General features: G+C 62.8%; 165 protein-coding genes, 5 tRNA genes and 2 pseudogenes. 60 read left to right on the top strand and 112 right to left on the bottom strand.

Annotation, left to right across the window (positions count from 1 at the left end):
* Window positions 1–114 precede the first annotated feature (114 nt).
* The 4 genes and pseudogenes from QMK17_RS14745 (at window position 115) to QMK17_RS26490 (ending at window position 1807) form a co-directional block, all read left to right on the top strand.
* Window positions 115–546, top strand: coding sequence for an acyl-CoA dehydrogenase C-terminal domain-containing protein (locus QMK17_RS14745; RefSeq protein WP_283510005.1), 432 nt, complete (start codon window positions 115–117; stop codon window positions 544–546).
* A 522-nt stretch (window positions 547–1068) separates the two neighbouring features.
* Window positions 1069–1298 (top strand): annotated as a pseudogene (locus QMK17_RS14740) (IS1380 family transposase); the annotation flags it as partial.
* A gap of 55 nt (window positions 1299–1353) precedes the next feature.
* On the top strand, window positions 1354–1698 hold the full coding sequence (locus tag QMK17_RS14735) for a recombinase family protein (RefSeq protein WP_283510004.1): 345 nt from the start codon (window positions 1354–1356) through the stop codon (window positions 1696–1698).
* 7 nt (window positions 1699–1705) lie between these two features.
* On the top strand, window positions 1706–1807 hold the full coding sequence (locus QMK17_RS26490; protein WP_442972764.1) for a helix-turn-helix domain-containing protein: 102 nt from the start codon (window positions 1706–1708) through the stop codon (window positions 1805–1807).
* A 421-nt stretch (window positions 1808–2228) separates the two neighbouring features.
* Here QMK17_RS26490 and QMK17_RS14725 read toward each other — a convergent pair.
* Window positions 2229–2301 (bottom strand) — tRNA-Asn (locus QMK17_RS14725).
* Between the two features lie 132 nt (window positions 2302–2433).
* Between QMK17_RS14725 and QMK17_RS14720 the strand changes: the two genes are divergently transcribed.
* Window positions 2434–2682 (top strand): hypothetical protein, encoded by a 249-nt coding sequence (locus QMK17_RS14720; RefSeq protein ID WP_283510003.1) that lies wholly within the window; start codon window positions 2434–2436, stop codon window positions 2680–2682.
* Here the strand turns inward: QMK17_RS14720 and dnaG are convergent.
* From dnaG to QMK17_RS14685, 7 genes are all read right to left on the bottom strand, one after another.
* Window positions 2679–4598, bottom strand: coding sequence for a DNA primase (gene dnaG / locus QMK17_RS14715; protein ID WP_283510002.1), 1920 nt, complete (start codon window positions 4596–4598; stop codon window positions 2679–2681). The two genes, QMK17_RS14720 and dnaG, sit on opposite strands and share 4 nt — an antisense overlap.
* 63 nt (window positions 4599–4661) lie before the next feature.
* Window positions 4662–5939 (bottom strand): deoxyguanosinetriphosphate triphosphohydrolase, encoded by a 1278-nt coding sequence (locus QMK17_RS14710; RefSeq protein ID WP_283510001.1) that lies wholly within the window; start codon window positions 5937–5939, stop codon window positions 4662–4664.
* Window positions 5936–6541: a YdcF family protein gene (locus QMK17_RS14705; RefSeq protein ID WP_283510020.1), complete on the bottom strand. Its 606-nt coding sequence runs from the start codon at window positions 6539–6541 to the stop codon at window positions 5936–5938. The genes QMK17_RS14710 and QMK17_RS14705 overlap by 4 nt, the downstream gene beginning before the upstream one ends.
* A gap of 190 nt (window positions 6542–6731) precedes the next feature.
* Window positions 6732–7340: a response regulator transcription factor gene (locus tag QMK17_RS14700; protein ID WP_283510000.1), complete on the bottom strand. Its 609-nt coding sequence runs from the start codon at window positions 7338–7340 to the stop codon at window positions 6732–6734.
* Entirely contained in the window at window positions 7337–8452 is a 1116-nt protein-coding gene (locus tag QMK17_RS14695) for a sensor histidine kinase (protein ID WP_283509999.1), read from the bottom strand. The genes QMK17_RS14700 and QMK17_RS14695 overlap by 4 nt, the downstream gene beginning before the upstream one ends.
* A 23-nt stretch (window positions 8453–8475) precedes the next feature.
* Entirely contained in the window at window positions 8476–9261 is a 786-nt protein-coding gene (locus QMK17_RS14690; RefSeq protein ID WP_283510019.1) for an ABC transporter permease, read from the bottom strand.
* Window positions 9262–9275: 14 nt separating this feature from the next.
* Window positions 9276–10193, bottom strand: a complete 918-nt coding sequence (locus tag QMK17_RS14685; RefSeq protein ID WP_283509998.1) for an ABC transporter ATP-binding protein — start codon at window positions 10191–10193, stop codon at window positions 9276–9278.
* A 113-nt stretch (window positions 10194–10306) separates the two neighbouring features.
* Here QMK17_RS14685 and QMK17_RS14680 point away from each other — a divergent pair, with 113 nt between their 5' ends.
* Window positions 10307–12334, top strand: a complete 2028-nt coding sequence (locus QMK17_RS14680; RefSeq protein WP_442972768.1) for a TPM domain-containing protein — start codon at window positions 10307–10309, stop codon at window positions 12332–12334.
* Window positions 12335–12397: 63 nt separating this feature from the next.
* Here the strand turns inward: QMK17_RS14680 and QMK17_RS14675 are convergent, their stop codons facing one another.
* Entirely contained in the window at window positions 12398–13783 is a 1386-nt protein-coding gene (locus tag QMK17_RS14675; protein ID WP_283509996.1) for a glycine--tRNA ligase, read from the bottom strand.
* A gap of 312 nt (window positions 13784–14095) precedes the next feature.
* Here QMK17_RS14675 and QMK17_RS14670 point away from each other — a divergent pair, with 312 nt between their 5' ends.
* Together QMK17_RS14670 and QMK17_RS14665 are read left to right on the top strand one after the other, a co-directional pair.
* Window positions 14096–14383: an ArsR/SmtB family transcription factor gene (locus tag QMK17_RS14670; protein ID WP_283510018.1), complete on the top strand. Its 288-nt coding sequence runs from the start codon at window positions 14096–14098 to the stop codon at window positions 14381–14383.
* A gap of 4 nt (window positions 14384–14387) precedes the next feature.
* Window positions 14388–14822, top strand: coding sequence for a Fur family transcriptional regulator (locus tag QMK17_RS14665; RefSeq protein ID WP_283509995.1), 435 nt, complete (start codon window positions 14388–14390; stop codon window positions 14820–14822).
* A gap of 6 nt (window positions 14823–14828) precedes the next feature.
* Here the strand turns inward: QMK17_RS14665 and QMK17_RS14660 are convergent, their stop codons facing one another.
* The 12 genes from QMK17_RS14660 to hrcA form a co-directional block, all read right to left on the bottom strand.
* Window positions 14829–15224 carry a hypothetical protein gene (locus tag QMK17_RS14660; RefSeq protein ID WP_283509993.1) on the bottom strand — a complete coding sequence of 132 codons (396 nt, stop codon included), beginning with the start codon at window positions 15222–15224 and terminating at the stop codon, window positions 14829–14831.
* Window positions 15217–16035 (bottom strand): isoprenyl transferase, encoded by an 819-nt coding sequence (locus QMK17_RS14655; RefSeq protein WP_283509992.1) that lies wholly within the window; start codon window positions 16033–16035, stop codon window positions 15217–15219. Before QMK17_RS14655 ends, QMK17_RS14660 begins: the two co-directional genes overlap by 8 nt.
* A 58-nt stretch (window positions 16036–16093) precedes the next feature.
* On the bottom strand, window positions 16094–16645 hold the full coding sequence (locus QMK17_RS14650; protein WP_283509991.1) for an NADPH-dependent FMN reductase: 552 nt from the start codon (window positions 16643–16645) through the stop codon (window positions 16094–16096).
* Between the two features lie 8 nt (window positions 16646–16653).
* Window positions 16654–17442, bottom strand: coding sequence for a DNA repair protein RecO (gene recO / locus QMK17_RS14645; RefSeq protein ID WP_283509990.1), 789 nt, complete (start codon window positions 17440–17442; stop codon window positions 16654–16656).
* A 65-nt stretch (window positions 17443–17507) separates the two neighbouring features.
* Window positions 17508–18422 (bottom strand): GTPase Era, encoded by a 915-nt coding sequence (era, locus tag QMK17_RS14640; protein ID WP_283509989.1) that lies wholly within the window; start codon window positions 18420–18422, stop codon window positions 17508–17510.
* A gap of 59 nt (window positions 18423–18481) precedes the next feature.
* A complete protein-coding gene (locus QMK17_RS14635) occupies window positions 18482–19804 on the bottom strand; it encodes a hemolysin family protein (protein WP_283509988.1) in 1323 nt (440 codons plus the stop codon).
* Entirely contained in the window at window positions 19801–20343 is a 543-nt protein-coding gene (gene ybeY, locus QMK17_RS14630; RefSeq protein WP_283509987.1) for an rRNA maturation RNase YbeY, read from the bottom strand. Before ybeY ends, QMK17_RS14635 begins: the two co-directional genes overlap by 4 nt.
* A 69-nt stretch (window positions 20344–20412) precedes the next feature.
* Window positions 20413–21405, bottom strand: a complete 993-nt coding sequence (locus QMK17_RS14625; protein WP_283509986.1) for a PhoH family protein — start codon at window positions 21403–21405, stop codon at window positions 20413–20415.
* Window positions 21406–21554: 149 nt separating this feature from the next.
* Window positions 21555–22328 carry an alpha/beta hydrolase family protein gene (locus QMK17_RS14620; RefSeq protein WP_283509985.1) on the bottom strand — a complete coding sequence of 258 codons (774 nt, stop codon included), beginning with the start codon at window positions 22326–22328 and terminating at the stop codon, window positions 21555–21557.
* Window positions 22325–23101 carry a 16S rRNA (uracil(1498)-N(3))-methyltransferase gene (locus QMK17_RS14615; protein WP_283509983.1) on the bottom strand — a complete coding sequence of 259 codons (777 nt, stop codon included), beginning with the start codon at window positions 23099–23101 and terminating at the stop codon, window positions 22325–22327. The genes QMK17_RS14620 and QMK17_RS14615 overlap by 4 nt, the downstream gene beginning before the upstream one ends.
* Window positions 23102–23103: 2 nt before the next feature.
* On the bottom strand, window positions 23104–24261 hold the full coding sequence (dnaJ, locus tag QMK17_RS14610) for a molecular chaperone DnaJ (protein ID WP_283509982.1): 1158 nt from the start codon (window positions 24259–24261) through the stop codon (window positions 23104–23106).
* 94 nt (window positions 24262–24355) lie between these two features.
* Entirely contained in the window at window positions 24356–25399 is a 1044-nt protein-coding gene (hrcA, locus tag QMK17_RS14605; protein WP_283509981.1) for a heat-inducible transcriptional repressor HrcA, read from the bottom strand.
* Between the two features lie 146 nt (window positions 25400–25545).
* Here hrcA and QMK17_RS14600 point away from each other — a divergent pair, with 146 nt between their 5' ends.
* Entirely contained in the window at window positions 25546–25851 is a 306-nt protein-coding gene (locus QMK17_RS14600; protein WP_037107431.1) for a type II toxin-antitoxin system VapB family antitoxin, read from the top strand.
* A 22-nt stretch (window positions 25852–25873) separates the two neighbouring features.
* On the opposite strand, the gene hemW is transcribed toward QMK17_RS14600, so the two are convergent.
* Window positions 25874–27082, bottom strand: coding sequence for a radical SAM family heme chaperone HemW (hemW, locus tag QMK17_RS14595; protein ID WP_283509980.1), 1209 nt, complete (start codon window positions 27080–27082; stop codon window positions 25874–25876).
* A gap of 390 nt (window positions 27083–27472) precedes the next feature.
* Here hemW and QMK17_RS14590 point away from each other — a divergent pair, with 390 nt between their 5' ends.
* Genes QMK17_RS14590 through QMK17_RS14570 form a run of 5 tightly spaced genes read left to right on the top strand, consistent with a single transcriptional unit; the run spans window position 27473 to window position 32974 of the window.
* Entirely contained in the window at window positions 27473–29206 is a 1734-nt protein-coding gene (locus QMK17_RS14590; RefSeq protein ID WP_283509979.1) for a nitrite/sulfite reductase, read from the top strand.
* Complete coding sequence (locus QMK17_RS14585) at window positions 29203–29913, top strand: phosphoadenylyl-sulfate reductase (RefSeq protein ID WP_283509978.1); 711 nt, start codon at window positions 29203–29205, stop codon at window positions 29911–29913. The genes QMK17_RS14590 and QMK17_RS14585 overlap by 4 nt, the downstream gene beginning before the upstream one ends.
* The gene (gene cysD, locus QMK17_RS14580; protein ID WP_283509977.1) at window positions 29892–30878 is read left to right on the top strand and encodes a sulfate adenylyltransferase subunit CysD; all 987 of its coding nucleotides are present in this window, start codon (window positions 29892–29894) and stop codon (window positions 30876–30878) included. The genes QMK17_RS14585 and cysD overlap by 22 nt, the downstream gene beginning before the upstream one ends.
* Window positions 30878–32200: a sulfate adenylyltransferase subunit 1 gene (locus QMK17_RS14575; protein WP_283509976.1), complete on the top strand. Its 1323-nt coding sequence runs from the start codon at window positions 30878–30880 to the stop codon at window positions 32198–32200. The genes cysD and QMK17_RS14575 overlap by 1 nt, the downstream gene beginning before the upstream one ends.
* A 30-nt stretch (window positions 32201–32230) precedes the next feature.
* A complete protein-coding gene (locus QMK17_RS14570; protein WP_283509975.1) occupies window positions 32231–32974 on the top strand; it encodes a sirohydrochlorin chelatase in 744 nt (247 codons plus the stop codon).
* Between the two features lie 3 nt (window positions 32975–32977).
* On the opposite strand, the gene QMK17_RS14565 is transcribed toward QMK17_RS14570, so the two are convergent.
* The 7 genes from QMK17_RS14565 to QMK17_RS14540 form a co-directional block, all read right to left on the bottom strand.
* Window positions 32978–33658 (bottom strand): YoaK family protein, encoded by a 681-nt coding sequence (locus QMK17_RS14565; protein WP_283509974.1) that lies wholly within the window; start codon window positions 33656–33658, stop codon window positions 32978–32980.
* Window positions 33659–33754: 96 nt separating this feature from the next.
* Window positions 33755–34822, bottom strand: coding sequence for a sulfate/molybdate ABC transporter ATP-binding protein (locus QMK17_RS14560; RefSeq protein ID WP_283509973.1), 1068 nt, complete (start codon window positions 34820–34822; stop codon window positions 33755–33757).
* A complete protein-coding gene (gene cysW / locus QMK17_RS14555) occupies window positions 34822–35622 on the bottom strand; it encodes a sulfate ABC transporter permease subunit CysW (protein WP_283509972.1) in 801 nt (266 codons plus the stop codon). The genes QMK17_RS14560 and cysW overlap by 1 nt, the downstream gene beginning before the upstream one ends.
* On the bottom strand, window positions 35619–36482 hold the full coding sequence (gene cysT, locus QMK17_RS14550; protein WP_283509971.1) for a sulfate ABC transporter permease subunit CysT: 864 nt from the start codon (window positions 36480–36482) through the stop codon (window positions 35619–35621). The genes cysW and cysT overlap by 4 nt, the downstream gene beginning before the upstream one ends.
* Before the next feature lie 5 nt (window positions 36483–36487).
* Window positions 36488–37510 (bottom strand): sulfate ABC transporter substrate-binding protein, encoded by a 1023-nt coding sequence (locus QMK17_RS14545; RefSeq protein WP_283509970.1) that lies wholly within the window; start codon window positions 37508–37510, stop codon window positions 36488–36490.
* A gap of 203 nt (window positions 37511–37713) precedes the next feature.
* Entirely contained in the window at window positions 37714–37815 is a 102-nt protein-coding gene (locus QMK17_RS26385; protein WP_336620151.1) for an Ms4533A family Cys-rich leader peptide, read from the bottom strand.
* A 134-nt stretch (window positions 37816–37949) separates the two neighbouring features.
* Window positions 37950–38180 carry a hypothetical protein gene (locus QMK17_RS14540; protein WP_283509969.1) on the bottom strand — a complete coding sequence of 77 codons (231 nt, stop codon included), beginning with the start codon at window positions 38178–38180 and terminating at the stop codon, window positions 37950–37952.
* A gap of 114 nt (window positions 38181–38294) precedes the next feature.
* Here QMK17_RS14540 and QMK17_RS14535 point away from each other — a divergent pair, with 114 nt between their 5' ends.
* On the top strand, window positions 38295–40337 hold the full coding sequence (locus tag QMK17_RS14535) for a glycoside hydrolase family 15 protein (RefSeq protein WP_283509968.1): 2043 nt from the start codon (window positions 38295–38297) through the stop codon (window positions 40335–40337).
* Window positions 40338–40357: 20 nt separating this feature from the next.
* Here the strand turns inward: QMK17_RS14535 and QMK17_RS14530 are convergent, their stop codons facing one another.
* A complete protein-coding gene (locus QMK17_RS14530; protein WP_283509967.1) occupies window positions 40358–41365 on the bottom strand; it encodes an NAD(P)H-dependent flavin oxidoreductase in 1008 nt (335 codons plus the stop codon).
* A 30-nt stretch (window positions 41366–41395) separates the two neighbouring features.
* Complete coding sequence (gene lepA, locus QMK17_RS14525; RefSeq protein ID WP_283509966.1) at window positions 41396–43279, bottom strand: translation elongation factor 4; 1884 nt, start codon at window positions 43277–43279, stop codon at window positions 41396–41398.
* A 55-nt stretch (window positions 43280–43334) separates the two neighbouring features.
* On the opposite strand from lepA, the gene QMK17_RS14520 reads away from it, so the two are divergent.
* Window positions 43335–43898, top strand: coding sequence for a type II toxin-antitoxin system PemK/MazF family toxin (locus QMK17_RS14520; protein ID WP_283509965.1), 564 nt, complete (start codon window positions 43335–43337; stop codon window positions 43896–43898).
* Between the two features lies 1 nt (window position 43899).
* Here QMK17_RS14520 and QMK17_RS14515 read toward each other — a convergent pair whose 3' ends face one another.
* The 4 genes from QMK17_RS14515 to QMK17_RS14500 are packed head-to-tail and all read right to left on the bottom strand — an operon-like array spanning window position 43900 to window position 48072.
* Complete coding sequence (locus QMK17_RS14515; protein WP_283509964.1) at window positions 43900–44670, bottom strand: aquaporin; 771 nt, start codon at window positions 44668–44670, stop codon at window positions 43900–43902.
* Between the two features lie 52 nt (window positions 44671–44722).
* Entirely contained in the window at window positions 44723–45553 is an 831-nt protein-coding gene (locus QMK17_RS14510) for a transglutaminase family protein (RefSeq protein WP_283510017.1), read from the bottom strand.
* Between the two features lie 8 nt (window positions 45554–45561).
* A complete protein-coding gene (locus QMK17_RS14505) occupies window positions 45562–46536 on the bottom strand; it encodes an alpha-E domain-containing protein (RefSeq protein ID WP_283509963.1) in 975 nt (324 codons plus the stop codon).
* Complete coding sequence (locus tag QMK17_RS14500; RefSeq protein WP_442972767.1) at window positions 46537–48072, bottom strand: circularly permuted type 2 ATP-grasp protein; 1536 nt, start codon at window positions 48070–48072, stop codon at window positions 46537–46539.
* Between the two features lie 442 nt (window positions 48073–48514).
* Here QMK17_RS14500 and rpsT point away from each other — a divergent pair, with 442 nt between their 5' ends.
* A complete protein-coding gene (rpsT, locus tag QMK17_RS14495; protein ID WP_283509961.1) occupies window positions 48515–48775 on the top strand; it encodes a 30S ribosomal protein S20 in 261 nt (86 codons plus the stop codon).
* A gap of 121 nt (window positions 48776–48896) precedes the next feature.
* Here the strand turns inward: rpsT and holA are convergent, their stop codons facing one another.
* The 20 genes from holA to QMK17_RS14395 all read right to left on the bottom strand — a co-directional run bounded on the left by holA (window position 48897) and on the right by QMK17_RS14395 (window position 72583).
* Window positions 48897–49868, bottom strand: coding sequence for a DNA polymerase III subunit delta (gene holA / locus QMK17_RS14490; protein WP_283509960.1), 972 nt, complete (start codon window positions 49866–49868; stop codon window positions 48897–48899).
* Window positions 49869–49930: 62 nt separating this feature from the next.
* Window positions 49931–51475 (bottom strand): ComEC/Rec2 family competence protein, encoded by a 1545-nt coding sequence (locus tag QMK17_RS14485; RefSeq protein ID WP_283509959.1) that lies wholly within the window; start codon window positions 51473–51475, stop codon window positions 49931–49933.
* A complete protein-coding gene (locus tag QMK17_RS14480; protein WP_283509958.1) occupies window positions 51472–52461 on the bottom strand; it encodes a ComEA family DNA-binding protein in 990 nt (329 codons plus the stop codon). The genes QMK17_RS14485 and QMK17_RS14480 overlap by 4 nt, the downstream gene beginning before the upstream one ends.
* A 111-nt stretch (window positions 52462–52572) precedes the next feature.
* Window positions 52573–53406, bottom strand: coding sequence for a DegV family protein (locus QMK17_RS14475; RefSeq protein ID WP_442972763.1), 834 nt, complete (start codon window positions 53404–53406; stop codon window positions 52573–52575).
* The gene (octT, locus tag QMK17_RS14470) at window positions 53403–54152 is read right to left on the bottom strand and encodes a diglucosylglycerate octanoyltransferase (RefSeq protein ID WP_283509956.1); all 750 of its coding nucleotides are present in this window, start codon (window positions 54150–54152) and stop codon (window positions 53403–53405) included. The genes QMK17_RS14475 and octT overlap by 4 nt, the downstream gene beginning before the upstream one ends.
* Complete coding sequence (locus QMK17_RS14465) at window positions 54139–54804, bottom strand: histidine phosphatase family protein (protein WP_283509955.1); 666 nt, start codon at window positions 54802–54804, stop codon at window positions 54139–54141. Before QMK17_RS14465 ends, octT begins: the two co-directional genes overlap by 14 nt.
* Window positions 54801–55190 carry a ribosome silencing factor gene (gene rsfS, locus QMK17_RS14460; protein ID WP_283509954.1) on the bottom strand — a complete coding sequence of 130 codons (390 nt, stop codon included), beginning with the start codon at window positions 55188–55190 and terminating at the stop codon, window positions 54801–54803. The genes QMK17_RS14465 and rsfS overlap by 4 nt, the downstream gene beginning before the upstream one ends.
* A complete protein-coding gene (gene nadD / locus QMK17_RS14455) occupies window positions 55187–55906 on the bottom strand; it encodes a nicotinate-nucleotide adenylyltransferase (protein WP_283509953.1) in 720 nt (239 codons plus the stop codon). The genes rsfS and nadD overlap by 4 nt, the downstream gene beginning before the upstream one ends.
* Window positions 55907–55959: 53 nt before the next feature.
* On the bottom strand, window positions 55960–57375 hold the full coding sequence (locus tag QMK17_RS14450; RefSeq protein ID WP_283509952.1) for a vWA domain-containing protein: 1416 nt from the start codon (window positions 57373–57375) through the stop codon (window positions 55960–55962).
* A 1-nt stretch (window position 57376) separates the two neighbouring features.
* Complete coding sequence (locus tag QMK17_RS14445) at window positions 57377–58264, bottom strand: AAA family ATPase (protein ID WP_283509951.1); 888 nt, start codon at window positions 58262–58264, stop codon at window positions 57377–57379.
* Between the two features lie 40 nt (window positions 58265–58304).
* Window positions 58305–59588, bottom strand: coding sequence for a glutamate-5-semialdehyde dehydrogenase (locus tag QMK17_RS14440; protein ID WP_283509950.1), 1284 nt, complete (start codon window positions 59586–59588; stop codon window positions 58305–58307).
* Between the two features lie 117 nt (window positions 59589–59705).
* On the bottom strand, window positions 59706–60656 hold the full coding sequence (locus tag QMK17_RS14435) for a D-2-hydroxyacid dehydrogenase (RefSeq protein WP_283509949.1): 951 nt from the start codon (window positions 60654–60656) through the stop codon (window positions 59706–59708).
* A gap of 14 nt (window positions 60657–60670) precedes the next feature.
* Window positions 60671–62017, bottom strand: coding sequence for an MFS transporter (locus QMK17_RS14430; RefSeq protein ID WP_283509948.1), 1347 nt, complete (start codon window positions 62015–62017; stop codon window positions 60671–60673).
* A 232-nt stretch (window positions 62018–62249) separates the two neighbouring features.
* Window positions 62250–63494 (bottom strand): M20 family metallopeptidase, encoded by a 1245-nt coding sequence (locus tag QMK17_RS14425; RefSeq protein ID WP_283509947.1) that lies wholly within the window; start codon window positions 63492–63494, stop codon window positions 62250–62252.
* Window positions 63491–64720: an aminotransferase-like domain-containing protein gene (locus tag QMK17_RS14420; RefSeq protein WP_283509946.1), complete on the bottom strand. Its 1230-nt coding sequence runs from the start codon at window positions 64718–64720 to the stop codon at window positions 63491–63493. The genes QMK17_RS14425 and QMK17_RS14420 overlap by 4 nt, the downstream gene beginning before the upstream one ends.
* 3 nt (window positions 64721–64723) lie before the next feature.
* Window positions 64724–65902 (bottom strand): Xaa-Pro peptidase family protein, encoded by a 1179-nt coding sequence (locus QMK17_RS14415; RefSeq protein WP_283510016.1) that lies wholly within the window; start codon window positions 65900–65902, stop codon window positions 64724–64726.
* A gap of 231 nt (window positions 65903–66133) precedes the next feature.
* On the bottom strand, window positions 66134–66868 hold the full coding sequence (locus QMK17_RS14410) for a GntR family transcriptional regulator (protein WP_283509945.1): 735 nt from the start codon (window positions 66866–66868) through the stop codon (window positions 66134–66136).
* Window positions 66869–66885: 17 nt separating this feature from the next.
* A complete protein-coding gene (locus QMK17_RS14405) occupies window positions 66886–68349 on the bottom strand; it encodes an NAD-dependent succinate-semialdehyde dehydrogenase (RefSeq protein ID WP_283509944.1) in 1464 nt (487 codons plus the stop codon).
* Window positions 68346–71294: an FAD-binding and (Fe-S)-binding domain-containing protein gene (locus QMK17_RS14400; protein ID WP_283510015.1), complete on the bottom strand. Its 2949-nt coding sequence runs from the start codon at window positions 71292–71294 to the stop codon at window positions 68346–68348. Before QMK17_RS14400 ends, QMK17_RS14405 begins: the two co-directional genes overlap by 4 nt.
* 23 nt (window positions 71295–71317) lie before the next feature.
* Window positions 71318–72583 (bottom strand): aspartate aminotransferase family protein, encoded by a 1266-nt coding sequence (locus QMK17_RS14395; protein WP_283509943.1) that lies wholly within the window; start codon window positions 72581–72583, stop codon window positions 71318–71320.
* A 122-nt stretch (window positions 72584–72705) separates the two neighbouring features.
* Between QMK17_RS14395 and QMK17_RS14390 the strand changes: the two genes are divergently transcribed.
* Complete coding sequence (locus QMK17_RS14390; protein WP_283509942.1) at window positions 72706–73581, top strand: ribokinase; 876 nt, start codon at window positions 72706–72708, stop codon at window positions 73579–73581.
* Entirely contained in the window at window positions 73578–74477 is a 900-nt protein-coding gene (locus QMK17_RS14385; RefSeq protein WP_283509941.1) for a LysR family transcriptional regulator, read from the top strand. The genes QMK17_RS14390 and QMK17_RS14385 overlap by 4 nt, the downstream gene beginning before the upstream one ends.
* Window positions 74478–74531: 54 nt before the next feature.
* On the opposite strand, the gene crcB (QMK17_RS14380) is transcribed toward QMK17_RS14385, so the two are convergent.
* Together crcB (QMK17_RS14380) and crcB (QMK17_RS14375) are read right to left on the bottom strand one after the other, a co-directional pair.
* A complete protein-coding gene (gene crcB, locus QMK17_RS14380; RefSeq protein WP_283509940.1) occupies window positions 74532–74903 on the bottom strand; it encodes a fluoride efflux transporter CrcB in 372 nt (123 codons plus the stop codon).
* Window positions 74900–75397 carry a fluoride efflux transporter CrcB gene (gene crcB, locus QMK17_RS14375; RefSeq protein WP_442972762.1) on the bottom strand — a complete coding sequence of 166 codons (498 nt, stop codon included), beginning with the start codon at window positions 75395–75397 and terminating at the stop codon, window positions 74900–74902. The genes crcB (QMK17_RS14380) and crcB (QMK17_RS14375) overlap by 4 nt, the downstream gene beginning before the upstream one ends.
* A gap of 82 nt (window positions 75398–75479) precedes the next feature.
* On the opposite strand from crcB (QMK17_RS14375), the gene QMK17_RS14370 reads away from it, so the two are divergent.
* From QMK17_RS14370 to QMK17_RS14350, 5 genes and pseudogenes are all read left to right on the top strand, one after another.
* The gene (locus QMK17_RS14370) at window positions 75480–77588 is read left to right on the top strand and encodes a RecQ family ATP-dependent DNA helicase (RefSeq protein ID WP_283509939.1); all 2109 of its coding nucleotides are present in this window, start codon (window positions 75480–75482) and stop codon (window positions 77586–77588) included.
* A gap of 148 nt (window positions 77589–77736) precedes the next feature.
* Window positions 77737–78273 (top strand): annotated as a pseudogene (gene ectA, locus QMK17_RS14365) (diaminobutyrate acetyltransferase); the annotation flags it as partial.
* A gap of 51 nt (window positions 78274–78324) precedes the next feature.
* Complete coding sequence (ectB, locus tag QMK17_RS14360; RefSeq protein WP_283510013.1) at window positions 78325–79599, top strand: diaminobutyrate--2-oxoglutarate transaminase; 1275 nt, start codon at window positions 78325–78327, stop codon at window positions 79597–79599.
* 106 nt (window positions 79600–79705) lie between these two features.
* Window positions 79706–80104: an ectoine synthase gene (locus QMK17_RS14355; protein WP_283509938.1), complete on the top strand. Its 399-nt coding sequence runs from the start codon at window positions 79706–79708 to the stop codon at window positions 80102–80104.
* Window positions 80105–80431: 327 nt separating this feature from the next.
* Entirely contained in the window at window positions 80432–81244 is an 813-nt protein-coding gene (locus QMK17_RS14350) for a Sir2 family NAD-dependent protein deacetylase (RefSeq protein WP_442972766.1), read from the top strand.
* 66 nt (window positions 81245–81310) lie between these two features.
* Here the strand turns inward: QMK17_RS14350 and proB are convergent, their stop codons facing one another.
* The 12 genes from proB to QMK17_RS14290 form a co-directional block, all read right to left on the bottom strand.
* Complete coding sequence (gene proB / locus QMK17_RS14345; RefSeq protein ID WP_283510012.1) at window positions 81311–82417, bottom strand: glutamate 5-kinase; 1107 nt, start codon at window positions 82415–82417, stop codon at window positions 81311–81313.
* A 32-nt stretch (window positions 82418–82449) separates the two neighbouring features.
* Complete coding sequence (gene obgE, locus QMK17_RS14340) at window positions 82450–83898, bottom strand: GTPase ObgE (protein ID WP_283509936.1); 1449 nt, start codon at window positions 83896–83898, stop codon at window positions 82450–82452.
* Window positions 83899–84076: 178 nt separating this feature from the next.
* On the bottom strand, window positions 84077–84340 hold the full coding sequence (gene rpmA / locus QMK17_RS14335) for a 50S ribosomal protein L27 (protein WP_283509935.1): 264 nt from the start codon (window positions 84338–84340) through the stop codon (window positions 84077–84079).
* A 66-nt stretch (window positions 84341–84406) separates the two neighbouring features.
* The gene (gene rplU, locus QMK17_RS14330; protein ID WP_283509934.1) at window positions 84407–84718 is read right to left on the bottom strand and encodes a 50S ribosomal protein L21; all 312 of its coding nucleotides are present in this window, start codon (window positions 84716–84718) and stop codon (window positions 84407–84409) included.
* A gap of 204 nt (window positions 84719–84922) precedes the next feature.
* A complete protein-coding gene (locus QMK17_RS14325; RefSeq protein WP_283509933.1) occupies window positions 84923–88651 on the bottom strand; it encodes a translation initiation factor IF-2 N-terminal domain-containing protein in 3729 nt (1242 codons plus the stop codon).
* Between the two features lie 488 nt (window positions 88652–89139).
* Entirely contained in the window at window positions 89140–89553 is a 414-nt protein-coding gene (gene ndk / locus QMK17_RS14320) for a nucleoside-diphosphate kinase (protein ID WP_283509932.1), read from the bottom strand.
* Between the two features lie 56 nt (window positions 89554–89609).
* Window positions 89610–90029: a DUF4233 domain-containing protein gene (locus QMK17_RS14315; protein ID WP_283509931.1), complete on the bottom strand. Its 420-nt coding sequence runs from the start codon at window positions 90027–90029 to the stop codon at window positions 89610–89612.
* Entirely contained in the window at window positions 90026–91450 is a 1425-nt protein-coding gene (gene folC / locus QMK17_RS14310) for a bifunctional tetrahydrofolate synthase/dihydrofolate synthase (RefSeq protein ID WP_283509930.1), read from the bottom strand. The genes QMK17_RS14315 and folC overlap by 4 nt, the downstream gene beginning before the upstream one ends.
* Complete coding sequence (locus QMK17_RS14305; RefSeq protein ID WP_283509929.1) at window positions 91450–94170, bottom strand: valine--tRNA ligase; 2721 nt, start codon at window positions 94168–94170, stop codon at window positions 91450–91452. The genes folC and QMK17_RS14305 overlap by 1 nt, the downstream gene beginning before the upstream one ends.
* A gap of 55 nt (window positions 94171–94225) precedes the next feature.
* Window positions 94226–96217 (bottom strand): S9 family peptidase, encoded by a 1992-nt coding sequence (locus tag QMK17_RS14300; RefSeq protein WP_283509928.1) that lies wholly within the window; start codon window positions 96215–96217, stop codon window positions 94226–94228.
* 68 nt (window positions 96218–96285) lie between these two features.
* A complete protein-coding gene (locus QMK17_RS14295; RefSeq protein ID WP_283510011.1) occupies window positions 96286–96996 on the bottom strand; it encodes a SigB/SigF/SigG family RNA polymerase sigma factor in 711 nt (236 codons plus the stop codon).
* 74 nt (window positions 96997–97070) lie between these two features.
* Window positions 97071–97493: an ATP-binding protein gene (locus QMK17_RS14290; protein ID WP_283509927.1), complete on the bottom strand. Its 423-nt coding sequence runs from the start codon at window positions 97491–97493 to the stop codon at window positions 97071–97073.
* Between the two features lie 214 nt (window positions 97494–97707).
* Between QMK17_RS14290 and malQ the strand changes: the two genes are divergently transcribed.
* Window positions 97708–99843 (top strand): 4-alpha-glucanotransferase, encoded by a 2136-nt coding sequence (gene malQ / locus QMK17_RS14285; RefSeq protein ID WP_283509926.1) that lies wholly within the window; start codon window positions 97708–97710, stop codon window positions 99841–99843.
* Between the two features lie 307 nt (window positions 99844–100150).
* On the opposite strand, the gene QMK17_RS14280 is transcribed toward malQ, so the two are convergent.
* Entirely contained in the window at window positions 100151–102145 is a 1995-nt protein-coding gene (locus tag QMK17_RS14280; protein ID WP_283509925.1) for an HNH endonuclease signature motif containing protein, read from the bottom strand.
* A gap of 143 nt (window positions 102146–102288) precedes the next feature.
* Between QMK17_RS14280 and fdhD the strand changes: the two genes are divergently transcribed.
* Window positions 102289–103113 carry a formate dehydrogenase accessory sulfurtransferase FdhD gene (gene fdhD / locus QMK17_RS14275; RefSeq protein WP_283509924.1) on the top strand — a complete coding sequence of 275 codons (825 nt, stop codon included), beginning with the start codon at window positions 102289–102291 and terminating at the stop codon, window positions 103111–103113.
* Here the strand turns inward: fdhD and QMK17_RS14270 are convergent.
* On the bottom strand, window positions 103103–103747 hold the full coding sequence (locus tag QMK17_RS14270; RefSeq protein ID WP_283509923.1) for a CoA transferase subunit B: 645 nt from the start codon (window positions 103745–103747) through the stop codon (window positions 103103–103105). The two genes, fdhD and QMK17_RS14270, sit on opposite strands and share 11 nt — an antisense overlap.
* Window positions 103744–104490 (bottom strand): CoA transferase subunit A, encoded by a 747-nt coding sequence (locus QMK17_RS14265; protein ID WP_283510010.1) that lies wholly within the window; start codon window positions 104488–104490, stop codon window positions 103744–103746. The genes QMK17_RS14270 and QMK17_RS14265 overlap by 4 nt, the downstream gene beginning before the upstream one ends.
* A gap of 198 nt (window positions 104491–104688) precedes the next feature.
* Between QMK17_RS14265 and pcaH the strand changes: the two genes are divergently transcribed.
* The 6 genes from pcaH to QMK17_RS14235 are packed head-to-tail and all read left to right on the top strand — an operon-like array spanning window position 104689 to window position 110620.
* A complete protein-coding gene (pcaH, locus tag QMK17_RS14260; RefSeq protein ID WP_283509922.1) occupies window positions 104689–105432 on the top strand; it encodes a protocatechuate 3,4-dioxygenase subunit beta in 744 nt (247 codons plus the stop codon).
* Window positions 105425–106075 (top strand): protocatechuate 3,4-dioxygenase subunit alpha, encoded by a 651-nt coding sequence (gene pcaG / locus QMK17_RS14255; protein ID WP_283509921.1) that lies wholly within the window; start codon window positions 105425–105427, stop codon window positions 106073–106075. The genes pcaH and pcaG overlap by 8 nt, the downstream gene beginning before the upstream one ends.
* Window positions 106076–106097: 22 nt before the next feature.
* A complete protein-coding gene (locus tag QMK17_RS14250) occupies window positions 106098–107435 on the top strand; it encodes a lyase family protein (RefSeq protein ID WP_283509920.1) in 1338 nt (445 codons plus the stop codon).
* Complete coding sequence (gene pcaDC, locus QMK17_RS14245; protein ID WP_283509919.1) at window positions 107432–108604, top strand: bifunctional 3-oxoadipate enol-lactonase/4-carboxymuconolactone decarboxylase PcaDC; 1173 nt, start codon at window positions 107432–107434, stop codon at window positions 108602–108604. Before QMK17_RS14250 ends, pcaDC begins: the two co-directional genes overlap by 4 nt.
* Window positions 108601–109416, top strand: coding sequence for an IclR family transcriptional regulator (locus QMK17_RS14240; RefSeq protein ID WP_283509918.1), 816 nt, complete (start codon window positions 108601–108603; stop codon window positions 109414–109416). The genes pcaDC and QMK17_RS14240 overlap by 4 nt, the downstream gene beginning before the upstream one ends.
* On the top strand, window positions 109409–110620 hold the full coding sequence (locus tag QMK17_RS14235) for an acetyl-CoA C-acetyltransferase (protein ID WP_283509917.1): 1212 nt from the start codon (window positions 109409–109411) through the stop codon (window positions 110618–110620). Before QMK17_RS14240 ends, QMK17_RS14235 begins: the two co-directional genes overlap by 8 nt.
* A 52-nt stretch (window positions 110621–110672) precedes the next feature.
* Here QMK17_RS14235 and QMK17_RS14230 read toward each other — a convergent pair whose 3' ends face one another.
* Together QMK17_RS14230 and QMK17_RS14225 are read right to left on the bottom strand one after the other, a co-directional pair.
* Entirely contained in the window at window positions 110673–112502 is a 1830-nt protein-coding gene (locus QMK17_RS14230) for a sugar phosphate isomerase/epimerase and 4-hydroxyphenylpyruvate domain-containing protein (RefSeq protein WP_283510009.1), read from the bottom strand.
* A 56-nt stretch (window positions 112503–112558) separates the two neighbouring features.
* On the bottom strand, window positions 112559–113449 hold the full coding sequence (locus QMK17_RS14225) for a shikimate dehydrogenase (protein ID WP_283509916.1): 891 nt from the start codon (window positions 113447–113449) through the stop codon (window positions 112559–112561).
* A gap of 122 nt (window positions 113450–113571) precedes the next feature.
* Between QMK17_RS14225 and QMK17_RS14220 the strand changes: the two genes are divergently transcribed.
* From QMK17_RS14220 to QMK17_RS14210, 3 genes are all read left to right on the top strand, one after another.
* The gene (locus QMK17_RS14220) at window positions 113572–114231 is read left to right on the top strand and encodes a TetR/AcrR family transcriptional regulator (RefSeq protein ID WP_283509915.1); all 660 of its coding nucleotides are present in this window, start codon (window positions 113572–113574) and stop codon (window positions 114229–114231) included.
* A 182-nt stretch (window positions 114232–114413) separates the two neighbouring features.
* Complete coding sequence (locus QMK17_RS14215; protein ID WP_283509914.1) at window positions 114414–115772, top strand: MFS transporter; 1359 nt, start codon at window positions 114414–114416, stop codon at window positions 115770–115772.
* A 7-nt stretch (window positions 115773–115779) separates the two neighbouring features.
* Window positions 115780–116610: an N-acyl homoserine lactonase family protein gene (locus QMK17_RS14210; RefSeq protein WP_283509913.1), complete on the top strand. Its 831-nt coding sequence runs from the start codon at window positions 115780–115782 to the stop codon at window positions 116608–116610.
* Window positions 116611–116673: 63 nt separating this feature from the next.
* Here QMK17_RS14210 and clpX read toward each other — a convergent pair whose 3' ends face one another.
* The 5 genes from clpX to QMK17_RS14185 form a co-directional block, all read right to left on the bottom strand.
* A complete protein-coding gene (gene clpX, locus QMK17_RS14205; RefSeq protein WP_283509912.1) occupies window positions 116674–117954 on the bottom strand; it encodes an ATP-dependent Clp protease ATP-binding subunit ClpX in 1281 nt (426 codons plus the stop codon).
* A 399-nt stretch (window positions 117955–118353) separates the two neighbouring features.
* The gene (locus QMK17_RS14200; protein WP_075839372.1) at window positions 118354–118995 is read right to left on the bottom strand and encodes an ATP-dependent Clp protease proteolytic subunit; all 642 of its coding nucleotides are present in this window, start codon (window positions 118993–118995) and stop codon (window positions 118354–118356) included.
* A gap of 46 nt (window positions 118996–119041) precedes the next feature.
* A complete protein-coding gene (locus tag QMK17_RS14195) occupies window positions 119042–119692 on the bottom strand; it encodes an ATP-dependent Clp protease proteolytic subunit (protein ID WP_283509911.1) in 651 nt (216 codons plus the stop codon).
* Between the two features lie 82 nt (window positions 119693–119774).
* Window positions 119775–121151 carry a trigger factor gene (tig, locus tag QMK17_RS14190; RefSeq protein ID WP_283509910.1) on the bottom strand — a complete coding sequence of 459 codons (1377 nt, stop codon included), beginning with the start codon at window positions 121149–121151 and terminating at the stop codon, window positions 119775–119777.
* A 151-nt stretch (window positions 121152–121302) separates the two neighbouring features.
* Window positions 121303–121376 (bottom strand) — tRNA-Pro (locus QMK17_RS14185).
* Window positions 121377–121589: 213 nt separating this feature from the next.
* On the opposite strand from QMK17_RS14185, the gene QMK17_RS14180 reads away from it, so the two are divergent.
* Window positions 121590–121660 (top strand) — tRNA-Gly (locus tag QMK17_RS14180).
* Window positions 121661–121823: 163 nt separating this feature from the next.
* Here the strand turns inward: QMK17_RS14180 and QMK17_RS14175 are convergent.
* Window positions 121824–122576 carry a maleylpyruvate isomerase N-terminal domain-containing protein gene (locus QMK17_RS14175; RefSeq protein WP_283509909.1) on the bottom strand — a complete coding sequence of 251 codons (753 nt, stop codon included), beginning with the start codon at window positions 122574–122576 and terminating at the stop codon, window positions 121824–121826.
* Window positions 122577–122708: 132 nt separating this feature from the next.
* On the opposite strand from QMK17_RS14175, the gene QMK17_RS14170 reads away from it, so the two are divergent.
* The gene (locus QMK17_RS14170; protein ID WP_283509908.1) at window positions 122709–123533 is read left to right on the top strand and encodes a DUF1542 domain-containing protein; all 825 of its coding nucleotides are present in this window, start codon (window positions 122709–122711) and stop codon (window positions 123531–123533) included.
* A gap of 28 nt (window positions 123534–123561) precedes the next feature.
* On the opposite strand, the gene QMK17_RS14165 is transcribed toward QMK17_RS14170, so the two are convergent.
* Both QMK17_RS14165 and QMK17_RS14160 read right to left on the bottom strand, forming a co-directional pair.
* Window positions 123562–124374 (bottom strand): Fpg/Nei family DNA glycosylase, encoded by an 813-nt coding sequence (locus QMK17_RS14165; RefSeq protein ID WP_283509907.1) that lies wholly within the window; start codon window positions 124372–124374, stop codon window positions 123562–123564.
* Window positions 124375–124376: 2 nt separating this feature from the next.
* Window positions 124377–124880 (bottom strand): ribose-5-phosphate isomerase, encoded by a 504-nt coding sequence (locus QMK17_RS14160; protein WP_283509906.1) that lies wholly within the window; start codon window positions 124878–124880, stop codon window positions 124377–124379.
* A 16-nt stretch (window positions 124881–124896) separates the two neighbouring features.
* Here QMK17_RS14160 and QMK17_RS14155 point away from each other — a divergent pair, with 16 nt between their 5' ends.
* Window positions 124897–125574: a DUF429 domain-containing protein gene (locus QMK17_RS14155; protein WP_283509905.1), complete on the top strand. Its 678-nt coding sequence runs from the start codon at window positions 124897–124899 to the stop codon at window positions 125572–125574.
* A 59-nt stretch (window positions 125575–125633) separates the two neighbouring features.
* Here QMK17_RS14155 and QMK17_RS14150 read toward each other — a convergent pair whose 3' ends face one another.
* A complete protein-coding gene (locus QMK17_RS14150; protein ID WP_283509904.1) occupies window positions 125634–126251 on the bottom strand; it encodes a mycothiol-dependent nitroreductase Rv2466c family protein in 618 nt (205 codons plus the stop codon).
* A 171-nt stretch (window positions 126252–126422) separates the two neighbouring features.
* On the opposite strand from QMK17_RS14150, the gene pepN reads away from it, so the two are divergent.
* Window positions 126423–128996 (top strand): aminopeptidase N, encoded by a 2574-nt coding sequence (pepN, locus tag QMK17_RS14145; protein WP_283509903.1) that lies wholly within the window; start codon window positions 126423–126425, stop codon window positions 128994–128996.
* Between the two features lie 96 nt (window positions 128997–129092).
* On the opposite strand, the gene QMK17_RS14140 is transcribed toward pepN, so the two are convergent.
* Genes QMK17_RS14140 through QMK17_RS14130 form a run of 3 tightly spaced genes read right to left on the bottom strand, consistent with a single transcriptional unit; the run spans window position 129093 to window position 130506 of the window.
* The gene (locus QMK17_RS14140) at window positions 129093–129569 is read right to left on the bottom strand and encodes a DUF5130 family protein (RefSeq protein ID WP_283509902.1); all 477 of its coding nucleotides are present in this window, start codon (window positions 129567–129569) and stop codon (window positions 129093–129095) included.
* Window positions 129556–129807, bottom strand: coding sequence for an aa3-type cytochrome oxidase subunit CtaJ (gene ctaJ, locus QMK17_RS14135; protein ID WP_283509901.1), 252 nt, complete (start codon window positions 129805–129807; stop codon window positions 129556–129558). Before ctaJ ends, QMK17_RS14140 begins: the two co-directional genes overlap by 14 nt.
* A gap of 51 nt (window positions 129808–129858) precedes the next feature.
* Window positions 129859–130506, bottom strand: a complete 648-nt coding sequence (locus tag QMK17_RS14130; protein WP_283509900.1) for an HNH endonuclease — start codon at window positions 130504–130506, stop codon at window positions 129859–129861.
* Between the two features lie 193 nt (window positions 130507–130699).
* Here QMK17_RS14130 and QMK17_RS14125 point away from each other — a divergent pair, with 193 nt between their 5' ends.
* Window positions 130700–131671, top strand: a complete 972-nt coding sequence (locus QMK17_RS14125) for a mechanosensitive ion channel family protein (RefSeq protein WP_283509899.1) — start codon at window positions 130700–130702, stop codon at window positions 131669–131671.
* Window positions 131672–131769: 98 nt separating this feature from the next.
* On the top strand, window positions 131770–132165 hold the full coding sequence (locus QMK17_RS14120; protein ID WP_283509898.1) for a globin: 396 nt from the start codon (window positions 131770–131772) through the stop codon (window positions 132163–132165).
* 13 nt (window positions 132166–132178) lie between these two features.
* Here the strand turns inward: QMK17_RS14120 and QMK17_RS14115 are convergent, their stop codons facing one another.
* A complete protein-coding gene (locus QMK17_RS14115) occupies window positions 132179–132673 on the bottom strand; it encodes a cupin domain-containing protein (RefSeq protein WP_283509897.1) in 495 nt (164 codons plus the stop codon).
* A 166-nt stretch (window positions 132674–132839) separates the two neighbouring features.
* Between QMK17_RS14115 and QMK17_RS14110 the strand changes: the two genes are divergently transcribed.
* Entirely contained in the window at window positions 132840–134423 is a 1584-nt protein-coding gene (locus QMK17_RS14110; protein ID WP_283509896.1) for a glycoside hydrolase family 13 protein, read from the top strand.
* Window positions 134424–134451: 28 nt separating this feature from the next.
* On the opposite strand, the gene QMK17_RS14105 is transcribed toward QMK17_RS14110, so the two are convergent.
* From QMK17_RS14105 to QMK17_RS14070, 8 genes are all read right to left on the bottom strand, one after another.
* The gene (locus QMK17_RS14105) at window positions 134452–135138 is read right to left on the bottom strand and encodes a hypothetical protein (protein WP_283509895.1); all 687 of its coding nucleotides are present in this window, start codon (window positions 135136–135138) and stop codon (window positions 134452–134454) included.
* On the bottom strand, window positions 135131–135595 hold the full coding sequence (locus QMK17_RS14100; protein ID WP_283509894.1) for an acyl-CoA thioesterase: 465 nt from the start codon (window positions 135593–135595) through the stop codon (window positions 135131–135133). The genes QMK17_RS14105 and QMK17_RS14100 overlap by 8 nt, the downstream gene beginning before the upstream one ends.
* Before the next feature lie 52 nt (window positions 135596–135647).
* Window positions 135648–140501 (bottom strand): NAD-glutamate dehydrogenase, encoded by a 4854-nt coding sequence (locus QMK17_RS14095; RefSeq protein ID WP_283509893.1) that lies wholly within the window; start codon window positions 140499–140501, stop codon window positions 135648–135650.
* 101 nt (window positions 140502–140602) lie between these two features.
* Window positions 140603–141037, bottom strand: a complete 435-nt coding sequence (locus tag QMK17_RS14090; protein ID WP_283509892.1) for an acyl-CoA thioesterase — start codon at window positions 141035–141037, stop codon at window positions 140603–140605.
* Between the two features lie 3 nt (window positions 141038–141040).
* Complete coding sequence (gene ettA / locus QMK17_RS14085) at window positions 141041–142720, bottom strand: energy-dependent translational throttle protein EttA (protein ID WP_283509891.1); 1680 nt, start codon at window positions 142718–142720, stop codon at window positions 141041–141043.
* A gap of 153 nt (window positions 142721–142873) precedes the next feature.
* Window positions 142874–143374, bottom strand: coding sequence for a single-stranded DNA-binding protein (gene ssb / locus QMK17_RS14080; RefSeq protein WP_283509890.1), 501 nt, complete (start codon window positions 143372–143374; stop codon window positions 142874–142876).
* 182 nt (window positions 143375–143556) lie between these two features.
* Window positions 143557–144171: a YigZ family protein gene (locus QMK17_RS14075; RefSeq protein WP_283510008.1), complete on the bottom strand. Its 615-nt coding sequence runs from the start codon at window positions 144169–144171 to the stop codon at window positions 143557–143559.
* 35 nt (window positions 144172–144206) lie between these two features.
* Window positions 144207–145946, bottom strand: coding sequence for an ABC transporter ATP-binding protein (locus tag QMK17_RS14070; protein ID WP_442972761.1), 1740 nt, complete (start codon window positions 145944–145946; stop codon window positions 144207–144209).
* Between the two features lie 176 nt (window positions 145947–146122).
* On the opposite strand from QMK17_RS14070, the gene QMK17_RS14065 reads away from it, so the two are divergent.
* Genes QMK17_RS14065 through QMK17_RS26485 form a run of 3 tightly spaced genes read left to right on the top strand, consistent with a single transcriptional unit; the run spans window position 146123 to window position 146857 of the window.
* On the top strand, window positions 146123–146548 hold the full coding sequence (locus tag QMK17_RS14065; RefSeq protein ID WP_283509889.1) for a MarR family winged helix-turn-helix transcriptional regulator: 426 nt from the start codon (window positions 146123–146125) through the stop codon (window positions 146546–146548).
* Window positions 146549–146579: 31 nt separating this feature from the next.
* Window positions 146580–146771, top strand: coding sequence for a DUF1905 domain-containing protein (locus QMK17_RS14060; RefSeq protein ID WP_283509888.1), 192 nt, complete (start codon window positions 146580–146582; stop codon window positions 146769–146771).
* The gene (locus QMK17_RS26485; protein ID WP_442972765.1) at window positions 146705–146857 is read left to right on the top strand and encodes a YdeI/OmpD-associated family protein; all 153 of its coding nucleotides are present in this window, start codon (window positions 146705–146707) and stop codon (window positions 146855–146857) included. Before QMK17_RS14060 ends, QMK17_RS26485 begins: the two co-directional genes overlap by 67 nt.
* Here the strand turns inward: QMK17_RS26485 and QMK17_RS14055 are convergent.
* From QMK17_RS14055 to QMK17_RS14025, 7 genes are all read right to left on the bottom strand, one after another.
* Window positions 146854–148890, bottom strand: a complete 2037-nt coding sequence (locus tag QMK17_RS14055) for a cytochrome c oxidase assembly protein (protein WP_283509887.1) — start codon at window positions 148888–148890, stop codon at window positions 146854–146856. The two genes, QMK17_RS26485 and QMK17_RS14055, sit on opposite strands and share 4 nt — an antisense overlap.
* A gap of 71 nt (window positions 148891–148961) precedes the next feature.
* Window positions 148962–150101 (bottom strand): XdhC family protein, encoded by a 1140-nt coding sequence (locus QMK17_RS14050; RefSeq protein WP_283509886.1) that lies wholly within the window; start codon window positions 150099–150101, stop codon window positions 148962–148964.
* Window positions 150102–150174: 73 nt separating this feature from the next.
* Window positions 150175–150250, bottom strand: a tRNA-Arg gene (locus tag QMK17_RS14045).
* 83 nt (window positions 150251–150333) lie between these two features.
* Window positions 150334–151542: a PucR family transcriptional regulator gene (locus QMK17_RS14040; protein WP_283509885.1), complete on the bottom strand. Its 1209-nt coding sequence runs from the start codon at window positions 151540–151542 to the stop codon at window positions 150334–150336.
* Window positions 151543–151743: 201 nt separating this feature from the next.
* Window positions 151744–151971 (bottom strand): hypothetical protein, encoded by a 228-nt coding sequence (locus QMK17_RS14035; protein WP_283510006.1) that lies wholly within the window; start codon window positions 151969–151971, stop codon window positions 151744–151746.
* A gap of 61 nt (window positions 151972–152032) precedes the next feature.
* Window positions 152033–153217 carry a fatty acid desaturase family protein gene (locus tag QMK17_RS14030; protein WP_283509884.1) on the bottom strand — a complete coding sequence of 395 codons (1185 nt, stop codon included), beginning with the start codon at window positions 153215–153217 and terminating at the stop codon, window positions 152033–152035.
* Window positions 153218–153317: 100 nt separating this feature from the next.
* Window positions 153318–154442 (bottom strand): ferredoxin reductase, encoded by a 1125-nt coding sequence (locus QMK17_RS14025; RefSeq protein ID WP_283509883.1) that lies wholly within the window; start codon window positions 154440–154442, stop codon window positions 153318–153320.
* Between the two features lie 185 nt (window positions 154443–154627).
* Between QMK17_RS14025 and QMK17_RS14020 the strand changes: the two genes are divergently transcribed.
* Both QMK17_RS14020 and QMK17_RS14015 read left to right on the top strand, forming a co-directional pair.
* Window positions 154628–155278 carry a TetR family transcriptional regulator gene (locus tag QMK17_RS14020; RefSeq protein WP_283509882.1) on the top strand — a complete coding sequence of 217 codons (651 nt, stop codon included), beginning with the start codon at window positions 154628–154630 and terminating at the stop codon, window positions 155276–155278.
* A 28-nt stretch (window positions 155279–155306) separates the two neighbouring features.
* A complete protein-coding gene (locus QMK17_RS14015) occupies window positions 155307–156137 on the top strand; it encodes an alpha/beta fold hydrolase (protein ID WP_283509881.1) in 831 nt (276 codons plus the stop codon).
* Here QMK17_RS14015 and QMK17_RS14010 read toward each other — a convergent pair.
* Window positions 156134–157456 (bottom strand): MFS transporter, encoded by a 1323-nt coding sequence (locus QMK17_RS14010; RefSeq protein ID WP_283509880.1) that lies wholly within the window; start codon window positions 157454–157456, stop codon window positions 156134–156136. The genes QMK17_RS14015 and QMK17_RS14010 overlap by 4 nt on opposite strands.
* Window positions 157457–157540: 84 nt before the next feature.
* Between QMK17_RS14010 and QMK17_RS14005 the strand changes: the two genes are divergently transcribed.
* Genes QMK17_RS14005 through cmrA form a run of 3 tightly spaced genes read left to right on the top strand, consistent with a single transcriptional unit; the run spans window position 157541 to window position 160929 of the window.
* On the top strand, window positions 157541–158068 hold the full coding sequence (locus tag QMK17_RS14005; RefSeq protein WP_283509879.1) for a PadR family transcriptional regulator: 528 nt from the start codon (window positions 157541–157543) through the stop codon (window positions 158066–158068).
* Entirely contained in the window at window positions 158065–160101 is a 2037-nt protein-coding gene (locus tag QMK17_RS14000) for an NADPH-dependent 2,4-dienoyl-CoA reductase (protein WP_283509878.1), read from the top strand. The genes QMK17_RS14005 and QMK17_RS14000 overlap by 4 nt, the downstream gene beginning before the upstream one ends.
* 24 nt (window positions 160102–160125) lie before the next feature.
* Window positions 160126–160929, top strand: coding sequence for a mycolate reductase (gene cmrA / locus QMK17_RS13995; protein ID WP_283509877.1), 804 nt, complete (start codon window positions 160126–160128; stop codon window positions 160927–160929).
* A gap of 52 nt (window positions 160930–160981) precedes the next feature.
* On the opposite strand, the gene QMK17_RS13990 is transcribed toward cmrA, so the two are convergent.
* A complete protein-coding gene (locus tag QMK17_RS13990; protein WP_283509876.1) occupies window positions 160982–162724 on the bottom strand; it encodes a helicase HerA-like domain-containing protein in 1743 nt (580 codons plus the stop codon).
* Window positions 162725–162808: 84 nt separating this feature from the next.
* On the opposite strand from QMK17_RS13990, the gene orn reads away from it, so the two are divergent.
* The 3 genes from orn (at window position 162809) to QMK17_RS13975 (ending at window position 164666) form a co-directional block, all read left to right on the top strand.
* A complete protein-coding gene (orn, locus tag QMK17_RS13985) occupies window positions 162809–163411 on the top strand; it encodes an oligoribonuclease (RefSeq protein WP_283509875.1) in 603 nt (200 codons plus the stop codon).
* An 88-nt stretch (window positions 163412–163499) separates the two neighbouring features.
* A tRNA-His gene (locus tag QMK17_RS13980) sits at window positions 163500–163575 on the top strand.
* Between the two features lie 335 nt (window positions 163576–163910).
* Window positions 163911–164666, top strand: coding sequence for a M23 family metallopeptidase (locus QMK17_RS13975; protein ID WP_283509874.1), 756 nt, complete (start codon window positions 163911–163913; stop codon window positions 164664–164666).
* Between the two features lie 13 nt (window positions 164667–164679).
* On the opposite strand, the gene QMK17_RS13970 is transcribed toward QMK17_RS13975, so the two are convergent.
* From QMK17_RS13970 to uraD, 8 genes are all read right to left on the bottom strand, one after another.
* Window positions 164680–165873, bottom strand: coding sequence for a L,D-transpeptidase (locus QMK17_RS13970; RefSeq protein ID WP_283509873.1), 1194 nt, complete (start codon window positions 165871–165873; stop codon window positions 164680–164682).
* A gap of 192 nt (window positions 165874–166065) precedes the next feature.
* On the bottom strand, window positions 166066–167550 hold the full coding sequence (locus QMK17_RS13965; RefSeq protein WP_283509872.1) for a flavin-containing monooxygenase: 1485 nt from the start codon (window positions 167548–167550) through the stop codon (window positions 166066–166068).
* 30 nt (window positions 167551–167580) lie between these two features.
* Entirely contained in the window at window positions 167581–168447 is an 867-nt protein-coding gene (locus QMK17_RS13960; protein WP_283509871.1) for an SDR family oxidoreductase, read from the bottom strand.
* A 97-nt stretch (window positions 168448–168544) separates the two neighbouring features.
* The gene (locus tag QMK17_RS13955; RefSeq protein ID WP_283509870.1) at window positions 168545–169306 is read right to left on the bottom strand and encodes an IclR family transcriptional regulator; all 762 of its coding nucleotides are present in this window, start codon (window positions 169304–169306) and stop codon (window positions 168545–168547) included.
* A gap of 73 nt (window positions 169307–169379) precedes the next feature.
* Window positions 169380–170774 carry a nucleobase:cation symporter-2 family protein gene (locus QMK17_RS13950; RefSeq protein ID WP_283509869.1) on the bottom strand — a complete coding sequence of 465 codons (1395 nt, stop codon included), beginning with the start codon at window positions 170772–170774 and terminating at the stop codon, window positions 169380–169382.
* An 11-nt stretch (window positions 170775–170785) separates the two neighbouring features.
* Window positions 170786–171676 carry a factor-independent urate hydroxylase gene (gene pucL, locus QMK17_RS13945; RefSeq protein WP_283509868.1) on the bottom strand — a complete coding sequence of 297 codons (891 nt, stop codon included), beginning with the start codon at window positions 171674–171676 and terminating at the stop codon, window positions 170786–170788.
* 2 nt (window positions 171677–171678) lie between these two features.
* Entirely contained in the window at window positions 171679–172032 is a 354-nt protein-coding gene (gene uraH, locus QMK17_RS13940) for a hydroxyisourate hydrolase (RefSeq protein ID WP_283509867.1), read from the bottom strand.
* Window positions 172025–172564, bottom strand: a complete 540-nt coding sequence (gene uraD, locus QMK17_RS13935) for a 2-oxo-4-hydroxy-4-carboxy-5-ureidoimidazoline decarboxylase (protein WP_283509866.1) — start codon at window positions 172562–172564, stop codon at window positions 172025–172027. Before uraD ends, uraH begins: the two co-directional genes overlap by 8 nt.
* Window positions 172565–172798: 234 nt before the next feature.
* Between uraD and QMK17_RS13930 the strand changes: the two genes are divergently transcribed.
* Genes QMK17_RS13930 through allB form a run of 7 tightly spaced genes read left to right on the top strand, consistent with a single transcriptional unit; the run spans window position 172799 to window position 180250 of the window.
* On the top strand, window positions 172799–173194 hold the full coding sequence (locus tag QMK17_RS13930; protein WP_283509865.1) for an allophanate hydrolase-related protein: 396 nt from the start codon (window positions 172799–172801) through the stop codon (window positions 173192–173194).
* A gap of 11 nt (window positions 173195–173205) precedes the next feature.
* The gene (locus QMK17_RS13925; protein WP_283509864.1) at window positions 173206–174024 is read left to right on the top strand and encodes a hydroxypyruvate isomerase family protein; all 819 of its coding nucleotides are present in this window, start codon (window positions 173206–173208) and stop codon (window positions 174022–174024) included.
* Between the two features lie 9 nt (window positions 174025–174033).
* Window positions 174034–174924: a 2-hydroxy-3-oxopropionate reductase gene (locus tag QMK17_RS13920; protein ID WP_283509863.1), complete on the top strand. Its 891-nt coding sequence runs from the start codon at window positions 174034–174036 to the stop codon at window positions 174922–174924.
* Window position 174925: 1 nt separating this feature from the next.
* Entirely contained in the window at window positions 174926–176725 is a 1800-nt protein-coding gene (gcl, locus tag QMK17_RS13915) for a glyoxylate carboligase (RefSeq protein ID WP_283509862.1), read from the top strand.
* 2 nt (window positions 176726–176727) lie between these two features.
* Window positions 176728–177858 carry a glycerate kinase gene (locus tag QMK17_RS13910; protein WP_283509861.1) on the top strand — a complete coding sequence of 377 codons (1131 nt, stop codon included), beginning with the start codon at window positions 176728–176730 and terminating at the stop codon, window positions 177856–177858.
* The gene (gene alc, locus QMK17_RS13905; RefSeq protein ID WP_283509860.1) at window positions 177855–178943 is read left to right on the top strand and encodes an allantoicase; all 1089 of its coding nucleotides are present in this window, start codon (window positions 177855–177857) and stop codon (window positions 178941–178943) included. The genes QMK17_RS13910 and alc overlap by 4 nt, the downstream gene beginning before the upstream one ends.
* Window positions 178898–180250 carry an allantoinase AllB gene (allB, locus tag QMK17_RS13900; protein ID WP_283509859.1) on the top strand — a complete coding sequence of 451 codons (1353 nt, stop codon included), beginning with the start codon at window positions 178898–178900 and terminating at the stop codon, window positions 180248–180250. Before alc ends, allB begins: the two co-directional genes overlap by 46 nt.
* The last annotated feature ends 139 nt before the right edge of the window (window positions 180251–180389 follow it).

Here is a 180389-nt window from a genome sequence, read left to right as displayed (position 1 = left end):
TGCATCTGCGAGATGCCCTTCGTAGTGGCCGAATCTTTCCCTAGACAAGATTGATTCTTTCACCACGACAGGGCATTTCGTATTCACAACTCGCGCTCAGTTGTCACTTCATCGGTGTATTCAGGCTTAGGCGAGGTCCGCAAGACCGTTTCCGACGAGTCGCACCACGAACTTCTGAAAGCGCCACGGCAAGCTCTCGGCGCTGCGCTTGACGACATCGAGAAAATGGTCGAGCACTTGACCCAGCACCTTCTCGACTCCGGCCGAAATCCCGACGCGTTGTACAAGATCGGTCTTGGCTCCGTCCCGTTCCTGAAGGCGTTCGGGGATTTTCTGGTGGGATGGCGGCTGACCGTTGCGGCCGAAATCGCGGCTCGCGCGTGCGATACGCCGTCGACCAAGCACGCGGACCGCGGCTTCTACCAGGGTAAAATCGCTGTGGCGGCGTTCTTCGCCTCTTCGGTCCTGCCGCATATCGCCGCGACCCGATGCATCGTCGTCGAACTCGACACGTCTTTGATGGAGCTCGACAGATCAGCTTGGTGAACACTTCAGCGGCTACCAAGTCGGTGGGCGTCAGAGCGAGATTCACTCCCGCGTAATCGACACGGTGAGGTACATCGAGTAAGTCCTGTCCGAACCCACCTGCGCCGTGCGCGGAGAGCCGGCGCGGTCGCTTTGTGTGAGCGAATCGCAGCTTCGCAGACTGTTACGCAGGGAGTAGGGCGCATCCGTGCGCAGGTTAACCCTCGATCCATGGACTGAGGTGGAGTTGGCGTTCGACGATCAATTAATCGGATGAATCGTGAGGTGGGTGGGCATGTGTCGACCGCTGGTCTACCCAGCTATTCCACGATTCACGTTGCTCGGGCCCGGTGCGGCGAGGTGGTTACGGCGGAACAGTCGCAGGGTTTCTGTATCCGATGACGTTGCACCACAGTTGAATCCAAACGTCCTTCCATGGCCAGCACCTGGGTAGGTGCGAGGCGGGTGTGCGTTGGGGCCGGACGAAGGGGCCGAGATCTCGACGACCCCAATCTCGTGTAGGCCGCCGGGTCAGTTCCGGTACTGGCGTTGGCGCAGCGATCAGGACTGCATGCTTTGACGCAGGAGCACCTCACGGTGCCGACGGACAAGAGGGGGCGAACGCAGGCCTCAAGGTCGGGCCCCTGGTCGCAGGCATGGTCGCCGGGGCGGACAGTATCGCCGACATGGCGATCCTTCGGCACGGAGGAATGGGAACAGTGTTCGACCGACCGTACGCACCGTCGACGTTGGGATCGTTTCTACGCCAGTTTCGATCAGAGCGTCGACGCCCAGAGAAACGCTCTCAGCGCCGCGGGGTGTCCGAGGGTGTGGGTCGAAACAGCAAGTGGGGTGACTTCTTCACGGCCAGAACTGACGGATCTGTTTTCACACTTGCGGTCCGGGGACACTGTCGTGGTGTGGAGGCTCGACCGTCTGGGCCGATCACTCCCCCACCTCCTCGAGACGGTCGAGAGTCTCGAAGCCGACGGTGTGGGTTTTCGTTCGTTAAACGAATCCATTCACACGACCACCTCGGGCGGGAAAGCAATCTACTCGATCTTCGGGGCGTTGGCGGAGTTCGAACGCAAGCTCATTCGCGAGCGAACTCAGCTGGGACTTGAGACTGCGCGGGCACAAGGCCGGTTGGGTGGCCGCCCCCGGCTAATGTAGGACACAGATGAGGCAAGCGAAGCGGATGCACGCCAGCGGTATGCCGTTGACCGACATCCGAGATGTGTTGAGCGTGAGCCGATCCACTCTGTACCGATACCTTAAATGATCGTACGTTTAAGGAAAGCTCGGGCCTGCACAGGTCTATAGGAACGCACAATGCCACTTCGTGAACACTCGTGTCGGCGCTCTTCATCCGGCTAGTCGTCAGTCGAGGCCGCGAGTCTTCGCTTCGGCTCGTAGCTGCGCCCTCCATGTCGTCAAATCCAGCCTTCGACTGGGCCGCGCCGTATCACCAGCGCCCGGTCTCACTGACAGACGCCCTCGACAACCGGCTCTGACTGCGCAAATTCGGCGGTAAATCTTTCGAGAGCTGTCTGTCGGACTGCAGTAGTTCCACACAGTGTCACGAGAGAGATTTGGAGGCAGTTCGGATGAGTTCTGACAAACCGTGACAAGCACGCGGGCCAAACGCAAAAAAGACCCTCCGCCTTGCGAGTTGATCCGCAGGTCAGAGGGTCTTTCAAGCGCTCCCCCGGCTGGACTCGAACCAGCAACCGTCCGATTAACAGTCGGAAGCTCTGCCAATTGAGCTACAGGGGATTACTTCGACTTCACACTCTCGTGTGGGCCGAGAGAAACAATAGCGCACACCCCCATAGGAGTACCAAATCGCCCTGCCCGGGCCGAGTCAGGCAGGATGGAAGACAGACATTGAACTAGTGGAGGACTTTCATGATTCGTTTGGTTCTGGCTGCCGGGGCAGCATACGTACTCGGAGCCAAGGCAGGTCGTGGGCGCTACGAGCAGATCCGCAAATCCGCCTCGGCAGTCGCGGGCAGCCCCGCCACCAAGAAGGTCATCGAGGTGAGCAGGCAGAAGCTGTCGGACTCGTTGAACACTCAGCCGAAGCTCGAGCCGATGAAGCAGGTCGACGACGACTCCCAGCTCTATATCCCGCAGGATCAGCTGCGTAAGCGCTAGCCGACTTCCTCGACGTTGCCGATCGCCTGCTCCAGCAGGCTGCGTCGGTACTGTTCGAGCGCGATGACGTCGCCGAGCAGCGCGTAGTACTCGTCCTGGTTGTCGGCGGGTGACATTCGCTGCATCTTCGACTTCAGCTCGGCCACCTGCTCCCCCACCCACACTTCCTGCAGACGTGCCATCACACCGCCGATGTAGCGGGTGAGTGCGATGTCCGCCACCGGGATGTGTTCGACGGCCAATTCCATGACCAACGACTTCACGACGGGCGTCTCTGCCCGCTTGGCGACGGCGTCAACCCACTCGCCTCCGCCCAATCCCGCCGCGGTGCCACCGGCGGCAGTGACTGCCGTGCTGACAGCCGCGTACGCGGCGTGAGTGAACGTCTCCGGAGGCAACGAGTCGAAGACCGACCCTGCGATCGCCGGATTCTGCAGAGCGGCCTTGAGCGCCTCGCGCTGCGGCCACAGCGCCGGATCCTTCGGCTGCGGACGTGCTGGCCCGGCCGGCACTTCCTGCGCGGGCGCCTGACGCTTCTCGAACGGAACACGCTTCTTGGTCTCGCCCCCGCCGCGAGCGTTCTTCTTGGCCTCGTCACGCACTCGCGCCAGCACCATCGCGGTGTCGTCCCAGCCGGTCCACCCGGCGAGCTGACGCGCGTACTCATCGCGCAGTGAGCCGTCTTTGATGCGGGCAACGACGGGCACGGTACGACGCAGGGCTTCGACGCGCCCCTCGGGGGTATCGAGATCGTGTTCGCTCAGAAGCGATTTGACGACGAACGCAAACATCGGTGTGCGCCGAGCGACAAGGTCACGCACCGCGGGATCGCCAGATGTCTGGCGCAGCTCACACGGGTCCATACCGTCGGGCGCGATCGCGACGAACGTCTGACCAGCAATCTTCTGATCACCCTCGAAGGCTTTCATCGCGGCAGCTTGCCCCGCGGCATCGCCGTCGAAGGTATAGATCACCTCGCCACGAAAGTAGCTGTCGTCCATCATGAGCCGACGCAACATTGCCAGGTGGTCTTCGCCGAATGCCGTACCGCACGATGCAACCGCAGTCTTGACGCCGGCGAGGTGCATTGCCATGACGTCGGTGTACCCCTCGACGATGACGGCCTGATGCGACTTGGCGATGTCCTTGCGCGCCAGGTCGAGACCGAACAGCACCTGAGACTTCTTGTACAGCATGGTTTCCGGCGTGTTGATGTACTTTCCTGGCATGGTGTCGTCGTCGAACAGCTTGCGTGCACCGAAGCCGATGACATCGCCACTCTGGCTCCTGATCGGCCACACGAGCCGTCGACGGAAGCGGTCGATGGGAGTCCCACGCTTGCCTGGCGTCGCGAGGCCGGCGTCGATGATCTCCTTGGCCTCGAAGCCGTGCGTCAGGAGGTGTTTGGTGAGGGTGTCCCAGCCGTCGGGGGCGTACCCACAGCCGTAGGTGAGTGCAGCCTGGCCGTCGAAGTTCCGCTCGGTCAAGTAGTCGCGAGCAGTCTGCGCGTCGGGCTCGCGCAGCCTCGCTGCGTAGAACTCCTGCGCGGCGGAGTTGGCTGCGATCAGTCGCGCCCGGGTTCCTCGGTCACGCTGAACCGACGGCCCACCGCCCTCGTAGGAAATGGAGTAGTTAGCCCGCTCGGCGAGTTGTTCGACGGCCTCGACGAACGAGATGTGCTCGATCTTCTGAAGAAAAGAGTAAGCATCTCCACCCTCACCGCAGCCGAAGCAGTGGAAGTGTCCATGATTGGGCCTGACGTGGAACGACGGAGATTTCTCGTCGTGGAAAGGACACAGGCCCTTCATCGAATCGCCGCCCGCGCGCTTGAGCGAGACATAGTCACCGACGATGTCTTCGATCCGTGTGCGTTCGCGAATGGCGGCTATGTCACGTTCAGGAATTCGGCCGGCCACACGGGAAGTCTAGACCTGAGGACCGACCGCTGAGAATCAGATCGAACCCCGCTGGAAATCAGGTCAACCCCAGCTGGCCTGAGCACCGAGACTGCGCTTGTCGATCAATTCCAGCCTGCTCTCGGTGTAGGACGCAATCTGGTCCACCACGACCCTGGTGCGTTCCCCATCGGTGTCCGCACGGTTCCAGGCGGGCACGAAAATCGGGTCCAACTCCCCCGGCGCCGACCGCTGCAACCACTCCGCGACACGGTGAATCCGCTCCCGTTGCCGTTCCTGCCGAATCTTGTGACCGGCGTCGGACATCACGTAGCGCAGGGCCATCGTCTTGAGCAACGCGACCTCCGAGGCCACGATCGGCGGGATCACCAGATCTGCCTCGTAGCGGGCCAGTGGTTCCGTGCCCCACTTGTTGCGAGTGCCGTTGATGGCTGCGGTCGCGAACCGCCCGACCAGTTCGCTCGTGAGATGCTTCAGCGCAACCGACGCGTTCAACGTGCCGTCGAACTGACCGACAGCGAGTACCACGGGCATTCGGGACAGCCGATCCGCTGCCTCGATCAGCTCGTTGACGTCGAGCCCTCGAAATTCCCGCACGCCGAGCTCGGCCAGCTCACGCTGCTCACTCGGATCACCGAGAGCACGCAGTGCGATCCGCCCGTCGATGACGCCGTCCTCGACGTCGTGCACCGAGTAGGCAACATCGTCTGCCCAGTCCATCGACTGCGCTTCCAAGCATTTACGACGGTCGGGCGCGCCGTCACGTACCCAGCCGAGGATCTTTCCGTCGTCGTCGTACGCACCGAACTTCGCGCCGGGGGCAGGGCGCAGCCACGGATATTTCGTCGCCGCATCCAGGGAGGCACGGGTCAGGTTGAGCCCGGCACTGCGGCCTTCCTCGTCGAGAATCTTCGGCTCCAGCCCGGTGAGAATCCGCAGGTTCTGAGCGTTGCCCTCGAATCCACCGCAGTCCACGGCGACCTCGTCGAGCGCTCGCTCACCATTGTGGCCGTACGGCGGGTGGCCGATGTCGTGGGCGAGTCCGGCAAGATCGACCAGGTCAGGATCGGTTCCGAGTCCTTCGGCGATGCTGCGCCCGATCTGAGCGACCTCGAGCGAGTGCGTCAGACGGGTTCGAGGCGTGTCGCCGTCGCGCGGTCCGGTGACCTGCGTCTTGTCGGCCAGCCTGCGGAGAGCCGCACAGTGCAACACTCGGGCACGATCGCGGGCGAACGCGCTACGGTGCGACGCGTTCTCCTGCTTGCTGTTCAAACCCGCGGTTTTGGGAGCCTCGGCCACGAACCTCTCTAGGTCGTGGTCTGTGTACTCGCTCAATGTCATTGACCTGCCGTGTAGGAGAAGTCTGCTGTGAAGTGCGTCAGCTGGTACCAGAGCAGTGCACCGGTCTCGCGAGCAATTCCATGGGCCTGCGATTCACGGGTGTACACCGCGGGCCCGGTTCGGGTGGGCGAGGTCCAGGCTTCGAGACCGGCATCGCGCGCCATCGTGCGCGTCCGCAGTGAATGCCAGGGATCACTGACCAACACGACGGACGACTTACCTTGCGCACCAAGTGTTTCGCTGACCGCCTCGATGCTTTCCAAGGTGTCCGAACCTTGCTCGACGGCTATGATCTTGTCCGCGGGTACGCCTTGATCGATGAGAAAGTTTCGACCGGACGCGGCCTCGGTGTAGAGGTCGCCTTCCTGCTTTCCGCCCACTGTCACGATCTCGGGAGCGACTCCTTCCTCGTACAGCGCTGCGGCTTGGGAGAGCCGGGACTCGAACACCGTCGACGGTGTGCCGGAGTACTGCGCTGCGCCGAGCACCACGATTGCCTGGGCCGGAGAATGGTCGTCGATCCGGGCCACCTGCCACACCCTCGCCGCGGTGCCGCCGACAACGATCAGTCCCATCAAGATGACGCCGACGATCACACGCATCGTCCATCGACCGAGGGTGCCGAAGAACCCGAGCCGGGAGGGTTCGGGTTCGGGTTCTTCGTAGGAATCCTCGTGGGGATCGCCGTACGGATCGCGGGCGAGAGTCGGGTTCACCCCTCGAGTTTGCCAGTCGCGCACGGTTGGGGTCGCCGGGGCGTGCGCAATGAACCCACAACCAGTCCGAATGCACTCACAACCAACCGCGGTCCTGCGCCACTCGGACTGCTTCGGCGCGGGTGGTCGTGCCCGTTTTTCCGATCGCCGCAGACAGATGGTTGCGCACCGTCCCCTCCGACAGGTGCAGCTGCGCCGCAAGTCGAGCTGCAGTGCCGCCGGCCGCGGCAGCGCGGAGAACCTGCTGCTCACGGGCCGTCAGCGGCGAGACACCGTCGGTCAGCGTCTCGGTGGCGAGCGTTGGATCCACGACACGCAGGCCCAGGTGAACTCGGCGCACGGCGTCGGCCAGCTGCCGCGCAGGGGTGTCTTTGACGACAAATCCATACGCACCCGCATCGATGGCTCGGCGCAGATATCCGGGCCTGCCGAACGTGGTGACGATGAGCACTCGGCATGACGGCACCTGCTCTCGGAGTGCGGCGGCGGCCGCAATCCCGTCGAGACCAGGCATCTCGACGTCGAGCAGCGCCACATCCGGCGAGTGCTCGAGCGCCGCCGCTACGACCTCGTCTCCTCGGCCGACCTCGGCCACGACGTCCAGGTCGGATTCGAGATCGAGCAGTGCTGCGAGCGCCCCGCGCACCAACGCCTGATCGTCGGCCAAAAGCAGTTTGATGCTCATGCAGACCTCACTTCCACTCGAAATCCGCCGGTTCCGCCGCGACCGACCGCAAGCGATCCGTTGGCAGCCTTGACTCGCTCCGCGAGCCCTCGAAGCCCATTGCCATCGTTCGCCGAGTTCTCGGGCACACCGCATCCGTCGTCGGAAATTACGATGTGATTCGCGTCGATTACCACCGAGCACGTGTGGGCTCCGCTGTGCCGGATGACGTTGGTGACAGCTTCCCGCAGCGCCCAACCGAACAGCTCGCGGTTACGTAAGGACACAACATCTGCGTCCGCCGGGAGGTCCGCGTCGATGTCGGCCGCTGCGAGAGCGGAACGTGCGTTGCCGAGTTCGGCGGCTACATCCACCCGGCGCATACCACCCACCGTCGAACGAACGTCTCCGAGTGCTTCTCGCGCAAGCGCTTCGATCTGTCCGATTTCGATTGCTGCTCGCGCCGGGTCGATCTCGATCAACCGCCCGGCGAGTTCGGCTTTCACCGTGATGACGGTGAGCGAGTGTCCGAGAATGTCGTGGACGTCGCGGCCGACCCGTTCGCGCTCGGCCACCACGGCGAGATCCGCCAACTGCTGGCGAGCCTCGGCGAGCTCGTGGTTGCGGCGGAAAACCTGAGTGATACCCCACGCAGCAACGGCACTGACAATGAGCTGAAACGCGAAGAAGGTGCCGGGATTCCAGTCAGGGACGATTCGCGGAACTAGCTCGACTATGGCGACGAGGACCGCGACACCGGCCCATGCCTGACGGCTCGGCAGCGTCATCATTGCGAGTACCGCCATGTAGATCGTCGCGCCGAACGCCACACTCCCGAGGAGAAGCGCGAGTAGCAAAATCAGCAGCGCCATCACGATCAAGCTAGTCCACGCCCACCGGAGATCGAGTCTCCGATTGTTGCGGTTCGCGTTCCGAAACGCCCAGAATGTCACCACGAATGTTGCGCCGAACACGATTACGGCCGCGACTCCGGCGATTTGTTGCCACAGCTCCGGCTGATCGAGCGCCTCCCCGAGCGGATACACGAGGTAGAAAAGCCAGATCATGCCGAAGACCCAGCCGAAACGGAACATCCGCCCCATGGTCTCGGGTCCGTCCGTTTCGGCAGTCATGTTGCTCACGCTAGTACGGCTCGTCAGACTCGCCCGGTGTCCCGACGGAACAACATGGCCGCCCCGACGATGAACACCCCCGCCCAGACGACGAGGTTGAGAACCGCCACCGCGAGCGTGCCGCCGGAGACAGCGGTGAATGGCGCCCGGGCGACCGTCGCGAGACCGTAGAGCGGGGTGAACTGCGCGACCACCGAGAACCAACCGGTGTCCGAGAGTGGAACGAACAACCCACCGGCGAAGGCAAGCACGGCGAGAACAGGTCCTAATACCTGCATGACGTTCTCTGACGGCAGCAGATATCCCATGAACAATCCGAAGGCCGCGAACACCGAGCTACCGAGCCAGGCAATGAGGCCTGTAGCGATCCACACCCAGATCGGCATGTCCGCGCCGACGAACGCCGCCACCACGAACACCACCACCACCGATGCGAGCCCCATGGTCATCGCGACGAGCATCTTGGTGACGATGTAGGCGACCGGCCGCAACGGCGTCAGGCGAAGTTGCCTGCTCCAGCCCTGCGCTCGTTCGACGGAGACCATGGCTCCGCCGCTCGTTGCGGCGAGCATGGCACCGTAGACGGCCATGCTGATGGCGATGTACGCCGTGACGTTCCCGTGAGCGAAGGCGTAGTTGCTCGAGTAGTCGGACTGAAGCCCGAAAATCACGAAGAACACCGGCGGCATCACGAGCGTGAACACGACGGTTCGCCGATTACGTACGAGGCGCTTGATTTCCAAGCCGAGGAACGTGGGACTGAAGCCGCCGAGTGCCAGCGTCGGCCGAGGTGCATGGGTCGTCCGGATTGTCTCGGTGGTAGTCACTTCGAGCTCCCTACAAGGCTGGTGGTCTGGGCATCGGTGGTGAGCGCGAGGAAGGCGTCCTCGAGGTTTTTGGAAACGATTTCGAGGTCGACGGCGTCGGTCTGGGTCAGCAGGTACCTCGCAACAAGGTCGGAGTTCTGCCCATGGATGAGCACCCGCTCACCGCGAAGCTCGACACTGTCGACCCCCGGCAACCCGAGCAACGCCGTCTGGTCGACGCCGGGCGCCGTGGCTGTCACTGTCCGACCGGACGCGAGGTTCTTCACCTCCGCAGCACTGCCGTCGGCGACGACCCGGCCGTGACGCAGCAGCACGATCCGGTCCGCGTAGGCGTCGGCTTCGTCGAGGTAGTGGGTCGCAAACAGAACTGTTCGGCCGCGGAGTGCGTCCTGTCGAATGGCCTTCCAGAAGTCCCGGCGCCCTTCGACGTCCATCCCCGTGGTCGGTTCGTCCAGGATGATCAGGTCGGGTTCGGGCAACAGGGCAAGCGCGAATCGCAGTCGCTGTTGTTCTCCTCCCGAGCATTTCGCGACCCGGCGATCAGCGATAGCGGAGATGCCCGCTCGCCCCAGGACGTCGTCCACTGGGCTCGTCCGGGGGAACAACGACGCGGTCAAGCGCACGGTTTCTCGGACGGTCAGGTCGCGGAGCAGTCCGCCGGACTGCATCACAGCCGAGACTCGGCCTGCACCGATCGCCTCCGCGGGCGCGGCCCCGAACACCCGGGCCGACCCGGTATCCGGCGTCGCGAGTCCGAGCATCATGTCGATCGTCGTCGTCTTGCCTGCACCGTTCGGGCCGAGGAAAGCCACTACCTCGCCCGGTTCGATGCGCAGGCTCACGTCGGCGACTGCCTGCACCGATCCGTAACTCTTGCTCAGGTGTTCCAGATGAACCGCTGGTGTCGTTGTCATGAGTAGAACTCTGCTACCGATCCCAGCCCATGCCCTGGTCCGAGCGTCACGATCCTGCCATGACAAGTGTCATGGTCACCTCGCTGCGACGCGTGCCGGTAGATTCGGATTCCATGGCAGTCGATCAGGCTAAGCACGTTCCCGATTTCTCACGGACGCGGCGATTTTTCGCCTTCACCGCGCTCACCCTATTTCTTGGATTCGCAGCTCTGTTGGGCTCCGCGGGGACGGCGTCGGCCGATCAGCCCTCACGTCTGGCGGGCCAGATCACCGACACCGTCGAGGCAATCGACGACGGCCAACGGGCGGATGTGCAGACGGCCATCGATGACCTGTACAACGACGACCGGATCCGCCTCTGGGTCGTGTACGTTGCCGACTTCGACAACACCGATCCGGCCGCGTGGGCCGAGTCGACGGCGAAAGCAAGCGGCTTCGGAGATCGAGATGCCTTGCTTGCCGTTGCGACGGTGGATCGTTCGTACGCCACCTGGGTCGCGACAGGGCTTACCCAGATCACCGATTCCGAAATCTCGGATATGCGCACCGATAACATCGAACCCGCACTGCGCGAGGAGGATTGGGCGGGTGCAGCCATTGTCACCGCTGGGTCGTTGAGTGACGCGTACGCATCCTCGAGTTCCGACGGCTCCGGCACACCCTGGCTGATCGGCGCAGGTGTTGTCGTGGTCGGCGGCGGCGGTGCCGTCGTGTATTCCTCCAGGCGCAAGAAGGCACGCCAGAAGGCCGGAATCGAAGCTGCACACAACATCGACCCCACCGATACGGGCGCGCTTTCGGCACTCCCCCTCGACTTTCTCGATGCACGCGCGCACTCGATGCTCATCGAGACGGACAATGCAGTCCGCGCGAGCGAGGAGGAACTTGCGATCGCTCGATCCGAGTTCGGCGACACCACCGCGGCGCCGTTCATCGGTGCGTTCGAGGAAGCGAAGAAAGCTCTCGCATCGGCATTCGAGATCCGCCAGCGCCTCGACGACGCGATCGCCGAAACCCCGGACCAGCGCCGCGCCATGCTGATCCAGATCATCTCCTCGTGCGGCCGAGCAGACCACGAACTCGATTCACGTGTCGAAGAATTCGAGAACATGCGCGATCTGCTGATCAATGCAGACAGCAAGCTGGACTCCCTGACGCAGAGTGTCGTCGAACTGACGGTTCGCGTGCCCGAATCCGAGCGGGTCCTCGCGCAGCTTCGTACCGAGTTCGCTGCGCCTGCGCTGGCGTCGATCGCGAAAAACGTCGACATGGCGCGAGAAGACGTAGCGCTGGCCGAGTCGAACATTGCCGCTGGACGAGACGCTGCAGCCAAGCCCGCCGGACAGCAGGGCCAGCTCGTCTCCGCCGTGCGCACCGCGGAGAAAGCCGTCGACCAGGCGAGAGCCCTTCTCGATGCAGTCGACCACGCGCAGAACGATATTCGCAATGCAATCGCCACCCTGCCGGAGGCCATCGCCGAAGTGCGGCGCGACCTGGACCAGGCCTCATCGCTCACACAGCACGGCGGCTCGGACCTGCAGGCAGCGCGAACAGCTGCCGAACAGGCACTGCGTAACGCCGAGGCAGCACAGGCGTCGGATCCGTTGGGCAGCTACAACCAGCTCGTCGAGGCTGATCAGCACCTCGACGAGGTGATCGAGGACGCGACCGAAGCGAAGACGCAGGACGAACTGCTCCGCAGCAGGCTGGCTCGCGACCTCGGCGGAGCGCAGTCGCAGATCACCGCGGCGAAGGATTACATATCGACCAGACGCGGAGGGATCGGCGCCGATGCACGAACTGCGTTGGCAGAGGCCGAGCGGTACTTCCAGGCAGCTCGCCAGCTCGAAACCAGCGATCCGGCAACGGCGATCCGGCATGCTCAGGCTGCCGCCCAGTTCGCTTCGCGCGCATCGCAGTTAGCACAGGCCGACGTCGCACAATGGGAGGACAGCAGGCGTCCGCGCGGCGGCGGCGGCGGCGCTGCGGGTGCCGTACTCGGCGGGATCCTGATCGACAGCATGCTGCGGGGCAGTCGGGGCGGCGGCGGCTTCGGTGGAGGTTTCGGCGGCGGAGGCGGCTTCGGGGGCGGCGGTTTCGGCGGCGGGGGCGGCGGGCGCGCGGGCGGCGGCCGGTTCTGAACACCCACAACGCACTTCAGGTGACCGAATGACTCATTCGGTCACCTGAAGTATCAATCCGAATTACGCGCCGAGGAGACGCTGCCCCAGGTAGGCCTGGACCTGATCGAGAGCAACGCGCTCCTGCGCCATGCTGTCGCGCTCACGGATGGTGACGGCATGGTCGTCGAGAGTGTCGAAGTCGACGGTGATGCAGAACGGCGTACCGATTTCGTCCTGACGACGGTACCGGCGTCCGATAGCCCCGGCGTCGTCGAATTCGACGTTCCAGTACTGACGCAGCTGCGCCGCCAGATCCTTCGCCTTGGGCGTCAGATCAGCGTTGCGCGAGAGCGGCAGCACCGCCACCTTGACCGGCGCCAACCGCCGGTCGAGCTTGAGCACAACGCGCTTGTCGACGCCACCCTTGGCGTTGGGTGCCTCGTCCTCGGTGTAGGCGTCGACGAGGAACGCCATCAGCGAACGGGTCAGTCCGGCTGCGGGCTCGATGACGTAGGGGGTGTACCGAGTGTCGGTGGCCTGCTCGTAATAGCTCAGGTCCTGACCGGATGCCTTCGAGTGGACCGTGAGGTCGTAGTCGGTGCGGTTGGCGACACCCTCTAGCTCGCCCCACTCACTGCCCTGGAACCGGAATCGGTACTCGATGTCGACCGTCCGCTTGGAGTAGTGCGACAGCTTTTCCTTGGCGTGCTCGTACAGCCGCAGGTTCTCCGGATCGATGCCGAGATCGGTGTACCACTTCAACCGGTAGTCGATCCAGTACTGGTGCCACTCATCGTCCTCGCCTGGCTTGACGAAGAACTCCATCTCCATCTGCTCGAACTCGCGAGTACGGAAGATGAAGTTGCCGGGCGTGATCTCGTTGCGGAAGCTCTTACCGATCTGGCCGATGCCGAACGGCGGCTTCTTGCGCGAGGTGGTGAGCACGTTGGCAAAGTTCACGAAGATGCCCTGAGCGGTCTCGGGGCGGAGGTAGTGCAGGCCCTCTTCGTTGTCGACGGGGCCGAGGAATGTCTTGAGCAGGCCGGAGAAAGCGCGCGGCTCGGTCCACTGGCCTGGATCACCGGTTTCGGGGTCGCGGATATCGGCAAGCCCGTTCTCGGGTGGGTGCCCGTGCTTCTCCTCGTAGGCTTCGAGGAGGTGATCGGCGCGGTACCGCTTGTGAGTGATGAGCGACTCGACGAGAGGGTCACTGAACGTCTCGACGTGGCCGGAGGCCTCCCACACCTGGCGCGGCAGGATTACCGACGAATCGAGGCCTACCGTATCCTCGCGGCTGGTGACCATGTTCCGCCACCACTGCTTCTTGATGTTTTCCTTGAGCTCGACGCCCAGCGGGCCGTAATCCCACGCCGACTTGGTACCGCCATAGATCTCGCCGCAGGGGTAGACGAGCCCTCTCCGCTTGGCGAGGTTGGCGACGGTTTCGACTTTGGACTTGGGTGCCACTGGCGGAGCTCTCCATCTTGTGTCTGGTGAGGGGGGACTTGTAGGTGCTGAGCCTATCGGTCGGCTCGGGTTTATCCGAACGCTCCCCGGGCTCGGTTGACGTGCACAGTCGTGCATATCAAAATGGAAGTGATTTGCATTAACAATCACTGGACTAGTGTGGGGTCTACAACCGAGCCTGATAGAAGGAGACATCTGTTGGCGATCATGGACACAGACCCTTCGCACCCAGCCGACGAACATGCTGCACTCGCTGGGCATGCGACCGACGGGCACGTGAACGACCCGTTCGGGTCCGCACCGCCCGCACCGATGCCGCCCAAGGAAACTCTTGCGGCCGCGGGGGACATCCTCCGCGCTCTCGCTGCGCCGGTTAGAATCGCAATCGTTCTCCAGCTCCGCGAGTCCGAGCGTTGCGTCCACGAACTGGTCGGCGCACTCGGGGTCACCCAACCGCTCATCAGCCAACATCTGCGCGTCCTCAAGGCCGCCGGAGTGGTTCAGGGTGAGCGCAACGGTCGCGAAGTTCTCTATCGACTGGTCGACGACCATCTCGCTCATATCGTCGTCGACGCAGTTGCTCACGCCGAGGAAGGCTGAATCCATGGCCGAAAAGTCATCGACCGAGACCACCCGCCGCAAACCCGTCGTCGTCGGCGTTCGCGCAACCAAGCAGCGCAGCGCGATCTCCGATCTCCTCGACAACATCGAGGAGTTCCGATCGGCGCAGGATCTACACGACGAACTCCGCAAGCGCGGTGAAGGTATCGGACTGACGACGGTCTACCGAACCCTGCAGACTCTTGCCGATGCGGGCACCGTCGACGTGCTGCGCATCGACACCGGAGAATCCGTCTACCGTCGGTGCTCGTCGGGCCACCATCACCACCTGGTGTGCCGCGACTGCGGATACACCGTCGAGGTCGAAGGCCCGACCGTCGAGAAGTGGTCGCAGGGCGTCGCGGAGACCAACGGCTTCACCGACGTGAGCCACACCATCGAGATATTCGGCACCTGCAGCGAATGCAGGTCCCGATAGGCCGCCTCAGGGCAGCAGCCCCTCGCGAGCTTTCTCGACGCCTCCCAGCACCAGAACCAGCATGGTCATCAGCGCCTCGTCGTCCAGCCCGCTGGCCGGAAACGTGTAGCGCAGCAGTACATCTGCAAGCTTTTCGTGGATGTTGACCGAGATCGATCCGAATTGTGAATCTGCGTTGCGATCCGCCACCTTCTTGTGGAGCGACGCTTTCAACGGGCGATCCCAGGCCAGAACGGCTGTCAACGACAGCACTTCGAGTCCGGGCGAGAGTGCGACCGAGCGAAGCGAACACAGCGCTCCTGCGTAGTCGAACCCGAGCGATCCTTCTTCTCCCACAACAACGGTTGCAAACTGCGACAAGGCTATTTCCGCACGTGCCTGCAACGACAATTCCTCACTCATACTTCACTCCCCCGAATCTACGATCTCTCGACGCGTATTCGACGCAGGCTTCCCACAAGTCGCGTCGATCGAAATCTGGAAACAGCTTCTTCTGGAACACGAACTCGGCGTACGCCGACTGCCAGATCAGAAAATTCGACGTCCGCTGTTCCCCCGACGGACGCAGAAACAGGTCGACGTCCGGCATGTCGGCCTCGTCGAGATACTTTGCGACGGTTGCCTCGGTGATCTTCTCCGGATCGAGCTTCCCGGCTGCAACCTGACGAGCGATTTCCTTTGTCGCATCGGCGATCTCGGCGCGACCGCCGTAGTTGACGCACATCGTCAGCGTCATGACGGTGTTCTTCTTCGTCAACTCCTCGGCTACTTCGAGTTCTTTGATGACACTGCGCCAGAGCCGCGGCCTACGACCGGCCCAGCGGACGCGGACGCCCATTTCGTTCATCTCGTCGCGGCGACGCCGGATGACGTCGCGGTTGAAGCCCATCAAGAACTTGACCTCGTCAGGGCTTCGCTTCCAATTCTCGGTGGAGAACGCGTACGCCGAAAGCCACTTCACGCCGATGTCGATGCAGCCGCACACGGTGTCCATCAGCACCTCTTCGCCGCGTTCGTGCCCGGCAGTACGTGGCAGTCCGCGGTCCTGCGCCCATCGCCCGTTGCCGTCCATTACCAGCGCGACGTGGCGTGGGATGAGCTCGGGCTGCAGTATCGGCGGCCTCGCTCCCGACGGATGTGGATCCGGAGGACGTACAGCGGTCTCGCCGTCGGTCGGTGCGCGCGGCTCGCGTCGTCGAATCACGGTCTTCATCCTGCCCGACGGCCACCTGCCCGGCCGAATCAGGTTCGCCGGTGGGCGGCGCTACGGCCTACCGGCCTTTTGCCGACGCATACTGCGCCAGGGTAACGACGGCGCCGGTGGCCACGGTCGTGAACACACGGGACGTGACCGATCCATTGTCAACGACGGCCGATCGGGTCACCGGGGCGTGCACACAGGCGGCATCGACGATGTCTGCCCCGGTGAATCCGAGGACCTTGCGAAGCGAGTCGTGCGCGTCCGCTGCCCGAGAAGGATTCGCCGAGACATTCAGCCACGCACAGGGTTTCCCGACGATCTCCATGCCGCCCACCGTCCAGTCCAGCAGATTCTTGAACGAACCCGGCAGTCCGCCCGCATACTCCGGCGTGCACATCATCACGGCGTCACTCGACGCGATCGCCGAACGCAGGCGCGCAACGCTCGCAGGAACAGCGTCGGTGTCATCATCGGGGTTGAAGTGTGGGAGTTCACCCATGTCGCGATTGACCTCGGCAGTCCACCCGGCCGGCACCAAGGACGCGGCAGTGGTGATCGCAGCGGTGTTGGTCGAACCCTCTCGGAGAGAGCCGGAGATCAGGAGCAGCTGCCTGCTCGGCATCGACCAACTCACGGGTGAACGACGGTGTCGAGTCGTGTCGGATAGCCAGGCTCGCCGGTGTGCGGTCGAGACCGCTCGATCAGCGGCAGAGTCCGCAGCTGACGTTCGAGATGCCACTGCAGATGCGCTGCGACGAGACCGCTCGCCTGGCTGCGAACTGCGGTCGACGTGGTCTCGGTGTATTCCCATTCCCCGCGCTCCAGCGCGACCATCAGGTCCAGAACCCCAGTCATCGGCGTCGCCGAACCCGGTGGCCGGCAGTGCACGCAGACCGATCCACCAGCGGCGACGTGGAACGCCCGGTGCGGTCCCGGTGCTGCGCAGCGTGCACATTCGGTCAACGACGGCGCCCACCCCGAAAACCCCATGGCGCGAAGCAGAAAGGCGTCGAGAATCAGTTCCGGTGGCCGTGCTCGTTCGCCGAGGGCGCGCAGGGCCCCGACCGTCAGCTGATGAAGTCGCTTTGCCGGTGCGTGCTCCTCGCCCGCGAGGCGTTCCGCGGTCTCGAGGACTGCGCATCCGGTGGTGTAACAGCCGTAGTCGGTGACGATGTCGCCGCCGAACGCGTCGACCGTGTGCACCTGGGTGACGATGTCGAGATTGCGTCCTGGGTGGAGAAGAACATCCACGTGGGCGAAAGGTTCGAGCCTGGCACCGAACTTCGACTTAGTGCGGCGAACGCCTTTGGCGACGGCACGGACGATGCCGTTGTCCCGTGTGAGGAGCGTGACGATGCGATCGGCTTCACCCAGCTTGTGCTGGCGCAGCACGACTGCATTGTCCCGGTATAGCCTCACGCTTACCAGTCTCCCATGCAGCAGAGCGAATGGATGTCTCCCACTCACGGCGGATCCAGCGACGCTCAGAAACCGAGCTTGCCCATCTGCTTGGGGTCGGTCTGCCAATCCTTCGCGATCTTCACGTGCAGATCGAGGTAGATCCTGGTTCCCAGAAGCTTCTCGATCTGTAGGCGCGACTCGGTGCCGACTTCCTTGAGCCGCGATCCACCCTTGCCGATGATGATTGCCTTCTGGCTCGATCGTTCGACGTAGAGAATTGCGTGCACATCGAGCATGTTGTCGTGGCCTTCTCGCGGAGTGATCTCGTCGATCACGACAGCGAGCGAGTGCGGGAGTTCGTCACGAACGCCTTCGAGCGCGGCCTCACGGATGAGCTCGGCCATCAAGATCTCTTCCGGCTCGTCCGTGAGCTCGCCGTCAGGGTAGAACGCAGGCCCTGGCGGCAACTCCGAAGCGAGAAGCTCGACGAGCTTTTCCACCTGCTCCCCCGATGTCGCGGACACCGGGATGACGTGACTGTTCTCGCCGAGGAGCTTCGACAGGGCCATGAGCTGTTGAACGATGCGTTCCTTCTTCACCTTGTCGATCTTGGTGATGATGCCGATCAACGTGGTCTTCGGTGCAATGTGACGCACCTGTTCGAGAATCCATCGGTCGCCAGGCCCGATCTTCTCGTCCGCGGGAATGCACAAACCGATGACGTCGACTTCCGAGTACGTGTCCTGCACCAGATCGTTGAGGCGCTGGCCCAGAAGTGTGCGGGGACGGTGCAACCCGGGCGTATCCACCAGGATCAGTTGCGCACTGTCGCGGTGAACGATTCCGCGGATCGTGTGCCTGGTCGTCTGTGGACGAGACGATGTGATGGCGATCTTGGCACCGACGAGCGCATTGGTCAGCGTCGACTTCCCGGTGTTCGGTCGACCCACGAAACAAACGAATCCGGACCGAAACTCTTCTTTGCTCGCGTCAGACACCCCGCACCTCCCAGCTCTTCCCGCCGCAGTCGGCTGGGATAGTCGTGACGCCGATGCACTTATTCATCGGCATCTTCTGTCTCGTTTTCTGCATTGTTTTCGGTTGACTGAGGAGCCGGGACCTTCTCCACCAGAACAGTGGTCACGCGAACCCGGCCCTTCTGGTCCGCTCCGCCTTCGCCGACCAGAATCAATCCGTGGGATTCGACACGTGAACCCGGCAGCGGCACACGGCCGAGTTCGTAACCGAGAAGCCCGCCGAGAGTGTCGACATCCTCGGACTCGATCTCGATGCCGAACAACTCACCGACATCTTCGAGCGGCACCCGCGCTGACACACGGAAAGTTCCGTCACCGAGATCTTCGATCGGCGCAACCTCGTCGGCGTCGTATTCGTCCGCTATCTCGCCCACGATCTCTTCCAGTACATCCTCGATGGTGACGAGACCGGCAGTGCCGCCGTATTCATCGACGAGTAGCGCCATGTGATTGCGGTCCCTCTGCATCTCGGCCAGGAGTGCATCGAGGGCTTTGGAATCCGGCACGAAGACGGCTGGACGCATCAGTTGGCTCACCTGCACACCGCGACCACCGTCGGTCGAAAAATACGTCTGCTGCACAAGATCTTTCAGATAGACCACACCGACGATGTCGTCGACGTTCTCACCGATCACCGGGATTCGCGAGTGTCCCGACCTCACTGCCAGCGACGTTGCTTGACCTGCCGACTTGTCCGATTCGATCCAGACCATTTCGGGCCTCGGCACCATGACTTCGCGCGCCGAGGTGTCGCCGAGCTCGAACACGGACTGAATCATGCGACGTTCGTCGTCGGCGACCACGCCGCGCTCACGCGCCATGTCGACGAGTTCGCGGAGCTCGATCTCGGAAGCGAAGGGGCCGTTACGAAATCCGCGGCCAGGGGTGATGGCGTTACCGATCAGGATGAGCAACCTGCTCACCGGGCCGAGAATCCAGCCGAGGGCGCGAAGCGGAAATGCAGCGGACAACGCTATCGAGTACGCATGCTGGCGGCCGAGCGTCCGCGGGCCGACGCCGACTGCGACATAACTGACGAGCACCATGATGACTGCGGTGACGGCAAGCGCCAGATTTTCCGACAGCAGATCCATCATGCCGCCCGCCAGCATTACCGTCGCCGCAATCTCGCACAGAATCCGCAGCAGAACAGTCAGATTGACGTACCGCGGTCGGTCCGCCACGACGTTGAGCAGCCCGACGGCACCCGGTCGTTCGTCCTTGACCATATCCTCGATGCGGGCCCGAGAGACGGTGTTGAGCGCCGAGTCGACGGCCGCGAACACACCGGCGAGCGGAACCAGCACAACAGCAGAGACGATGAGTGCGGGTGCACTGCTCACAGGTTCTCGTCCCGGGCGAATCCGGTCTTGCCCAGAAGCCGATTGTCCCGTGCGGTTTGCAGATCGGCTTCCTCCGCGCGGCGAAGATCCTCGTACCAGTCCTCGAGGATTCGATTCTGGAGACCGAACATCTCCTTCTCCTCGTCGGGTTCGGCATGGTCGTAACCGAGCAGATGCAGAACGCCGTGCACCGTCAGCAGCGCGAGTTCGTGTTCGAGCGGGTGACCGGCGGACGCGGCCTGATCCGCGGCGAACGACGGGCACAACACGATATCCCCGAGCATCGACGGCCCGGGGTCCGGCGCGTCGGGACGACCGCCCGGCTCCAGCTCATCCATCGGAAACGACATCACGTCGGTCGGGCCGGGAAGGTCCATCCACCGCATGTGCAGATCGGCCATGGTGGCCGAATCGACGAGAACCATCGACAGTTCGGCGGCAGGGTGCACATCCATGCTCGCGATCGCGAACCTGGCCACGCTCACGAGTTCCGGCTCGGAGATATCCATCCCCGATTCATTGGACACCTCGATACTCATCTACCGCACATTCTCTCTACACATCGTTCTTTCTCGACTCCGGACACGATTACTCTAACGGCGAGTACTCTAACGGCGAGCTGACCGCGGACCGTTCGAGCGTCGCTGCGCACGGTTGCCGTCGGCCTCGTGCGTGGATTCGAACCGCTCGTACGCATCGACGATCTCGGATACGAGACGGTGCCGCACGACATCGCTACTCGTCAGCTGCGCGAAGTGGATGTCGTCGACATCGGTGAGGATCTCGCTGGCTGCGCGGAGCCCGGACCGAGCTCCGCCTGGCAGGTCTACCTGCGTGACGTCGCCGGTCACGACGATCTTGGAACCGAACCCGAGCCTGGTCAGGAACATCTTCATCTGCTCGGCAGTGGTGTTCTGCGCCTCGTCGAGAATGATGAACGCGTCGTTCAACGTACGTCCACGCATGTAGGCGAGTGGTGCAACCTCGATGACTCCGGCCTGCATCAGCTTCGGGATGGCCTCCTCGTCCATCATGTCGTGCAGAGCATCGTGAAGCGGTCGCAGGTACGGATCGATCTTCTCGTGCAGGGTGCCGGGCAGGAAGCCGAGACGCTCCCCTGCTTCGACGGCCGGCCGAGTCAGGATGATCCGGCTCACCTGCTTGGTCTGCAGCGCTTGGACCGCCTTGGCCATCGCCAGGTAGGTCTTGCCGGTGCCTGCCGGCCCGATCCCGAACACGATGGTGTTGACGTCGATGGCGTCGACATAGCGTTTCTGGTTCAGGGTTTTGGGACGGATCGTCTTACCCCGACGCGACAGAATGTCCAGGCTCAGCACCTCGGCGGGCGATTCTGCCACTCCTTCGGTGAGCATGGCGACGGTGCGGCGGACCGCATCGGGCGTAAGTGGCTGCGCGCGCTTGACGACGGCCGCCAACTCCGAGATCACCCGCTCGGCCAACGCGACGTCGGCGACCTTTCCACTGAGAGTCACTGCATTTCCGCGAACGTGGATATCGGCACTGAGCACCTCTTCCAAGGCGCGAAGATTCTCGTCGGACTGCCCGAGGAGTGGAGGGACGGCCTCGGGTGCCAATTCCATGCTTGACCGAACCTGACGCTCGGCAGGAAATTCGCTGTGTTGACTCACGTGGTGGCTATGGCCTGCTTTCGGATGTCGCGTAACGGGATGCTGATCTCGAGTTTAACGCGCACGGCAATGCGCGCATTCCAATTTACCTGCACGGTGGTTCAATCGGCCGGTGGTTCAATCGGCCGGTGGTTCAGTACAGCGGCCATGGACTGCTTCCAGCATTCCGTTCCCGGCGCAAGGAAGGCGAAATGGTCCTCCCCGTCGATCACGGACAGTCCTGCGACGTCCCCCGCGGCGGTCGCTGCCGCGACGTAACGCTCACTGTGAGTGACCGGCACCTGCACGTCCGCTGCTCCGTGAATGCACCGCACGGGTACTCCGGTCGGCAGCCTGTGCAGGGGCGAGGCAGCCCTGTACAACTCCGGCGCATCCTCGTAGCGCGCATCCAGCAAAGACTCCACAGCCGGGTTCGCGTGACCACTGGCAGGTCCTGCAGCGAGATCGAGAACGCCTGCCTGCGACACAACCAAAGACGGCCGGATCGGCAGCTGACGCTCCCCTGTCATCCAGACTGCGAGATGCCCACCCGCCGAGTGACCGATAACGCGAATATCGTTCGTGTCGAACGGTATCGGCGAGTGTTGCTGCACCAGAGAACCGACGGCCTGCAGCGCAGCCGACACGTCCGAGCCGACCTCGGGCCACACACCTCCTTTACCGACACGGCGGTACTCGATGTTCCATGCCGCCAATCCTGCGCGCGCGAATTCGACGGCGTACTGGGTTCCCAGAGTCAGCGCGTATCGCCCACTCCACGATCCACCGTGCACGACCATCACCACCGGAAGCGGTTCACGCACAGGACTTTCCGGAAGATATAGATGACCGTACTGCTCCGGATGCTCTCCATAATCGATCTTGATCCGGTTCACTCCGGTGATCCGAAATTCAGAGGAGCATGATTCCATCGGTCGGTGAGGACGCCGATAGCGCCCAGGGCGACCGCCGCGGCCGTCGAGGTCCGCAGGACGGTAGGACCCAGTAACACCGGAACGGCGCCCGCTTCGGTCAACTTCGCGATTTCCTTGTCGTCGATGCCGCCTTCGGGGCCGACCACCAGCAAAACTTCCGCGACCTCTCGGAACTTCAGCGCGGAGAACTTCTCGGCAGCCGATTCGTGCAGTACCGCGACGATTCCACCCCGATCGACCACGGCGCGAACACGTTTCAGGACATCAGCGGTGCTGTGCAGCTCGGCGACCTCGGGCACGTACGCCCGTCTGGACTGCTTGGACGCAGCGGCGACGACGCCGCGCCACCGCGTCACGCCCTTGACAGCTTTCGGACCCTCCCACCGCGCAACGCAGCGCGAAGACTGCCAGGGCACGATCGAATCGATGCCTGCTTCGGTCGCCAATTCGACTGCGAGTTCGGATCGCTCGGCCTTCGGTAGCGCTTGGACCAGACCCACCGTCGGGCTCGGACGCGCCGCCTCCATGCGCGCCTCGACCGTCATCTCCAGGCGTTCGCGTTCCACGCCGGTGACCACGGTCTCGGCTATTCCGCCCTCGCCGTCGGACAGCACAATGCGCTCGCCGACTCGAATACGGCGCACGGTCGCCGCGTGATGACCTTCCTTACCGTCGAGCACTGCGGTGCCGCCGACTGCCGGCAGCGGATTCAGGAAGAAGACGGTTGCCGCCATGGTCAGCGTCCGCTGAACGCTTCCCGCAGCCTGGAGAACAGACCTCCACTGTGCTGGGAGCCGATGGTGACGACCTCGGCGGTATCGCGATCGCGCAGTCGTTTGAGGTCTTCGAGCAGTTGGGTCTGCTTGCTGTCGAGTTTGGATGGAACCACCACTTCGAGGTGCGCGTGAAGATCTCCGCGCACCCCTGACCGCAGTTTCGGCATGCCGTGACCACGCAATACCGTCACCGCCCCTGGTTGGGTTCCCTGATCCACCGAGATCTCGGTGGGACCGTCGATGATGGCATCGACGGACACCGAGGTTCCGAGGGCAGCGTCGACCATCGGAACTCGAACGGTGCAGTGCAGATCGTCGCCGTCGCGGACGAAGACCTCGTGCTGCTGTTCGACGATCTCGACGTACAGGTCACCGGCGGGACCGCCGCCCGGTCCGACCTCCCCCTGGGACGCGAGACGGATACGCATGCCGTTGCTCACTCCGAGGGGAACCTTCACCGAGATGTCACGACGCGAGCGCACTCGGCCGTCGCCGCCACACTTTCGGCACGGGTCGGGGATGGTCTCGCCTGCACCGCGGCAGGTGGGGCACGGCCGCGATGTCATGACCTGGCCGAGGAACGAACGCTGCACCGACTGAACCTCGCCCGCACCGCCGCACGTTTCACAGCGCACCGGCTTCGAGTCGCCGTTGGTGCCGGATCCGGTGCACAGATCGCAGAGGATCGCGGTATCGACGGTGATGTGCTTGGTGACCCCGAGCGCGCATTCGTCGAGCGTCAGCTTGGTGCGCAGCAAGGAGTCGGCACCGGGCTGCATGCGACCACGAGGTCCGCGGGTTCCCCCGCCACCGCCGCCGCCGAAGAATGCCTCGAACACGTCGCCGAGTCCGCCGCCGAAACCGCCCGCACCGCCGAAGCCGCCGCCACCGCCGCCCCCCTGCTGCAAGGGGTCGCCGCCGAGGTCTACGACCCGGCGTTTCTCGGGATCGGACAGCACCTCGTATGCCGTCGAGATGTCCTTGAACCGAGCTTGAGCAGCCTCGTCGGGGTTCACGTCGGGGTGGAGCTCACGTGCCAGCTTGCGGTAGGCGCGCTTGATCTCTTGGTCGGTCGCCTTCTGACCGACCCCGAGGGTTCCGTAATAGTCCCGTGCCACGTAAGTCTCTTTCGTCCTCGTCGTTGAAAGCTTCTTCTATCGAGAGTGCTGCCGACACCTGTTCAGTGTGTCGACGAGCGTGTCCGCGAGGTTCTCAGCGCTCCGCGAGAACCTCGCCGATGTACCTCGCAACGGCTGCGACCGATGCAATTGTTCCTGGGTAGTCCATTCGAGTGGGTCCGAGCACGCCCATCCCACCCAGCACCATGCCAGCAGAACCGTATCCAGTGGAAATCACCGAGGTGCCTCGCATCTCTGCCACCTGGGTTTCTTCGCCGATTCGCACCGTGACTGTGCTCGTGTCCTGTGTCACAGCAATCAGTTTCAGGACAACGACCTGCTCTTCCAGAGCTTCGAGAACAGCACGCAGCGAACCGGGGAAGCCTGCGTCGCCTGCGAAGTCGGCAGCGTTCCTCGTCAGGTTCGCCGTGCCGCCCAGCACCAGTCGTTCCTCGGGATGTTCGACGAGCGATTCGATCAACACGGTCGCCGATCGAATCATCGCGTCGCGGAGTGCCGGAGGCGAGTTCTCGGCGAGCTCGGCCACTGCCGCCGACGCCGCAGCGAGCCGCTTGCTCTCCAACGCACCACCGAGCAGCCTGCGCAGCTGAGAGAGATCTTCGTCTTCGAGAACGTCGCCCAGTTCGACAATGCGCTGATCGACTCGTCCCGAATCGGTGATGAGCACCATCAAGAGACGGGCGGGCGTCAGTGCAACGATCTCGAGGTGCCGGACCGAGGACACCGAGAGGGTCGGGTACTGCACGACGGCAACTTGCCGGGTCAGCTGCGCCAGCAGTCGCACGCCGCGGCGAAGCACGTCGTCGAGGTCGACTCCGTTTTCGAGAAACTCGAGGATTGCTCGGCGCTCGGCCGAGGACAGCGGTTTGACGTCAGCGATGCGGTCGACGAAGCGCCGATAGCCCTTGTCTGTCGGGACTCGTCCCGAACTGGTGTGCGGCTGCGCGATGTAGCCCTCGGCCTCGAGGACTGCCATGTCGTTTCGAACGGTGGCGCTGGAAACTCCCAGGTTGTGGCGCTCGACCAGTGCACGCGAGCCGACAGGTTCCTGAGTGGAGACGTAGTCCGCGACGATGGCGCGCAAGACTTCGAAACGTCGGTCATCGGTGCTCGACATCTTGATCTCCCCTCCGATCCTGTTATCAGGTCCCGCGGCTGTGGCCACGGCAGTCCGTCTTCCGAGTCTAGTAGCCGGAGGACGGCTGCCGACGCAAGGCCTTAGTGTGGTCGGGTGGGCAACTCGACTTCGATGACGAACAACGCATGATCTTCAAAGGTGTGAGGGACGGCAAACCGTACCCGGAGCACGGCCTGTCCCTGCGTGACTGGTCCAAGATTCCACCGCGCCAGCTACGGCTCGACGAGATCGTCACCACGACGAAAGTCCTCGAATTGGATCGACTCCTGTCCGAGGACTCGACCTTCTACGGCGACCTGTTCCCCCACGCAGTCCATTACCGCGGCGTTGTCTATCTCGAAGACGGTCTGCATCGCGCCGTGCGCGCGGCGCTCCGCAATCGGACTGTTCTGCATGCGCGAGTGTTCGACTACGACGTTCTCGGGGCCTGACCTCCCCTGCCGGTGGGCCGGCTCAGGCGGCGATGGTGCGCACGACCGCATCCGCGAGAAGTCGGCCCCGGTCGGTGAGTACGTAACGCTCGTTCTCCACGACCATCAGCCCGTCCGCCACGACCTGCTGCGCTGCAGCGCGTTCGGAGACGTCGAGAGCATCGGCCGGTAGTCCGCTGCGCAATCTGATCTTCAGCATCAGTTCCTCGAGGTGCCGATCGTCGACACTGAGGAGCTCACTCCCGGCAACCGGCAGCGAGCCCGAGCTCAACTGCTCTGCATAACGCGCGGGGTGCTTGACGTTCCAGAATCGGGTGCCGCCGATGTGACTGTGCGCGCCTGGGCCTGCGCCCCACCAGTCGCCGCCGTCCCAGTAGCCGATGTTGTGTTTGCACTGGGCGTCGTCGCCGGTGGCCCAGTTGGAGACTTCGTACCAGTTCAGTCCAGCACCGGAGAGAACAGAATCGATGCGCTCGTAGCGCGAGGCCAGGACGTCGTCGTCCGGGGCAGGAAGTTCACCTCGACGAACCTTGCGAGCCATGGCAGTCCCGTCCTCGACGATGAGGGCGTACGCGGACACATGGTCGACGCCTGCGGCGAGGACGGCCTCCAGGGACAGATCGAGATCGGAGTCGCGTTCGCCGGGGGTGCCGTAAATCAGATCCAGGTTCACATGGCCGAAGCCTGCAGCACGCGCTTCCATGGCTGCGGCCACGGCCCGGCCTGGGGTATGTGTGCGATCGAGCACTGCCAACACGTGTGGTGCAGCAGACTGCATACCGAGGGAAATTCGGGTGAAACCGGCACTGCGAATTTTCTCGAAGAACTGCGGGGACGTCGATTCCGGATTGGACTCGGTGGTGACCTCGGCCCCCGCGGTCAACCCGAAGCTCGACCGCACTGCCGCCAGTACGTCGGTGAGTCCGTCGCCGCCGAGCAAGGACGGCGTTCCGCCCCCGACGAAAACGGTATCGGCCGTCGGAACCAGCCCGGCCCGCTCGCTCATCAGCGACGCAGCAACATCGAGTTCGCGACGAAGACCGTCGAGCCACGACTGCGGTGACGCGGAAGTCCCGAGTTCGCCGGCCGTGTAGGTGTTGAAGTCGCAGTATCCGCATCGCGTCGCGCAGAACGGAACGTGAACATAGATTCCGAACGGCCGCTGCCCGACACCGTCGAATGCCTCGTCGGACAATTCGAGCGAGACGGTGGGCGCGGCGAGAAGGTTCACACCAAACAGTCTCCCAGAACTCTCGGCGGCACTTCGCCGCATGATCGGTGAAACAATGTTTCGGTCGATCTGCCAGCCTATTTACCGTGAAATCGGGGTAAATAGGCTGCTGGGGTCGGACCAGGGCGAATGTCGTGGCACAATGGTCGACGTGAGTGACTCCGGGATCCGACTTGTGGCGCGTCGCCATGTCGATCTCAAGCGTGTCTGCAGTTCCTCGTGTCGATGCTGTAAAAGCCTGTAGCCGCGCTCTGCGTCGGCTCGCTCCAGCGAAGACCTTCAGCAGATCCATCCAGTCAGATCCCACGATCCGTCCGGTGTCGCGTGCAAGCGGTAAGCCTCAGCCCCTCCCCTTGGCCGCCCGGAAGTGAAAGATTCAGGAGCACATCGATGTCGTCGACCACCGACGCCGCTACAGACGCGGCCTCGTCAACGCCTCCGCGCGTAGCCCCGAGGGAGCGCACCGCCCGGCCGACGAAACGACGTGCCGAGGGCCAGTGGGCCCTCGGCTACCGTGAGCCGCTCAATGCCAACGAGCAGGCCAAGAAGGACGACAACCCACTGAACGTGCGTGCGCGCATCGAGAACATCTACTCGAAGCAGGGTTTCGACAGCATCGACAAGGGCGACCTTCGCGGTCGTATGCGTTGGTGGGGTCTCTACACCCAACGTGAGCAGGGCTACGACGGCACCTTCACCGGCGACGAGAACATCGATCTTCTCGAAGCCAAGCACTTCATGATGCGTATCCGGTGCGACGCCGGGGCGCTCAACCTGGAGCAGTTTCGCACTCTCGCGGGCATCTCGAAGGAATTCGCGCGCGACACCGCCGATCTGTCGGATCGCGAGAACGTCCAGTACCACTGGATCGAGATCGAGAACGTTCCCGAGATCTGGCGCCGAATCGAGGCCGTAGGACTGAAGACCACCGAGGCGTGCGGCGACTGCCCACGTGTCGTCCTTGGTTCACCCCTCGCCGGGGAGGCCGTCGACGAAGTTCTCGACCCGACACCTGCCATCGACGAGATCGTCGAGCGCTACATCGGCAAGCCCGAGTACTCGAACCTGCCTCGCAAGTTCAAGACTGCGATCTCCGGCCTCCAGGACGTAGTCCACGAAATCAACGATGTCGCGTTCATCGGAGTCAACCACCCCGAGCACGGTCCCGGTCTCGATCTCTGGGTCGGCGGCGGACTGTCCACCAACCCGATGCTCGCGCAGCGTGTAGGGGTGTGGGTACCGCTCGCCGACGTCCCCGACGTGTGGGAAGGCGTCGTCTCGATTTTCCGCGACTACGGCTACCGTCGTCTGCGTACCAAGGCGCGTCTGAAATTCCTCATCAAGGACTGGGGAATCGAGAAGTTCCGCCAGGTTCTGGAGGACGAATACCTGCACCGCAAGCTGGTCGACGGGCCTGCTCCCGAGAAGCCGACCCGCCCTCGCGATCACGTCGGCATCCAGAAGCTCAAGAACGGCCTCAACGCGGTCGGTGTCGCGCCGATCGCCGGCCGAATCTCCGGGACGATCATGGCGAAGGTCGCCGATGCGGCAGAAAAGGCAGGCTCCGATCGCCTCCGTTTCACGCCGTACCAAAAGCTCATCGTCCTCGACGTTCCCGACGACAAGCTCGAAGAACTGATTTCCGATCTCGATGCACTCGGCCTGCCTGCACGGCCGTCGCACTGGCGCAAGAACCTGATGGCGTGCAGCGGCATCGAATTCTGCAAGCTGTCGTTCGCCGAAACACGCAAGCGCTCACAGGTACTCGTTCCCGACCTGGAACAGCGCCTCGCCGACATCAACCAGCAGCTCGACGTGCCGGTGACCATCAACATCAACGGTTGCCCCAATTCCTGCGCGCGCTCTCAAATCGCTGACATCGGGTTCAAGGGAATGCTCGTCGACGACGGCAACGGGAATCAGGTCGAGGGTTTCCAGGTTCACCTTGGTGGCAGCCTCGGCCTGGACAGTGCGTTCGGACGAAAGCTGCGCCAGCACAAGGTGAACAGCACCGAGCTGGGCGATTACATCGAACGAGTGGTGCGGAACTTCATCAAGCACCGCGACGACAGCGAACGGTTTGCACAGTGGGCCGTGCGAGCAGACGAGGCGGATTTGCGATGAACACAAGGTTGGATCTTTCTGTTGATCAGTTGAAGGCGATCGCCGAACGCGGTGCCCGCGAACTGGATGGGGCCAACGCGACAGAACTGCTCGAGTGGACCGAACGCGAATTCGGAAACGCCTTCATCGTTGCCTCGAACATGCAAGACGGAGTACTGGTTCACCTTGCAGCGCAGATTCATCCAGGCGTGGACGTGCTGTTCCTGGACACCGGATACCACTTTGCCGAGACAATCGGCACACGTGATGCCGTCGAGGCCGTCTACGGAGTGAAGATCGTCAATGCACGCGCCGAGACGACCGTCGCACAGCAGGATTCGATCGAAGGCAAAGATCTCTTCGCACGCGAGCCCAACCGATGCTGCGCGATGCGCAAGGTTGCGCCCCTGAAGAAGGAACTGGCGAACTACAGCGCGTGGGTTACGGGCATCCGCCGCGTCGAGGCACCCACCCGCGCCAACGCCCCTCTGATCTCCTTCGACGACGCCTTCGGTCTCGTGAAGATCAACCCCATCGCCGCGTGGTCCGACGACGAGATGCAGCAGTACATCGACGAGCACTCCATCCTCGTCAACCCGCTCGTCGACGAAGGTTATCCATCGATCGGGTGCGCACCCTGCACCATCAAGCCCGCCCCCGGCGCCGATCCGCGTAGCGGTCGGTGGGCCGGTAAGGCCAAAACCGAATGTGGGTTGCACGCCTCATGACACTTGATTCGACAACACTGGATTCGACAACATTGGACACGGCCAAGGCCGAACGCAGACTGATCGACAGCGACCGCTTCGACACACTCGACGCACTCGAGTCCGAGGCGATCCACATCTTCCGCGAGGTTGCAGGCGAATTCGAGCGCCCGGTTATCTTGTTCTCCGGGGGCAAGGATTCGACAGTTCTACTGCACCTGGCGATCAAGGCATTCTGGCCCGCACCGCTGCCTTTCGCACTTCTGCACGTCGACACCGGCCACAATCTGCAGGAGGTGCTGGACTTCCGTGACTATGTGGTTGCGAAGTACAACCTGCGTCTGCATGTTGCGAAGGTGGAGGACTACCTTGCCGACGGTCGGCTCACAGAACGTCCCGACGGTATCCGCAACCCCCTGCAGACCGTGCCCCTGCTCGATGCCATTTCGGAGAATCGGTTCGACGCCGTATTCGGCGGCGCCCGTCGCGACGAAGAGCGCGCACGCGCCAAGGAGCGGATCTTTTCGCTGCGCAACGCCTTCGGCCAATGGGACCCCAAGAAGCAGCGCCCAGAACTCTGGAACCTGTACAACGGCAAGCACTCCCCCGGCGAGCAGGTTCGCGTGTTCCCGCTCAGCAATTTCACCGAACTCGACATCTGGCGCTACATCGCCAGGGAGAACGTCGAATTGGCAAACATCTACTACGCCCACCAGCGGCCGGTCTACCAACGTGACGGCATGTGGATGACACCCGGTGTATGGGGCGGACCCACCGAAGCCGAGGACCTGCAAACCCTCTCGGTGCGATACCGCACCGTCGGTGACGGATCCACCACCGGTGCGGTGCTATCGGACGCCGCCGACAACGAGGCAATCCTCGCCGAGGTTGCCGCATCCCGACTCACCGAACGTGGCGCAACCCGCGGCGACGACCGCGTCTCCGAGGCTGCCATGGAAGACCGCAAGCGCGAAGGATATTTCTGATGAGCAACCTCCTTTCCGGTCATTCCGAAGGCGCACAGCTTCTTCGTCTGGCCACCGCGGGCAGCGTCGACGACGGCAAGTCCACTCTGGTCGGTCGGTTGCTCTACGACACGAAGTCTGTTCTCGCCGACCAGATCGACGCCGTGACTCGTGCGTCGGTCGATCGCGGACTCAGCACTCCCGATCTGTCGCTTCTGGTCGACGGGCTTCGCGCCGAGCGCGAGCAGGGCATCACCATCGATGTCGCCTACCGCTACTTCGCGACACCTGCGCGCTCGTTCGTGCTCGCCGACACCCCGGGCCACGTTCAATACACCCGCAACACGGTCTCGGGCGCATCGACGGCACAGCTCGTCATTCTTCTCGTCGACGCCCGCAAAGGCGTCATCACCCAGACCCGCAGGCACGCAGCAGTTCTCGCGTTGCTCGGAGTTCCCAAGCTGGTACTGGCCGTGAACAAGATCGACCTCGTCGAGGATCCGGCGCAGGTGTTCGCCGATATCTCGGCCGAGTTCAACTCACTCACCACCTCACTGGGCTGGGCTTCCGAGGACGTCGTCGAAATCCCGGTGTCCGCGCTGCACGGAGACAACGTCGCCATTGCTTCGACCAACACTCCGTACTACACCGGACCGACGCTCATCGAGCACCTCGAGTCGGTCCCGGTCGATGCCGAGCCTCACCGTGTCGGACTTCGCTTTCCAGTCCAGTACGTGATCCGTCCGCGGACAGCAGAATTCCCGGATTACCGCGGCTATGCAGGCCAGGTAGCCGCAGGTACCGTCTCTCCGGGCGACGATGTCATGGTTCTCCCGTCCGGGACCCGCACCACCATCGAGCGCATCGACACCGCCGACGGTGAACTCGGGACCGCAAACGCCGGCCGAAGCGTCACACTCATCCTCGCCGACGACGTGGACGTCTCCCGCGGCGACACCATCGTCTCGCCGCAGGACGCACCGGAACCTCTCGGTGAGTTCGACGCCACCGTGTGCTGGCTGGCCGAGAAGCCACTGCACGCAGGTGCTCGCCTTCTCCTCAAGCACGGAACACGCACCACACAGGCAATAGTCGGTTCACTCGTCGAGAAGTTCGACGAGCAGAACCTCACCGCGCAACCATCGCCGGAATCTCTGCAGCTCAACGACATCGGACGAATTTCCATCCGGGTCGCCGAGCCCATCGTCGCCGACGACTACGCAGTCAACCGCCACACCGGCAGCTTCCTGCTGATCGATCCCTCGGGAGGAAACACGTTGGCGGCGGGACTCGTCGGCGATGCGCTCTCAGCCGTCGAACTCGGTTCACCGCAACCCGCGTGAGCACAGTCAACGCATGAGCACGGTGGACGCATGAGCACCCTGATCGCTGTCGCGCACGGCAGCCGCGACCCGCGCTCTGCGCGAACCGTCGGCGCTGTGGTCGATCGGATTCGTCTGCGTCGTCCGGATTTGGACGTACGAGTGGCGTACCTGGATCTGACCGAGCCCAATGTCGAGACAGTTCTCGACCAGGTGGCCGCAGACGGTGTGCATTCAGCGATCGTGGTTCCGTTGTTGCTGGGCTCGGCATTCCACGCCCGTGTGGATCTCCCCGGCCTGCTGGAGGCTGCCCGAATTCGCCATCCACATCTGACCCTCATGCAATCGGACGTCCTCGGAGACGATCGGCGACTGGTCGACGTCGTACGCACCAGGATCATCGAGACGGGTGTCGACATCGACGACTCGACTGTGGGCATTGCCCTTGCCGCAGTCGGGTCGTCTCATATGCCCGCCAATCAACGCACGCGAGCCCTCGCCGAGCGTGTACTTGCCGGAACACGTTGGGCGGCCGCGGTGACATGTTTTGCCACTGCCCAGAATCCCGGACCCACAGAATCCGTTGCGCGCCTGACTTCGGTGGGGGCACGCACAATCGTCGTTGCCCCGTGGTTCCTCGCGCCCGGTCTGCTCACCGATCGTGTCTTCGCGGAGGTAGCCGACCTGATGTGTTCGAACGCCGAGGCGCTCGGAGACCACCCGCTGGTGGCTGACGTCGTTTCGAGTCGCTACGACGCGGCCGCCGGACGCCTGATTTCTCGTCGATCGGCGTAAGTTTTACCCCAGGATCGTCGAGTTCTCTTCGGTACGTCGGTACGTGTAGAGCGTTGTCACAGCACACACGATCGTCGCGGCGACCAGAATCTGCGGACCGGTGATGGCCAGGCTCATCAGACCACCGATCACAGCACCGACGGTGAAACCTGCGTACAGCAAGAAGTATTCGAGCCAATCCTTGGCTGTACCGCCACTGATGTGGCGTTCGATTCCCTGACCCATCTTCACCAAGGTGCCGGTGACGTAGCTCAACGGAATCGAGACTTCGCCGTTCTTGACGAAAGATGTATTCAAAGCGCCCATCGCGAACGAGATGAACAGGATCGGCACAAATTGCACCTGAGGCGCACTCCAGCCGCTCATGACTACATCGACGACAGACGCGACGGCCAGAGCAGCCGTTGTCAAAACGGTCGCGCCGTGGGGATGGTCGTTCCACAGGTGACGCCTGCAGAGCGATGCGATGACGACTCCAGCGACGAAGGTCAGGATCAAGAGAATTGCTGCTGCAGCCATCGCATGCTCACCACGGAAGAAACCGACGGCCGCCCGCTCGGTATTTCCCGTCATGAAGGTGACGAAGTAACCAGCGGTGTTGGTGAACGCGGCAGCACCGACCAGACCAGCAAGTCCGGCGAGTATCCAAGAAAGTCGGGCATGGGAAGTGAATATTTCACGCATGTACCCCAACGGTAGGTAAAGGTAGCGCTCGCGTCCTCGTGTTGTCGGTCACGTCGAACACTCCGCAGTGGAGCGGCTCCTCCGCCGAGCACGTTGCTAGCCGGAGGTCGCCTTCTCCAGCGGATCTGCTTGTGTGGGCGTGCCCGAGGACGCGATCACGGGAATTCGAGTCGCACGGGCGTACACGGTCTCGCCAGGATTCAATCGAAGCGCTTCGCTGTCACCGCGTGTGATCTGCGCTGCGAACAACTCCCCCGTCGCGGCGTTCTTGAGCTCGACCTTGACCTCGAACCCGAGGTGCACGACGCGTTCGACGATGGCGCGAGTAACACCCGCCGACTCCGCGGTGCCGTTTTCCTGCGCAAGCGCAAGGCTTGGATCTCTGCCGACGCGGATGTCGTGCGGTCGCACGAGCAGTCCGTTGAGTTTGGCAACCTGCCCGAGAAAAGACATCACGAAGTCGTTGCCTGGACGGTCGTAGAGATCCTCCGGCGACCCGATCTGTTCGATGCGTCCCTTGTTCAACACCGCGATCCTGTCGGCGACATCGAGCGCCTCCTCCTGGTCATGGGTGACGAGAACCGTTGTGACGTGAACTTCGTCGTGCAGACGACGCAACCACGTTCGCAGATCCTCGCGAACCTTGGCGTCGAGCGCACCGAACGGCTCGTCGAGCAGCAGCACCTGCGGGTCCACGGCCAACGCCCGAGCAAGAGCCATGCGCTGGCGCTGCCCGCCCGACAACTGAGCCGGGAACCTCGACTGGAACCCCGCAAGCCCGACGATCTCGAGGAGTTCGTCGACCTTCCGCTTGATCTCGGCTTTCGGACGCTTCCTGATCTTCAACCCGAATGCCACGTTGTCGCGCACACTGAGGTGCTTGAACGCCGCGTAGTGCTGAAAAACGAAGCCGATCTCACGCTTCTGCGGGCTGATCCACGTCACATCCTGGCCGGCGAGAATCACCTGGCCGGAATCGAGTTGTTCCAGTCCAGCGATCGACCTGAGCAACGTCGACTTGCCCGAGCCACTCGGTCCGAGGAGCGCCGTCAACGATCCCTTCGGGATGTCGATGCTCACGTTGTCGAGCGCCGCGAAGTCACCGTAGTTCTTGTTGGCACCGACGACGGAGATCTCGATCTCGCCTGCCTTCTGTACGGTCATTACTTCGTCCTCTTCTTGTCGAGGGCAGTCATCAGGAGCAGCACGATGACGGCGATTGCCATGAGCAGTGTCGACGCAGCGTATGCGCCCTGCTGATTGAAGTCCTCGTATCGCGAGTTGACCAGGAGTGTCAGTGTCTGGGAGATACCCGGCAGGTTGGTGGACACCATGATGACGGCGCCGAACTCGCCGAGCGATCGCGCCACCGTAAGCACTATCCCATAGGTCAGGCCCCACCGGATCGCCGGAAGCGTGATGCGCCAGAAGGTTTGAAGCGAGGACGCACCGAGTGTCGATGCAGCTTCTTCCTGTTCCTCCCCGATCTCATAAAGGACAGGTTCGACCTCCCGCACCACGAATGGAAGGGTCACGAAGATCGTTGCGATCACCATGCCGGGGAGGGCGAAGATGACTTTGAATCCGAGGCTCTCGATACCGCCGAACCACCCGTTGGCACCCCACAGCAGGATCAGCGCGACGCCGGTGACGATGGGCGATACGGCGAACGGCAGATCGACGATGGCTTCCAGAACTCCCTTGCCTCGGAATCGTCCTCGAACCAGAGCCAGTGCGGTGACGACACCGAACACAACATTGATGGGCACGACGATCACGACGATGAGAAGGGACAACTGCAGCGCGGATTGGGCCGCGGGAGTAGTGATCAGCCCCCAGAATTCCGAGAACCCGTCCTGAAAGGTTCGGAACAGAATCGCGCCGAGCGGGAACAGTACGAGTGCCGCCAAGTAGAACAGGGCAATCGTACGCAACGAGAGCTTCACCGGTAGCCCGATCTTCATCGCATTTGCTCCTCTCGTCGTGCAAGCCGATTTCCGACGATCCGCAGAACGAACAGGACGACGAAGGCAAGAGCCAGCAGCACCACCGAGATGGCCGCAGCGTCGACCGGCTGGTCGTACTCGATGAGTTCACGGATGTATTGAGATGCGATCTGAGTATCACCGGGGATGTTGCCGCCGATGAGCACGACCGAGCCGAACTCACCGATGGCCCGAGCGAACGCAAGGCCGGTTCCGCTCAGCACCGACGGCAGCAGGACAGGAAGCACGATCGAACGGAATATCGTCAAGTTGTTCGCGCCGAGCGATGCCGCGGCGTCCTCGACCTCCTTGTCGAGTTCGATCAGCACCGGCTGCACTGCTCGGACTACGAAGGGAAGTGTCACGAACAGCAAAGCCACCACCACAGCCGGTTTGGTGGCATTGAACACGAGACCGATCGGACTCGCCGGACCGTAGAGCGACAGCAGCACGAGGCTGGCGACGATCGTGGGAAGAGCGAACGGCAAATCGATCAACGCGTTGACGAATCGCTTTCCTGGAAATTCGTCGCGCACCAGCACCCACGCGATCAGAGTTCCGAGGAACAAATTGATCACCGCAGCGGCAATGGATACCTCGAGCGTCACCTTGAATGTCGCCACCGCACGCGGCTGACTCACTGCATCCCAGAAGCCGACGATGCCGTCGTCGAACGATTTGACCGTCAGCGCCGCCAACGGAAGCAGAACGATCACACTCAGCCACAAGACTGCGATGCCGAGCCCGAAAGGCCCGACCGAGCCCGGTCCGCGGAACTTTTTCCCCGTGCGGGGAGACGGCCGCGAACCCGTCTCGCTACGGATACTCGTTGTGGACATAGTTGCTACTTGGTGTTTTCTTTGTAGATCGTGGTGATCGCGCCGTTGTCGCCGAAGAGGTCGGCGTCTACCTGAGTCCAGCCACCGAGATCGTCGATGGTGCGCAGTTCGGTCGGGGTGAAGAACTTGTCCGAGTATTCGGCTGCGATCTCCGGGTTGGTCGGCCGAAAGCCTGCCTCGGCCCACACCTTCTGGCCTTCGTCGGTGTAGATGAAGTCATTGAGAGCGTTCGCCTTGTCGAGCTGCGAGCTGGTGTTCACCACCGCCACCGGGTTGTCGATGCGGAATGTGTCCGCGACGTCGATGTGCTCGACCTTCTCGCCCTGCGACTCGATCAGCAACGCCTCGTTCTCGTAGCTGATGAGAACATCGCCCTGCCCCTGCAGGAATGCTTCGGTAGCGGCGCGACCCGATTCGGGCTGAACCGGGAAGTGACCGGACACCAGCTGCTGGACGTAGTCGAGACCCGCCTGCTTGTCCTGGCCGCCATTGCTCTTGGCCGCATACGGCGCGAGAAGGTTCCATTTGGCCGATCCCGAGCTCAGCGGGCTCGGGCTGATCACCTGGACATCGGGCGCGAGTAGGTCGTCCCAGGTCTGGATGTTCTTCGGATTGCCCTCTCGAACGACGAGCGTCACGACGGAGCCGAAGGGCACTCCCCCGTAAGCGTTCTCGTTCCAGTTCTCGTCGACCTTGCCTGCTTTGACCAGACGGGCAACATCGGGTTCGACCGAGAAGTTGACGATGTCGGCCGGTGCGCCGTCGGCGACCTTGCGCGACTGGTTACCTGATGCGCCGTAGTCGGCGTTGATCGACGTACCGTCGCCCGCCTCGGTCTCTGCGAACGCCGGAGCAATTGCATCCCAGCCGTTCTTCGGCACTGCATATCCCACGAGAGTGAGCGCGGCACCGCTCGCCGAGCCGCCTTCGGCACCGACGATATCGCTCGATCCGCCACCGCATGCAGCAAGCACCAGGGTTCCCACGGCAGCAAAGGTGGTGAGCAGATAACGAGAGCTGTGCCTCATCGAATAGTGCCTTTCATCGAGTATGTGATCTCGGAAACTGTTGACTGAAGTCGTACGAGGACATGCGGACGACAAGAATCGCTTGTCGGCAGGGCTGCACGGGACCGGGCTGAACGGAGCATGGAGCGACTGCGTGAGATCAGTAGGGTCCGCGACCCGAGACGGATCCTGCCGCACGAAGTACCGTCGGAAAAGCGCCGCAGCTAGGGCGTGGAGCGCCGACAGTCGATATCGGCGACTGCAAGCATGCCGACCGCAATCAACGCCAATTCATGGCGGACTCGGTACTCGGCAGCGACAGACACGGTCAGAAATCTAGCAGAGGATCCGATCGGACTCTAATCCTGCACGGCTGCCCTCGATCACCTGGTCAGAAACCACGCGAGTACGACGAGAACCAACAGGGCGATCAGCGCGAGCGAGACCCTCGACTTCGGCATCAGGAACCTTCCGTGATCGATGGATCCGACACGACCTCTGTCGTGTCTCGTTCGGCATGTGCATCGCGCCCGAGCAGGTGAAGCACTCCCGCCAGCACGCCGTCGAACGCCCACGCCAACAGGAACGCGGCAGGAACGGACACCAACAGCACGACGATCGACTGCGGAACGAACGGGAGACCGGTGATCCACAGTTCGATCCCGTCCCACCAGGTGGCTAGCGCGTGCACGCACTCCACCTTAAACGGGTCGGTCCCGTAGGCGTCACTCCCGGTCGTCCCGGGCGCCACGCCGATGCACGCCAGCGGTGGACGGAGTGCACCCCTGGCGTCGATGATTGACCCATGACGGCATTCGAGGAGCAGTCGACGGTTGTGCCCGTGCGAGACGACACGATCCTGAGACCAGGTGTGCCAGATGCAGACACAGACGACCCTCAGGGGGTTCTGGCCAGCACGGACGCTCCCGTGTCCACGCTGACGTCCTATCGCAGCGCCTTTCCGCCCATCGACGACTACGCCTTCCTTTCCGACTGCGAGACCACGTGCCTCATCGCGCGCAACGGCTCGGTCGAGTGGATGTGCGTTCCGCGCCCCGACTCACCGAGCGTCTTCGGTGCCGTCCTCGACCGCAGCGCCGGGCATTTCCGTGTCGGACCGTACGGACAATCCGTCCCCGCCGCGCGTCGCTATCTCCCCGGCGGCCTGATCGTCGAGACGACGTGGCAGACCGAAACTGGCTGGCTCGTCATCCGCGACGCGTTGGTGATGGGTCCTTGGCACAACACCGACCAACGCTCGCGCACACACAAGCGAGCGCCGACGGACTGGGATGCCGAGCACATCCTTCTCCGGACGGTGAAGTGTGTCAGCGGCACCGTCGAGCTGGAGATGAGCTGCGAGCCTGCTTTCGATTACCACCGTGCGCCCGCGCAGTGGGAATTCACAGGCAAGGTCTACGAGGAAGCGACGGCAACGTGCGAGGCCAGCGCGATCGGCGACCAGCCGACGCTGAAGCTGACCACCAATCTCCGTATCGGCATCGAAGGTCGTGAAGCGCGGGCCCGCACGCGAATGTCGGAGGGTGACAACATCTTCGTCGCTCTGTCCTGGTCCGACCTGCCCGCACCTCGGACCTTCGACGAGGCGGCCGAGAAAATGTGGCGCACGTCCGAGTGTTGGCGTCAGTGGATCACTATCGGCCGGTTCCCCGACCATCCGTGGCGGGGCTACCTGCAGCGCAGCGCGCTGGCGTTGAAGGGCCTCACGTACGCACCGACCGGCGCTCTGCTTGCCGCATCGACCACGTCGCTACCGGAAACGCCTGGCGGAGAGCGTAACTGGGACTATCGATACACCTGGGTACGCGACTCCACGTTCGCCCTGTGGGGCCTGTACACCCTCGGACTCGATCGTGAGGCCAACGACTTCTTTTCGTTCATGGCCGATGTATCCAAGTCCGACAACGGCAACGCCAACCCGTTACAGGTGATGTACGGCATCGGCGGCGAGAAGACTCTCGAAGAGAGTGAACTCCCACATTTGTCCGGCTACGACGGCGCACGCCCGGTGCGCATCGGAAACGGTGCGTACAACCAAGAGCAACACGACATCTGGGGCACCATGCTCGACTCGGTGTACCTGCACGTCAAATCGCGCGAGCATGTTCCCGAGTTTCTGTGGCCGTTGCTCAAGCGTCAGGTCGAAGAAGCGATCGCGAACTGGCGCAAGCCCGACCGCGGAATCTGGGAAGTGCGCGGGGAACCGCAGCACTTCACCTCATCCAAGCTGATGTGCTGGGTGGCGCTCGACCGCGGTTCGAAACTCGCCGAAATACACGGCGAGATGGGCTACGCACAACAGTGGAGCGAGATTGCCGACGAGATCAAAGCAGACATCCTCGAGCACGGCGTCGACTCTCGCGGCGTCTTCACTCAGCGATACGGTCACCCATCTCTCGACGCATCGCTGCTCCTCGCGCCGTTGCTCAGGTTCCTTCCCGCCGACGACGAACGCATCAAGGCGACAGTCCTTGCAATCGCCGACGAACTCACCGAGGACGGGTTGGTGCTGCGCTACCGCGTCGAGACCACCGACGACGGCTTGGCCGGGGAAGAAGGCACCTTCACCATCTGCTCCTTCTGGCTGGTATCGGCACTCGTGGAGATAGACGAACTTCCACGCGCCAAGCATCTGTGCCAGCGGCTGCTCGGCTACGCCAGTCCCCTCAAGTTGTACGCGGAGGAGATCGACGCCAAAACCGGTCGCCATCTCGGCAACTTCCCCCAGGCCTTCACTCACCTCGCATTGATCAACGCCGTAGTACACGTGATTCGCGCCGAGGAGACGCAGGCCGCTGGTCATTTCCAACCGGCGCACACCAACTAGTCGCGTTACGTGTCCGGCACCTAGCGTCCGAGCTGCTTCGCCCATTCGGCCATCAGCTCGGACGCTGTAGTCGCACGAGCCCGCCGGTGGCCCGTCCCTGCCCACATCGACAACCCGGACGGGTCCCCCGCTGCAGCTGACTTCGCGCGCATCGGTGCCGTCAAATAGTGAAGATCCGGATACGCCAACGGCGCGGCCTCGGAGTTCTCCAGCATGAACTCGTTGATCAGTCCGCGTGCAGGTCGGCCCGAGAACGCCCGTGTGACAGCCGTTCCCGACGCCGCCGTCAACTGTTCGCGGTGCACAGGACGCGTCCCCGCCTCGGCAGTGTTGAGGAACGCTGTGCCGAGCTGCGCTGCATGCGCAACGCCCGAAGCGAGCAACGGCGAAATGTCCGCGCCGTCCATGAGTCCGCCGGCCGCAATTCGCGGCAGACCCGACACTGCACGCACCGCGGCAAGCAGTTCGAACAACGGCAGATCGGGCGCCGAGCCGTCGAAGCTTCCGCGGTGGCCACCGGCTTCGGGGCCCTGTACCACGAGGGCGTCGACGCCGTTCGAATCAGCTTCTGCGGCCTCGGCCGCAGACGTTACGGTGCACCACACCTCGGTACCGGCCCCGTGCAGAGCCTCGACCTCGGCCGCACTGAACGTGCCGAAGGTACTCGACACCAACGGAACCGGATGCTCGACGAGCCAACGAAACTTGGCCGAATAATGGTCGTCGCGCCGCGGTAGCTTGCCCGGTTCGGCACCGAACTTGTCGAACCACGGCTGGATCCTCCTCGCGTAGGCCGCAACGTCGGCCCCAGAAGGATCATCGGGCAGGAACAGATTGACTCCGAAAGTTACCGCACGAAGCGAATCCACCTGCGATTCGAGCTTCTCGATGTCCAACAGTGCCCCGGCCAGCATGCCCAGGCCACCTGCCCGCGACACAGCCTCGGCCAACTCGGGGGTGGACGGTCCGCCCGCCATCGGGGCACTGATGATCGGAATGGTCAGTTCGCTCAGTATTCGCGTCGTCACACCATAGGAATCTACTCGTGCCGCGCCGGATTACTTCTTCGGCTTGTCCGTCGAGGATTCCGACGACAACGCAGCGACGAATGCTTCCTGCGGCACCTCGACGCGGCCGATCGTCTTCATGCGCTTCTTGCCTTCCTTCTGCTTCTCCAGCAGCTTGCGCTTACGGCTGATGTCGCCGCCGTAGCACTTGGCCAGGACGTCCTTGCGGATCGCTCTGATGTTTTCGCGCGCAATGATCCTCGATCCGATTGCAGCCTGAATAGGCACCTCGAACTGCTGCCGCGGGATCAGTTCCTTGAGCTTCGTCGTCATTTTGTTGCCGTAGGCAGCCGCGGCATCCTTGTGGACGATCGCGGAAAACGCGTCGACGGCCTCGCCTTGCAGCAGGATGTCGACCTTGACGAGTGCTGCGCTCTGCTCGCCGATCTCCTCGTAGTCGAGGCTGGCATAACCGCGGGTGCGCGACTTCAGAATGTCGAAGAAATCGAAGATGATCTCGGCCATCGGAATGGTGTAACGCAGCTCGACTCGGGTTTCGGACAGGTAGTCCATGCCGCCGAGCTCGCCGCGCCTGCCCTGACACAGTTCCATGATCGAACCGATGAACTCACTCGGAGAGATGATGGTGCACTTGACCATCGGCTCGTACACGTCACGAACCTTCCCCTCGGGCCAGTACGACGGGTTGGTCACGACGTGCTCGGCATTGTCCTCCATCTCGACGCGGTACACGACGTTCGGTGAGGTGGAGATGAGGTCGAGGTTGAACTCGCGCTCCAACCGCTCACGTGTGATCTCCATGTGCAACAGACCGAGGAAACCGCAGCGGAAGCCGAACCCGAGCGCCACCGACGTCTCCGGCTCGTAGGTCAGCGCCGCATCGTTGAGCTGCAGCTTTTCCAGCGCGTCGCGCAAATCCGGGTAGTCGGAGCCGTCGAGCGGATACAGCCCGGAGTAGACCATCGGGCGCGGTTCGCGATATCCGGTCAACGGCTCGGTCGCACCCTTGCGGAACGTGGTGACGGTGTCGCCGACCTTCGACTGGCGTACGTCCTTGACGCCGGTGATCAGGTAACCGACCTCGCCGACTCCCAGTCCCTTTGTTGCCTTCGGATCGGGTGAGACGATGCCCACTTCGAGCAGTTCGTGCGTCGAGCCGGTCGACATCATCGTGACCTTCTCGCGCGGGTTGAGCGCGCCATCGACCACCCGGACGTAGGTCACCACGCCGCGGTAGGTGTCGTAGACGGAGTCGAAAATCATTGCTCGCGCTGGACCGTCGGGATTGCCGACCGGCGCAGGCACCAGCTTCACGACCTCGTTGAGCAACTCCTCGACACCGACGCCGGTCTTGCCGGACACGCGAAGTACATCGCCGGGCTCGCAACCGATGATGTGGGCGATCTCGCCCGCATACCGATCCGGGTCGGCCGCGGGAAGGTCGATCTTGTTGAGCACCGGGATGATCGTCAGGTCTTTGTCGAGGGCGAGGTAGAGGTTCGCCAGCGTCTGCGCCTCGATTCCCTGCGCAGCGTCGACGAGCAGAACTGCACCTTCACACGCCTCGAGGGCACGCGAGACCTCGTACGTGAAGTCGACGTGGCCGGGTGTGTCGATGAGGTGCAACACGAATTCTTCGCCGTCGACAACCCACGGCAGACGGACGTTCTGCGCCTTGATGGTGATGCCGCGCTCGCGCTCGATGTCCATGCGATCCAGATACTGGGCTCGCATCGACCGCTCGTCGACGACGCCGGTGAGCTGCAGCATCCGATCTGCCAGCGTCGACTTCCCGTGGTCGATGTGGGCGATGATGCAGAAGTTCCTGATCCGAGCGGGATCGGTGAACGTCGTGTCGGCGAAGCTGGGCACTCGTATCCTTTGCTGGCGTTTTCGTAGAGAGAACACAATCATCGTCCCACGCCTGTGGGTCGGCACCGTCAGTGGCTGCTGTCTAAACTCGACTCTCATGGCTGGCAACTGGAGCAAAATCGGCAAGGAAATCGGCAAGATCGCACTGCGCGAGGGACCGAGACTGTTTCGTCAGCTGCAGAACTCGGGAGCGCTGCAGAAGGGTAGAGACGCCATCACCGGCGCTGGTTCGACCGGTCCTGTCGTCGAACAGGGACGCCCGGTGGCGTCGAAAACAGTCCCGACCGCGCATCGCGCGCGACAGGTCCAGTACTCCCCCGATCTCGACGGCAAGGCCGATCCAGGTGAGATCGTGTGGACCTGGGTCACCTACGAAGAAGATGCGTCCCAAGGCAAGGATCGCCCCGTCCTCGTTGTCGGCCGCGATGGCACCACACTGCTCGGACTGATGTTGTCGAGTCAGGACAAGCACGACGGCGACCCCGACTGGGTGTCGATCGGTACCGGATCGTGGGACGCCGAGGGTCGACCGAGTTGGATTCGTCTCGACCGAGTCCTCGATGTACCCGAAACCGGGATCCGCCGCGAGGGCGCGATCCTCGCCAAGGGCAAGTTCGAAGCCGTGGCCACGCGGCTACGTTCGAACTACAGCTGGTCCTGACTCAGGATCCCAAACGGTCGTACCGGCCGAACACCCCGCGGTAGACGAGCGCACCCAGCGCTCCGCCGACCAACGGGAACACCAGGAATACCCACAACTGAGCTAGGGCACCCGGCTGCCAGAACGCCACCGCCAGGCTGCGTGCAGGGTTGACGGAGGTGTTGTCGATCGGGATCGACACCAGGTGGATGACCACCAGCGTGAACCCGATCGATACGCCTGCCATCGGTACATCCGAGATCTGATCGGTCGAAGCGAGCACGACGAACACCAGTAGTGCCGTCAGCAGAACTTCGACGAGAACAGCTGCACCGATGCCGTATCCGTTCTCGAGGATGCCACCCAGCGGACCCTTGATCGCGGACGGACTGTGTGCGCCCCACCCGTTGGCGCCGAGCCCGTTCACCGCACGGTCGTACGACGGGAGACTGTTGGCCACAGCGAACAGCACAGCTCCCGCCACGAGCCCACCGACCACCTGCGCGGCGATGTAGAGGGCTGCTCGACCCCAGGACAGCCTGCCCAGCAACGCTTGCCCGACCGTCACAGCGGGATTGACGTGGCAGCCCGAGATCGGGCCGATCGCATAGACGAGGAACAGAAGCGTCAACCCGAATGCAAACGCCACACCGAGATTGCCGACCTTGTCGCCGGCGAACACAGCAGTTCCCACGGCAGCGAACACCAGGACGAACGTTCCGATCGCTTCTGCGACATACTTTTTCGTGTCCGAGATTACTTCCGGTTCCACGTATTCCTGTGCCGTAGACATGTGCCCCGCCTCTGCTGAGAAGGTCCTCGATCAAAGCCTGTCGAGCAGTACGTTACGCCAGTCGCGTGATCTCCACTACAACATCGAGTGCGGTGGATCCACCTCCGGAGAAAATTCCTTTGAGCGGTGGCACATCGGCGTAGTCACGACCGAGTCCGACCGACACGTGTTGCTCGTTGACTGCGATCGCATTGGTCGGGTCATAGCCCCACCAGGCACCGGTCCACGCCTCGATCCACGCATGACTCTGTCCCTCGACCGAGACACCGAGGGCAGCTTCCTTTTTCGGGTGAAGATATCCGGATACGTAGCGGCTCGGAATTCCGATGCTGCGCAGCAACAGCAGGGTCAAGTGGGCGTAGTCCTGGCAAACGCCCTTCTTCTCGGACCACGCCTCGACGGCGGACGTGTGCACACCCGTTGTGCCCGGCACGTAGGACATTTCCTGATTCACCCAGTTGGCCACCTCGACGACGGATTCCTGCGGCGGCAACCCTTTCGACAGCTTCTTGGCGATAACGGCCAACTGCCGATTCTTGGGAACGTACTCGGTGTTGTCGAGTACTTCGTTGAATCGATCGATGACGCCCTCGCTCGCCAATTCCTCCCATGTTGCGATCTCTTCGGGAGGGGAGAACGGATCCGTCTCCACCACAGACGATCCCGTGACCTCGAGTTCGGTGTGCGGTGCGTGTAGGTCGAATGCCGTGACCGCAGTTCCCCAGTAGTCGGTGTAGCGGTAGCTCCTGGTGACCGGATTGGTCTCCACTCGATTCAGAATGACATTTTGCCGGTTGTCACTTCGCGGAGTCAGTCGCGCTTCGTTGTACGACGACGTCACCGGCGCGTCGTACTGATAGCCCGTGGTGTGGACAACGCGCATACGCCAACTCACAATTCACCTTCCAATTGATCTTCGTATGTTCCCGAACCTGCGTCGGTCCACGCAACCCATGGGGCTGCATGGAAGTACTGCTTGGAGATTGCTTCGCCGAGGTCTCGGCACGTCTCCTGAAGTGCGAGCAACCTGTCCTGCAAATCGTCCAACAATGCTCCCGGCCGGAGGAATTCAAGTTCGCTTCGAGCTCGACCGAGCAGGCGCTGAGCTTCCGCACGAGCACCGACTCGACTGTTCGGTTGATGATCCAACTGATCGAGTGATCGCTCGGCTTCACTGAGCGCGTAGAACACCGACCGAGGAAAGAGCCTGTCCAACAACATGAATTCGAGTACTCGTTGCGCGTCGAGCGCGCCACGATAGGTTCGCAGATATGTGTCGTGCGCTCCTGCCGAACGCAGCACCGTGACCCAGGCGGGCGAGGACGGCCGGTCGCCCGCGCGCGAAAGCAACAGACGCACGGTCATGTCGATGCGTTCGACGGACCGTCCGAGGATGAGGAATCGGTAGCCGTCGTCGTGGCTGAGTGTGGAATCCGCGAGCCCAGCGAACATCGCCGCTCGCTCCTCGATGTAGCTGAAGAACTCGTGCGGACCGGTTCGCTTGGACGACCTGATGCGATCGTTCAATCCGTTGTAAGTGGTGTTGAGGCACTCCCACATCTCACTGGACGTGACCTCGCGCGCCCCACGAGCGTTCTCACGAGCACTGGAGAGCGAATCGACGATCGAGCCGCTTCCGTCGCGACTGAAGGCAACCAGCTCGGTCAACGACCACACGTCGAGGGACACGTCCGGCTCGTGCTTGAACCCGAGCACCCGGAGCAGGATTCGAGAAATCTGATCCGGATCGACCGTCGCGTCCTCCAGCAGTTGATGGACCGTCACATCGAGGATGCGCGCAGTGTCGTCCGCGCGCTCGACATATCTTCCGATCCAATAGAGCGACTCTGCATTCCGCGCGAGCATCTACTGTCCACCGCCATTCATGAGCTGCTGCTGTTGCTGTTGTTGTTGTTGTTGCTGGTCCATCGTCAGCTCGGGCCCCTGCTCGGTCCTCGGCGCCTCGGGTGGCTCGCTGACAATCTCCTCGCCTGCGAGTTCTTGCTCTTCCTGCGAGGTTCGGGTGGCGAGCACCCAGGTGTCCTTGCTGCCACCACCCTGGCTCGAATTCACCACCAACGAACCCTCGGGCAACGCCACTCGGGTCAAACCGCCGGGAAGCACCCAGACGTCGTCGCCGTCGTTGACTGCGAACGGCCGAAGGTCTACGTGGCGTGGGACGAGTCGGTCACCGATCTTGGTGGGCACCGTCGACAACTGCACGACGGGCTGCGCGATCCAGCCGCGCGGATCGGCTCTGATCTTCTTGCTGATCGTCGCGAGTTCCTTCGGCGACGCGTCGGGACCGAACACGATGCCGTATCCGCCAGAACCCTCGACCGGTTTGATGACCAACTCGTCGACGCGGTCGAGCACTTCCTCGCATTCCTCGTCGAGCCAGCACCGGAACGTGTCCACATTCGCGAGCAGCGGCTTCTCGCCGAGGTAATAGTCGATGATCGTCGGAACGTACGTGTAGACCAGTTTGTCGTCGCCGACGCCATTGCCCACGGCGCTGGAGATGACCACATTGCCCGCACGCGCAGCGTTCACCAGCCCCGCTACACCAAGAACGGAGTCGGGGCGGAACTGCATGGGATCGAGGTAATCGTCATCGATTCGGCGGTAGATGACGTCGACCTGACGCTCGCCCTCGGTGGTGCGCATATACACGATGTTGTCGCGGCAGAAAAGATCACGGCCCTCGACCAACTCGACACCCATCAGCCGTGCGAGGAGCGAATGCTCGAAGTAGGCCGAGTTGGCGACGCCCGGAGTGAGGACGACCACCGTGGGATCGGCTTCGTTGAGCGCCGCGGCCGCTCGCAGTGCCCGCAGCAGGTGGGATGCGTAGTCGCCCACAGCACGCACTCGGTGCGAGGCGAAGAGGTCGGGGAAGACCCGAGCCATGGTGCGACGGTTCTCCATGACGTAAGACACACCGGACGGGGATCGGAGGTTGTCCTCGAGAACGCGGAACGTTCCCTGGGCGTCGCGAACCAGGTCGATTCCCGAGACGTGGATGCGAACACCGTTGGGCGGCACGATTCCGATGGCCTCGCGGTGGAAGTGCTCGCACGAGGTGATCAGACGTTTCGGAATGACGCCGTCACGGAGGATCTCCTGATCCCCGTAGATGTCGGCCAGGAACATCTCCAATGCTTTGACTCGCTGCTTGATTCCGCGCTCGAGCCGAGACCATTCGCCGGCGGCGATGACGCGTGGAACCTGGTCGAGTGGGAAAGGACGCTCCTGACCGGACAGCGAGAACGTGATGCCCTGATCGATGAATGCGCGACCGAGTGCATCCGAGCGAGCGTCGAGGTCGCCCGCGCTGGCCGGACCCAGCGCGGTGTGGATCCCCTTGTACGGAGTTCGCGTCTTTCCGTCGCCGTCGAACATCTCGTCGAAGGCCAGGCCATACTTTCCGACATCGGAGTAGCCGCTGAAGACCCCTTCGACCTCGGGTTTCTCGCGAGCCGCCGACTTCGATTTGCTTGTGTTGGCCTTGTCTTGGGCAGTGGCTGCAGATCGCGGGCTCATCCTCGTCATGTTGCTACAGAGACAGGAGATAAGCGCGCCGGGCGCGTTAATTTCTGGAAACGGACAATTTCGATACCCTTGGATGGCGACATCTCGGGGTCGTTCACGACGGGCTCGGGGTCGTTCAGAACGGGCTCGGGGCGTTCACAACGTCGCGAGGCCGGCGTAATTTCGGTTCTGTCGCAGGTGCTGGTATTCTCGATCTTCGGCGCTGGGCTGTAGTAGCTCAGCAGCAGACTTCGGGCATTCCAGCATGGATCGCCCTGACCGGAATACCGACGAAGACAGAAGGATTTTACGCGTGGCCAACATCAAGTCCCAGAAGAAGCGGATTCTCACCAACGAGCGCAGTCGCCTGCGCAACCAGTCGGTGAAGTCCTCGCTGCGGACGATCATTCGCTCCTTCCGCACTGCCGAAGCTGCAGGCGACAAGGAAACGGCATCGGCCATCCTCGTGACCGCAGCACGCCAGCTCGACAAGGCTGCCAGCAAGGGCGTCATCCACAAGAACCAGGCTGCCAACAAGAAGTCGGCGCTGTCTTTGGCTGTCAACAAGCTCTGATCTTCAGAACTTTCCAAACAACCCGCTCGGTCGTCCGAGCGGGTTGTTTCGTGTCCGGGTGTGATCCAGTCGCGGCGAGTTGCTCGCGTGCCCGGTTGTTCAGTGCCCGGTTGTTCGGTACTCAGTTGCCCAGGCTTGCAACCACAGATACCGCCCTCTCGACCGCGTAGTCCGCGTCTGCTGCCTGGCCCTTCACGTCGGCATTGAGCTGCGAGACAATCTGCAGCGCCTCACCGATGGACTGACCGTTCCATCCGCGTGACTGCGCCTGTGCCTTCTTGATCTTCCACGGCGGCATTCCTAGCTGTCCCGCGAGGGCAAACGGGTCCCCGCGGCCTGCGGAACCGACGAGCGCGATGGTTCTGACCGCGTCCGCCAACGCATCCGCAAGAAGGACGTGCGGAACGCCGCGGTGCATCGCCCATCGCAGAGCTTCCAACGCCCCCGGCCGATCTCCGGCGACGGCCTTCTCCGCGACGTCGAACCCGGAGATCTCCGCTTTGCCCGAGTAGTAGCGATGCACAGCGGCGACATCGACCTTGCCCGCGGTGTCGGCCGCCAATTGTGAACAGGCCGCTGCCAATTCACGCAGTTCGGACCCCACCGCCTCGACGACTGCCTCGACGACGTCCGGGCTCACACGGACCTGTGCGGCGCCGAACTCGCGTTTGACGAAGTCCGCCCGCTCCGAAGCCTTGGTCAACTTGGCGCACTCGTGGGTGACCGCCCCTGATTTTTGGAGCGCGCCCACCATTGCTTTTGCGCGCCCGCCACCGGAATGCATGATGACCAACACGGCACCTTCCGGCGGATCCGCGGCAGCATCGAGGACGAGCGTCACTGCGTCCTTGCCCGCCTCGGCCGCGGCTTCCAGTACGACGACTCGGTCCTCGGCAAACAGTGATGGGCTGAGCAGTTCCGCCAATTCGGGACCGCTGGCATCACCCGCACGCAGCCGGGTCACAGGCACGTCGTCACCCTCGGGTGCGGCCTTCTTCACGGCCGCCACAATCGAGGCGACAGCTCGATCCATCAATAGCTCTTCGTCGCCGAGTACCAGGTGCAGAGCGTCCACGGGGCTGTTCGCATTCACACAGAAGATCGTGCCATGAGGGTCCGACCGAATCGAAACTCAGCTGTCGTCGAACTCACCGGTCATCGCAGGATGGCGAACCCGAACCACGCGAGAACGACGACAGCCGCGCCTGCGCCCAGCACCCGTCGAAGAGTTCGGCTGCGCAGCACCACGATGCACATCAACGTCACAACCCACACGATCAACGCGCCTGCGATCCCGCTCGGAGTTTCGATGCCCGCCCCCGGCACTGCGGCGGACCGGCGTGCAACGGCGATCAGCCACCACAACGGAGCCGACGATAATTTCAGCACGAGTGAGGCCACTCCCCCTGCCCACGGCGCGATCACGGCGGCGATTGCCCCGACGACCGTGATCGGTGCAACCACGGGCGCGACGAGAATGTTGGCCACCACCCCCACCACCGAGAACGTGCCGGCCATTGCGGCCACGATCGGAGCCGTTACCGCGTGCGCTGCAGCGGCAACGGCGACGATCTCGGCAGGCGCTCGGCCCCAGCCGTGTTTCCGTAGCCAATCGACCCACACCGGCGAGAGCACGACCAGACCTGCGGTGGCTGACACCGACAGCGCGAAACCGAAATCCACTGCCAACTCGGGCCACCAAGCCAACAACCCCAGCACTGCCGCGCAGAGCGCAGGCACAGCCTGCTTGCGTCGACCTGTCACGAGCGCGAGTAGTCCGACACCGCCCATCACCGCCGCACGCAGTACGCTCGGCGACGGCCTGGCGACGACGACGAATGCGACCAGAACCATGGCGCACACCACCAGAACCCAGTAGGGACCGACCCCGATCGCGCGAGCGACCAGCAATATCGCTCCCAAAATTATCGCGAAATTTGCGCCGGAGACTGCCGTCAGATGAGCTAGACCCGCTGCGCGGAAATCGGTTTCGACGTCCTCGGGCAAGCCCGAGACATCCCCGACCACCAAACCCGGTAGGAGCGCAGCCTGGTCTGGAGGCAACGCATCCGTTGCTGCGGCTGCGAGAGCGGAACGGACGTTCGCCGCTGCGCGCCCGATAGGCCCTGGCCGGTTCTCGAGCAAGGGAGGCCCCTCGACGCGCACGAACGCGAGCGTCAGGTCCGCGCGATCAGGCGGACTCAACCGTCCGCGCAGGACGATACGTTGTCCGGGTACCAGATGATCCCACCCGTCGGCAGGCGCAAGGATCTTCACACGACCGCCCAGAGTGTGTTGAACGCCGCCGAGGTCGATCCGGGTGAGTTCCGCGCGTAGCGACACCGTCTCGGGTCCGGTGAACCTGACTCGCCGAGGATCTTCGGACACCACCACTTCTGCACTGACCCAACCCCTGTCGACCGCCGCTGCTGTTACCGGACTGGTTTCGAACTGCCAAGTGTTCACGGCGGTCGTACCCGAGTAAGAACACCCGATCACTGCCATCGCCATCAGTCCGAGGCGCCAGCTACCGAACTTCGCACGCCGGCCGAAAAACACGATCACGCCGAGCGCCCAGGCTGCGGCGAGCAGTGCGACCGTCGACGACCCGAACGCGATTCCGATGATCGTCGCTGTCCACCCTGCGAATGCAGCGGGCACGAGTCGAACGTCGAACGGACGGATCGGGGGCTCGTTCACACCGTCACCTGATCTCTGAGCTTCTCCAATCGCACCGGCCCGATCCCATCCACCTCTGCCAGCTGACCGACATCGGTGAACGGGCCGCTGATCTCGCGCCAGGACACGATGGCGGCGGCGGTCACCGGTCCGACTCCTGAAAGCGCATCGAGTTCGGCGGACGTTGCAGTGTTCAGGTCGACTTTGGCGGACGGCGGCGATCCTGCCGCGGGCGCGGCCTCGCCGGATGCGGGCGAAGTCTCCCTACCTCCGGGTCCCGTCATCGTCCCCCCGGGTCCGGTCATCGTCCCTCCGGGTCCAGTCATCGTCCCACTCACGAGGGGTCGCCCTTCCGGAGGCATCGCCCCAACGACGATCTGGGCGCCGTCGTCGACCTTGGCAGCGAGGTTCAGAGCCACCAGATCGGCGCCATCGCGGGGACCGCCCGCCGCGGCCAACGCGTCGGCGACGCGGGAACCGGACGGTAGATGCACCAGCCCCGACGCCATGACGAGACCCACCACGCTGACTACGATCGTCGACGGCACCTCGGCTGCGGATGCCTGCGCACCGGCCGTCACAGGGTCGGGAAGTCCACTCGACTGCGCTTGACCACTCGACTGCGCTTGACCAGTGGACTGTGGTCGAACAACAGGCAGGGCAGGCACAGGGGCTGCCTCCGGCGATTCTCCGATCACGTTGTAACCACCGATGAGCAGTACGACCGCACCGACACCGCAGAGTGCACGCATCCCGGCTCGTCCGGGATTCAGTCGAGCCGCGCGCCACCGTTCGGGGAGGTACGGCGCGAGCGCCGACTCGCGATCGTCGTCCGCTCGGAGCCACTCGGGGCGGTGCGTACCGCGTCCGAGCAGTGGACCGGCGTCGACGCTAGCGGTTCGGTCATCGGGCAGGTCATCGTCGGGCAGGTCATCGTCGGGCAGGTCGTAGCGAGAACGATCCGACGTCGACGCTCGTGAGATCGACCGAGATTCCAGACTTGCCATGCCGGAAGACGCTAATACCGCAGCACCTGACGAATTCGGAGAAGCCGCCGTCGAAAACTGACCTGTGGATACCTCGGCTACCTGTGGACAACTACCTCGCCGAGCGGAAGATCAGGGTTCGACGCTCACCGCGACGCCGACAGCACCCGGGCCGACATGTGCGCCGAGAACGGCACCGAACGGAAGGATGTTCAGCTCCCTGACCAGCGAAATCCGTTCTCGAAGCAGAGAAGCTACGATGGCTGCTCGGTCCGCGCACTGCACGTGATGCACGGTGAGCGCAACCCCCTTCTCACCCGCCTCCGCTGCGATCGCATCGACCAGTTTGCCGATGGCCTTGTTCGACGTTCGGGTTTTCTCGCGCAGTACGAGTTTGCCCTCGTGCAGATGCAGGACCGGCTTCATCGCCAGAGCGGTCCCGACGAGCGCTGCGGCGGTGCCGATTCGGCCTCCCCTGCGCAGGTGATCGAGCCGGTCCACGACGATGAAGCACCTGGTCCGCGAGGAGACTGCCACGGCTTCGCGGTAGACCGCGTCGAGGTCTGCGCCGCCGGCAGCCGCGCGCGCTGCAGAAAGCGCCGCGTATCCGACGCCCATTCCTGCAACGCCGCTGTCGACAACGCGGACCCGGTCACCGACAGCGGCAGCAGCCTGGCGGGCGGCCTCCCACGTGCTGGACAATCCCCGCGATATATGGACCGCGACCACGCCTGCGCCCTCGCTGCGGTCGAGGGCCTCGCGGTACATGGTCGTCAACTCGCCCGGCGACGCACCCGACGTGGTGACGGGGCCTGCGGCCGCGAAGTTCTCCGGGATGTCGTCGATGCCTTCACGCAGGTCGTGACCGCCGACAAATACGTGCAAGGGCGCGACGGCAATTCCGGCGGCGCGGGCGGTCGAGAACTCGAGGCAGGACGCGGAATCGGTCACCACTGCCACACTCACGCTTGCCGACTTACGGTTCCTGCGATCGGTCGCAGCGCGAGAAGCATCTTCTCGGCGACGGCAACGTGCGCATCCCATCCCCAGTGAATGCCGTCGGGATTGGCGTTGTCGGAGAAGATGTTCGTGCGCACTGCATCCGCAAGATCCACCAACGGAACTCCAGTCTCCGAACTCCATTGCCGCAAAGCCTTTTCGGCGGCCGGTCGGCCGGAGTGAACGTTGCCGTACGCAGCACAGCGATGCACCGAGGGCAGAGTGCCGACCACCGGAAGCTCAGGTCTCACATATGCCAACGCTGCGCGAGCCTGCTCTAGGTACTCCACACTCAACTTGGGCGGCAATGCGACGGGCCAACCGAGATGTGACAACTTGGGTTGCACCCACTGGTATGCGGCCCTGAACATGCGGCGCGCAGCCGGTGGACGGATGTACCTGATCTGTTCCCGTAGTGCGGTCGGGAGCGGCGACGGCAGTGAATCCATGCCGCCGACGCCGAATACCACAGCACCGGCCTTCGGAATCACCGACCACACTCGCGGATCCTGTGTCAGTGCCCACCAGGCGTCGCGTGAGGTCCAGCCGATCCGTGCAACGAGCTCGACTTTCCAACCGAGTTCGGCCGCAACGATGTTGGGCCAGATCCGGGGATCGTCGACGGGTAGGCCGCCTTCGGGACCGTAATAACTGAGCGAGTCTGCGATGACCAGCAGGACCGGGGGCTCAGCGCCGTCTTCAGAGGACGTCACTGGCCACGCTCGCCGACGCATTCCACACGTCCAGGCGCCACCCGAGCGAGTCACCCTGACCATGGCTACCGAGTTGGACCCAGCTGGTGTTGGACAGCCCGCCGAGCACCGGCCACCGGTCGACCGGGAGATCGAGCAACGCCGCTGTGAGCGCGGCAATGAGTCCACCATGCGCAACGAGCACCACCGGACCCGATGCCCCGTCGGCACCCCATTCGGTCAGTTCCCGCGCGAGTTCTTCGACGACCGGCACACTACGACGCGCGACGTCGATGCGGCTTTCGCCCGACGGCGGTGCAATGGTCGCGTCGGCGCGCCAGGCAAGCCTCGCACCGGGCGAGAGGGCATCGACGTCGAGGTGTGTCAATCCCTGCCACTCCCCTAAATGAGTCTCGCGGAGACGCTCGTCGACACCGACCGAAAGATTACTTGCCTCACCGAGCGCGACGGCAGTCTCGTAAGCACGCTTGAGATCGGAGGAGACTATTCGCACAGGGGCGCGGGTGGCCAGTTCGGCAGCCGCTGCCTTCGCCTGACTGCAACCCAACTCGGTGAGATCGGTGTCGAGCTGCCCTTGCATCCGATCCGTTGCGTTGTACTCGGTCTGTCCGTGCCGCAGCAGAATCAGTTGCCGCTTGACCTCATGGCTCACTGGGTAGGTTCCGCGTCCGGACGCTCACCGAGCCCGGGAACCTCGATCGACGGGCAGTCCTTCCACAGGCGCTCGAGGGCGTAGAAGTTCCGCTCGTCGTTGTGCTGGACGTGAACGACGACATCGATGTAGTCGAGCAATGCCCACCGGCCCTCGCGGGTGCCTTCTTTGCGGACGGGCTTGTGTCCCGCTTCGCGGAGCTTGTCCTCGATGTTCTCGACGATCGCGTTGACCTGACGCTCGTTGGGCGCGGATGCGATCACGAAACAATCGGTGATATACAGCTGGTCCGAGACATCGAGCACGACCACGTCGAGCGCCAGCTTGTCGTCGGCTGCGAGTGCCGCGATGCGCGCGATCGAGGTTGCCTGGTCTGTAGCAGTCACTTAACTTCTCTTTCATTGGGTGGATCGTGTTGCTGGTGTTTCTGAGGAGCCGGTTCCGACATGGTGACGGAACCGTCGAGACGTTGTTCGCCCCTGGGTCGGTACAGATTTCTCTTCGAGATGTACTGGACCACCCCGTCGGGAACGAGATACCACACCGGGCGGTTCTCGCTGGCCCGCAGCCTGCATTCGGTAGAGGAAATCGCCAGCGCCGGAATCTCGATGAGCGTCAGTGCATCTTCCGGAAGATCCTGGAGATGGTCGGCAAGATGTTCGACCCCGAGTTCGAACCCGGGCCGAGACACTCCGACGAATTTCGCCAGCTCGAACAGCTCCTCCCAGTTCTGCCAGGTCAGGATACTCTCGAGCGCATCGGCCCCTGTGATGAAGTACAACTCGGCTGCCGGATGCTGTTCGCGCAGGTCGCGAAGCGTATCGACGGTGTAGGTCAATTTCTGGCGGTCCACGTCGACGCGGCTGACCGAAAACCTCGGATTGGACGCGGTGGCGATGACGGTCATCAGGTACCGGTCCTCGGCAGGGCTGACGACCTTGCCTTCCTTCTGCCAGGGCGTACCGGTAGGAACGAAGATGACTTCGTCCAGACCGAAGCTGTTGGCGACCTCACTAGCTGCGACAAGGTGACCGTGGTGGATGGGATCGAACGTTCCGCCCATCACTCCCAGCTTGCGGACCGCCTCGGGTTGTTGTGGCACGGTTGACGAGCTTACTTCGCTGGTGACCTTCTCCGTCCCCGCACTCGCCGTTCTCACACCGGCAGGAGTCGCGAGACTATATCGCCGAGCTGCTGGGCGGATCGGCACTCGTACATGCTGATGACGTCTTCGTAGAGCGATGCGGCCGAGTCGCCCGAACCCCATTGCCCTTTCGGTTCCGGGTTGAGCCAGTATGCGTGCTTGGCGACGGAGACCGTGTGCGCCAGCGCAGCGACCTTCGGATCTCGGTAGTTGGTGCGTCCATCGCCCAGGACGAGCACGGAGGTGCGCGACGTCACTGCCTGGGCGTACTTGTCGTCGAACGTTTCGAAGGCATTTCCGTAGTCCGAATGCCCGTCGTAGGTGATCAGGTCCGACTCACGAATGATCCGTGACATTGCTGCGCCGAGGTCCGCACCGGAGTCGAAGAACCGGGTGACTTCGTCGGTCGAATCGATGAACGCAAAGATCCGAACTCTCGAGAACTGTTCGCGAAGTGCATGGACGAGAAGCAGCGTGAAATGACTGAACCCCGCAACGGATCCCGACACGTCACACAGCACCACGAGTTCCGGCCTCGCCCGACGGGGTTTGCGCTGCACCAGATCGATCGGCACTCCGCCGGTGGACATCGACTTCCGCAGTGTTCGCCGCAGATCGATCGAGCCTGCCCTGCTGCGACTGCGCCGCACTGCCAGTCTGCTCGCGAGCAGTCGTGCCAATGGGGTCACACTGCGTCTGAGTGCGAGCATCTCGGTGTCCGAGGCGCGAAGAAAATCGACTTCCTCGGCAAGCTTGGGAACACCGTAGCTCGCCACCCGATCACGCCCGAGTTGCTCGGCGGCACGGCGCCTGGTTTCGTTCTCGACCAGCTTGCGCAAATCGGAAATTCTCTGTGCCGCAGTACGCTTGGCAACTTCGTCGACGTAGCTTCCGTTCGGTCGGTCCGATCCACCCTTGGCATTGCCGAGAAGACCTTCCAGAATCTTGCTCAGCAACGTGTCCGGGGCGACGTCGCGCAACGCCTGGTACGCCGAGAACGACGGTCCGTTCGCGGACTTGTACTGGCCCAATTCCTCCACGATCTGCGCCGCGAGCATCTGTGTCAGTTCCAGCGATTGCGCGCTGCCGTCGACGAGGAGTTCGGTGATCAGCTCGCGGAGCGCCGCGAAGTCGACCTCGCCGGCCTCGTTCCGAGGAAGCGCGGTGTCGATCTGCCCGGTATCGCGCTGACCCATCGCAGCCGGAAACCACAAGTCGAACAGCGCATCGAACGTCGCGCGGTGGGTCGGGCGACGCAACAGTGAACAGGCAAGGCCTTCCCGCAGAGCTTCCCGATCGAGCAGATCGAGTACCGATACGACGCGGCCGGCATCAACGGTCTCCGAGGGCCCGACGGCTATTCCGCGCTTGCGCAGCGCCTCGACGAAGCCGACGAGATGCCCCGGGAACCCGTGCGGAGAGTGCATGTCAGTTCAGCCGCAGCTCGGCTGCAACCTTGTCCTGATCGGACTGGTGTTTGAGCACGACGCCCATTGTGGCGCGAACAGCGTCGTCGTCGAGGGTGTCCATGCCCAGGGCCAGCAAGGTACGGCCCCAGTCGATGGTCTCGGCGACCGAGGGCAACTTCTTGAGCTGCATGGCGCGCATGACTCGCACCGTCCGAACCAACTGCTCCGCAAGTGCTTCCGGCAGCTCGGGAACCCGACTGGCAAGGATGCGTCGTTCCAGATCTTCGTCGGGAAAGTCCAGGTGCAAGAACAGGCAACGGCGCTTCAACGCCTCGGACAGCTCACGAGTCGCATTCGAGGTGAGTACCGCGAACGGCTTCCTCGTGGCGGTAATCGTGCCGAGCTCGGGAATGGTCACCGCGAAATCGCTGAGCACTTCCAGAAGAAGCCCTTCGATCTCGACGTCGGCTTTGTCGGTTTCGTCGATCAGCAATACCGTCGGGTCCTCACGGCGAATTGCGTGCAAAAGCGGACGGGCAAGAAGGAACTCCTCGGAAAACACATCGAGCTTGGTTTCGTCCCAATCCTGATGGCCTGCCGAACTCGATTGGATGCGCAGAATCTGCTTCGCGTGGTTCCACTCGTACAGTGCTCGCGCCTCGTCGACACCTTCGTAGCACTGGAGCCGCACAAGCTCGGCACCCGTCGTCTGTGCAACCGCGCGCGCCAATTCGGTCTTTCCGACACCTGCGGGTCCCTCGATGAGCAAAGGCTTGCCCAACCTGTCGGCAAGGAATACCGACGTGGCAGTCGCCTTGTTTGCCAGATACCCCGTCTCGGCGAGCCTCGATACGACGTCGTTCACGCTGCCGAACAGCGGCAGCGATGTCGGTACTGCTCGGTCCACGATTGCTCCTAGTTATTACGTCTACAACGCGTTGTGACGGCTACACCGCGCGGGTGTGGCCTTCGCCCCAGACGGTCCATTTGGTCGAGGTCAGTTCTGGCAAACCCATTGGTCCGCGAGCATGCAGCTTCTGCGTCGAGATGCCGATTTCGGCACCGAATCCGAATTGCTCACCGTCGGTGAACGAGGTGGATGCGTTCACCATGACGGCAGCCGCGTCGACTCTGGTGGTGAACTCGCGGGCTGCCCGCAGATCCGAGGTCACGATCGCTTCGGTGTGCCCGGTGCCGTAGGTGTCGATGTGAGAAATCGCGGCGTCGATTCCATCGACCACCTTCAACGCGACATCGAGCGAGAGGTACTCCTCCGCCCAATCCTTGTCGGTTGCCGGCACGAGCCCAGGCAGGTCACCGTGAACGACGACACTGTGCATCTGGAATGCCTGAAGCAGCTGCGGAACCGCGATGTCAGCGATCGCGGTATCGACGAGGACGGTCTCAGCCGCGTTGCAGACACTCACCCGGCGGGTCTTCGAGTTGAGAACGATCTTCTCCGCCATCTCGAGGTCCGCCGCGGAATGCACGTAGATGTGGCAGTTGCCCACCCCGGTCTCGATCGTCGGCACCGTCGCATCCCGAACGACGGCAGCGATCAGGCCTGCACCGCCCCGAGGAATGACCACGTCGACGAGGCCTCTGGCCTGGATCAGATGCGTCACCGACGAACGGTCTGCACTGCTGAGGAGCTGGACCGAATCGATCGGCAGCCCACTGTTCTGCAGTGACTGCCGAAGTGCCTCGACGAGAGCCTCGTTGGATAGCGCAGCCGACGAAGATCCGCGCAGCAACGCCGCGTTCCCGGACTTGAACGCAAGCCCGAACGCGTCGACGGTCACGTTCGGCCGCGCTTCGTACACCATGCCCACGACGCCGAGAGGTACTCGAAGCTGACGGATTTCCAGGCCGTTGGGGAGGGTGGACCCGCGCAAGACCTCACCGATCGGGTCGGGTAGCGCAGCTACCTGCCGAAGGCCGGCAGCGATACCTTCGATTCGTGCCTCGGTCAGACGCAGTCTGTCCAGCAGCCCCTCGTCGGTTCCAGCCGCGCGCGCGGCATCGACGTCCACGGTGTTCGCCGCGAGCACCAGTGGAGCTGCGGCCAGGACTGCGTCGGCTGCGGCATGCAGCGCTGCATCCTTCTCGGCGGTGGTCAGAAGTGCCAGTGCCCGCGATGCAACGCGCGCGCGACGAGCCGCGGCGTGGACCGCTTCCCGCTCATCGGCGTGCGCTGAACTCGATTCGGCAGACAGGGATGCTGCAGTCATGTCCTACACAGTAACCAGAAAGGCCGCCCTACCCGCACCGCGGTCCAGCGCGGGACGAGTGGACGCTTCCTGCGGTCGAGCAGGCCGAGCACATCGTGGCCTCGGGCGAGGCGACTGTCAGTTCGAGACGAATCCGAGCCTCTTGTCGACGACGTTGGCAAGGGTCTCGGCGCCGTTGTACCGGTGGAAATTGGCGACGAACAGCTCCGCGAGGCGACCACGCCAGCCGACTGCATCGCCGCTCATGTGCGGGGTGATCACCACATTCTCCGTCGTCCACAGCTCACTGTCCGGTGGCAACGGTTCCGCATCGAACACGTCCAACGCCGCTCCCACGACCCGTCCGGAGCGAAGCCCTGCGAGAAGTGCGTCGATCTCGAGAAGTTCTCCCCGGCCCACGTTGATCACTCGGATACCAGGAGTTACCGCTTCGAGCACCTGCGCGTCGACAAGCCCTCGCGTGGCTTCGGTCAGCGGCGCAAGCAGGACCAGATAATCGACGCCTTCGATCACCGATGACAGATCCGCGCTCGCATAGACCTCTCCGAAATCGACGTCGCCGGTGCGCGCCGTGCGACCGACGCCGGACACCGACATTCCTACAGCGCTCAGCAATCTCGCTGTTTCGCGTCCGATCGCGCCGGTTCCGACGATCATCGCGCGAGCGGTGTCGATGCGCTCCGATTCCCGGTGCTTCCAAATCTTCTGCCGTTGCAGCGCTTCTGAATTCGACGAACCCTTTGCGAAGGCGAGAATCTGGCCGAGAACGAATTCGGCGATCGGGCGATCGAAGACACCTCGCGAATTCGTCACTACCACATCGGATTCGACGAGATCGTCGAACATGAGAGAATCGACTCCCGCTGCGGCGATGTGAATCCATTTCAACGAATCGCAGAGATGCCACACTTTCTTCACTGCTGGCGAGAAGAAGTCCCACAGCAGCAGCACGTCGGCACCGGGAACAGCGTCGCCGAGAGTATCGGCTGTGGCATAACGGATATCGGCCACTTCCGACACCGAGTCGAGCCCCTCGGGGAGGTGGTCGGCGTGCAAGACGACGACCACCGGCCTCCCCGTCACTAGGACTTGTATCCCACGAGCTCGACACCCGAGGCAGCAACCTCGTCATCGTTGTCGCCTGGGCACTGAGTTCCGCGAAGTGAGCGACCTGCAGTTTCAGGCATCAGCAGGATCGGGACGAATGCGATCGCGGCGGCCAGCATCATGTACCAACCCGGGATCAGGTTCGACCCGGTCTTGTCGATCAGGAACGTCAGGATCAGCGGAGCGGTACCTCCGAACAGCGACGTCGACACGTTGTATCCGATTGCGAAGGCGCCGTAGCGAACCTGCGTCGGGAACAGCGCGGGAAGTGTCGATGACACACACGAGCACATGATGACGAGCAGAATTCCCAGGCCGAGCAGCCCGACCGTCTGGCCGACAAGTCCGGTGTTGATGATCAGCAGGAACAGCGGAACACTGAACACGAAGTAGCCGACGCAGGCAGCAAGCAACAACGGCTTGCGGCCGATTCGATCCGACAACGAACCGATCGGATTGATGATTGCCATCATGATCAGCATGATCACGACGAGTGTGAAGTTGGACTGGGTAGTGCTGTGGCCCAACGTGTCACTCAGGTACGACGGTAAGAACGTCAGCACGGTGTAGTAGGCGATATTGAGGAGCAGCACGAAGCCCATCAGAATGAGAATGCGCTGCCAGTACGTCATGGTGGTCTTGAGCGAGGCGATCGCGCCACCCTGCGCACCCTCGGACACGGTCTCGCCTTCGGCTTTGGCCTCGGCGAACACGGGAGAATCTTCGAGGCGCGTACGTAGCCAAAGTGCAACGAGTCCAAGTGGCAACGTCAGCAGGAACGGGATTCTCCAGCCCCATGCCTCCATGGTGTCGTCGCCCAGACCGAGGTTCAGCAGCGTGCACAATGTCGCGCCTACGACAGTGCCTGCAAGTGTGCCGAATTCGAGGAAAGAACCGAAGAAACCACGACGCCGATCCGGCGCGTACTCGGCCATGAACACTGCCGCACCGCCGTATTCACCGCCGGTGGAGAAGCCCTGCACCAAACGGCACATGAGCAAAAGAATCGGGGCCAAGATTCCGACGGTGTCGAAGGTCGGCAGAATTCCGATCGCCGCCGTCGCCAGCGTCATCATGGTCACCGTCAGGACCAGCACCTTTTGTCGACCGATGCGGTCGCCGAGTGGGCCGAGCACGATGCCGCCGATCGGACGAATGATGAACGACGCTGCGAGCACCGCGAACGTCGACAACAGACTCGCGCCGCCGTCCTCCGATGGGAAAAAGTTTGCTGCGATGTACACGGCCAGATAGCCGTACACCGCGTAATCGAACCACTCGACGGCGTTACCGAGGGCGGAACCACCGATAGCTCTGCGCAAAACCTTGTTCTCTTCGGGACTGAGCTCCCTGCGATCCGGCGGATAACCGGTCGCGGAACCATCTGCGCCGATACTTCTGGTAGACCCACTACTGGTTGACCCACTACTTGCAGACCTACTGCTTGATGACTGTGTCAAGGTCCAATACCTCTCGCTTTGTCAATAACGTCGAGCGTCGGGCTGGTACTTCGCAGCGTTCCACTTTACGCAAGCAAGTACATCGGTTTTCGACCTACCCCAGGGAGTTCGTCATAACACCTGGTCGCGCAGTGATTTTCGATGCCAACAGCGCGTACACCCTTGCGCTGTCGCACAATTGCTGGACCGAAACCGATTCGTCGGGCTGATGAGCTTGCAGTTCGATTTCTCCAGGACCCAGTACGACGGTGGGAATACCCATGTCGCGCGCAATGAAGCCACCGTCACAGGACGCGGTCCACACACCGGTGCCCCGATGGCCGACGACGTCCGCAACGGCGCGCACCGCTGACGTCGAAATTCCAGCGTCCTCGCTGGTCAGGAAGCCCGGCATCTCCATCGACACTGTCACCGACACCTCGATTCCGTCCCCCGATATTCCCGCGGATTCAATCTCTTGTCGCAGCTTGGATGCGATGTCGTGGGCGTCCTCACCGGGCAACAACCGTCGATCCACGGTCAGAACGCAGCTGTCGGCGACCATCGAGGTTCCGGTGCCTCCGACGATGGTGCCGACGTTCCAGGTCGCAGCACCGAGAATGGGATGGGGTTCCGATCGCAGCGCCTCGGCCATCGAATCGATCAACACCACGATGCGTGCTGCCGCGGATACCGCGTTTCGGCCGTTCGCCGGCTTGCCTGCATGCGCTGAGCGTCCGGTCACCGTGATGTCGAGGTTTGCTGCACCCCGGCATCCGGTGATGGTCACCAGATCGGTTGGTTCCGCGACGATGCAGTGCGAGTACTCGCGTCGATTCGTTTGTCTGACGGACGGCGATTGCCTGACGGACGGCGATTGTCCGACGAACGAGCGGATGCCCAGACCGGTGTCCTCCTCGTCGACGAGGCACGCCAGCGATACGGGCGCCGAACCGAGTGCGCCACAGCGCTTCAAAGCAGCCATCGCGATCACGACGGCGGCCAAGCCACCTTTCATGTCGCACGATCCACGCCCGAACAGACGGCCGTCTTTCACCACCGCGCCGAAGGGATCCGTCGTCCACCCGCCGCCTGCGGGAACCACATCCGAGTGGCCGATGAACAGGACACCCGGCTGATCCGAGCCACCGACCGAGACAACGATATTGGGTCTGCCAGGAACCACTTCGTCGATCTCGATAACGAAACCGAGTGCCCTGCAGTGTTCGGCGAGCACCTCCACGACACCACCCTCGGTGCTTCCTGGGTTTTCACCGCCAGCATCGATCAACGCCGATGCCAGCGCAAGAATCTCTTCGGAGTCGATGGCGCCCTGCAGCAGCAGATCCAATTCGGTCATCGAGTCGGATCGCTCGCGAGCATTGCCATCGACCTGTCGACCGCCGCCGCAAGCCTTTTCACACCCTCGTCGATCCGCTCGGGAGTCGACGACGCGAAGCATAAACGCAGCGAATCGTGGAACTTGCCGCCGACCGACAGCGCGGGCCCCGGAATATAGGCAACCCCCTCTGCGAGAGCGACTTCGAACAAATCCTGCGTCGAGACTGCCGCGGCAGCGCCGCGCAAGGTTGCCCACAGAAAGAAGCCGCCTTCGGGATCCGTGGTGGCAATACGATCACCGAAGTACCTGTCCAGGCTGCGCTGCATAGCTATCTTGCGCGGCCGATAAACCGTGCCGAGAGAGCGGAGATGCGTGTGCAGGTGACCGCGGCGGATGAACTCGGCGATCATCCGCTGAGCAGGAAGATTGGTGCATGTGTCCATCGCCTGCTTGGCGTTGATCAACAACTGCCGCGCCTCGGGCGCTGCATCGACCCAGCCCACACGAAGTCCAGGCGCGATCATCTTCGAGAACGTTCGCACCGAGAACACCAGCGGATCGCCAGGACTCAGTGCGTTGAAACTCGGAATGTGCTTGCCCTCGAAACGAAGGAGGCCGTACGGGTCGTCGTCGAGAATCACCGCACCCCACTTGTGTGCGAGTTCGAGGAGCAGGGTTCGGCGTGCCAGCGACATGGTGGTGCCGGAGGGGTTCTGGAAATTGGGAATCACGTAGATCATCTTCGGCAGACGGCCCGCCTGCTCGACCAGTTCGGGGAACGCTTCGACGATGAGTCCATCGCTGTCCATCGGCGCTTCGAGCACATCACCGCCATAGCTGAGAACGGTCGCGGTTCCGTTGGTGTACGTGGGACTTTCGACGATGACCAGGTCACCCGGATCGATGAACAGTTTGCACGCCAGATCGAGTCCCTGCATGCCGCCAGAGGTGATCACGATGCGATCTGCCGATGACGGTTCGCCGACGGAGTCCAGGTAGCCGAGGAGCGCGTCGAGCAGGCCGGGGTCACCTTCGGTGGCAGCGTAGTCCATTGCGTCGCTCGTCATGACGGCCGATGCGATGTCGGAGAATACAGCTGCTGGAACAGTCTCCGCGGCAGGCGATCCCATCGCAAAACGGACGATGTCGTGTTTCTGCGCGGCGAGAAGCGATGTCGACGAGTCGATCACCGATCCCACCAGCTTGTCGGTGCGCAAGGCCCACGGAATGGTGGTGGCGATCATCTCTCACTCCTTCGTCAGTAGTTGCCGCGGGTACGCGGTGAAAGTTTCCAGGCCGTCGGCGGTCACGCGCACGGCTTCGGAGACTTCGTATCCGTAGTCGTCCATCCACATTCCACCGATGATGTGGAATGTCATGTTCTCCGCGAGCACGGTGTCGTCGTCGGTTCTGATGCTCACGGTTCGCTCGCCCCAGTCCGGTGCATACGCGATGCCGATGGAGTATCCGATGCGCGACGGCTTGTGCAGGCCGTGTTTCGCGAGGCTGACGTTCCAGACCTGCGCGAGTTCGTTGGTCGTGACGCCGGGACGCACAGTTGCCAGCACCTCGTTCAATGCTTCGCCGGTGGATTGCGCGAGGTAATCCAGACGAGCACTCGGTCGCCCGAGGACAACAGTCCTCGCCATCGGTACGTGGTAGCGGCGAAACACTCCTGCCAACTCCACGACCGTGGTCTCCCCCGCAATGAATACCTGGTCCGACCAGGTCAGGTGCGGGGTGTCGGCGCCGGCACCGGTGGGCAGCATCGGCACGATCGCCGGGTGATCGCCACCGAAGTCCGCCGTGCCCCGCACCTGAGCATTCAGGATCGCTGCCGCGGCATCGCACTGGCGAGCGCCGACGACGATGGCCTCGTAGGCCGCCGCCATCGCCGATTCGCACACCTGCGCGGCACCGCGCATCAGATCGATCTCGGCCGGAGACTTGATCACGCGCGCCCAGTTGATCAGCTCGTAAGAATCGGTGAACCGGTACTCCGGCAACAACTTCACGAGCGCTTCGAATGCTTTCGGGCTGAAGTAGTAGGAATCCATCTCCAGACCGACCTGGCCGTGCGAGAAGTTGTTCACCAGACCCAGTTCGCGGAGCTTCTGCGCCACCCAGACGAACGGGTGGGTGTCCTTGCGCTGCACGAATGTCTCGGGATAGCCGAATGTCTGGTCCTGTGGCAGCCAGGACGTCCTGAACGCTCCGTTGGCATCCATCTCACGGGCGAAGAAGTAGAGTTCGCCTTCGAGCGGCACGTACAGCATCTGCGGGGTGTAGAACGAGAGCGCGTTGTAGCCGAGCAGGTAGTAGAGGTTCGACGGATCGGTCACGATGAGAGCGTGCAGATTCTGCGACGCCATCCGAGCCCGCACTGCCGCGAGACGGGTGGAGTACTCCTCGTCGGTGAACGTGATCGGTGTGCTGTTCGGTAGGTCGACGTATTCGGCAAGCCCTGGCGCATGATCCGCGCCGACCGCGCTGGTGAGTTCGGCGGGGTAGTACTCGTTCTCGTTCACTGGTACCCCCTTTCGAGGCATCGCGGGTGGCCTTCGACCACCCATGTGCGTTTTGCAGATTGTTGACAATCAGGCTAAGCGCAGAAGGGTCGTCGCCGCAAGGCAACTCGTGTTACTTCTTCGTTGCGGCTAACTGGGTTTGGCCAGAACGGAATCCGCATCCTCGGCCGCTTGGTCGTGCATCGCACGCGTCAGATCGTGAATGGCAGTGTCCATATGCTCGTGCACGCCCGCTTCGAGAGCCGACCAGTCCCCGCCCAGAAGCAGGTCGACCAGCAGTTGATGCTCTTCCACCAGCGCCTCTGGGCGGTAGTAGGCAGTTTCGAGGTTCGCCATGCAGATACGAGCCTCGGCAGCCAGGGTCGCGTACATCCGAGACATCCGACTGTTCGAGGTGGCCGCCACCAGAGCCGTGTGGAAGGCCAGGTCACGCTCGGCGAGACCCAGCCAATCCGCTCGGTCGATGAACGGCTGCATCTGATCGACCACCGCCGACAGCGCGGCAGCGGTTGCCGTGAGCACCGATTTCTCACCGTGCACCAGCGTCCAGGCGGCACCCACTTCGATCGCCGCGCGCGCCTCGTAGATCTCGGCCACATCGCCGCTGCAGAGCTCGACCACGAAGACACCGCGATTTCGATAACTCACCAGCAGCCCCTCTTGGTTGAGGCGCTGCAGGGCTTCTCGAACCGGTCCGCGAGAGATTTCGAGTTCGGCGGCAACGTTCGCCTCGTTGACCTGTTCCCCCGGCGCATAGGACCCGTCGATGATGCGATCGCGGATTTGATCGGCGATCACCATCGACGTGTTCCTGGCGTTGATGGGCGTCAACCTCCGCGAAGCGGCGCCTGCGTTTCTTGTCACCACTGTTGGACCTCCTGCTAGGACCTGGGGATAGCGAAATATTTGTACTCCAGGAACTCGTCGATACCGACCTTGCCGCCCTCGCGGCCGAGCCCCGACTGCTTGACGCCGCCGAACGGCGCGGCCGGATTGGAGACGAGGCCGGTGTTGAGCCCGACCATCCCCACTTCCAGACGCTCCCCCATCCGCAACGCCCGGTCGATGTCCTGGGTGTAGACGTACCCGACGAGGCCCCATTCGGTGTCGTTGGCGAGGGCGATCACCTCGTCCTCGGTGTCGTACGGAACGACAGCAGCGACCGGGCCGAAGATCTCCGTGGACATCAGCTCCGACGCCGAGTCGACCGAGTCCAGCACCGTCGGCGGGTAGAAGTATCCCGGACCCGGGTCCTCCTTTCCGCCGACGACCGCTCGTGCACCGCGACCGAGAGCATCATCGACGAGGTGCTGAACTTTGGCACGTCCATCCTGATCGATCAGTGGACCGACCTCGACGCCGTCGGCGCTACCCGAACCGACCTTCATCGCACCCATTCGGGCACCGAGCTTGTCGGCGAATTCGGCTGCGAGAGAACGCTGCACAAAGAATCTGTTGGCCGCAGTACATGCCTCGCCCATGTTCCGCATCTTCGCGACCATGGCTCCGTCGACGGCACGATCGACATCGGCGCCCTCGGCAACGATGAACGGCGCGTTCCCACCGAGCTCCATCGACGTGCGCATCACCGTCGGCGCCGCCTGCGCGAGGAGGATCTTGCCGACGGCGGTCGATCCGGTGAAGCTGATCTTGCGGGCCACCCCGCTTGCCATCCACGACCCGACGACTCCGGCAGCATCGGTGGTGGGAACTACGTTGACTACTCCGTCGGGCACGCCTGCTTCGACAAGAATGCCGGCGAGGGCGAGTGCCGTCAACGGCGTCTGCTCGGCAGGCTTGAACACCACCGTGCAGCCTGCGGCCAGAGCAGGTCCGATCTTTCGGGTACCCATCGCGAGCGGAAAGTTCCAGGGCGTCACCAGAATGCACGGCCCGACGGGTGCGCGCGTGACGATGATCCGATTCTTGCCGTCGCCTGTCAGAGTGTGATCACCCGAGATACGTACTGCTTCTTCGGAGAACCAGCGAAAGAACTCCGCGCCGTAGGCGACCTCGCCGCGTGCATCGGCCAAGGGCTTCCCCATTTCCGCGGTGATGATTGCGGCGAGCTCATCGGTGCGTTCGATGATCAACTCGAATGCGCGACGCAGGATCACACTGCGCTCACGTGGCGACGTCGCAGCCCACGACGCCTGCGCTCCGTCGGCGGCGGCCATCGCGGCCTCGGCATCGGTGACGTCGCCGTCGGAGACTTCAGCAATGACGTCACCGGTGGCGGGGTCCACGACGTCGAACTTCTTCCTACTGTTCCCTTCTCGCCAGCTTCCACCGATGAAAAGACCGGTCGGAGAGGTAATGTCGGAACGCGTCAGAGATGTGGTCACGAGTGTTCATCCTTTCTGTCGATGGGGCCATTCGGCCCAGGATCGAGAATGAGCGCCAAATGTGTCGAGGCTCCGGCGCTGTGATCTCCCGTGAGTTCTCGTACCTGCATGTGGCAACTGAAGCCATCGGTGAGAATCGGTCGGTCACCGGCTCGTCGGATCGCAGGAGCAAGCGCCTGCTCGGCCACCTTCATACTGAGCTCGTAATGGTCGGGCTCGAATCCGAAGTTGCCCGCCACCCCGCAGCAGCCCGTCGCCTCGTCGACCGAGGTGATTCCCGCCGCTGCAAGAGCTTTGCGCTGAGTAGCTTCCCCGAAGACTGCGTACTCGTGGCAGTGAGTCTGCACGGTCACCTCGTTCGGAACATGCGCCGACGGCGTCCACCCTCCCGCTGCCTGTTCGATGACTGCGCCGGCGAAACTCTGGACTCGGGCAGCCACGCGACGCGCTGCGTCGGTGTTCACCAGTTCCGGTAGATCCTTCTTCAGAGCAGCGGCACAACTCGGCTCGGTGACAACTATCGGTCGGCCGGTGCCATCGTCGAGCGCATCGGCCGTCCGCGCCAGAATCTTTCGGGCCGTTGCCAACTGGCCCGTCGAGATCCAGGTGAGTCCGCAACAGACATCGGTTCGGCATTCGGCCGTCCGTCCAGCATCGGCGAGCACACGGGTGGCCGCGCCGACGATCTCGGGCCGAAATCCCTGTGTGAACGAATCGACGAACAGAACGACATCACCGCCGACCACCGATGAGGTGATCTGAGACCGTAGTTCCTTGCGGGAGGCGAAACGCGGCAACGACCTCTTCGTCGTCAGTCCACCCAGTTTCGCAGCCAACTTCCCGGTCTTGGGTGTGAGCGCCGCGTTCAGCAGCGGCGCGATCCGCGACGTCAACTTCAGCCAGCGGGGCAACCACCCCAGCGAGTAATGAGCCATCGGCCGAAGCTTGCCCGCGTAGTGGTGATCGAGGAATTCCGCCTTGTAGGTGGCCATGTCCACACCGACCGGGCAGTCGGACGAGCAAGCTTTGCAGGACAGGCACAGATCCAGAGATTCCTTGACCGAGGTCGATGCCCAGCCGTCGGTGACAGTCTTCGAGGTGCGAACCATCTCCTGCAGCACTCGGGCACGACCACGAGTGGAATCCTTCTCGTCCCCGGTGGCGCGAAAACTGGGGCACATTACGCCGCCACTGCTCGATCGGCATCGACCGACACCGACGCAGGCTTGGGTGGCGTGGACGAACGGATCCAGGTCGGTCTTGCTTCCGATCTGATGAAGCTCGAAGGTGGTCTTCCATTCTCGGTTCGGAATCCCCTGCAATGCAAGGTCGTTCATCATCGGCACCGGATCGGTGATATTGCCGGGATTCAACAGTGACGTCGGATCCCAGATGGTCTTGAACCGCGCGAAAGCGTCGAGCATCGCCTGCGAATACATCACCGGGAGCAGCTCGGATCGTGCCCTACCGTCGCCGTGCTCACCGGACAGCGAACCTCCGTGGCGCACGACGAGTTCCGCCGCAGCACGCAAGAAGCCGGCCATGGCCGCACGCCCGCTCTCGGTGCGCTGATCGAACGTGATGCGCACGTGCATACAGCCGGCACCGAAGTGCCCGTACATCACACCGGTCAGCGAATGAGCAGCCAGAAGATCGCGGAACTCGGCAAGATATGCGGCAAGATTCTCCGGTGCGACCGCAGAATCTTCCCAACCCGGCCACGATTCGGTCACAGGGGTCATTCCGCGAGCTCCACTCCCGGCCCCGCTGGCCAACCGTGCCGAAAGCCCTGCACCGTCCTCCCGAACCCGCCACAGCGACTTGCGTTCGGCAGGATCGGCGACAATGCGTCCGTCCTTCAGCCTGCCGAGGTCGGTCAGCCGCGCCAGCAACCGTTTAGCTTTCTCCTCGACCTCGGCAGCATTCTCACCGTCGAGATCGACGTAGAGCCAAGCATTTCCCGACGGCAAACCGCGGACTGAGTCCTGTCCGCGCCTGAACTGCATGGTCTCGACAATTTTCTCGTCGATGCCTTCGACGGCTGCAGGCGCGAATTCCAGGATGGCCATGACATCCTGCGCCGCCTCCACTACGTCTTCGTAACCGAGGCTCAGAAGCAGCGCCGCGGGCGGCACCGGGACGAGTGCGACGGTCGCCGCGACGACGATGGCACATGTGCCCTCGCTGCCGACCAAAGCACGGGCAACGTCGAATCCGTTCTCGGGCAGCAACGTCGACAGATGGAAGCCTGACACCTGGCGTGCGATTCGGGCGAGCTCGAGGCGGAAGTGAGCCATGTTGTCCGACACGAGCGCCTGAAGTTCGGCGGTGATACGGGACGCTGCCTCCACTGCAGCGGCATCCTCCGGGTCGACCGCGCAGATTCCCGACCTGGTGGCCCGTAGCAGATGGCCTGCGGCCGTCACCACGTCGAGCGCAATCGTGTGATCCGCAGTGCGGCCGTATCGAACGGAGTGGTTGCCGCACGCATCGTTGCCGATCGCTCCCCCGACCGTCGCCCGTGTCCGGCTCGACGGGTCGGGGGCGTAGGTCAGAGCGCCGTTCGTCGCTGCCGACGCGGCAGCGGCAAGTTCGGAGATGACGATGCCCGGTTCGACGACGGCCGATTGTGCGCTTTCGTCGATCGATACGACGTTGTTCATGTGCCGTGAGAAGTCGAGCACGACGCCTGCGCCGATTGCATTGCCTGCCATCGACGTTCCGCCCCCGCGGCTGACTACCGGAATCTCACCCTCTGCGCAGGCCAACACGACTGCTCTCACATCCTCGGCCGAGCGCGGGAACGCCACGGCCAGGGGCGGCACGCGATAGTTCGACGCGTCGTAGGAGTATTCGGCGAGCCGCCGCGGACTGGAATCGACGTCGATTCCCGCCCTCAGCAACACGGCGAGGAGGGTATCGACATCTACGAGCTCGGTGTCAATGGCTGTCGCGGTGTCGATTGCTGTCACAGTGCTCGCTTCAGTGTCCGCGCGATCGCGTCGAGACCCTCGGTAATCTCGTCGTCGGTAACGACGAGCGCGGGGATCACTCGTACGACATTCCCGAGCGCACCGCAGGTGAGCAGCAGCAGGCCCTCCGAAATCGCAGTCTGCTGAACGCGGGCGGCTGCTGCAGCGTCGGGCTTGCCGTCGCCGTCGACGAATTCGAGTGCCTGCATCAACCCCAGGCCGCGAGCATCACCGATTGCCGAATACTGCTGCTGCAGTTCCTTCAGCCCGCCGAGCAACTTCTCGCCTTGTTCGGCTGCGTTCTCCACAAGACCTTCGTCCCGGACAACGTCGAGCGTGGCTACCGCGGCGGCGGCCGCAACGGCGTTGCCGCCGTAAGTTCCTCCCTGCGACCCTGGCCATGCCTTCGACATCAGTTCGGTCGAGGCCGCGATCGCGGAGATCGGGAACCCGGATGCGAGCCCTTTCGCCGTGATGACAATGTCGGGCTTGGCGCTCGAATGCTCGTGGCCCCAAAACTTTCCGGTGCGCCCGACGCCTGCCTGTACCTCGTCGACGATCAGTACGATGCCGTGCTCGTCGGCACGCGCGCGCACTCCTTCGAGGAATGCCGGGGGCGTCGGGAGATAGCCGCCGTCACCGAGGACCGGTTCGATGATGAACGCTGCTGTGTCGGCGGGGCTCGAGATCGTGGCCAGAAGGTAGTCGAGTTCTGTCAGCGCGAAGTCGATCGCGGTGTCCATGTCCCAGCCGTACCGAAATGCATACGGGAACGGTGCGATGTGGACACCACCCATGATCGGCGCGAAGCCGGAGCGAAACTTCGTTCCCGCTGTCGTCAACGACGCGGCCGCAACGGTGCGACCGTGGAAGCCGCCGTGGAAGGCGATGATGTTCGGGCGACCGGTCGCCATACGCGCCAGGCGAATGGAGGCTTCGACGGCCTCGGATCCGGAGTTGGCGTAGAAGACGCTGTCGAGTCCGGTGGGCAGGAAGTCTCCGAGTTTCTCCGTGAGTTCGAGAAGCGGCTTGTGCATGACAGTCGTGTACTGGGCGTGGATGATCTTGCCGACCTGCTCGCGGGCCGCTTCGACGACGCGAGGATGGCAGTGTCCGGTGCTGGTGACACCGATCCCCGTGGTGAAGTCGAGGTATCGGTTTCCGTCGGTTCCATAAATCCAGCTGCCGGCCGCATAGTCGACGACAACCGGAGTGGCTTGCTTGAGTGCGGGGCTGAGGTGGGTGCGGGTCGGCGCTGTCATGGCAGCAATCGTGGATCAGAATTTGCAGATTGTCAACAATCTGCAAGATCCGTGCGGTGCACGTTTCGTGACACCCCGACGTACCTTTGCGCGCACGGGTGGCGAAGCCGCATTCTTCAGGTATGACGACGACACGAGTGACCGTTCTGGGCAGCATCAACATGGACCTCACCACCGTGGCTGCGACACTTCCCCGCCCGGGCGAGACCGTTCTCGGCGACACGTTCTCGACCTCGCAGGGCGGCAAGGGTGCCAACCAGGCAATCGCGGCCGCGCGGTCGGGAGCGAGCACTGCATTTCACGGGGCCGTCGGCGACGACGCGTTTGCGGACGAACTGGCCGCGAGCCTGGCCGATGCAGGCGTCGACACCTTGCACCTCCGGCGAGTGGCAGGCCCGAGCGGGATCGCAGCGATCACCGTCGATCACGCCGGTCAGAACTCGATCGTCGTGGTCGCGGGAGCCAACAGCTCGGTCGACGACCTGACCGACGACGAACTGTCGACAATCGCCGATGCCGATATCCTGCTGTGCCAGTTGGAAATTCCGATGAGCACCGTCGTTGCCGGAGCTGCACACGCGCACGCTCACGGCACGCTGGTGATGCTGAACCCATCCCCTGTTCAGGTACTGCCGGACGATCTCGTCGCCACAGTGGACGTTCTCGTCGTCAACGAGGCCGAAGCAGAGGCCGTCGGCACCGACGTGCTCGACCGAATCGACCATGTCGTCACCACCCTCGGAGCTGCGGGCGCACGGTACCGAGGACCGACGTCGAGCTTCGACGTTCGCGCGCCCGAGGTCGAAGCCATCGATACGACGGGGGCAGGCGATGCGTTCACCGGCGCTTTGGCCGCCGAGTGGTTCAGCGGATCCGAGGAAGCACTCGGCTGGGCCTGTGCAGCCGGAGCATTCGCTACGACCAGGCGCGGTGCAGGGTCCTCGTCCGGCATGCGATCGGACATCGAGTCGATACTGGCCGATACGGTAAAGCCATGACTCTCTCTCCGCGCGTTCCCGATCTCGCGGCGTTGGACGTGATTGTGTCCGTTGCTCGCCTCGGCAGCATGAGTGCAGCGGGACGGGAGCACGGATTGAGCCAGCAGGCAGTCAGCGCACGCGTTCGCGCCGCCGAGCGAGATGTCGGCCTTCGCGTCTTCGACCGGTCTAGCAGCGGTGTCGGTCTGACGCCCGAAGGTGTGGCAGTACTCGAATGGGCCGAGAACGTACTGAACGCCGCAGAAAGGTTCGGCACCGGCGTGAACTCGCTGCTCCAGGAGGAAAATGCCCATCTGACGGTCGCCGCGAGCATGACGGTTGCCGAACATCTTGCGCCTGGTTGGATCGCGGCGATGGGCAGCCGTCACCCCGGCGTTCACACGCGGATGCGGCTGATGAACTCGGCCGAAGTCAGCCGGCACGTGCTCGACGGCCTTGCCGACATCGGCTTCGTCGAGGGGCCCGACATCCCGAGCGGCCTTGATACGCGAGTCGTCGCCACCGACGAACTGGTGGTGGTGACCGGCCCGAATCATCCCTGGGCAGCAACCGGTTCCGTGACGGCTGCAGAGTTGGCGTCTTCTGCGTTGGTGCAACGCGAACCGGGCTCGGGGACGCGCACGACGTTCGAAAGTACAGTCCACCCGTCGGAACCGCCTCTGCTCGAACTCAATTCGGTCACTGCGATCAAGGCTGCGGTGGTCTCGGCAAACGCGCCGAGCGTATTGTCCTCACTCGCCGTCGCCTCGGACATCAGAGACGGTCGCCTGGTCCAGATCAGCATCGACGGTGTATCGATGCCGCGGCAACTCCGGGCGATCTGGAGCAAGCAGGAGCCACTCCGTGGTCCGAGGCGTGACTTCCTCGACATCGCGACGGAACGGCGGGAACGCTGACGGAACGGCGGGGACGCCAGGGACGGAATCCTGCTGCAGTGGAGCGTCTCGGTGTCAGATCACGCCCGCGGCCGCGAAGCCCCCGGCACAGGCGCCGATCGACAGCGTCAGCGTGCCGACCGAACTGATCAGTGCCTGGAAACGTTTGCCGGACTGCACCAACCGCACCGTCTCGTAACTGGCGGTACTGAACGTGGTGTAGCCGCCGCAGAAGCCCGTTCCGATCACGGTCTGCAGATCGTTGGACCCGTTCCGGAACACCACCAGTCCCGCGAGGAACCCCAGGACAAGCGACCCGGTGATGTTGATACCTACCGTCGCCCACGGGAACGATGTTCCGCGGAGCTTTGATTTCACGAACGAATCCACCACGAAACGGGCGGTCGCGCCGAGCGCACCGGCCATGGCCAGTAGCAGGACGATCATCGGCTGGCCTTGCGGGCACCGAGCACGACTCCCAGCCATGCTGCAAGCGCACCGAGCACGACAGTAGACACCGCGTAGGCGAGCGCGGTCGGAAGGTGACCGTCTCGGGTCAGCACTACCGTTTCCAGGGCGAAGGTGCTGTACGTGGTGAACGCTCCACAGAAACCGGTCCCGACGAGGAGTCGAACTCGCTGGCGCACACCGACATCAGGGCCTCGCCGTACGAGGCGTTCCAGCACGAGCCCCAGCAGAAAAGCTCCGAGCAGGTTGATCACGAACGTCGCGACCGGCCAGTCGGGACTTCGGTGAGGTATCGCCACCTCGATGCCGTACCGCGCCATTGTCCCGGCGACACCGCCGACGAAGACGAGAACGAGCGCGACCGGACGCAGATGGAGGGGCCTCACAGGACCCGAGACTGCGGCGACATCGTCGACGTCCGAGTCCATCGGGAGTTCGGCGTGCGAATCGCCCGGGTACCGACCGTCCACCATTTCCGCCTCCATCGTCTGTTCGGTCAGGGTATCGCCCGCCGGGCACCGTTCCCGTGTCGGACGCGTGCGGCACGATGGTGCAATGACCACCGCCGCGGAAACGCCGACGACAGACCTCCGCGCCGACGCCGAACGCCTCCTTCGCGAACTCGCGGGCCCGAACGCGAACCTGAGAGAGGACCAGTGGGTTGCCATCGAGGCACTCGTGGTTCAGCGAAGGCGAGCACTCGTCGTCCAGCGCACCGGCTGGGGCAAGTCCGCCGTCTACTTCATCGCTGCCAAATTGCTTCGTGCACAGGGACTGGGCCCCACAGTCATCGTCTCTCCGCTGTTGGCGTTGATGCGCAACCAGGTCGCAGCGGCCGAACGGGCGGGAGTCAAGGCCGCCACCATAAATTCCGGGAACATGACCGAATGGGAGGACGTCCACGCCGACGTCGCCGCGGGCAGGCTCGACGTCCTGCTCGTCAGCCCCGAGCGGCTCAACAATCCCGATTTTCGAGATCAGGTGCTCCCATCTCTTGCTGGAGATGCCGGCCTCGTGGTGGTCGACGAGGCGCACTGTGTATCGGATTGGGGTCACGACTTCCGTCCGGACTACCGCCGGATTCGCACCTTGATCTCCGAACTACGCGAGGGCATACCCGTGCTGGCTACCACCGCAACCGCGAACGACCGAGTTGTCGCCGACGTTGCGGCACAACTGGGCGTCGGCGGCGGGGACACGCTGGTGCTCCGCGGCGGTCTGGAGCGCGAGTCGCTGCATCTCTCGGTGGTCCAGATCGAGAACACGACCCAGCGAGCTGCGTGGCTGGCCTCGCACCTGGCGCAACTGCCTGGATCGGGGATCATCTACACGTTGACCGTCTCCGCAGCTCGTGACCTGGCGAGCCTGCTCTCCGACCAGGGCTTGGCCGTCGCCGCGTATACCGGCCAGACCGACACCACCGAACGCGAATCCCTCGAACGGGACCTTCTCGACAACAACGTGAAGGCTCTGGTCGCCACATCGGCGCTAGGAATGGGCTTCGACAAACCCGACCTGGGTTTCGTCGTCCACATGGGTGCGCCGTCCTCCCCCATCTCGTACTACCAGCAGGTCGGGCGCGCCGGCCGCGCCACCGAACGCGCAGAAGTAATTCTGCTTCCCGGTCACGAGGACAAGCAGATCTGGAGTTATTTCGCATCCGTCGCTTTTCCTCGCGAGCACGTGGTCAGACAGGTCATCGACGCACTCGATCCAGTGAAACCGCAATCCACGCCCGCGTTGGAGCCGTTGATCGACCTGAACCGCAGCCGGCTCGAGATGGTGCTCAAGGTCCTCGACGTGGACGGAGCCGTTCAGCGCGTACGAGGCGGATGGATCTCCACCGGGCAACCCTGGACGTACGACGCGGCGCGCTACGAGCGTCTCGAGCAAGCCAGAGACTCGGAACAGCAAGCCATGATCGACTACCAACGCACCGATGGGTGCCGTATGGAATTTCTCCGTCGCCAATTGGACGATCCGGACCTGGGCGCGGCTTCCAGCCAGTGTGGTCGCTGCGACAATTGCACAGGTCAGACTTACTCATCACAGGTCGACCCCGCCGCCGTGGAGTCGGCGAAGGCCCGGCTTGATCGACCGGGCCTCGATCTCCCGCCGCGCAAGCAGTGGCCGAGCGGAATGAAGAAGCTTGGAGTCTCGCTCTCCGGAAAGATCGCCGACGGCCCGGAACCAGGTCGGATCCTGGGGAGGCTCACCGACCTGGGCTGGGGTTCTCGATTGCGCACGGTCCTTGGCGGACCCGATGGGCTTGCACCGCCGGCATTGGTCGACGGGTGCATCAAGGTCCTCGCTTCGTGGGACTGGACAACTCGCCCGACCGCGGTCATCGCGATCGATTCTGACAGCCATCCGACTCTTGTCCGATCGGTGGCCGGCGAGCTGGCACGTATCGGCAGGCTCACCGACCTGGGAGTTCTTCGGCAGCGCCCCGAACACCCACCCGTCACTGCCGCCAATTCCGCATTCCGAGTGGCCGGCCTCGTCGATTCATGGGAAGTCCCTGACCTCACCGCCACCGACGGTCCCATTCTGCTGGTCGACCTGACCACCGACACCGGATGGACGTTCACGTGCGCAGCAGTTGCACTGAAGCACGCAGGCGCAGACGCCGTCCTACCGTTCGCGCTTGCAACACCCAAATAGGACAGTAAGTTCAGCCTCACCATCGACGCCGGTAGTCACCATCGAAACAGGCCCGCGGTAGCATACATCGACACTTTGTGACCAGCGTCACAATCACCCTGTCACCTGCGCAGGAGCGGGGGTTTCGGAGACCAATGTGCGCAGGTAGATGAAAACCCAAGGGCTCCTTGTTACGTTTGTATTTCCTATGAAGCCCGCATCCCTGAGAGCAACCCCAGTCACTGCGCCGGACGCAGTGAAGTTTCGTGGTCCACGTATTTCCGACGGAGTCCGGCTCTGGGAGATCGCTCGAGATTCAAAAGTACTCGATCTCAATTCGAGTTACTCGTACATCCTATGGTGCAGAGATTTCGCCGCCACTTCAGTGGTTTCGGATGTGGACGGACGAGCAGTCGGTTTCGTGACCGGCTACATCCGACAAGATTCGCCCGCAACATTTTTTGTGTGGCAGGTCGCAGTCGACTCCGATCAGCGGGGCAAGGGCCTCGCCGGACGGATGCTCAACGAACTGCTGGACCGCCTTACCCCTCAGGGCATCACACATCTCGAAACAACGATCAGCCCCGACAACGAAGCGTCGATCGCGCTGTTCACGGCCCTCGCCCGAACACGGGGAACCGAGATCAGAAAATCGGATCTGTTCGCACCCAATGATTTCCCTGATAGCCACGAGGCAGAAGAGCTCTACACAGTAGGCGATGCCCCCGTGCGCACAAACGAAAGGAACAAGCAGAACATGACCGAAAAGACCCAGACCACAGAGAAACTCGACGTTTTCGAGACCGTCGAGTCCGCAGTCCGTAGCTACAGCCGCCAGTGGCCGGCCGTGTTCAAGACCGCAAAGAACTCGACTCTCGTCGACGAGGATGGTCTCGAGTACCTCGACTTCTTCGGTGGCGCAGGCGCACTGAACTACGGCCACAACAACCAGATCCTCAAGGACGCGCTCGTCGACTACATCCAGTCCGACGGCATCACGCACGGTCTCGACATGTCGACCGTCGCCAAGCGTGAATTCCTCGAATCGTTCAAGAAGAACATTCTCGACCCGCGCGGACTGGACTACAAGGTCCAGTTCCCCGGCCCCACAGGCGCCAACACGGTCGAGGCGGCTCTCAAGCTCGCCCGTAAGGTGACCGGCCGCGAGTCGATCATCAACTTCACCAACGCATTCCACGGTATGACACTCGGCGCGTTGTCGGTCACCGGCAATTCCATGAAGCGAGCTGGCGCCGGAATCCCGCTGGTACACACCACGCCGATGCCCTACGACAATTACTTCGGCGGCGTCACCGAAGACTTCCAGTGGTTCGAGCGAGTCCTCGACGACTCGGGCAGTGGATTCAACCGTCCGGCAGCAGTGATCGTCGAGACCATCCAGGGCGAGGGTGGCATCAACGTCGCACGCCCGGAGTGGTTGCGCGCCTTGGCCGAACTGTGCTCGCGTCGCGACATTCTGTTGATCGTCGACGACGTTCAGATGGGCTGCGGTCGGACCGGTCAGTTCTTCTCCTTCGAGGAGGCCGGCATCGTTCCTGACATCGTCACTCTGTCGAAGTCCATCGGCGGTTATGGAATGCCGATGGCGCTCACTCTCTTCAAGCCCGAGCTCGATGTCTGGGCACCGGGTGAGCACAACGGCACGTTCCGCGGTTTCAACCCGTCCTTCGTCACGTCGAAGACTGCAATCGACACGTACTGGTCGGATGACACGTTCGAAAAGGAAGTACTTGCCAAGGGCGAGCACATCCAGGATCGCTTCATCAAGTTGTGCGCCGAGTTCGACGGAATCTCCACTCGTGGTCGCGGAATGGTTCAAGCTCTGGTGTTCGACAATCCAGAACTGGCATCCAAGGTGTCCCAGCTTGCCTACGACGAGCGGTTGCTCGTCGAGACGGCCGGTCCCAAGGATGAGGTCGTCAAGCTGCTACCGCCGCTGACCACCACCATCGAGGAACTGGACCGCGGATTGGACATTCTCGAAGGCGCTGTCGCAAAAGTGCTCTCCTGAGCCATTTTTCCTTGGTCCCCTGAACCACCGTCCCCTGAACCACCGTCCCCTGAACCACTGGGCACAGCACTGGCACAGCACTGAGCTTGATCGAAGGGAGTAACACATGATCGTACGTACCACCGAAGAAATCACCGGAACCGATCGCGACATTTCGAGCGAAGACGGCAACTGGAGAAGCAAGCGAATCGTCCTCGGCGGCGACAAGGTCGGGTTCTCTTTCCACGAGACCACCATCGCGGCCGGAACGGTGAACGAATTCCATTACGCCAACCACATCGAAGCCGTCTGGCTCATCGAGGGCGAAGGCACACTGACCGATCGCGAGACCGGTGAGACCTACGAACTCGGTGCAGGCTCGATGTACCTGCTCAACGGCAACGAGCGCCACACTGTGGAACCACGCACACAGATGCGCATGCTGTGCGTCTTCAACCCTCCCGTGGTGGGGAACGAAACCCACGACGAGAACGGCGTGTACCCGCTCGTAGAGGTACCCGCGTAGGGCTCTTGGCTCACCCCGCAGGCTGCGCCCTGAACTCGCAGACGTAACTTCGCCCCGCTCGAAAACAATCGCCGCCGGACCCGAACAGGACCGAAAGATGGCGAACGCGATCGAGCGGGGCGGAGCTGTATCCGCATCCAAATCTGGTTCGATAAGCGAACGTGGCCCGGTTCGTCGCTCGCGAAGACCTCGCAGCCCGCGCGATCCCCTGGGTCAATCCCCCGTCTCGATCCCCCGCCTCGATCCCCTGGGCAGCTACTGAGCGCTAATCTGGAGTGCGTGGCTTCACCAGCTCGACTCGACTCCCCCGACCAGCAACTCGACACCATCGTCCGGCTGCTGGCGGGTAAAGCCGTCGCCGTAGTGACCGGGGCAGGGATGTCCACCGACTCCGGAATCCCCGATTACCGCGGGCCGGATTCGCCGCCTCGGAACCCGATGACATTTCAGCAATTCATCGGTGACGACGAGTTCCGCCGTCATTACTGGGCACGTAATCATGTCGGTTGGCGTCACATGGACGCAGCGAAGCCCAACAACGGGCACCGCGCCCTAGCCGAACTGGAACGCCGGGGAGTCGTCTCGGGCGTCATCACCCAGAACGTCGACATGCTGCACACCAAGGCCGGCAGCCGCCGAGTCATCGATTTACACGGTGTCTACGCCCGCGTGCGTTGTCTTGGTTGCGAGCAGCTCGTCTCGCGGTTCGAGCTCGCTCGGCGGCTCGATCACGAGAACCCCGGCTTCATCGAGAGCGTGGCAGCGGCGGACGGCGTCGAGATCGCGCCAGATGCCGATGCCGTCATCACCAGTACCGCACACTTCCGGATGGTCGACTGCGCACACTGCGGTGGCGTCCTCAAGCCGGACATCGTCTACTTCGGCGAAAGCGTGCCCAAGCCACGGGTGGCTGAAGCCTTCGACCTCGTCGACCGTAGTGACGCCTTGCTCGTCCTCGGATCCTCGCTGACCGTCATGTCCGGTCTCCGGTTCGTGCGTCGAGCAGCGAAGGCGGGAAAAACGATCGTTATCGTCAACCGCGGCACCACCCGGGGTGACGAGTTCGCAGCCGTCAGCAGTCATGCAGGCTGCTCCGAGACGCTCGCGACGCTTCTCGCCACACTTGCGCCACGTGAATAGCTTTGTCAGCCAGCTTCGTGGATCGGCCCTGAACGCCACGCTCGAGATCGTGTTGTCCAGTGGAAACTACACAGTCACCGGCACCAGATCGTCGACGTGAACAACCGGTCGCTGTAGCTCGGGCGAGAGAGTCGAGCTCGATTTGCCGACCATCCCAGCGAGCTCGGACGCGTCGTACGCGACTACGCCTCGGGCAACGACGAGACCGTCGGGATCGCTCAGCGACACAACGTCGCCGCCGTAGAAACGTCCGGTGATCCCGGTAACTCCTGCCGAGAGAAGCGATCGCCGCTTGTCGACGACGGCGCGCACAGCACCTGCGTCGAGGCGCAGATCGCCTTGCACATCCGCGGCGTGACGCACCCAGAACTTGCGGGAGGACAGTCTTACCGGCCGAGCCGCAAACGCTGTTCCGACCTCGGCTGTGGTCAAAGCAACGTGTGCATCGGCCGCCGCCGCGAGAAGCACGGGCACACCGGAGTCCGCCGCGAGCCTGGCAGCGGACAGCTTCGAGGCCATTCCGCCAGTACCGAGTGCTCCCCCGGAACCCGCGACCACCCCGTCGAGGTCCTCGGGGCTGTCCACCTCCGAAATGAGTGTCGCGTCGCCCTTGCGCGGATCTCCGTCGTAGAGGCCGTCGACATCGGACAACAACACGAGGGCATCGGCACCGACAAGATGCGCGACGAGCGCCGCCAACCGGTCATTGTCACCGAACCGGATCTCGGCCGTCGCAACGGTGTCGTTCTCGTTGACGATGGCCACTGCACCCAGCGAACGCAATCGATCGAGGGTTCGTTGAGCATTGCGGTGGTTCGTGCGCCGCGCGATGTCTTCCGCTGTCAGGAGAACCTGGCCGACAGTCCTGTCGTATCGTGCGAACGACGTACCCCATGCATGCGCGAGCGCCAGCTGTCCAACGCTGGCCGCTGCCTGCTTGGTCGCCAAATCCCTTGGCCGCTTGGACAATCCGAGCGGAGCGATGCCCGCACCGATGGCTCCCGACGACACGACGACCACGTCGGTGCCTGCGCGCATCCGTGCCTCGACGGCGTCGGCGAGAGCATCGAGCCACTCGATCTCGAGGCCACCCTCCAGAGAGGTCAGCGCAGACGAACCGATCTTGACGACTATCCGCTTTGCGCCGGCGACCGACCTTCTTGTCGCGGACAGTGCAGCCGAATTGAATTCGGCTGCAATGTCGGTCATTCCTCGGTGTCGAGTCCGCGCCGGACTCGACGAGCATGCTTGCGTTCGTCGGCGCCGATACGATCGACCTGATCGAGCCGTGCGTCCGTTCCGCGGCCCGTCCGCGTCACCTCGACACCGGACGGAGTCATCGGCTCCCAGTCGAACGACACCGTGCCGATGGTGACCGAAGCACCAGGCTCTGCGCCCAGTTTGATCAGTGCCGCTTCGACGCCCAGGCGGGCGAGCCTGTCCGCCAGATATCCGACAGCCTCGTCGTTGCTGAACTGAGTCTGTGCGACCCAGCGCTCCGGGCGAGTGCCCAGGACGATGAAACCACCGGGGACGTCCGGGTCCTTGACGACCTGGAAGCCATCCTCGTTCCGTGGGACCGGCCGCAGAACTGCACGCCTCGGTTCGGCGGGCGGATGCGCGACGCGATAGTCCTCGACCATCTTGGCCAGCGCGAAGATCAACGGCTTCAAGCCTTCTCGGCTGATGGCCGAGATCGTGAACACTTGCCACCCGCGAGCCTCGAACTCGGGCGTGACCATCTCGGCCAGTTCCGCGGCCTCGGGAATATCGGCTTTGTTGAGTACGACGATGCGCGGGCGGTCGGCGAGGTCACCGAGGCTTGCATCACCCGACAGCGCAGGCTTGTACGCTGCCAGTTCCGCTTCGAGCGCGTCGACATCGGAGACCGGATCGCGACCGGGATCGAGCGTCGCGCAATCCACGACGTGCGCCAGCACTGCGCAGCGTTCGATGTGGCGCAGAAATTCCAGTCCGAGCCCGCGGCCCTCAGAGGCACCCGGAATGAGCCCTGGCACATCCGCGACTGTGAGTGTTGTGTCACCGCTCGACACCACGCCGAGGTTCGGCACGAGCGTCGTGAACGGGTAGTCCGCGATTTTCGGCTTCGCGGCCGATAGAACCGAGACGAGAGAGGACTTGCCTGCGGAGGGGAAACCGACGAGGCCGACGTCGGCAACCGACTTCAGTTCGAGGATCAGGTCGCGCTCGATGCCGTCCTCACCCAGGAGCGCGAAGCCGGGAGCCTTGCGAGCCTTGGAGGCGAGCGCGGCATTGCCGAGTCCGCCGCGACCGCCGGGGGCTGCGTCGAATCTCGTTCCTTCGCCGGTCATGTCGGCAAGGATGCGGCCGTCCTTGTCGAGGACGACGGTGCCGTCGGGGACTTTGAGGATCAAGTCGTCGCCGTTTGCGCCCTCACGATTGCCGCCCATGCCCTGGGTTCCGTTGGTTCCCTTTGCATGAGAATTGAAGTGGAAGTCGAGGAGCGTGTGCACGCTGCGATCGACGACGAAGATCACGCCGCCGCCACGTCCACCATTGCCACCGTCGGGTCCGCCTAGCGGCTTGAACTTCTCACGGTGGACAGAGGAGCAGCCGTTGCCGCCTTTACCCGCGGTCACGTGTAGAACCACGCGGTCGATGAATCGCGACATAGCTGCCTTCGATCCTTCCTCGGCCGGATTACGACCGAAATTGTTCGATGCCCATACATACGATAAGGGCGGACCGGGGTTCTTAGACCCTGGTCCGCCCTCATCGACTAGCTTTGGGCGCGTCGTGAGCCATCCGGAGGTGTCCGAACGACTACCGACGCAGTTGATGCAGCGGAGACTAGGCCTCGACTGCGACCGGAACGATGTTCACGGTCTTGCGTCCACGCTTGGCGCCGAACTCGACTGCGCCTGCGGACAAAGCGAACAGAGTGTCGTCGCCGCCACGGCCGACATTGATGCCGGGGTGAAAGTGCGTGCCACGCTGGCGAACGATGATCTCGCCTGCGCTGACCGTCTGGCCGCCGAAACGCTTGACGCCGAGGCGCTGTGAGTTCGAATCGCGACCGTTACGGGAGCTTGATGCACCCTTCTTATGTGCCATGTGCGTACCCTCCTCGGGTAAGAAGAACGCCAGCTCTTATCAAGAAACCGGCTGTGAAAAAACTGGTTACTTGATACCGGTGACCTTGAGGATGGTCAGCTTCTGCCTGTGGCCCTGACGCTTGTGGTAACCGGTCTTGTTCTTGAACTTGTGGATGCGGATCTTCGGGCCCTTGGTGTGCTCGACGATCTCACCGGCGACGGAGATCTTCGCCAGCTTGTCTGCATCTGTGGTCAGGTCGGATCCGTCTACGACGAGGACCGGAGCAAGCGAGACAGCAGTGCCGGGCGCTCCCTCGATCTTCTCGACCTTGACGAGGTCACCAACAGCGACCTTGTACTGCTTTCCGCCGGTCTTGACGATCGCGTACGTTGCCATCGGAGGGCTACCCCTTGCTTCTTCGAACTTGCTCGCGCTGCCCATGGCAACACGACTGGTCTGATCTTGCTGGTTTTCCAACTCCCAGGTGAACGGTTCACGGCCAGAAAGTAATCAAGGCACAACAGAACGGTGTCACCGGGAGCGACTTATCAAGGTTACGGCAGACGGGCCGCCGTGGTCAAACCGCCTGTCCCCCGTGCCCTACGCGTCTACCGGCGGACCCGCCGGGCGTGCCGCCGCGCGCCGCCTCCGCGGCTTGCTCACCGGCTGCTCCACCGCCACTTCGGACGCATCGACCTGCGTAAATGCCGGCGTCGTCATCGGAGCTACCTCTGGTTCACCCTTATTGGTCACCTCGTCCGACGTAGCAGGGATCACGAAAACCGCACCGGCGTCCGGCGTCTCGGCCGTGGGAGCCGCGGCCTTCCGCGCCACCCGTCGGCCGCGCCTGGCCTTGACGACAGGCTGACCTTCCGCGGGGTCGGCAGTCGGTGAATCGACAGTCGGTGAACCGGCAGTCGACTCTTCGACTGCGTGCGCAGCGGCAGCCTCCGGCATCACTGCAGGAGCAGCACCGTTGGATGAGGCGGTGTCGTCTTCGGTGGGTGTAGACACGTCGGCACCCGGTGCGCCCGCAGCGTCAGACCCAGTCGACACCTCGTGCCGAGCGGCTGCAGTCGGCCGTGAGGCCTTTCGCCTACCACTCCTGCCGGAGCGGCGGCCGCTGGCGGTGGGCTCAGAGTTTCCTGTGTCCCCGGTGGAAACGGATTCCACGACGACGCTGTCGGCTGCGGCGTCCTGAATCGACTCACCCTGAACCGCTGCGACGTCGACTGCGTCGATGACCTGCGCATCCGGCCCCGCGGACCCGTCGGCGTTGTGATCGAACACATCTGCCGGCGTCACGTCGGCCACGACCTCGTCATGGTGTGCAGCCATGGCCAGAGCCACAGGGTGCGCACGCTTGACCGAAGGATCGACCCCATGCTCGTCGTGTTCGGGCGTAGGCGCAGGCGACCCGGAATGCGGGGTCGAGTTCGAGCCGGCGTTGTCTGCCTTGTCGCGACCGCGACGCTTGCGCTGCGATCCCGATTCGCTTCGCGCAGAACCGCCCCGCTGCCCGTCGTCGGGCTTCGCGTCGACCGGGAACGGATGCACGATGATCCCCCGACCCTGGCAATGCTCGCAGGTGGTCGAGAACGCTTCGACCAAGCCCGTACCCATCTTCTTGCGGGTCATCTGGACGAGTCCGAGCGAGGTGACCTCGGAGACCTGATGCCGCGTTCGATCGCGCCCGAGCGCCTCGGTCAATCGACGCAGGACCAGGTCACGGTTCGATTCGAGGACCATGTCGATGAAGTCGACGACGATCATCCCGCCGATGTCACGCAGCCGCATCTGACGAACGACCTCTTCGGCCGCCTCCAGGTTGTTTCGCGTGACCGTCTCTTCCAGGTTTCCACCCGACCCGGTGAACTTGCCGGTGTTGACATCGACCACGGTCATAGCTTCGGTGCGATCGATTACCAGCGTTCCGCCCGAGGGCAGCCACACTTTCCGATCCAGAGCCTTCGCCAACTGCTCATCGATGCGATGAGCCTCGAACACGTCCGGTTTCCCGGATTCGGCGACATGGCGCTCCAACTTCGGCATCATGTCCGCCGCGACTGTCTCGATGTAGTTCGAGGTGGTGGACCACGCCTTCTCGCCCTCGATGACCAGCTTGACGAAGTCCTCGTTGAACAGATCACGAATGACCTTGACCAAGAGATCGGGCTCTTCGTAGAGAGTCTGAGGTTGGCTTCCCTTGCCCGTTTCCGCATTCGCGGACGCCTCTTCGATGCTGGCCCACTGAGCCTGCAACCGCTCGACGTCGCGGGCGAGCTCGTCTTCGCTGACGCCCTCGGCCGCGGTGCGGATGATGACTCCGGCCTCCGACGGCACGATGTCGCGAAGGATTTCCTTCAGGCGCTTGCGCTCGGTATCGGGAAGTTTGCGGCTGATGCCGGTGGAACTGCCGCCGGGCACGTACACGAGGTACCGGCCGGCCAACGACAGCTGCGTCGTAAGCCGAGCACCCTTGTGCCCTACCGGATCCTTGCTGACCTGCACGAGAACCTGGTCACCCGGCTTGAGGGCCTGCTCGATCTTGCGCGAGTTTCCGCCGAGTCCTGCGGCGTCCCAGTTGACCTCACCTGCGTACAGCACGCCATTGCGTCCGCGACCGATATCGACGAACGCAGCTTCCATGCTGGGCAGCACGTTCTGCACCCGTCCGAGGTAGACATTGCCCACCATCGATGCCGAAGCACTGCTCGTCACGAAGTGCTCGACGAGAACGCCGTCTTCGAGCACGGCGACCTGGGTGGTCTCCCCCTGCTCAGGGAACGACTTCTCGCGAACCACCATGACGCGATCCACCGACTCGCGTCGTGCGAGGAATTCGGATTCGGTCAGGATCGGGGGTCGACGACGGCCGGCGTCGCGGCCGTCACGGCGTCGCTGACGCTTGGCCTCGAGGCGCGTCGATCCGGAAATGCCCTGAACTTCGTCCTTGTTGCGAGCCTTGTTCCTCGGCTCACGCTCGTGGACGACTGTGTTGAGTGGATCATCCTCGGACGACGCCGAGTCGGACGCTGCGTCGCCCGAGCTTCGGCGACGACGACGGCGACGGCGACGCCTACTCGAACCGTCCGCGCCGTCCTGATCGTCATCGTCGTCGGAATCTTCGGACGACGATTGCGCCGACGAGGATTCGGCTGCCTCGTCCTCGGCATCGTCGGAATCCGACGATGGCGTCGAATCCTCGTCGTCGGCGGCATCGCTCGATCGCGAACCCGAGCGAGACCGGCTCCGACGACGCGAGCGTCGCTCACCGGTGGGCTTGTCGCCGGAGTCACCGTCTGCAGATTCATCCGTGGAAGCGGAGTCGTCTTCTACGTCTGCACCGTCGGCGGGAGTCGTGTTCGACGAGGTGTCTTCGGATCCGGAATCGTCGGACGAGCGATTGTCCGACGAGTCGTCGGAGTCCTCGTTGTCGTCGTTGTCGTTGTCGTCGGAGTTGCCGTCACTCGCCTGGTCGCCACGACCACGGCCGCGACCACGACGTCCACGACGTCGACGACGTGGCTGTGACTGATCGTCGTCGCCATCGTCGGACGTCGACGAATCGGACTCCGAATCTCCGCTTGTATCGACCTCGTCGTCGTCGTCGTTGTTGTCAGCCCGTTCGGATTCACGGGACTTCGATTCGACGACGGTCGGGGGCGCTGCGGGACTGCCGGAATCGGCAGCCTGCTCGGTCGCGGAGACTTCCGGCCCATCGTTCGATGTGGCCTCTGCGGCGGGGCCTGCGGCTTTCCGGCTACGGCGACGCTTCGGCGCCGCCTCGACCGCGGCTTCCGGCTGAAGGAACAGCGGTGTAGCAAAAGCTGTCCGTGCCGGCGCCACAGAATCGGATGCATCGCCTGTGCGCGTTGCGGGCGCCGGCTGGGCCAAGGGCGTGGAGAACAGGCTGTTCTCGGGCTCGGCACGCGTGGACGGATCCGTTTCCGGCGCCGCGGGCTCTTCACGCACAGGAGTTCCCACATCGACGGGCGGAACGGGAACTACTGGCGCCGCATCCGTCAATGGGACGGTCGGATCGGCCGCACCCACATCGAGCGCAGCGGAGTCCGGTGCGGCAAATGCACTCTGGACCGTCTCGGCGACGTCTCGTCCAAGGCTCGACTGGGCGCTGCGCGCCTCTATACCGAGCTCACCCAGCTTGGCGAGCACCTGTTTGCTGGTGACGCCGAGGATCTTTGCGAGCGCGTGGACGCGCAGGCGGTCCGGGAACGTGGGAGTTTCCAACGCAGACGTACTGTCGTCACCTGCTGAACTTCCTGAGTTCGAATTCTGTACATCTTCGGGCGGGGCTTGATCGGCCACGTATATCTCCTCGGGCCCCCGGGCGCGTCCACCCGATGTACTGGTGTGACGCGGCCACGCGAGAGCAATCCTTGTGTTCTGACGCCGGTTCCGGCGTCAGTTGGTCTGGTTCCGCTCCGCGCCTGGTGCACTGTCCACAGCGTGTGGCCGGTACGCCGAGCGCGATGCCCTGCTGGATGGCTCTTCGTTTCCCGAGTCCGAGCGCCTGATCATCAAGCATGCCGAGCCATGTGGGGTCTTCCCACACCGCCGGCAGCGATGACGGGCATCGCACTGCGGGTGTCATCCGGTTGCCTTCACGAGAACGTCACGTGTGGTGGCGTTCGATCGTCCTGCTGAAATTTTGGTTCTGACGTACTGCAAGACTTGTTGACGTTGGAGCTGAAACTGTGAAAGCAACTTTCTCGAGTATCCCACACCGACCGAAGCCAACCCGCCACACCGCTGAAGATCGCAGTGTCTTCCGGCGTGGCGGGTTAGTGGACGAGTCAGCCGAGTGCCGGAAACCAGAGCGAGATCTCGCGTTCGGCCGACTCGACAGAGTCGGATCCGTGGACGAGGTTCTGCTGTCCGTCCAGTGCGAGGTCACCTCGAATGGTCCCGGGAACCGCTTTCTCCACCGGATCGGTTCCGCCCGCGATCTGACGGAACGCGGCGATGGCGCGCGGTCCTTCGAGCACGGCGGCAACGACAGGTCCCGAGGTGATGAAGTCGAGCAAGGCCGGGAAGAACGGCTTGCCGTCATGTTCGGCGTAGTGGGCGGTCGCCAGCTCGAGCGGAACGGACTTGAGCTCGAGTGCAGCGATGCTCAGTCCCTTCTTCTCGACGCGGCCGAGTATCTCCCCGACGTATCGGCGGGAAACTCCGTCTGGCTTGATCAATACAAGGGTGCGCTCAGTCACGACACCGAAGCGTAGTGGATGTCCCGCGGCAGCCTGCGGTCAGTCTGCCGCGTATCTCAGTCTCGCTGGCCGTAGAGCATGCCTCGCTCGATGCGACGCGCAATGTCTCTGCGCAGATAGAGCAAGTAGACCCACACTGCACCGAAGATGACTCCGACGATGCCGATGGAGAGGTGAATGAACACTCCGAGCAGTACGAGCACCTGAATGGCGATGTTGATCTGCATCGCGTAGGGCCGCTTCTGAATTCCGCATGTCAGCACCATCAGGATTGCCAACACGACGATGTAGAGGGTGGAGAACCACGTGAGTCCGCCGCCCACCGTCGACACCACCGGCAATGCCAGCAGAATGACGATCATCTCCAGAATGAGCGTGCCGGAGCACACTCCCCTGAACCCCTTCCATGGGTCGTTCGTCGGCGGCTTGAACCTTGGCGTTCGGGACTGAGCTGAATCCGGCGCTTCCTCGCTCATACCGGTTCCTTTCCGAAGAGTGTTCTCGCTGCGCCTGCCGTCACGACCGAACCGGTGACGATTACGCCGGCGCCGGACACGGTCTCGCCTGGATCGGCGACTTCTTCCGCGAGACCTATTGCAGTCTCGAGTGCGTCGGGAAGCGTCGATGCCACCACGACCCGTTCGTCGCCGAACTTGGCCACGGCCAGGTTCGCCAGTTCTTCGACGTCCATCGCCCGCGGAGAACCGTTGTGCGTGACGACTATCTCGTCGAAGACAGGCTCGAGCGCGGCGAGCATCTGCTCGACGTCCTTGTCACCCATCACGCTGACGACACCCACCAACTTACGGAAATCGAATTCCTCGGCGAGAGTGGCGGCCAGGGCACGTGCTCCGTGCGGGTTGTGTGCGGCATCGAGAAACACGGTCGGCGCATTTCTAACCCGTTCCAGGCGGCCGGGATTGACGATCGAGGAAAACGCCGCGCGGACGATATCGGCGTCGAGCTGACGATCGGGCCCTGCCCCGAAGAACGCCTCGACTGCCGCGAGGGCGAGCGAGGCGTTGTGCGCTTGATGTTCACCGTGGAGCGGCAGGAAGATGTCGGTGTAGACACCGCCGAGTCCCTGCAGTTCCAGCTGCTGACCCCCGACCGCGATTCGGCGCGCAAGGACGCGAAATTCCGAGCCCTGCCGCGCGACCGCCGCGTCCGCCTCGACGGCAGCACGCAGCAGGACCTCGGTGACCTCGGGCTTCTGTTCAGCGATGATCGCGACGGTGTCGCGGGGATCGAGTCGATCGGGCGCCTTCTTGATGATCCCGGCCTTCTCGGCGGCTATTCCTGCCAGATCGCTCCCGAGAAATTCGACGTGGTCGATGTCGATCGGGGTAATCACGGCGACCTCGCCGTCGACGACGTTGGTGGCGTCCCAGCGCCCACCGAGGCCTACCTCCACCACGGCCACCTCGACGGGCGCCTCCGCGAATGCGGCGAACGCCATTGCCGTGGTGACCTCGAATTTGCTCATTCGCGGGCCCCCAGCAGCTTCGGACTGCATGTCGACCATCTCCACGAACGGGGCGATCTCGTTGTACGTGTCCACGTAGAGACGCGGCGAGATCGGTGCGCCGTCGATACTGATCCGTTCGGTCGCCAATTGCAGATGCGGACTCGTGGTCCTACCGGTCCTGCGATGAAAGTGCGTCAGCAACGCATCGATCATGCGCGTCACCGACGTCTTCCCGTTCGTGCCGGCGACATGAATCGACGGATAGGCCTTCTGTGGCGAACCCAGCAGGTCCATCAGCGCCGCGATGCGGGCGATACTCGGCTCGATCTTGGTCTCGGGCCAGCGAGTGTCCAGGGCGGCCTCCACGAGGACGAGCTCGGCGAGGTCGACTGGGTCGGGTTGTCTTGGAGTCGAACCGAACTCGGACACTAGTTGCCCATCGATTCGAGCCGGCCCGCGTCGTCGAGACGAGCCTGTATGCGCGCAATCTCCTCGGTGGCGATCTGGCGACGTGAACGAATCTTGTCCACGACGGCATCGGGCGCTTTAGCCAGAAAAGCTTCGTTGCCGAGCTTCCCGGTTGTTTGAGCCAACTCTTTCTCCGCCGCAGCCAGATCTTTGACGAGCCTGGCGCGCTCGGCAACCAGGTCGACGGTGCCCGACGTATCGAGTTCCACCGTGACCGTTGCATTGGTCAAACGCACCTCGACGGAAGCGGTCGCGCTGAAGCCGTCTTCGGGTTCGGTGATCTTCGCGAGCGCACGTGTCGCAGGCACCTGCCCCGCCAAATCTGCATCGTCGATGCCCACGAGCTTCGCAGCGACTTTCTGGGACGGCTTGAGCCCCTGGTCGCTCCGGAAACGCCTCACTTCGGTGATCAACTTCTGCATATCGGAGACACGTCGGGCAGCGACAGGATCCGCGATCTCGTTCGACGCCTTCGGCCAGGAAGCAATCACCACGGACTCACCACCGGTCAGCACCTTCCACAGTGTCTCCGTCACGAACGGAATCACCGGGTGAAGCAGGCGCAGAAGAGCATCCAACACGTTTCCGAGGACGACGCGAGTCGACTCGGTCAGAGTCTCGTCCGAGAACTGCACCTTCGCGATTTCCAAGTACCAGTCGCAGACTTCGTCCCAGGCGAAGTGATAAAGAGCCTCGCAGGCCTTGCTGAACTCGTAGCGGTCGAATGCGCCATCGACCTCGCCGCGGACGTGATCGAGTCGGTCGAGAATCCATCGATCGGCGTCGGTCAGATCGACGCGCGGAGGCAGCGGGGCGGGAGCCGCACCGTTCATCAACGCGAATTTCGTTGCGTTGAACAGCTTGTTGGCAAAGTTGCGCGAGGACTGGGCGTGATCCTCGCCCACCGACAGATCTGCACCCGGGTTCGCTCCGCGAGCAAGCGTGAAACGCAATGCGTCCGCGCCGAATCGGTCAACCCAGTCGAGCGGATCGATGCCGTTACCGCGTGACTTCGACATCTTTTTTCCGAACTGATCGCGCACCAGACCATGCAAGAAGATGTCCTGGAACGGAACCTGTCCGCCGTTCTCCCCCGCCGTGATCGAGGGATCCGAGGAGACGTAGGTGCCGAACATCATCATCCGCGCAACCCAGAAGAACAGGATGTCGTAGCCGGTGACGAGCACACTGGTCGGGTAGAACTTCGCGAGTTCGTCCGTCGCTTCGGGCCATCCCATGGTCGAGAACGGCCACAGCCCTGACGAGAACCACGTGTCGAGCACGTCGGGATCCTGCGTCCAGCCCGCGGGGGCCATCTCGTCGGGACCGAGGCATGCGGTCTCGCCGTCCGGGCCGTACCAGATCGGGATGCGATGTCCCCACCACAACTGCCGCGAGATGCACCAGTCGTGCATGTTGTCGATCCAGGCGAACCAGCGCGGTTCCTGGCTCGGCGGATGAATGACGGTGCTGCCGTTGCGGACTGCGTCCCCGGCGGCCTTCGCGAGACCGTCGACCTTGACCCACCACTGAAGGGAAAGTCGCGGCTCGATGGACTCGCCACTGCGTTCCGAGTGCCCGACACTGTGGAGGTACGGCCGCTTCTCGGCGACGACGCGGCCCTGTGCCGCGAGTGCCTCGCGCACCTTGACTCGAGCCTCGAAGCGATCGAGACCGTCGAACTCCGTTCCGGTGTCGGCGATTCGGCCTGCTTTGTCCATGACGGTCGGCATCGGCAGGTTGTGCCGAACGCCCATCTCGAAGTCGTTCGGATCGTGTGCAGGCGTGATCTTTACTGCGCCGGTGCCGAATTCAGGGTCGACGTAGTCGTCGGCGATGATGGGAATCTGTCTGCCCGTGAACGGGTGGTCGAGGGTGGTCCCGACGAGGTGCTTGTAGCGCTCGTCTTCGGGGTGCACGGCAACGGCGGTGTCGCCCAGCATGGTCTCGACACGCGTGGTGGCGACGATGACATGCGGCTCGTCGTCGTTCAACGATCCGTAGCGCAGCGACACGAGCTCGCCCTCGACGTCCTCGAACTTGACCTCGATATCGGAGATTGCAGTCTGCAGAACCGGCGACCAGTTCACGAGGCGCTCGGCGCGGTAGATCAACCCATCTTCGTACATGCGCTTGAAGATGGTCTGTACCGCGCGAGAAAGGCCGTCGTCCATGGTGAAGCGTTCGCGACTCCAGTCGACGCCGTCACCGATGCGACGCATCTGCCCACCGATGGTGCCGCCCGATTGGCGCTTCCAGTCCCACACCTTGTCGATGAACGACTCGCGACCGAAGTCTTCCTTGGTCTTGCCCTCGACAGCTAGCTGCTTCTCCACGACCGTCTGGGTCGCGATTCCGGCGTGATCCATGCCTGGTAGCCACAGCACTTCGTAGCCGAGCATCCGTTTGCGACGACTCAATGCATCCATCAGTGTGTGGTCGAGCGCGTGACCCATGTGCAAACTGCCCGTGACATTCGGCGGCGGGAGGACAATCGAATACGGGGGCTTTCCGCTGGTCGCATCGGCCTCGAAGTAACCGGCGTCAACCCAGCCCTGATACAGCTCCGCCTCTACCGCACTGGGGTCCCAGCTCTTCGGTAGCTCACTTCGGTCACTGGGCAGGCTGCGCTCCTGCGCCTGGGCTGGGCTGTCTGGGGTCTCTGGTGCTGAACTGGTCACCGGTCGATTCTAGTGGTCAGGCTCGTGCGCTCCGACAGCCCCTTTTGCTTCGAGTTCAGCCAAGGGTCTCCGGCAACGCAACAGCCTCGCCCAGAACATGCTCAGCGAGGAATGCGAACACAACCTCGTACCAGATTCTCGCGTGCTGAGGCGTCAACACCCAGTGATTCTCGGAGGGAAAGTACAGAAGGCGGTGATCGGTCTTGCCCTCGTCGTCTGCAGGCAGTCCCGACTCGCTGAGCAGCTCGTACCAGAGCCTCAGCCCTTCCCCGATCGGAACGCGATAGTCCTTGTCACCATGTATGACGAGCATCGGTGTGACGATGTCCGCGACGTACAGGTGCGGTGAATTCTCGACGGCCATCTCCGGCGACATCTCCCGTTGCCAGTAGTAGGCGACGTCGGTGGTCGGGCCGAATTGATCGAGCGCCCACAGGCTGGCGTGGGTGACGATCGCATCGAATCTGTCGGTGTGACCGGCGATCCAGTTGGCCATGTAACCGCCGAAAGACCCGCCCATCGCCGCGGTGCGGTCCTCGTCGATATCAGTTCGCTCGGTGGCTGCGTCGGTGATCGCCATCAGATCGGTGAACGGTTTACTGCCCCAGCGCCCCCAACCTCGTTGGATGAACTCCTGGCCGTATCCAGTGGACAGCGCGGGGTCCGGCAGTAGTACCGCGTATCCCTTCGCGACGAGGAGCCAGGGATTCCAACGCCACGACCAGGTATTCCACGATCCGAGGGGTCCACCGTGTATCCACAGCAGCAACGGCGCTTTAGAGGCCTCGGCTGCACCGTCGGGTAACGCCAGCCATCCTCTGACTCGGCGTCCATCCGCTGCCGTGGTCTCGATCTCGGTGAAGGTTCCAGGGAGCTCGGGTAGCTCCTCGGCGAGGCGTAGAGCCTGGACCTCGCCCGTCGCTACATCGATGCGCACGGGGTGCGGCGGCGCGGCGTACGACGCCTCCAGCGCAAAGATCGAGCCGTCCGATGCGGCATGCACGTGACTGTAGGCACTGTCGGTGTCGGTCAGCTTGGTGGCTCGGCCGCCGCGGATCACGAAGATGGGCGCGCGGCCGTTGTCGTCGGCGACCACGAGAACGCCGCTGCCGTCGCGCAGCCAGACTGGATCCCCCGGCCATCGGTCCCACCCCGGCGCCTGGTCGGCGACGGTTCGATCGCCGAACGAGTAAAGCTGCAACGTTATTCGTGGTGCATCCTCGGGCGTCGACAGAGATTCGCGCACGAAAACAATGCTCGTCCCGTCGGGCGAGATCGCCGGCGAACCGAGGTCGGCATCGACGTCGTCGACGAGAACGGTACGTTCGCCGGACTGCACATCAATTCTGACCAGGACGGACCGTGACGTTGCCAATGCCCCCGGGACCGTCCACGTGGTCACGACGAAGGTTCCGTCCGAGCTGATGTCGTAATCCGCCTCGTGCAGTGCGGCGGCAGTGCTCGACGTGATCCGCTGAACCACGTCGCCGCTGCTACTCGCGTAAAGGTGCGGAGTCGCCGGCCCGAGGTCGTGATCCCAGTAACGCACGGGGTAACCCGCATGCAGAACGGCGTCGATCTTGCTGTCCCTGCGCAACAGCCGAATTTGCTCGTCCTTCTCGTCAGTGTCGGCAGAGGGAAATACGTCCGATACAGCCACGAACACCGGCGACTCGGCAGCGGCACGTACACCCGAGAACCCCGCGCCGCGAGCAGCCAGCACACGCGCTTCACCGACACCCGTCGGCAATGACCAGATCGCCGAGGACTCGTCGAGTTTCGATCTCTGCCGCAGAAACAGCAGCTCCCCCGAAGAGTGGAAAACCGGCCCGCTCGCCCCACCTTCGTTCCAGGTCAGCCGCCGCGCCGCTGCCGAGCCGTTCACATCGATGGACCACAGCGCGCTCTCGTACTTGGTTCCGTCTGCGGTCGGCTCCGAAATCGCCACCACCGCACGTGAGCCGTCGACGGACACCGCAAGGTCCGACACCCGCGGCGCAGCCACGTAGTCCCCTAGGTCGTCGAAGATCCTGCCTGATTCGGACACGTCGCATCGCTCCTAGAACTCGCCCACACCGACTGAGGGCCGATGCTACGACGAGCTCGCGCGCCGCCTCAGCTCGGCCCGAGATCCTCGCGCAGCTGAGTAAGCGTGCGAGACAGAATCCTCGACACGTGCATCTGCGAGATACCCATCCGCTCGGCGATCTGCGTCTGAGTCATCGAACCGAAGAACCGGAGAACCACGATCTGCCGTTCCCTCTCCGGCAGCTTCTCGAGAGCGGGCCGAACGGTGAGGTAACTCTCCATCTTCTCGAGCTCGGGATCGGCAGCGCCGAGGGTGTCCATCAGTGGCAGCCGGTCATCGCTCACCACCGAATCGACCGAGACGGTCTGGTAGGCGCTGCGTGCAAGCAGTGCCTGGGACGCCTCTTTCACGTCGATGTCCAGTTCGGCGGCGATCTCACTCGCCGTCGGTGCGCGCCCAAGTTTCTGCGACAACGTTCCGACGGCACCGGAGATCATCGAGTTGAGCTCCTTCATCCGGCGCGGCACACGCACCGACCAGCCGGCGTCGCGGAAGTAGCGGCGCGCTTCACCCATGATGGTCGGTACGGCGAAGGACACGAAGTCCGAACCCCGCTCGATATCGAATCTGTCGACGGCATTCACCAGCCCAAGGCGAGCTACCTGCAGCAAGTCCTCGTGTGCCTCGCCTCGGCCGCCGAAGCGACGAGCGATGTGCTCGGCGAGTGGCAGGCAGCGCGTGATGATTCGATCCCGCAGGACTTGCCTCTGAGCCGAGTCTTTGGGCAGGGCTTGCATCTCCTGAATGAGAGGTACTACTTCGCTGTAATCGTCCGACTGACGCCGCGCCGGTTTTTCGTACGGAGCGGGCACTAGATGTTGCTCCTCCGCTTGACTACGTCCACGACAACGACCGATCCGCCGTCGACCGACGATGCGCTCAGCGCTATCGAGTCGGTCAGCGTTTGGAGAACATGCCAGCCGAAGCTGTCGGATGTGGGAACGCGCCCCTCCTCGACCACGGACGTGGTGGTGATACGCATCGCGGCGCTGCTGACGACGAAAGAGCACGTCAGTTCGGCATCGGCGACAGCACCCGAGATCAGCTCGGAACACACCTCGTCCACGGCCAACTTGATGTCCGCAATATCGTCCAGTGTGAAATCGCCCAGGACGGCGAGAGTTTCGGCAACAGCGCGCACGACCGGCAACTGCTCGGCGTCGGCAACCACCCGCAGCTCGACCGGTGCGCCGGAATCTCGTTCCAGCTCTTCGATCTTGCCGACGCCAGTCATTCGCGCTCCCTGTCTGTGTTTCGAGATTCGTGTTTCGAGATTCGTGTTTCGAGATTCGTGTTTCGAGCAGCGTGCAATAAACAAAATTTTGGAGCCGACCGCGGTGAAATTTCGACCGCGCCCAGAGTACCCGGGTCTCCAAAGTTCAATCTCACTGTCGACACGACGCCCACAGCAGGTGACGCCGACGGCCGCGGCTGGCACGATCAGCGGTGTGAGTTACACAGAGCAGTTGCGGGTTCTCGCCCAGCGGTGCGGGGTGTCAACGTGGTATCAGGGTTGGGACAAGGTCCGTCGCGACGTGTCCGACTCGACGCTTCGTGGAATCCTGAGCGCGCGCGGCATCGAGGCGACCACCGAGTCCGACGTCGAGGTGGCGCTGGTCGACCTGGAGTTGGCGCCGTGGAGGCGCATGCTTCCACCTGTTGTCGTCGCAGTCGAAGGCGTCGCCACCGAGGTGAGTGTTCATGTACCGCACGGCGATCCGGTGGCCGTCCACCTCGTTACCGAGGCCGGTGAGCAACTTCCTGTCACCCAACTTCAACTGTGGGTCGAACCACGCCTTGTCGACGACTTCCTCGTCGGACGAGCAACGTTCGAACTACCGTCGGACATCGACACCGGTTGGCACACCCTCGTTGCGGTGAGTTCGCCCGACTCGGTGCACAGCGCGCGGGCGCAGTGCAGTGTGGTTATCACTCCTCGCCGTCTGTCGACCAACGACGCGCTCCTCGATCACCAGCGGACCGGACTGCTCACCCAGCTGTACTCGATCCGCTCGGACAGGTCGTGGGGCGTGGGCGACTACGCCGATCTGGCAGATCTGGCGTCCGTCGCGGGCAGCGTTCACGGATTCGACTACGTTCTGGTCAATCCCATGCACGCGCAGCGGCCTACCCCTCCCGTCGAAGCGTCGCCGTACCTCCCGACCACACGCAGATTTTTCGATCCGATGTACATCCGAGTCGAAGACATCGCCGAAACGGCATACTTGCCTCGCGATCAATATTCGAAGGTCAGAGAATCTGCTCGACAGTTCGCCAAGGCGAACAAGCGCACCAAACGAATCGATCGCGATCCCTCGTTTCGCGCAAAGCTGCGCGCGCTGAAGCGAATCTTCCGAGTGCCTCGGTCGGCAGCACGCGCAGCGGAGTTCGGCGCCTTCTGCGAGCGCGAAGGACGCGGTCTCGACGATTTCGCGCTGTGGTGTGCGCTCGCCGAGAAGTACGGTCCGGACGACAAGGCTTGGCGCGAGGATGCGGCACACCCGGGCACCGACTTCGCAACGGCATTCCGCGACTCGGCCGCCGACAAAATCCAGTTCCACCGGTGGCTGCAATGGATATGCGATGAGCAACTGGCACGCGCACAGTCGGCAGCGCTGCAGTCCGGAATGGACATCGGCGTGATGCACGATCTGGCCGTGGGCGTTCACCGCCGCGGTGCCGACGCGTGGACGCCGGGAGACGCGCTGACCAGCGGGGTGACTGTGGGCGCACCACCGGACAACTTCAACCAGCAGGGCCAGAACTGGAACCAGCCTCCATGGAACCCGGACAAGTTGCGGGAACTGGGGTACGCGCCGTATCGGGACATGCTACGAACGGTGCTTCGCCACGCAGGCGGCATCCGCGTCGATCACATTCTCGGATTGTTCCGTCTCTGGTGGATACCGGAGGGCGCCGCGTCACCCGGCGAGGGCTCCTACGTGCAGTACGACCACGAAGCGCTCATCGGCATTCTCGTGCTCGAAGCCGAGCGAGCAGGTGCAGTAGTCGTCGGCGAAGATCTCGGGGTGTTCGAACCTCGTGTGCAGGAGTATCTGGCGCAGCGAGGCCTGTTCGGCACGTCCATTCTGTGGTTCGAGAACGACGGCGATCGGCCCATCGCTCCAGAGAACTACCGTGAGCTGTGCCTGACGTCGGTCACCACACACGACCTCCCACCGACGGTCGGCTACCTCAGAGGTGAGCACATCGCGCTTCGCTCACGTCTCGGACTGCTCGAACGCGATCTGGACGAGGAGAAGAAGCAGGATACCGAGGGGCGGGAGGCAGTGCTCGATCTCGGGCGAGAGCGAGGGCTGCTACCCACGGACGCGTCGGAGAAGGACACGGTCGAAGCGTTGTACCGCTTGATCGCGCGAAGTCCGTCGGTGCTCATCGGGATCGCGCTCGTCGATGCGGTCGGCGAGAACCGCATTCAGAATCAACCGGGGACAGACGAGACCCAGTACGAGAACTGGCGAATTCCGTTGGCCGATGACAAGGGAGACGCGGTGTGGATCGACGACCTCGTCGATCACCCGAGAATGGTGTCGCTGGTGGCGGCATTGCGTGCCGCCAACTGATCTGCGGCCAGCGGTCTGTACTCGGGCTATCAGTCTGTACTAGTTGGGCCGGAGGTAGCTCAACCCGAATGGCGGGGCGGGCCCTCGATGGTAGTAACGACGGATATCTATCGGATCAGGCTGCGGGTGCTGGCTCTCGATTTCCCTTCCGGTCTCGACGCTTCCGGTGGCGACTTCGCGCTGCCATTGTGAAACGGCCGGAAGCCGGCCTGCGGACATGGCTGTGCGGCGCCGCAGGTCTCTCGTTCTGCGTCGCACGCTGGCCGGTGTAGTTGTGTGCCCTGTGATCTGCCGGCACGCGCCGGTTCTAGGGCCCGCCGGGCTCGGGTCCGCCGGTGTCGCCTGGCCCTGGCGATGGATCTGCAGGGCTAGGGCTAGGGCTAGGGGTGGGGGCAGGGCTGGGGGTGCCTTCGGTGCCCGGTGCGGCAGGGTAGATGTATTCGTTCGGGTGGTGGTAATGATTGACCACACCAGTTCTGGTGGGATCCAACGTCACCGGCGGATGCCACAGCGTCCGCCCCGGGTAAGCATGATCAGGTCCGGCTTTCGTCGTCGCCCAATCGGTGTCGCGCGGCCCGACGAGTCGGTGGTGCATATCGCATCCGAAGGTGAGCGAGGTGATGTCGGTGCTACCGCCCTGCCCCCATTCGTCGATGTGATGAGCCTGCGACCACGTCGCGGGACGGGTGCACCCCGGGAAAGTGCAGCCACGGTCGGAGGCGATCAGCACGATCCGCTGATCTGCGGAGGCGATGCGTTTGGTACGCCCCAGATGCAGCGGCCTACCGTCATCGCCGAAAATCGCCAGGTAATGGTGAGCATGCGACGCCATCCGAATCGCATCACGCATCCGCACCAGAGATCCGGTGGCGGTGACGGCATACCCGGTGGCGGCTTCGAGATCGGCGAGGGTCATCGTGAGCACCGCGGTGACCGGCAATCCACGATGCATCCCGAGCTGCCCGGACGCGAGCATCTGCCGGACGATGACTTTCAAAGCATCATGCTGGCGCCGGCCTTGACTGCGGTGATCACGTTCGGCGCGGCGTGCAGCATCAGCATCGGCAACCGAATCCCTGTCACTGTCGCTGTCGCTGTCGCTGTCGCTGTCGCTGTCACCGGAACCGTCGGAACCGTCGGAACCGTCCAGACCGGTGCTGTCGCTGGAGTTCTCGGTGTCGAACAACGACGGATCCGGCACGTCGACACCGCCGCTGTTCCCCGAACCCGAACCGCCAGGCGTACCCGGACCTGAACCCGACCCGCCGGCTGGGTCGTCGGCTGGGTCGTCGGCTGGGTCGTCGACGACAGGCGTGTCGTCAGCGGGATTGCACATCCCTGGTTTCGCCCACTTCGCGAACGCCGCCTCCAGATACGCCCGCGTTTCGGCGTCGACGACGAACGTGCCCTTCGACAACCCATCCTCGCCCTGATCGTTGAACTTGAAGAAGCACCGATTCGCGACCTGCTCCTCATCGACAAGCTTTCCATCAGGATCGAGAGTGTCGAAAAGCCGCTTCGCGGCCGCATCGAACTCCTCCGGACCCAACTGCCGCGCCAACTCCGCGAGCTGCCGGTCCGCGTTCTCACGGGTCTCGATGTCGATGTCTCGGCTCAGGCTGGTGAAGAACTTCTTGACGATGATCTGATGTTCCTCGTCGAGGACACCATCCGCGGCGGCAGCGGCGGTCGCCGCATGCTCCGGAACGAGTCGCTCCCCGGACATCGCCGAGCGGTGACCGAAGTGATTCGCAAGCCGGATCCGCTGCCCCGCACGTTTCGAGGAAAACCGCATCAAACTCGACAGTGCATACGGGACCGAACCGGGGATGTCGTCGAGACCGTGCTGGGCGATGACATCAGCGATCCAGGTGTGCGAAAACCCGAACAGGGCCCGCTGCACCGCCTCGGCACGTACCAGCAGAGCACGCCGATCGGAATTGCCCAGTACGACGTTGTCGATGCGGCCGAGGATCTCGACCTGCTCCTCGACGATCGCGACGACCTTCGCGAGATAGGCAGCCTCGATCACCGGCACCGACGGATCAACCGCCTCAGCCGGTTCGACACCCGAATCATGCCCGGCGGCAGTGTCGAACGGATCGACCTCCAACGGAAAACTCTCGAACCACCGCGCGAACTTCTTCACCTCGAACTCGGCATCGGTCGGCGACAGCTCGCACGGCGAATGCAGATTCTCGAACCAATCCTCGGAATCGCCCCAGGACCGTTCGGGGTCGAGGAGCGACAACACAGCATCTGCTGTGTCGGTCACCCCTGCGTGCTCGTCCCCCGAATCCATACGACAAACATAACCCAAATCCAGCCAAATGTCGAACACATGTTCGAATCTGCCTCCCTTCAGCAAGCCCGTCCGATGCCAAGCGGGACAGGCGAACCAGCGCACCGGACCGTCGTTCGGATCAGTGAGCGCATAATCGAACGATGGGACGAATCACCGCCAGACGTCCGGTTGTACGCATCCGCGGGTCGCACGAGACCAGCAGACCCGACACTCTCGTCGTCGAGGAGCCGCTGGAGATCCGGGTGAACGGCTCGGCACTCGCGGTTACGATGCGCACGCCTGGCCACGATGTCGATTTGGCCCACGGCTTTTTGCTCACCGAGGGTGTGATCGTGGGCCGCGACGACATTGCCGTCGCCAGGTACTGCGACGGGGTCGACGACCAGGGCCAGAACACCTACAACGTTCTCGACATCACGCTGGCGGCCGGTGTCCCGCCGCCGCAACCGGGTGTGGAACGCAATTTCTACACGACCTCGTCGTGCGGAGTCTGCGGCAAGGGATCTCTGGACGCGGTCCGACTGAAGACCGTCCACTCCCCCGCGGCAGACGATGTGGAGGTCAAGGCGTCGGTGCTCGCCACCATGCCCGACACGTTGAGGAAGTCCCAGAAGGTCTTCGACTCGACCGGTGGACTGCACGCTGCAGCCCTGTTCGACACCGATGGCACCATGCTGGTGCTGCGCGAGGACGTGGGACGCCACAACGCAGTAGACAAAGTCGTCGGTTGGGCAACGGGCGAGGGACGCATCCCGATGACTGGAACCACTCTGATGGTCAGCGGGCGCGCGTCGTTCGAACTAGCTCAGAAAGCTGTGATGGCAGGGGTTCCTATTCTTGCGGCGGTGTCGGCGCCGTCCTCGCTTGCGGTCGACCTGGCCGAGGAATCAGGGCTGACGGTGGTGGGGTTCCTACGAGGCGAGAACATGAACCTGTACTCGCACACGCACCGCATCACACGCTGAGTGGTGCACCCGTCGCCGCGCGTACTTGTTCCGCGGTGATTCCGGGCGCGGTTTCGACGAGAACGAGCCCGTCTGGGGTGACGTCGAGAACCGCCATATCGGTGATGATGCGCTGTACGCACCCCTTGCCTGTCAGTGGGAGCGAGCAGGATTCGAGGATCTTCGGCTCCCCCTCCTTCGAGACGTGTTCCATCATCACCAGCACGCGCCGTGCACCGTGGACGAGGTCCATCGCACCGCCCATGCCCTTGACCATATGACCGGGGATCATCCAGTTCGCGAGGTCGCCGGTCTGGCTGACCTGCATGGCACCGAGGACGGCGACGTCCACTTGGCCGCCGCGAATCATGCCGAACGACTGCGCCGAATCGAAGTAGGACGCTCCGGGTAGGACGGTGATGGTTTCCTTCCCCGCGTTGATCACCTCGGGGTCGAGTTCTTCTTCGGTCGGGTAAGGACCGACGCCGAGAACACCGTTCTCGGAGTGCAGGACGACGGTGATGTCGGTCGACAGATAGTTGGGAACCAGGGTCGGCATCCCGATTCCGAGATTCACGTATTCGCCGTCGTTCAGTTCCTGTGCGACGCGAGCGGCCATCTGTCCGCGGGTCAGCTTGGTGATCGTCTCGCTCATGCTCGTACCGTCCGCTGTTCGATTCCTACCGTTACCTTGCCAACATGCACGACGCGCTGCACATGAATGCCCGGTGTGTGAATGTCGTCCGGTCCGATCTCGCCCGGCTCGACCAGCTCTTCGACTTGAGCAATCGTGATGCGCCCCGATGTTGCGGCCGGCGGATTGAAGTTGCGGGCGCTGGCATGGAACACGAGGTTGCCGTGCCGGTCGCCTTTCCACGCGTGCACGAGGGCGTAATCGGCGACGATGCCGCGTTCCATCACGTAGGTGGTGCCATCGAAGTCTCGGGTCTCTTTCGGAGGGCTCGACACGGCAATGCCGCCAGAGCCGTCGTAGCGAAGAGGCAGTCCGCCGTCGGCGACCTGCGTTCCGACGCCTGCAGGCGTGAAGAACGCCGGAATACCGGCACCACCTGCGCGAAGACGCTCCGCGAGGGTCCCCTGCGGGGTGAGTTCGACTTCGAGTTCGCCCGAGAGGTACTGACGCGCGAATTCCTTGTTGGAGCCGACGTACGAGCTGATGGTCCGCCTGATCCGGTGCTTTTCGAGCAGCACGCCGAGGCCGAAACCGTCTGTGCCGCAGTTGTTGCTGACGATTTCCAAGTCTGTCGCACCCTGGGCGAGTACTGCGTCGATGAGGATTTCGGGAACTCCGACCAGGCCGAAGCCTCCCACGGCGACGGAGGCGCCGTTCGGCATGTCGGCTACGGCTTCGGCGGCACTCGCCACGACTTTATCCATCATGCTGCCGACCATACCCAACATTGTGCGTAATATGAACACCTCGCCGCCCTGCGAACAAATTGCCGCAAGTCATTGCCTGGATCACCCCCACCGTTCTATCATCGTTCGCATAGCGGCGATAAGTCCACATCACGAACCACCGCCCCGACTGCCTGTCATTACCCACTATCTGATTCGGAACGTGAGGAATCCCCGATGCTCCATCTACCGCCGAACCATTCGGCCGCCGGCGAGGCAGCCGCCTATCGCGATCAGGCGGGAACCAACGCGCCTCGCGATTTCGCGGACTACCGGACCACGTCGCTGCGAAGCCCGAAACAGCCACTCGTCCTCCTCCCCCAGCGTCTCACCGAGATCACCGGACCCGTTCTCGGCGAAGGCCGAGTGACCGCCTCGGACGCGGACCTGACGCTCGTCGACGGAGGCGAAGCTCAGGGGCAGCGCATCATCGTGCACGGACGCGTTCTGGACAGCGACGGTCGCTGCGTGCCCCACACCCTCGTCGAGGTCTGGCAGGCAAATGCCGGCGGACGATATCGGCACGTTGGCGACAGCTGGCCAGCTCCCCTCGATCCGCACTTCGACGGAGTCGGTCGCGTCCTTACGGACGAACACGGCAACTACCGCTTCACGACCATCCGGCCGGGCGCCTACCCGTGGGGTAATCACCACAACGCGTGGCGGCCTGCTCACATTCATTTCTCTCTGTTCGGACGAGCCTTCACCCAACGCCTCGTCACCCAGATGTACTTCCCGGACGACCCGATGTTCTTCCAGGACCCGATCTTCAACGCCGCACCTGAAGACGCACGGGCACGCATGATCAGCGTCTTCGATTATGAAGCGACACAGGATAACTGGGCTCTCGGATACCGCTTCGACATCGTGCTCCGCGGCAAAGGCGCAACACCATTCGAGGGAGACGACCACGATGACTGAACCCACCGACACACCTGTTTTCGCGCCGCGCTACCCCGTCGCTCCAGGCAGCGATTTCACCACCGTTCCATTCGGCCAGACGCCGTCGCAGACGGTGGGCCCCTATTTACACATCGGGCTCACCTGGGCCGACGGCCCCGACGTGGTGCCTGCGGGAACAGACGGCATCATCGACATCTCGGTGGGCGTCGTCGACGGCGATCGCACCCCGATGTCCGACGTGATGATCGAGACCTGGCAGGCCGATGCTGTAGGCCGCTTCGAACATCCCGACGATCCCCGCGGATCCGCGTCGTCGACCCCCACAGGATTCCGCGGATTCGGCCGCGCCGTGGCGGATTCGACCGGAACCGCAGTGGTCCATACAGTGAAGCCTGGTGCTCTACCCGCGGAGAACGGCGCCGTCGAGGCCCCGCATATCAACCTCGGGATTTTTGCCAGGGGACTCCTGGAACGACTCGTCACACGCATCTACTTTCCGGACGAGACAGTGGCCAACGCCGCCGATCCGGTGCTGGCTAGCCTGGACGAGCGCTCACGGACGAAACTGATTGCACGAGCAACGGCCACCGGCTACCACCTCGATGTGGTACTTCAGGACAGCGATCCGGACGGTGACGAAACTCCGTTCTTCGACCTGTAGATCTCACGAAGAAAGCGAGACCATGACGGCCACACGCGGTTCTCTGTTCGATTCGACATTCGGTGCCGGCGTCGTCGCGGCACACGTGTCCGACCAGGCCTGGGTCACCGCCATGCTCGACGTCGAGGCCGCGCTGACGCGGTCTGCAGCGGCACACGGTCTGGTCGACGTCGAGCACGCCGTCATAGTCACCGAGGTCGCGTCCGAACTCGCCTTGCCTGGCAGTCTGGACATCGCCGAACTCGGCGCTGCTTCGGTCGCCGGGGGCAATCCGGTCATTCCGCTCGTCGGGATCCTCCGACGAGCGGTGTCCGTGCGGGGAGTGCCGGCCGGCGCGGTGCATCCGGGCGCAACGTCGCAGGACATTTTGGACACCGCGTCCATGCTCCTGACCCGTTCGGCTCTGTCGGATCTTGTCGGTTATCTCGACGACGCGATTTCCGCCTGTACCGCCCTCGCTCGACGTCATCGCGATACACCGACCGCGGGACGCACGCTCGGTCAGCAGGCACTCCCCACCACGTTCGGCGCGGTGGCCGCAGGCTGGACCATGGGGCTCGTCCGTGCCCGCGAGTCCGTCCATCGCGTCATACCATGTCTCGCAATTCAATTGGGTGGCGCCGCAGGTACATCCGCCGCTCTACACCCACTGGGCCTTCTCGTCGCCGACTCTCTCGCCGACGAACTCGGTCTCGCTCGCCAAGACATTCCCTGGCACACCGACCGAACCCGCATCGCCGACATCGTCGGTGCACTCGGAACCGCCGCGGGGGCCGTCGCCAAGCCGGCCCTCGACATCACACTGCTGGCAGCAACCGAAGTGGGTGAGGTCGAAGAGGACGCACCTGGCGGGTCTTCGGCGATGCCGCACAAGCGAAACCCTGTCGCCGCCGTGACCGCACGTGCCGCAGTGCGCCGCGTACCCGGTCTCGTCGCTACGATGTTGTCGTCGATGGAGCACGAGCACCAACGCGCCGCAGGGAGCTGGCACGCCGAATGGGAAACATTGACCGATCTTCTTCGGTTGGTGACAGGCGGCGCACATCAACTCGCTGTCAGTCTCACCGGACTGCACGTGAACGCCGATGCGATGGCCCGCAATCTCGACATCACTCACGGACTGTTGCTGGCAGAGCGGGTCACCTCGGCACTGTCCTCGCATACCGACCGCGCCCGCGACATCGTCACGGCGGCATGCTCGTCCGGAGTAGCGCTCGACCAGGACCCTGCCATCACAGAATTCCTCGACAGTGCGGAAATTCGTGTACTGCTCGACCCGTCGCAGTACCTGGGACATTCAGGAGACATCGTCGACCGAGTCCTCGACATCGCCGCCCCTCGCACAGAAGGAAGCTCATGACCGTCGAACTGTCCTACGCCCTCACCGCCGGCTCCGGATCCCCCGAATCGGCCGTCGTGTTGATCGGCTCCCTCGGTTCCGATAGATCCATGTGGGATCCTCAGATCGCCGGCCTCGCTTCGGTCGCCGATGTTCTTGCGGTCGATCTCCGCGGACACGGCGAATCTCCCGTTCCCGCCGGACCGTATTCGATCGCCGAACTCGCCGGAGACGTTCTCGCAGTGCTCGATTCGATCGATCGTGACCGCGTTCACCTCGTCGGCCTCTCGCTGGGAGGTGCCGTCGCACAATGGATAGCCGTTCACCGGCCCACACGTGTGCAGAGCCTCACGCTGCTCTGTACGTCGGCAAAATTCGGCGAACCGCAGGCGTGGATCGAACGAGCGAAAGCTACGCGGAGCGGTGGGACGCACTCACTCGCCGACGCCGTGTCGGGTCGCTGGTTCACACCTGAGCTCACCGCACGCGACACCGAACTCGCAGCTCGACATCGGCAGATGGTCATCAACACTGCCGACGAGGGATACGCCGCCTGCTGCGAGGCCCTCGCCGAATGGGACAACCGGGCCGATCTCGGCCGCATCGCCGCCCCGACTCTCGTCATCGCGGGCGAGCAGGACCCCTCTACGCCGCCCGACGACCTGAAGTTCATCGCCGACGGCATCGCGCGTTCGAGCTTGCATGTGCTCGATCCCGCAGCGCATCTCGCGAACGTCGAGCAGGCCGGTGAGGTGACGAGGCTGATCGTCGAGCACATCTCGTCCACTGCGTACGAGGCGGGTCGTCGCGCGGCACACAACGCAGGAATGGTCGTCAGGCGCCAAGTACTCGGCGACGCGCACGTCGACCGAAGCATCCAACACATGACCGAGTTCACCGCTCCGTTCCAAGATTTCATCACCCGGACGGGGTGGGGTGACGTATGGACGCGGGAGGGACTCGACCACAGAACGCGACGTCTGCTGACCCTCGCGATACTGACGGCGGTCGGAAATCAGCACGAGTTGGACATGCACATCCGGGCGGCACTCCGCGGAGGTGTCGAACCCGACGCGCTCGCCGAAGTGTTCCTCCACACCGCTGTCTATGCCGGAGTTCCGAACAGCAACGCCGCATTTGCCATGGCGAATGCGGCGTTGGCCGAGCAGGAAGAATCGGAGAATCCATGACCGAGCCACAGGGACCGTCGCCGGACTACGTGCAGTCACTCGCGCGTGGTCTCTCCGTCATCAGAGCATTCGATGCGAGAAATCCCCGTCGAACACTGTCCGACGTCGCGAAGTCCACGGATCTGACGAGGGCCACTGCACGTCGATTCCTGCTGACACTCCTCGAACTCGGCTACGTGCGCAGTGACGGCTCTATGTTCTGGTTGACCCCGCGGGTCCTCGAACTCGGCTACAGCTACCTCTCCAGCCTGTCGCTACCCGACGTCGCGGGACCTCACCTCGAATCGCTGGCGGAACAGGTCCGCGAATCTTCGTCGGTATCCATTCTCGACGGCGACGACGTCGTTTATGTCGCCCGTGTCCCGGTCAGCCGAATCATGACCGTCGCCATCACCATCGGCACCCGCTTTCCGGCATATGCAACGTCGATGGGACGCGTTCTTCTGGCAGGACTCTCGCCCGACCACCTCGACGCCTATCTCGAACGCGTGCAATTGACAGCACTCACGGCAAAGACCCTCACCGATGCGGCGTCGTTGAGAATCGAACTCGATACCGTTCGCGCGCAGGGCTACTGCCTCGTCGACCAAGAACTCGAAGAGGGTCTGAGATCGATCGCTGCTCCTGTTCGCGACAGCGCCGGTGCCGTCATCGCGGCGGCGAACGTATCGACGCAGGCCGCCCGCCATTCCGCCGACGCGGTCCGAGAACAGTTGCTCCCAGCTCTTCTCCGAGCGACCAGCGCCATCGAAACAGACCTTCTTCGAGTGCAGTCGCAATCAACCGATCACAAAGGAAGTCTCCGTGCCTGACGCAGTCATCTGTGAACCTCTCCGCACACCCGTCGGACGATTCGGCGGAGTCTTCCGCGACATCACTCCCGAGGCGCTCGCTGCCACCGTCATCACCGAACTGATCTCGCGTACCGGCATTTCCGGATCCGACATCGACGATGTCATCCTGGGCCAAGCGTCCCCGAACGGAGACGCTCCGGCAATCGGGCGAGTGGCAGCACTCGACAGCGGCCTCGGCGTCGACGTACCCGGCCAGCAAGTGGACCGACGCTGCGGGTCGGGACTGCAGGCAGTACTGCAGGCGTGCATGCAGGTGCAGTCCGGCGGCAACGACCTCGTCCTCGCCGGCGGTGTCGAAAGCATGAGCCAAGCCGAGTTCTATGCCACCGGGATGCGCTGGGGTGTCAAAGCCGAGGCAGTAGCACTCTCCGACCGCCTCGCCCGTGCCCGCGTCACCGCAGGCGGAAAGAACTACCCCGTTCCCGGCGGAATGATCGAAACAGCGGAGAACCTACGCGCCGAGTTCTCGATCAGCCGAGCCGACCAGGACGCACTTGCCGTGCACTCCCACCAGAAGGCAGTCGCCGCTCAGAAAAACGGCGTATTCGCCGAAGAAATCGTCGGAGTGTCTGTTCCACAGCGTAGGTCGGATGCGTTGCTCGTCGACACCGACGAGCACCCGCGCGCCGATACCAGCGTCGAATCCCTCTCGACCCTGCGAGCTATCCGCGCAAAGATCGACCCCGACTCGACCGTCACGGCAGGTAACGCCAGCGGACAGAACGACGGCGCAGCACTGGCCATCGTCACGACCCCCGAGAAGGCTGCCGCTCTCGGACTGCGTCCCATTGCGCGCATGGTCAGCTGGGCCGTTGCTGGAGTTCCACCACGCACCATGGGCATCGGCCCTGTCCCGGCCAGCGAGAAAGCACTTGCTCGGATCGGCCTGAGCATGGCTGACATGGGCGTCATCGAACTCAACGAAGCGTTTGCCGCTCAGACTCTCGCTGTGCTGCGTACGTGGGGAGTCGAACCCGACGACTCACGGCTCAACCCCAATGGATCGGGAATCTCACTTGGACACCCCGTCGGAGCGACCGGCGGCCGCATCCTGGCGACGCTGCTGCGTGAGATGAATCGTCGTGAAGCACGTTACGGACTGGAAACCATGTGCATCGGCGGCGGACAAGGTCTCGCGGCAGTATTCGAGCGGCTCGCGTAGTAAGTTGCAGGTCCGGTCTCGCGAACGCACGTGCGTTCGCGAGCCGGAATGCTCAGGACTGCAACTGTGCGGCAAGCCTCACCGCTGAGTTGACCTCGCCGTAACCGGAATACCCACCTCGTCGCTCGACGACCTCGAAGAACAGGTCCTCACCGACCACGGGTGTGAAGAAGTGGAAAAACTCGCCACCCGTTCCGTCGGCGTCGTACAGGATCCCGAAACACTGCATCTCGGCGAGAAGTTCAGTGCTGAGATCGAAACGTGCGGCGAGGTCGTCGTAGTAGTTGGCCGAGATATCGAGGGGCACGAATCCCCGGTCCGTCATCTCCGAAGCTGCACCAAGGATGTCCGCGCAACCGAAGGCGATGTGACTGACACCACCCCGGCGCGCGGCCGGCAGCGGATCGGTTGTCGAAGAACGCCCTGGAACCATGTTGAGCGAGATCCGGATCGTTCCATGCCCAGTTGCGAGAGTCAGCGCCTGACTGCGCACCGAACCTACCGAGTCGACCACGTCCTGTCCCTCGTGGGGTGTCATCCCGAATACCGAGCGCAACAACAACATGATGCCGTCCCAGCTGTCGGCCGGTACGGCAAGAGCAATGTGATCGACGGCGGTCACGATCGGATCCGACGGCGGATTCGATCGTCGAGGAGCAAGATCGAATGCCGCCTGCCAAGCTCCAGTACTCGCGCGGCTGCGCAGATCGAGTGATGTCGCGTCGGTGATACTCAGGCGGACCACGCCATCCTGTGCCTCCACAGTGCCTGGCATCGTCACCGATTTCGCGGCAACGCCGAAGGCATGCGCGCGCGTCTCCCACTGCTCGGGAGCATCACTCCGCACACCGATCTGAGCAAGTGCCGGCAGGTGGGCGGGAACCCCGGGAGCTGTCCACAGGCTGTCGACGGTGGTGTCGACCACAACGGCCAATGGACCTTGCGTATGAAGCTGGAGTCCGTGCTCGCTGTGGGCTGCCGTCAGGTCGAAGCCCAGATGCCGCAACCTCCTTCCCAACTCCGCAGCCCGCACCGGGCCGGCAGCTACACGAAGGGAAACTATGTTCTCGATCGGACCAGGCGACGGCGCTTCGAACAACGGCTCGGTCACCGTGCCTCGATACGCTGCAACGTGTTCCTGCAGATACAGGAGAGACCGATGCGCATCCGCGGCAGTGCGGCCGGTCGCAGATTCGCGGAACACGTCGTTGAAGATCTCGAGTGACCACGGGCCCGCATATCCGGAATCGGCTATGTAGGAACCGAACCCGACGAGATCGAAATTCCCCTGTCCTGGAAAGCAACGATGGTGCCGCGACCACTGCAGAACGTCCATCACCAGATGCGGGGCATCGGCGAGCTGCAGGAAGAAGATCTTCTCCCCGGGGATGTCGACGATCCCCGACGGGTCGTCCCCACGAGAGAGAATGTGGAAACTGTCGAGGGAGGTGCCGAGGGATTTCGAATCCACCTGCCTGACGATGTCCCATGCATGGCGGTAGGTGTTGACGTGCGTCCCCCAGGCCAGCGCCTCGTAGGCCAGACGCATGCCACGGTTTCGCGCCCGGTCGGCGGCGCGGCCCAACTGATCGATCAACTGCCCATCGTCGGTCACCGCGGCAGATAGGGGCGACGAGCACACCAGGAGAAGGTCGCAGCCCAACTGTTCCATGAGATCGAACTTTCGCTCGAGCCGAACCAGGTTGCGCTCGAAACGAGTGTCATCGGATGAATCCAGATCACGGAACGGCTGGTAGAGGTCGACGGTGATACCGAGGTCTGCTGCTTGCTTCGCTATCTCCGCAGGAGAATACGGTGAGCTCACCAGGTCCGGCTCGAACACCTCGAAGCCGTCGAAGCCTGCGCTGGAGATCGCTTCCATTTTCTCGCGTAGCGATCCGCTCAGTGACACGGTCGCGACCGCGGTGCGAACGGCGTTCACGTCAATGCTCCGGCCGATGTCGTAGCATCTTCGAAGGCGATAAGTTCCTGCATGTGGGCGATCATTCGCTCGGTGTCGGCCTCTAACCCCGTGAAGATCTCGAATGCGTCGGCGGCCTGATGAACGGCCATCCCGGTACCGCTGAGAGTCCGGCATCCCAGTGCGGCTGCGGCGGTGAGCAACTCGGTCTCCGCCGGACGGTAAACCACTTCGGCAACCCACATCTGCGGTCTCAGTAGTCCCGGGTCGAATGCTGTACCCGGATGCGCTGCCATTCCGGTCGGTGTCGCGTGCACGACGCCATCGGCCGCAGCCAGTGATCGCTCGAGATCGGAGGGAGTGCCCGCTTCGAAGTCGACGGCCGGAAACAGCGACGCCATCGCCTTCGCCAATTCGGTAGCCCGCGCGAGGTCCGCGTCGATGACCGTCAGATGCCCGGCTCCCCTCTTCGCGACGGCATAGGCAACGGCAGCACCTGCTCCCCCCGCTCCAATCTGAACAACCGACCCGGTCGACGCTCCTGCCAGCCCGATGTCGAAGTTTCGCCCGAAGCCGGACCAGTCCGTGTTATGCCCGATCTTCTTGGCGCCGTCGAACAGCACTGTGTTGACCGCACCCAGCCGAGACGCATCCTCCGACAGTTCATCGAGCAGCGCGATAACCAACTGTTTGCATGGGTGGGTGATGTTGAGACCGCGAAAACCGAGGTCGGCGGCTGTGTTCACCAGCCGCGCCAGATCGTCGACCGTGAGTTGGCGTGCATCCAGATCGATGGTGCGGTAGAGGTAGTGCAGCCCCTGCGCGGCACCTTCTCGCTCGTGCATCGGTGGCGTCAGCGAGCGCCCGATACCGGTTCCGATCAGGCCACAGATCATAGATTCGGCCATGCCGACTCCTTGCGTTGAACGTGATTTTTAATGTACGAACTAGTGAGTTATTTCATATGGTACTACGCGCCGTGGCTTACCCCAAGCTTTCTGCGGACCCCGGCCGGATAGAGTTTCGATTCATGACGCGACCCACGACCACCGACACCGGCGGCAAGCGGCGGCGCAACAGCGAGACCACTCGCCACAACATCCTCGATGTGGCCACGAGCGAATTCGCGGACAAGGGCTACGCAGGCGCCCGTGTCGACGAGATCGCCGAGCGCACTCAGTCGACCAAGCGAATGATCTACTACTACTTCACCGACAAAGAGGGCCTCTACCAGGCAGTTCTGGAGCGCTCGTACCGCCGGATCCGCGAACGTGAACGCGAGCTCGATACCGCCGGGCTCTCGCCACCGGACGCAATTCGAGCCATCGCATCGCTGACGTTCGATCACCACGAGCACAATCCCGAATTCATTCGGCTCGTATCGACCGAGAACATCTTGCGCGGCGAGCACATCCGTAAATCCGAGGAACTGAACAATCTCGGAAATCCAGCCGCCGAGTTACTCGAACGCATTCTCACCCGTGGCCAAGCCGACGGCCTGTTCCGGACCGATGTCGATGCCCTCGACGTCCATATGGCGATCAGCAGTTTCTGCGTCTTCAGACTGTCCAATCGCTATACATTCGAGGCCCTCTTCGGCCGAGACCTCACCGCTCCGATCCACCGCGAACACCTGAGGGCGATGCTCGGCGACATGATCATTGCCTTCCTGACCACGACCACCGCCTGAGAACTCGGCGACCAAGATCGTTTCCGCTTCGCCATCACATCAGGGGTTGACACGTGGCCCGGATCACGTTCACTATCTACTGACACCCAGTTTTAACCAGTTAGTACATTAAGGTCCGATCGCGGCGTATCGGCTCGTCGACCTCGTGTACTCCCCCACATTCGACGCGAAGAGAGACGACGATGACCGACCCTGTGACATCCAACCCGGTTCCGGACCGTCCCCGAACCGTAGCCAATCCGAAGAAAGCTGCTACGGCCGCATGGATCGGAAGCGCACTCGAGTACTACGACTTCTTCATCTACGGCACTGCTGCCGCCTTGGTATTCGGTCGCGTCTTCTTCCCCGGCGCGAACGCAGCCACTGGAACACTGTTGGCGCTGGCCACCTTCGGCGTCGGTTACCTCGCCCGACCACTGGGAGCTCTCGTACTCGGTCACATAGGCGACCAGTACGGACGCAAGAAAGTCATGGTCGCGACGGTGTTGCTCATGGGCGTGGCGACGCTCGGAGTCGGCCTACTGCCCAGCTACGCGAGCATCGGAATCGCGGCCCCGATCATCTTGGTCTGTCTACGACTCGCCCAGGGATTCTCTGCAGGTGGCGAGCAGGCAGGCGCGAACTCGATGACGCTCGAACATTCACCGGACAACCGCCGAGCATTCTTCACCAGCTTCACGCTCAGCGGCACCCAGGGAGGCCAGATTCTCGCCACCGCGGTTTTCCTGCCGGTCGCCATGCTTCCCGAAGAGCAGCTCCTCTCGTGGGGATGGCGAATTCCCTTCATCCTCAGCGCATTCGTTGTACTCGCCGCATTTCTCATCCGTCGTTCCTTGGACGAGACGCCCGTGTTCGAGGAAGAGATCGCGGGCGCGGAATCACCGAAGATGCCACTTTCGGTCCTGCTCACCGATCATTGGCGCTCGGTTCTCCGGGTGGTATTCGCTGCAGTCATCGCGTCGGTCAGTACCATCTTCACCGTCTACGCACTGTCGTATGCGGTCAACACCGTCGGACTCGACCGCACCCCGATGCTCTGGGTAGGCGTCCTCGCCAATGTCGCTGCGCTCATTGCACTTCCCCTCTTCGGCAAGCTGTCCGACCGAATCGGCCGCAAGCCCGTCTTCATCTTCGGCTCCACGGGGTGCGCGATCCTCATGTTCGGGTACCTGTGGTCGATCTCCGTCGGCAACTACGCCCTCATCTTCGCCTTCGGCATCGTGATGTTCGGAATCGTCCACAGCGCGACGGGCGGAGTCTGGCCAGCGTTCTACGGCGAGATGTTCCCGGCCAAGGTTCGCCTGTCCGGTACTGCCATCGGCACTCAGATCGGTTTCGCCATAGCCGGCTTCGCACCCACGATCGCCGGCGCCATCGCAGGCGACGGAACCGGCGCCTGGCTTCCCGTCGCCATCGTGACCGCAGTGTTCTGCATCATCAACATCACGATCGTTGCAACCTCCCGCGAAACTTTCCGAGTCCCCACCGCCAAGCTCGGCATGAAGGACGTCACCGAATCCGTTGTCCCAGCATCGGTCTGACACAACAGTGGTACAGGAAGTTCCGTTTCCGACGGCGGCCGAGAGCATCCGGCCGCCGTCCGACGATGCCTGGCGTGTCTATGCGGTGCAATATGGCTTCCGAACTGGAAAGCGCGGCAGTCATTTTTACGGATACGACGACCGGGGAGAGGAGCCGCACGCCACCGCGTATTACGTCTGGTTGGCCGTGACGGAATCACGAACCGTCATGATCGATGCGGGAATCTCCCCACACACGGCGTCGGGCATCGCCGGTCTACAGTACTTCGGATCACCCGTCGATCTGATCGGTGAACTGGGCATCGCCGCTGAGAAAATCGATGCTGTTGTGCTGACCCACCTTCACTACGATCACACCGGTGCGGTAGCCGATATTCCGAACGCCGAGTACGTGGTTCAAGAGCAAGAACTTCGATACTGGACCGGTCCGTGGGCGCGCAGAATCGTGAAAGAACAATGGCTGAATTCGGAAGCCGACGTAGCCCACATCCGCTCGAGCAGCCGGCTTCGGATTCTCGACGGCGACGCTGAGCTTTTCCCCGGTCTCTCGGTCCATCTTGTCGGCGGCCACACCGCAGGTACGGCTGTGGTCAGGATCCTCACAGCGCAGGGATTCGTCGTGGTGGCCTCGGACGCAAGTCACTTCTACGAAAACATCGAAACGGATTCACCTTTCGCGATCCTTCACGATCTCCCCGGGATGTACGGCGCGTTCGATCGCATCAACGAATTGGCCGACGGACCCCACCTCGTAGTGCCAGGACACGATCCAGAGGTCGCCGTGCGTCACCGCGAGGTCACCGGACTTCCAGCTGCTCACGCATTCTTCATCGCCTGACACGAAACGACGAAAGCCCCGGGCCATCGAATCGATGGCCCGGGGCTTTCTCACGTTGGTTGCCTATGCAGACTTGTCGCGACGCTCGGGCCGCTCAGGCTTGCGCGGGACAATGGTCGGCAACACGTTGTCGTTGACGGTCTCCGAGGTCACGACGACCTTGGCGACATCATCACGGCTGGGAATGTCGAACATCACTGGGTTGAGGACCTCTTCCAGGATCGCCCGAAGACCGCGAGCACCTGTGCCGCGCAGAATCGCCTGATCGGCAATTGCCTCGAGCGCGTCCTTGGTGAATTCGAGTTCGACGTTGTCCATCTCGAAGAGCCGGCTGTACTGCTTGACCAAAGCGTTCTTCGGTTCGGACAAAATCGTCACGAGCGATTCCTTGTCCAAATTGGTCACCGAGGCGATCACCGGCAGACGACCGATGAACTCAGGGATCAAACCGAACTTGATGAGGTCTTCTGGCATCACCTCGGCGAAGTGATCCTGCGTGTCGATCTCCGCCTTGGATCGAACCTCGGCGCCGAAGCCGAGGCCACGCTTGCCGACGCGATCGGAGACAATCCGCTCGAGACCGGCAAAGGCCCCGGCGACGATGAAGAGCACGTTCGTCGTGTCGATCTGGATGAATTCCTGATGCGGGTGCTTACGACCACCCTGAGGAGGAACACTGGCCTGCGTTCCCTCGAGAATTTTCAGCAGTGCCTGCTGGACGCCTTCTCCGGACACATCGCGCGTGATCGACGGATTCTCACTCTTGCGCGCGATCTTGTCGACCTCGTCGATGTAGATGATTCCAGTCTCGGCACGCTTGACGTCATAGTCGGCAGCTTGAATCAGCTTGAGAAGGATGTTCTCGACGTCCTCACCGACGTAACCGGCTTCGGTGAGTGCAGTCGCGTCGGCGATGGCGAACGGTACGTTCAGCATCTTCGCCAGGGTCTGCGCGAGATAGGTCTTCCCACAACCTGTGGGACCAAGCATCAGAATGTTGGACTTGGCCAGCTCAACGGTCTCACCGCGAGCATCCCGCGCCTTGTCGCCCGCCTGAATGCGCTTGTAATGGTTATAGACGGCTACAGCCAGCGTCCGCTTGGCCGTGTCCTGGCCGATAACGTAATTCTCCAGGAAGTCCCGGATCTCGGAGGGCTTCGGCAGGTCGTCGAGCTTGACCTCGCTCGACTCCGCGAGCTCCTCCTCGATGATCTCGTTACACAGGTCGATGCACTCATCGCAGATGTACACCCCTGGTCCCGCAATGAGCTTCTTCACCTGCTTCTGGCTCTTACCGCAGAAAGAGCATTTCAGCAGATCGCCACCGTCACCGATGCGTGCCATTCGGAGGTTCCTACTTCCCTTGTCCGCGTTCAGCCGAAAGCACCCTGGTGGATGTCCATCGGCCTGAGCAACTTCTCGATCCACAGCATTGTCGAAACACCGACTTGTCGAAACACCGACTTGTCGAATGTCAGCCTTCGACCCCTGCATGCGACCGTACCCGTGTTCTTGGAACATAGGTGAGTTGTTTCCGGTGATTCGCCGTCCGAGTCTGCTCGTTCTCGAGAATTCCGAGGAGAGATGAAACGGTCGACGCCACAGTCGTCGTACCTTCGGAGAATCAATCGCCGAGAGACCTCCGAAGCGTTACTACATCTCGCTCGTCATACATCTCGGGTGGATGCAGTAGCTGCACCCACCCGATACGCAAGACGGTCCTGCGAAGATACCCGCTCAGGACTACTTCTGTGCCGACAACTTCCGGTATTCGAAGACCGTGTCGATGATTCCGTAGTCCTTCGCCTGTTCGGCGGTCAGAATCTTGTCCCGGTCGGTGTCCTTGCGAATGACATCGGGATCCTTGCCGGTGTGGCGACCAAGGGTGGTCTCCATGAGGCGGCGCATACGCTCGATCTCGGCGGCCTGGATCTCGAGGTCAGACACCTGACCCTGGATTCCACCGCTGGAAGGCTGGTGGATGAGCACGCGAGCGTTCGGCAGTGCCGCACGCTTACCGGGGGTTCCCGCAGCTAGAAGGACTGCGGCCGCCGACGCTGCCTGCCCGAGGCAGACGGTCGCGACATCGGCGCGCACGTACTGCATCGTGTCGTAAATGGCCATCAGCGACGTGAATGACCCGCCGGGCGAGTTGATGTACATCGTGATGTCGCGGTCGGGGTCGAGTCCTTCGAGCACGAGCAGCTGGGCCATGACGTCGTTCGCCGATGCGTCGTCGACCTGCACGCCGAGGAAGATGATTCGTTCCTCGAACAGCTTGTTGTAAGGGTTCGATTCCTTCACGCCGTAGCTGGAGTGCTCAACGAAGGACGGCAGGATGTACCGCGAGGACGGCATCTGATTGGGGTCGAACAGGTTTGTCATCGTTTCTCCAAGATGTGAGTGATCGTGGGGCGGGATGAAAGACGATTTATTCGCCGATCCCGCCGGCCTGCCGCGCGCGTGAGACGACGTGATCCACGAAGCCGTATTCCTTGGCTGCGGCCGCAGTGAACCAGCGGTCGCGGTCGGAGTCTTCGGTGATCTGCTCGACGGTCTGGCCGGTGTGCTGCGCGATCAGCTCTGCCATTTCACGCTTGGTGTGTGCGAACTGCTCCGCCATGATGGCGATGTCGCTTGCGCTACCACCGATGCCCGCGGAAGGCTGGTGCATCATGATGCGTGCGTGTGGAAGGGCGTACCGCTTGCCCTTTGCACCTGCCGAGAGCAGGAACTGACCCATCGATGCCGCAAGACCCATTCCATAGGTCGCGATGTCGCACTCGGCAAACTCCATCGTGTCGAAGATGGCCATGCCTGCAGTGACCGAGCCGCCGGGCGAGTTGATGTAGAGCGCGATGTCGCGAGTGGCGTCCTCGGCGGAGAGAAGGAGAATCTGTGCGCACAGCTTGTTGGCGATGTCATCGTCGACCTGAGAACCGAGGAAGATGATGCGCTCGCGAAGCAGACGCTCGTACACCGAGTCGCTGAGATTCAGGCCGGAAGCGGCCGAAGTCATAACGGGACTCTGCTGGTGCGAAGCCGACAAATTCTGAACAGTCACGGTACCTGCCTTTTCCATACTGATCGTTGGTTCCTGATACAGACACTAACGAAAGACGGCGGCCCCGGAGTCCCGGAACCGCCGTCGTTCGCTGTCAGCGTTACTTCTCTTGTTCACCCTCGGCAGAATCGCCTGCTGCAGGCTCTTCTGCTTCTACAGGACTACCGAAAAGCTCGGCCGTGTCGACATCGGCACCAGCCGTGTCGGTGACCTTGACGCGATCGACGACCGACGCGAGCGCCTTGCCGCGACGTACATCGGCGAACACAGCACCGAGCTGGTTGGCCTGCTGCACCTGCTGGATGAATTCTTCCGGCGAAATGCCATAACGCTGCGCCTGGAAGATGATCCGCTCGGTGAGCTCATCCTGTCCGACCTGCGTGTTCTCTGCCTCGGCGATGGCATCGAGGAGGAGCTGGGTACGCACCGACTTCTCGGCAGTCTCCTTGATGTCCTTGTCGAACTCTTCACGGCTAGAGCCCTGCGACTCGAGCAGCTCTGCCAACTTCGCCTCGTCGTGCTCGAGGCCGTGAATTGCCTCGTGCACCTGCGAGTCGACCTCGGCCTTGACGACGGCCTCGGGAGCCGGGATCTCGAGGGTCTCGAGCAGCGTCTCTAGTACCTTGTCGCGGATCTGGCCTGCCTGCTCGACCTTCTTGACCCGCTCGACGCGAGTCTTCAGATCGGCGAGCAGCTCGTCGAGAGTGTCGAACTCGCTGGCGAGCTGTGCGAACTCATCATCGGCCTCGGGGAGCTCGCGCTCCTTGACGGAGACAACCTTGACCGTGACGACGGCCTCTTTGCCTGCGTAATCGCCCGCGACGAGCGTGGAGGAGAAGTCCTTGGTCTCGTCGACGGACACACCGACGATTGCCTCGTCGAGTCCCTCGATGAGTTGGCCCGAACCAACCTCGTGCGACAGACCCTGCGCGGAAGCCTCCTCGACCGTCTCACCGTCAACGGTGGCCGACAGATCGATGGAGACGAAGTCGCCGTCCTGGACTGCGCGATCGACGCCGGTCAGTGTGCCGAAGCGCTGACGGAGCGAGAGCAGCTGCTCGTCCACGGCCTCGTCGGAGATCTCGAGCGGATCGACCGTCACGCTGATGGTCGAGTAATCGGGAAGCGCGATCTCCGGGCGGATGTCGACCTCGGCGGTGAAGGTGAGCTCTTCGCCGTCCTCGATCTTGGTGATCTCGATGTCAGGCTGGCCGATGACCTTGATGTTCTCGGCGGTCACGGCCTCGGAGTAGCGGGTCGGAAGCGCATCGTTGACGACCTGCTCGAGCACTGCGCCACGACCGACGCGTGCTTCGAGAAGCTTCGCGGGAGCCTTGCCCGGACGGAAACCAGGCAGGCGGATCTGCTGAGCGAGTGCCTTGTAGGCGCGGTCGAAATCAGGCTTGAGCTCCTCGAAGGGCACCTCAACGTTGATACGGACTCGCGTCGGGCTGAGCTGCTCGACGGTGCTCTTCACGGGACATGCTCCTTCTGCTGGTCTTGCCTTGCTGTCGGTCCGATTCACACCATCACCCGCGACAAGCCGCTCTAGTGATTCAGCGGAACCGCTGGCGCTGTGAATCCTTGCGACGAAGCCGGACCCTGATCGGATCCGGCTTCGTCCTTTGTCGGGGTGACAGGAATTGAACCTGCGACCCTCCGCTCCCAAAGCGGATGCGCTACCAAGCTGCGCCACACCCCGTCGATATTCACGATCCGTGCCGACGCCGTTCCCGAACGCCCGCCGTTAAACCTACAGGCTCCACTGAACAGCAGACACCAGCGGTACCCGCCGGGCAACCGCTTCTGCCCTGAACGACTCTACATGCAGGCAATTTGTAATCCAGAAGCGAGGTTATGTAGAGTTTTGAATCGCAAGCGGCGCAGATGGCGATCCCATCCGAGTCGCATGCATGCCGATGTAGCTCAATGGTAGAGCCCCTGTCTTCCAAACAGGCTACGCGAGTTCGATTCTCGTCATCGGCTCAGTGAATGGTCCGGCCCCCGCAGCAGTGCGGGGGCCGGGCTTTTTTGCGTTCAGGCCGCCCGCGCTCTTGGCATGAATGGCGCATTCAAGCTGTCTAGCCGTCGCCATGGTCCATTCATGCCGGAGGAAGCTGAAGTCCTGGAGCGGGCCGACTCCCGACGATCAGATCCGAACACCGTCGTACAGAGCCTGGGCGACCGATTCCTCGCCGACGACGTCCAGCACGTCGAGCGGCCTTCTGCGCCACACCGCGAGCAGCAGATCCTCGGCGGACCCGCGTATCGCGACGTCGCCTTTTCGGTGTTCCCTGCTGACGACCACCCGATCGGAGGTGAAGTCAAGGAAGAATTCGGCCTCGGTGCCGTCGTCGGTGTGCAGGTGGACCGTGCGACCGGCCAGTGCCGGGACCTGCTCGACGGAGAAACGCGTCAGGAAGTTCTCGGCCCACTCTCCCACTCCGTCAGCTGCGCCTGCTGCGTCGATCCCATCGGGTTGGGCACCTCCAGCCACGTGCACTGCATTCTGAACGTCGAACCGGTGGACGGTCACCTCGTGCAATTGCCGGCGGATCCAGTAATCCGGCTTCCCCTCGCCTTCCCAGGTGGCAACAGGTTTCGATGGGTCCACGTTCTCGTACGCAGCGAGCACCTCGGCGGCGGCTGCGCGATAGTCGTCCATGAACTGCGGACCGCGTCCCGGCTTCTCCACCACTGCAATGGCTTTCGCCATTCCTCCAGAGGAAGGAACCGAGAGCACCGCCAGTGCCATTCGATGCACGAACGTCACATGCCTGACCAGCTTCTCGACCGTCCACTCCGGCATTGTCGGCACCGGTGTTGCAGCCGCATCCGCGGACACCGATGCCATCCGATCGCATTCGACGACGAGAAGGGCATGCTGTTCATCGGGAGTCATGAATTCGATCCTGCCCCAACCAACACCGGTTCGCCCCGAGATCGACCGCGTATCGTCAAGAGTGTCCGATTTGTCGGACAGGAATCGAGCAATCGCACGATCCTGGACGCACCCCTGGAAGGGGCAATTGCAGTGGAAGCCCTATTGCTCGTTGTGATCGTCGCCGCTGCGGTCGTGTACCTCGTCGTCCGCAACCAAAAGAACTCGGCTGCAGCAAGCGCCAGCACTCTGGCGGACGCGAAGGCCGATGCACGACAGTCGATCGAACGCCTCGGCGGCCAGGTCTACAACCTCATCGGCAGCGACACGGCGTCGAAGCAGGCCCTCGCCGATGCGTCGGAACGCAACATCGCAGCCGGCTCCCAGATCGATCAGGCAACGACGGTTCAGCAAGCACGTCTCGCCAAGCAAACCGCACTGGAGGGTCTCTACTACATACGTGCGGCCCGACTTGCGATGGGAATGGACCCGGGGCCCGAAATCCAGGGCATCGACGGCCAGAAGTCGGCAGGCGAGGTTACCGAAGACCGCAAGGTCGACTTCGAAGGCCGCCATGTCGAGGCGTCACCCAACCCTTCTGACCGCACCCCGAACTACTATCCGGGCGGCAGGGTCGCCGGGCGACCGGTGCCCGCCGGTTGGTACTCCGAACCCTGGTGGCGGCCCGCGCTCGTCGCGGGCGCGTGGGGCGTCGGCTCGATGTTCCTGTTCTCGGCAATGTTCTCCGGCATGGCCGGAGTCGGCTACGGCGAGCAGGAGTTCGCCAGCGGCACCGGTGACGGCTCCGAAGGTGGCGACATGGGCGACGCCGGTGACATGGGCGACGCCGGAGGAGACATGGGCGACGCCGGCGGCGACTACGGCGCAATGGGCGACGGCAGCGGTGACGTCGGAGGCGGCGGAGATTGGGGCGGCGGCGGAGATTTCGGCGGCGGCGGCGACTTCGGGGGCTTCTAGGAGCCTGCGCAACCACCCGACCGCCCCGCTAGGTTGCCTGACAGACGGGGCACCAGAACAGGTTTCGCGCCTGCATCACCGAATGCAGTATCTCCGTTCCACAGACTCGACATGGACGCCCCGCCCTGCGGTACACGTAGGAGCGGGGCCGTGTCGTCACATAACCCCTGTCGCCATAACTCTTGTCGCCATGATCATCCTCAGGCCTGATGGTGACGATCTTTCCGCGTCGAACACCGATCTTCATCAGTTCGACGAGGTCGAGCCAGATCGCATCCCACTCCGCATGATCGAGATCTCTGCCAGGTCTCATCGGATTGATTTCGTGCCGGAAGAGGATCTCCGCCCGATAGACGTTGCCCACACCGGCCAGCACCTTCTGATCCATCAGCAATGTCCCTATAGGCGTGCGAGACTTGGTGATTCGTCTCCAGGCCAGCTCGGGATCCGCATCCTTACGGATGGGGTCCGGACCGAGCCTCGCGATCAACGCGTCGAGTTGCTGATCGGTGTAGATCTCACATGCCGTGGGCCCGCGGAGATCGGTTCCGTACTGCTCTCCTACCACGCGCAGCCGCACTGCACCGACCGGATCATCGAGCGGCACAGACTGTTCGGTGAACTTGCCGTAGAGACCGAGATGGATGTGGAGGATGAGGTCGGTTTCGTAGCGATGCACCAGATGCTTGCCCCATGCCTCGGCTTTCTCGAGGACCAGGCCGTCGATCAGCGCGGCGCCGGAAGCGAACCGTCCCTGTGGACTGCTCACCTCTACCGGCGCCCCGCCGAACCGACGTTGATGAAGCCGGGCCAGTCGGTGAAGCGTGTGGCCCTCGGGCACTTCTAGGCAGGCTTTCCGGCGCCACCGAGAGCTTCGCCCCCGGGCACGGCGGGAGCCTTACCGCTGCGCTCGTACTCTGACAGGATGTCGACGCGTCGCTGGTGCCGTTCTTCGCCCGAGAACGGGGTACCGAGGAAGGCGTCGACAATTGCGAGTGCCTCGGGGAGCGTGTGCATGCGCCCGCCGATTCCGATCAGCTGCGCGTCGTTGTGTTCACGAGCAAGCTTCGCGGTTTCGACGCTCCACGCGAGTGCACACCGAGCCCCGGGGACCTTGTTCGCGGCGATCTGCTCGCCGTTCCCCGATCCGCCCAGCACCAAGCCGCGGCTGCCTGGATCTGCCACGACACGGCGAGCGGCGTCGATGCAGAAGGCAGGGTAGTCGTCGACAGGGTCGTAATCGAAGGCACCACAGTCGACGGGCTCGTGCCCGGTCGCCGTGAGATGTTCGATGATCTGATTCTTGAACTCGAGACCGGCATGGTCTGCACCCAGGTATACGCGCATGCCTAGAGTCTGACAGGTGAGTGCGCGCACAGAAAACACGGTCGCCGGTGTCGACGGAGCGAATGGGGAATGGGTGGTTGCGCACTACGACGGGCGCCGTGTCGAATGGACCGTCGCAGCCGACGTTCGCAGCGTGTTGAGCGCCACCGAGCGATGCGTCTCGATCGGGGTCGATATGCCGTTGTCCATGCCCGCGGCCGGGTATCGAGTCAGCGAGACGGAAGCGAAGAAGTTTCTCGGATCGGCCCGCTCGTCGATCTTTTACACTCCGGTGTCGGCGGTGCTCAGCGCAGACACCTACCTTGATGCATGTGCATCGTCGCGTGCCGCAACAGGCAAGGCGATCAGCAAACAGACGTGGCATCTTCTGCCAGGGGTTCGGGCATGGCGCGCAGCCGATTTCGATGTGGATCGTGTCGTCGAAGTCCATCCCGAATGCTCGTTTCGGCTGATGGATCCAGGCGCGGCGTTCGTGTCGAAGAAGTCGGGCCGTGGAGCGGGCCAGCGTCTTCGGGCCCTGCAGCGGTGGATCGATCCGCAGAACCTGTCCGACGGCCTCGCCGAACTCCCGCCGGGTCCTCTGCTCGACGACGCCCTCGACGCAGCCGCAGCGGCCTGGTCTGCGTGGCGTTTCAGCCGGGGCGAGCACCACACATTCGGTACCGAAGATGCGACGGATCGCATCGTGACCTAGTGATATGTGAGCGGAAATACGTCCCCTAGGACGTATTTCCGCTCACATGTGCGAAGCGCCTAGTCGAACTGCGGATCCTCGCTACGGGTGCGCTTGAGTTCATAGAAGTGCGGGTACGAAGCGAAAATTACCGATGCGTCCCACAATTTTCCGGCTTCCTCACCACGAGGGATACGCGAGAGCACCGGGCCAAAAAATGCGACTCCGTTGACGTGGATAGTCGGAGTACCGACGTCGGGGCCCACCTTGTCCATCCCTGCGTGATGGCTTGTACGGAGAGTTTCGTCGTAGTCGGTGCTCTCCGCTGCCTTCGCCAGATCGGCGGACAATCCCAGTTCGGCCAACGACTGCTCGATGACCTCACCGAAATTCTGGTTGCCCTCGTTGTGGATCCGTCTGCCGAATGCGGTGTACAGGGGCTCGAGGATCTGATCGCCCTCGGACTGCGCAGCCGCGATTGCGACGCGAACAGGTCCCCAGGCCGTCTTCATCATCTCGGCATATTCCTCCGGAAGGTCTCGACCCTCGTTCAACACAGCCAGAGACATGACATGGAAATTGACGTCGATATCGCGGACCTTCTCGACCTCGAGGATCCACCGTGAGGTGATCCAGCACCAAGGGCACAGAGGATCGAACCAGAAATCTGCGGTGTCCTTCTGTCCACTGTCGGTCACGTAAAGCTCCTTCGTTCGAGTTGGAGTGCTTCTTGCAGTGGCAACCGCGAACGCTGTCACGGCATTCCACACCTGCTGGTTTCGAGGCCTCCCTCGACCAGCATGCCTGAGGTTGAACGTGATGGGATGGTGGTACCGAACGTTCCCTACCAGAGAAGGTGCCCAAACAACGTGGTTGCTCCCAACCTGACACGCGACCAGGCCGCTGCAAGATCCGCAGTGCTCGGCAAATCCTCCTATTCGATCGTGCTCGACCTGACCGACGGCTCGGGTAATCCGAGCGAGAAGACGTTCCAGTCGACAACGACCATCGAATTCTCGGCGACGCCCGGCTCCGACACTTTCGTCGACATCGTCGCCGACGCCGTCACCTCGGCGACGCTCAACGGCACCGAACTCGATGTCTCGGGCTATGACGAGGAAACGGGCATCGCGCTGAAGGGGCTCGCGGAAGACAACGAATTGGTCGTTGTCGCCCAGTGCGCCTACTCGCACACCGGAGAAGGACTGCACCGATTCGTCGATCAGTCCGACGGGTCGGTCTACCTCTATTCGCAGTTCGAGACTGCGGATGCCAAGCGCATGTTCGCATGCTTCGACCAGCCGGATCTGAAGGCAACCTTCGACCTCGAGGTCACCGCCCCCGAGCGCTGGAAGATCATTTCCAACTCCGCGCACGCAGCCGAACCGGCAGCGGGCAAGCACGTGTTCGAGACGACCCCGTTGATGAGCACCTACCTCGTCGCGCTGATCGCTGGACCGTACGCGCAGTGGACGGATTCCTACTCGGACGATCACGGCACGATCCCGCTGGGAATCTACTGCCGAGCATCGCTCGCCGAGCACATGGACTTCGAGCGACTGTTCACCGAGACCAAGCAGGGCTTCGGTTTCTACCACGAGAACTTCGGCACTCCGTACGCCTTCGGCAAGTACGACCAGCTGTTCGTGCCCGAGTTCAACGCTGGTGCCATGGAGAACGCCGGTGCGGTCACGTACCTGGAGGACTACGTCTTCCGGTCCAAGGTGACGCGCGCCTCGTACGAGCGTCGCGCCGAGACCGTACTGCACGAGATGGCGCACATGTGGTTCGGCGATCTGGTGACCATGACGTGGTGGGACGATCTATGGCTGAATGAGTCCTTCGCCACGTTCGCATCGGTCCTGTGCCAGTCCGAGGCCACCGAATACACCAATGCCTGGACGACCTTCGCCAACGTCGAGAAGGCATGGGCGTACCGCCAGGATCAGCTGCCGTCCACCCACCCGATCGCGGCGGACATTCCCGACCTCGCTGCGGTGGAGGTCAACTTCGACGGCATCACCTACGCCAAGGGCGCGAGCGTGCTGAAGCAGCTGGTCGCGTACGTCGGCAAGGACGACTTCCTCGCCGGCCTGCGTAGCTACTTCGTCGACCACGCTTTCGGAAACGCGACCTTCTCCGATCTGCTCACTGCGTTGGAGAAGTCGTCGGGACGTGACCTGTCGGACTGGGGCAACCAGTGGCTGCGCACCACGGGCCTGAACACCCTCAGCCCAGATTTCGACGTCGACGCGGACGGCAAGTTCACTCGGTTCGCAGTGAAACAGAGCGGCGCCGAGCCTGGCGCGGGCGAGCACCGTGTCCACCGCATCGCCGTCGGAATCTACGACGACGTCGACGGCCAACTGGTGCGCACCGAACGCGTCGAACTCGACCTGGAGGCGGCCCCGAGCACCGAAGTACCCGGTCTCGTCGGTGTCTCACGCGGCAAGCTGGTCCTCGTGAACGACGACGACCTGACCTACTGCTCGGTGCGCCTCGATCCTGAGTCGCTCGAGACGTTGGTTGCGCGCATCGGTGACATCGCAGAGTCGCTCCCCCGGACACTGGCCTGGTCGGCGGCCTGGGAAATGACTCGCCAAGCAGAGATGAAGGCACGCGATTTCGTCGCTCTCGTCGAGCGCGGCATCTCCGCGGAGACCGATGTCGGTGTCGTGCAGCGGCTGTTGCTCCAGGCTCACACCGCCATCAGCAGCTATGCCGACCCCGCCTGGGCCGACGAGCACGGTAAGCCCGAGTTCGCGGACGTGTTGCTCGAACAGGCCCGCGCAGCCGACGCCGGATCCGATCATCAGCTGGCATTCGTCAATTCGTTGACCGGTTCTCCTCTGTCGGATCGGCACATCGAGGTTCTGCGAGGTCTGCTCGACGGTGATGCCTCGGGTCAGCGATTGGACGGCCTCGAAATCGATACCGATCTTCGATGGCGCGTGGTTTCCGCGCTGGCAGCAGCGGGCGCGATCGACGCCGACGGGTCGGCGTCACCCACGATCGACGCGGAAGCCGAGCGAGACAACACTGCAGCGGGTATGAGGTCTGCTGCAGCGGCTCGCACGATTCGCCCCGACAGCGGCGTCAAGGAGCACGCGTGGGCCACGGTCGTCGACGATGACTCGGTTCCGAACATCACCGCCCGCGCGATCATCGGTGGCTTCGCCGGCCCAGGTCAGGGCGACCTCCTCGAGAAGTACGTCGACCGGTACTTCGGCGCAATCGAGGGCGTATGGGCGAGGAGGTCGAGCGAAGTTGCTCAGACTGTCGTGATCGGCCTGTACCCGTCGTGGTCGGTCCGAGCGGAATCCGTGACTGCTGCCGACCGATTCCTGGAGAAGGATCTGCCGCCTGCACTGCGGCGCCTCGTTATCGAGGGCCGCGCCGGGATCGTCCGGTCACTGGCTGCGCGGGAGTTCGACGCCAGCTGATTTCGACTGCACAACGAGCGAATGCGCCGTTCGATCGACTGATTCGATCGAACGGCGCATTCGATGCACCACTGGCTATGCGCGAAGTCCAGAGCGTCAGGGACTGACGATTGCTGCCGCCATGACTCGCACGGAGCTGACGAGCCCGTCGATGAGATTGCCGTCGCGGAACGGTCCGAGAGCCGCGGTGATTCCCAACTGTGCGACTCGGTCGGTTGCACGGTCGGACACACGCCGACCGGTGCGGATCTCAATAGCCTTGTTGTTCGGGTCCACCGCGATCAGGATCGATCGGATTGAGTCTGGAGTACCCGGGAACAGCGCGTCCATGCCTGCGGAGACATTCGCACCCAAGTCGCCGATGAAGACGTTGAAACGGATCTGAGTTGCCCGCGTGGCCTCGGAGAGTGCGTCGTCGAGTGCTACCAGGTCCGGGGTCGCGAACGGGAGATGCTCCGGGCTCTTCGTCCCGAACTCGTGGGCCGTGGACACACGACCGCTCGAGGTGAGTGCGGACCCGAACGGCAGATCGTCCTGATCGAGTGAGCGCTTGACCAAATCACCACTTGCCACTTGCCGACCCTCCGATCGAATCCGCGGTGGATGCATGCGAGTCGCCGTGTCCACCGTGCGGTGTCACCTCGTCGGTCGCGCTCCACAGCAATGGTTCACGTGTCCACTTGTCCGAAAGCTTGTATGGCGTCACGTTCAAGCCTGGTTGCCTATCGGAGATGAAGGACAGCGCGCCGACAATTCCGACGATCGCGATCGGAATGACGCCGAATATCAGCGAAGTCTCGAGAATGCTCACAAGGTGTGACGTTAGCCGACTTTCGACCGGAGAGCGATGCCGGGGCAGTACTCAGGCCGCGCCCTCACCCAGGTACGCCAGCCAGGCAGGATCTAGTTCCTTGTTGCTCGCCAACAGTCTCCAATGCGGACCGGTCGGAGGAACCAGTTGCGCGCGGAGCGTCCATCCGAGCTCACTGAGCATTTTGTCCGCTTTGCGATGGTTGCAGGGTGCGCAGCATGCCACGCAGTTTTCCCAGGAATGCTCGCCGCCCCTGCTCCGCGGAACGACGTGGTCGACAGTCTCCGCTTTCGAGCCGCAGTAGGCACATCGAAACCGATCACGATGCATCAACGCCGCGCGGGTCATCGGCACGCGGGCGCGATAGGGAACTCTGACGAATGTTCTCAACCTGATGACAGACGGCACCTGGACGGCGAAATCGGCAGAACGAATGAAGGGGCCCGAGGGATCGTCGTGGACGACGTCCGCCTTGCTGCAGACGAGCAGAACCACTGCACGACGCATCGGCAGCGCGGTCAAGGGCTCGAAGGTGGCATTCAGAAGCAGCACCCGGCGCTTGACCCAGGCGGGGACGCTGTCCTCACCGGGTGAAACTACATGCAGTGGAGAGGCCCCCGATATCCGTTTCCGCTGGTCTGCGGTGTCGTGGACATCAGTGGGCAGGAGTTGTCGGTGGCGGTGCTGCTTGTTCTTCATGAGGATTCTCCTGAGGAGATGTCGGCGCCCGCGCATGGCTTGCGCGGAACACGTGTGACAGTGGAACACGAATTCGTAGAGCGTGCACACCCCTTTTCGCGATAAATGCAGCGGCCGTGCAGTGAATTTCGAACGAACGGCAGATGGATCAGCGCAGGGTGGCGAGATTCTGTGTCATCCGTAGACTTTTCGAGTGTCTGTAATCGATTCGAACCCTCCGTACCTCCCCGCCGCTCTCGCGCTCGACACACGGGCCTTCGAATTGACCGAGACGAGTCGAGACTGGCTGGTGGACAGACCTTTACAAATCCTCGGTTACGTCGGAGTGGCACTGGCTCTCCGGTGGGCACTTCACAAGCTGATAAACCGGTTCACCCAGCGCAATGCCAGCAATTCCGACCGATCACCACTCCTCCTCCGCCCGTTACGTGAACGCGCACCGAGCACCCTCCAGGGGTCGATTCTTTCCGAGCGCCGCCGACAACGAGCCAAAACGATCGGTTCGGTTCTGAAGTCGGCTGTGTCGGTCGTCGTTTTGACCTGGTTCGTCTTGTCGGTGCTCGACGTCGTGGGCATCAACGTGACGCCGTTCATCGCGTCCGCGGGAATCGTCGGTGTTGCTCTCGGTTTCGGTGCCCAGAATTTGGTTCGAGACTTTCTGTCCGGAATTTTCATGCTGCTCGAGGATCAGTACGGCGTAGGCGACGTCGTGGACCTGGGAGAAGCCATCGGAACAGTCGAGAGTGTCGGACTGCGAGTCACAACCATCCGCGACGTCAACGGCACAGTCTGGTACTGCCGAAACGGTGAGGTCCTACGGGTCGGCAACATGAGCCAAGGATTCGCCGTTGCGGTGCTCGATCTGCCGGTGGCCCATACGGCCAACCTCGACGAGGCCTGCGAGGTCGCCGAGAAGGCGACCGTCGACGTTGTAACCTCCGGCGCGTTCGAGGATGAGCTGCTGGGCGATCCCGAGATGTTGGGAGTCAACGCGGTCAGCGCAGATACCGTCACGATAAGAATCACGATCAAGACGCGCCCAGGGAGACAATGGGCCGTACAACGCAGGCTTCACCGCGAAATATTGCAGGCGTTCGACGATGCAGGTGTCAAGGCCCCCTACCCGAACGGACGCCAGGGCGGCGTCGTCGAGCTGGCCAAGTAGTCGGCCGTGGCCACCCAGGCGAACCTCAGGCGATCGAGGACCCCAACAGTGGCCGATAATGGTTCGAGCCCGGACAACGCCCAACAGAGAGATTACCGATGACCGAACCGCAACAGACCTTCTATGACGCGGTCGGCGGCGCGGATACGTTCCACAAGCTCACCGCCAGGTTCTACGAAGAAGTGGCACAGGACGAGATCGTCCGGCCCATATACCCGGACGAAGATCTCGGTCCAGCCGAACGGCGCATGCGCATGTTCTTGGAGCAATACTGGGGAGGCCCGCGTACCTATTCGGACGAGCGTGGACACCCACGCCTTCGAATGCGACATTCCCCGTTCCGTATCGGCCCGCTGGAACGAGATGCGTGGTTGCGGTGCATGCACACGGCCATCGCCTCGATCGACAACTCCGTGTTGGACGCGCCCCACCGAACTCAACTGATCGATTACATGGAGATGGCCGCAGCCTCGATGGTCAATTCCGCCATCTGAGGGTTCGGAGACCTCAGAGCCGGGTCGACTCGGTCGCCATGGACTTCTTGCGGCCCAACCCTTCGACCCGCCGTAGTGCACCCCGCACGTGATCGGCGAACTCGAGCGCCAGCAGGATCGATCGCGGCATGTGCCGGCGAAGAATCGCATGTTTGCGAACGTAGGTTGGCACATGCCACTCGGACCAAGTACCTGCTCGGAACAGTGCGGCGTCTCCGACTACCAGCGTTCTGGCGGGGTGATTCTCCGAGGACACGGTGACCGAACCATCCATGATGTGCACGATTTCGTCGACGGCGAAGAACCACCGAAACCTCCCGGCCGTGCAGTCCCAGACGTTGGTAGTGGTTGTCCCGTCGGTGCTGCGAGACCATTCGGCTATCCGGGCCTCCGGTTCACCCTCGAGGATCCAGTCCGGGTTGATCGGACACGGCTGCAACAGCAGTTCGCTGAGCCGGACGGCTTCGATGGACTTCGCTGGCACTGCCAGGTCAGACTGTTCGATCATGAGTTTTTGTCCTCGTACCTCTCGGTCGGTTCGCCGAAACGGTACCTCAGTTTCCGGACAAACCGACGTTTCCGCCCATCGAATCCGGGGACAGCGCTGTGATGATCAACATCATCGGAGATCCTGAGTCGAGTCCTTCGTGTTCGGTTTGGCAGACTAGACTGCTGTGACCGATCAGTTCGCGCTCGAGCGAGACCCGTGGTGGAACGATGCAGTTTTCTACCAGATCTACCCGCGATCCTTTTCCGATTCCAACGGTGACGGATTCGGTGACCTGGGCGGCGTCCGAGACAAGCTCGGCTATCTGGAACTTCTCGGTATCGATGCACTCTGGTTGAGCCCAGTGATGCGCTCCCCCATGGCCGACCATGGATACGACGTGTCGGACCCACGTGCCATCGACCCGTTGTTCGGGGACCTCGAGATCATGGACGCCCTCATCGAAGAGGCTCATGCACGCGATATCAAGGTCACGATGGACCTGGTGCCGAATCACACCAGCGATCAACATCTGTGGTTCGCTGCAGCGCTGGCGTCGAGGCCCGGTAGCCCCGAGCGGGCCCGCTATATCTTCCGCGACGGCGAGGGCGAGAACGGATCCGAGCCACCGAACAACTGGCCCAGCATCTTCGGCGGCCCCGCCTGGACACGCATACGCGAAGCCGATGGCACTGCGGGTCAGTGGTACCTCCACATTTTCGCCCCCGAACAGCCGGACTTGAACTGGGACAACCCCGAGGTGTTCGAGGACTTGACGAAGACGCTCCGGTTCTGGCTGGACCGCGGGATCGACGGCTTCCGAATCGACGTAGCGCACGGCATGGCCAAGCCGGCCGGCCTGCCGAGCATGAGCCTCGAGTTCAATGCGCTCATGAAGAACGACGACAACGACCCTCGGTTCAACAACGAGGCAGTCCACGAGATCCACCGCGGAATTCGCAAGGTAGTGGACGAATACCCTGGTACGACGACAGTGGGTGAGATCTGGGTACAGGACAACGTTCGTTTCAGCGAATACATCCGACCCGACGAACTGCATCTCGGCTTCAACTTCCGTCTCGCCGCGGCCGAGTTCGAAGCCGGTTCCATCCGCGACGCAGTGACCAATTCGCTCGATGCGGTATCGCTCGTCGACGGAACCCCGACATGGACGTTGTCCAATCACGATGTGGTGCGCGAGGTGACGAGATACGGCGGCGGAGCGCGAGGAACAGCTCGTGCTCGGGCGATGATTCTTCTCGAACTTGCGCTTCCCGGGGCTGTCTTCGTCTACAACGGCGCCGAGCTCGGGCTGCCGAACGTCGACCTCCCCGATTCTGCGCTACAGGATCCCGTGTGGGAGCGGTCAGGGCGTACCGAGCGAGGACGCGACGGCTGCCGCGTCCCCCTGCCGTGGGAGGGCGTGGCACCTCCGTTCGGGTTCAGCACATCCGAGGACACGTGGCTTCCGATCCCCTCGGAGTGGGCGTCGTTGACCGTCGAAGAACAGCTGGAGGACATCGGTTCCATGCTGAGCCTGTACCGCACGGCGTTCGAACTGCGCGCTTTGCGGCCGGAGTTCTCAGGCACAGACATCGACTGGTACGGAAGCCCTCCCGGATGCCTGGCTTTTCGTCGACGCGGTGGCTTGATCTGCGCACTCAACGCTACCGACGTGCCTATCCTGCTACCACCGGGTGAGTTGCTCCTGTCCAGCGCACCGCTGGTCGACGGTCAGCTTCCCGCCGACGCGACCGCCTGGCTGGTGTGATCCGACCTGATTCGATTTGTACCGCGCATCAACGTTCTACGGTGATCGACAATTGATTTCCTCGCCGACTGAACACCGATCCGTAGCGGGCATCGAGCCGTAACCACACCTTCGTAGCCCGAACGCGTACCTTCTCGTCGACATCGATTCGTTCGAGATCGATGTCGGACGTCAACGGGTCGACTCCGGTGTACGGCACGAATCCCATTGCAGTGAGGGCAAATACCGTGCGCATAGTGATGGAAACATCGCCTGCCTCGCCATCGACGTGCAGCACCTCCTGATCCAACAGTGACACCGGCGGCCCGTGAGAGCTTCCGTGCTCCTTCGCCAGCGCCGCTCCTCGCTGAGCCAGATCGATCAGCACACGCGCCGGGACATCGTCGACATGTGCGAATCCCGTGTCAGGAGGTAGGGCGCCGCGCCACGCCGAGTCCATCGAGAAGCCGGGGTCGACGACACCGTCCGACTCGGAATCGAGCGCTGCGAGCAGTTGGTCCGCGGCGGCAGAGGTGTCGTCGGGAACGATCTTGCCCGAGATCACCCTCACCGCGAGCGCATCGAATCCGGTCGATGCCCACACAGCAAGCCGCCCGTCCGCCCTCATCCTGAGCCGTACCACCGCCGCCTCGTCGAGCCGCACCGACTTCGACAGGAAAGCCGTCAGATTCTCGCGCTCGACGGCGTCGGGAACAGTGAGAGTCCGTTCAAACACGCTGCCAACTTTCGAGGTACACGCGCTCCTCGGGCGTCAGCCTCCGCAGACGTTGCGTGTCCATGTCGAACACCGCTATCTGGGTGGACGCGACAATCGCGGCCGGAGTGTCCAGCGACGCGCCTTTCGCACGCACTTCGTAACCGGCAACGAAATCCACCGCTCGCACCTTGTCGATCCACATGAACACGTCGAGTGGTCCGTCCTCGTGCCGGAGCTGCCCGCGATACTTGACGTGAAGGTCGGCAATCACTGCACCGTGACGGAGGTTCGCCGTCGGTCGACCGTCGATCAGAAGCCACGGAATTCGAGCCTCCTCCAACAGTGTCACCATGCGGGCGTGATTGATGTGCTGGAAGACATCCATGTCCGACCAACGGACCTCGACACTCGTGTGAAATCCGATTCGTTCGCTCGGTTCCCGCTTTTCGGACAGGTGGGCGTCGGGCACAGTCACTGAAGATGTCCTCTTTCGTGTCGGTTGTTTCGGCGAGATGGACAGCGCGCGGTCAGGGAACCATGCTGCGAACCTGACGGGCCGCGACCGAGAGCGTAGCGAGATCGAGCGTGCCGGAATCGGCGATCTCTGCCAAAGCCGTACGAGCGCGTGCCAACCGGGAGGAGTTGGTCGCCTCCCATTCCGCGATCTTCTCCGCGGCACTCTCGTGCGGCTCACCGCCGAGAAGAACTTCCCGCGTGATGGAACGGAGCGAGGAGTACAGGTCGTCGCGGAGCGCCAAGCGTGCCAACGAATGCCACCGGTCACCCCGTGCGAGACCCGACACCGACGTCAACAACCAGTCGACACCGATGTGGGCGTCGAGCGCGAAGTACAGCTCCGCGACTTCCTCTGGGTCGTGATCAGCGATGTCGGCCACATCGATGATGTCGAGGAGACAGAAGACGTCGAGCATCCCGTACACCTTGGCCGCCAACGCTTTCGGCGCACCTCGCTCCACCGCAGCATCGACGCGAGCGTGGAGGTCGCTCGCCTGGTGGCCCTCGATCAGGCCGGCAACAAGTCCACTGAGTGCCGCGACCTTGCCTCCGTACCTGCTGATTTCTGCACCGACAGCGAGTGGCTGGGGCCTGTTGGTCAGCAACCATCGGGCAACGCGATCGAGGACGCGCCTGGACTCGAGCAGCAATTCGTCCGAGGACGCGGTCGGGATTGCTGCCGATCGAATCTCCTGCCACAGGTTTTCGAGTCCGAAGATCGTCGACGCCGCGGCGAACGCACGCACGGCATCGGTCCCGGTAGCACCTGAATCTTCGGCGAGCCGATAGACGAACGTAATTCCGCCTCGGTCGACGGTCTCGTTGGTCAGCATCGTCGCGACGAGTTGCCGGCGCAGCGGGTGCGAGGTGATCTCGACGGCGAACGGCTCACGCAACGGAGCTGGGAAATACTTGGGCAATCTGGACGCGAATACGTCGCTGTCAGGCAATTCACTCGATAGAAGCTCGTTCTCCAGCGTCAGCTTCACGTGGGCCATCAGCGTCGCCAGTTCGGGAGAGCTCAGCCCACGCCCGTCCTGCTTTCGCCTGCGAATCTCGGTCTCCGACGGCAACACTTCGAGTTCTCGGTCGAGGCCACGTCGGGCTTCCAGATCCTCGATCACCCGTCGGTGCACGGTGAGCAGGGCAGGTGCATCCGATCTCGACGTCCCCAACAGCTCGTTCTGCATGATGTTGTCCCACAGTACGAGTCGGCCGACCTCGTCGGTCATCGACGCGAGCAATTCGTCGCGGTCACTTCGCTCGAGTGATCCGCCGGTGATCGCCGATTCCAGGAGAATCTTGATGTTGACTTCGTGGTCGGAGCAGTCGACGCCTGCGGAATTGTCGATGGCATCGGTGTTGATCCGGCCGCCTTCGCGGTCGTATTCGATTCGACCGAGTGCAGTGGCACCGAGATTGCCGCCCTCGCCAACGACGGTGGCACGGATATCGCTGCCGTTCACCCGAACCGCGTCGTTCGATTTGTCGCCCACCTGCGCGTTCGTCTCGGTCGACGCCTTGATGTAGGTACCGATACCGCCGTTCCACAGTAGATCTGCTGGTGCTGTCAGGATGGCTCGTACCAATTCGGGGGGCGAGAGGGTCGTGACGTCGTCGCCCAGGCCGAGCGCCTTCCTGGCCGCCGAGCTGATCGGGATCGACTTCACGGTGCGCTCCCACACGCCACCGCCTTCCGAAATCAACGAGGTGTCGTACTCGGCCCAGGACGACCGGGACAGCGCGAACAGTCGCTCACGTTCCGCGAAGGCGGCAGCACGCTCGGGGGTGGGGTCGAGAAATATGTGCCGATGATCGAATGCGGCGAGCAGACCGATGTGCCTGCTCAGCAGCATCCCATTTCCGAAGACGTCGCCGCTCATGTCGCCGATCCCGACGGCCGTGAAATCTTCTGTCTGCGTATCGATTCCGATTTCCCGGAAGTGCCGTTTGACACTTTCCCACGCGCCTTTGGCGGTGATGCCCATCGCCTTGTGGTCGTACCCCGCCGAACCACCCGATGCAAACGCGTCACCGAGCCAGAAGCCGTACTCGCCGGCAACTGCGTTGGCGAGGTCGGAGAACGTCGCCGTTCCTTTGTCAGCGGCGACGACGAGGTAGGTGTCGTCGCCGTCACGGCGAACCACGCGCTCGGGTGGCAGCACCGATCCCGTGGTGCGGTCGAGGTTATCGGTTACGTCGAGCAAGCCCGCGATGAACAACCGGTAGCAGGCCTGGCCCTCCTGCGCAGTCGCTGTGCGATCGACGGCGGCGTCCCCGGTTACAGCAGGTGGCCGCTTCACGACGAACCCACCTTTTGCGCCCACCGGCACGATCACTGCGTTCTTCACCATCTGGGCCTTGGCGAGGCCCAGAATCTCGGTGCGGAAGTCCTCGCGGCGATCGGACCAACGCAGTCCGCCGCGCGCAACCGAACCGAACCGTAGATGCACGCCTTCGACCCGAGGCGAGTAGACGAAGATCTCGAATTTCGGTCTCGGCTTGGGCAGCTCTGCGATCGACTGGGGATCGAGCTTGAGCGACAAGAACTCCCGTGGCGACCCCGTGCCGTCCACCACGTAGAAGTTGGTGCGCAGCGTTGCCGTGATCAGCTCGAAGATCGCGCGCAAAATTCGGTCGGCGTCGAGGCTGACGACCTTGTCGATAAGCGTCCTGAGCTCGTCACCGAGTTCTTCGGATCGCGAGTCGGCGGCACCATCGGGGTCGAATTGCGACTCGAACAGCGAGATGAGAAGGCGCGCGGTACGCGGGTGGGCCAGCAACACACCCTCGATGTTGAACTGACTGTATAGAAAGTTTGCCTGGCGCAGATACTTGGCGTAGGCGCGCAGAATCTGCGCCTGCCGCCAGCCGACGCCGGCGCGCATGACAAGTTCGTTGAACCGGTCCGCTTCGGATCTGCCTTCCCATACGGCGGTGAACGCGTCGGTGAATCGCAATTGCACCCGCGACTCGCGATCTGCCGCACCTGCTCCCTGCAGTTCCGAATCCAGATCACCTTCGATCGACCCCATGAGCATTTCGCGGGAGGCGGAAACTCCGAAATCATAGATCCAGCACTGCATTCCGTCCGGCCGGACAACCTGGTACGGTCGCTCGTCGTCCACCTCGACGCCGAGGCTCTGAAGCACGGGTAGTACCTGACTGAGCGATACTCCCCGACCTCCGATGTACAGACTGAAGCGCCAACTTCCGACTTCCGAGTCTGCGTTCCGGTAGAGCTGCATATCGATCGCGCCGTCGGCCAACGCCTCGAACCGCGCGATGTCGGACACTGCACGATCCGGGCCGAAGTCCTGCTTGTAGGCCTCGGGAAGGGCTTCGGCGTAGCGGGACGCCACCACGGAGTCGACGTCGCTGCGCGAGACCGAGTCTCCGAGTGAATCTTCCCAGGTTCTGATCGTCTCGGTGAGCAGCGCTTCGATTCGTGCGATATTGCTCTGCGAGAGGTCGACCCCTCCCGTCGAGACATCTCGGTCTCTCCGGACCGTGACGTGCAGAAGCGCAAGGTCGGACTCGGTGACACGCGCGGTGTAGTCGATGCCGGAACCGCCGAGTTCACGCATCAGACAATCCTGAACTGCCAGACGAACACGCGTGGTGTATCGATCACGCGGTAGGTAGACCAACGCGGAGACGAAGGCGCTGCCCGAATCCTTGCGCAGGAACACCTTGACCTTGCGTCTGCGGCCTATGGCCAGCACGGCAGTCGCGGTGTCGAACAGGGAATCCGCACCGGTCGCGAACAGCTCCGAGCGCGGCATCGACTGTAGTACTTCAAGCATCGCCTGCCCCGAGAACGAACCGGCGTCGTATCCCGCGCGGTCGATGGCCGAACGGACACGGCCTTCGATCACCGGAATGTCCAGCACGTTCTCGTGCAGTGCAGTCACAGTGAAGACGCCGACGAAGCGGTGCTCGCCCAATTCCGGCGCCGAGGAGTCGAACAGCGTGACGAAGTACGGGTACACGGCGCGGTGCACGGTGGCAGGCGACGAACCCTGTGTGAGGTTGACCAGTTCGGTTCGGTTGTCCAGTGCCCAGGAGTCATGCCCGAGCGGAAGTTCGTGGCGCAGCACGCCGAGCCCGCTGGTGTCGTCGGACACCGCACGCATCGAACCGTCGGAATGGACCGTGACGTCATAGCGGCGATACCCGAGCAGTGTGTAGTGACCGTCGGCGAGCCAGCCGAGAAGTTTGGCCGCGTCGCGGAGCTCGGATGCAGAACCGTCCTCTCGACCATCGGCCGCAGATTCAAGTGTCCGAGCAACATCGTTTTGAACTGCGCGCATCGCAGTTGTATCCGCGACGACCTCGCGCACGTCGTTCAGCACCCCGGCTATCGCATTGCCGAGGCCGTCGAGGATGGCGGGCGCCACCGCAGGATTCAACTGCAGATGCATCCAGGACTCGCGAGTCGTCGCCTCGCCCGTTCCGACACTTGTCAAAGTTCCGTCGACATCGCGAGACACCGCCAGGATGGGATGGACGATCTCGGTGACGTCGACGCCGAGCCTCGACAGTTGCGATACAACGGACTCCACCAGCAGCGGCATGTCGTCTGTGACAATCTGCAGGGCAAGCCCGCTTCCCGACGCCTCGTCCGGCAGATGGAGCCGGACGTTGGCGTGACCCGCGGACCGCCGGGCAGCCAACTGCAAGTGCTGCCGGAACATCGAATGCTCAGGATCGGCTACGGTCGCGGCGAGGTCGTCGAGATCGACGTGCGCGAAATACGCGGCTTTGACCTCAGGGAGCCGCCTGACCAACTCCCCCGGCAGTTCGCTCGTCCACCTGTCCGGATCGTTGTGGTGAAGATCCGTCGTGCCCGCCGAGTTCGGCATGTGTTGAACCACTCCCTTGTGAGGATCGTCTTCTGCGGCCGTACAGCCGCTCTCGCCCAGACGAGCCTATCGGGGATCAGCCCGCCGGATGGGGGTGTGGGTTACTCGGTTTCCGGCCGAGTGTGAGGCGCGTCCATGTACTCGGCCAACACGGCTCTTTCACGGTCCGTCACGCGGCGAGACGATTGGGAATCCAAGTCGAACGTGACCATGACGGCTTCCGCCTCAGCGCACACCGCACCGTTTACATCTCTGACGACGTGCAGAACGCCGAACGACGTGCGACCGATCCGAGAAATCGACACCCCGATCAGAAGCGGGCCGGACTCGTCGAATATCGGACGCAGGAAGTCGACCGTCAGCTTTCGGACGACAGTCGCTCCCCGCGTTCCCTCTGCCGCCAACAGGCACTCGGTGATGAAGTGAGCGCGCGCTTCCTGCAAATATTCGACGAACCGGGTGTTGTTGACGTGCCCGAGTCGATCCGAGTCGCTCCAGCGAACCTGAAGGCTGTACTCGAACTTCCTCGTGGCCAAGAGTCAGTCCCTCGTCAGCTTGCGGTGAGTGACACGGTGCGGACGGGCAGCGTCCGGTCCGAGTCGCTCGACCTTGTTGGCCTCGTAGCCCTCGAAGTTGCCCTCGTACCAGTACCAGGCTGCTTCGTTGTCGCCGAAGCCACCTTCCCACGCCAGGATGTGGGTACACGTGCGGTCGAGGAACCACCGGTCGTGCGAAATGACCACTGCGCAACCGGGAAATTCTTCGAGTGCGTTCTCGAGCGATCCGAGAGTTTCGACGTCGAGGTCGTTGGTCGGCTCGTCGAGCAGAATCAGGTTTCCGCCCTGCTTCAGCGTCATCGCCAGGTTCAGACGGTTCCGCTCACCACCGGACAGCACGCCCGCGGGCTTCTGCTGATCGTGACCCTTGAATCCGAACGAGCTGATGTAGGCGCGCGACGGGAACTCGGAGCTACCGACCTGAATGAAGTCGAGCCCGTCGGACACCGTCTCCCAGACAGTCTTCTTCGAATCGATTCCGGAACGGTTCTGGTCGACGTAGCTCAGCTTGACCGTCTGACCGACCTTGACCTCGCCGCCGTCCGGCTCTTCGAGTCCGACGATGGTCTTGAACAGCGTCGTCTTACCGACACCGTTGGGCCCGATGACGCCGACGATGCCATTGCGCGGCAACGTGAACGACAGGTCCTTGATGAGCACCCGGCCGTCGTAACCCTTGTCCAAGCTCTTGACCTCGACCACGACATCGCCGAGACGCGGCGGGTTGGGGATCTGGATCTCGTCGAAGTCCAACTTCCTGGTCTTCTCGGACTCGGCAACCATCTCGTCGTAGCGCGCCAGACGAGACTTGCTCTTCGCCTGCCGAGCCTTCGCACCGGAACGAACCCAGGCCAGTTCGTCCTTGAGACGCTTCTGCAGCTTTTGGTCCTTCTTGCCCGAGACTTCGAGGCGTTCGGCCTTCTTCTCCAGGTAGGTCGAGTAGTTGCCCTCGTAGGGGTACAGGTGTCCACGGTCGACTTCGGCGATCCACTGCGCGACGTGATCGAGGAAGTACCGGTCGTGTGTCACGGCGAGAATCGCACCGGAATACGCGGAAAGGTGCTGCTCGAGCCACAGCACCGATTCGGCGTCGAGGTGGTTCGTGGGCTCGTCGAGGAGTAGTAGGTCGGGCTTGCTCAGCAGCAGCTTGCACAGCGCGACACGGCGTTTTTCACCACCGGAGAGGTTGGTGACGCCCGACTCGGGCGGCGGGCAACGCAGCGCGTCCATTGCCTGCTCGAGCTGGGAATCGATCTCCCAGGCGTCGGCGTGGTCGAGCTTCTCCTGAAGCTCGCCCATCTCTTCCATGAGTTCGTCCGAGTAGTCCGTTGCCATGAGCTCGGCAATCTCGTTGTAGCGCTTGAGCTGGACCATCGTCTCACCGAGGCCGTCTTCGACGTTCTCGCGGACAGTCTTCGTGTCGTCGAGAACCGGTTCCTGCATGAGGATGCCGACCGATGCCCCGGGGGCGAGAAACGCTTCACCGTTTCCTGGCTGGTCGATCCCGGCCATGATCTTCAGAATGCTGGACTTGCCGGCGCCGTTGGGGCCGACGACACCGATCTTGGCTCCTGGATAGAAGCTCATCGTGACGTCGTCGAGGATGACCTTGTCGCCGTGCGCCTTGCGCACCTTCTTCATGGTGTAAATGAATTCCGCCATGCCGGCCAGCTTATCGGTCCGAGCCTCCTCCGACACCATCGAGACAGGGTGTCGAGAACGAGGAAGGCTGGGGACTCGTGACAGCCGGACCCGAAACGGTGCTTCTCGGGTCCGGCTGTGACGAGCGATTATGAGGTCGGCAGAACTCTTGCTCTACGCGCCTGCGCCGACGACTTCCCGCTCGATCGCTGCGGTGTCCTCGCCCGAACCGACTTCGGAGTCACCCCGGATGTCGGCCTCCTCCGCGGCTTCTCCCTCGCCGAGGCCATCGGTGGGCGACAAGGACGAGATCGTCCTGGATCGTTCGACTTTGACGATGCACCGCGCCAGATCCGGACCGACTGCAGTGGCTGTCATCTCCAGGCCGGACCGTTCGACGCCTTCGCGTGTCGTGTACTCGTTCGTGCGGAGTTGCCCGTAGGCGAGAACAGCATCACCTTTCATCAGAGAGCCTCCGACTCCCTTCACCAGACGTCGCCAACAGGTGACAGTCAGGAAGAGCGTGCCACCGTCGGTCCACTCGCCGGTTGCGCGGTCCTGACGACGTGCGTTGCTCGCCATCCGGAAGCTCAACACCTCTTCCCCCGAGCTGGTCACTCGCTTCACTGGGTTGGTGATCACGGTGCCCACCACTGCACATTGTGCCTCGTACATTTTCGCTCCCCCGCCGTCGTGTCGGGTCGAGTGGTTCCCGGCCCGTTCATCCACGAGTGTTGCGCGATTACGAGGTGAAAAACGGCGTCGATCGACATCTGTGGATGAGTGCCCTACCTGTGGATCACCGGCCGGTGGCGGGCATGAACGACCGTCGTTCGGTCGGTGGTTCGTGGTAGGAGCTACCGCGGCACCTCGCGGAAAAACGTACCGATGCGTTCAGGGCGAGCGGTGCCGGAGGTCAAGCTCGCCAGCACCCCGTCCACCTCGTCGGCATTGCGGGCCGCAACGGTCAACAGGGCCAGCTCTGCATAGTCGATGGATATGACGTCGATACCTCGTCCGCGCAATTCCGATTCGATGCGACCCACCTCGGCATGGTCGAGTTCGACGCCGATCAGTTCGCGTTCTTCTCGGCGCATCAACCGTGCAGCAAGAAGGGCCTCGGACACTGCACCTGCATAGGCCCTGGCCAAACCACCGGTCCCCAGTTTCGTTCCCCCGAAATAACGCGTGACGACGGCGGCAACGTTTGTCAGATCGTGCCCTCTGAGCACCTCGAGCATCGGGGCGCCTGCGGTCCCGCTCGGTTCACCGTCGTCGCTGGATCGTTCGATACGCAGACGGTCGCCGATGACGAATGCCGAACAGTGATGTCGCGCCGCAGGATTCGCCGACCGTGCAGCAGCGACGATCGCACGGGCCTCGTCCTCGGAACTCGCCCGCGCGATCGTGGCGAGAAATTTGGATTTCTTGATCTCGATCTCGGCCTCGACCTGTGCCTCGATGGTGAGAATCTTCTGTCCCCTTCGGTTCCGGTTCGTACCGAAGGCTACGCAGCGACGCGATCGTGTGGTGCTGCGGCTTCGTCGGATGCTCGCACCAGTTCGGCGTATCGGCCGCCGGTGTCCATCAAGGCCTCGTGAGTCCCGGATTCCAGCACACGTCCATGATCGATCACGGCAATTCGATCGGCACTTCGAACAGTCGAGAGTCGGTGAGCGATGAGGATTGTCGTGCGACCCTTCATCAATTCGTCGAGTGCGGTCTGAAGTGCGCGCTCGGTGCTGTTGTCGAGTGCGCTCGTCGCCTCGTCGAGAACGAGGATCGGCGGGTTGCGCATGACTGTGCGGGCGATTGCAAGGCGTTGTTTCTCGCCGCCGGAGAATCGGTAACCGCGCTCGCCGACCACCGTGTCGTAGCCGTCGTCCAGTCCGGCGATGAAGTCGTGGATCTGCGCGATCCGTGCAGCACGCTCGATCTCCTCGTCGGTCGCGTCCGGTTTCGCGAACCGCAGGTTTTCACGAATCGTCGTGTGGAACAGGTAGGTCTCCTGCGACACCACACCGACGAGGTCGGCGACCGTGGCGGTCGAGAGATCGCGAAGATCGGTGCCGTCGATGGTGATTCGCCCACTGCTGGGGTCGTGCAACCGGGCCGCGAGATACCCGAGGGTGGTCTTGCCGGATCCCGTGGATCCGACGAGGGCGAGGGTTGTGCCTGCGGGTACATCGATATCGATGTCCGACAGCGTCGGAGTGGATGCGTCCACATAGGTGAATCCAACGTGCTCGAACACCATGTCGCCCCGAACGTCGTTGCGGTCGAGCGCTCTCGGATGGGTCGGTTCGGCGATGTCGATCGGCAAGTCGAGATATTCGAAGACGCGACCGAACAGGGCAAGAGAACTCTGCACCTCGACGCCGGTGTTGAGGAGCTGCATCGTTGGCCGGAACAGTTGAGTTTGCAGCGTTGTGAATGCCACCAACGTACCGACGGTGAGGGCACTTCCGTTACCGATCGTGATGCCGGCGAACCAGTAGACGAGCGCGGGCATGATCGCGAAGCTGATCTGCATACTCGCCATTCGCCACTTTCCTGCCATCATTGCTTTCAATTCGACGTCGGCGACCTCGTCCGACCGTCGCGAGAACTGATCGGTGAGTACCCCGGCAGATCCCGTTGTTTTGCCGAGCAGAATTCCGCTGACGGACAACGATTCCTCGATCTGAACCGAGAGTTCGCTCAGCAACTTCTGCCGTCGTGTGCTGATCTTGCGGCGCTCGTTGCCGATTCGGCGGGCGATCCGCACGAACACCGGCAGGATTATCAACGAGAACAGGGCCAGCCGCCAGTCGAGCAGGAAGAGGGCGACGACGGTGGCAACAACGGTCGTAGCGTTCTGCGCGATGGACGTTGCGGTGTTGGTGACGACGGACTGCATGCCGCCGATGTCGTTGGCGATGCGAGACTGAACTTCGCCAGTCCGTGTGCGGGCGAAGAATCCGAGCGATTGCTTCTGCAGATGGCCGTACACGGCCACGCGCAGATCGTGCATGAGCTTCTGCCCCACGCTGTTGGACATCCAGGTCTGCACGACGCCGAGGGTGTTGGTGACGACGGCGACTGCGATCATCCCCACGGCGATCAGCGAGACGAGGGTGACGTCGCGATCAGGGATGGCGTGATCGAGCAGTTCGCGAAGAAGGAGTGGCGATGCGAGCGCCACGATGGCACTGAAGACGATGATCGCGGTGACGACCGAGATGCGGGCCCGATAAGGGTGAAACAAGGAGAGAACGCGACCGACTGGAGCCGGATCAGAAACGGATATTTCCGTATGGGTTCGTTGTCGACTTTCCAAGTAGACCTGTTGACTTTCCAAGTAGACCTCCTGAATTGACGGCTGACATATTGCAGAGGTTACCTCATTAAGAGCTTGTAGACAACCCCGGTATGCTTCATCCCATGCACACGGGAGACAACCCGAATCTGGCCGATTCCTTCATGGCCGTCGCGCGGACAATTCGTCACACGCACATGAACGCACTCGAACCGTTCGGTCTCAACCCTTCGCAGAGTCGTGCACTGCACGTGCTCGCCCGCGAGGGCGAGCCGATGAGGCTGCGCGCTCTCGCCGAACGCCTCCGCATCGTCGCCCGTTCGGCAACCGACGTGGTCGACTCGCTCGAAGCGGCTGGGTTCGTCGTGCGGGCCGACGACCCAGCGGACCGTCGAGCCGTGCTGGTGTCGCTGACCGAGGCGGGCAAGACGCAACTGCACGCCATCGATGACGCGCGAAGCAGGGTGGCGGTCGAACTCTTCGACGCGCTCGACTCCGTTGAACGGGACGAGTTGCAGCGCATTCTTCAGAAGATCACCGGCACCTGGTGACAATGCGCCGGTACGCCACCTCAATGACCGCATGAGGTTCACCTCGACGGTCGAGCTCGGCGGCAAGACCGCAACGGGCATCGAGGTACCGGCTTCGGTGATAACCGAACTGGGCTCCGGTAAGCGGCCCGCGGTCACCGTCACCGTCAACGGGTACTGCTACCGAAGCACGGTGGCATCCATGGGCGGTCGATTCATGGTGCCCCTCAGCGGCGGCTGGTAATCCCCATCGAGGGCGCCAAGGCAGCCGAGACCAGGCAGCGACGCATCGCCTCCACCATCGAGAAATTGCTGGCCGGCCGAAGCTAGCTCCCGGCTTGCCTGTCGCGCCTGGACAACTCCGCGAACATCGCATTGTGCGCAGCCAGATCGGCGTCGTGATCTCGGTCGGCAGCACGATCGGAGCGCTTCGCGTTGCGATCGTCACTACGCGACCACTGAATCAACAACGAAAGCATGACGAGCACCAGTGGAATTTCCCCGGTGGCCCATGCAATACCGCCACCGAGCCTCTGGTCTCCGAGCAGGTCGGCGTTCCAATCGAGGCCGAGCGTCCGGTAATACCAGCCACCCATCACCGTGTTCATGCTCATCAGTGCAACACCGAAAAAAGCATGGAAAGGCAACGAACCGAACACCATGGCAAGTTTTGTGAGGGGCTCGATATGACGCGGCGACGGATCGACCCCGATGACCACCCAGTAGAACAGGTAGCCGCTGAGAATGAAGTGAGCGTTCATCAGCAAGTGGGCCGAGTGATTGTCCAGAACTGCGCCGAAGATGCCGCCCAGGTACAGCACGTAGAACCCACCGACGAACAGAACTGCGGCCACAACGGGTTGCGTCAAAAACTTCGACACCCGGCTGTGCAGTGCCAGAAGCAGCCATTCGCGAGGCCCTGGTACGCCGCCCTTGCCTGCTGCAGGCAATGCGCGCAGTGCAAGTGTCAGCGCACCACCGAGCGCGAGAAGTACGGGAACGAGCATGGACAGAGCCATATGGGCGCCCATGTGCACGCTGAACGTTGCGGGCGAATACTTTCCGACACCCGAGGACGTGGCGATCAGCATGGTCGCGCAACCGAGCATGAATGCGACGGTTCGCCCTATCGGCCACGCGTCGCCGCGCTTGCGCAGTCGTCGGACACCGAGCAGATACATCGCTGCGAGGACGATGGACGCCGTCCCGAAAATCAGGTCGAATCGCCAATCGAACGCAAGCCTTTCCAAGCTCGGTGGCCCATCGAGGTTGTACCCGAGTGCAGCTTCCGATAGCGAAAGGTTTGGATCGACGTCGGCAGGCGGCGGCGTCCGGCCGAGTCCGACGGCCAGGCCGATCGTCGCAGCGAGCACGAGGACTTCCCCGCCTGCGAACCGAACCAGCGCGCCACGAGAGTGCGGATCTGCCGCAAGCGCGGGCAACGACCGACGTCGCTGGATCCAGCCGAAGACACCGAGCACGACGAGGCACGCGATCTTGCCGAGTATCAGGCGGCCGTACAGCGTGCTGAACAGATCCGATACGGACACTCTCACGAGTGCATTGATCACTCCTGATGCGGCCATGACGACGAAGCACACCGACGCAATCGTCGAGAATCGGCGGGTTGCGACGTCCGTGTGATCGCCGCGGCGGCGGGCATGGGCCAGCACTGCGAACAGGCCCCCTGCCCATACCGTTGCACCGATCAGATGCAGGATCAGGCTGTTGGTCGCAACGTCATGGGCGCCGCCAGAGGACGAGTGGCCACTCAGTGCAATCGGCATCAAGGTTCCGACTGCGAAAACGAGCAGCAAAGGAGTCCACGACCACCTCAGTACAGCCCTCGATGCCACCGCCAGAACGACGGCAAGGATCGCAGTCCACCGCCACGCACTTGCGATGTCCACCTGATCGAGTGCGGTCCACAGGTTGTTCGGCTCGATAGCGACGGTGAACGGCTGACCCGAGGTGTCCGACAGCGTCAACGGAACCAGAACCAGTGCGCAGGCGGCCCAGACGATTGCAGCGGCTGATCCGGTCCGCACTGCGCGATATCCACCGACGTCGAGCACGCCGCTCTTCTGTGGCGGGACCAGAAACGCTGCGAGGAGAAACGAGCCGATTGCGATCGACGCGGCGATTTCACCGGCTCCGCGGACGGCGGGGAGTCCGTAGGTTGTCGCAAACCCGGGATCGGGAATTCCGAGAAGAACAAGGGCGTCCGAGGCCGACAAACTGATGACGAGGGCGGCCACGATCGCCGCGATGATGCCCGCAGTGACGAACACCGACGTCGTGGACGTACTCGGTGCCGGTTTACTCGGTGCCGGTTCGGTGGTATCGACTTCGGATGCTGCCATGCCATCCAGAGTAGGAGGTGCGCGTGCGGCGCCGTTACTCAGCGCCCCGATGTCCTACACATCGTCGTAGATCATCTGGTGTCTCCCACCGAGGAATCGTGATGAATCCGGCCCTGACGATCGGCCAGCGGTTCACCGGAACCACCCCAACGCCTCGCGACGATCTGGGCAGCGATGGAGACCGCGGTTTCCTGGGGCGTCCGCGCCCCGAGGTCGAGGCCGATGGGACTCGACAACCTGCCCAACTCGTCGTCCGTCAGACCAGCATCCTTCAGTCGATCGATTCGTTCTTCGTGGGTTCGCCGTGAGCCCATCGCGCCGACGAAAGCAAACTCATTGCGGCGCAACGCAACAACGAGTAGCGGTACGTCGAATTTTGGATCGTGAGTGAGTACGCACACCACGGTGCGTTCGTCGAGCGCTCCAGCATCGAGTTGCGCCGTGAGATATCGATGCGGCCAGTCGACGACGACATCTGCCGCCGAGGGAAACCGTGCAGCGGTTGCGAACACCGGCCGCGCATCGCACACAGTTACCCGGTAGCCGAGAAACACGCCCTGCTCTGCCACTGCGGATGCGAAATCGATCGCACCGAACACCAGCATTCGCGGCCTGGGCGCATGACTGGCGACGAAGACGTCCATGCCGTCGCCCAGGCGCTCTCCATCGGGACCGTAGGTGAGAACGGCAGTTCGACCTGTTGCGAGCAGACCGCGGGCATCGTCGACGACCGCAGCATCGCTTCGCGGCGATCCGAACGAACCGGCCGAGTTCGTCTCGCCGAGCACGATGTGCCTACCGATCCTGGACCGATCCGGGTGACGGACAACGGTCGCTACCGCGACGGGCACTTCCGAGTAGATCGACTCGGCCACTGCCTCCAGCTCGGGAAAGGTAGTTCGCGAGATCGGCTCGACGAACACGTCGAGCATTCCACCGCACGTCAAACCAACCTCGAAGGCTTCGCCATCGCTGACGCCGTAATGCTCGAGCACCGGCGTCCGAGTCGCGCAGGCGGTTCTCGCAGCCTCGTACACCGCGCCCTCGACACAGCCTCCCGAGACCGAACCGCTGACGGAACCGTCCGGTGCCACGACCATGGATGCCCCGGCAGGCCGAGGAGCGGAGCGAAAGGTACTGATGACGGTTCCCAGCCCGGCGGTCTCACCGCGTCGCCAGATTGTCACCAGTTGGTCGAGAACATCCCGCATCGGTGGCCTCCTCGCGAAGATGTGCCGTTGAACCTGTGACACCGCTCGTTGAGATCGAACGCCGATGCCAACCTGGTGCCCCCGGCAGGATTCGAACCTGCGACCAAGGGATTAGAAGGCCCTTGCTCTATCCCCTGAGCTACGGAGGCGTGGCTCGAACGATGCATTCCGCCGCGTCCGAGCACGGTGGACGAGTGTACCCGGTCGCTTGAAGGGACCTCGAAATGGCGTGTCAGGACGCCTCTGCGATAGCGCTCGTCCCCAACTCTGATCCATGTGCACGGGCAAGTGAATCGACCACGAGGGCTGCGTGGAGCGACATCAGCCCGGCCGAGCTCAACGGGTCGACACCGGTCAGTTGCTCGATTCGCTTGAGTCGATAGTCGACGGTGTTCGGGTGCACGTACAGGGACTTCGCACTTGCCCGACGGTTCGCTTCGCTCGCAATGAAGGTTCGCAGCGTATGCACCAACTCGGGATAACCGTCGAGGGGTGCGATGACCGATCGCAGTCGAGACTGACCAGGGCCCGGCCGAGACAATTGGTACTCCAACGCGAGATCTCCCGTGCGATACAACCGCGCCTCCATCCCGAGGCATCGCGCCAGCTCTACAAGTTCACGACAGTGCGCGAGCACACCGTCCATCTCACCCAAGTGCGCCCTTGACGTCGCTGCAAAAATATCGACGCCGAGGTTCGATCTCAGTGCGGTCAAGCAAGTTTCGACAGCATGTGCATCCGAGGACGGAACCAGAATAGTTCCTCCGTGAGCAGACAATGCCAGCAGCAGTTCACCTCCGACGTCTCTGGACGTGAGTGCACCTACCGCAGCGGAGACGATGTCGTCGTCGAACGTCCTCGAACCGATCGGGTCCGATCCCTCGGCGATACCGACGAACTGCACGACTACCACGTCGTACTCGACAGCGAGTTCGACGCCATTGCGTTCGGCCACGACCCGAGCCTTGGGGTCCCCCGAGACCACCATGTCGACAATGTGAGCGGTTCGTTCGCGCGTCCTTCCGGAATCGCGACGGCAGTAGTCGATGTATGCCGAGGAGACCACATTCCCGATCACTTCGAGAACACGCATCATGAAGACGGCGCGATCGACAACTGCAATTCCCTCACCTGCACCCTCGTCGCCCGAGCAACCGCGCTCGAGCACAGCGCCGACTGCACCGTGGACTGCACGTTGAGCGTCACGAAGAGACACCGCGGCGTGCACCAATTTCTCGGCCGCAAGGCGAGCACCGTCGAGTTCGCTTGCCAGCGGAAGCCTTCCGACAGCGAAGCTGGTCGCTGCGACTCGAACACACTGAGATTCGAGGGCGGCGGTGAGTTTGATATCGACCTCGTTGGGGGCCAGTCCAGCGGGCGCGCGGCGCTCTCCACCGAGAACTTTGCCGATGGGATTCGCGAGCGTGGTGTTCAATCGCATGTCGAGCCGCCTTCCAGCCGTCTGTGTGCTTCTTCGAGTAACGGTAACTTGAGTCACGTTCCGGCGGTACGAAAATAGCCGAGAAAACATTCTCTGAGATTGTTTGGAGTAGATCCGAACCCCTGTCGGTGCTACAAAAACCAAAGGGGTCGTACGTCTGTATAGACGTACGACCCCTTGGTCGTGAAAATATCGAGCGAGTCAGCGGTTCTCGAACTCACCATTGATTACCTGGCCGAGCGGCGCATCGTTCTGGGCCTTTTTCGCAGCCTCGCGCATCTCGATACCGTCCGAAACCCAGTCACCGATCTCGCGGGTGACATCGCGGACCGCTCCAGCAATGATGACGGCAATCTTACCGACATGATTGGCGGCCGACTCAGTGAGTTCCTGCACCGTGTCCTTGTTCCGCTCGAACTTTCCTACCACCACAGTCACCCCTGATTCGGTTTCTAGCCCCGGACGCTCCGCCGACAGCGGTGCCTACCATCTACGCAGCAACCTTCTTACGCTCGACGATAACACCGACGGTCGGCTCGGAGCCCGTCAAAGAATTCGGCAGCGCGAGCTTGAATATCTTCCCCCAGACCGAACCGATCTGTTTGAAGAATCCGCCGGAGTTGTACGGCAGTTCGTATTTGTCGCACAGAGCCTTGACCTCGGGTGCCAACTCCGGGTATCGGTGGGCAGGCAGATCGGGGAACAGGTGATGCTCGATCTGGTGCGACAGGTTTCCCGACATGATGTGGAACAGCGGCGATCCCTCGATGTTCGCCGATCCGAGCATCTGGCGGACGTACCACTCGCCCCGCGACTCGTCGGCGGTCTCGTCCTCGGTGAAGGTCTGCACCCCTGTCGGGAAGTGACCACAGAAGATGATCGAGTAGGTCCACACATTGCGGATAAGGTTCGCGCCGATGTTTCCGATCAACGTGGTGACGAAGAACGGACCGGTCAGGGCCGGGAAGACGACGTAATCCTTGAGCACCTGACGGCCCGCCTTGCGCCACATTCCCTGCAGCAGCGGCTTGACATCGTGCCATTTGCGCTTGCCCTGGACGATGTTCTCGGCTTCGAGGTCGTGCAGCATGACGCCCCACTCGAAGAACGCCATCAACAGGAAGGCGTAGACGGGGTTACCGAGGTAGTAAGGGTTCCACTTCTGACCCTCGTCCATCCGCAGGATTCCGTATCCGATGTCGCGGTCCTTGCCGACGATGTTGGTGAAGGTGTGGTGCATGTAGTTGTGCGAGTGCTTCCACTGGTCGGCGGGGCAGACCGTATCCCATTCGAACACCTGAGAATTGAAGCCAGGCTCACGCATCCAGTCGTACTGACCGTGCATGACGTTGTGCCCGATCTCCATGTTGTCGAGAATCTTGGAGATTGCGAGCGCTCCGACTCCGGCCATCCATGCAGGCGGCAGAAACGGCAGGTACATCAGGGCCCGGCCCGCAACTTCGAACGTGCGCTGAGTCTTGACGATGTTGTAGATGTACTCGCGGTCCTCGTCGCCCAGCTTCGCGACAGTTCGAGCGCGAAGCTCGTCCAGTTCGCGTCCGAGTTCCTGGACCTGCTCGTAGGACATGACGGTCGGTGTCTGCAGTTCGTCGGAGCCGTGGGTTGCGCCGATGAAGGGCAGAAAGGACAGTGACGGTAGTGGTATTCCGAACATTCGAGAGTCTCCGTTTCGGATTCTGAGGTAACAACTTTCGGCTCAGGTCGGTGAAATCTATTTCTGACGGCCAATTTTTCGACCGGCTGACTATCCAGGCTCAGATTTCGATGGCAACATCACCGACCGGAACCGAGACACAGAGTTGAATCTTCTTGTCGGGTTCACTGTCGGTCTCGCCCGTCTGGACATTCTTGGTGCACCCCGAGGTCTTCACCGACGTGCAGGTGAAACAAATGCCCATGCGGCACCCGAACGCCGGAGTCAATCCAGCATCTTCGGCCTGCTCCAGCAGTGTGCGACCGGAGTTCGTGGCAACTACATCGCTACCGGTGAACGTGACATCGCCATCGGCATCGTCGGTTACGGTCGCCGTGGGCGGTGCGAACTCCTCCAGGTGAAGGCTTTCGGTCAGCCCTAATTCGGCGTAGACGTTCTTGACGCCGCGCATCAAACCGGGCGGACCACACAGGTATGTGTGCGCATCCCGGTGCCACGGCGCGACTGCGTCGAGGTGCTCGGTTCCGAAGAATCCGTGCAGATCTCCGGTTTTCGCGTCGCCGTCTTCCTGATCGGTGTAAGCGATGACCACGCGGACGTTGTCCTTGCCTTCAGCGATCTTCTCGAGCTCGCGGCGGTAGGACACATCTTTTTCCGAGTAGGCGTAGTGCAGGAAGGTCAGGTCGCCGCTGTACCCCTCGTCCAGCAGAGACCGCAGCATCGACAGGACCGGGGTGATGCCGCTGCCGCCGCTGATCAACAGCACGCGCTCGGGCCGAGGTGTGGGCAGGTAAAACGTGCCGCTCGCCTGAGACAGGCTGACCACGAGGCCGACGCGAGCATTGCGATGCAGGTATTGGGAGACGAGGCCCTCGGGATGGGCCTTGATCGTCAGCTCGATACGGCCGTCGTCTCGGTACTGCGAGCATGCGGGCGAGTAACACCGGGTATGGCGAACGCCGTCGATCACAACGCCGACTTGAACGAACTGCCCGGCTTCGAATCCGTTCCACTGCTGAGTCGGACGAAGCGTCAACGTGACGGTGTCCGCGGTCGAGTAGTGCACGGCGGTGACCTCGCCACGCAGATCGCGCACCGTGGTCATGGGATCGACGAGTTCGAGGTAGCGGTCCAGCGCGTGCGGTGTCGCCATGGCCTCGAACAGTGACAACAGCGAGAATCGTCCGCGCTTGCTGGGCTGCCGGAGCTTCTGTTGGAGTGTCATATCGCCTCCCGATCGTGGTCGAAAAGAACGAACAATTTCAGTGTACGGCTGTGCACTAGAATCAGTGTGTCAGACCGACACCCAGGCATGTCAACGAAAATGTGACTGCTGCGACATGTTTACATCTGTAGTGATACACATCACAGTCACTCTGTGATCGAGGTCAGGCGGGAGGTGCTCGTCCGATGGACGGCCATAAACTGGTGTACGTGACGGAACCGGGGACGCGAGCGGAACGCAAGGAACGCACGCGTCAAGCACTTATGGACGGCACGTTGGACCTCCTCCGAGACCGCTCGTTCGCCAGCGTCAGCCTCCGTGAGGTCACCCGGTCCGCGGGCATCGTCCCCACGGCTTTCTACCGGCACTTCTCCTCGATGGAGGACCTGGGCGTCGCACTTGTCGAGGACTCGATGCGCATGTTGCGGCAGATGCTGCGCGACGCCAGGAAAGACCCGTCGACCAAGACCGCAACAGAATCCTTACGGATCCTCGTTCGGCAGGTTCGCTCGCACGAGGATCACTTTCGATTCCTGGCGCGTGAGCGCTACGGCGGTGTGACCGAGGTACGCAGGGCATTCGCCACGGAACTCCGCATGTTCGTCAGCGAGTTGACCATTGATCTTTCGCGCATGCCGGGCTTGGAAGCCTGGGACATCGTAGATCTCGAAATGGCCGCAGATCTCATCGTGTCCACGATGCTGACCGCCACCGTCGGACTGTTGGAGATCGACCGACCGGGCAGCGAGAACGAACGCGAGCTCCTTCGTCGAACCGAGCACCAGGTGCGATTGATCGTTCTCGGCATGGGAGCGTGGCGGCGTACCCACAACTGAATCGGCCTGCACCTGGGAGGATCAGTTCATGACACCGGTAGCGACGAAAGTGACCGTCGACGATCTCGTATTCGATGTATCGATTGCAGGCCACGAGGACGGCATTCCGGTGGTGCTTCTGCACGGCTTCCCGCAGACATCGGGATGCTGGGACGCCGTCGTTCCGCTTCTCACCCATGCAGGGCTGCGCACGATTGCGCCGGACCAACGCGGCTACTCCCCTGGCGCCCGGCCGACCGGCGTCGACGCATACGCATCGGACAAGCTGGTCGGTGACGTCGTCGGTCTCGTTGATGCATTGGACCTCGAGTCTGTTCACGTCGTCGGACACGATTGGGGCGCCGCCGTTGCGTGGCAGTTGGCCGCCGAGCACCCCGGCATCGTCCGTTCCCTCACAGCCGTGTCGGTTCCCCATACAGCGGCGTTCGGCTGGGCCATACGAGAGGATGCCGATCAGCAGGAACGCTCGACATACATGACGCTCTTGCGTCAGCAGGGCAAAGCCGAAACCGTTCTGCTGGAGAACGACGCACGCCGACTGCGCGCGATGTTCTCCGAGCGCAGTCCCGACGACCGCTATATCGAGCATATGAGCCAGCCTGGAGCGTTGACGGCAGCCCTCAACTGGTACCGAGCGATGACCAACGCGTTCGGCAGGCTGGCCGCGGTCGAGGTTCCGACCACCTACGTGTGGAGCAACGAGGACTCGGCCATCGGCCGCGCAGGCGCTCAGCGGTGCGGCGAGTTCGTCGACGCCGACTACTCGTTCGTCGAACTCGACGGTATTTCGCACTGGGTCCCCGAGGAAGCTCCTGAGAGATTGGCCGCGGAAATCCTCGCACGGGTGAACTCGCGCTAGACCTTGTCCGGCGACTTCACCGCGAGCAGCGCCCCTAGTCCGACGGCAAGTACGACGAGCAGCCCGCCGATGCCTGCACGATCGGCATCGAACAGGAACACGAACAACCCGAACAGCGTGGGCGCCAGAAACGAGACCGCGCGGCCGGTGGTCGCGTACAACCCGAAGAACTGACCCTCGCGCCCCGGTGGGGCCAACCTTGCCAGGTATGTGCGTGACGAGGACTGAGCGGGTCCGACGAACAGACACAGCACGAGACCGAACACCCAGAACAGCAGCGGCCCCGATACGAACAGCAACACGACCCCGGCCACGATCATTGCCGTCAACGAGAACACGATCACTCGCTTCGGCCCGACACGATCGTCGAACACGCCCGCGGTGATCGCTCCGAGTCCGGCACAGACGTTCGCCGCAACACCGAACAACAGTACGTCTCCGGTTCCGATGCCGTAGACGCTCACCGCCAGGACCGCGCCGAACGTGAACACTCCGGCGAGACCGTCCCGGAACAGTGCACTGGCAATCAGGAAGTAGACGCTGCGGCGATCCGCGACCCACAGTTCACGCAGATCACGAAACAGTACTTTGTACGATTCCATCATCCCGGCTTTGGCTGCGCCGGGATCGGCTGCTGTCGAGGGCAATTCGGGCACCGCGAGCAGCACTGGTATGGCCGAGACCGCGAACCAGAGGGCCGCAAGTAACGCAACGAGCCTGATATTGAGCCCACCGTCGGTGGTCAGCCCGAACAGCCCTCGCGTGTCCCCGTCACCGGAAATGAAGCCGAGATAGCAGATGAGCAACAGCACGATGCCGCCGAAATAGCCCATGGACCAACCGAATCCGGACACTTTGCCTATGTTGTCCGGCGTGGAGACCTGCCTGAGCATCGCGTTGTACGGAATGCTGGCGAGTTCGAACATGATGGACCCGGCCGCGAGCAGCACCAGACCCAACCACAGGTAGTGGTAGTCGTCTTTCACGAAGAACAGCCCGGCCATGCTGACGACGGTCAGACCGGTCAACAGCGCGAGCGACTTCTTCCTCGTGCCCCGAGCATCGAACCGTTGACCGGACACGGGGGCGAGAACAGCGATCACGACGCCCGCCAGCCCCACCGACCAACTGAACCAAGATGTCGCCGAGATCGAGCCCGGCAAGTCGTCGCCCACCCCATCGGTCAGGTACACCGAGAACACGAACGTAAGGATGACCGCATTGAAGGCAGCCGAGCCCCAATCCCATATCCCCCAGGCGAATACCTGCTTGCGCGATGTCGCGACCCCGACGACGGCGTCGTCAGCCTGTGCACTCATAGCGGAAGCCTAGGCGAGACGCTGCCGGCATGGATATTATGCACCGTGTTGCATAGTCACCTCGTTGCATAGATACTGAGCAGTGTGGCACTGGAACACGCGATACTTGTCTCCCTCACCGAACTCTCGGGGTCCGGTTACGAACTCGCGCGTCGGTTCGACAAATCCATCGGTTTCTTCTGGAGTGCCACGCACCAACAGATCTACCGAGTCTTGACCCGCATGGATGCTGCAGGCTGGATTGCCGGGACGTCGGTAGTGCAAGACGGGCGTCCCGACAAGAAGGTCTACTCGGTCAGCGATGCGGGCCGAACCGAACTGGACCGCTGGATCGCCGAACCCACCGACCCCGGCAAGCTTCGCGATGAACTGGCCGTGAAGATTCGCGGCGGCGCAGGCGGCGACATCGACGCCCTCAAAGCTGAGGTCCGACGCCACCGAGCCGTGCACACCGATCGCCTCGAACTCTATCGACTGATCGAAAAGCGTGATTTCCCCTCCCCTGCCGACCTCACCGGCTCCGCACTGCACCAGTTTCTCGTGCTGCGCGGTGGAATTCGAGTCGAGGAAGGCTTCGCCGAATGGTGCGACGAGATATTGGAGAAGCTGTGACCACTTCCGGCACTTACCCGACGCTGCTGTCGCCGCTGAACGTAGGCACGACCACGCTGAAGAATCGCGTGATCATGGGTTCGATACACACTGGGCTGGAGGATCGCGCGCGCGACACCGCCAAGCTCGCCGAGTACTTCGCCGAGCGCGCCCGCGGCGGCGTCGCGCTCATCGTCACGGGTGGCTACGCACCGAACCGGACAGGGTGGCTGCTTCCGTTCGGCGCGAAGCTGACCAATCGCATCGAAGCGAGGCGGCACCGCCGGATCACCGCCGCCGTGCACCGAGAGGGCGGCAAGATCGCGCTGCAGATCCTCCATGCGGGGCGATATTCCTATCAGCCGTTCAGTGTCTCGGCATCGTCGATCAAGGCGCCCATCAACCCGTTTCGTCCCCGTCGGTTGACCTCACGCGGAGTTCGTTGGCAGATTCGGAACTACGTACGGTGCGCGCGCCTGGCGCGATCCGCCGGCTACGACGGCGTCGAGATCATGGGCGGTGAAGGCTACTTCATCAATCAATTCCTGTGCGAGCGCACCAATCATCGCCGCGACGAGTGGGGTGGAAGTCCTGAGAACAGGCGTCGAGTAGCGGTGGACATTGCTCGCCGAATTCGCGATGCCGTGGGCAAGGACTTTCTGATCGTCTTCCGCCTGTCGATGGCCGACCTGGTCGAAGGCGGGCAAAGTTGGGACGACATCGTCGCTCTCGCGAAGGACTTGGAACGCGTCGGCGTCGACATCATCAACACCGACGTCGGCTGGCACGAGTCGCGGGTCCCAACAATCGTCACCTCGGTCCCTCGCGGTGCATTCGCGGACATCACGGGGAAACTCGACAAGCACGTCGAGATCCCGGTTGCGGCATCGAACCGAATCAACATGCCAGACCTCGCCGAGGACATTCTGGTGCGCGGTGACGCACAGCTGATTTCCATGGCACGTCCGATGCTCGCCGACCCGTTCTGGGTAAAAAAGGCCGAAGCGGACTCGGCAGACAGCATCAACACCTGTATCGCTTGCAACCAGGCATGCCTCGACCACGCGTTCGTGCACAAGACTGTCTCGTGCCTGGTCAATCCCCGTGCCGGTCGCGAGATCGAACTGCAACTTCTTCCCACTCGCAAGACCAAGAGGGTCGCCGTCGTCGGAGGCGGCCCCGCGGGTTTGTCCGCGGCCCTCGAATCTGCCCGACGCGGACACGCGGTCTCTCTGTTCGAGGCACGCCCAACACTCGGCGGCCAATTCGGCATCGCACAACGGATTCCAGGAAAAGAAGAGTTCGCCGAAACCATCCGGTATTTCACCGTCGCACTGAAGCAGGCCGACGTCGCAATCCATCTGGGACGGCGGGTCACCGCCGCCGAACTGGTGGCAGGCGACTACGACGAGGTCGTCCTCGCCACCGGCGTCGTACCTCGCATCCCGTCGATACCGGGCATCGACCACCCATCGGTGCTCTCGTACGCCGAGCTGGTCGAGGACGGCAAACCGGTTGGAGACCGAGTGGCCGTGATCGGTGCAGGCGGGATCGGTATCGACATCTCCGAGTTTCTGACCACCGCCGCGTCCCCCACACTCGATCTGAAGGAGTGGAAGCAGGAATGGGGCGTCACCGAGCCCGAGGCAGCGCCAGGCGCGCTGACCACTCCCGTACCGGCACCGTCGCCGCGTGAGGTGTACCTCTTGCAACGCAAGAAAGGCAAGATCGGCGCCGGGCTCGCCAAGACGACCGGTTGGGTCCACCGTGCGGCGTTGAAAGCCAAGGGCGTTCACGAACTGTCCGGCGTGAACTACGAACGCATCGACGACGAGGGCCTTCACATCACGTTCGGTGACAATCACGAAAGGCCGCAGACGTTGAACGTCGACACCATCGTTGTCTGTGCAGGCCAGGAATCGGTTCGAGACCTGATGGACGAATTGCAGTCGGCGGGCACCACGACGCACATCATCGGCGGCGCCGACCTCGCGGCCGAACTGGACGCAAAGCGCGCAATCGAGCAAGGCACCCGCCTGGCCGCGAGCATCTGAGCCCATCGTCTACCCTGGCTCACCGTGAGCCTGCCGAGCCCTGCACCCGAAGCCCGCGCCGTCGTCACCGGAGCCTCCTCCGGGATCGGAGAGGCGCTCGCTACCGAGCTGGCGACCCGCGGCCACTCCTTGATCGTCGTCGCACGCCGTGGCGAGTTGCTCGACGCACTCGCTGCGAAGTTGACTGCCGAACACGGCGTCACCGTCGAGGTTCGTGTTCTCGACCTGTCCGATCGCGATGCGCGAAAGCCCTTCGCCGACGAACTCGCCGAACGCGATATCAGCGTACTGTGCAACAACGCAGGCATTGCCACGTTCGGCCCGGTCTCGGAGCTGGACCCGGCCTACGAGCGCGATCAGGTAGAGCTCAATACCGTTGCCGTGCACGATCTGACCCTCGCCGTTTTGCCTGGCATGATCGCCCGGCGAAGCGGCGGCATCCTCATCACCGGGTCCGCGGCAGGCAACATGGCGATTCCCAACAACGCGACCTACGCGGCATCCAAAGCTTTCGTGAACACGTTCTCCGAGTCCTTGCGGCTCGAACTCAAGGGTAGTGGCGTCCATGTGACCCTGCTGGCGCCCGGCCCGGTGCGTACCGAGACCCCGGATCCGGCGGATGCGTCGATCGTCGACAAGCTCGTTCCGGATTTCCTGTGGATCGACAGCGCGTACACCGCGAAGCTTTCGCTCGACTCACTCGCCAAGAACAAGATGCGCGTGGTTCCCGGACTGCTCAGCAAGGGCATGTCGATTGCCGGGCAGTACAGCCCGCGTGCCATCTCGGCACCCATCGTGGGAAGTTTCTACAAGAAGCTCGGCGGCTGACGCCGCATGTGAGTGGAAATACGTTGCAGGGGACGTATTTCCACTCACATAGTCAACGCTTACGGCGACGCCCAGTCCCGAAAATACTGCGCGAAATCTCCCGTCCCGCAACGGAAGCCGCTGACCTCAGGAAGCTCTTGAAGGCGGGGTTGTCAAGGATTCGCTCCGCCGCCGACGGCCCTTCGGGAGGTAGCGGCGGAAGATCGAAAGTTTCCGCAGGCGCTGGCACGTCGACAACCCTGGCCGCCAGTTTCTCGTACGCCGACTCTCCGTCGATCGTGGTGCCGTATTTGGCGTCGAGCGGACTGGACGACGCCGCAGCGCCGATCGCTTCGTTCCCGATAGTGTCCATCAGCGAGCGCGGGGGCCGAATTTTGGTCCAAGCCACGGGCGTCGGCGCTCCCTTCTCGGAGAGCACAGTCACAATGGCCTCGCCGGTACCGAGAGAGGTGAGCGCCTTTTCCAGGTCGTACGCCTTGGTCTTCGGGTACGTGCGGACCGTCTTGTCGAGGGCCTTCTGATCGTCGGGGGTGAACGCGCGCAACGCATGTTGGATGCGTGCACCCAGCTGGGACAGAACCTCGTTGGGCACGTCGGTCGGCAGCTGCGTGCAGAAGAACACGCCGACGCCCTTCGACCGGATCAGTTTTACGGTCTGTTCCACCTGCTGCAGAAACGCCTTCGACGCATCGGCGAACAACAGGTGTGCCTCGTCGAAGATGAATACCAGTTTGGGCTTGTCGATGTCACCGACCTCGGGGAGCGTCTGGAACATGTCGGCGAGTACCCACATCAAGAACGTGGAGAACATCACCGGGCGTGATGCCTGCGAACCGAGCTCGAACAGCGTGATCACGCCTTTGCCGTCGGCACCCACCCGCAGCAGATCCTCGGTTTCGAGCTCTGGTTCTCCGAAGAAGGTGTCTCCGCCGTCGGCCTCCAGATTGACGAGAGCACGCAGGATGACTCCCGCCGTCGCAGCCGAGACGCCTCCGATCCCCTTGATATCGGATTTTCCCTCGTCGCTCGTCAAGTGAGCGATGACAGCTCTGAGGTCCTTCAGATCGAGAAGTGCAAGACCTCGGCTGTCTGCCCAGTAGAAGATCAGACCGAGGGTGGACTCCTGAGTGTTGTTCAAGCCCAATACTTTACTGAGCAGAATCGGACCGAACGCCGTGATGGTGGCGCGCACCGGAATACCGATCCCCTCGGTTCCGAGCGAGAGAAACTCGACGGGGTGGCCGGTGGGCACCCAGTCCGAATCGCCGGTTTCGGCGGCGCGCCCGCGAACCTTCTCGTTGTCCGCTCCTGGCGCCGACAACCCGGACAGGTCGCCTTTCACATCGGCCATGACGACGGGGACACCTGACGCAGAGAGCTGCTCTGCGATGCCCTGCAACGTCTTGGTTTTACCGGTGCCGGTGGCACCTGCGACGAGACCGTGCCGATTGAGAGTGGCGAGCGGGATGCGAATCCGCGCGGAAGCATCGGTGACGCCGTCGAGAACGACGGTTCCAAGTTCGAGCACCGCACCCGCAAAGTTGTAGCCGGCCGCAATCTCGCCCGAGACGGAATCAGCGGCTGCGACGGAAGTGTTGCCCCGTGCTGCCGATTCAGCGGCTGCGGCTTCCTTCTCGGCCGCATCCGCAGCGGCCAGAGCTTCTGCTGCGACGCGCGCAGCCTCGACTGCTGCGGCTTTCGCCTTGACTGCCTTCTCGGCCGGGGTCAATTGGGCGACCGGGGATGGAAGCGCTGCATCCGGGGTGGAATTCCCCGACGCCGGATCGACCGTCATTTCCATATCCTCCTGGGTCTCGGCTCGATGTGGATCGCCACCGCAAACCTTAGCGGTGAGCACGTTCGCACTAGTGTGTGTCTCGTGCAGGACAAACTTGTGTGGATAGATTGCGAAATGACCGGCTTGGATTTGTCGAAGGACAAACTCATCGAGATCGCGGCGCTCGTTACCGACAGCGAGCTCAACGTTCTCGGTGATGGCGTCGACATCGTCATTCATGCCGACGACGATGCGCTGGCAGGGATGCCAGATGTCGTGAAAAAGATGCATGCCAAATCGGGATTGACCGAGGAGGTGCGCGCGTCGACGGTGACGCTGGAGGAAGCTGAGGCACAGGTGCTTGCGTACATACGTGAGCACGTGCCGGTGGCAGGCACTGTGCCTCTGGCCGGTAACTCGATCGGTACCGACCGCGGCTTCATCACTCGCGACATGGAAGCGCTCGACACCCACCTTCACTACCGAATGATCGATGTCAGCTCCATCAAGGAACTGTCGCGTCGGTGGTACCCGCGGATCTACTTCGGTCAGCCGCAGAAGGGCCTCGCGCACCGGGCACTGGCTGACATCAAAGAGTCGATCAAGGAGCTGAAGTACTACCGCCAGACGGTGTTCGTCGCCCCTCCAGGCCCGTCTACCAGCAATATTGCCGCAGTCGTGAAAGATCTCGACACGCCAACCTGAGGGCGATTCGCACCGAGAGAATCGAACCGCTAGTATTACCTCCGCTGCTGAAACAGAGCCGAGAGTTGGCCGAGTCGACGCAGTAATGGTGGGCGTAGTTCAGCTGGTAGAGCACCAGGTTGTGATCCTGGATGTCGCGGGTTCGAGTCCCGTCGCTCACCCCATAGAAACAAGAAAGCCGGTCTCCACACGGAGGCCGGCTTTTTTGTGTTCGCAGCATGTTTCGGCACGCGAATCGCACGTGTGTGCGAAAGGTCAAGCAGCGCAACGAATTACGTTGTTGTAATTTAATTTCCGAGTTTCGCATGGGGTTCATGTGACGTACGGTTGCAAACGGCACTTTTGGGGAAGAAAAGTACCAACGTGAAACCTGTGACTTGCGAGGTGGGGAAGCCTGCGCATCGACCCGCTTGCGTTGATTCGACGCGCCCCAGAAGCGCCCCAATGGTTTAAAGCCCGCCTAGGGACATCGGTCGGGGCAGAGACAGGAGCAGTTCAAGTGGGACGAAGAGTTCACAGAGTCATAGCGGGTTCGGTGTTGTCGGCGGCGTTGTGCGCCGGTTCGGTGGGCCTGATCAGTCCCGCCGTAGCCACAGCGCAGCCGACCATCGAACTGCCCGTCATACCGATCCCCCAACCCGACGCGCAGCAGCGCGCGGCGATCCTTGCCGCCGTCCTCGATGCCACGGGCGTGCTGATCAACGAAGTCGCGGGGGCCATCCTCGATTACGACCTCGGTACGACGACTCCCGAGTCCACACCGGAGCCGGAAGAGTCGGCCCCCGAGGTCGAAGCAGCACCGCCGTCGGTAGGCCTCGGCGGCGCCGTACTACCGCTCCCCGCCGGAAGCTACGAACTGTCGTCGAACTACGGCGGGCGGAACAACCCCACCGGCAACGGTGGCCAATTCCACCAGGGCGTCGACCTTGCCGCCCCGTCGGGGACTCCGATCCACGCCGTGACCGGAGGCACCGTCGAACAGGCTGGTGACGCCGGGGACGGGTACGGCAACCTCGTGCGCATCAAGAACGGCAACACGGTCACGTACTACGGGCACCAGTCGAGCGTTGCAGTGAACGTCGGCGACACTGTCGCACCGGGCGACCAGATCGGCGAAGTGGGCAGTACCGGAAACTCGACCGGGCCCCATCTGCACTTCGAGGTCCGAAACAACGGGTCGAGCATCGAACCCGTCGCCTACCTGAAGACGCTCGGCGTCGATCCGGCGAAGTACGAGAGCCAGGACGCGAGCTGAGACCGAAAGGTCACTACACCGAGTCGGCGTTTCCGGCCTTCCATTCCTCCCAGGGAATGTTCCAGTCGCCGAGGCCGTCGGTTCCCGACAGAGTACCGCCGGCAGTGTTCTTCACGACGACGATGTCGCCGCGCTTGGTGTTGTCGTAGACCCACTTCGCATTGGAGGGGCTGAGGTTCAGGCAACCGTGGCTGGTGTTGGAGTACCCCTGCTGACCTACCGACCAGGGCGCAGAGTGGAAGAAGATTCCGCTGTAGGACATACGCGTAGCCCAATCGACGGGCGTCCGGTAGCCGGTGGAGGAGTTGACCGGTACGCCGTAGGTCGACGAATCCATGATCAGGTGGTCGAAGCGGTCACCGATGATGTAAACGCCGTTGTCGGTGGGTGTACTGTCCTTGCCCATCGAAGTGGGCATCGTCATGACGTCCTGCCCGTTGACGGCGAAGGTGACCTGTTTGGTGTTGTCGTCGGCGGTGGCTACCACGGCGTCACCGATAGTGAATGACGTCGACGAGTTCTCCTGACCGAAGATCCCGTCACCGAGGTCGCGGCCGTAAACGTTGACCGCCACATCGACCCGTGTACCCGAGGCCCAGTAGTTTTGCGGCCGCCAGCGAACCTCGCGGTCGTTCACCCAGTAGAACGCCCCCTCGACGGGAGGCGTCGCGGTTACCTGAATTGCGTTCTGCGCAGCGACCTTGTCGGTTATGGTCTCGTCGAATTGCACGGCGACCGGCTGACCGATGCCGACGGCGGCGCCGTCGCTGGGCAGAACGTACGGCTTGGTGAAGCTTCCGGGCTGACTGGTGGTGAAGCTGCTGACTGTGCTCGATGCTCCGCCGAGTCCGTAGGCGTCGGCCTGCACCCGGTACTCGCGGTCGTACCCGAGTTGTTCGGTATTGGTCCATGTCAAACCGTCGGGCGAGACGATTCCCGCAACGGGGACGCCCTCGGGGTTCAGCATCGTGACGCGGGCGAGCTTGCCGTCCGCGACGCTCACTACGACAGGATCGGCAGGCGAGAATCCGACGGCACCGTCTTCGACGCTGGACGTCAGCTTCGGCTTGAGCAGCTCGGTGATCGGATTGGAATCGATCGGGGCAGCATCGACCGTGTCGCTTGTGGGTGCTCCGCAGCCGGACAAGGCGATTGTTGCCGCCAACGTCGACACCGCTGTGAGTACCACTCCGCGCGAGATCCTCATCAATACTCCACTTCCACACCGGCCGATTCCGCGTGCGCCACCCCGCAGCTGACACTCCGCATGAATAATGCCAGGCCGCACGCTGAGCATCCAACCGAAATGGCGCCCACAAAGTAACGTTCGAATACCAATCGGCCGGTTCCGAATCCGTGTTACGTCACACGTTCGGCACCCGACGGTAGTGATCAATCATCAGCGCAAGCTCATGTTCTCGTCGACCAACTTTCCGAAGCGAAGGGCAGGCAGGTCGCGGAAGTAGTTCATGCGTAGTCGCCACGGTGCCACCGACCCCTGTTTGGGGAACGTATCGACCGACCGCAGCACATATCCGGCAGCGAAATCAAGAAACGGCTCTTCCCCCACCGACGCGTCGCGCGCCAGTCGAACCTCGGAATGACCCTTTTTGTCCATGTGTTCGATCAGCCGGACCACGTAGTCGCACACCAGATCGGCCTTCAACGTCCACGACGCGTTGGTGTACCCGACGACGAACGCGAAGTTGGGGACGTCGGTCAGCATCATGCCCTTGTAGGCCATCGTCTCGGTGAGGTCGACCACGCGCCCGTCGACCGTGATGGCCACGTTGCCGAACGCCACCAGGTTGAGCCCGGTCGCGGTGACGACGACGTCGGCGTCGAGGTGCTCGCCGGATTTCAGAGCGATTCCGCTGGCGGTGAAGCGGTCGATGTGGTCCGTCACCAGATTAACTTCACCCTTGCGGATGGACCGGAACAGATCGTTGTCGGGAACGAGGCACAATCGTTGATCCCACGGGTTGTACTTCGGGGTGAAATGCGTGTCCAGGTCGTACCCGTCGGGCAGCCAACCCTTCTGCAATGTGCGGATCTGCTTCTTCATGAACTTCGGATAGCGCTGGCACAGAACGTACATCCCGATTGCGGTCACCGCGTTCTTGATTCGGGTGACACTGTAGGCCGCACGAGCGGGGAGATATTTGCGCAGCGCAAGCGCGATCGAGTCCTTCGAGGGCAACGACATGATGTAGCTGGGCGATCGCTGAAGTAGCGTCACGTGCTCGGCCTCCCGAGCAAGGTTGGGCGCCAACGTGATCGCCGTTGCGCCACTGCCGATCACGACAACCTTCTTGCCCGCGTAGTCGAGATCTTCGGGCCACTTCTGCGGATGGACCACAGTGCCGCCGAAGTCCTCGATGCCCTCGAAGTCGGGCGTGAAGCCCTTGTCGTAGTCGTAGTACCCACTGCAGCACATCAGGAACGACGCCTCGAACACCGCACTCTCGCCGGTATCGGAACGGAGGGCAGTGACCGTCCACTTCGACGACTCCGTGGACCAAGCCGCCGAGACCACCTTGTGGTGGAACCGAATGTGTCGGTCGATTCCACCCTCACGGGCGGTGTCCTCGATGTATTCGCGGATGGACGCCCCGTCGGCGATGGACTTCTCACCGGTCCACGGTCGGAAGTTGTACCCGAGCGTGTACATATCGGAGTCCGAACGGATTCCGGGGTAGCGGAACAGGTCCCAGGTACCGCCGATCGCTCCGCGGCTCTCGAGGACTGCATAGGACTTCCCGGGGAGCTTCGTCTGCAGATGGTGGGCGGCGCCGATTCCCGAGAGCCCGGCACCGACGATGAGCACGTCGACTCTCTGGGTATCGGTTGCGCGCGGGGATTCCAAGGGGGATGTCGTTGTCATCGAGACACTTCCGTGTGAGTGTGGGCAGAACTAGAGTGCGGTGTTGCGCTTGCTCGTGGAACGGCCGAGCGCTGCGACCTCGGCGTCCATCTTCGGCAACAGGCGCGGCACGTGCTTCAGCAGCGCGCGGTCTCCGACCGTCGAGTTGAGAATGCTTCTGAATCGACCCGCGAATCCCACCCACTTCGGCACGTACACCTTGCGCTTACGGCCCTCCAACCCGTCCACGAACGCGTCGACGCATTTGTCGACGGTCATCGTCCGCCCGAATGGACCTGGCATGACGTCGAGCATCTCGCGGAAAGCGCCGAGATCGGCCTTCGCGTCCCGCACGAGTGGGGTGTCGATCCATGCCATGTGCGCGGAACCGACACCGACACCCTGATAGGTCACTTCGAGACGGAGCGCGTTCGCGAACTGCTCGACGCCTGCCTTGCTCGCGTTGTACGCGGCCAGACCGGGGCACGCCGCGAATGCCGCGAGCGATGACACGATCAGAATGTAGCCCTTCCGCTCGATCACCGAGGGCAGCGCTGCCCGCACGGTGTTGAACACTCCGAGCACGTTGATGTCGAGAACTCGCGCGAACGTCTCCGGATCGACCTGAAGAACGGATCCGTAGCTGGAGATTCCCGCGTTTGCAAGCACGAGGTCGATGCCGCCGAACTTCGCGATTCCTTGATCGACCGCCCCCTGCATGGCCGCCAGATCGCGAACGTCGGCCACAACCGTCAACGCGTCGTCGCCTAGTTCGAGACCGAGTTCTCTCAGCGGCGCCTCGTCGACGTCGGTCAGCACCAGCTTGCTGCCCTTCGCGGCCAGTGCGCGAGCGGTTTCGGCCCCGATGCCGCGCCCGGCGCCGGTGATGAGCACGACCTTGTTCGAAAGTGTGGGCATCGCCCGTGACCTCCCGTGTTCCGTTCCCCCCGTTTTGGGAACTGCTACGTGTCACTTTCCATCTGATACGGACGGGTGTCAAGAACGCCTGCGGTTTTCATCTGGGCTGTCGGTCGCTCGCGAGGTCCTTCGACAGACGCTGCGCGGCCGAGGTCAGCAGGGGAACGAACTGCTCTGCGGATTCGATGGTGACCCGAGCCGTCGGACCGGCAATGGACATGGCCGTCAGAGTGGGCGCGCCGATGACGGGGACAGCAAAGCATCTGACGCCGATTTCCTGTTCGCCGTCGTCGACGGCATAACCCCGGGTCCGCACGAGTTCGAGGTCCGCGAGAAGAGTGTCGAGCGTGGTCAGAGTGTTGACCGTCCTCGGCGCCATCCCGGTCCGGGCTACGATCGCCCGAACCGAGTTGTCGTCGAGCTGCGCCAGCAGCGCTTTCCCCACCCCCGTGGAGTGGGGAAGCACTCGCTGACCGACCTCGTTGAACATCCGCATCGCATGCTCGGACGGGACTTGAGCCACGTAGACAGCCATATCGTCTTCGAGAAAGGCCATGTTGGATGTCTCGTGAGTTTGCCGAACCAGCTCGGAAAGATACGGCGTCGCCCATCCACCGATCAATTTGGTGGCGCTGTCTCCCAGCCCGATCAGCTTGGTGCCGAGCGCATAGCGTCGAGTTGCGAGCCGTCGGACGTATCCGAGCGAGACCAGTGTTCCGATCAGCCTGTGCACCGTTGGCATCGGAAGGTCGGCTGCCTCCGCGAGTTCGCTGATTCCTATGGATCCGCCTGACGTAGCCATGATGTCGAGCAACTCGAAGGCTCGCTCGACCGATTGAACACCGCCACTGGCCGCCACAGGATTTCCTCTCACCGTCGGGTTATTCCACACTATTCCACGAAGCGGAACTTCGACGTCGCCCGGCAACGTGTCACGTCGCGTGATGCCGGGTGGCGACGGGTGGTGCCGCCGTCACCACCGAGGGTGAACTCCGCTGGCCTCGTGTGAAGACGTTGAAGAAGATATTGAGCAGCACCGCGACAATACTCGCGGCGCTGATGCCGGAGTCGAACACCACGTGGACCCAGTCAGGAAAGGCCGCGTAAAACCCGGGAACCGCAATCGGTATGACGCCGAAACCAATTGCGACGGCAACGATGATCAGATTGAGATTTCCGTCGAAATCGACCTTCGACAGTGTCCGTATCCCGCTGGCAGCGATCGAGCCGAACAACACTATTCCTGCGCCGCCGAGCACTGGCAGCGGCACTGCGGCAACGACCCGTCCCAGCACGGGGAACAGGCCGAGGAACAGCAGTACCGACCCGCCCGCGGCCACCACATAGCGACTTTTGATCCCGGTGACCGCTACCAGTCCGACGTTCTGCGCGAAAGCGCTTGCTGGGAACGTTCCGAAGATCGGAGCAACGGTGGTTGCCAGCATGTCGGCACGAAGCCCGTCACCGACACGACGTCCGTCCACCTTGGTTCCCACTATCTCACCGACTGCGAGGATGTCCGCGGTCGTCTCGGTCATTATGACGAGGATGACAACGACCATCGAGATGATGGCACTGATCTGAAACGTGGGAGTTCCGAACGCGAACGGCTCCGGAAAGCTGAAGACGCTACCGTTGCCCACATCCGAGAAGTCCGCCTTTCCGACGACGAACGCGAACACGGTTCCGCAGACGATGCCGATGAGAATCGACAACCGTGAGAGCGTCCCCTGCACCAACCGGCTGACCAGAAGCACCACCGCGAGGCTGAACCCGGCCAGGCCGATATTCGACATCGACCCCCAATCGGCAGCCTTCTGGTCTCCGCCCATCGCCCACCGAACTGTTACGGGCAGCAACGAAATGCCGACGACCGTGATGATGGTCCCGGTGACGACCGGCGGGAAGAAGCGGACGATCTTACTGAAGAACGGTGTGATCAGGATGCCGATCGCGCCGGCGACGATGATCGCGCCGAATACGGAGTTCAACCCGCCGGGGCCGCTAGCGATCGCCACCATCGTCGACACCGATGCGAATGACACACCCTGCACCAGAGGCAGTTTGGAGCCGACATACGGCAATCCGAGCGTCTGCAGCATCGTGGCCGCGCCACTGACGAACAGTGCAGCAGAGACCAGGAGGGCAACCTCGTTCCCGGTCAAACCCGCCGCACCGCCCACGATCAAGGGCGGTGCGATCACACCGCCGTACATCGTCAGAATGTGTTGCAAACCGTAGAGATACGACTTGCCGATCGACAATCGCTCGTCCTCGGGACGAGCCGTGTCGTGTGGGGTGCGTGCGGTTCGATTCGTCAGCTTCATCGCCGTCGCTCCTAGCAGAATCCGGCAACAGTGTCCCAGGCGCGGCCGGCGCCCGGGGCATCGTCGCGCTCGACGGTGGCTTCGATCAGCCCGTACGGCCGGTCGGCGACATAGAAGACTTCACCGGGGTTGTCGAGGCCGAAGGGCTCGAGATCAACCAGGAAATGGTGAATATTGGGCATGGAGAACTTGATCTCAGCGATCTCCGGATGCGCCTCCAGAACTTTGGTACCCATCTGGAACAGGCTCTGCTGCAATGCAAGTGAGTGAGTGCTGGCAAATGCGTCGAGCATGATGGAACGTACATCGTCGTAGATCTTGTCGAAGTCGAGGTCAGTCGAGAGATACCGCCACCTGGCACTCACCGAGGTGGCGAGAACCCGATCAGTGGTTTCCTTCAACGTGGTGTACCGATCCTTGGGGTAACCCCAGAATTCCGATGCGGTCGAGTTCAGCACGACGAGGTCCGTGATTCCGGAGATCACAGTGGTGGTTCCCCCGTCGACGGTGACGACCGTGTTCCGCTTCTCGTCGCTGCCTTTGACGAACGAGTGGTCACAGCCGTCGGTGCCCGAGGGAATGCGCGACCAATTGTACTGCTCGACCTCCCACCGTCCACCCTCGATCCAGTCGAAGCTACTGGTGAAGTGAGTGCCCAGACGCATCGCGAAGTCTTCGATCGCCCCGATCCCGTCTCGCGCGAAGGCATAGACGGTGTTCTTCTGGGTATCGGTTGCGACCACGTGAGCGTTGTCGCCCACGGTGTGCGCGGCTTCGAGGTCACCGCGCAGCTGAGAGGTGACGCTCACGTCGGTGATGCGGTGACGCGAGGTATCCCGGTCTATGCGGACGAGTCGGCATTCTGCCTTTCCATACTGGTTTGCTCCGAGCACGATACTCATGTCTAGCTCCCTCGATAGGTAGTGAATGCAAACGGGCTGAGAAGAAGTGGAACGTGATAGTGCGAGCAGTCCGCGAGAACCTCGAACACGATCTCGACTGCTGGATAGAAAGTTTCGACGCCGCGCTCGGCGAAGTAGCGGCCCGACTCGAACGTGAGTCGGTAGCGGCCGGCCGTCAGCGACGATGGGCCGAGGTCCGCGACGCGGCCCTGCAGATCGGTGATTCCCGACGAGACTGTGACATCGGCAGCAGCATCGGCACCCCCGTCCGCCTGTAGCGTCACCGAAACGCCCGGTGCGGGCGCACCGCTAGAGGCATCGAGCACATGGGTACTGACGAGGCTCCGCTCAGTCATTGTTCAGCACCCGCGCGATTCTGAGAACGGCGATTTCGCGGAGCTCACGTTCGACGATCCGTATCTCGGTGTCCGGGTCGTTGCCGAGACGGTCGCCGAGGGCTGCGAGAATTTCCGACGCGTCCCGCCCGGCGGCACGAATGAGGAATACATGGCCGAAGCGCTTCTCGTAGGCGACGTTGCCCTCACGTAGCTGCCGCCGGATACCCCGCCGTGCGCCGTCGACTCCGGACTGTTCTCCTCGAGCGTGCGCGGCGTGCGCATCGTCGCCGTCGGGACGTTCACCGATTCGCGGGTGGACCAGCAGCGCCCGTTCGATCTCGGCGGACGTCAGCGGCTCCGCGGCCGAGAACACCGCCGAACCGACCGCCTCGTCGTCCGCGAACGGCAGATGGCTTGCCATCGCCGAGATCCAGCGAGGGACGTCGAGACACTGACCGAAAGCATCGTGCACATCCACTGCCGTGGCCGAGTTCAATCTCTCGGCAACCGCCGAGACGGAATATTCCGTATTGCGAAACATTGATTCCATATATTGAGCGTGACAGCCGTCACAACCGCTGTCAATAGGCAAACCGGAGAAGCCCTGAATCTGAGCTCTTGCGTTGATGCACAGCATATTTCACATCGTGGAATTGATCGCGGCTCGCCAGGAAAGGTTGACAGGCGGGAGTGCATCACGTCACACTTGGTTTATTCGTGGAATTCATATTCCACAATACGGATTTTCAAGCTTCGATCGCCCCTACGAGAGGAGTCATCTTTCATGACAGAACTGTTCTGCAACGGCGGAGCAATGCGAGGCGGAAGCCTGCACCACAACGTGTCTGCGCACCCGTTCGTCGGCACCGTCAAGACCACCCCCAGCTATCGGTTCTTTTCGGTACGCGACGAGTTCCCCGCGCTCCTGCTCGATCACACCGCGGGGGCAGCGATCGAGGGCGAGCTCTACGACATCCCGCTCGACGACATCAGGACTGCTTTTCTGCCCGACGAGCCACCGGAACTCGAGCTCACCGTCGTTGCGTTGGAAGACGGACGATCGGTTCTCGGTGTCGGCCTCCGGCCAGGTGTTCTCGACACAAGACCGGACGATCTCACCGACATCACGTATACCGGCAGTTGGCGCCGATACCGCGGACTTCCAGCACCGCAGAACTGAAAGAGAGTGTCATGAAAAACTTTTCACTCGATCGATACACGGTCAACTGCTCGATCATGTTCCCCGACACCCCTCTTCTGGAGCGCCCGCGGCTCGCCAAGGACGCAGGGTTCGATGCAGTCGAGTTCTGGTGGCCCTTCGACTCGCCCGTCCCTTCGGATCCTAATGTCGACGCCTTCGTCTCCTCGATCCGCGATGCAGGTGTCCAACTGACGGGTCTGAACTTCGCCGCGGGCAACATGCCTGCAGGCGATCGCGGAATCCTGTCCGACCCAGCACAGGAACAGGCGTTTCGCGACAACATCGATGTGACGATCGGCATCGGCGAGACACTGGGAACCACTGCATTCAATGCGCTGTACGGAAACAGAATCGACGGTATCGACCCGATCGAGCAGGACCGGGTAGCGACGTCGAATCTGGCAGCGGCCGCAGTTGCCGCTGCGCGGATCGGAGCAGTCGTATTGGTGGAGCCCGTCAGCGGCGCACCGCGGTACCCGCTCACCCACGCTGCGGGCGCAGTAGCCATCATCGAGCGAGTTACGCGCGAACACGATGTTCACAGCCTGCGTCTGCTCGCCGATCTCTATCACCTCGACGTGAACGGCGACAACATCTCGGCCGCCTTGGACAACTACAAGGACTTGATCGGGCACGTGCAGATCGCCGACTCCCCCGGCCGCGGCGAGCCGGGAACCGGCGCCCTCGATCTCGACCGGTATCTCGGGCAGCTCACCGACAACGGCTACGACGGCTACATCGGCCTCGAGTACAAGCCCACCACGCCTGACCCGTTCTCCTGGCTGCTCCGCTCCGCCACCTCCACGTAAGGACCCTTCATGAGCACCATTGCATTCATCGGCCTCGGAATCATGGGTAGTCCCATGTCCGTTCACCTCGCGAAAGCGGGCCACAACGTTATCGGCTACAACCTGACGCCCGACCGCACCCGGCCCCTCGTCGAGGCAGGCGGTGTTGCCGCCGACTCGATCGCCAAGGCCGTCGCCGACGCAGACGTCGTCGCTGTGATGGTCCCGGATTCACCCGACGTGCAGGACGTGCTGGCAGGCGAGGACGGCGTGTTCGACAATGCACGGCGCGGCGCCCTGATCATCGACTTCTCCAGCATCAGACCCGACGTGACGGCAACCTTGGCGAAGGAGGCCGACACTCGCGGCTTCCGGCTGATCGACGCCCCGGTCTCCGGCGGGCAGGCCGGCGCCGAAAATGCTGCCCTGTCCATCATGGTCGGTGGTAGCACCGAGGACTTCGCCGCCGCCAAGCCGATTCTCGATGTCGTCGGCAAGACCGTCGTCCACGTCGGACCGAACGGGTCCGGCCAGACGGTCAAGGCCGCCAACCAGTTGATCGTGGCCGGCAACATCGAGGTGCTCGCCGAAGCCGTCGCGTTCCTCGAGGCGTACGGGGTCGATCTTCCCGCGGCGATCGAGGTCCTCGGTGGCGGTCTGGCAGGCTCCACCGTTCTGAACCAAAAGGCGCAGAAGATGCTCGACCGGTCGTTCGAACCCGGGTTCCGCATCGACTTGCACCACAAGGATCTCGGGATCGTCACCTCGGCGGCACGCGAGGCAGGAGTCGTGATTCCAATGGGCGGATTACTGGCACAGCTGATGGCCTCAGCACGCGCCAACGGTGATGGCGGACTCGATCACTCGGCACTGTACCGCGGCGTCGCACGACTGTCCGGCACCCTGAACACGGAGAACTGACATGGCAAAGATGCGCGCGGCAGACGCTGCCGTCAAAATCCTCGAACTCGAAGGTGCAACCACTGCATTCGGCCTGCCCGGAGCAGCGATCAACCCCTTCTACGCTGCGATGCGCGATCACGGCGGAATCCGGCACGTACTCGCCAGGCACGTCGAAGGCGCCTCGCACATGGCCGAAGGATTCACTCGCGCGGCCGCAGGCAACATCGGGATCTGTATCGGCACGTCGGGTCCCGCGGGAACCGACATGATCACCGGACTGTACTCGGCGATGGCCGACTCGATTCCAATCCTTGCGATCACCGGTCAAGCACCGGTTGCACGGCTGCACAAGGAGGATTTCCAGGCCGTTGACATCGCCTCCATCGCGGCGCCCGTCACCAAGATGGCAATGACCGTTCTCGAACCGGCTCAGGTTCCCGGGGCATTCGCGCAGGCGTTCCATCTGATGCGATCGGGTCGTCCCGGGCCCGTCCTCATCGATCTTCCGATCGATGTCCAGATGGCCGAGATCGACTTCGATCCCGATACTTACCAACCGCTTCCGGTCCACAAGCCGTTGTGTTCGCGCGCTCAGGCCGAGAAGGCCATCGACATGCTCGTCGCATCGGAGCGACCGTTGATCGTGGCAGGCGGCGGCATCATCAACGCCGACGCATCCGAGCTGCTCGTGGAACTGGCAGAACTACTCGACGTTCCGGTCATCCCGACGCTCATGGGCTGGGGAACCATCCCCGACGACCACCGTCTGGCTGCGGGCATGGTCGGACTGCAAACTGCTCATCGCTACGGCAATGCAACACTGCTCGCGTCCGACTTCGTCCTCGGCATCGGCAACCGTTGGGCCAATCGCCACACCGGCGGCCTTCAGACGTACCGCAAGGACCGGAAGTTCATCCACGTCGACATCGAGCCCACGCAGATCGGTCGTGTGTTCGCCCCCGACTACGGCATCATCTCCGACGCCAAAGCAGCTCTCGAGCAGTTCATCGACGTCGCCAAGGAGCGCAAAGCCGCCGGGACACTGCGCAACCTGTCGAGCTGGGTCGAGGACTGCGCCGCGCGCAAGCGAACTATGCACCGCCGCACTCACTTCGACAATGTGCCGATCAAGCCGCAGCGCGTCTACGAGGAGATGAACAAGGTCTTCGGCCGCGAGACCAGGTACATCAGCACCATCGGACTGTCGCAGATCGCCGGTGGACAGTTCCTGCACGTCTTCTCGCCTCGAAATTGGATCAACTGCGGGCAAGCCGGACCGCTCGGTTGGACCATTCCCGCTGCACTCGGCGCGGTTGCCGCAGATCCGTCGGCTGATGTCGTCGCACTGTCGGGTGACTACGATTTCCAGTTCATGATCGAGGAACTCGCCGTCGGCGCGCAGTTCAACCTGCCGTACGTACATGTGGTGGTGAACAATTCGTACCTCGGCCTGATCCGTCAGGCTCAGCGCGCGTTCGACATGGACTTCTGTGTGCAGCTCGGATTCGACAACATCAACCATCAGGAACCCCAGGACGATCAGCCCGGAGTCCCCAAGGGATATGGCGTCGACCACGTTCAGGTTGCAGAAGGTCTGGGCTGCAAAGCGCTTCGCGTCACCGAACCCGATTTGATCGGCGAGGCGCTCGTTCGTGCCAGGACATTGGCGTCCGAGCACAAGGTGCCCGTCGTCGTCGAGATCATTCTCGAGCGTGTCACCAACATTGCGATGGGTACCGAGATCGACAATGTCGGCGAGTTCGAAGAGTTGGCCATGACGTCGGCGGATGCCCCCACCGCTCTGCTGCTGCTGGACTAGAGATGACTCGAATCCTTCTGGCTCCGGACAAGTTCAAAGGATCACTGACGGCATCGAGGGTTGCGGACGCCCTCGCCGAAGGATTGGTCTCGGCCGATCCCGCCCTCGAGATCGTTCGTCTCCCTGTCGCCGACGGCGGTGACGGCACCGTCGCTGCTGCTGTCGCCGCCGGGTGGGAGTCGACCCGAGTGTCGTGCGAAGGACCAACAGGGCTGAACGTGGACACCTCGTACGCCACGCGCGGCGCGTCGGCCGTCGTCGAACTTGCCTCAGCGGTTGGTCTCGAACTGCTCGGCCGTCTCGAACCACTGCACGCGAGCACGTTCGGACTCGGCACCGTCATCGCCCATGCACTGGACAACGGCGCAGAACACGTCGTCGTCGGACTCGGCGGCAGCGCGTCCACCGACGGCGGCGCGGGCATGCTGGCGGCGTTGGGGGCTCGCATTCTCGATGCCGACGGCAACGATGTCGCCCGAGGTGGAGGTGCACTGCGCGGCGCTGTGCGTCTCGACACCTCGGGACTGCACCCCGGCCTGCGAGGCGCTCGAATCCAACTCGCCTGCGATGTCGACAACCCGTTGCTCGGACCGACCGGAGCTTCGGCGGTGTACGCGCCGCAGAAGGGCGCGGGCCAGCAAGAGATGCTCTACCTCGAACATGCGATGAGGCAATGGGCGCACGTCGTGAGGTCCGCTATCGGTCGCGATCTCAGCGGATACGCAGGAGCAGGCGCTGCAGGCGGCACCGGGTTCGGCGCCCTGGCAGTCCTCGGTGCCGATATCCGGCCCGGCATCGACACGGTTCTCGAACTGATCGAGTTTCAACGCCGACTGGCATGTACCGATCTCGTTGTCACGGGAGAGGGTTCGCTCGACGAACAGTCGCTGTACGGCAAAGCGCCGATCGGTGTCGCACTGGCGGCTCGTAACGCCGGAGTACCGGTGATCACGGTGTCGGGCAGGCGGACCGTCGGTGCAGACAGACTGCGCGAATACGGGATCGTCGACTCGTACGCGCTGACCGATCTCGAACCCGATACGACGGTCGCCATCGGTGATGCCGCACGCCTTCTACACCGCGTCGGCGAATTCATTGCCTTGTCGGTCATTACATCCGAAGGAGTTTCATGAGTACCCCTGATGTCACCAGCCCTGAATACACCAGCCCTGAATACACACAGCTGCCCGATCTCGCCTCCCGCGCCCTCGGCGGCAGCGTTTCGGCCGCCAACGACGAGCTCTTCGCTCAGCGTGAGAACCTGATCCGCCCCGAGGCGCCGTTCTTCGATCCCACCGATTTCGGACACAAGGGGAAGGTTTACGACGGTTGGGAAACGCGGAGACGGCGCGATCAGGGTGGAAACGATTGGGCCATCGTGCGCCTCGGAGCACCGGGCATCGTGCACGGAGTCGTCGTGGATACCGCGTACTTCACCGGCAACTACCCACCGTTCGTGTCCGTGGAGGCCGCGTTCGTCGAGGGCTACCCCTCGATAGACGAAGTGTTGAACGCTGATTGGCAGACTATCGTCGACAAGGCGCCGGCGGTCGGCGACACCCCCAACTTCTACGAGGTCGAGGACCGTCACCGTTGGACGCACGTTCGGCTGTCGATCTATCCCGACGGCGGCGTTGCCCGATTCCGTGTGCACGGCCGCGTCGTTCAAGATCCGCGGTTCCTCGGCGGCACCGTCGATCTGCTTGCCGCCGAGAACGGTGCGTGGCTCACCGAGTGCTCCGACGCCTTCTATTCCTCCCCTGCCAACATCATCCTTCCCGGACGCGCTCGCAACATGGGTGAGGGCTGGGAGAACTCCCGCCGCCGCGGTGGCGGAAACGATTTCGCAGTGTTTGAGCTGGCCGCGCCTGGCGTACCACGCCATGCCGAGATCGACACCAGCTACTACGTCGGGAATGCGCCCGGTTGGGTTCGATTGAGCGCCATCGATTCTCGTCAGCACGCCGGAGTGAATCCCACAGCGGATCCCGCGGCGTGGACCGAGGTACTTCCCCGCACTGCGGTACAACCGGATACTCGTCACCGTTTCCTCCTCGAGCAGTCGGGCGCGTACACCCACCTTCGGCTCGACGTGTATCCCGATGGAGGCCTTTCTCGCCTGCGATTGTTCGGAGAACTCGACGGCGCAGCCCTCGATGCAGTCGACCAGGCATGGCAGGCGTCGTCCCCCGCGTTGGCAGCGAGCGGTTCGTTGTGAAGTTCGACCTGCTGATCAGAGCCCCGCGGGCGATCGTCGACGGCATTGAAGTGCCGGCGGCGGTCGGCGTCCGCGACGGGAGAATTGTGTTCGTGGGTCCTCTCGACGCTGCTGCCGAAGCCGACAACGAGGTCGAACTCGGGACCGACGAAGTGCTGCTACCAGGGCTTGTCGACACCCACGTCCACGTGAACGAGCCCGGCCGCACCGAGTGGGAGGGGTTCGCCAGCGCCACACGCGCCGCCGCTGCAGGCGGCATCACCACCATCATCGACATGCCGCTCAACAGCATTCCCCCTACAGTCGACGTCTCTGCCCTCGACATCAAACGGCGGGTGGCGCAACCGCAGTCGGTCGTGAACGTCGGGTTCTGGGGCGGCGCTGTGCCCGGAAACGTAGACCAATTGCGTCCGCTTCACGACGCGGGCGTCTTCGGATTCAAATGCTTCCTGCTGCACTCCGGAGTCGACGACTTCCCTCCACTGTCGTTGCCCGAGCTCGAGAAAGCGTTGATCGAGATCGCGACGTTCGACGGGTTGATGATCGTGCATGCCGAGGACGCCGCCTCGATCGAGGACGCACCGCATCCGTCGGGTCGCGACTACGACGGTTTTCTCCACTCGAGGCCACGAGTCGCGGAAAATCTTGCGATATCGCAGGTGATCGAACTATCGCGGCGCACCGGATGCCGAGTTCATATCCTGCACCTGTCGAGCTCCGATGCGCTGCCGATGATTGCGGCCGCCAAGCGTGACGGTGTGCGGGTCACCGCGGAGACGTGCCCGCATTATCTGTGCTTCGACGCCGAAGAAATTCCCCCGGGCGCAACGCAGTTCAAGTGCTGTCCTCCAATTCGCGAAGCCGCGAACCGAGAACTGTTGTGGCAGGGTCTGACCGATGGTGTCATCGACACCATCGTCACCGACCACTCCCCCTGCACGGTCGACCTCAAGCGCTTCGATACAGGAGACTTCGGCGACGCCTGGGGCGGCATCGCGTCACTGCAGGTGTCGTTGGCTGCGGTGTGGACCGAAGCGAGCCGTCGGGGATCGACATTGGCCGACGTGGTCCGGTGGATGGGAGTCAACACTGCTGATCAGGTGGGGCTGTCGGATCGTGGGCGCATAGCGGTGGGCTCGGTTGCCGACCTCGTGGTGTTCGCTCCGGACGAGAAGTTCACGGTCGACGCTGCGTCGCTGCATCACAAAAACGCAGTCACGGCCTACGACCGACTCGGGCTCACCGGGGTGGTCAGAAAGACGTGGATGACCGAACCGGTCCAGCTTTCGAGCGTCTGGACAGCCTGAAGCTCCCCACATTGAATCACCCTAAGTTTTGTGCCGCCTCCAGTTGGGGCTGATCCTCGGCGTCGAGGTCAGAGTAGTGGAGTGTTTCGTATTCGATCGGGGGCATCTGTCCGATGCTCGAATGCAACCGCCTGTTGTT

Origin of the sequence: Rhodococcus sp. G-MC3 (assembly GCF_030063335.1) — a bacterium.
Taxonomy (GTDB): Bacteria; Actinomycetota; Actinomycetes; order Mycobacteriales; family Mycobacteriaceae; genus Rhodococcoides.
This window is presented reverse-complemented; position numbering and strand designations above follow the sequence as displayed.

What these genes read in the sequence shown, in the direction of transcription:
- QMK17_RS26490 (WP_442972764.1), top strand. Translation starts at nt 1,706, where the DNA reads ATGAGGCAAGCGAAGCGGATGCACGCCAGCGGTATGCCGTTGACCGAC.
- QMK17_RS14720 (WP_283510003.1), top strand. Translation starts at nt 2,434, where the DNA reads ATGATTCGTTTGGTTCTGGCTGCCGGGGCAGCATACGTACTCGGAGCC.
- QMK17_RS14710 (WP_283510001.1), bottom strand. Translation starts at nt 5,939, where the DNA reads ATGACATTGAGCGAGTACACAGACCACGACCTAGAGAGGTTCGTGGCC.
- QMK17_RS14705 (WP_283510020.1), bottom strand. Translation starts at nt 6,541, where the DNA reads ATGCGTGTGATCGTCGGCGTCATCTTGATGGGACTGATCGTTGTCGGC.
- QMK17_RS14700 (WP_283510000.1), bottom strand. Translation starts at nt 7,340, where the DNA reads ATGAGCATCAAACTGCTTTTGGCCGACGATCAGGCGTTGGTGCGCGGG.
- QMK17_RS14695 (WP_283509999.1), bottom strand. Translation starts at nt 8,452, where the DNA reads ATGACTGCCGAAACGGACGGACCCGAGACCATGGGGCGGATGTTCCGT.
- QMK17_RS14685 (WP_283509998.1), bottom strand. Translation starts at nt 10,193, where the DNA reads ATGACAACGACACCAGCGGTTCATCTGGAACACCTGAGCAAGAGTTAC.
- QMK17_RS14680 (WP_442972768.1), top strand. Translation starts at nt 10,307, where the DNA reads ATGGCAGTCGATCAGGCTAAGCACGTTCCCGATTTCTCACGGACGCGG.
- QMK17_RS14670 (WP_283510018.1), top strand. Translation starts at nt 14,096, where the DNA reads ATGCCGCCCAAGGAAACTCTTGCGGCCGCGGGGGACATCCTCCGCGCT.
- QMK17_RS14665 (WP_283509995.1), top strand. Translation starts at nt 14,388, where the DNA reads ATGGCCGAAAAGTCATCGACCGAGACCACCCGCCGCAAACCCGTCGTC.
- QMK17_RS14660 (WP_283509993.1), bottom strand. Translation starts at nt 15,224, where the DNA reads ATGAGTGAGGAATTGTCGTTGCAGGCACGTGCGGAAATAGCCTTGTCG.
- QMK17_RS14655 (WP_283509992.1), bottom strand. Translation starts at nt 16,035, where the DNA reads ATGAAGACCGTGATTCGACGACGCGAGCCGCGCGCACCGACCGACGGC.
- QMK17_RS14650 (WP_283509991.1), bottom strand. Translation starts at nt 16,645, where the DNA reads ATGCCGAGCAGGCAGCTGCTCCTGATCTCCGGCTCTCTCCGAGAGGGT.
- ybeY (WP_283509987.1), bottom strand. Translation starts at nt 20,343, where the DNA reads ATGAGTATCGAGGTGTCCAATGAATCGGGGATGGATATCTCCGAGCCG.
- QMK17_RS14625 (WP_283509986.1), bottom strand. Translation starts at nt 21,405, where the DNA reads ATGGAATTGGCACCCGAGGCCGTCCCTCCACTCCTCGGGCAGTCCGAC.
- QMK17_RS14615 (WP_283509983.1), bottom strand. Translation starts at nt 23,101, where the DNA reads ATGGCGGCAACCGTCTTCTTCCTGAATCCGCTGCCGGCAGTCGGCGGC.
- hrcA (WP_283509981.1), bottom strand. Translation starts at nt 25,399, where the DNA reads ATGTCGAGCACCGATGACCGACGTTTCGAAGTCTTGCGCGCCATCGTC.
- QMK17_RS14600 (WP_037107431.1), top strand. Translation starts at nt 25,546, where the DNA reads ATGATCTTCAAAGGTGTGAGGGACGGCAAACCGTACCCGGAGCACGGC.
- QMK17_RS14590 (WP_283509979.1), top strand. Translation starts at nt 27,473, where the DNA reads ATGTCGTCGACCACCGACGCCGCTACAGACGCGGCCTCGTCAACGCCT.
- QMK17_RS14585 (WP_283509978.1), top strand. Translation starts at nt 29,203, where the DNA reads ATGAACACAAGGTTGGATCTTTCTGTTGATCAGTTGAAGGCGATCGCC.
- cysD (WP_283509977.1), top strand. Translation starts at nt 29,892, where the DNA reads ATGTGGGTTGCACGCCTCATGACACTTGATTCGACAACACTGGATTCG.
- QMK17_RS14575 (WP_283509976.1), top strand. Translation starts at nt 30,878, where the DNA reads ATGAGCAACCTCCTTTCCGGTCATTCCGAAGGCGCACAGCTTCTTCGT.
- QMK17_RS14570 (WP_283509975.1), top strand. Translation starts at nt 32,231, where the DNA reads ATGAGCACCCTGATCGCTGTCGCGCACGGCAGCCGCGACCCGCGCTCT.
- QMK17_RS14565 (WP_283509974.1), bottom strand. Translation starts at nt 33,658, where the DNA reads ATGCGTGAAATATTCACTTCCCATGCCCGACTTTCTTGGATACTCGCC.
- QMK17_RS14560 (WP_283509973.1), bottom strand. Translation starts at nt 34,822, where the DNA reads ATGACCGTACAGAAGGCAGGCGAGATCGAGATCTCCGTCGTCGGTGCC.
- cysW (WP_283509972.1), bottom strand. Translation starts at nt 35,622, where the DNA reads ATGAAGATCGGGCTACCGGTGAAGCTCTCGTTGCGTACGATTGCCCTG.
- cysT (WP_283509971.1), bottom strand. Translation starts at nt 36,482, where the DNA reads ATGTCCACAACGAGTATCCGTAGCGAGACGGGTTCGCGGCCGTCTCCC.
- QMK17_RS14545 (WP_283509970.1), bottom strand. Translation starts at nt 37,510, where the DNA reads ATGAGGCACAGCTCTCGTTATCTGCTCACCACCTTTGCTGCCGTGGGA.
- QMK17_RS14535 (WP_283509968.1), top strand. Translation starts at nt 38,295, where the DNA reads ATGACGGCATTCGAGGAGCAGTCGACGGTTGTGCCCGTGCGAGACGAC.
- lepA (WP_283509966.1), bottom strand. Translation starts at nt 43,279, where the DNA reads ATGATTGTGTTCTCTCTACGAAAACGCCAGCAAAGGATACGAGTGCCC.
- QMK17_RS14520 (WP_283509965.1), top strand. Translation starts at nt 43,335, where the DNA reads ATGGCTGGCAACTGGAGCAAAATCGGCAAGGAAATCGGCAAGATCGCA.
- QMK17_RS14515 (WP_283509964.1), bottom strand. Translation starts at nt 44,670, where the DNA reads ATGTCTACGGCACAGGAATACGTGGAACCGGAAGTAATCTCGGACACG.
- QMK17_RS14510 (WP_283510017.1), bottom strand. Translation starts at nt 45,553, where the DNA reads ATGCGCGTTGTCCACACCACGGGCTATCAGTACGACGCGCCGGTGACG.
- QMK17_RS14505 (WP_283509963.1), bottom strand. Translation starts at nt 46,536, where the DNA reads ATGCTCGCGCGGAATGCAGAGTCGCTCTATTGGATCGGAAGATATGTC.
- QMK17_RS14500 (WP_442972767.1), bottom strand. Translation starts at nt 48,072, where the DNA reads ATGTTCGACGGCGACGGAAAGACGCGAACTCCGTACAAGGGGATCCAC.
- QMK17_RS14480 (WP_283509958.1), bottom strand. Translation starts at nt 52,461, where the DNA reads ATGGCAAGTCTGGAATCTCGGTCGATCTCACGAGCGTCGACGTCGGAT.
- QMK17_RS14450 (WP_283509952.1), bottom strand. Translation starts at nt 57,375, where the DNA reads ATGCACTCTCCGCACGGGTTCCCGGGGCATCTCGTCGGCTTCGTCGAG.
- QMK17_RS14440 (WP_283509950.1), bottom strand. Translation starts at nt 59,588, where the DNA reads ATGACTGCAGCATCCCTGTCTGCCGAATCGAGTTCAGCGCACGCCGAT.
- QMK17_RS14425 (WP_283509947.1), bottom strand. Translation starts at nt 63,494, where the DNA reads ATGACCGAATTGGATCTGCTGCTGCAGGGCGCCATCGACTCCGAAGAG.
- QMK17_RS14420 (WP_283509946.1), bottom strand. Translation starts at nt 64,720, where the DNA reads ATGATCGCCACCACCATTCCGTGGGCCTTGCGCACCGACAAGCTGGTG.
- QMK17_RS14395 (WP_283509943.1), bottom strand. Translation starts at nt 72,583, where the DNA reads ATGACAGCGCCGACCCGCACCCACCTCAGCCCCGCACTCAAGCAAGCC.
- QMK17_RS14390 (WP_283509942.1), top strand. Translation starts at nt 72,706, where the DNA reads ATGACGACGACACGAGTGACCGTTCTGGGCAGCATCAACATGGACCTC.
- QMK17_RS14385 (WP_283509941.1), top strand. Translation starts at nt 73,578, where the DNA reads ATGACTCTCTCTCCGCGCGTTCCCGATCTCGCGGCGTTGGACGTGATT.
- crcB (WP_283509940.1), bottom strand. Translation starts at nt 74,903, where the DNA reads ATGATCGTCCTGCTACTGGCCATGGCCGGTGCGCTCGGCGCGACCGCC.
- crcB (WP_442972762.1), bottom strand. Translation starts at nt 75,397, where the DNA reads ATGGTGGACGGTCGGTACCCGGGCGATTCGCACGCCGAACTCCCGATG.
- QMK17_RS14370 (WP_283509939.1), top strand. Translation starts at nt 75,480, where the DNA reads ATGACCACCGCCGCGGAAACGCCGACGACAGACCTCCGCGCCGACGCC.
- ectB (WP_283510013.1), top strand. Translation starts at nt 78,325, where the DNA reads ATGACCGAAAAGACCCAGACCACAGAGAAACTCGACGTTTTCGAGACC.
- QMK17_RS14355 (WP_283509938.1), top strand. Translation starts at nt 79,706, where the DNA reads ATGATCGTACGTACCACCGAAGAAATCACCGGAACCGATCGCGACATT.
- obgE (WP_283509936.1), bottom strand. Translation starts at nt 83,898, where the DNA reads ATGTCGCGATTCATCGACCGCGTGGTTCTACACGTGACCGCGGGTAAA.
- rpmA (WP_283509935.1), bottom strand. Translation starts at nt 84,340, where the DNA reads ATGGCACATAAGAAGGGTGCATCAAGCTCCCGTAACGGTCGCGATTCG.
- rplU (WP_283509934.1), bottom strand. Translation starts at nt 84,718, where the DNA reads ATGGCAACGTACGCGATCGTCAAGACCGGCGGAAAGCAGTACAAGGTC.
- QMK17_RS14315 (WP_283509931.1), bottom strand. Translation starts at nt 90,029, where the DNA reads ATGAGCGAGGAAGCGCCGGATTCAGCTCAGTCCCGAACGCCAAGGTTC.
- QMK17_RS14295 (WP_283510011.1), bottom strand. Translation starts at nt 96,996, where the DNA reads ATGCAAGCCCTGCCCAAAGACTCGGCTCAGAGGCAAGTCCTGCGGGAT.
- QMK17_RS14290 (WP_283509927.1), bottom strand. Translation starts at nt 97,493, where the DNA reads ATGACTGGCGTCGGCAAGATCGAAGAGCTGGAACGAGATTCCGGCGCA.
- QMK17_RS14280 (WP_283509925.1), bottom strand. Translation starts at nt 102,145, where the DNA reads ATGGATTCGGGGGACGAGCACGCAGGGGTGACCGACACAGCAGATGCT.
- fdhD (WP_283509924.1), top strand. Translation starts at nt 102,289, where the DNA reads ATGGGACGAATCACCGCCAGACGTCCGGTTGTACGCATCCGCGGGTCG.
- QMK17_RS14270 (WP_283509923.1), bottom strand. Translation starts at nt 103,747, where the DNA reads ATGAGCGAGACGATCACCAAGCTGACCCGCGGACAGATGGCCGCTCGC.
- QMK17_RS14265 (WP_283510010.1), bottom strand. Translation starts at nt 104,490, where the DNA reads ATGGATAAAGTCGTGGCGAGTGCCGCCGAAGCCGTAGCCGACATGCCG.
- pcaH (WP_283509922.1), top strand. Translation starts at nt 104,689, where the DNA reads ATGCTCCATCTACCGCCGAACCATTCGGCCGCCGGCGAGGCAGCCGCC.
- pcaG (WP_283509921.1), top strand. Translation starts at nt 105,425, where the DNA reads ATGACTGAACCCACCGACACACCTGTTTTCGCGCCGCGCTACCCCGTC.
- QMK17_RS14250 (WP_283509920.1), top strand. Translation starts at nt 106,098, where the DNA reads ATGACGGCCACACGCGGTTCTCTGTTCGATTCGACATTCGGTGCCGGC.
- pcaDC (WP_283509919.1), top strand. Translation starts at nt 107,432, where the DNA reads ATGACCGTCGAACTGTCCTACGCCCTCACCGCCGGCTCCGGATCCCCC.
- QMK17_RS14240 (WP_283509918.1), top strand. Translation starts at nt 108,601, where the DNA reads ATGACCGAGCCACAGGGACCGTCGCCGGACTACGTGCAGTCACTCGCG.
- QMK17_RS14230 (WP_283510009.1), bottom strand. Translation starts at nt 112,502, where the DNA reads ATGGAAGCGATCTCCAGCGCAGGCTTCGACGGCTTCGAGGTGTTCGAG.
- QMK17_RS14225 (WP_283509916.1), bottom strand. Translation starts at nt 113,449, where the DNA reads ATGGCCGAATCTATGATCTGTGGCCTGATCGGAACCGGTATCGGGCGC.
- QMK17_RS14220 (WP_283509915.1), top strand. Translation starts at nt 113,572, where the DNA reads ATGACGCGACCCACGACCACCGACACCGGCGGCAAGCGGCGGCGCAAC.
- QMK17_RS14215 (WP_283509914.1), top strand. Translation starts at nt 114,414, where the DNA reads ATGACCGACCCTGTGACATCCAACCCGGTTCCGGACCGTCCCCGAACC.
- clpX (WP_283509912.1), bottom strand. Translation starts at nt 117,954, where the DNA reads ATGGCACGCATCGGTGACGGTGGCGATCTGCTGAAATGCTCTTTCTGC.
- QMK17_RS14200 (WP_075839372.1), bottom strand. Translation starts at nt 118,995, where the DNA reads ATGACAAACCTGTTCGACCCCAATCAGATGCCGTCCTCGCGGTACATC.
- QMK17_RS14195 (WP_283509911.1), bottom strand. Translation starts at nt 119,692, where the DNA reads ATGGAAAAGGCAGGTACCGTGACTGTTCAGAATTTGTCGGCTTCGCAC.
- QMK17_RS14175 (WP_283509909.1), bottom strand. Translation starts at nt 122,576, where the DNA reads ATGACTCCCGATGAACAGCATGCCCTTCTCGTCGTCGAATGCGATCGG.
- QMK17_RS14160 (WP_283509906.1), bottom strand. Translation starts at nt 124,880, where the DNA reads ATGCGCGTATACCTGGGTGCAGACCATGCCGGTCTCGAGTTCAAGAAT.
- QMK17_RS14130 (WP_283509900.1), bottom strand. Translation starts at nt 130,506, where the DNA reads ATGAAGAACAAGCAGCACCGCCACCGACAACTCCTGCCCACTGATGTC.
- QMK17_RS14120 (WP_283509898.1), top strand. Translation starts at nt 131,770, where the DNA reads ATGACCGAACCGCAACAGACCTTCTATGACGCGGTCGGCGGCGCGGAT.
- QMK17_RS14115 (WP_283509897.1), bottom strand. Translation starts at nt 132,673, where the DNA reads ATGATCGAACAGTCTGACCTGGCAGTGCCAGCGAAGTCCATCGAAGCC.
- QMK17_RS14095 (WP_283509893.1), bottom strand. Translation starts at nt 140,501, where the DNA reads ATGCCGAACTCGGCGGGCACGACGGATCTTCACCACAACGATCCGGAC.
- ettA (WP_283509891.1), bottom strand. Translation starts at nt 142,720, where the DNA reads ATGGCGGAATTCATTTACACCATGAAGAAGGTGCGCAAGGCGCACGGC.
- ssb (WP_283509890.1), bottom strand. Translation starts at nt 143,374, where the DNA reads ATGTACGAGGCACAATGTGCAGTGGTGGGCACCGTGATCACCAACCCA.
- QMK17_RS14065 (WP_283509889.1), top strand. Translation starts at nt 146,123, where the DNA reads ATGCACACGGGAGACAACCCGAATCTGGCCGATTCCTTCATGGCCGTC.
- QMK17_RS14060 (WP_283509888.1), top strand. Translation starts at nt 146,580, where the DNA reads ATGAGGTTCACCTCGACGGTCGAGCTCGGCGGCAAGACCGCAACGGGC.
- QMK17_RS14055 (WP_283509887.1), bottom strand. Translation starts at nt 148,890, where the DNA reads ATGGCAGCATCCGAAGTCGATACCACCGAACCGGCACCGAGTAAACCG.
- QMK17_RS14050 (WP_283509886.1), bottom strand. Translation starts at nt 150,101, where the DNA reads ATGCGGGATGTTCTCGACCAACTGGTGACAATCTGGCGACGCGGTGAG.
- QMK17_RS14040 (WP_283509885.1), bottom strand. Translation starts at nt 151,542, where the DNA reads ATGCGATTGAACACCACGCTCGCGAATCCCATCGGCAAAGTTCTCGGT.
- QMK17_RS14030 (WP_283509884.1), bottom strand. Translation starts at nt 153,217, where the DNA reads ATGTTCGGAATACCACTACCGTCACTGTCCTTTCTGCCCTTCATCGGC.
- QMK17_RS14025 (WP_283509883.1), bottom strand. Translation starts at nt 154,442, where the DNA reads ATGACACTCCAACAGAAGCTCCGGCAGCCCAGCAAGCGCGGACGATTC.
- QMK17_RS14020 (WP_283509882.1), top strand. Translation starts at nt 154,628, where the DNA reads ATGGACGGCCATAAACTGGTGTACGTGACGGAACCGGGGACGCGAGCG.
- QMK17_RS14015 (WP_283509881.1), top strand. Translation starts at nt 155,307, where the DNA reads ATGACACCGGTAGCGACGAAAGTGACCGTCGACGATCTCGTATTCGAT.
- QMK17_RS14010 (WP_283509880.1), bottom strand. Translation starts at nt 157,456, where the DNA reads ATGAGTGCACAGGCTGACGACGCCGTCGTCGGGGTCGCGACATCGCGC.
- QMK17_RS13990 (WP_283509876.1), bottom strand. Translation starts at nt 162,724, where the DNA reads ATGACGGTCGATCCGGCGTCGGGGAATTCCACCCCGGATGCAGCGCTT.
- QMK17_RS13970 (WP_283509873.1), bottom strand. Translation starts at nt 165,873, where the DNA reads ATGAGGATCTCGCGCGGAGTGGTACTCACAGCGGTGTCGACGTTGGCG.
- QMK17_RS13965 (WP_283509872.1), bottom strand. Translation starts at nt 167,550, where the DNA reads ATGACAACGACATCCCCCTTGGAATCCCCGCGCGCAACCGATACCCAG.
- QMK17_RS13960 (WP_283509871.1), bottom strand. Translation starts at nt 168,447, where the DNA reads ATGCCCACACTTTCGAACAAGGTCGTGCTCATCACCGGCGCCGGGCGC.
- QMK17_RS13950 (WP_283509869.1), bottom strand. Translation starts at nt 170,774, where the DNA reads ATGAAGCTGACGAATCGAACCGCACGCACCCCACACGACACGGCTCGT.
- pucL (WP_283509868.1), bottom strand. Translation starts at nt 171,676, where the DNA reads ATGAGTATCGTGCTCGGAGCAAACCAGTATGGAAAGGCAGAATGCCGA.
- uraH (WP_283509867.1), bottom strand. Translation starts at nt 172,032, where the DNA reads ATGACTGAGCGGAGCCTCGTCAGTACCCATGTGCTCGATGCCTCTAGC.
- uraD (WP_283509866.1), bottom strand. Translation starts at nt 172,564, where the DNA reads ATGGAATCAATGTTTCGCAATACGGAATATTCCGTCTCGGCGGTTGCC.
- QMK17_RS13930 (WP_283509865.1), top strand. Translation starts at nt 172,799, where the DNA reads ATGACAGAACTGTTCTGCAACGGCGGAGCAATGCGAGGCGGAAGCCTG.
- QMK17_RS13925 (WP_283509864.1), top strand. Translation starts at nt 173,206, where the DNA reads ATGAAAAACTTTTCACTCGATCGATACACGGTCAACTGCTCGATCATG.
- QMK17_RS13920 (WP_283509863.1), top strand. Translation starts at nt 174,034, where the DNA reads ATGAGCACCATTGCATTCATCGGCCTCGGAATCATGGGTAGTCCCATG.
- gcl (WP_283509862.1), top strand. Translation starts at nt 174,926, where the DNA reads ATGGCAAAGATGCGCGCGGCAGACGCTGCCGTCAAAATCCTCGAACTC.
- QMK17_RS13910 (WP_283509861.1), top strand. Translation starts at nt 176,728, where the DNA reads ATGACTCGAATCCTTCTGGCTCCGGACAAGTTCAAAGGATCACTGACG.
- alc (WP_283509860.1), top strand. Translation starts at nt 177,855, where the DNA reads ATGAGTACCCCTGATGTCACCAGCCCTGAATACACCAGCCCTGAATAC.
- allB (WP_283509859.1), top strand. Translation starts at nt 178,898, where the DNA reads ATGGCAGGCGTCGTCCCCCGCGTTGGCAGCGAGCGGTTCGTTGTGAAG.